This window comes from Variovorax sp. KBS0712, assembly GCF_006323185.2.
Classification (GTDB): Bacteria; Pseudomonadota; Gammaproteobacteria; order Burkholderiales; family Burkholderiaceae_C; genus Variovorax; species Variovorax boronicumulans.
The window spans coordinates 342,334-567,586 of record NZ_VCCD02000001.1 but is presented as its reverse complement, the minus strand read 5'-3'; the positions used below and the strand labels follow the sequence as shown (position 1 = coordinate 567,586).

General features: G+C 67.0%; 213 protein-coding genes, 2 tRNA genes, 1 pseudogene and 1 riboswitch (2 of these 217 running past the window's edge). Of the genes and pseudogenes, 131 read left to right on the top strand and 85 right to left on the bottom strand.

Going from position 1 to position 225,253, the window contains the following annotated elements:
* Positions 1-1,989: the 3' portion of a CusA/CzcA family heavy metal efflux RND transporter gene (locus tag FFI97_RS02495; protein ID WP_139702844.1), read on the top strand. The gene continues 1,221 nt to the left of window position 1, outside the view; the window shows 1,989 of its 3,210 coding nt (coding positions 1,222-3,210); its start codon lies beyond the left edge, outside the window; its stop codon occupies positions 1,987-1,989.
* Entirely contained in the window at positions 1,979-2,905 is a 927-nt protein-coding gene (locus tag FFI97_RS02490; RefSeq protein ID WP_139702843.1) for a cation diffusion facilitator family transporter, read from the top strand. Before FFI97_RS02495 ends, FFI97_RS02490 begins: the two co-directional genes overlap by 11 nt.
* Positions 2,906-3,004: 99 nt before the next feature.
* Here the strand turns inward: FFI97_RS02490 and FFI97_RS02485 are convergent, their stop codons facing one another.
* From FFI97_RS02485 to yjgA, 4 genes are all read right to left on the bottom strand, one after another.
* The gene (locus FFI97_RS02485) at positions 3,005-8,074 is read right to left on the bottom strand and encodes an Ig-like domain-containing protein (protein WP_139702842.1); all 5,070 of its coding nucleotides are present in this window, start codon (positions 8,072-8,074) and stop codon (positions 3,005-3,007) included.
* Positions 8,075-8,227: 153 nt separating this feature from the next.
* Positions 8,228-11,248 carry an Ig-like domain-containing protein gene (locus FFI97_RS02480; RefSeq protein WP_139702841.1) on the bottom strand — a complete coding sequence of 1,007 codons (3,021 nt, stop codon included), beginning with the start codon at positions 11,246-11,248 and terminating at the stop codon, positions 8,228-8,230.
* 227 nt (positions 11,249-11,475) lie between these two features.
* Positions 11,476-12,072, bottom strand: a complete 597-nt coding sequence (gene mog, locus FFI97_RS02475) for a molybdopterin adenylyltransferase (protein WP_139702840.1) — start codon at positions 12,070-12,072, stop codon at positions 11,476-11,478.
* Positions 12,069-12,728, bottom strand: coding sequence for a ribosome biogenesis factor YjgA (yjgA, locus tag FFI97_RS02470; RefSeq protein WP_062476481.1), 660 nt, complete (start codon positions 12,726-12,728; stop codon positions 12,069-12,071). The genes mog and yjgA overlap by 4 nt, the downstream gene beginning before the upstream one ends.
* Positions 12,729-12,826: 98 nt before the next feature.
* Between yjgA and pmbA the strand changes: the two genes are divergently transcribed.
* The 11 genes from pmbA to FFI97_RS02415 all read left to right on the top strand — a co-directional run bounded on the left by pmbA (position 12,827) and on the right by FFI97_RS02415 (position 24,843).
* Positions 12,827-14,197 carry a metalloprotease PmbA gene (pmbA, locus tag FFI97_RS02465; protein WP_062476484.1) on the top strand — a complete coding sequence of 457 codons (1,371 nt, stop codon included), beginning with the start codon at positions 12,827-12,829 and terminating at the stop codon, positions 14,195-14,197.
* Positions 14,198-14,263: 66 nt separating this feature from the next.
* Positions 14,264-15,208, top strand: coding sequence for a helix-turn-helix domain-containing protein (locus FFI97_RS02460; RefSeq protein ID WP_062476487.1), 945 nt, complete (start codon positions 14,264-14,266; stop codon positions 15,206-15,208).
* Positions 15,209-15,382: 174 nt separating this feature from the next.
* Positions 15,383-16,654 (top strand): ABC transporter substrate-binding protein, encoded by a 1,272-nt coding sequence (locus tag FFI97_RS02455; RefSeq protein WP_139702839.1) that lies wholly within the window; start codon positions 15,383-15,385, stop codon positions 16,652-16,654.
* A gap of 2 nt (positions 16,655-16,656) precedes the next feature.
* Entirely contained in the window at positions 16,657-17,526 is an 870-nt protein-coding gene (locus tag FFI97_RS02450) for a carbohydrate ABC transporter permease (protein ID WP_139702838.1), read from the top strand.
* Between the two features lie 11 nt (positions 17,527-17,537).
* Positions 17,538-18,350, top strand: a complete 813-nt coding sequence (locus FFI97_RS02445; RefSeq protein WP_221937682.1) for a carbohydrate ABC transporter permease — start codon at positions 17,538-17,540, stop codon at positions 18,348-18,350.
* Between the two features lie 32 nt (positions 18,351-18,382).
* Entirely contained in the window at positions 18,383-19,489 is a 1,107-nt protein-coding gene (locus FFI97_RS02440; protein WP_139702836.1) for an ABC transporter ATP-binding protein, read from the top strand.
* Between the two features lie 37 nt (positions 19,490-19,526).
* Positions 19,527-20,576: an NAD(P)-dependent alcohol dehydrogenase gene (locus FFI97_RS02435; RefSeq protein WP_139702835.1), complete on the top strand. Its 1,050-nt coding sequence runs from the start codon at positions 19,527-19,529 to the stop codon at positions 20,574-20,576.
* 108 nt (positions 20,577-20,684) lie between these two features.
* The gene (locus tag FFI97_RS02430) at positions 20,685-21,512 is read left to right on the top strand and encodes an SDR family oxidoreductase (RefSeq protein WP_139702834.1); all 828 of its coding nucleotides are present in this window, start codon (positions 20,685-20,687) and stop codon (positions 21,510-21,512) included.
* On the top strand, positions 21,509-22,846 hold the full coding sequence (locus tag FFI97_RS02425; protein WP_139702833.1) for a flavin-containing monooxygenase: 1,338 nt from the start codon (positions 21,509-21,511) through the stop codon (positions 22,844-22,846). The genes FFI97_RS02430 and FFI97_RS02425 overlap by 4 nt, the downstream gene beginning before the upstream one ends.
* A gap of 34 nt (positions 22,847-22,880) precedes the next feature.
* A complete protein-coding gene (locus tag FFI97_RS02420) occupies positions 22,881-23,783 on the top strand; it encodes a bile acid:sodium symporter family protein (protein ID WP_095949103.1) in 903 nt (300 codons plus the stop codon).
* A 61-nt stretch (positions 23,784-23,844) separates the two neighbouring features.
* Entirely contained in the window at positions 23,845-24,843 is a 999-nt protein-coding gene (locus tag FFI97_RS02415) for an SDR family oxidoreductase (RefSeq protein WP_139702832.1), read from the top strand.
* Here FFI97_RS02415 and FFI97_RS02410 read toward each other — a convergent pair.
* Positions 24,830-25,741 (bottom strand): LysR family transcriptional regulator, encoded by a 912-nt coding sequence (locus tag FFI97_RS02410; RefSeq protein WP_139702831.1) that lies wholly within the window; start codon positions 25,739-25,741, stop codon positions 24,830-24,832. The genes FFI97_RS02415 and FFI97_RS02410 overlap by 14 nt on opposite strands.
* 101 nt (positions 25,742-25,842) lie before the next feature.
* On the opposite strand from FFI97_RS02410, the gene FFI97_RS02405 reads away from it, so the two are divergent.
* Positions 25,843-26,604: a sulfite exporter TauE/SafE family protein gene (locus tag FFI97_RS02405; RefSeq protein ID WP_139702830.1), complete on the top strand. Its 762-nt coding sequence runs from the start codon at positions 25,843-25,845 to the stop codon at positions 26,602-26,604.
* 18 nt (positions 26,605-26,622) lie between these two features.
* Here FFI97_RS02405 and FFI97_RS02400 read toward each other — a convergent pair whose 3' ends face one another.
* The 12 genes from FFI97_RS02400 to nirB form a co-directional block, all read right to left on the bottom strand.
* On the bottom strand, positions 26,623-27,114 hold the full coding sequence (locus tag FFI97_RS02400; protein ID WP_095949101.1) for an NUDIX domain-containing protein: 492 nt from the start codon (positions 27,112-27,114) through the stop codon (positions 26,623-26,625).
* A gap of 13 nt (positions 27,115-27,127) precedes the next feature.
* On the bottom strand, positions 27,128-27,577 hold the full coding sequence (locus FFI97_RS02395) for a GatB/YqeY domain-containing protein (RefSeq protein WP_062476513.1): 450 nt from the start codon (positions 27,575-27,577) through the stop codon (positions 27,128-27,130).
* A 111-nt stretch (positions 27,578-27,688) separates the two neighbouring features.
* Positions 27,689-27,901 carry a 30S ribosomal protein S21 gene (gene rpsU / locus FFI97_RS02390; protein ID WP_007833691.1) on the bottom strand — a complete coding sequence of 71 codons (213 nt, stop codon included), beginning with the start codon at positions 27,899-27,901 and terminating at the stop codon, positions 27,689-27,691.
* Between the two features lie 110 nt (positions 27,902-28,011).
* On the bottom strand, positions 28,012-29,232 hold the full coding sequence (locus tag FFI97_RS02385) for an NAD(P)/FAD-dependent oxidoreductase (protein WP_139702829.1): 1,221 nt from the start codon (positions 29,230-29,232) through the stop codon (positions 28,012-28,014).
* A complete protein-coding gene (locus FFI97_RS02380) occupies positions 29,229-30,014 on the bottom strand; it encodes a YaeF family permuted papain-like enzyme (protein ID WP_139702828.1) in 786 nt (261 codons plus the stop codon). The genes FFI97_RS02385 and FFI97_RS02380 overlap by 4 nt, the downstream gene beginning before the upstream one ends.
* A 2-nt stretch (positions 30,015-30,016) precedes the next feature.
* A complete protein-coding gene (locus tag FFI97_RS02375; RefSeq protein ID WP_070063138.1) occupies positions 30,017-31,141 on the bottom strand; it encodes a sterol desaturase family protein in 1,125 nt (374 codons plus the stop codon).
* A 91-nt stretch (positions 31,142-31,232) separates the two neighbouring features.
* Positions 31,233-32,036, bottom strand: coding sequence for a uroporphyrinogen-III C-methyltransferase (gene cobA / locus FFI97_RS02370; RefSeq protein WP_139702827.1), 804 nt, complete (start codon positions 32,034-32,036; stop codon positions 31,233-31,235).
* The gene (gene ybiB, locus FFI97_RS02365; protein ID WP_139702826.1) at positions 32,033-32,938 is read right to left on the bottom strand and encodes a DNA-binding protein YbiB; all 906 of its coding nucleotides are present in this window, start codon (positions 32,936-32,938) and stop codon (positions 32,033-32,035) included. Before ybiB ends, cobA begins: the two co-directional genes overlap by 4 nt.
* 47 nt (positions 32,939-32,985) lie before the next feature.
* Entirely contained in the window at positions 32,986-35,787 is a 2,802-nt protein-coding gene (locus FFI97_RS02360; protein WP_139702825.1) for a nitrate reductase, read from the bottom strand.
* Between the two features lie 7 nt (positions 35,788-35,794).
* The gene (gene nirD, locus FFI97_RS02355) at positions 35,795-36,199 is read right to left on the bottom strand and encodes a nitrite reductase small subunit NirD (protein ID WP_062475470.1); all 405 of its coding nucleotides are present in this window, start codon (positions 36,197-36,199) and stop codon (positions 35,795-35,797) included.
* 139 nt (positions 36,200-36,338) lie between these two features.
* Positions 36,339-37,127, bottom strand: a complete 789-nt coding sequence (locus FFI97_RS02350; RefSeq protein WP_139702824.1) for a type IV pili methyl-accepting chemotaxis transducer N-terminal domain-containing protein — start codon at positions 37,125-37,127, stop codon at positions 36,339-36,341.
* 13 nt (positions 37,128-37,140) lie between these two features.
* Positions 37,141-39,573, bottom strand: a complete 2,433-nt coding sequence (gene nirB / locus FFI97_RS02345; RefSeq protein WP_139702823.1) for a nitrite reductase large subunit NirB — start codon at positions 39,571-39,573, stop codon at positions 37,141-37,143.
* 64 nt (positions 39,574-39,637) lie between these two features.
* Between nirB and FFI97_RS02340 the strand changes: the two genes are divergently transcribed.
* A complete protein-coding gene (locus tag FFI97_RS02340) occupies positions 39,638-41,356 on the top strand; it encodes a bifunctional protein-serine/threonine kinase/phosphatase (RefSeq protein ID WP_139702822.1) in 1,719 nt (572 codons plus the stop codon).
* Positions 41,357-41,376: 20 nt separating this feature from the next.
* Here FFI97_RS02340 and FFI97_RS02335 read toward each other — a convergent pair whose 3' ends face one another.
* Positions 41,377-42,642, bottom strand: a complete 1,266-nt coding sequence (locus FFI97_RS02335) for an MFS transporter (RefSeq protein WP_139702821.1) — start codon at positions 42,640-42,642, stop codon at positions 41,377-41,379.
* Between the two features lie 260 nt (positions 42,643-42,902).
* Here FFI97_RS02335 and FFI97_RS02330 point away from each other — a divergent pair, with 260 nt between their 5' ends.
* Entirely contained in the window at positions 42,903-44,186 is a 1,284-nt protein-coding gene (locus FFI97_RS02330) for a type IV pili methyl-accepting chemotaxis transducer N-terminal domain-containing protein (protein WP_139702820.1), read from the top strand.
* A gap of 25 nt (positions 44,187-44,211) precedes the next feature.
* Here the strand turns inward: FFI97_RS02330 and FFI97_RS02325 are convergent, their stop codons facing one another.
* The 4 genes from FFI97_RS02325 to FFI97_RS02310 all read right to left on the bottom strand — a co-directional run bounded on the left by FFI97_RS02325 (position 44,212) and on the right by FFI97_RS02310 (position 48,786).
* A complete protein-coding gene (locus tag FFI97_RS02325) occupies positions 44,212-45,021 on the bottom strand; it encodes an ABC transporter ATP-binding protein (protein ID WP_070063125.1) in 810 nt (269 codons plus the stop codon).
* Complete coding sequence (gene ntrB / locus FFI97_RS02320) at positions 45,018-45,941, bottom strand: nitrate ABC transporter permease (protein ID WP_139702819.1); 924 nt, start codon at positions 45,939-45,941, stop codon at positions 45,018-45,020. The genes FFI97_RS02325 and ntrB overlap by 4 nt, the downstream gene beginning before the upstream one ends.
* A gap of 13 nt (positions 45,942-45,954) precedes the next feature.
* Positions 45,955-47,202, bottom strand: coding sequence for a CmpA/NrtA family ABC transporter substrate-binding protein (locus FFI97_RS02315; RefSeq protein ID WP_062475451.1), 1,248 nt, complete (start codon positions 47,200-47,202; stop codon positions 45,955-45,957).
* A 318-nt stretch (positions 47,203-47,520) separates the two neighbouring features.
* Positions 47,521-48,786 (bottom strand): nitrate regulatory protein, encoded by a 1,266-nt coding sequence (locus FFI97_RS02310; protein ID WP_062475447.1) that lies wholly within the window; start codon positions 48,784-48,786, stop codon positions 47,521-47,523.
* Positions 48,787-48,886: 100 nt separating this feature from the next.
* Between FFI97_RS02310 and tsaD the strand changes: the two genes are divergently transcribed.
* Positions 48,887-49,948: a tRNA (adenosine(37)-N6)-threonylcarbamoyltransferase complex transferase subunit TsaD gene (tsaD, locus tag FFI97_RS02305; RefSeq protein ID WP_139702818.1), complete on the top strand. Its 1,062-nt coding sequence runs from the start codon at positions 48,887-48,889 to the stop codon at positions 49,946-49,948.
* Here the strand turns inward: tsaD and FFI97_RS02300 are convergent.
* Together FFI97_RS02300 and FFI97_RS02295 are read right to left on the bottom strand one after the other, a co-directional pair.
* A complete protein-coding gene (locus tag FFI97_RS02300) occupies positions 49,884-50,642 on the bottom strand; it encodes an alpha/beta hydrolase (RefSeq protein WP_062475441.1) in 759 nt (252 codons plus the stop codon). The two genes, tsaD and FFI97_RS02300, sit on opposite strands and share 65 nt — an antisense overlap.
* 190 nt (positions 50,643-50,832) lie before the next feature.
* A complete protein-coding gene (locus FFI97_RS02295) occupies positions 50,833-51,201 on the bottom strand; it encodes an Hsp20/alpha crystallin family protein (RefSeq protein WP_139702817.1) in 369 nt (122 codons plus the stop codon).
* Between the two features lie 127 nt (positions 51,202-51,328).
* On the opposite strand from FFI97_RS02295, the gene FFI97_RS02290 reads away from it, so the two are divergent.
* The 27 genes and pseudogenes from FFI97_RS02290 to FFI97_RS02160 all read left to right on the top strand — a co-directional run bounded on the left by FFI97_RS02290 (position 51,329) and on the right by FFI97_RS02160 (position 77,056).
* Positions 51,329-52,612, top strand: coding sequence for a branched-chain amino acid ABC transporter substrate-binding protein (locus FFI97_RS02290; RefSeq protein WP_139702816.1), 1,284 nt, complete (start codon positions 51,329-51,331; stop codon positions 52,610-52,612).
* 30 nt (positions 52,613-52,642) lie between these two features.
* Positions 52,643-53,812 (top strand): annotated as a pseudogene (locus tag FFI97_RS02285) (pyridoxal phosphate-dependent aminotransferase); the annotation flags it as partial.
* An 11-nt stretch (positions 53,813-53,823) separates the two neighbouring features.
* The gene (locus tag FFI97_RS02280) at positions 53,824-54,618 is read left to right on the top strand and encodes an AraC family transcriptional regulator (protein ID WP_139702814.1); all 795 of its coding nucleotides are present in this window, start codon (positions 53,824-53,826) and stop codon (positions 54,616-54,618) included.
* 83 nt (positions 54,619-54,701) lie between these two features.
* Complete coding sequence (locus FFI97_RS02275) at positions 54,702-55,712, top strand: DMT family transporter (protein ID WP_139702813.1); 1,011 nt, start codon at positions 54,702-54,704, stop codon at positions 55,710-55,712.
* A complete protein-coding gene (gene rpsO / locus FFI97_RS02270) occupies positions 55,709-55,975 on the top strand; it encodes a 30S ribosomal protein S15 (RefSeq protein WP_056579564.1) in 267 nt (88 codons plus the stop codon). Before FFI97_RS02275 ends, rpsO begins: the two co-directional genes overlap by 4 nt.
* Before the next feature lie 204 nt (positions 55,976-56,179).
* Complete coding sequence (gene pnp / locus FFI97_RS02265) at positions 56,180-58,516, top strand: polyribonucleotide nucleotidyltransferase (RefSeq protein WP_139702812.1); 2,337 nt, start codon at positions 56,180-56,182, stop codon at positions 58,514-58,516.
* Between the two features lie 90 nt (positions 58,517-58,606).
* Positions 58,607-59,605, top strand: coding sequence for an NAD(P)H-quinone oxidoreductase (locus FFI97_RS02260; protein ID WP_139702811.1), 999 nt, complete (start codon positions 58,607-58,609; stop codon positions 59,603-59,605).
* A 13-nt stretch (positions 59,606-59,618) separates the two neighbouring features.
* Positions 59,619-60,383, top strand: a complete 765-nt coding sequence (tpiA, locus tag FFI97_RS02255) for a triose-phosphate isomerase (protein ID WP_139702810.1) — start codon at positions 59,619-59,621, stop codon at positions 60,381-60,383.
* A 38-nt stretch (positions 60,384-60,421) separates the two neighbouring features.
* Complete coding sequence (gene secG, locus FFI97_RS02250) at positions 60,422-60,835, top strand: preprotein translocase subunit SecG (protein WP_139702809.1); 414 nt, start codon at positions 60,422-60,424, stop codon at positions 60,833-60,835.
* A gap of 119 nt (positions 60,836-60,954) precedes the next feature.
* Positions 60,955-61,039, top strand: a tRNA-Leu gene (locus FFI97_RS02245).
* A gap of 67 nt (positions 61,040-61,106) precedes the next feature.
* Positions 61,107-61,466: an NADH-quinone oxidoreductase subunit A gene (locus FFI97_RS02240; protein WP_055805154.1), complete on the top strand. Its 360-nt coding sequence runs from the start codon at positions 61,107-61,109 to the stop codon at positions 61,464-61,466.
* Positions 61,467-61,481: 15 nt separating this feature from the next.
* On the top strand, positions 61,482-61,961 hold the full coding sequence (locus tag FFI97_RS02235) for a NuoB/complex I 20 kDa subunit family protein (protein ID WP_007837763.1): 480 nt from the start codon (positions 61,482-61,484) through the stop codon (positions 61,959-61,961).
* A gap of 13 nt (positions 61,962-61,974) precedes the next feature.
* Entirely contained in the window at positions 61,975-62,586 is a 612-nt protein-coding gene (locus FFI97_RS02230) for an NADH-quinone oxidoreductase subunit C (protein ID WP_062475411.1), read from the top strand.
* Between the two features lie 5 nt (positions 62,587-62,591).
* On the top strand, positions 62,592-63,845 hold the full coding sequence (locus FFI97_RS02225; RefSeq protein WP_139702808.1) for an NADH-quinone oxidoreductase subunit D: 1,254 nt from the start codon (positions 62,592-62,594) through the stop codon (positions 63,843-63,845).
* Positions 63,846-63,855: 10 nt separating this feature from the next.
* Entirely contained in the window at positions 63,856-64,398 is a 543-nt protein-coding gene (nuoE, locus tag FFI97_RS02220; RefSeq protein ID WP_139702807.1) for an NADH-quinone oxidoreductase subunit NuoE, read from the top strand.
* Complete coding sequence (nuoF, locus tag FFI97_RS02215; protein ID WP_070063112.1) at positions 64,398-65,738, top strand: NADH-quinone oxidoreductase subunit NuoF; 1,341 nt, start codon at positions 64,398-64,400, stop codon at positions 65,736-65,738. Before nuoE ends, nuoF begins: the two co-directional genes overlap by 1 nt.
* 20 nt (positions 65,739-65,758) lie before the next feature.
* Positions 65,759-67,924: an NADH-quinone oxidoreductase subunit NuoG gene (nuoG, locus tag FFI97_RS02210; RefSeq protein WP_139702806.1), complete on the top strand. Its 2,166-nt coding sequence runs from the start codon at positions 65,759-65,761 to the stop codon at positions 67,922-67,924.
* Entirely contained in the window at positions 67,921-68,997 is a 1,077-nt protein-coding gene (nuoH, locus tag FFI97_RS02205; RefSeq protein ID WP_095949076.1) for an NADH-quinone oxidoreductase subunit NuoH, read from the top strand. Before nuoG ends, nuoH begins: the two co-directional genes overlap by 4 nt.
* 18 nt (positions 68,998-69,015) lie before the next feature.
* Complete coding sequence (nuoI, locus tag FFI97_RS02200) at positions 69,016-69,561, top strand: NADH-quinone oxidoreductase subunit NuoI (RefSeq protein WP_062475395.1); 546 nt, start codon at positions 69,016-69,018, stop codon at positions 69,559-69,561.
* Between the two features lie 37 nt (positions 69,562-69,598).
* A complete protein-coding gene (locus FFI97_RS02195) occupies positions 69,599-70,258 on the top strand; it encodes an NADH-quinone oxidoreductase subunit J (protein ID WP_062475392.1) in 660 nt (219 codons plus the stop codon).
* Positions 70,255-70,563: an NADH-quinone oxidoreductase subunit NuoK gene (gene nuoK / locus FFI97_RS02190; RefSeq protein WP_007837741.1), complete on the top strand. Its 309-nt coding sequence runs from the start codon at positions 70,255-70,257 to the stop codon at positions 70,561-70,563. The genes FFI97_RS02195 and nuoK overlap by 4 nt, the downstream gene beginning before the upstream one ends.
* Before the next feature lie 7 nt (positions 70,564-70,570).
* Positions 70,571-72,616 carry an NADH-quinone oxidoreductase subunit L gene (nuoL, locus tag FFI97_RS02185; protein ID WP_095746056.1) on the top strand — a complete coding sequence of 682 codons (2,046 nt, stop codon included), beginning with the start codon at positions 70,571-70,573 and terminating at the stop codon, positions 72,614-72,616.
* A 25-nt stretch (positions 72,617-72,641) separates the two neighbouring features.
* Entirely contained in the window at positions 72,642-74,120 is a 1,479-nt protein-coding gene (locus FFI97_RS02180; RefSeq protein ID WP_062475386.1) for an NADH-quinone oxidoreductase subunit M, read from the top strand.
* Between the two features lie 24 nt (positions 74,121-74,144).
* Positions 74,145-75,632 (top strand): NADH-quinone oxidoreductase subunit NuoN, encoded by a 1,488-nt coding sequence (nuoN, locus tag FFI97_RS02175; RefSeq protein ID WP_062475383.1) that lies wholly within the window; start codon positions 74,145-74,147, stop codon positions 75,630-75,632.
* Between the two features lie 14 nt (positions 75,633-75,646).
* Positions 75,647-75,952 (top strand): DUF2818 family protein, encoded by a 306-nt coding sequence (locus FFI97_RS02170; protein ID WP_139702805.1) that lies wholly within the window; start codon positions 75,647-75,649, stop codon positions 75,950-75,952.
* A 5-nt stretch (positions 75,953-75,957) separates the two neighbouring features.
* On the top strand, positions 75,958-76,563 hold the full coding sequence (locus FFI97_RS02165) for an NUDIX domain-containing protein (RefSeq protein ID WP_185993545.1): 606 nt from the start codon (positions 75,958-75,960) through the stop codon (positions 76,561-76,563).
* Positions 76,564-76,570: 7 nt separating this feature from the next.
* Positions 76,571-77,056, top strand: coding sequence for a DUF1178 family protein (locus FFI97_RS02160; RefSeq protein ID WP_139702803.1), 486 nt, complete (start codon positions 76,571-76,573; stop codon positions 77,054-77,056).
* Between the two features lie 36 nt (positions 77,057-77,092).
* Here the strand turns inward: FFI97_RS02160 and FFI97_RS02155 are convergent, their stop codons facing one another.
* On the bottom strand, positions 77,093-78,880 hold the full coding sequence (locus FFI97_RS02155) for an ABC transporter transmembrane domain-containing protein (RefSeq protein WP_095949072.1): 1,788 nt from the start codon (positions 78,878-78,880) through the stop codon (positions 77,093-77,095).
* A 78-nt stretch (positions 78,881-78,958) separates the two neighbouring features.
* Here FFI97_RS02155 and FFI97_RS02150 point away from each other — a divergent pair, with 78 nt between their 5' ends.
* From FFI97_RS02150 to FFI97_RS02130, 5 genes are all read left to right on the top strand, one after another.
* Positions 78,959-79,495 carry a MarR family winged helix-turn-helix transcriptional regulator gene (locus tag FFI97_RS02150; RefSeq protein ID WP_062475361.1) on the top strand — a complete coding sequence of 179 codons (537 nt, stop codon included), beginning with the start codon at positions 78,959-78,961 and terminating at the stop codon, positions 79,493-79,495.
* Positions 79,488-80,966, top strand: coding sequence for an efflux transporter outer membrane subunit (locus FFI97_RS02145; protein ID WP_139702802.1), 1,479 nt, complete (start codon positions 79,488-79,490; stop codon positions 80,964-80,966). Before FFI97_RS02150 ends, FFI97_RS02145 begins: the two co-directional genes overlap by 8 nt.
* A 70-nt stretch (positions 80,967-81,036) precedes the next feature.
* The gene (locus FFI97_RS02140) at positions 81,037-82,326 is read left to right on the top strand and encodes an efflux RND transporter periplasmic adaptor subunit (protein WP_144004350.1); all 1,290 of its coding nucleotides are present in this window, start codon (positions 81,037-81,039) and stop codon (positions 82,324-82,326) included.
* A gap of 38 nt (positions 82,327-82,364) precedes the next feature.
* A complete protein-coding gene (locus FFI97_RS02135) occupies positions 82,365-83,927 on the top strand; it encodes a DHA2 family efflux MFS transporter permease subunit (RefSeq protein WP_062474087.1) in 1,563 nt (520 codons plus the stop codon).
* A 19-nt stretch (positions 83,928-83,946) separates the two neighbouring features.
* Positions 83,947-84,855 (top strand): LysR family transcriptional regulator, encoded by a 909-nt coding sequence (locus FFI97_RS02130; RefSeq protein ID WP_139702801.1) that lies wholly within the window; start codon positions 83,947-83,949, stop codon positions 84,853-84,855.
* Positions 84,856-84,871: 16 nt separating this feature from the next.
* Here FFI97_RS02130 and FFI97_RS02125 read toward each other — a convergent pair whose 3' ends face one another.
* From FFI97_RS02125 to FFI97_RS02115, 3 genes are all read right to left on the bottom strand, one after another.
* Positions 84,872-85,324, bottom strand: a complete 453-nt coding sequence (locus tag FFI97_RS02125) for a cupin domain-containing protein (protein ID WP_139702800.1) — start codon at positions 85,322-85,324, stop codon at positions 84,872-84,874.
* A 51-nt stretch (positions 85,325-85,375) separates the two neighbouring features.
* Positions 85,376-85,993 carry a cysteine hydrolase family protein gene (locus tag FFI97_RS02120; RefSeq protein ID WP_139702799.1) on the bottom strand — a complete coding sequence of 206 codons (618 nt, stop codon included), beginning with the start codon at positions 85,991-85,993 and terminating at the stop codon, positions 85,376-85,378.
* A 107-nt stretch (positions 85,994-86,100) separates the two neighbouring features.
* Entirely contained in the window at positions 86,101-87,309 is a 1,209-nt protein-coding gene (locus tag FFI97_RS02115; protein WP_139702798.1) for an AGE family epimerase/isomerase, read from the bottom strand.
* A 340-nt stretch (positions 87,310-87,649) separates the two neighbouring features.
* Here FFI97_RS02115 and FFI97_RS02110 point away from each other — a divergent pair, with 340 nt between their 5' ends.
* From FFI97_RS02110 to FFI97_RS02075, 8 genes are all read left to right on the top strand, one after another.
* Positions 87,650-88,420 (top strand): ABC transporter ATP-binding protein, encoded by a 771-nt coding sequence (locus tag FFI97_RS02110; protein WP_062474077.1) that lies wholly within the window; start codon positions 87,650-87,652, stop codon positions 88,418-88,420.
* Entirely contained in the window at positions 88,420-89,127 is a 708-nt protein-coding gene (locus tag FFI97_RS02105; protein ID WP_062474075.1) for an ABC transporter ATP-binding protein, read from the top strand. The genes FFI97_RS02110 and FFI97_RS02105 overlap by 1 nt, the downstream gene beginning before the upstream one ends.
* Before the next feature lie 34 nt (positions 89,128-89,161).
* Positions 89,162-90,361: an ABC transporter substrate-binding protein gene (locus FFI97_RS02100; protein WP_095949065.1), complete on the top strand. Its 1,200-nt coding sequence runs from the start codon at positions 89,162-89,164 to the stop codon at positions 90,359-90,361.
* 31 nt (positions 90,362-90,392) lie between these two features.
* Positions 90,393-91,589, top strand: a complete 1,197-nt coding sequence (locus FFI97_RS02095) for an ABC transporter substrate-binding protein (RefSeq protein ID WP_062474071.1) — start codon at positions 90,393-90,395, stop codon at positions 91,587-91,589.
* A 45-nt stretch (positions 91,590-91,634) separates the two neighbouring features.
* On the top strand, positions 91,635-92,510 hold the full coding sequence (locus tag FFI97_RS02090; protein ID WP_062474069.1) for a branched-chain amino acid ABC transporter permease: 876 nt from the start codon (positions 91,635-91,637) through the stop codon (positions 92,508-92,510).
* 10 nt (positions 92,511-92,520) lie between these two features.
* Positions 92,521-93,507, top strand: a complete 987-nt coding sequence (locus FFI97_RS02085) for a branched-chain amino acid ABC transporter permease (RefSeq protein ID WP_174254353.1) — start codon at positions 92,521-92,523, stop codon at positions 93,505-93,507.
* Between the two features lie 107 nt (positions 93,508-93,614).
* Positions 93,615-94,064 carry a cupin domain-containing protein gene (locus tag FFI97_RS02080; RefSeq protein ID WP_062474067.1) on the top strand — a complete coding sequence of 150 codons (450 nt, stop codon included), beginning with the start codon at positions 93,615-93,617 and terminating at the stop codon, positions 94,062-94,064.
* Positions 94,065-94,205: 141 nt separating this feature from the next.
* Positions 94,206-94,964: a hypothetical protein gene (locus FFI97_RS02075; RefSeq protein ID WP_139702848.1), complete on the top strand. Its 759-nt coding sequence runs from the start codon at positions 94,206-94,208 to the stop codon at positions 94,962-94,964.
* A 21-nt stretch (positions 94,965-94,985) separates the two neighbouring features.
* Here the strand turns inward: FFI97_RS02075 and FFI97_RS02070 are convergent, their stop codons facing one another.
* Together FFI97_RS02070 and FFI97_RS02065 are read right to left on the bottom strand one after the other, a co-directional pair.
* The gene (locus tag FFI97_RS02070) at positions 94,986-96,077 is read right to left on the bottom strand and encodes a lipocalin-like domain-containing protein (protein ID WP_139702797.1); all 1,092 of its coding nucleotides are present in this window, start codon (positions 96,075-96,077) and stop codon (positions 94,986-94,988) included.
* A 5-nt stretch (positions 96,078-96,082) separates the two neighbouring features.
* Positions 96,083-97,162, bottom strand: coding sequence for a PLP-dependent cysteine synthase family protein (locus tag FFI97_RS02065; protein WP_070063094.1), 1,080 nt, complete (start codon positions 97,160-97,162; stop codon positions 96,083-96,085).
* Positions 97,163-97,260: 98 nt separating this feature from the next.
* On the opposite strand from FFI97_RS02065, the gene FFI97_RS02060 reads away from it, so the two are divergent.
* The 6 genes from FFI97_RS02060 to FFI97_RS02035 all read left to right on the top strand — a co-directional run bounded on the left by FFI97_RS02060 (position 97,261) and on the right by FFI97_RS02035 (position 115,054).
* On the top strand, positions 97,261-99,768 hold the full coding sequence (locus tag FFI97_RS02060; RefSeq protein ID WP_139702796.1) for a penicillin acylase family protein: 2,508 nt from the start codon (positions 97,261-97,263) through the stop codon (positions 99,766-99,768).
* A gap of 361 nt (positions 99,769-100,129) precedes the next feature.
* Complete coding sequence (locus FFI97_RS02055; RefSeq protein ID WP_185993544.1) at positions 100,130-100,699, top strand: STN domain-containing protein; 570 nt, start codon at positions 100,130-100,132, stop codon at positions 100,697-100,699.
* 3 nt (positions 100,700-100,702) lie between these two features.
* Positions 100,703-101,230: an RNA polymerase sigma factor gene (locus FFI97_RS02050; protein WP_139702794.1), complete on the top strand. Its 528-nt coding sequence runs from the start codon at positions 100,703-100,705 to the stop codon at positions 101,228-101,230.
* A 72-nt stretch (positions 101,231-101,302) separates the two neighbouring features.
* A complete protein-coding gene (locus FFI97_RS02045; protein WP_139702793.1) occupies positions 101,303-102,295 on the top strand; it encodes a FecR family protein in 993 nt (330 codons plus the stop codon).
* 404 nt (positions 102,296-102,699) lie between these two features.
* Positions 102,700-114,387 (top strand): filamentous hemagglutinin family protein, encoded by an 11,688-nt coding sequence (locus tag FFI97_RS02040; protein ID WP_185993543.1) that lies wholly within the window; start codon positions 102,700-102,702, stop codon positions 114,385-114,387.
* The gene (locus tag FFI97_RS02035) at positions 114,374-115,054 is read left to right on the top strand and encodes an RNA polymerase sigma factor (protein WP_139702791.1); all 681 of its coding nucleotides are present in this window, start codon (positions 114,374-114,376) and stop codon (positions 115,052-115,054) included. Before FFI97_RS02040 ends, FFI97_RS02035 begins: the two co-directional genes overlap by 14 nt.
* A 4-nt stretch (positions 115,055-115,058) precedes the next feature.
* Here FFI97_RS02035 and FFI97_RS02030 read toward each other — a convergent pair whose 3' ends face one another.
* Positions 115,059-117,644: an FtsX-like permease family protein gene (locus FFI97_RS02030; RefSeq protein WP_144004349.1), complete on the bottom strand. Its 2,586-nt coding sequence runs from the start codon at positions 117,642-117,644 to the stop codon at positions 115,059-115,061.
* Positions 117,645-117,718: 74 nt separating this feature from the next.
* On the opposite strand from FFI97_RS02030, the gene FFI97_RS02025 reads away from it, so the two are divergent.
* The gene (locus tag FFI97_RS02025) at positions 117,719-119,143 is read left to right on the top strand and encodes a serine hydrolase domain-containing protein (protein WP_139699919.1); all 1,425 of its coding nucleotides are present in this window, start codon (positions 117,719-117,721) and stop codon (positions 119,141-119,143) included.
* 5 nt (positions 119,144-119,148) lie between these two features.
* Here the strand turns inward: FFI97_RS02025 and FFI97_RS02020 are convergent, their stop codons facing one another.
* From FFI97_RS02020 to FFI97_RS02000, 5 genes are all read right to left on the bottom strand, one after another.
* Entirely contained in the window at positions 119,149-120,381 is a 1,233-nt protein-coding gene (locus FFI97_RS02020; protein ID WP_095949052.1) for an RNA polymerase sigma factor, read from the bottom strand.
* The gene (locus tag FFI97_RS02015; RefSeq protein ID WP_144004348.1) at positions 120,378-120,752 is read right to left on the bottom strand and encodes a YciI family protein; all 375 of its coding nucleotides are present in this window, start codon (positions 120,750-120,752) and stop codon (positions 120,378-120,380) included. The genes FFI97_RS02020 and FFI97_RS02015 overlap by 4 nt, the downstream gene beginning before the upstream one ends.
* A 149-nt stretch (positions 120,753-120,901) precedes the next feature.
* The gene (locus FFI97_RS02010) at positions 120,902-122,263 is read right to left on the bottom strand and encodes an NAD(P)H-dependent oxidoreductase (RefSeq protein WP_139699917.1); all 1,362 of its coding nucleotides are present in this window, start codon (positions 122,261-122,263) and stop codon (positions 120,902-120,904) included.
* 5 nt (positions 122,264-122,268) lie between these two features.
* Positions 122,269-123,144, bottom strand: a complete 876-nt coding sequence (locus FFI97_RS02005; protein WP_139699916.1) for a phytanoyl-CoA dioxygenase family protein — start codon at positions 123,142-123,144, stop codon at positions 122,269-122,271.
* Positions 123,141-123,851, bottom strand: a complete 711-nt coding sequence (locus tag FFI97_RS02000; RefSeq protein WP_139699915.1) for a GntR family transcriptional regulator — start codon at positions 123,849-123,851, stop codon at positions 123,141-123,143. Before FFI97_RS02000 ends, FFI97_RS02005 begins: the two co-directional genes overlap by 4 nt.
* Positions 123,852-123,966: 115 nt before the next feature.
* Between FFI97_RS02000 and FFI97_RS01995 the strand changes: the two genes are divergently transcribed.
* Positions 123,967-124,923, top strand: coding sequence for a threo-3-hydroxy-L-aspartate ammonia-lyase (locus FFI97_RS01995; RefSeq protein WP_139699914.1), 957 nt, complete (start codon positions 123,967-123,969; stop codon positions 124,921-124,923).
* A 6-nt stretch (positions 124,924-124,929) separates the two neighbouring features.
* On the opposite strand, the gene FFI97_RS01990 is transcribed toward FFI97_RS01995, so the two are convergent.
* The 3 genes from FFI97_RS01990 to FFI97_RS01980 form a co-directional block, all read right to left on the bottom strand.
* Positions 124,930-125,580, bottom strand: a complete 651-nt coding sequence (locus FFI97_RS01990; RefSeq protein ID WP_062478488.1) for an ABC transporter ATP-binding protein — start codon at positions 125,578-125,580, stop codon at positions 124,930-124,932.
* Complete coding sequence (gene miaA, locus FFI97_RS01985; protein WP_139699913.1) at positions 125,577-126,563, bottom strand: tRNA (adenosine(37)-N6)-dimethylallyltransferase MiaA; 987 nt, start codon at positions 126,561-126,563, stop codon at positions 125,577-125,579. The genes FFI97_RS01990 and miaA overlap by 4 nt, the downstream gene beginning before the upstream one ends.
* A 63-nt stretch (positions 126,564-126,626) precedes the next feature.
* On the bottom strand, positions 126,627-127,556 hold the full coding sequence (locus FFI97_RS01980; protein WP_139699912.1) for an AraC family transcriptional regulator: 930 nt from the start codon (positions 127,554-127,556) through the stop codon (positions 126,627-126,629).
* 204 nt (positions 127,557-127,760) lie between these two features.
* Between FFI97_RS01980 and FFI97_RS01975 the strand changes: the two genes are divergently transcribed.
* From FFI97_RS01975 to FFI97_RS01965, 3 genes are read left to right on the top strand one after another with little or no spacing between them, the layout of a single operon-like run.
* The gene (locus tag FFI97_RS01975) at positions 127,761-128,108 is read left to right on the top strand and encodes a c-type cytochrome (RefSeq protein WP_260684881.1); all 348 of its coding nucleotides are present in this window, start codon (positions 127,761-127,763) and stop codon (positions 128,106-128,108) included.
* A 37-nt stretch (positions 128,109-128,145) separates the two neighbouring features.
* The gene (locus tag FFI97_RS01970; RefSeq protein ID WP_062478499.1) at positions 128,146-128,619 is read left to right on the top strand and encodes a (2Fe-2S)-binding protein; all 474 of its coding nucleotides are present in this window, start codon (positions 128,146-128,148) and stop codon (positions 128,617-128,619) included.
* A gap of 13 nt (positions 128,620-128,632) precedes the next feature.
* A complete protein-coding gene (locus tag FFI97_RS01965) occupies positions 128,633-130,897 on the top strand; it encodes a xanthine dehydrogenase family protein molybdopterin-binding subunit (RefSeq protein ID WP_139699911.1) in 2,265 nt (754 codons plus the stop codon).
* A 30-nt stretch (positions 130,898-130,927) separates the two neighbouring features.
* Here the strand turns inward: FFI97_RS01965 and FFI97_RS01960 are convergent, their stop codons facing one another.
* Entirely contained in the window at positions 130,928-131,923 is a 996-nt protein-coding gene (locus tag FFI97_RS01960; protein WP_174254354.1) for an alpha/beta hydrolase, read from the bottom strand.
* Between the two features lie 215 nt (positions 131,924-132,138).
* Positions 132,139-132,942 (bottom strand): helix-turn-helix transcriptional regulator, encoded by an 804-nt coding sequence (locus FFI97_RS01955; RefSeq protein ID WP_139699910.1) that lies wholly within the window; start codon positions 132,940-132,942, stop codon positions 132,139-132,141.
* Between the two features lie 103 nt (positions 132,943-133,045).
* On the opposite strand from FFI97_RS01955, the gene FFI97_RS01950 reads away from it, so the two are divergent.
* Positions 133,046-134,620: an MFS transporter gene (locus FFI97_RS01950; protein ID WP_139699909.1), complete on the top strand. Its 1,575-nt coding sequence runs from the start codon at positions 133,046-133,048 to the stop codon at positions 134,618-134,620.
* Here FFI97_RS01950 and mutL read toward each other — a convergent pair.
* Positions 134,604-136,499: a DNA mismatch repair endonuclease MutL gene (gene mutL / locus FFI97_RS01945; RefSeq protein WP_139699908.1), complete on the bottom strand. Its 1,896-nt coding sequence runs from the start codon at positions 136,497-136,499 to the stop codon at positions 134,604-134,606. The genes FFI97_RS01950 and mutL overlap by 17 nt on opposite strands.
* Positions 136,500-136,759: 260 nt before the next feature.
* Here mutL and FFI97_RS01940 point away from each other — a divergent pair, with 260 nt between their 5' ends.
* The 3 genes from FFI97_RS01940 (at position 136,760) to FFI97_RS01930 (ending at position 141,086) form a co-directional block, all read left to right on the top strand.
* A complete protein-coding gene (locus tag FFI97_RS01940; RefSeq protein WP_144004347.1) occupies positions 136,760-138,550 on the top strand; it encodes an IlvD/Edd family dehydratase in 1,791 nt (596 codons plus the stop codon).
* 315 nt (positions 138,551-138,865) lie between these two features.
* A complete protein-coding gene (locus FFI97_RS01935; RefSeq protein ID WP_139699907.1) occupies positions 138,866-139,687 on the top strand; it encodes a fumarylacetoacetate hydrolase family protein in 822 nt (273 codons plus the stop codon).
* A 46-nt stretch (positions 139,688-139,733) separates the two neighbouring features.
* Positions 139,734-141,086 (top strand): MFS transporter, encoded by a 1,353-nt coding sequence (locus FFI97_RS01930; RefSeq protein ID WP_082818212.1) that lies wholly within the window; start codon positions 139,734-139,736, stop codon positions 141,084-141,086.
* Between the two features lie 4 nt (positions 141,087-141,090).
* Here the strand turns inward: FFI97_RS01930 and FFI97_RS01925 are convergent, their stop codons facing one another.
* Together FFI97_RS01925 and FFI97_RS01920 are read right to left on the bottom strand one after the other, a co-directional pair.
* Complete coding sequence (locus FFI97_RS01925) at positions 141,091-142,029, bottom strand: LysR family transcriptional regulator (protein ID WP_139699906.1); 939 nt, start codon at positions 142,027-142,029, stop codon at positions 141,091-141,093.
* Positions 142,026-142,535: a GNAT family N-acetyltransferase gene (locus tag FFI97_RS01920; RefSeq protein WP_139699905.1), complete on the bottom strand. Its 510-nt coding sequence runs from the start codon at positions 142,533-142,535 to the stop codon at positions 142,026-142,028. The genes FFI97_RS01925 and FFI97_RS01920 overlap by 4 nt, the downstream gene beginning before the upstream one ends.
* 49 nt (positions 142,536-142,584) lie before the next feature.
* Here FFI97_RS01920 and FFI97_RS01915 point away from each other — a divergent pair, with 49 nt between their 5' ends.
* Entirely contained in the window at positions 142,585-143,250 is a 666-nt protein-coding gene (locus FFI97_RS01915; protein ID WP_062478522.1) for a DedA family protein, read from the top strand.
* A gap of 72 nt (positions 143,251-143,322) precedes the next feature.
* On the opposite strand, the gene FFI97_RS01910 is transcribed toward FFI97_RS01915, so the two are convergent.
* Together FFI97_RS01910 and FFI97_RS01905 are read right to left on the bottom strand one after the other, a co-directional pair.
* Positions 143,323-143,613 carry a glycine zipper domain-containing protein gene (locus tag FFI97_RS01910; RefSeq protein WP_223301444.1) on the bottom strand — a complete coding sequence of 97 codons (291 nt, stop codon included), beginning with the start codon at positions 143,611-143,613 and terminating at the stop codon, positions 143,323-143,325.
* Between the two features lie 129 nt (positions 143,614-143,742).
* Positions 143,743-144,171 carry a helix-turn-helix domain-containing protein gene (locus tag FFI97_RS01905; protein ID WP_139699904.1) on the bottom strand — a complete coding sequence of 143 codons (429 nt, stop codon included), beginning with the start codon at positions 144,169-144,171 and terminating at the stop codon, positions 143,743-143,745.
* Between the two features lie 85 nt (positions 144,172-144,256).
* Between FFI97_RS01905 and FFI97_RS01900 the strand changes: the two genes are divergently transcribed.
* Both FFI97_RS01900 and FFI97_RS01895 read left to right on the top strand, forming a co-directional pair.
* Complete coding sequence (locus tag FFI97_RS01900; protein WP_139699903.1) at positions 144,257-145,126, top strand: class I SAM-dependent methyltransferase; 870 nt, start codon at positions 144,257-144,259, stop codon at positions 145,124-145,126.
* Positions 145,119-145,619 carry a DUF2938 domain-containing protein gene (locus FFI97_RS01895; RefSeq protein ID WP_139699902.1) on the top strand — a complete coding sequence of 167 codons (501 nt, stop codon included), beginning with the start codon at positions 145,119-145,121 and terminating at the stop codon, positions 145,617-145,619. The genes FFI97_RS01900 and FFI97_RS01895 overlap by 8 nt, the downstream gene beginning before the upstream one ends.
* Position 145,620: 1 nt before the next feature.
* Here the strand turns inward: FFI97_RS01895 and FFI97_RS01890 are convergent, their stop codons facing one another.
* Together FFI97_RS01890 and tsaE are read right to left on the bottom strand one after the other, a co-directional pair.
* Positions 145,621-147,114 carry an N-acetylmuramoyl-L-alanine amidase gene (locus tag FFI97_RS01890; protein WP_144004346.1) on the bottom strand — a complete coding sequence of 498 codons (1,494 nt, stop codon included), beginning with the start codon at positions 147,112-147,114 and terminating at the stop codon, positions 145,621-145,623.
* On the bottom strand, positions 147,111-147,605 hold the full coding sequence (gene tsaE / locus FFI97_RS01885; protein ID WP_056579690.1) for a tRNA (adenosine(37)-N6)-threonylcarbamoyltransferase complex ATPase subunit type 1 TsaE: 495 nt from the start codon (positions 147,603-147,605) through the stop codon (positions 147,111-147,113). The genes FFI97_RS01890 and tsaE overlap by 4 nt, the downstream gene beginning before the upstream one ends.
* Between tsaE and queG the strand changes: the two genes are divergently transcribed.
* Positions 147,591-148,673, top strand: a complete 1,083-nt coding sequence (queG, locus tag FFI97_RS01880) for a tRNA epoxyqueuosine(34) reductase QueG (RefSeq protein ID WP_185993542.1) — start codon at positions 147,591-147,593, stop codon at positions 148,671-148,673. The two genes, tsaE and queG, sit on opposite strands and share 15 nt — an antisense overlap.
* Here the strand turns inward: queG and arsC are convergent.
* The 10 genes from arsC to FFI97_RS01830 form a co-directional block, all read right to left on the bottom strand.
* The gene (arsC, locus tag FFI97_RS01875) at positions 148,670-149,050 is read right to left on the bottom strand and encodes an arsenate reductase (glutaredoxin) (RefSeq protein WP_062473487.1); all 381 of its coding nucleotides are present in this window, start codon (positions 149,048-149,050) and stop codon (positions 148,670-148,672) included. The two genes, queG and arsC, sit on opposite strands and share 4 nt — an antisense overlap.
* Positions 149,051-149,081: 31 nt before the next feature.
* Positions 149,082-149,783, bottom strand: coding sequence for a glutathione S-transferase family protein (locus tag FFI97_RS01870; protein WP_062473484.1), 702 nt, complete (start codon positions 149,781-149,783; stop codon positions 149,082-149,084).
* A 41-nt stretch (positions 149,784-149,824) separates the two neighbouring features.
* Positions 149,825-150,337, bottom strand: a complete 513-nt coding sequence (locus tag FFI97_RS01865; RefSeq protein ID WP_062473480.1) for a 6,7-dimethyl-8-ribityllumazine synthase — start codon at positions 150,335-150,337, stop codon at positions 149,825-149,827.
* Between the two features lie 113 nt (positions 150,338-150,450).
* Positions 150,451-150,609, bottom strand: a riboswitch (FMN riboswitch).
* A 97-nt stretch (positions 150,610-150,706) separates the two neighbouring features.
* A complete protein-coding gene (locus FFI97_RS01860; protein WP_139699900.1) occupies positions 150,707-152,887 on the bottom strand; it encodes a TonB-dependent siderophore receptor in 2,181 nt (726 codons plus the stop codon).
* Positions 152,888-153,201: 314 nt separating this feature from the next.
* The gene (locus FFI97_RS01855) at positions 153,202-154,296 is read right to left on the bottom strand and encodes a DNA glycosylase AlkZ-like family protein (RefSeq protein ID WP_139699899.1); all 1,095 of its coding nucleotides are present in this window, start codon (positions 154,294-154,296) and stop codon (positions 153,202-153,204) included.
* Between the two features lie 320 nt (positions 154,297-154,616).
* On the bottom strand, positions 154,617-155,495 hold the full coding sequence (locus FFI97_RS01850) for a sugar phosphate isomerase/epimerase family protein (protein WP_139706943.1): 879 nt from the start codon (positions 155,493-155,495) through the stop codon (positions 154,617-154,619).
* Between the two features lie 8 nt (positions 155,496-155,503).
* On the bottom strand, positions 155,504-156,691 hold the full coding sequence (locus FFI97_RS01845; protein ID WP_139706937.1) for a dihydrodipicolinate synthase family protein: 1,188 nt from the start codon (positions 156,689-156,691) through the stop codon (positions 155,504-155,506).
* Between the two features lie 12 nt (positions 156,692-156,703).
* Positions 156,704-157,879: a Gfo/Idh/MocA family protein gene (locus FFI97_RS01840; RefSeq protein ID WP_139706938.1), complete on the bottom strand. Its 1,176-nt coding sequence runs from the start codon at positions 157,877-157,879 to the stop codon at positions 156,704-156,706.
* Between the two features lie 129 nt (positions 157,880-158,008).
* Positions 158,009-158,992, bottom strand: coding sequence for a tripartite tricarboxylate transporter substrate binding protein (locus FFI97_RS01835; protein WP_139706941.1), 984 nt, complete (start codon positions 158,990-158,992; stop codon positions 158,009-158,011).
* 155 nt (positions 158,993-159,147) lie between these two features.
* Positions 159,148-159,804, bottom strand: coding sequence for a TetR/AcrR family transcriptional regulator (locus tag FFI97_RS01830; RefSeq protein WP_070061270.1), 657 nt, complete (start codon positions 159,802-159,804; stop codon positions 159,148-159,150).
* Between the two features lie 95 nt (positions 159,805-159,899).
* Between FFI97_RS01830 and FFI97_RS01825 the strand changes: the two genes are divergently transcribed.
* Positions 159,900-161,624 carry a thiamine pyrophosphate-binding protein gene (locus tag FFI97_RS01825; protein ID WP_144004345.1) on the top strand — a complete coding sequence of 575 codons (1,725 nt, stop codon included), beginning with the start codon at positions 159,900-159,902 and terminating at the stop codon, positions 161,622-161,624.
* On the opposite strand, the gene FFI97_RS01820 is transcribed toward FFI97_RS01825, so the two are convergent.
* Positions 161,590-161,883: a hypothetical protein gene (locus FFI97_RS01820; RefSeq protein ID WP_095746007.1), complete on the bottom strand. Its 294-nt coding sequence runs from the start codon at positions 161,881-161,883 to the stop codon at positions 161,590-161,592. The genes FFI97_RS01825 and FFI97_RS01820 overlap by 35 nt on opposite strands.
* Before the next feature lie 94 nt (positions 161,884-161,977).
* Between FFI97_RS01820 and FFI97_RS01815 the strand changes: the two genes are divergently transcribed.
* Positions 161,978-162,757 (top strand): AraC family transcriptional regulator, encoded by a 780-nt coding sequence (locus FFI97_RS01815; protein ID WP_139702238.1) that lies wholly within the window; start codon positions 161,978-161,980, stop codon positions 162,755-162,757.
* Positions 162,758-162,797: 40 nt separating this feature from the next.
* Here FFI97_RS01815 and FFI97_RS01810 read toward each other — a convergent pair whose 3' ends face one another.
* Together FFI97_RS01810 and FFI97_RS01805 are read right to left on the bottom strand one after the other, a co-directional pair.
* Positions 162,798-163,244, bottom strand: a complete 447-nt coding sequence (locus tag FFI97_RS01810) for an SWIB/MDM2 domain-containing protein (RefSeq protein ID WP_056579726.1) — start codon at positions 163,242-163,244, stop codon at positions 162,798-162,800.
* 155 nt (positions 163,245-163,399) lie between these two features.
* Positions 163,400-164,329: a DMT family transporter gene (locus tag FFI97_RS01805; RefSeq protein WP_095946950.1), complete on the bottom strand. Its 930-nt coding sequence runs from the start codon at positions 164,327-164,329 to the stop codon at positions 163,400-163,402.
* 35 nt (positions 164,330-164,364) lie between these two features.
* Here FFI97_RS01805 and FFI97_RS01800 point away from each other — a divergent pair, with 35 nt between their 5' ends.
* Positions 164,365-164,757 (top strand): gamma-glutamylcyclotransferase, encoded by a 393-nt coding sequence (locus tag FFI97_RS01800; protein ID WP_139702239.1) that lies wholly within the window; start codon positions 164,365-164,367, stop codon positions 164,755-164,757.
* Positions 164,758-164,989: 232 nt separating this feature from the next.
* Entirely contained in the window at positions 164,990-166,321 is a 1,332-nt protein-coding gene (aceA, locus tag FFI97_RS01795; protein WP_056579731.1) for an isocitrate lyase, read from the top strand.
* 97 nt (positions 166,322-166,418) lie between these two features.
* Here the strand turns inward: aceA and FFI97_RS01790 are convergent, their stop codons facing one another.
* Positions 166,419-167,387, bottom strand: a complete 969-nt coding sequence (locus tag FFI97_RS01790) for a GlxA family transcriptional regulator (RefSeq protein WP_139702240.1) — start codon at positions 167,385-167,387, stop codon at positions 166,419-166,421.
* A 120-nt stretch (positions 167,388-167,507) separates the two neighbouring features.
* Here FFI97_RS01790 and FFI97_RS01785 point away from each other — a divergent pair, with 120 nt between their 5' ends.
* From FFI97_RS01785 to FFI97_RS01735, 11 genes are all read left to right on the top strand, one after another.
* Positions 167,508-167,822, top strand: a complete 315-nt coding sequence (locus FFI97_RS01785; protein WP_139702241.1) for a putative quinol monooxygenase — start codon at positions 167,508-167,510, stop codon at positions 167,820-167,822.
* A 17-nt stretch (positions 167,823-167,839) separates the two neighbouring features.
* Positions 167,840-168,637, top strand: a complete 798-nt coding sequence (locus tag FFI97_RS01780; RefSeq protein ID WP_139702242.1) for a thioesterase family protein — start codon at positions 167,840-167,842, stop codon at positions 168,635-168,637.
* Positions 168,638-168,853: 216 nt separating this feature from the next.
* Positions 168,854-170,761 carry a threonine--tRNA ligase gene (gene thrS / locus FFI97_RS01775; RefSeq protein ID WP_139702243.1) on the top strand — a complete coding sequence of 636 codons (1,908 nt, stop codon included), beginning with the start codon at positions 168,854-168,856 and terminating at the stop codon, positions 170,759-170,761.
* 101 nt (positions 170,762-170,862) lie between these two features.
* Positions 170,863-171,486 (top strand): translation initiation factor IF-3, encoded by a 624-nt coding sequence (gene infC, locus FFI97_RS01770; protein WP_082818065.1) that lies wholly within the window; start codon positions 170,863-170,865, stop codon positions 171,484-171,486.
* Between the two features lie 153 nt (positions 171,487-171,639).
* Positions 171,640-171,843 (top strand): 50S ribosomal protein L35, encoded by a 204-nt coding sequence (rpmI, locus tag FFI97_RS01765; RefSeq protein ID WP_007832497.1) that lies wholly within the window; start codon positions 171,640-171,642, stop codon positions 171,841-171,843.
* A 24-nt stretch (positions 171,844-171,867) separates the two neighbouring features.
* On the top strand, positions 171,868-172,227 hold the full coding sequence (gene rplT, locus FFI97_RS01760; protein ID WP_007832499.1) for a 50S ribosomal protein L20: 360 nt from the start codon (positions 171,868-171,870) through the stop codon (positions 172,225-172,227).
* A 112-nt stretch (positions 172,228-172,339) separates the two neighbouring features.
* On the top strand, positions 172,340-173,416 hold the full coding sequence (gene pheS, locus FFI97_RS01755) for a phenylalanine--tRNA ligase subunit alpha (protein WP_056579739.1): 1,077 nt from the start codon (positions 172,340-172,342) through the stop codon (positions 173,414-173,416).
* Between the two features lie 45 nt (positions 173,417-173,461).
* Positions 173,462-175,903: a phenylalanine--tRNA ligase subunit beta gene (gene pheT, locus FFI97_RS01750; RefSeq protein ID WP_139702244.1), complete on the top strand. Its 2,442-nt coding sequence runs from the start codon at positions 173,462-173,464 to the stop codon at positions 175,901-175,903.
* Between the two features lie 2 nt (positions 175,904-175,905).
* On the top strand, positions 175,906-176,280 hold the full coding sequence (locus FFI97_RS01745; protein ID WP_095747662.1) for an integration host factor subunit alpha: 375 nt from the start codon (positions 175,906-175,908) through the stop codon (positions 176,278-176,280).
* Positions 176,281-176,344: 64 nt separating this feature from the next.
* Entirely contained in the window at positions 176,345-176,803 is a 459-nt protein-coding gene (locus FFI97_RS01740) for a MerR family transcriptional regulator (protein ID WP_139702245.1), read from the top strand.
* A 26-nt stretch (positions 176,804-176,829) separates the two neighbouring features.
* A tRNA-Pro gene (locus tag FFI97_RS01735) sits at positions 176,830-176,906 on the top strand.
* A 98-nt stretch (positions 176,907-177,004) separates the two neighbouring features.
* Here FFI97_RS01735 and xerC read toward each other — a convergent pair.
* The 6 genes from xerC to FFI97_RS33535 all read right to left on the bottom strand — a co-directional run bounded on the left by xerC (position 177,005) and on the right by FFI97_RS33535 (position 180,716).
* Positions 177,005-178,090 (bottom strand): tyrosine recombinase XerC, encoded by a 1,086-nt coding sequence (gene xerC, locus FFI97_RS01730; protein WP_185993541.1) that lies wholly within the window; start codon positions 178,088-178,090, stop codon positions 177,005-177,007.
* 249 nt (positions 178,091-178,339) lie between these two features.
* A complete protein-coding gene (locus tag FFI97_RS01725; RefSeq protein WP_139702247.1) occupies positions 178,340-178,546 on the bottom strand; it encodes a hypothetical protein in 207 nt (68 codons plus the stop codon).
* Entirely contained in the window at positions 178,543-179,400 is an 858-nt protein-coding gene (locus FFI97_RS01720; RefSeq protein ID WP_139702248.1) for a hypothetical protein, read from the bottom strand. The genes FFI97_RS01725 and FFI97_RS01720 overlap by 4 nt, the downstream gene beginning before the upstream one ends.
* The gene (locus FFI97_RS01715; RefSeq protein WP_139702249.1) at positions 179,397-179,750 is read right to left on the bottom strand and encodes a hypothetical protein; all 354 of its coding nucleotides are present in this window, start codon (positions 179,748-179,750) and stop codon (positions 179,397-179,399) included. Before FFI97_RS01715 ends, FFI97_RS01720 begins: the two co-directional genes overlap by 4 nt.
* Before the next feature lie 79 nt (positions 179,751-179,829).
* On the bottom strand, positions 179,830-180,522 hold the full coding sequence (locus tag FFI97_RS01710) for an antA/AntB antirepressor family protein (protein ID WP_185993540.1): 693 nt from the start codon (positions 180,520-180,522) through the stop codon (positions 179,830-179,832).
* Between the two features lie 17 nt (positions 180,523-180,539).
* On the bottom strand, positions 180,540-180,716 hold the full coding sequence (locus FFI97_RS33535) for a hypothetical protein (protein WP_185993539.1): 177 nt from the start codon (positions 180,714-180,716) through the stop codon (positions 180,540-180,542).
* Positions 180,717-180,802: 86 nt separating this feature from the next.
* Here FFI97_RS33535 and FFI97_RS01705 point away from each other — a divergent pair, with 86 nt between their 5' ends.
* The gene (locus tag FFI97_RS01705; protein WP_139702251.1) at positions 180,803-181,489 is read left to right on the top strand and encodes a helix-turn-helix domain-containing protein; all 687 of its coding nucleotides are present in this window, start codon (positions 180,803-180,805) and stop codon (positions 181,487-181,489) included.
* Positions 181,490-181,738: 249 nt separating this feature from the next.
* Here FFI97_RS01705 and FFI97_RS33835 read toward each other — a convergent pair whose 3' ends face one another.
* Together FFI97_RS33835 and FFI97_RS01695 are read right to left on the bottom strand one after the other, a co-directional pair.
* Complete coding sequence (locus tag FFI97_RS33835) at positions 181,739-182,122, bottom strand: helix-turn-helix transcriptional regulator (RefSeq protein WP_260684880.1); 384 nt, start codon at positions 182,120-182,122, stop codon at positions 181,739-181,741.
* A 381-nt stretch (positions 182,123-182,503) separates the two neighbouring features.
* Positions 182,504-183,172 carry a hypothetical protein gene (locus tag FFI97_RS01695; RefSeq protein ID WP_139702252.1) on the bottom strand — a complete coding sequence of 223 codons (669 nt, stop codon included), beginning with the start codon at positions 183,170-183,172 and terminating at the stop codon, positions 182,504-182,506.
* Positions 183,173-183,296: 124 nt separating this feature from the next.
* On the opposite strand from FFI97_RS01695, the gene FFI97_RS01690 reads away from it, so the two are divergent.
* Positions 183,297-183,731, top strand: a complete 435-nt coding sequence (locus FFI97_RS01690; protein WP_139702253.1) for a hypothetical protein — start codon at positions 183,297-183,299, stop codon at positions 183,729-183,731.
* Positions 183,732-183,753: 22 nt separating this feature from the next.
* Here FFI97_RS01690 and FFI97_RS01685 read toward each other — a convergent pair whose 3' ends face one another.
* Positions 183,754-184,326, bottom strand: a complete 573-nt coding sequence (locus FFI97_RS01685; protein ID WP_139702254.1) for a hypothetical protein — start codon at positions 184,324-184,326, stop codon at positions 183,754-183,756.
* 163 nt (positions 184,327-184,489) lie between these two features.
* Here FFI97_RS01685 and FFI97_RS01680 point away from each other — a divergent pair, with 163 nt between their 5' ends.
* Both FFI97_RS01680 and FFI97_RS01675 read left to right on the top strand, forming a co-directional pair.
* The gene (locus FFI97_RS01680; RefSeq protein WP_139702255.1) at positions 184,490-185,113 is read left to right on the top strand and encodes a hypothetical protein; all 624 of its coding nucleotides are present in this window, start codon (positions 184,490-184,492) and stop codon (positions 185,111-185,113) included.
* Positions 185,114-185,182: 69 nt separating this feature from the next.
* On the top strand, positions 185,183-185,467 hold the full coding sequence (locus tag FFI97_RS01675; protein ID WP_139702256.1) for a DUF2622 domain-containing protein: 285 nt from the start codon (positions 185,183-185,185) through the stop codon (positions 185,465-185,467).
* A 102-nt stretch (positions 185,468-185,569) separates the two neighbouring features.
* On the opposite strand, the gene FFI97_RS01670 is transcribed toward FFI97_RS01675, so the two are convergent.
* Complete coding sequence (locus tag FFI97_RS01670; RefSeq protein ID WP_139702257.1) at positions 185,570-185,950, bottom strand: hypothetical protein; 381 nt, start codon at positions 185,948-185,950, stop codon at positions 185,570-185,572.
* A 30-nt stretch (positions 185,951-185,980) separates the two neighbouring features.
* Here FFI97_RS01670 and FFI97_RS01665 point away from each other — a divergent pair, with 30 nt between their 5' ends.
* Positions 185,981-186,757, top strand: a complete 777-nt coding sequence (locus FFI97_RS01665; protein WP_139702258.1) for a hypothetical protein — start codon at positions 185,981-185,983, stop codon at positions 186,755-186,757.
* 25 nt (positions 186,758-186,782) lie between these two features.
* On the opposite strand, the gene FFI97_RS01660 is transcribed toward FFI97_RS01665, so the two are convergent.
* The 5 genes from FFI97_RS01660 to FFI97_RS01640 form a co-directional block, all read right to left on the bottom strand.
* Positions 186,783-187,328, bottom strand: a complete 546-nt coding sequence (locus FFI97_RS01660) for a hypothetical protein (RefSeq protein ID WP_139702259.1) — start codon at positions 187,326-187,328, stop codon at positions 186,783-186,785.
* Positions 187,325-187,663, bottom strand: a complete 339-nt coding sequence (locus FFI97_RS01655) for an STAS-like domain-containing protein (protein ID WP_139702260.1) — start codon at positions 187,661-187,663, stop codon at positions 187,325-187,327. The genes FFI97_RS01660 and FFI97_RS01655 overlap by 4 nt, the downstream gene beginning before the upstream one ends.
* Positions 187,656-188,714, bottom strand: a complete 1,059-nt coding sequence (locus FFI97_RS01650; protein WP_144004344.1) for a hypothetical protein — start codon at positions 188,712-188,714, stop codon at positions 187,656-187,658. Before FFI97_RS01650 ends, FFI97_RS01655 begins: the two co-directional genes overlap by 8 nt.
* A gap of 126 nt (positions 188,715-188,840) precedes the next feature.
* The gene (locus FFI97_RS01645) at positions 188,841-189,056 is read right to left on the bottom strand and encodes a hypothetical protein (protein WP_139702262.1); all 216 of its coding nucleotides are present in this window, start codon (positions 189,054-189,056) and stop codon (positions 188,841-188,843) included.
* A gap of 28 nt (positions 189,057-189,084) precedes the next feature.
* Positions 189,085-189,519, bottom strand: coding sequence for a helix-turn-helix domain-containing protein (locus tag FFI97_RS01640; protein WP_185993538.1), 435 nt, complete (start codon positions 189,517-189,519; stop codon positions 189,085-189,087).
* Between the two features lie 78 nt (positions 189,520-189,597).
* On the opposite strand from FFI97_RS01640, the gene FFI97_RS01635 reads away from it, so the two are divergent.
* The gene (locus tag FFI97_RS01635; protein WP_139702264.1) at positions 189,598-189,831 is read left to right on the top strand and encodes a YdaS family helix-turn-helix protein; all 234 of its coding nucleotides are present in this window, start codon (positions 189,598-189,600) and stop codon (positions 189,829-189,831) included.
* Positions 189,832-190,346: 515 nt separating this feature from the next.
* Here FFI97_RS01635 and FFI97_RS01630 read toward each other — a convergent pair.
* Both FFI97_RS01630 and FFI97_RS01625 read right to left on the bottom strand, forming a co-directional pair.
* Positions 190,347-190,958 carry a hypothetical protein gene (locus FFI97_RS01630; protein WP_144004343.1) on the bottom strand — a complete coding sequence of 204 codons (612 nt, stop codon included), beginning with the start codon at positions 190,956-190,958 and terminating at the stop codon, positions 190,347-190,349.
* Between the two features lie 149 nt (positions 190,959-191,107).
* Complete coding sequence (locus FFI97_RS01625) at positions 191,108-191,410, bottom strand: hypothetical protein (RefSeq protein WP_144004342.1); 303 nt, start codon at positions 191,408-191,410, stop codon at positions 191,108-191,110.
* Positions 191,411-193,557: 2,147 nt separating this feature from the next.
* On the opposite strand from FFI97_RS01625, the gene FFI97_RS01620 reads away from it, so the two are divergent.
* The 10 genes from FFI97_RS01620 to FFI97_RS01580 all read left to right on the top strand — a co-directional run bounded on the left by FFI97_RS01620 (position 193,558) and on the right by FFI97_RS01580 (position 201,946).
* Positions 193,558-194,505 (top strand): DNA-primase RepB domain-containing protein, encoded by a 948-nt coding sequence (locus tag FFI97_RS01620; protein WP_185993537.1) that lies wholly within the window; start codon positions 193,558-193,560, stop codon positions 194,503-194,505.
* Positions 194,506-194,818: 313 nt separating this feature from the next.
* Positions 194,819-195,208: a hypothetical protein gene (locus tag FFI97_RS33755; protein ID WP_221937657.1), complete on the top strand. Its 390-nt coding sequence runs from the start codon at positions 194,819-194,821 to the stop codon at positions 195,206-195,208.
* Positions 195,209-196,184: 976 nt separating this feature from the next.
* Complete coding sequence (locus FFI97_RS01615) at positions 196,185-196,589, top strand: hypothetical protein (RefSeq protein WP_139701670.1); 405 nt, start codon at positions 196,185-196,187, stop codon at positions 196,587-196,589.
* Positions 196,590-196,681: 92 nt separating this feature from the next.
* Complete coding sequence (locus tag FFI97_RS01610; RefSeq protein WP_144004340.1) at positions 196,682-197,917, top strand: hypothetical protein; 1,236 nt, start codon at positions 196,682-196,684, stop codon at positions 197,915-197,917.
* The gene (locus FFI97_RS01605; protein WP_139701672.1) at positions 197,914-198,714 is read left to right on the top strand and encodes a hypothetical protein; all 801 of its coding nucleotides are present in this window, start codon (positions 197,914-197,916) and stop codon (positions 198,712-198,714) included. Before FFI97_RS01610 ends, FFI97_RS01605 begins: the two co-directional genes overlap by 4 nt.
* Before the next feature lie 802 nt (positions 198,715-199,516).
* Positions 199,517-199,777: a hypothetical protein gene (locus FFI97_RS01600; RefSeq protein ID WP_139701673.1), complete on the top strand. Its 261-nt coding sequence runs from the start codon at positions 199,517-199,519 to the stop codon at positions 199,775-199,777.
* Between the two features lie 20 nt (positions 199,778-199,797).
* Positions 199,798-200,049: a hypothetical protein gene (locus FFI97_RS01595; RefSeq protein WP_139701674.1), complete on the top strand. Its 252-nt coding sequence runs from the start codon at positions 199,798-199,800 to the stop codon at positions 200,047-200,049.
* Positions 200,050-200,080: 31 nt separating this feature from the next.
* A complete protein-coding gene (locus FFI97_RS01590) occupies positions 200,081-200,326 on the top strand; it encodes a hypothetical protein (protein ID WP_139701675.1) in 246 nt (81 codons plus the stop codon).
* 17 nt (positions 200,327-200,343) lie between these two features.
* Entirely contained in the window at positions 200,344-200,667 is a 324-nt protein-coding gene (locus tag FFI97_RS01585) for a hypothetical protein (RefSeq protein WP_139701676.1), read from the top strand.
* 58 nt (positions 200,668-200,725) lie between these two features.
* On the top strand, positions 200,726-201,946 hold the full coding sequence (locus tag FFI97_RS01580) for a CAP domain-containing protein (RefSeq protein ID WP_139701677.1): 1,221 nt from the start codon (positions 200,726-200,728) through the stop codon (positions 201,944-201,946).
* A 50-nt stretch (positions 201,947-201,996) separates the two neighbouring features.
* Here FFI97_RS01580 and FFI97_RS01575 read toward each other — a convergent pair whose 3' ends face one another.
* Together FFI97_RS01575 and FFI97_RS01570 are read right to left on the bottom strand one after the other, a co-directional pair.
* Positions 201,997-202,617 carry a hypothetical protein gene (locus FFI97_RS01575; RefSeq protein WP_144004339.1) on the bottom strand — a complete coding sequence of 207 codons (621 nt, stop codon included), beginning with the start codon at positions 202,615-202,617 and terminating at the stop codon, positions 201,997-201,999.
* An 8-nt stretch (positions 202,618-202,625) separates the two neighbouring features.
* A complete protein-coding gene (locus tag FFI97_RS01570; protein ID WP_144004338.1) occupies positions 202,626-202,853 on the bottom strand; it encodes a hypothetical protein in 228 nt (75 codons plus the stop codon).
* A 126-nt stretch (positions 202,854-202,979) separates the two neighbouring features.
* On the opposite strand from FFI97_RS01570, the gene FFI97_RS01565 reads away from it, so the two are divergent.
* Both FFI97_RS01565 and FFI97_RS01560 read left to right on the top strand, forming a co-directional pair.
* The gene (locus FFI97_RS01565) at positions 202,980-203,831 is read left to right on the top strand and encodes a hypothetical protein (protein ID WP_139701679.1); all 852 of its coding nucleotides are present in this window, start codon (positions 202,980-202,982) and stop codon (positions 203,829-203,831) included.
* 41 nt (positions 203,832-203,872) lie between these two features.
* Positions 203,873-204,220, top strand: coding sequence for a DUF2958 domain-containing protein (locus FFI97_RS01560; protein ID WP_139701680.1), 348 nt, complete (start codon positions 203,873-203,875; stop codon positions 204,218-204,220).
* A 108-nt stretch (positions 204,221-204,328) separates the two neighbouring features.
* On the opposite strand, the gene FFI97_RS01555 is transcribed toward FFI97_RS01560, so the two are convergent.
* Both FFI97_RS01555 and FFI97_RS01550 read right to left on the bottom strand, forming a co-directional pair.
* On the bottom strand, positions 204,329-204,769 hold the full coding sequence (locus tag FFI97_RS01555; RefSeq protein WP_144004337.1) for a hypothetical protein: 441 nt from the start codon (positions 204,767-204,769) through the stop codon (positions 204,329-204,331).
* Positions 204,770-204,923: 154 nt separating this feature from the next.
* Complete coding sequence (locus FFI97_RS01550; protein WP_139701682.1) at positions 204,924-205,925, bottom strand: site-specific integrase; 1,002 nt, start codon at positions 205,923-205,925, stop codon at positions 204,924-204,926.
* Positions 205,926-206,342: 417 nt separating this feature from the next.
* Between FFI97_RS01550 and FFI97_RS01545 the strand changes: the two genes are divergently transcribed.
* From FFI97_RS01545 to FFI97_RS01520, 6 genes are all read left to right on the top strand, one after another.
* On the top strand, positions 206,343-206,708 hold the full coding sequence (locus FFI97_RS01545) for a helix-turn-helix domain-containing protein (protein WP_144004336.1): 366 nt from the start codon (positions 206,343-206,345) through the stop codon (positions 206,706-206,708).
* A 109-nt stretch (positions 206,709-206,817) separates the two neighbouring features.
* A complete protein-coding gene (locus FFI97_RS01540) occupies positions 206,818-207,801 on the top strand; it encodes a hypothetical protein (protein WP_139702266.1) in 984 nt (327 codons plus the stop codon).
* Positions 207,798-209,636: a toprim domain-containing protein gene (locus tag FFI97_RS01535; protein WP_139702267.1), complete on the top strand. Its 1,839-nt coding sequence runs from the start codon at positions 207,798-207,800 to the stop codon at positions 209,634-209,636. Before FFI97_RS01540 ends, FFI97_RS01535 begins: the two co-directional genes overlap by 4 nt.
* Positions 209,617-209,871 (top strand): hypothetical protein, encoded by a 255-nt coding sequence (locus FFI97_RS01530; protein ID WP_095745594.1) that lies wholly within the window; start codon positions 209,617-209,619, stop codon positions 209,869-209,871. Before FFI97_RS01535 ends, FFI97_RS01530 begins: the two co-directional genes overlap by 20 nt.
* Complete coding sequence (locus FFI97_RS01525; RefSeq protein WP_139702268.1) at positions 209,868-210,410, top strand: hypothetical protein; 543 nt, start codon at positions 209,868-209,870, stop codon at positions 210,408-210,410. Before FFI97_RS01530 ends, FFI97_RS01525 begins: the two co-directional genes overlap by 4 nt.
* Positions 210,411-210,712: 302 nt before the next feature.
* Entirely contained in the window at positions 210,713-211,474 is a 762-nt protein-coding gene (locus FFI97_RS01520; RefSeq protein ID WP_144004335.1) for a hypothetical protein, read from the top strand.
* A gap of 50 nt (positions 211,475-211,524) precedes the next feature.
* Here FFI97_RS01520 and FFI97_RS01515 read toward each other — a convergent pair whose 3' ends face one another.
* Together FFI97_RS01515 and FFI97_RS01510 are read right to left on the bottom strand one after the other, a co-directional pair.
* Complete coding sequence (locus tag FFI97_RS01515) at positions 211,525-211,992, bottom strand: hypothetical protein (RefSeq protein WP_139702270.1); 468 nt, start codon at positions 211,990-211,992, stop codon at positions 211,525-211,527.
* 476 nt (positions 211,993-212,468) lie between these two features.
* Positions 212,469-212,804 (bottom strand): hypothetical protein, encoded by a 336-nt coding sequence (locus tag FFI97_RS01510; RefSeq protein WP_139702271.1) that lies wholly within the window; start codon positions 212,802-212,804, stop codon positions 212,469-212,471.
* Positions 212,805-213,069: 265 nt separating this feature from the next.
* Here FFI97_RS01510 and FFI97_RS01505 point away from each other — a divergent pair, with 265 nt between their 5' ends.
* From FFI97_RS01505 to FFI97_RS01435, 16 genes are all read left to right on the top strand, one after another.
* Positions 213,070-213,276 (top strand): HNH endonuclease, encoded by a 207-nt coding sequence (locus tag FFI97_RS01505; protein ID WP_139702272.1) that lies wholly within the window; start codon positions 213,070-213,072, stop codon positions 213,274-213,276.
* A gap of 143 nt (positions 213,277-213,419) precedes the next feature.
* Positions 213,420-213,698 (top strand): hypothetical protein, encoded by a 279-nt coding sequence (locus FFI97_RS01500; protein WP_139702273.1) that lies wholly within the window; start codon positions 213,420-213,422, stop codon positions 213,696-213,698.
* A 3-nt stretch (positions 213,699-213,701) separates the two neighbouring features.
* A complete protein-coding gene (locus FFI97_RS01495; RefSeq protein WP_139702274.1) occupies positions 213,702-215,450 on the top strand; it encodes a terminase large subunit in 1,749 nt (582 codons plus the stop codon).
* Positions 215,451-215,461: 11 nt separating this feature from the next.
* Complete coding sequence (locus FFI97_RS01490) at positions 215,462-216,736, top strand: phage portal protein (protein ID WP_139702275.1); 1,275 nt, start codon at positions 215,462-215,464, stop codon at positions 216,734-216,736.
* Positions 216,714-217,550: a head maturation protease, ClpP-related gene (locus tag FFI97_RS01485; protein ID WP_139702276.1), complete on the top strand. Its 837-nt coding sequence runs from the start codon at positions 216,714-216,716 to the stop codon at positions 217,548-217,550. The genes FFI97_RS01490 and FFI97_RS01485 overlap by 23 nt, the downstream gene beginning before the upstream one ends.
* Before the next feature lie 90 nt (positions 217,551-217,640).
* Positions 217,641-218,885 carry a phage major capsid protein gene (locus FFI97_RS01480; protein WP_260685015.1) on the top strand — a complete coding sequence of 415 codons (1,245 nt, stop codon included), beginning with the start codon at positions 217,641-217,643 and terminating at the stop codon, positions 218,883-218,885.
* Between the two features lie 13 nt (positions 218,886-218,898).
* Positions 218,899-219,063, top strand: a complete 165-nt coding sequence (locus tag FFI97_RS33530; protein ID WP_167395034.1) for a hypothetical protein — start codon at positions 218,899-218,901, stop codon at positions 219,061-219,063.
* 2 nt (positions 219,064-219,065) lie between these two features.
* Positions 219,066-219,545, top strand: coding sequence for a head-tail connector protein (locus FFI97_RS01475; RefSeq protein WP_139702278.1), 480 nt, complete (start codon positions 219,066-219,068; stop codon positions 219,543-219,545).
* Positions 219,542-219,871 carry a phage head closure protein gene (locus tag FFI97_RS01470; protein ID WP_139702279.1) on the top strand — a complete coding sequence of 110 codons (330 nt, stop codon included), beginning with the start codon at positions 219,542-219,544 and terminating at the stop codon, positions 219,869-219,871. The genes FFI97_RS01475 and FFI97_RS01470 overlap by 4 nt, the downstream gene beginning before the upstream one ends.
* Positions 219,864-220,346, top strand: coding sequence for an HK97 gp10 family phage protein (locus FFI97_RS01465; RefSeq protein ID WP_139702280.1), 483 nt, complete (start codon positions 219,864-219,866; stop codon positions 220,344-220,346). Before FFI97_RS01470 ends, FFI97_RS01465 begins: the two co-directional genes overlap by 8 nt.
* On the top strand, positions 220,343-220,702 hold the full coding sequence (locus tag FFI97_RS01460) for a DUF3168 domain-containing protein (RefSeq protein WP_139702281.1): 360 nt from the start codon (positions 220,343-220,345) through the stop codon (positions 220,700-220,702). The genes FFI97_RS01465 and FFI97_RS01460 overlap by 4 nt, the downstream gene beginning before the upstream one ends.
* Positions 220,703-220,812: 110 nt before the next feature.
* The gene (locus FFI97_RS01455; RefSeq protein WP_139702282.1) at positions 220,813-221,460 is read left to right on the top strand and encodes a phage tail protein; all 648 of its coding nucleotides are present in this window, start codon (positions 220,813-220,815) and stop codon (positions 221,458-221,460) included.
* On the top strand, positions 221,460-221,771 hold the full coding sequence (locus FFI97_RS01450; protein WP_139702283.1) for a phage tail assembly chaperone: 312 nt from the start codon (positions 221,460-221,462) through the stop codon (positions 221,769-221,771). Before FFI97_RS01455 ends, FFI97_RS01450 begins: the two co-directional genes overlap by 1 nt.
* An 83-nt stretch (positions 221,772-221,854) precedes the next feature.
* Positions 221,855-222,076 (top strand): DUF1799 domain-containing protein, encoded by a 222-nt coding sequence (locus FFI97_RS01445; RefSeq protein WP_185993535.1) that lies wholly within the window; start codon positions 221,855-221,857, stop codon positions 222,074-222,076.
* Between the two features lie 46 nt (positions 222,077-222,122).
* Positions 222,123-225,122 (top strand): phage tail tape measure protein, encoded by a 3,000-nt coding sequence (locus FFI97_RS01440; RefSeq protein WP_139702285.1) that lies wholly within the window; start codon positions 222,123-222,125, stop codon positions 225,120-225,122.
* On the top strand, positions 225,119-225,253 hold the 5' end (the start) of the coding sequence (locus FFI97_RS01435; RefSeq protein ID WP_139702286.1) for a hypothetical protein. Its footprint extends 456 nt past the window's final position; only the first 135 of its 591 coding nucleotides appear in the window; it begins with the start codon at positions 225,119-225,121; the stop codon falls past the right edge of the window. The genes FFI97_RS01440 and FFI97_RS01435 overlap by 4 nt, the downstream gene beginning before the upstream one ends.

Genomic DNA, 225,253 nt, shown 5'->3' with positions numbered 1-225,253 from the left:
GACGGCGCGGTGGTGATCGTGGAGAACTGCGTGCGGCGCCTGGCGCATGCGCAGGAGAAACACGGCAGGGCGCTCACGCGCAGCGAGCGTTTCCATGAAGTGTTCGCGGCCTCGCAGGAGGCGCGCCGGCCGCTGCTGTTCGGCCAGCTGATCATCATGATCGTGTACCTGCCGATCTTTGCGCTCACCGGCGTCGAGGGCAAGCTGTTCCACCCGATGGCGTTCACCGTGGTGATCGCGCTGCTGGGCGCAATGATCTTGTCGATCACTTTCATCCCGGCCGCCGTGGCGCTGTTCATCGGCAACAAGGTCGCCGAGAAGGAAAACCGCCTCATGCTGTGGGCCAAGCGCGGCTACGCGCCGCTGCTGTCGCGCGCGATGAACGCCAAGCCGCTGGTCATCACCACGGCCGTGGTGGCGGTGGTGCTGTCGGGCCTGCTGGCCACGCGCCTGGGCACCGAGTTCGTGCCCAGCCTGAGCGAGGGCGACTTCGCCATCCAGGCGCTGCGCATTCCGGGCACCAGCCTCACGCAGTCGGTCGAGATGCAAAAGCAGCTCGAGCGCACGCTGAAAGACAAGTTCCCCGAGATCGAGCGCGTGTTCGCGCGCACCGGCACGGCCGAGATCGCGTCCGACCCGATGCCGCCGAACATCTCCGACGGCTACATCATGCTCAAGCCCGAGAGCGAATGGCCCAAGCCCAGGCGCACGCGGCCCGAGTTGCTGGCCGCCGTGCAGGAAGAGGTCGAGAAGCTGCCGGGCAACAACTACGAGTTCTCACAACCGATCCAGCTGCGCTTCAACGAGCTGATCTCGGGCGTGCGCAGCGACGTGGCCGTGAAGATCTTCGGCGACGACATGGACGTGCTCAACCAGACCGCCGCGCAGGTGTCGAACGCGCTGGGCAAGGTGCCCGGCGCCGCCGAGGTGAAGGTGGAGCAGACCACCGGCCTGCCCATGCTCACCGTGAACATCGACCGCCAGAAGACCGCGCGCTACGGCCTCAACGTGGGCGATGTGCAAGACGCCATCTCCACCGCCGTGGGCGGTCGCGAGGCCGGCACGCTGTTCGACGGCGACCGCCGCTTCGACATCCTCGTGCGCCTGCCCGAGACCCTGCGCACCGACCTGGACGCCATCCGCCGGCTGCCGATCGCGCTGCCCAAGGGTGCGGGCGGCGAAGGCCTGCGCACCAGCTTCATCCCGCTGGGCGAGGTGGCCACGCTCGACCTCGCGCCCGGCCCCAACCAGGTCAGCCGCGAAGACGGCAAGCGCCGCATCGTGGTGAGCGCCAACGTGCGCGGGCGCGACCTCGGCTCCTTCGTGGCCGAGGCCGAGGAGGCCATGCGCGCCGTGCGCATTCCGCCGGGCTATTGGACCGTGTGGGGCGGCCAGTACGAGAACCTGGCCTCGGCCACGCAGCGCCTGCAGGTGGTGGTGCCCGTGTCGCTGCTGCTGGTGTTCACGCTGCTGTTCGCGATGTTCGGCAACCTCAAGGACGGGCTGCTGGTGTTCACCGGCATTCCGTTCGCTCTCACGGGCGGCATCGTCGCGCTGTGGCTGCGCGGCATTCCGCTGTCGATCTCGGCGGCCGTGGGCTTCATTGCGCTGTCGGGCGTGGCCGTGCTCAACGGGCTGGTGATGATCTCGTTCATCCGCAACCTGCGCGAGGGCGGCCTGCCGCTGGACGCGGCCATCCGCGAAGGCGCGCTCACGCGGCTGCGCCCCGTGCTCATGACCGCGCTGGTCGCGTCGCTGGGCTTCGTGCCCATGGCCATCGCCACCGGCACCGGCGCCGAAGTGCAGCGCCCGCTGGCCACCGTGGTCATCGGCGGTATCCTGTCGTCGACCGCGCTGACGCTGCTGGTGTTGCCGCTGCTGTACCGCATCGCGCACCGGCGCGATGAAGACGAGGTGCAGGAAGCCAACGCAGAGAAGCAACACGGCGCACCCCTCGATCCCGCACTGCAAGGTTCCCATGGCCCATGAGCATTCACACGCCACAGCCGTTGCTGGTGGCAACGAGAAGGCGCTGCGCTGGGCGCTGGCGCTGACCTCGACCTACCTCGTCGCCGAGGTGATCGGCGGGCTGGTGTCGGGCAGCCTGGCGCTGCTGTCCGACGCGGCCCACATGGCCACCGACACCGTGGCGCTGGCCATCTCGCTGGCCGCCATCTGGCTGGGCAAGCGGCCGGCGGACAAGCGCCGCACCTTCGGCTACTACCGCTTCGAGATCCTGGCGGCCGTGGTCAATGCCGTGCTGCTGTTCTTCGTGGCGATCTACGTGCTCTACGAGGCGTACCGGCGCATCTCGCAGCCGGCCGAGATCCAGTCGACCATGATGCTGCTCGTGGCCATCGGCGGCCTGGTGGTCAACCTCATCGGCATGCGCCTGCTGGCCAGCGGCAAGGACGAGAGCCTCAACGTGAAGGGCGCCTACCTGGAAGTGTGGGCCGACATGCTGGGCTCCGTCGGCGTGATCGCGGGTGCGCTCGTCATCCGTTTCACCGGCTGGGCCTGGGTCGACTCGGTGATCGCCGTCGCCATCGGCCTGTGGGTGCTGCCGCGCACCTGGCGCCTCTTGCGCGAGAGCCTCAACGTGCTGCTCGAAGGCGTGCCCGACGAGATCGACCTGCCCGAGGTCGAGCGCGCGCTGCAGGCGCAGCCGGGCGTGGCCGGCCTGCACGACCTGCATGTGTGGGCACTGTCCAGCGGCAAGGTGAGCCTGAGCGTGCACGTGGTGTGCACGCCCGACGTGGTCGACCTGGCGCCGTTGATGCTGCAGTTGCGCGGCCTGCTGGCCGAGAAATTCGACATCCACCACTCGACCGTGCAGGTGGAGCGGGTGCCTTGCGAGCAGGCGGGGGAAAGCCATGGGTTCGGGCCTGCGGTGACGGCGGGCTGACGCGAGGCCAGGGCACGACAAAAAAACGCGACAGTCGCACGGGGCAACTGTCGCGTTGGGGGCGGCGCCGATGGGGCGCCGCGTGGCCTGTCTGCAGGCTTAGAGGATGGTCACGTGGACCTTGTCTTCGACCAGCAGCTCGGCGGTGCCGGCCAGGTTGGTGTAGACGCTGTAGGTCACGCCGCCGACGGTGGCTGCATTGCCGAGGGTCCAGCTGTCGTCGCCGCCGAGCAGGTTCACATCACCGTTGGCGCCGTTGACCAGCATCTGCACCTTGCCGTCGGCCGTCACCATGTCGCGCATGCCACCGGCGAGCACGTCGCTGGCGTGCAGGGCCAGCGTGTTGCCGCCAGCGCCCAGGTCGAACTTCTCGAAGCCCTGCACCTTGGCCCCGAGGGCCGAGAGGTCGATGTGCATGGCGGTGCCGTCCATGACCAGGGTGTCGATGCCCAGGCCACCGTCGAGGCGCGCGAAGTCGCCACTGTTGATGCGGATCGTGTCGTCGCCCGCGCCACCGTGCACCGTGTCGCCCGTGCCGACCTTCGTGAAGGTGTCGTTGCCCGCGCCGCCTTCGAGGCGGTCGGCGAAGCCGAGCCTGGCGATGAGCGTGTCGTCGCTGTCGGTCCAGGTCATCGTTGCGTGGTCGAGTACATAGGCCTCGAGTTCCGGTTCGATGTGGAACGTGCCGGCGCCTGCGTTCTGCAGCGTGACGGTCACGCCCTGCTGCACCAGCAGTTCCGCGTCGAAGCCGGAGTGCTGGTACACCTCGTAGACCACACCACCCACCGTGACATTGGCCTTCTTGACCCAGTCACCGGTGTCGGTGCCGTTGGGCAGCGCGTCGGACAGCATCACCTTGTCGCCGGCATTGCCCTTGACCATCATCTGCACGCGGCCGTCGGCCACGAACTGGTCCTTGGCGCCGTTGTTCATCACGTCGGCCAGCGACAGCTTGAGCGTGTTGTTGCCAGTGCCGGTGAGGTCGATGATTTCGACCGAGCTGACCTTGCCCGCGAGCGCGGTCAGGTCCAGCGTCTGGTTGGCGCCGGTCAGCTTCAGGGTGTCGAGCCCTTCGTTGCCTGACACCGTGGACTTGTCCAGGTCGCTTGCGTTTTGAATGTTGAAAGTGGTGTCGCCGCTTCCTCCAATCATGTGCTTTGCTTCCCCGTTGGCAAGGGTCTGGTTTTCCGACGGCGCAGCGTTGGGGGATTGATTCCAGCTCAATTTGTCAAGATAGAAGCCGCTGTCGCCGCCCCATCCGGTGTACAGCTCGATGTAGGCAATTTCTTCTCCACCGAAGGTGGAGAAGTCAAATGTCATCCATTCAGTCGTGTTTTTTGCCGGCAAAGGAAGTTTTCCAAGAACAGCGCCATTCGCAGAGTGCGCAGTGATGTACTGCCCCGTATACCACCCGCCATCGCTGTACTTAAGGGTGATGGAGAAATCACTCGTTCCAGAGGGCATTCCAAGTTTTATGACCCTCGAGCTGTACACGTAGAGAAAGTCCCGTCCTTCATAACTTGGGTACCAAGAGGAATAGCCTGGCATGTCGAAGAGAACAGAAATAGGGCCGATGTCTTTCCCGTCCCAAGAAGCATGCGAGCCTGTAGGGGACGAAAATTCAATCTTGTTTCCGCTGGTGTTTCTCAAAGAGAGGCTGGCATTGCCGGCAGCATCGATCAGCCCGATCGATGCGGAAGATCCAGCAGTGAAGCCCGGAGCAAAAGTGGCCTTGCCTGCCGCAACGTCAGCCGCTGTCAATGCATAGCTGAAGCTCTTGCCTGCCTGGCTCACAAGGATGCGGTCCCCGGCCACGACGTCGGACTTGTCGAAGGAAACCTCGACGTTCGTACCGACTGCCTTGAAGGAAAGCGGTGCCTTGGGAGCCACCGTATCCAGCACGACCGCCTGTGACTGCACCGTGCCGATGCTTCCGGCTTCATTCACCACACGCGTCTGCACGGTCCAGTCGCTCGAATGGCTGTTGTCGTCTTGCGCGCTCCACTTGTTGCCTTCCACGAAGGCCGCCTTCCAGGTCTTGCCGCCGTCGGTCGATACCTGCAGGGTCTCGCCACTGGCCAGCGCAGCCGACAAGGTGCCCTGCATCAGGCGCCCCGCGCTGCCGTCGTTGGTCAGGAAGTCGGTGGCGCTCAGGCCGCTGTCTTTGCCGATCTCGGTGACCGTTGCGGTCTGCGTCGGTGTGAAGGTGTCCACGGTCAGCTCGAAAACCGCTGTCTTGGCGCTTTCTGCATTGCCTGCAGTGGTCACGGTGGCGCTCAGGCTGTGTGGTCCTTCGCTCAGCGGCGTGTCCGGCGTGTAGCTCCAGTTGCCCTTGGCGTCGGCCACGGTCTGGCCCAGCAGGGTGCTGCCGTCGTAGATCTTCACGATGCCGTTGGCGGATGCCTTGCCGTACAAGGTTGGGGTCGCGTCATCAGTGAGGCCGCCCTTGTCGATTTCGCCGGTGGTCGGGCCCGCGTCATCCATCACACGGTCGATGGAAATCCGCAGCCCCACCGTCACGCCTTGCTGCACCAGCAGGTCGGCCTTGAAGCCCGAGTGCTGGTACACCTCGTAGACCACGCCATCGATCGTCACGTTGGCGCCCTGGGTCCAGTCACCCGGGTCGGTGCCGTTAGGCAGCAGGTCGCTCAGCCACACAGCATCGCCCGCGTTGCCCTTGACCATCATTTGCACACGGCCATTGGCCAGGAACAGATCCTTGGTGCCGTTTTCCATCACGTCGGCCAGCGACAGGCTGAGCTTGTTGTTGCCCGCACCGGTGATGTCGATGACCTCGACCGAGCTGACCTTGTGGCCGAGCGCGGTGAGGTCCAGCACCTGGTTGGCGCCGGTCAGCTTGAGCGTGTCGAGGCCACCGTTGCCGGAGATGGCCGAGTCGGCCAGGTGCCTGACGTCGGTCACGGTGAACACGTTGTTGTCCGAGCCACCGTGCAAAGTGCCCGCGGATGCATCGGTCAGGGTTTGGTGTTGAGCGGAGTTCGACGACTGCCCGCCTCCCGTCCACATCAAATCGCCGAGAAGGATGGCATCGTTCACACCGGGGGCGGTGCCGGCGTCCAGGCAGTACACCTTGATGTAGGCAATCGGGACTTCCGAAGAGAGTCCGACTTTCAGCATGGGGTTGGGCGAGCTCGGGCTGGAGAGCATGTTCCTTGTGCCGAGCAAGACGCCTGCTTCCGAGTAGAACTCGACCTTGCCGTAAGGGGCTGCGTGCGTATTGCCATATTCGATCTCGACGAACTTGGCTGGGTGCGGGACCTTGAGGCTGACGATGCCCTGGGCTGAGAGATACAGGTGGGTCGCATCAAAGGGCTCTACGTAGCCGGCGACCATTTCGATGCCGACTCCTGTGCTGGTCGTGTGCGACTCCCCCACACTGATCTTCGGGAGGTTGTCGAGCGTTTCCTTCCCCTGGAAAGGCGGCGAGATGTAGGGCGACACATTGCCCGCGGCGTCCGAGATCGCAACGGAAAGGCCGGCTGCATCCGAAGACTTGAATCCGGGAACCAGCACCTTGCCGGCAGCAATATCGGCGGCCGTCAGCGCGTAGTCGAAATGGTCTCCACGCAGGATCAGGCTGAGCTTGTGGCCCACCGCCACACCCGCCGGATTGAATTGGACTTCGATGCCACTGTCGGTCGCCACGACCTTGGTTGGCACGGCGGGCGCGGTGGTGTCCATCGCCATGGCCTGCGATTCCACCGGGCCCAGGTTGCCTGCAGCATCCACCACGCGCGTCTGCACGGTCCAGTCGCCCGTATGGCTGTTGCCGTCCTGTGCGCTCCATTGGTCGCCAGCCACGAAGGCGGTCGTCCAGGTGATGCCGCCATCGGTCGACACCTGCAGCGTCTCGCCCGCGCCCAGAGTGGCCGACAGCTTGCCCTGCAGCAGTCGCCCGGCGCTGCCGTCGTTGGTCAGGTAGTCGTCGGCGTCGAAGCCGCTGTCTTTGCCGATGTCGGTGACGGTGCCGATCTGCGTCGGGGGCGTGGTGTCGACCACGAAGTTCCAGGCGCTGCTGGCATCGCTGGTCTGGCCCAGCGCGCTGGTGGCGGTGGCCGTGATGTTGTATGCGCCATCGGGCAGATCGATCTGGGGCGTGAAGCGCCAATGACCGCTCTCGTCGGCCACGGCCTTGCCCAGGTAGGTCGAGCCGTCGTAGAACTTGACCGTGTGGTTGGCCGGTGCCGTGCCCGCCAGCGTCGGCCGCGCGTCGTTGGTGGCCTCACCTGGTCGCAGCATGTGCGGCTCGCCCACGTCATCGAACACGCTGTCGATCACGGGCGCGTTGGGCTTGTCGGTGCTGACGGTGACCTTGTAGCGCCCGGTCGGCATGGTCTCGTTGCCGGCGGCGTCGCGCTCCATGAGCATGAAGGTGTTCAGGCCTGCGTTCAACGGGGTGTCCACCTGGAAGGTCCACTGGCCGTTCTCGCCGATGATGGCCGGGCCCAGCTCATGGGTGCCGGCGGCGTCTTTCACCATCACGGTGACGGTGTGGCCGGGCACGCCGGTGCTGATGCCGCTGAGCAGCGGGCGCGTTTCATCGGTGATGCCGCCCGAGATCACGTTGCCGGTGACCCCGCCCACGTTGTCCGTGAAGCCGCTGACGTTCAGCCGGCTGGCATCGGGTGGGGTGACGTCGATCTCGAAGTTGAAGGCGGGCGAGGGCGCGCTCTCATTGCCGCTGCTGTCGCGGGCAACGACGGTGATGGCGTGCTGGCCTTCGAGCAGGTCGGTCGAGGGCGTGAAGGTCCAGGTGCCGTTCTCGTCCACTTCGGTGGTGCCGATCTCGTTGCCGTTGTCGCGGATGACGATGGTGTCGCCCGGTGTGCCCTGGCCTTGGAAGGTGGGTTGGCGGTCGTCGGTGACACCGCCGGGGGCGATGCTGCCCAGGATGTCGCCGGCGTCGTCGCCGGCGCTGCCCACGGAAGGCGGCGGGGACGCGAAGGTCGATGCGAGGTCGATGTTCTGGGAAAAGGCGACGCTGTTCGTCTGCTCGAGTGCCATGGAATTCCTGTGCTCTGACATGAAGAAACAAGACCGCATCGGCGCGCGAACGAACGCAGCGCGAGCTTCAGGTCTCGTGGGGTAGAGCACTCTAGAAAGAAGCCCCGTGCAAGGCCATCGGACGAATCTGAAAGCCGAGTGCAAAGGAATAAGCCGGTCCCGAAAGCGCGCACAAAGTCGTGCAGGACGGCACAAGACGATGTGTCGCCGGGCAGAAATAAAAAACGCGACAGTCGCACGGGGCGGCTGTCGCGTGGGGGTTCTCGCATCCGGCGCGGGTTGCGCCGGTGGCGTGGGCTACAGGATGGTCACGTGGACCTTGTCCTCGACCAGCAGCGCGGCGCCAGCGAGGTTGGAGTAGACGTGGTCGGCGGTGCCGCTCACCGCGGCGTCGCTGCCCTGGACCCCGCCGCCGTCGCCGGGCAGGTCGACCTCGCCGTGGGTACCGGTGGGCTGCATCTGCACCGTGCCGTCGGGGGACACCGGGTTCTGCGCGCCCTGCGCCGTCTTCAGGTCGAGGGCCGACAGGTCGATGAGCATGGCCTTGCCGTCCATCACGAGGGTGTCGACGCCCAGGCCGCCAGGGACGCGCTCGAAGTCGCCGTCGCCATGGAGGCGGGTGATGTCGTCACCCGCGCCGTCTTCCAACCGATCTGCATAACCGAACCGGGCGATGTGTGTTTCGTCGCTCTCGGTGAGCGTGGGTGTTGCCCCGGGTCCGGCATCGCTGAACATGCCGGAGGTGTTTTGCAGGTTGACCGTCACGCCCTGCTGCACCAGCAGTGCGGCGTCGAAGCCCGAGTGTGCGTACTCCTCGTAGACCACGCCGTCGATGGTCACGTGGGCGCCCTTCACCCAGTCGCCGGGGTCGGTGCCGTTGGGCAGCGCGTCCGACAGCGTCACCGCGTCGCCGGCGTCGCCCTTGACCAGCATCTGCACGCGGCCGTTGGCAACGAACTGATCGACCGCGCCGTTCTCCAACACGTCGGCCAGCGACAGCTTCAAGGTGTTGTCGCCCGTGCCGGTGAGGTCGACGACTTCGACGCCGCTGAGCTTGCCCGTGACCGTGGTCAGGTCGAGTGTCTGGTCGGCGCCGGTCAGGGTGAGGGTGTCCAGGCCCTCGTTGCCGATGACCTTCGCATGGCTGCCCTCGAAGTACGACACGTCGGGGACCAGGAACACGTCGTCTCCCGCTCCGCCGTAGTGGACGTCCGAGCCCGCCTGGATTTCCTGCAGGGTGGGGATGTCCACCAGTTCAGGGTGCGGGTACAGCACGGCGAGGGACAGGTTGTCGACCTCGATCCAGTCGGTTTCGATGCCATCGACGAGCCCGGTGCGGATGTCGAAGGAGGCAAAGGAAAGCCCGTCGGGCATGATGAATTTGGCGTGTCCATCGGCCGGAAGGCTGTGGTCTTGTCCGAAGGTGCCTTCGAAGATGACCTTGCCCGATGCGTCGTAGAAGGTGACCGACTGCGTGGTCTGGGAATGCCGCCAGTCGAACTCGATGGCGTTGTAGGTGTTGCCCTTCAGTGATGCGTTGGTCGTGCCGCTGATGTGCCATGCCTGCCCGTGGTCGGGAGAGGCGCTGTCGAAGATGCCGTTGTTCGACGAAGCGTCGGCCGCCGCGTCTTGTCTTGTCAGGAGCAGCATGCCGGCATCGGCTGTTTGCCCTGGCGCAAGTTCGACGGTTTCACCGGCATCGAAGTTTTCCCGGTCGGTGTTCGATCGGATCACCATGTAGGGTGAATGAACTCCCGTTGCGCTGACCACCGACGCGGCCAGGTTCAGCGAGACGTCGGTCACTGCAATGGTGGTCTGGCCTGCCGCAATGTCTGCCGCCGTCAACAGGTGGTCCACGTTCTGGTTGCCATTGAGCAGGTGGATCCGGTCACCCGGCGACACCGCGGCCTTGTCGAAGCTCACGGTGACTTGCGAATTGCCCAGCACGACCGCCGTCGGCGCGTGGGGCGTGGCGGTGTCCAGGGTCACCGTCTGCGAGTTCACCGGTCCCACGTTGCCGGCCAGGTCCACCACGCGCGTCTGCACCGTCCAATCGCCCGCATGGCTGTGGTCGTCCTGGGCGCTCCATTGCGTGCCATTCACGAAGGCGGTCTTCCAGGTCTGGCCGCCGTCGGTGGACACCTGCAGGGTCTCGCCGGCCGCGAGCGATGCGCTCAGGCGGCCCGTCATCAGGCGCCCCGCGCTGCCGTCGTTGGTGGCGTGGTCGTCGGCGTTCATGCCGCTGTCCTTGCCGATGCCCGAGACCGTGGGGGTCTGCGTGGGCGCCAGGGTGTCGACCTCGAAGTGCCAGGCGCTGCTCGCGTCGCCGGTCTGGCCCACCGGGCCGGTGGCCGTGGCGGTGATGTGGTGCGCACCCTCGCTCAGGTTGTCCTTGGGCGTGAACGCCCAGGTGCCGTCGGCGCCGGTCTGGGTGCTGCCCAGGAAGGTGGTGCCGTCGTGGAACGTCACGGTATGGCCGGGCTGGGCCGTGCCGTGCAGGGTCGGGCGGGCGTCGTTGGTGACCTCACCGGGGGCCAGCCTGTGGGGCACGCCCACGTCGTCGTAGACGTGCTCGATCACCGGGGGCGTCGGTTTGCTGGTGTCGATGGTCACCTGGTAGCGCCCCGTCGGCGCGGTCTCGTTGCCCGCTGCGTCTTTCTCCACGAGCGTGAAGGTGTTCAGGCCCGCGGCCAGTGGCGATATGACCTGCAGCGACCACTGGCCGTTGTCGCCGATGACGGCGTCGCCCAGCGCATGGGTGCCGGTGCTGTCCCTGACCATCACCGTGACGGTGTGGCCGGGCTGGCCGGTGCTCGTGCCGGTGAGCAGCGGGCGCGTGTCGTCGGTGGTCTTGCCGGCGGCCACGTTGCCGGTGATGCCGCCCACGGTATCGAGGACGCCGGTGATGGACAGCTTGCTCGCGTTGGGTGGCGTGACGTCGATCTCGAAATTGAACGGGCCCGAAGGTTCGCTCTCGTTGCCGGCGGGGTCGCGCGCCACGATGGTGATGACGTGGTGGCCTTCATTCATGTCGGTCGACGGCGTGAAGGCCCATTGGCCGTCTTCGTCCACGACGGTCTGGCCGATCTCGACGCCGTGGTTCCTGATGAGGATGGTGTCGCCCGGCGTGCCCTGGCCATGGAAGTCGGGTTGGCGATCATCCGTGACGCCGCCGGAGACGAGGGTGCCCATGATGTCGCCTGCGTCGTCGATGACGCTGTCCATGGTGGGCGGCTGTGGTGCGAAGACCTGTGCGCGTGCTGTCTGATCGATGCTCGGGCTGTTGTCGACGAAGACGTTTGCCTTTTTGGATGCCATGCAGTTCCTATGCTCTGAAAAGGGAAAGAAAGATCGGATCGGGCAGCGAATTCACGCTGTTCGATCCGGCGGCCCGGGCGTCAGGAACTCTAGGAAGAACAGGGGAGCGGAACCATCGGACGGGTCCGATAAAAGCCGGGGCGCGCGAGCGCGCCCCTCGCGCATTGGCGAAGCAGAAGGTCTTCGGTGGTGAATGCCGCCGCGCGAGAACCGGCGGCGGAAGGGGCTCAGCGCGCGGCGCGGATCGCCGACTTGGGCCGGAAGGCCTTGCAGACCGTGTCGTCGGTCTCGAGGTACGGCCCGCCGATCAGGTCGATGCAGTAGGGCACGGCGGCGAAGATGCCGGGCACGAGCTGCGTGCCGTCGGCGTCCTTCAGCCCTTCGAGCGTCTCGGCGATCGACTTGGGCTGGCCCGGCAGGTTGATGATGAGGCTCTGGTCGCGGATGACGGCCACCTGCCGCGAGAGGATGGCGGTCGGCACGAAGCGCAGGCTGATCTGGCGCATCTGTTCGCCGAAGCCGGGCATTTCCTTGTGGGCCACGGCCAGCGTGGCCTCGGGCGTCACGTCGCGCAGCGCGGGGCCGGTGCCGCCGGTGGTGAGCACGAGCGAGCAGCCGGCATCGACCAGCTCGACGAGCGTGGCGCTGATGCGCGCGGTCTCGTCGGGGATCAGGCGGGCTTCGAACGCGAGGGGGTTCTTCAGCGCGCGGCCCAGCCAGTCCTTGAGCGCGGGCAGGCCCTTGTCTTCGTAGGTGCCACTGGAGGCGCGGTCGCTGATGGAGACGATGCCGATGCGCACCGCGTCGAAGCCGCCGTCGCTCATGCGTCTTCTTCCCGGTCTTGCGCCGCAGCCGCTTCGGCGTGATCGTCGCCGCCATGCACCGCGAGTTGCGCGCGCACGAGCTGGAAGATCTCGCGGTAGGCCTTGCCCTGGCGCGGTGCTTCGCCGGCGGGGCCGGACTTCAGGTCCTTGCGGGCCTGGCGCACGAGGGCGCGCAGCTGCTGGGAGTCGGTGGCGGGGTGGGTTTCGATCCAGCCGCCGAGGGCGTCGTCGTCGGCAATCAGGCGTTCGCGCCAGCGTTCGGCCTCGTGCAGCGCGGCGGCTTCGGCGGCCGGCACGGTGTTCTGCTCGGTCAGCGCCTGCTTCACGGCCTCGAGCACCTCGGGGTCGAGGGCGCGCATGAGCTTGCCGATGAACTGCATCTGGCGGCGCTTGCCCTCGAAATTGGTGATGCGTTTCGCCTCGGCGATGGCGTCGACCAGTTTCTCGCTCAGCGGAAGGGCGTCGAACAGGCCGGCACGCAGGGTGAGCAATTCTTCGCCCAGTTTCTGCAGTTCGGCGCTCTCGCGCTTGAGTTCGGTGCGGCTGGCTTCGTCGGTGCCGCCCTTGAGCTCGCGCTTGAGCTCCAGGTCGAGTTCGCTGCCTTCGGCAACGAAGTGGCCACGGACGAAATAGCCTTTTTTGGGTTTGCGGGACATGGGGTGGATTCTGGGCCGCGCCGTGCGGCGCTGCAACGCGCACAGGGGGCGCGGAAGGGAAAACGTGAAACAGGGGGCGCAAGTATCATAGCCACCACATGACGACATCCTCCTCGCGCGCCGATTCCGGCTTCGCCTACAGCCGCTCCTTCTTCGAAAACCTGGTCGATTCGGCCCTGGCCCATGCCAAAAAGCTCGGAGCCACCGACGCCGGCGCCGAGGCCTCCGAGGGCTGCGGCCTGAGCGTCTCGGTGCGCAAGGGCGAGCTCGAGAACGTCGAGCGCAACCGCGACAAGTCGCTGGGCATCACGGTCTACGTGGGCCACCGCCGCGGCAACGCCAGCACCTCCGACTTTTCCGAGGCGGCCATCGCCCGCACGGTGCAGGCGGCCTACGACATCGCCCGCTTCACGGCCGAAGACCCGGTGAGCGGCCTGCCCGACGAGGAAGACATCGCCAAGGTGCAGCCCGAGCTCGACCTGTTCCACCCCTGGGACGTGACGAGCGAGCAGGCCGCCAAGCTGGCCCTCGAATGCGAGGCGGCGGCGCTGTCGACCGACAAGCGCATCACCAACAGCGAAGGCGCGGGCGTCTCGGCGCAGCAGAGCCACTTCTTCAGCGCCCACACGCACGGTTTTCGCGGCGGCTACGCCAGCTCGCGGCACTCGATTTCGGTGGCCCCCATCGCCGGCAAGGGCGACGACATGCAGCGCGACGCCTGGTACAGCTCGATGCGCTCGGCCGACGAACTGGCCAGCCCGCAGGCCGTGGGCCGCTACGCCGCCGAACGCGCGCTCAGCCGCCTGAAGTCGCGCAAGATCAAGACCACCGAATGCCCGGTGCTGTTCGAGTCGCCGCTGGCCGTGGGCCTGCTGGGCGGGCTGGTGCAGGCCGTGAGCGGCGGGGCGCTGTACCGCAAGAGCACCTTCCTGCTCGACTCGCTGGGCAAGCCGGTGCTGCCCAAGCACGTCGACGTGGCCGAAGACCCGCACGTGCTGCGCGGCAAGGGCAGCTCGCCCTTCGACGACGAAGGCGTGATCACCCGCGCCCGCAAGGTGGTCGATGCCGGCCGCCTCGAAGGCTACTTTCTGTCGACGTACTCGGCGCGCAAGCTGGGCATGAAGACCACCGGCAACGCCGGCGGCTCGCACAACCTGACGCTGAGCTCGCGCCTCACGAAGCACGGCGACGACCTCGACGCCATGCTCGCCAAGCTCGGCACCGGCCTGTTCGTGATCGAGCTGATGGGGCAGGGCGTCAACTACGTGACGGGCGACTATTCGCGCGGCGCCAGCGGTTTCTGGGTGGAAAACGGCCGCATCGCCTATCCAGTGCAGGAAATCACAATTGCCGGCAATTTGCGTCAGATGTTGATGGGAATTGAAGCGATTGGCGCAGATGCTTACACTTTCGGCGCAAAAACCACGGGGTCGATCCTGGTCAACCGCATGAAGGTGGCGGGCGCCTGACAGGCGCTGCCGCTCGCAACGGCGCTGGCTCGACGACCCCTCCATTCAAGGACAGGGGGACAGGACATGAGCAAACACAGCGCCGTACGCAAGCCGGCCCTCGAACACGAACTGCTGCGCGACCCGCGCCTGGGCTTCGAGCCGGCGGGCAGCAGCTCGGTGCGCTGCCTGCAGCACGGCGTGCCCTGGCCCTTCGACTGCTGGCACTACCACGACGAGTACGAGCTGCAGTGCATCAACCGCACCAGCGGTGACGCCTTCGTCGGCAACCACATCGGCCGCTTCGAGCCAGGCTATGTCGCCTTGGTGGGCGCGCGGCTGCCCCACACCTGGATCTCGCACGACGTGCCGCCCGAGGGCGTGGCCGACCGCAGCATGGTGATCCATTTCCGCGACGCGCCCCTGCGCCAGGGCGTCGACCTGTTCCCCGAGCTGGAAACCGTGCTGCCGATGCTCGACCGCGCCAAGCTGGGCATCGAGTTCTTCGGCATCGGCGACCTCGTGCGCGAGCGCTTCGTGCGGGTGCAGAAGCAAAAGGGCATGGCCCGGCTGTCGGAGTTCATCGGCCTGCTGCACGAACTCGCGAGCTGGAGCGACTGGCGCCAGATCTCGAGCAACGCCGACCCGAGCGACGAGGACCCCACGGCCAACACCCGCATGCGCCGCGTGCTCGACTACCTGCACGCCCATCTGGCCGAAGAGCTCTCGCTGCCCACCGTGTGCGGCGTCGCCAACATGGCCGAGAGCAGCTTCTCGCGCTACTTCCACAAGCACATGGGCAGCACCTTCACCGACTTCGTCACGCGGCTGCGCATCACCAAGGCCTGCGAGATGCTGCAGGTGTCCGACCGGCTGGTGAGCGACATCTGCTACGAAGTCGGTTTCTCGAACCTCGCGAACTTCAACCGCCGCTTCCTGCAGCTCAAGGGCATGACGCCCTCGGCCTACCGGCAGCAGGCGCAGGAGCGTTTCGGCCTGCGCAGCGCGCAGCACACGCCACTCGCTGCCTGATTGCCGACTGATACGCGCTTGCCTCTTGGGCTAAACCCCGAGATGGCTTGGCAGCAAAGTATCAGATGCCCGGTGGGCGTGTAGGAGGCCTTTCGGATCGGCCGCCTAACCTTTGTTTCGTTGCTTCTGCCGGCATTTCGCCGGCAACTTGCACGAACAACAAAGGAGACACAAATGCCGATTCCGCGTTCCCACCGTCTGGCCGGCCTCGCGCTCGCGCTGGCCACGCTGGCGCCCGCCGCGCTGGCGCAGGTCTGCAAGGAGGACGTGCGCGTCCTGTCGCAGCCCCGTGAAGGCCTGACGCTGCTCGAAAAATCCAAGGACGAGTTCAAGCGCCTGAGCGGCGCCTCGTTCAGCATCGACAACCTCAATGAGAACGACCGCCGCGCCAAGTCGCGCGCCGATGCGTCCACGGTCGGCAAGTACCACGTGTACTACGTCGACGAGGCCAACGTGGCGCAGTTCGTCCAGTCGAAGTGGATCGTGCCGCTCACGCCGTACTACCCGGCCAGCTACGACTACGCCGACTTCGACGCCGGCCGCCAGAAGGTCGCGACCTTCGCCGGCCAGGCCTGGTTCGCGCCCCTCACCGGCGGCGGCGACCTCATGGTCTACCGCAAGGACCTGCTCGAGAAGGCGGGCATCAAGCCGCCGGCCACGCTCGACGAGTTCGTGGCGGCCGTGAAGAAGCTCAACGACCCGGCCAACGGCGTCTACGGCGTGGCGTTGCGCGGCCAGCGCGGCTCGGGCGCCAACGTGTGGCGCTGGATGCCGTTCTTCCGCGGCTATGGCGGCCAGTGGTTCGACGGCGACAAGCCGGTCTTCAACTCGCCCGCCGCCGTGAAGGCGACCCAGACCTACCTCGATCTCTTCAAGTACTCCGCGCCCGGCACCAAGACGGGCGGATGGGACGAGTCCACCGGCGCCTTCCTGGCCGGCAAGGTCGCGATCCTGGTCGAGTCGACGCCGCTGGCGGGCAACGCGCTCGACCCGAAGATGTCGACCGTGGTCGGCAAGATCGCCTACGCCGTGCCGCCCGCGCCGCTCACCGGCGGCGGCTACGGCCATGGCCTGGCCATCGGCGCGCGCGCCAACAAGACCGAAGAGGCCAAGAAGTGCGCGGGCCTGTTCATCGCCTGGGCCACCTCCAAGGAGAACGAGCAGCGCCGCCTCGCGCAAGGCCAGTTCGGCGAACTCAACCGCACCAGCGTGCTCGGCAGCCCCGAGTTCGCCAAGCGCTACGGCGCCGACCTGGGCAAGGCGCTGGCCGACACCGGCAAGGTCACGGCCGTGAACTTCTGGCAAGACCCGGCCTGGCCCGACCTGGGCGACCGCTGGGGGATCATTCTGGAAGAGCTGATCACCGGCTCGCGCACCGACATCCAGGGCGGGCTCGACGAACTCGACGCCTACGCCAAGCAGCTGATCGCGCGTCGCAAGAAGTGAGCATGCGTTCCCACACCCCACGGCTGCCGGCCGTGTTCATCGGGCCGGGGCTGCTCGTGCTGGCGGTCCTGGCGCTGGTGCCGACGGTGTTCGCCATCGCCATCTCGCTGCAGGACCGCGAGCTGGGCCAGGCCGACACCGGCTGGGTCTGGTTCAGCAACTACGTGCAGCTCTTTTCCGATCGGCGCTTCCTGAACTCGGTGCGCGTGTCGCTGGTGTGGGAGGTGCTGACCGTCAGCGCCACCATGGCCCTGGCCGTGCTCATGGGCACGCTGATGCACCGCTGCGCCACGCCGCGCTGGCGCCAGGTGCTGTCGATGCTGTTCATCGTGCCGGTGCTGCTGCCGCGCGTGTCGGCCGCCTTCGTCTGGAAGTTCGCCTTCCATCCGCTGTTCGGCCTCATCACGTGGCCGTACAAGGCGATCACCGGCGAGCCGCTCGACCTGTTCGCCGACCCGGTGCTGGCGCTGCTCACGGTGGCCTTCGTCGACGTGTGGCAGTGGGGACTGTTCTTCGGGGTCATCGTGCTGAAGCTGCTCGAAACCCTGCCGCCGCAGCCCTTCGAGGCGGCACGGCTGGACCACGCGAAGACCTGGGAGGTGTATGCCTACGTGGCGCTGCCGATGCTGAAGGCGCCGCTCATCAGCCTGGCATTCGTGAAGATGGTGGAGTCGCTGCGCGCCTTCGACCTCATCTACGTGATGACGCGCGGCGGCCCCGGCATCTCGACCGAGACGCTCGACATGTACGCCTTCTCGCAGGGCTTCATCGAGTCGGGCCGCATCTCGTACGCGTCGAGCATGGCGGTGCTGATGATGGTCGCTTCCACGGTCGCGTTCACCTACATCTGGAAATGGACCAGGCCGTCATGAAGAAGCTTGCCATTGGAACGCTGCTGGCGCGGCTGGCGCTCATTGCGGCCGGGCTCTCGGCCCTCGTGCCCGTGCTGTGGACCTTTCTCAACTCGTTCAAGAACCGGGTCGACATCGTCTCGGCTGTGCCCAAGTTCTTCTTCACGCCCACGCTCGACAACTACCTGTACGTGCTGAACCGCGAGGCCGTGGCCGCGGGGCTGGTCAACTCGATCGTGGTGGCGGGCACGGCGGTGATCATCGGCGCGGTGCTGGGCCTGCCGGCCGCCTATGCGCTGGCGCGCTACCCGCTGCGTTGGGGCAACGACATCCAGTTCTTCGTGCTGTCGATGCGCTTCCTGCCGCCGGTAGCGGTGGCCATTCCGCTGATGGTGATCTGGCTGCAGCTGGAGCTGTACGACTCGCGCGTGGCGCTCATCGCCACCTACACGCTGCTCACGCTCTCGACGGTGATCTGGCTCGCCATCCCGGCCTTCAAGGCGGTGCCGAAGGAAGTGGAAGAGGCCGGCCGCGTCGACGGCTACGGGCCCTACGCGATCTTCTTTCGCATCGCGCTGCCGATTGCCGCGCGCTCGCTGGTGGGCGCCATCGCCTTCGGCTTCGTGCTGGTGTGGAACGAGTTCCTCATCGCGCTGATGCTCACCACCTCCGAGGCCAAGACGCTGCCCATCGTGGCGTCGGAACTCAGCCAGCTCGGGCGCGACGTGCCCTGGGGCATCTTGAATGCCTCGGTCATCCTGCTGTCGCTGCCGCCATTGCTCATGGTGGGCGTGCTCAGCGGTTTTCTCAATGCCGCGTTCAAGCGCAAGCGGGAGGCTGAATGAACCGCGCCGCTTCCCTTTCTCCAGAACAAACCATGTCTGCCATCCGCTGTCACCACCTCATCAAGCGCTACGGGGAAACGCAGGTCGTCCATGCCTTCGATCTCGACGTGGCCGACAACGAGTTCGTCGTGTTCCTCGGCCCCTCGGGCTGCGGCAAGTCGACCATCCTGCGCATGCTCGCGGGCCTGGAAGACATCAGCGGCGGCGACCTGCACATCGGCGGCCAGCGCGTGAACGACCTGCCGCCGCAGGAGCGCGGCATTGCGATGGTGTTCCAGAACTACGCGCTGTACCCGCACATGACGGTGCGCGACAACATCGCGTTCGGGCTCAAGCGGCTGAAGGTGCCCAAGGCCGAGATCGACAGCCGCATCAAGGAGGTGTCGGACACGCTGGGCCTGGAGCGCTACCTGCAGCGCAAGCCCACCGAGCTGTCGGGCGGCCAGCAGCAGCGCGTGGCGATTGCGCGCGCCATGATCAAGACGCCGAAGGTGTTCCTGTTCGACGAGCCGCTGTCGAACCTCGACGCCAAGCTGCGCAACCACATGCGCATCGAGATCGCGAAGCTGCACCAGACGCTGAAGACCACCACCGTGTACGTCACGCACGACCAGCACGAGGCCATGACGCTGGCCGACCGCATCGTGCTGCTGCGCGACGGGCGCATCGAGCAGGTCGGCACGCCGCAGGAAATCTTCGAACGCCCGCGCTCGGCCTTCGTGGCCGGCTTCATCGGCACGCCGCCGATGAACCTGATGGAGATGGCGGTGCACGGCCTGGACGGCGGGCAGTGCGAGCTGCGCGGCGGCGGCGGCTCGGTGCGCGTGGATGCGCGCCGCTTCGCGCTCGAAGGCCGCGAGCGCGTGACGCTGGGCGTGCGCCCCGCGCACCTGCACCTCGACACCGCCAGGGCGACCGGCGAAGGCTTTGCCGGCGAGGTCCAGCTCATCGAATACCTCGGCAACGAAGTGCTGGTGAGCGTCGGGCAGGGTGGCGAAGAGATCGCCGTGCTCCTGCCGTCCGCGGCGGGCCCCCGGCTTGGCGAGCCGCTGCGCTTCGTGGCCGATGCGCAGCAGGTGCACCTGTTCGATGTCGCGACGGGCGCTTCGCTGCTGCGTCCGGACGCCGTGCTGCACTGAGTGGCGGCCCCCGTTTCAACCCTCTGAGAAAGATGCAATGAAAGCACTGGTTCTGGAAAAGGCGCACGAGATCACGCTGCGCGATGTCGAGCTGCCGTTGCACGTCGGCCCGCGCGACGTGAAGATCCGCATGCACACCGTGGGCGTGTGCGGCAGCGATGTTCATTACTACCAGCACGGCGGCATCGGCCCCTATGTCGTCGACGCGCCCATGATCCTCGGCCACGAGGCCTCGGGCGTGGTGGCCGAGGTGGGCGCCGAAGTCACGCACCTGAAGCCCGGCGACCGCGTCTGCATGGAGCCCGGCATTCCCGACATGGACTCGCGCGCCGTGCGCGAAGGCTTCTACAACCTCGACCCTGCCGTGCGCTTCTGGGCCACGCCGCCGATCCACGGCTGCCTCACGCCGTTCGTGGTGCACCCGGCAGCCTTCACCTTCCGCCTGCCCGACAACGTGAGCTTCGGCGAAGGCGCCATCGTCGAGCCGCTGGCCATCGGCCTGCAGGCCGCGAAGAAGGCGGCGCTGAAGCCGGGCGACATGGCGGTGGTCATCGGTGCCGGCACCATCGGCGCGATGACGGCGCTGGCCGCGCTCGCGGGCGGCGCGGCGCGCGTGATCCTGGCCGACCTCGTGCCCGAGAAGCTGGCGCTGTTCGCCCACAACCCGGCGGTGACGACGGTCGACGTGCGCAGCGCGAGCCTCGCCGACACCGTGCAGGCCCTCACCGACGGCTGGGGCGCGAACGTGGTCTTCGAAGCCAGCGGCAGCACACGCGCCTTCGACAACGTGTTCGACCTGCTGTGCCCCGGTGGCTGCCTCGTGCTGGTGGGCATACCCGCAGCGAAGGTGGCTTTCGACATCGTCGCGATCCAGGCGAAGGAGGCGCGCATCGAATCGGTGTTCCGCTACGCCAACATCTTCCCGCGCGCGCTGGCGCTCATCGCGTCGGGGCAGGTCGACGTGAAGCCCTTCATCTCGCGCACCTTCGCGTTCGAGGACGGCATCGCCGCCTTCGAGGAGGCTGCGGCCGGGCGCGTCACGGATGTGAAGATCCAGATCGAATTTCCCGCCGCCGAAGCGGCCTGAACGCCCTGCAAGGGCGCGGGACAAGGGGAAACGCTGGGGAGTGCGCTGGCAGGGCGCGGCTACAGTGGCTGCGTTTTGCCACTCGCAGCCTTGCGCGCTTCCCTGCCCATGCTCTTGCCGTTTCGCAATGTCGTTCTCACCGGTGCCTGCGGCGGCCTCGGGCAGGCGCTGGCGCGCGAGCTGATCGGCCACGGCGCGCGCGTGGCGCTGGTGGGGCTCGACACCGCACGCCTCGCGGCGCTCGCTGCCCAAGGTGACGGGCGCTGCAAGGCCTACACGCCCGACGTGTCCGACAGCTCCGCTATGCAGGCGATGGCGGCCGACTGGATGCAGCGCTTCGGCCCGCCTGACCTCGTGATCGCCAACGCGGGCGTGGCCGGCGGCTTCGACACCGCCGAGGCCGACGACCTGGCCGTGTTCCGCCGCATGCTCGAGATCAACCTGCTCGGCGCGGCCACCACCTTCCAGCCCTTCGTGCAGCCGATGCGTGCGCAGGGCCGCGGCGCGCTCGTGGGCGTGGCCAGCATCGCGGGCTGGCACGGCATGCCGGGCAACGGCGCCTATTGCGCGAGCAAGGGCGGCCTGATCCGCTATCTCGAAAGCCTGCGTGCCGAGCTGCGCGGCACGGGGCTCACGGTGCACACGGTGAGCCCGGGCTACATCCGCACGGCGCTCACGGCCGGCAACCGCTTCGCGATGCCGGGGCTGCTCGAGGCCGACGCGGCGGCGCGCCAGCTGCTGGCGGGCCTGGCGGCACGGCGAGAAAAGATCGTGCTGCCGCGGCGCATCGGCTGGCTGTCGAAAGCACTCGGCCTGTTGCCCGCGCCGCTGCACGACCGCCTGCTGCGCGGCCAGCCGCGCAAGCCGCGCGTGGGCGAGGCGGGCGCCACCGCCATCCCCGGCCTGAATTCCCCGAAAGAACCTCCCCGCCGATGACGCCTTCCGCTGCCGCAGCCACCGTTCCCACGCACGAACAGATCGCCCTCATCGGCGCCGGGCCCTCGGGCCTCGCGGGCGCGCGCAATCTGCAGAAGCTCGGCGTTCCGTTCCAGGGCTTCGAGGCGCACAGCGACGTGGGCGGCCTCTGGGACATCGACAACCCGCGCTCCACGGTCTACCACTCGGCGCACCTGATCTCGAGCAAGCGCACCACCGAGTTCGCCGAGTTCCCGATGGCCGACACCGTGGCCGACTACCCGAGCCACCGCGAGCTGCGACGCTACTTCAGCGACTTTGCCGACCGCTTCGGCCTGCGCGCGCACTTCCGCTTCGGCACGCGCGTGCTGCGCGTGGAGCCGGTGAGCGACGCACCCGACACGTGTTGGCGCGTGAGCGTCGAGGCGCCCGATGGCACCGTGGAAACCGACGAGTACAAGGGCGTGGTGATCGCCAACGGCACGCTGTCCGAGCCCAAGCATCCGCAGTTCGAAGGCCACTTCGACGGCGAGCTGCTGCACACCAGCCGCTACAAGCACGCGGAACTGTTCAAGGACAAGCGCGTGCTGATCGTCGGCGCGGGCAACTCGGGCTGCGACATCGCGGTCGATGCGGTGCACTACGCGCACAGCGTCGACATCTCGGTGCGGCGCGGCTACTACTTCGTGCCCAAGTACGTGTTCGGCAAGCCGGCCGACACGCTGGGCGGCAAGCGCCCGCTGCCGCCGTGGCTCAAGCAGAAGGTCGACGCCACCGTGCTGCAGTGGTTCACCGGCGACCCGGTGCGCTTCGGTTTTCCCAAGCCCGACTACAAGATGTACGAGTCGCACCCGGTGGTGAACTCGCTGGTGCTGCACCACGTGGGCCATGGCGACATCGGCGTGCGCGCCGACATCGCGCGGCTCGCCGGACGCACCGTGCATTTCAAGGACGGCAGCGCGCGCGACTACGACCTGATCCTCACGGCCACGGGCTACGCGCTGCACTACCCGTTCATCGACCGCGAGCTGCTCAACTGGCAGGGCATGGCGCCGCGCCTGTACCTCAACATCTTCTCGCCGCGCTTCGAGACGCTGGGCGTGCTCGGCATGATCGAGGCCAGCGGCATCGGCTGGCAGGGGCGCTACGAGCAGGCCGAGCTGCTGGCGCGCTACTTCCGTGCGCAGGCGGCGGGCTCGCCCAAAGCTACGGCCCTGCGTACAGCAGTGCAGAGGCCGCCGCCCGACCTGTCGGGCGGCTTCAAGTACCTGCAGCTGGAGCGCATGGCGTACTACGTCCACAAGGACACCTACCGCGCGGCCGTGCGTCAGGCCGCTGCGGCACTGGCTGATTGACTGACCGATCGTCTTTCTTCACGAGGTTCCGCGCATGCTGCCTGTCGACGAGATCCGCCTGCACTTCAACCCGGCCTCGCTGGTGCTGCTCAACGTGGTGCTGGGCTTCCTGATGTTCGGCATTGCGCTGGACACGCGCATCGACGACTTCAGGCGCGTGGCGCGCATGCCCGGTGCGATGGCGGTGGGCATCGGCGCGCAGTTCGTGGTGCTGCCGGCCGTGACCTTCGTGCTCACGCTGATCCTGCAGCCGGGGCCGAGCATCGCGCTGGGCATGATCCTCGTGGCCTGCTGCCCGCCGGGCAACATCTCGCAGATCCTCACGCACCGTGCGGGTGGCAACGTGGCGCTGTCGGTGTCGATGACGGCGATCTCGAACGCGCTGTCGATCGTGGTGATGCCGCTGAACTTCGCGTTCTGGGGCGGCCTGCATCCCACGGCCTCGGTGCTGCTCAAGACCATCGCGCTCGACCCCTTCGACATGCTGGGCCACATCGTGATGATCATCGGCATTCCCTTCGTGCTGGGCGTGGCGTGCGCGCACAAGCTGCCGGGGCTCACGGCGCGCATCAAGAAGCCGGCGCGCATCCTGAGCTTCCTGGCGCTGATCGCCTTCATCGTCGGCGCCATCGCGGGCAACTGGCGCTACTTCCTCGACTACGTGGGGCTGGTGCTGATGGCCGTGGTGATCCACGACGCGCTGGCCTTCGGCACCGGCTACCTGTGCGCGCGGCTCTCGGGGCTGGGCGACTACGACCGGCGCGCGGTGGCCATCGAAGTGGGCATCCGCAACGCGGGGCTCGGGCTGGTGCTGATCTTCAGCTTCTTCGGCGGGCTCGGCGGCATGGCCGTGGTGGCCGGCGTGTGGGGCTTCTGGGACATCATCGCGGGCCTGGCGCTGGCGAGCTGGTGGGGGCGCAAGCCTGCGACGCCATGAGCGCCGCGCCGGGCCGCCCCAAGCAAGCTCGCACCGCAGTGCGAAGCACGAAGGTATACCAATGAGCGAAACCTGGAAGGCGTCCGCGCGGCGCGTGCTGGTGACGGGCGGCGACGGCTTTCTGGGGCGCAGCGTGCTCGCTGCATTGGCCGCGCAAGGCACCTTTGAAGCCCTGGTGGCACTCGACGTGCGTGAGGTGCCTCCCGCGCGGCGGCTGCCCGGCGTGGTCTACCTGCAGCAGGACGTGCGGGACGACGGCATCGCCGACGTGCTGGCCGAGCACGCGATCGACACGGTGGTGCACCTCGCGTCCATCGTCACGCCCGGCAAGGACTCGAACCGCGCTTTCGAGCATTCGGTCGACGTGGGCGGCACGCGCAACGTGCTCGACGCCTGCGTGGCGCGCGGCGTGGGGCACATCGTGGTGTCGTCCAGTGGTGCGGCCTACGGCTACCACGCGGACAACCCGGCCTGGATCACCGAGTCGCAGCCGCTGCGCGGCAACCCGGTGTTCGCCTATGCCAACCACAAGCGGCAGGTGGAAGAGATGCTGGCCGAGTGCCGCAGGCAGCACCCCGCGCTGGCGCAGACGGTGCTGCGCATCGGCACCATCCTCGGCGAGCGTGTCGACAACCAGATCACCGCGCTGTTCGAGAAGAAGCGGCTGATCGCCATCCGCGGCAGCGACAGCCCCTTCGTGTTCGTGTGGGACGAAGACGTGACCGGCGCCATCGCCCAGGCGCTCGGCGGCGCGCCGCCCGGCTGCTACAACCTCGCGGGCGACGGCGCGCTCACGATCCACGAGATCGCCGCGCGCCTGGGCAAGCGCGCCATCGCGTGGCCGGCCGGCGTGCTGCAGGCGGCGCTGGCCGCGGGCTCGGCATTGGGCGTGAGCCGCTATGGGCCCGAGCAGCTCGACTTTCTGCGCTACCGGCCGGTGCTGCTGAACACCGCGCTGAAGACCCAGTTCGGCTACGTGCCGCGCAAGACCAGCCGCGAAGCCTTCGAGGCTTTCGTTGCGGCGCGTGCGCAGCAGGGAAGGCCGGTCACTTCCGCGTAGCGTCCGCCGGCGGCGGTGGCGCGATCAGGTAGTCGAGCATGCGCCGCGCATTGAGCGGCAGGTCTTGCGACGAGCGCACGCAGGCCATCAGCGTGCGTTCGGCCCACGGATCGGCGAGCGAGGCGCGCGCGATCTTCATCGAGCGGGCGCAGCGCTCGGCCGCGGTCTGCGGCACGATGCCCACGCCGATGCCGTATTCGACCATGCGGCACACGGCCTCGAAGTTGCGCACGCGCACGCGGTAGGCCAGGTGCTTGGCGAGCGCGCGCACGTGCCCGGTGATCAGCTGCTGCAGCGCGCTGTCGGCGGGCAGGCCGACGAACTCGCTGTCGACCACCTCGGCCAGGTGCACGCGCCGCCGGCCGGCCAGCGCGTGGCCGCGCGGCATCACCAGCACGAGGTCATCGCGGCGGAAGGGGTGGCATTCGAGGCCGTCGCTGTCGATGGCGTCGGAGACGATGCCGATGTCGCACAGCCCGCTGCGCAGGGCCTCCACGGTGTCGGGGCTGGCGCGCTCCTCGAGGTCAACCGAGATGCGTGGATGCTCGGCCAGGAAGCGGCTCAGCACCTCGGGCAGGTGCTCGGTGAGTGCCGAGGTGCCGCACATGAAGCGCACGTGGCCCTTCAGGCCCTGGCCGTACTCGCCGAGCTCGCCGCGCAGCCGCTCCATCTGCTGCAGCACGACGCGCGCATGGTGCAGCAGCGTGCGACCGGCCTCGGTGGGGCGCACGCCCTGCGCGTGGCGGGTGAGCAGCGGCGTGCCGAGCGCGTCTTCCATGCCGCGCACGCGCTGGCTGGCCGAGGCCAGCGTCATGTGCGAGCGGCCAGCGCCGGCCGTGAGGCTGCCGGCTTCAACGACGTGGAGAAAGAGCCGCAGGTCGGTCAGGTCGAATCGCATGATGGGCCACAAGGTAGCACGCCAGCCTCAGCCTGTGCCTGAGGCTGGCTGCGCGAAAGCCGCATTTCCAGCCGCTGCGCCGGTCGGCAGACTCCGCGGCGATGACGATCTCCAATGAAGCGATGGGCCTGTGGGCGGCGGCTGGCGCGGTGTTCCTGCTGGCCGGCCTGATCAAGGGCGTGATCGGCCTCGGCCTGCCGACCGTGGCGATGGCGCTGCTCGCGCTGTGGATGTCGCCGGCGCAGGCGGCGGCGCTGCTGATCGTGCCCTCGCTGGTCACCAACCTCTGGCAGACCGGGCCGCGCGCCAGCTTCGGCGCGGTGTTCCGCCGCATCGGTCGCATGCAGGCCGGCGTCGTGGTGGGCACGCTCGCCGGGGCGTGGTGGCTGGGCGTGCCGGCCGGGGCCTGGGCCTCGCTGGCGCTCGGCGTGGCGCTGGTGATCTATGCGCTGTGGGGGCTGACGGGGCGGCAGCTGCACGTGAGCAACGCACAGGCGCGCTGGCTGGGACCCGTGGTGGGCGCCGCGACGGGGCTGGTGACGTCCGTGACCGGCGTGTTCGCGGTGCCCGCCGTGCCGTACCTGCAGGCGCTGGGTTTCCAGCGCGATGCGCTGATCCAGGCCATGGGCATCTCGTTCACCACCTCGACCGTGGTGCTGGCCCTGGGGCTGGCGGCCAACGGAAGCTACCCGGCGGCGGTGCTGGGCGGGTCGTTGGCGATGCTGGCGCCGGCGGTCGGCGGCATGGTGCTGGGCACCTGGCTGCGGCAGCGGCTGCCGGTGGCCGTGTTCCGGCGTTGCTTTCTGATCGGGCTGGCGCTGCTGGGGGCGTACATGGCGCTGCGCGCCGTCATGTCCGCCTGAGCGGACACGATCGATCGGTCAGCTGGCGGCCAGCAGGGCCGCGCGCACGCGCTCGATGGTCTGGCGGTAGGGCAGGGCGAAGTCCTCGATGGGGGCGTCGGCCTCAAGCCAGTAGAACGAGAACACCAGGCCTTCTTCTTCCGGGCTGCCCGTGGCCATGTGCTCGAAGGTCTCGGGCAGGGCGCGGTGGTCGCGCATCAGGAAGATGTGCCAGCGCTGCGGGTGGCGGTGCGTGTTGCCTTCGACGCCGGCTTCGCATTCGCGCTCCAGCGTGCCCAGCGATTCGAGCCGGCCGGCGAACACCAGGCCCGACTCTTCGAGCAGCTCGCGCCGCACGGCCGCCTCGGGCGACTCGCCGGGCTCGATGGTGCCCTTGGGCAGCTGCATGTTGCCGTCTTCGGGATGACGGAACACCAGCAGCCGGCCCTGCGCATCGACCAGGCAGGCGCAGGCCTTCGGGATCGTCGCGACGGGGGCGGCGCCGAGCGGGCTGCTGCTGCCGTTCTTCATGGCGGTGGCCGCCTCAGGCGCCCGTGAGGGCGGCCTTGACCGCGGCGCTGACCTGGCCCATGTCGGCCTTGCCGGCCAGGCGCGTCTTGACCACGCCCATCACCTTGCCCATGTCGCCGGGGCCCGAGGCGCCCAGTTCGGCCACGATGGCCTTCACCGCGGCGGCCGTTTCATCGGCGCTCATGCGCTGGGGCAGGTAGACCTCGAGCACCTTGATCTCGGCGGCTTCCTTGTCGGCCAGGTCGGCGCGGCCACCCGTGGTGAACGCGGCGATCGAGTCCTTGCGCTGCTTGACCATCTTGTCGACGATGGCCACGACCATGGCGTCGTCGAGCTCCACGCGCTCGTCGACTTCCTTTTGCTTCATGGCGGCGAGCAGCAGGCGGATGGTGGCCAGGCGCTCCGAGTCCTTGGCGCGCATCGCCGTCTTCATGTCTTCGGTGATTTGTTCTTTGAGAGTCATTCTTCGCAACCTTTCGGAAAAAACAAAAGCCGCGGCAGGTTTCCCTGGCGCGGCTGGTGCAACGGGGCGCTGGCGGGGACTTTCGTCGGGGCCAGCCACCCTGGGCGTTGCTTAGTACAGCTTCTTGGGGAGCTGCATGCTGCGCACGCGCTTGTAGTGGCGCTTGACCGCAGCTGCCTTCTTGCGCTTGCGCTCAGCCGTCGGCTTCTCGTAGAACTCGCGGGCGCGCAGGTCGGTCAGCAGGCCGAGCTTTTCGATGGTGCGCTTGAAGCGGCGCAGGGCGACGTCGAAGGGCTCGTTTTCTTTAACGCGGATGGTGGTCATTGATGAATCGTTGAAATGGATTTGGCCGGGGGAGATCGAGGCCCCAAGCCGGGGTTCCTCAACTGAAAACTTTTTGCGGCCGTTGAGGGAAGGCCAGAGTTAGCCCGCGATTATAGCGCGGTTGCGCACGCATGTGCGCTGGCCCACGCCCATTGGAAGTTGTATCCGCCCAACCAACCCGTCACATCGACCACTTCGCCGATGAAGTACAGGCCCGGCTGCTTGGATTCCATGGTCTGGGACGACAAGTCGCGCGTGTCGACGCCGCCCGCCGTCACCTCGGCCTTCTTGTAGCCTTCGGTGCCGCTGGGGGTGATCTGCCAGCGGGCGATGCGCTCGGACAGCGCCGCCAGCGCCTTGTCGGTGGCCTCGTTGACCGGGCGCTGCAGGGCCGGGTCTTCGCCGACCCAGGCGTCGGCCAGGCGCGAGGGCACCAGCGCGGCCAGTTCGTTGGCGATGCGTTTCTTGGAGCGCCGCTTGGCGTCGGACAGCGACTCGGCCACGTCCATGCCGGGCGCGAAGTCGAGCGTCAGCGGGGCGCCGGGCTTCCAGTAGCTCGAGATCTGCAGCACCGCCGGGCCCGACAGGCCGCGGTGGGTGAACAGCAGGTCTTCCAGGAAGGCCATCTTGTCCTTCTTGCCGCCGGTCTCGATGCGCACCGGCAGCGCCAGCCCGGCCAGGCCGGCGTAGGGCGCCCAGGCGTCGCCGCCGAAGGTCAGCGGCACCAGCGCCGGGCGGGGCGTGACCAGCCGCAGGCCGAACTGCTCGGCGAGCCGGTAGCCGAAGTCGCTTGCACCAATTTGGGGAATCGACAGGCCGCCGGTGGCCACCACGAGCTTGGGCGCGTCGATTGGGCCGCGCGTGCTACTGATTTGGTAGCGCCCGTCGGCAAAAGCGATGTCGCCGAGCTTGCACGGCTGCCAGCGTTCGACGTTGCCGGCGGCGCACTCGGCCAGCAGCATGTCGACGATCTGCTGCGAGGAGCCGTCGCAGAACAGCTGGCCCTTGTGCTTCTCGTGGTACGCGATGCCGTGGCGCTGCACCATGTCGATGAACTGCTGCGGCGCGTAGCGCGAGAGCGCCGAGCGGCAGAAATTCGGGTTGTCGCCGACGAAATGGCGCTGCGGCGCGCGCACGTCGAGGTCGCGGTTGGTGAAGTTGGCGCGGCCGCCGCCCGAGATGCGGATCTTTTCGCCGACCTTCTCGCTGTGGTCGACCAGCAGCACGCGCAGGCCGCGCTGGCCCGCCAGTGCGGCGCAAAAAAGACCGGCGGCGCCGGCACCGACGACAACGACGTCAAAGGAAGAAGAAGGAGGGGAAGAAGAGCTCAAGCGGGTCCGTCCGCCGCCAGCACCGGCGGCGGGTTGTATTTGAGGTGGCCCACGTAGCGCAGCGGCTGCGTGGCGGCGATCGAGGGCACGTCGCCCTCGCGCATGTGGAGCAGGTCGGCCGGGCTCACCCAGCGCGGGTCGGCGTCGGTGATCGGCACGCCGGCCTGGCGGTAGGCCTCCAGCACGAACTGGGAGCAGAAGAACTGGTCGTTGCGGCTGGCGCCCAGCTGCACCGTCGCCAGGCCGCTGATGCAGTACGCGCTCACGGCCGAGGGAATCAGCGGCAGCTCGCACAGCCGGCGGTTCAGCACGAAGGGTGCGTTCAGCAGCACGCCGGCGGTGTTGTAGCGCGTGCCGACCTGCGAATGCGCCCAGTCGCGCATCTTCTCGACGTCGGCCTCGACGAGGCCCGGCACGCGGAAGGCCACGACCATCTGCTCTTCGTCGACCACCTCGGCCAGCGGCCGCGCGCGCACGCCGGTGCCCACGGCCTCGGCGATCTGGCCGTCGCCCAGGTAGAGCACGGCATGGCTCACGGGCGAGAAAGTGCCCAGGCGGATGCCGAACGAATTCACCGTGGCGATCGAGGTCAGCAGGATGTCGCCGGGCGCCAGCACCTCGGCGCCGATCAGCTCGCCGCCGTTGCCAGGGGCGATCACCGAGCTCTGCACGCGCAGGCGCAGGCCCGAGGTTTCGGAGGGCATCTCGATGCGCGTGGCGCAGGCCGAGAGCAAGAGCGGCAGCGTGGCCGCGAGCGCAACCGCGCGAAGAAGGGAAGCCATGTTCACCCCTTCCAGACGAACGGGAACTTCAGCTGCTTGAAGAAGCCGTTGGGCACGTAGTCGCCCAGCACGCCGTACTTCTCGGGCCAGAGCTTGGTGCTCTTCACCGCGGTGCCGAAGAGGTAGTCGAGGAAGGCGTAGTGCGCCGCGTAGTTCTTGTCGAGCGCCTCGATGTCCTGGCTGTGGTGCCAGTGGTGGAAGTTGGGCGTCACGATCAGGTAGCGCAGCGGGCCCAGCCGCACGCTCACGTTGCAGTGGTTGAACACCGCCTGGAAGCCGACCACCACGATGTAGGCGTCGATCACGTCCTTGCTGAAGCCCAGCACGTAGATGGGCGCGAGCACCAGCGTGCGCGTGATCAGCAGCTCCAGGATGTGCTGGCGCGAGCCCGCCATCCAGTCCATGCTCTTCACGCTGTGGTGCACCGCGTGCAGGCGCCACAGCACCGGCACCTCGTGGTACGCGCGGTGCGTCCAGTACTGCACGAGGTCGGCCACCAGGATGATCAGCAGGATGCCGGCCCAGAACGGCAGGTTGCTCACCCAGCCGCGGATGCCGTCGTTGGCGGCCCAGCCGAAGAGCTTGTGCACCATGAGGTTGGTGGCCAGCAGCACGAAACCCACGATCATGTGGTTCACCACGAAGTGATGAAAGTCGGTCTGCCACTCTTCGCGGAACACCGGCTGGTCCTTGCGCAGCGCAAAGAGCTTCTCGATGAAGATGAAGATCAGCGACGAGCCCAGCAGGTCGAGGATGAACCAGTCCAGCCCGATGTACGGCGTGTGGTCCGCGAAGTCGTGCACCGGCACCTTGTGCCCGCCCAGCAGCGCCGACACCGCCACCAGCAGGAACGCGGCCGACGAGAGCCAGCGCGAGCGGTTGAAGATGATGTTGACCAGCGAGAGCCCGCCCGCGATGACCAGCGCCGTCAGCAGGATGACGCGCATCACGTCGACGTTGTAGCTCTTGCGCAGCTCGGGCGTCGTCAGGTACTGCGGGAAGTGAAAGGCCAGCACGCCCAGAAAGCACAGGGCGGCGAGGCTGAAGGCGATGGTGCCCGTGACCAGACCGCGCCCGCGGCGCAGCTCGCCGTGGCTTTCGGTGAATTCGTTGAGTTTGTCGAGCATCCCTGCCTCTTCCTTCTTGTTCGTTGGATCGGGCGGGATTTTAGGCGTCGCTCAGGCGGGCGCCATGGCCGTTTTCGGCCGGGACTGGTACCTATGTGCCGAAGCGGTCGGCGTCCGCCGGCAGCGCCGCAGCGGCCAGCCCCTGCAGCACATCCCCCACCACGATCACCGCCGGGCTGGCCAGCCCGGCCTCGGCGATGCGCGCCTGCAGGCCTTGCAGCGTGGTCACGAGGTGGCGCTGGTGCGGCAGGCTCGCGTGCTGCACCACGGCCACGGGCGTGTCGCCCGGCAGGCCGTGCAGCAGCTCCCGCTCGATGTGGCCGGCGCCCGAGACGCCCATGTAGATCACGAGCGTCAGGCGGGCGTTGTGCGCCGTGGCGGCCAGCGCGCGCCAGTCGGTCGGGTCTTCGGCCGCGCCGGCGCCGGTCTTGGCGTGGCCGGTGACGAAGACCACGCCCTGCGCGTGGTCGCGGTGGGTGAGCGGCACGCCCAGCGAGGTCACGGCGGCCAGGCCGGCGGTGATGCCGTTGACCACCGCGCATTCGATGCCGGCGTCGCGCAGGTGCTCCACCTCTTCGCCGCCGCGCCCGAAGATGAACGGGTCGCCGCCCTTGAGGCGCACCACGGTTTCGCCTTCGCGCACGGCCGTGATCATGAGCCGCTCGATGAAGGCCTGCGGCGTGCTCTTGCAGCCGCCGCGCTTGCCCACGTGCACGATGCGCGCGCCGGGCCGGGCGTAGGCCTGGAGCACGGCGTCGTTCACGAGGTCGTCGACCAGCAGCACCGTGGCGGCCTGGATCGCCTTGACGGCCTTGACGGTCAGCAGCTCGGGGTCGCCGGGGCCGGCGCCCACCAGCGTGCAGCGGCCGGTGATGAGGGTGGAGGGGGTGTTCATGCGTGGGAGGCCAGTTCGGTGATGTGCCTGACTTGCGTCGCGATGGCTTCGGGCACGGGAAGCTCGCCGGCCAGCACGCGCCGCGTGTAGTCGGCCGTGGTGGCGACGTCGATTTCTTTCGGCAGCCCGGGCACGTCGGCGGCGGTGCCGGCGGCCTGGGCCTGGAGTTCGCTGCGCACGCCGCGCACGAAGCCGTCGATCTGCGCGGTGCGGCGCGGGTCGGAGACCACCTCGCCTTCGAGGCCGCGCGAGAGCAGGGCGGTCATGCCCGTGAGCTCGAAGGTCTCGCCCATCGTGCGGGCGTATTCGGGGTGCGTGTAGCTGGCCACCACCACGCAGGGGCCGGTGGTCGGGCGCATCAGCTTGACCACGCTGTGGCCGGGGTTGCGCAGGCCGACCACGCGGCGCACGTCGAGCAGGCGCTTGAGCGCGGGGTTCAGCAGCTCGGTCGGGGCAAAGCCCACCTGGCCGGCGGCCAGGGGGGTGAGCGTGGTCATCGGGGGCATGTCCAGGGCCGAAAGCACGTTCGATGCCAGTACGCGCGAGGTTTCGCTTGCGCTGCCGTGCACCAGCACCGACAGGCCTTCGCGCGCCAGCAGCAGCGCCAGGAGCGGCGTGAGCACCGGCAGCTTGCGCGCGCCGTTGTAGCTGGGCAGCACGATCAGCGGGCCGCTACGGGTCGTCACGGGGTTCAGGCGCGCATGCGTGGCGTCGAGAAAGCCGGCCATCTCCTCGGGCGTCTCGCCCTTGATGCGCATGGCCAGGCAGAAGCCGCCGATCTCCAGGTCGGTGACCGTGCCGTCCAGCACCTGGCCGAACAGGTCGCAGGCCTGCTCGCGCGTGAGCGGACGGGCGCCCCGCGCGCCGCGGCCGATTTCCTTGATGTAGTGGCTGATTCCCATGGGTAGGCGGATTGTCCCGCAACGCTTATGCCGGAATGTGAGTCGGCTTATGCCCCCACGGCCAGTGCTTCGGCCGGGGTGGCCCGCACCATGCGCTTGAGCTCCGGCACGCACGACCCGCAGTTGGTGCCGCATTTCAGCGCCCCCTGCAGCGCCGCCAGCCGCTCGTCGGCGCTGCCGGTGCAGCGCACCAGCTCGGCCTCGATGGCGCGGTCGGTCACGTTGAAGCAGGCGCACACCGGCTTGCCGCGCGACTGCACAGCCACCGGCGCGCGGGCGCCCGGCGACAGCAGCAGGCGGCCGTAGCTCTGGGCCGGCAGCTCCTCGCGCAGCAGGGTGGCGATCCAGGCTTCGGCGCTGGTGTCGCCGCCCAGCAGGAAGGCTTCGAGCCCGGCGCTGCCGTCGGCGCGGCGCACCAGCCGCGCGGCGCGGCGCTGGCCACGGCGGTGGTCGGCGTAGCGCAGGGTGTCGGCGGTCTGCAGGCCCAGCAGGGCTTCGATTTTTTCGACCAGCGCGGCGTCGGGCGCGTCGTGCGCGGCGGCGCGAAAGAGCACGCCGCTGCGTTCTTCTTCGCCGGGCGCATTGCCCGCGAACGGCACGCAGGTGGCGAAGGGGAACAGCGCCATCAGCGGCTGCAGTGCGCGCTGCGCCGTGAGCGCGTCGCCGGCGGGCAGCCAGGCCATGGCCAGCAGCGACCACGGCAGCTCGGCCTTGAGGATCTTCACGGGCGTGTGCTTGAGCTCGGGCTGCTTCGAGGTCGGGCAGTAGGCCGGCGTGGTGAGCGCGTTGATGCCCGCCAGCCGCACGCCGGTCGACGAGCAGCCGCTCAGGTACTCCTCGCCCCAGTGCATGGCGACGAAGGCCTGGCTCAGGCCGATTTCGGCGCTGGCGCGCGCCGGCAGCAGGATCGAGCCGCGCTTCGATGTGAGGTGCACCAGGTCGCCCTCGGCGATCTGGCGGCGCGCCATGTCCTGCGCGTTCATCTGCACCACGGGCTCGGCCACGTGGCCGAACAGCTTGCCGACCGTGCCGGTGCGGCTCATGCCGTGCCACTGGTCGCGCAGCCGGCCGGTGTTCAGCGAGAAGGGAAAGCGCGCCTCGCGCGCCTCGGCCACGGGCTTGTAGGGCGTGTCGACGAAGCGGGCGCGGCCGTCGGGCGTGGGGAACACGCCGTCTTCGTACAGGCGCACGCGGCCGGTGCGCTCGCCTTCCTTCAGCGGCCATTGCTGCGGGCCGGCGTTCTCGAGCATCGCGTAGCTCAGTCCGGTGATGTCCAGGTCGCGCCCGCGCGTGGATTCGCGGTGCTCGTTCCAGACCGATTCGGGGCTCTCGTACGGGAACAGCGTGAAGCTGCGGCCCAGCTGCTGTTCGAGCCGGCGCGCGAAGGCCACACCGATCGACCAGTCGTTGCGCGCCTGCCCCGGTGCGGGCACGGCCGGGCGCACGCGCGAGATGCGGCGCTCGCTGTTGGTCACGGTGCCTTCCTTCTCACCCCAGGTGGTGGCGGGCAGCAGCAGGTCGGCGAAGGCGCAGGTGGCGGTGGTGGCGAAGGCTTCCTGCACCACGACGAACTCGGCGCGTTCGAGCGCGCGGCGCACCGTGGCCTGGTCGGGCATCGACTGGGCGGGGTTGGTGCAGGCGATCCACAGCGCGCGGATCTCGCCGTCGGCCGCGGCCTGGAACATCTCCACCGCCGTCTTGCCGGGCTTCTCGGGCACCGAGGGCACGCCCCACAGCGCGGCCACTTCGGCGCGGTGCTCGGGGTTGGCCAGGTCGCGGTGCGCGCTCAGCAGGTTGGCCAGGCCGCCCACCTCGCGCCCGCCCATCGCGTTGGGCTGGCCCGTGAGCGAGAACGGGCCCGCGCCGGGCTTGCCGATCTGGCCCGTGGCCAGGTGCAGGTTGATGAGCGCCGCGTTCTTCGCCGTGCCGCTGGACGACTGGTTCAGGCCCTGGCAGTACAGGCTCAGCGTGGCGGGCGAGGTGGCGAACATCCGCGCCGCCGCGAGCAGGTCGTCTTTCGGAATGCCGCACACCTGCGCCACGGTGTCGGGCGTGCAGTCGCGCACCGTGGCCTTCAGTGCGTCGAAACCGTTGGTGCGGGCCGCGATGTAGGCGGTGTCGGTCCAGCCTTCCCACAGCATCAGGTGCAGCATGCCGTGGAACAGCATGACGTCGGTGCCGGGCTGGATCGGCAGGAACAGGTCGGCGATCTCGACCGTGTCGGTGCGGCGCGGGTCGGCCACGACGATCTTCAGCGCCGGGTTCGCGGCCTTCGCGTCCTCGATGCGGCGAAAAAGAATGGGGTGCGCCCACGCCGTGTTGCTGCCCACGATGAACAGGCACTCGGCGTGCTTCAGGTCGTCGTAGCAGGCCGGCGGCGCGTCGGCGCCCAGCGTCTGCTTGTAGCCGGCCACCGCGCTGCTCATGCACAGGCGCGAGTTGGTGTCGATGTTGTTGGTGCCGACCAGGCCCTTGGCCAGCTTGTTGAAGACGTAGTAGTCCTCGGTGAGCAGCTGGCCCGACACGTAGAAGCCGACCGCGTCGGGGCCGTGGTCGCGCACCACCTGCGCGAACTTGCCGGCGGCGAGGTCGAGCGCGTGGTCCCACGTCACGGGCGCGGGCGCCTCCTTGCGCACGAGGCGCTGCAGGGGCTGCAGCAGCCGCGTCTGGCGCGTGACGGTCGCGCTGGCCGTGAGGTGCAAGGTCGAGCCCTTGGTGCACAGGCGCCCGAAGTTGGCCGGGTGGTCGGGGTCGCCGCGCACGCCGGTGATCTGGTCGCCCTGCGATTCGATGATGACGCCGCAGCCGACGCCGCAGTACGGGCAGGTGGAGCGCGTCTCCTGGGTCATGCGGGCCTCAACCTTCTTCCGGGGACAGGACCGTCACGGCGGCCAGGCGCTGCGGCCCGGCGACGGGGCGCTCGAGGTCGAGCGCGTGCGTGGCCAGCTCGCCGGCGTCCAGGTGCACCACGCCGTCTTCGAGCTTCACCGCGAACTTCGGCGTGCAGCCTTCGTCGGGCGAGCGGGCGCAGCCGTCGTCCAGGCCGATGGCCCAGTTGTGCAGCGGGCAGGCCACGCTGGTGCCGAACACGATGCCCTGGCTCAGCGGGCCGCCCTTGTGCGGGCAGCGGTCGAGCAGCGCGAAGACCTGGTCCTCGGCATTGCGGAACACGGCCACGTCCAGGCCGGCGGGCCGCATCACGCGGCGGGCGCCGAGCACGGGGATGTCGTCGAGGCGGCAGATGGCTTTCCAATCGCTCATGGTGGGGCTCTCTTGTCTTGTCTTGTCTTGTCTTGTCTTGTCTTGTGTTGTGTTGTCTTGTCTTGTGTTGTCTTGTCTTGTGTTGTCTTGTCTTGTCTTGTGTTGTCTTGTGTTGTGTTGTGTTGTGTTCGGGCGCGGATCAGGTCTTGATCTCGGCGTACAGGCCGGTCACGCGGTCCATGATCGCGAGCAGGTTCTCGCTGCTCACGAACACGTCGGACATCAGCGCGGGCGAGGCGCCCGCACCGTCCAGGCGCTGCAGGCCGCGGTTGAAGAACATCCATTGCGCGTCGGCCAGCACCAGCTCCTGGCGGATCTGCGCGGTGGCCTCGGGCGCGTTGCGCAGCAGGTCGAGCGCAGCCAGGAATTCGGTGCGTGCCTTGGCGATCTCGGCGGTGCTGCCGGCCGGGTCGATCTGCATCGCCGCGGCCAGGTAGCACTTGGCCATGCGCTGCGACAGCATGCGCTGGCGCCCCGCGATGTTGACCAGCCGCCCGACCGGCTTGCCCGAGGCCGCCTCGTACTGCGCCGTGCCCTGGTGGGCCAGCGCGAGCACGGCGGCGTCGAGCGCCACCACCCGCGCGGCGGCTTCCCGGCCGGGCGCCGCATCGGCCAGCTCGGTGCGGAAGGCGCGCCAGGCGCCGTCCAGGCCGTCGTAGGTGGCGCGCAGCGTTGGCGTCGGCGCAAAGGCCTTGAGCTCGCCGAGCTGGCGCTCGAACAGCGCCACCGAGCGGTCGAGCACCTGCTGCGCGCTGCGCGGTTCCACCTTCTGCACCAGCGCCAGGTAGGCCTTGCTCGCGCGCTGCGACAGCATGCGCTGGCGGCCGGCCTTGTTGATGGCGTCGTTGAGGTCGGCCACCTGCGCACGGGCGCCCACCGGGGCGAGCGCAGCGAGGGCGGAAGAAGCGATGAAAAGTCGTCGTTTCAAGCGGTCGCTCCGATCACACGCTCAGCGGCGCAAACTGCCGCACGTCCACCGAGGCCTGCGCCGATTCGAACCACGGGTCGGGCTCGCCGTCGAGCGCGAACTGCAGCCGTTCCCACAGCGCTTTGCGGCCCTCGGCGTCTTCGAGGACCTTCTTCTTCACGTAGTCCAGCCCGACGCGGCCGATGTAGTGCACGGTGCGCTCCAGGTACCAGCCTTCCTCGCGGTACAGCTGCAGGAAGGCGCCGGCGTGTTCCATCACTTCCTCGGCGGTCTTCACCTTCACGAGGAACTGCGCCACCTCGGTCTTGATGCCGCCGTTGCCGCCCACGTACAGCTCCCAGCCCGAGTCGACGCCGATCACGCCGACGTCCTTGATGCCGGCCTCCGCGCAGTTGCGCGGGCAGCCCGACACGGCCAGCTTGACCTTGTGCGGCGAGTACATGGCCCACAGCGCGCGCTCCAGGTCCTTGCCCATCTGCGTGGAGTCCTGCGTGCCGAAGCGGCACCACTCGCTGCCCACGCAGGTCTTCACCGTGCGCAGCGACTTCGCATAGGCAAAGCCCGAGGGCATGCCGATGTCCTTCCACACGCCTTCCAGGTCTTCCTTCTTCACGCCCAGCAGGTCGATGCGCTGGCCGCCCGTGACCTTGACGGTCGGGATCTTGTACTTGTCGGCCGCGTCGGCGATGCGGCGCAGTTCGTCGGGCGTGGTGTGGCCGCCCCACATGCGCGGAATGACGGAGTAGGTGCCGTCCTTCTGGATGTTGGCGTGGCTGCGCTCGTTGATGAAGCGGCTCTGCGGATCGTCCTTCGCTTCTTTCGGCCAGGTGCTGATGAGGTAGTAGTTGACGGCCGGGCGGCAGGTGGCGCAGCCGTTGGGTGTGCGCCAGCCCATGCCGCGGTAGACCGCGTCGTGCGTGAGCCAGTGCTCCTTGCGGATCGCGTCGCGCACGTCCTGGTGGCTCATGTCGGTGCAGCCGCAGATCGCCTTCTTCTTCGGCGTGGCCGAGTAGTCGCCGCCGGCCGTGAACATCAAAATCTGCTCGACCAGCCCGGTGCACGAGCCGCAGCTGGCGCTGGCCTTGGTGTGCTTCTTCACCTCGTCGAGCGTGAACAGGCCCTTCTCCTTGATGGCCTTGCAGATGGTGCCCTTGTTCACGCCGTTGCAGCCGCACACCTCGGCGTCGTCGGGCATGCTCGCGGCCTTGCTGTGGCCCTCGTGGCCGGTGTCGCCGATGTTCGACTCGCCGAACATCAGCTTGTCGCGGATGTCGTGCACGCTGCGCCCGTCGCGCAGCAGCTTGAAGTACCAGCTGCCGTCCACCGTGTCGCCGTACAGGCAGGCGCCGATGAGCTTGTCGTCCTTGAGCACCAGCTTCTTGTAGACGCCGCCGAAGGGGTCGCTCATGACGATCTCCTCGGTGCCTTCGCCGCCCATGAACTCGCCGGCGCTGAACAGGTCGATGCCCGTCACCTTGAGCTTGGTGGACGTGAGCGACCCCAGGTAGCGTCCGATGCCGAACAGCGCCAGGTGGTTGGCCGCCACCTTGGCCTGCTCGAACAGCGGCGCGACCAGGCCGTAGGCGATGCCGCGGTGCGCCGCGCATTCGCCCACCGAGTAGATGCGCGCATCGGTCACCGTCTGCATCGTGTCGGTCACCACGATGCCGCGGTTGCAGTGCAGGCGCATCTTCTCGGCCAGCTCGACGTTGGGGCGGATGCCCACGGCCATCACCACGAGGTCGGCCGCGACCTCGGTCCCGTCCTTGAAGCGGATCGCCTTCACGCGGCCATCGTCGCCACCGACCAGGTCCTGCGTCTGCGCGCCCATGAGGAATTTCAGGCCACGGTCTTCGAGCGACTTTTGCAGCAGCTTGCCCGCCACGTCGTCGAGCTGGCGTTCCATGAGCCAGGGCATCACATGCACCACCGTCACGGTCATGCCGCGCAGCATCAGGCCGTTGGCCGCTTCGAGGCCGAGCAGGCCGCCGCCGATGACCACGGCGTTCTTGTGCGTGCGCGCGGTCTCGATCATGTAGTCGGTGTCGGCGATGTCGCGGTAGGCGATCACGCCCTTCAGGTCCTTGCCGGGCACGGGCAGCATGAAGGGGTTGGAGCCGGTGCACATCAGCAGGCGGTCGTAGGGCGCCTCGGTGCCATCTTCCGCGCGCACGATGCGGTTCACGCGGTCGACCTCGACCACCTTCTTGCCGGCATGCAGCGTGATGTGGTTGTCCGAGTACCACTCCCAGCTGTTGAGCACGATCTCGTCCACCGTCTGCTCGCCCGCGAGCACGGGCGACAGCAGGATGCGGTTGTAGTTGGGGTGCGGCTCGGCGCCGAAGACGGTGATGTCGTACAGGTCGGGTGCGATCTTCAGCAGCTCTTCGAGCGTGCGCACGCCGGCCATGCCGTTGCCGACCATCACGAGTTTCATTTTCTTCATGGGGCGGGACCTTTCAGGGAAATCAACCGAACGACGGCCCGCGGCGCGCGGTCAGAATCGCGCCATGAGCTTTGAAGTGGACATCGGCTACAGCAGCCAGCGCGGGCCGCGCGACGCGAACGAAGACTTCGCCGGCACGGTGCATGCGCCGGCCGGCGACGAGGCACGCGGGCTCATCGCGGCGATTGCCGACGGGGTCTCGAGCGGCGGACGCGGCCGCGAAGCGGCGCAGACCACGGTGATGGGCCTGCTGGCCGACTACTTCGCCACGCCCGCGACCTGGGAGCCGACCGCCGCGCTCGACCGCCTGATCGGCGCGCAGAACGGCTGGCTCGCCGACCACAACCGCCGGCGCCAGGGCAAGCAGGAGGGCGCGGGCACGGCGCTCACCACGCTCACCGCGCTGGTGCTGCACGGCCAGAGCTACACGCTGGCCCACGTGGGCGACACCCGCGCCTGGCGCGTGCGCGCCGACGGCGAACCCGCGCAGCTGCTCACGCAGGACCACGCCTTCGACCACCCCGACATGCGCAGCCGGCTCACGCGCGCCATCGGCCTGGACGATCAGGTGCGGGTCGACTACCTGCAGGGCGACGTGCGCGTGGGCGACTGCTTCGTGCTCAGCACCGACGGCGTGCACGGCGTGCTCAAGCCGCAGCAGGTGGCCGCGCTCGCGCTGCAGGGCGACGCCGAGGCCGCGAGCGAGGCGCTGGTGCAGGCGGCGCTCGAAGCCGGCACGCGCGACAACGCGACCGCGCTGGTGATCCGCGTGGTGGGGCTGGACGCGCGCCAGCTCGACGACGAACTCGGCGACGGCCGCCGCCTGGCGCCGCCGCCGTGGCTCAAGGTGGGCGACGTGCTCGACGGCTATGTCGTCACCGGGCTGGTGGCCGACACCGGCGTGCACCTGCTGTACCAGGCGCGCCATCCGGTCACGCGCGAACTGGTTGCGCTCAAGACCCTGCACCCCTCGCGCGCCGGCGACCCGCAGGAGCGCGCGATGCTGGCGCACGAGGCCTGGCTGGGTCAGCGCGTGGGGCAGGGCGGCGGCTTCGTGCGCGTGCACGAGCGTGCGCCCGACGCCAGCGCGCTGTACATCGTGTTCGACTGGCACGGCGGGCGCACGCTCGAGCAGATGCGCAAGGACGGCACGCGCGGCACCGTGGCCGAGGTGGTCGCCGCGGCCATCGAGGTGAGCCGCGCGCTCGGGCGGCTGCACCGCCACGGCGTGGTCCACCGCGACATCAAGCCCGGCAACCTGCACCGGGGCGACGACGGGCGCTGGCGCATCCTCGACCTGGGCGTGGCGATCTCGGGCCGCGAAGGCGCGGCGCAGCGCGAGCTGCATGCGGGCACGCCGAGCTACATCAACCCCGAGCAGTGGGAAGAGGGCGGCGTGGCCGATGCGGGCAGCGACCTGTTCGCGCTCGGCGCCACGCTCTACCAGTGGCTGGGCGGGCACCTGCCCTACGGCGAGATCGAGCCCTACCAGGTGGCGCGCTACCGGCGCGATCCGGTCGCGCTCTCGCGCCTGCGACCCGACGTGCCCGTGTGGCTCGACCACCTCGTGCGCAAGGCCGTGGCCCGCGACCCGCGCGAACGCTTCGAGACCGCCGAGGAGATGCTGCTCGCGCTGGAGCGCGGCGCCTCGCGCCCCGTGAACGCGCCCGCCGCCACGCCGCTGATCCGCCGCGACCCGCTCGCGCTGTACCAGCTCGCGCTCGGCGTGTCCGTGCTGTTCAACGTGCTGCTCATCGTGTGGCTTCTCTTCCTGCCACGTTGAGCGGGGGCGGGCGAAGAGGCTCATGAACGGGCGGCCTTGCGAACAGGCGAGGGCTTGGCAACCGCAGGGGCCGGGGTGACGCGCGCGCGTCCGCCTTTTTCGGCCCAGGTGCGTGTCCAGCGGATCTGCATCACGCGCATCACGCCCAGCATCGCCAGCGAGAGCGCACCGAAGAACACGAAGCCCCAGGCATAGCTGCCCAGGTACTGCTTCGACAGGCCCATGGCGTTGGGCACCAGGCCGCCGCCGAGGGCGCCGATCTCGCCGATCATCGAGCCGGCCACCGCCGTGCTCGTGGGCCAGCGCAGCGGCACCAGCTGGAACAGCGCGCCGTTGCCCGCGCCCAGCGCGGCGAAGCAGACGATGAGCAGCAGCGTGGTGAGCGCCAACGAGCCCGACGAGAAGCCCACCAGCACGAGGCCCACGGCCACCACCAGCAGCACCACCGTGAGCGTGTTCACGCCGCCCCAGCGGTCGGACAGCCAGCCGCCCACGATGCGCACCGCCGCGCCCATGAAGGCCGCGAGCATCGTCAGCTGGCCGGCCTGCACCTTGCTCACGCCGAACTGGTCGTAGTAGTACGAGGGCAGGAAGGTCGTGAGGCCGATGAAGCCGCCGAAGGTCACGCCGTAGATCAGGCTGAAGACCCAGCCGTCTTTCTCGAACAGGCAGGCGATGTGGGCGCGGAAGCTGCCGTGCGGGTCCACGTCCGGCGGCTCCTTGGCGAAGACCACCATCACGACCATCGGGATGAGGATGGCGACGGCGGCCACGCCGTACACCGCCTGCCAGCCCAGCCAGTTGGCCAGCGGCGGCGCCACCAGCACCGACACGGCCGTGCCCACGTTGCCTGCGCCCACGAGGCCCATCGCCAGGCCCTTGTGCTGCGGCGGGAACCAGCCCGAGCCCAGCGACAGCGCCACGCCGAAGCTCGCACCCGCGATGCCCAGCAGCACGCCCATGGCGAGGAGGTCGTTGAAGCTCTTCACGAAGAAGAAGCCGAACAGCATCGCCACGGCGATGAGGCCCATCTCGACCAGCGTGGCCTTCTTGCGGCCGATGTACTGCGACAGCAGGCCCAGCGGAAAGCGCATGAGCGCGCCCGCGATGATCGGCACCGACAGCATCAGGCCCTTCTGCGCGGGCGAGAGGTTGAAGGTCTCGCCGATGAAGGGCGCCATGGCGCCGTTGAGCACCCAGATGCAGCAGGAGAACGAGAAGTACAGGAAGGCCGCGAACAGGGTCGGACTGTGGCCTGACTGCAAGAAATTCCTGAAACCGGACATGGCGTTCAAAGGTGCAAAAAGCCGCGGCGCGACCGGGCAGCGGTCGTGTCGACGGACAGGGGTGGAGTCGGGAGGCCGGCGGCGAATGCCGTCGACATGGGGGTGAGCCCGGCCTGAGGAGGGCCGGGTTGGATGCAGGAACCTGCAGCCTCACCAAAGCGGTGCTTCGTTACACCGTGCCCCCTTCGATGCAAGAGGCGTGCCTGCGGATGCAGGCTGGCGTGGCCTATGCTTCCCGGGCCTTGCCACACCTTGCCGCCATGTCCCTTCTCGTCGTCCTTTCCCCTGAACCCGCTGAAGGCGAGCCCTTGCCGGCGTCGCTGCAGCAGTCGATCGATGCCGCGGGCGTCGCGGTGCTCGGGCGCGCGGGCTGCCACACGCTGGTGCAGCGCACGCAGGCGCTCGCACCGTCGATGGTCCTGGTGCATCTGGATGCAACAGAGCCGCAACTCGACGCGCTGCTCGATGCGCTGGCCCCCTGGGGCGGCGCACCGCCGTGCGCCCTGGGCGTGATGAGCGCACCGCTGGATGGCGCGCAGCACGCAGCGCTCGTGGCCGCGGGCGTGCACGGGTGGGTACCCATCGATGGCGTCGATTCGCTCGCGGCACTGATCGCGCAGGCGCAGGCCCGCTGGACCCGCGAGGCCGCGCTGCGCACCGAGCTCGACGCCCTGCGCACGCGCATGGACGAGCGCAAGTGGGTCGACCGTGCCAAGGGCCTGCTGATGTCCGCGCGCGGCATCGGCGAGGACGAGGCCTTCGGCCTGCTGCGCGGCGCCGCGATGCACGCCAACCTGCGGCTGGGCGAGGTGTCGCGCTCGGTCATCGAGGCCGCGCAGTGGGCCGAGGCGATCAATCGCGCGGGGCAGCTGCGCATGCTCTCGCAGCGGCTGGTGCGCGTGGCGGCGCAGCTCGCGGCCGGCATCGATGCGCAGCGCGCGCGCGTGCTGCGCACGCAGTCGACCGAGCGCGTGCAACAGACGCTGGATCATCTGACGGCCCTCGAGCTGGGCCCGGCCGGCGTGCAGGCGCTCGGCGAGGTGCAGGCCGCGTGGCTCGCGCTGGCCGCGCTGCTGACCGCCAAGCCCGCGTCGACAGGGCTTGCTGCGATCGATGCGCGCGGCGAGGCCCTGCTGTCGGCGGCTGAGGCCCTGACGGACGCGCTGGAGGCCTCGGGTGCGCGGCGCGCGCTGCGCATCGTCAACATCTGCGGGCGGCAGCGCATGCGCGCACAGCGGCTGGCCAAGGACGCGCTGCTGGTCTCGACGCTCGCGGCCGGCACCTCGCGCGAGCGGCTGTTGCCGACCATGAACGAATTCGAAGCCGCGCTGCTGGAGCTGGAGCGCGCGCCGCTCAGCTCGCCCGAGATCCGCGCCGGGCTGGCGAGCGCGCGCGACGAATGGCTGCGCCTCGTCGGCGGCGTGCAGGCGCTCGACAGTGCCGAAGGGCGCGCCACGCTGGTGCGTTCCAGCGAGGCGCTCGTGGACACCTTCGAGCGCCTCACGGGGTGGTACGAGCACAGCCTGCAGGTCATCATGTCTTGATGCCCGTCGTGCTGCGCCTGCCGGGTCAGGCCGCGGCCTTCTCCACATGCGCCTGGCGCGTGTAGAGAAAATCGATCACCGCCTTGCGCGCATGCACATAGGCCGGGTCTTCGGCCAGCGCCACGCGGTTGCGCGGGCGCGCGATGTCCACCGCCAGCACGTCGCCGATGGTGGCGGCCGGGCCGTTGGTGAGCATCACGATGCGGTCGCTGAGCAGCACGGCCTCGTCGACGTCGTGCGTGACCATGACGACCGTGCTGCGCGTCTTCTGCACGATGGCGAGCAGCTCGTCCTGCAGCTTGGCGCGGGTGAGGGCGTCGAGCGCGCCGAAGGGCTCGTCCATCAGCAGCACCTTGGGCTCCATCGACAGCGCACGGGCGATGCCCACGCGCTGCTTCATGCCGCCCGAGATTTCACCGGGCCGCTTCTGCGCGGCGGGCGTGAGGCCCACCAGCGCGAGGGCCGCGTCGGTGCGTTCGCGCAGCTGCGCCTTGTTCTCGGTGGCCGCGAACACGCGCTCGACCGCGAGGTACACGTTCTCGAAGCAGGTGAGCCAGGGCAGCAGCGAGTGGTTCTGGAACACCACGGCGCGCTCGGGGCCCGGGCCCTTGATTTCCTTGTTGGCGCACAGCAGCACGCCCTGCGTGGGCGTGGTCAGCCCGGCGATGAGGTTCAGCAGCGTCGACTTGCCGCAGCCCGAGTGGCCGATGAGCGTGACGAACTCACCCTTGGCCACGTTCAGGTTCACGTCGCGCAGCGCGACGAAGCGGCCCTTGGGCGTCTTGAACGCCTGTTCGACGTTGTGGATCTCGATGTACTTGGAATCGTCGTTCATGACTTCACCTCTTCGAACGTGAATGCGGTGGCGAGCTTGATGAGCGCGAACTCCAGCACCAGGCCGACGATGCCGATCACGAAGATCGCGATGATGATGTTGGCGACGTTGAGGTTGTTCCACTCGTCCCACACCCAGAAGCCGATGCCGACGCCCCCCGTGAGCATCTCGGCCGCGACGATCACCAGCCACGCGGTGCCCACCGCCAGGCGCACGCCGGTGAGCATGTAGGGCAGCACGGCGGGAAAGAGGATCTTGGTGAGGATCTTCCATTCGCTGAGGTTGAGCACCTTGGCCACGTTCATGTAGTCGCTGGGCACGCGCTGCACGCCCACGGCGGTGTTGATGACCATCGGCCAGATCGAGCAGATGAAGATGGTCCAGATCGCGGCCGGGTTGGCGCCCTTGAACACCAGCAGGCCGATGGGCAGCCAGGCCAGCGGCGACACCGGGCGCAGCAGGCTGATCAGCGGGTTGAACATGCGCGAGAGGAACTCGAAGCGCCCGATGGCGAAGCCGGCCGGAATGCCGACCGCCGCCGCCAGGCCGAAGCCCAGCGCCACGCGCTGCAGCGACGACAGCACGTTCCAGCCCACGCCCTGGTCGTTCGGACCCTTGCTGTAGAACGGATCGCTGAACACCGTGAGCGCCTGCTGCCAGGTGGCCAGCGGCGAGGGAAAGCCGGTGGTGCTCTTCATGGCCACGATCTCCCACACCAGCACCAGCAGGCCGAAGCCCAGGAACGGCGGGAGCACGCGCATCCAGAAGGCGCGCAGGTCCAGGGGCGAGCGGGTGCGGGGCACGGGGGCCGTCGCCGCAACGGCCGCAGCAGGGGCGGGTGCCGGGGGCCTGGACACCACGGGCGCGGTGACCTGCGAGGCCACGGCGTCGAGCGGGGAATGGAAGACAGCGCTGACCATGGTGCGTTTCTCCTCAGACATGGAGCTTGAAAGACTCGGCGTACTTCTTCGGGTCCTTGCCGTCCCAGACCGTGCCGTCGAAGAGCTTGCTGGTGCGCAGCACGTCCTTGGGCACGGGCGTCTGCGTGGCGGCGGCGGCCTGCTTGTAGATGTCGATGCGGTTGATCTCGGTGGCCACCTTCAGGTAGTCGGGGTGCTCCTTCAGCAGGCCCCAGCGCTTGTGCTGCGTGAGGAACCACATGCCGTCCGACAGGTACGGGAAGTTCACGGCGCCGCCGTTGTAGAACTTCATGTGGTTGGGGTCGTCCCAGCTCTTGCCCAGGCCGTTGGTGTAGCGGCCCAGGATGCGCTGGTTGATGGCGTCCACGCTGGTGTTGACGTAGCTCTTGTCAGCAATGGTTTCGGCCATCTTGTTCTTGTTCTGCAGGCCGGTGTCGATCCACTTGCCGGCCTCGAGGATCGCGGCCGTGACGGCGCGCGCGGTGTTCGGGTACTTTTTCGTGAACTCCGCGGTGCAGCCCAGCACCTTCTCGGGGTGGTCCTTCCAGATGTCCTGCGTCGTGATGCCGGTGAAGCCGATGCCGTCCATGATCGCGCGCTGGCCCCAGGGCTCGCCCACGCAGTAGCCGTCCATGTTGCCCACGCGCATGTTGGCCACCATCTGCGGGGGCGGCACGGTGATGTTCTTCACGTCCTTGAACGGATCGATGCCGGCCGAGGCGAGCCAGTAGTAGAGCCACATGGCGTGCGTGCCGGTGGGGAAGGTGTGGGCGAAGGTGTACTCGCCCTTTTCCTTGGCGATGAGCTTGGCGAGCGAGGCGGCATCGACCGCGCCCTTGTCGGCCAGCTTCTTCGACAGCGTGATGGCCTGGCCGTTGTTGTTCAGGGTCATGAGCACGGCCATGTCCTTCTTCGGGCCGCTCACGCCCAGGTGCATGCCGTACACGAGGCCGTAGAGCACGTGCGCCATGTCGAGGTCGCCGTTCACGAGCTTGTCGCGCACGCCGGCCCAGCTGGCTTCCTTGCTCGGCACGATCTTCACGCCGTACTTCTTGTCGATGCCCAGCACCGAAGCCATCACCACGCTGGCGCAATCGGTCAGCGGGATGAAGCCGATCTTCACTTCTTCTTTTTCGGGCTTGTCCGAGCCCTGGGCCCAGACGGCGGCGCGCAGCGCGGGGTCGATGCCCACGGCGCCGAGGGCGGCGGCCTGCAGCACGCGGCGCCGGCTCAGTTTGGTTTTCAGCAGCAGATCGGACATGGGCGGGGCTCCAGAAGTGAAAGACAAAAACGAAAAGGCGTCCGCACCGCGCAGGGGCTGCTCGTGAACGAGCCCTTGCGGGATGGGGACGCCTTTGTCCGGTTCGGTGGGCCGCACCCGCCGTTGGGTGCAACCTGCCTGAAGACCTTGCGGTCTGTGACAAGCTCCATGCAAGCGGTGTGCCAGCCCGAAGCCGCTGGTGGGAACTATGGAAAAGATAGCTGGCAGGGCGCGCCGGCGCAGGGAAAAGTTCCTGCCAGCCGGCACAACGGGGCGACGCACAACTGTTGTGCGCTGCACCAATCCAAGCGGCCCGGGTCAGCGCCGCGGTGCAGGCTCGAGCGGCAGGTAGTCGGCCATGGCCAGCATCGACTCGGCCACGTCGACGAGGCGGCGCTTCTGGTTCATGGCGGTCTGGCGCAGCATCTTGTGCGCCTCGGCCTCGCTCAGGCGCCGGTGCGCCATCAGCAGGCCCTTGGCGCGCTCGACGATCTTGCGTTCGTTGAGCGAGGCGCGCACGGTGTCGAGCTCGTCGCTCATGGCCTGCAGGCGCTGCGACTGCTCCTGGACCATGTCGAGCACCGAGCGCTCGAGGTGGCGCCCGAGCTGCGCCGGCGTGGCGTCCTGCGCCTGCTGGGCATCGTCGAAGAAAAGGGCGCCGCCGGCCTGCGGGGCCAGCGTGCCGAGCAGCTGCCGGTAGGCCGCCAGCTCGCTGCGCGCCTGGGCGGTCTTGTGGTCGCACAGCGCGCGCAGGTCGGCCGAGAGGCGGTTCTCGACCGTCTGCATGGCGTCGATGCGCCGCGTGCAGCAGTCGAACCAGGCCTGGCTCAGCAGCGCGTCGGCCGGCACCGAGGTGGCGCCCTTGCGGCGCAGGCGCTCGAGTTCGGCGAGCACGGCGTCCGACTGGCTGTCGTGCCACAGCGTGCGCACCGCGTCGCCCGAGAAATCGATGAACACCTGGAAGCAGCGCTCCTGCGACTCGATGAGGTGGCGCCACTGCTGGCGCTGCGCATCGTCGCCCCGGCCCAGCGCGAGCGCGGCGGCGCCGAAGGCACGCTCCTGGCCGGCGAACTCCTTGCCCTGCATGAAGTTGAACATCGCCACCAGCAGGCGCGAGATCTCGGGGTCGGTGGCGCCGTCGGCCGCCTCGAACACCACCGCCAGCAGGCCGGCCACCAGCTTGGCGAAGGCGGCCACGGCCTGGGCCGGCTGGAGTTCGAGCGCGTCGATGCGCCGGCGCAGCGCGGGCAGGGCGTCCAGGCCGGGCAGCACCCAGGCGATGCGGCTGAACAGGCGCGCGCCGTGGCCGGCGCCCACCGCGCGGTGGTGCTCGGCCTCGAGCCGGTCGAAGCCGGCGCGCACCTGCTGCTCGAGCGCCAGGCATTCGGCGATCTGCGGACCACGCTGGTCGGCAAAGCGCCCGCCGTGCGAGGCCAGGAACACATTCGACATGCCGCGCTCGCGCTGCAGCGCATGCACGAGCCGGCCGATGGCGCCGACCAGCTCGCTGGTGCGCGCGAGCTGGTCCAGCGCGTCGATCTCGCATCGGCGCGCGGCGATCAGGAAGCTCAGGCCGGAAGTCATTCGTGGGGGCGCAGAAGGAGCGCCTTCCGCTCGTGCAACTTCCGTGCCTCGCTTGCCCCTTCGCGGGCGCCGCCGGCGGGCGGCCCCTACACTCGGCGCCATGCTCTTGTTGGGAATCGAATCATCCTGCGACGAGACCGGCGTGGCGCTGGTCGAGTCGCACGGCGACGCGCTGCCGCTGCTGCGTTCGCACGCGCTGCACAGCCAGATCGCCATGCACCAGGCCTACGGCGGCGTGGTGCCCGAGCTGGCCAGCCGCGACCACATCCGCCGCGTGCTGCCGCTCACCGAAGCCGTCATGGCCGAGGCCGGGCGCTCGCTGGCCGAGATCGACGTGGTGGCCTACACGCGCGGCCCGGGCCTGGCCGGCGCGCTGCTCGTGGGCGCGGGCGTGGCCTGCGCGCTTGGCGTGGCGCTGGGCAAGCCGGTGCTGGGGGTGCATCACCTCGAAGGGCATCTGCTGTCGCCGTTCCTGAGCGCCGACCCGCCCGAATTTCCGTTCGTGGCGCTGCTGGTGTCGGGCGGCCACACGCAGCTGATGCGGGTCGACGGCGTGGGCCGCTACGAACTGCTCGGCGAGACCATCGACGACGCGGCCGGCGAGGCCTTCGACAAGAGCGCCAAGCTCATGGGCCTGCCGTACCCCGGCGGCCCCTGGCTCGCGAAGCTGGCCGAAGGCGGCGACGCCGCGGCCTTCAAGCTGCCGCGCCCGCTGCTGCACAGCGGCGACCTCGACTTTTCGTTTGCCGGCCTCAAGACGGCCGTGCTCACGCAGGCCAAGAAGCTCGGCGACCAGCTCGAGGCGCGCAAGGCCGACCTGGCCGCCTCCACGCAGGCGGCGATCGTCGAAGTGCTGCTGAAGAAGTCGCTCGCGGCGCTGGACCAGACCGGCCTGAAGCGGCTGGTGGTGGCCGGCGGCGTGGGGGCCAACAAGAACCTGCGCGAGCAACTGAACGCGGCCTGCGCCAAGCGCAAGGTGCGCGTGCACTACCCCGAGCTGCACCTGTGCACCGACAACGGCGCCATGATCGCCATGGCGGCCGCGATGCGGCTGCAGTCGGGTCTGTCGCAGGCCTCGGAGCGCTACGCCTTCGACGTCAAGCCGCGATGGCCGATGGCATCGCTGATGACGCCCGAGACGCCGCTGCCGGAAACCGTGTAGCCGGCTGCTGCCGTGCACGCCCCAGCGAGGGCAGCGGCAGCACGTCGAGCACATTGCGCCAGAGCTGGCGCCACTCGGGCCAGTCGTGGCCGCCTTCGGTCGTGAACACGCGCCCCGGCGGCAGGGCGTCCGCCAGCAGCTTGTGGTTGCTGGCGAAGCGGTCGGCCAGGCCGAAACCCAGGTACAGCGGCGGCAGGTCCTGGGAGGGCTTCGGCGCCAGGTACTGCTGGAAGAAGGGCCAGAGCTTGCGGTCGGGTTCCTCGTCGGGCTGCGGCCCGGTGGGCGCCTGCCAGGCGCGCAGGCCGCCGGCCTTCTTGATTTCCGCACCGAGCACGCGGCGCCCCAGGTAGGGCGCCAGCGCCACGATGCCGTCCACCGAGCCCGGGCGTGCCAGTTCGTGGATCAGTGCGCCGAACCCGCCGATGGAAATGCCGACCAGCCAGATCGAGGTGTAGCCCTTGGCCCGCTGGGGCTCGATGACGTCGGCGTGCAGCCGCTCGCTGAGGGTCTGGTCGTAGTAGTAGGAGACGTCCGCATCGACCAGCAGTGCGTCGGCTGCGAGGTGCCGCTCGCGCACGGCGCTGATGAAACCCTCGCGCTCGAACTCTTCGGGTTTGAGGTAGGCCCCTGGCAGGAAGATCAGGAGCGTGTCGGACCGTTCGTTGTCATTGGCTGACTGCAGGTGCGTTTTCATGGTGCCTTGAGGCACACCCGCTGTCCGCACCGCCCGGGAACTCGATGCGTTTACGAGATGCCCACGAAGAAGAAAGTACTAATAAATCGTCACATCATGTGACGTTATCCGGCACTATTGTGAATACGGCGCTTGTTTAAAGTCAAAACAAGCTGTCACTAACATTTTCTTCGTGGGGGCATCGCCGGGACTAGTTGATCTGCAAGTGCGAAACCTGGCTTGCCGGCACCAGCTTGCCGAGCTTCAGGGTCAGCACGCCGTTCTCCAGCTTGGCTTCGCTGGTGGCCAGGTCGATGGCTTGCGGCAGTTCGTAGGCGAGCTTGATCTGGCGCTTGGCTTCGGCCTTGCTTTCGATGCGGACCACGGCGCCTTCGATGGCCACCGACAGGTCTTCACGCGACAGGCCGGGCACGTCCAGCGACAGGGTCCAGCTCTTGTCGTCCTGCTCGACCAGGGGCGAGCGGCGGGCGCCGGCGAAGGCCTCGTTCACGAAGCGCTCGAAAGCGCGGTCGTGGGCACGGGGAGCGAAATGCGCGCGGTGGGTGGGGGTGAAGAACATGGCGAAAACTCCTGGGTGAATGAACACAATGGGGACATGGAATGTGTGTCCCTTACACTGCGCGGCCTTTCCATCGTGAGTGCCGCTTGACACCTCATCTAGGCGCATCGGCACGCGTTTCAAGACAATGAAAACCCCCTTTATTTGGCGCCGCCAGGCCTTGAAATTCGCAGCGGCGGCGCTATGCGCGACCCCGTTCGCCGGCCTGGCCCAGGCCCCGCAACCCGCCCCCATCCGGCTGGCGCTCATCGAGAGCATGAGTGGCCCGTTTGCCAACACCGGCGAGGCCGTGTTCCGCAACCTGCAGTGGGCCGTGGAGCGCGTGAACGCGCGCGGCGGCGTGAAGCTGCCGGGCGGCGCGCGGCCGCTGCAACTGGACCGCTACGACAGCAAGGGCCAGAACGAAGAGGCGCTGTCGGCGCTGCGCGCGGCCATGGACGACGGCACCCGCATCGTGCTGCAGGGCAACTCGTCGGTGACGGCCGCGGCGCTGATCGATGCCATCGACAAGAACAACGAGCGCGACCCGTCGCGGCGCGCGATCTTCCTGAACTACTCGGCGGTCGATCCGGTGCTGACCAACGAGCGCTGCAGCTTCTGGCACTTCCGCTTCGACGCCCACGCCGACATGCGCGTGGCCGCGCTGATGGACGTGGTCAAGGACGACGCGGCGCTCAAGCGCGTCTACCTGATCGGCCAGGACTACAGCTTCGGCCAGGCCGTGCTGCGCGAGTCGCGCCGCCAGCTGGGCGTGCAGCGCCCCGACGTGGAGATCGTCGGCGACGAACTGCACCCGATGGGCAAGGTGAAGGACTTCGCGCCCTACGCCACCAAGATCCTCGCCAGCGGCGCGCAGGCGGTGGTCACCGGCAACTGGGGCAACGACCTCACGCTGCTCGTGAAGGCCGCGCGCGAAGCCGGCTTCAACGGCAGCTTCTACACCTTCTACGGCAATGCGCTGGGCGCGCCGGCCGCCATCGGCGACGCGGGCATCGGCCGCGTGGTCGCCGTGGCCGACTGGCTGCCGAACGTGCAGACGCCGCAGTCCGAAGCCTTCTACCGCGCCTTCCGCACGCGCTTTCCGCGCCCGGCCGACGACTACGTGCACATGCGCATGCAGCTGCTGGTCGAGTCGCTCGCGCAGGCGCTGGAACGCGCGGGCAGCACCGAGGCCGTGCCGCTGGCGCGCGCGCTGGAGCAGGCCGACGTGAGCCTGTACGGCCAGCGTGGCCGCATGCGCGCGGCCGACCACCAGTTCCAGCAGCAGCTCGTGGTGGGCGTGATGGACAAGCAGGGCAAGCCCGGCGTGCAGTTCGACGTCGAGGGCTCGGGCTACGGCTTCCGCGTGATCAAGACGATCGCGCCCGAACGCGCCGAGCAGCCCACGTCCTGCAAGATGAAGCGCCCTTGAGGCAGACGACACCCGACAGCACAGGAACCCCCAGACATGCGTGAAGCCATCCACCACCTCGAAGCCTCGAAGATCCGCGAAGTCGCCAATGCCGGCATGGGCCGCGACGACGTGCTTGCCTTCTGGTTTGGCGAGAGCGACGAGGTCACTCCCGAGGTGATCCGCCAGGCGGCCATCGAGTCGCTGCAGCGCGGCGAAACCTTCTATGCGCACAACCTCGGCCTGCCCGAACTGCGCGAAGCCATCGCGCGCCACACCAGCCGCCTGCACCCGACGGTCGATGCTTCGCGCATCGCCGTCACCTCGGGCGGCGTGAGCGCGCTGATGCTCGCGGTGCAGGCGCTGGTCGACGCGGGCGACGACGTGGTCGCCGTCACGCCCGTGTGGCCCAACCTCACGGCGCAGCCGGCGATCATGGGCGCGCAGGTGCGCACCGTGCCGCTGGTGCCGGTGAACGGCCAGTGGACGCTCGACCTGCCTGCTTTGCGCGCCGCGGTCACGCCGAAGACGAAGCTGCTGATCGTCAACGCGCCGAACAACCCCACGGGCTGGACGATGACGCGGGACGAGCAGCAGGCCGTGCTCGACCACTGCCGCCAGACCGGCACCTGGATCCTGGCCGACGAGGTGTACGAGCGCCTGTACTTCGAGCCCACGCCAAACGGCTGTGCGCCGAGCTTTCTCGACATCTCGACGCCGGACGACCGCCTCGTCGTCACGCACAGCTTCTCGAAGAGCTTCCTCATGACCGGCTGGCGCCTCGGCTGGCTGGTGCTGCCGCCGGCGATGGTCGACGGCATCGGCAAGCTGATCGAGTTCAACACCTCGTGCGCCAGCGTGTTCACGCAGCGTGCCGCCATCGCCGCGCTCGAGCACACGGCCGACATCACGCCGCGCGTGGTCGCGCACCTGAAGCAATGCCGCGACACGCTGGTGCCGCTGTTGGCAGCCGTGCCGGGCGTGCAGGTGGCGCCGGCCAAGGGCGGCATGTACGCCTTCTTCCGGCTCGAAGGTTTCGGCGATTCGCTCGAACTCGCCAAGCGCCTCGTCGCCGAAGCGGGCCTGGGGCTCGCGCCGGGCAACGCCTTCGCGCCCGAGGCGCAGGGCTGGCTGCGCTGGTGCTTCGCGTCGAAAGACCCGCAGCGGCTGGTGCAGGGCGTCGAGCGGCTGCGCGGCTGGCTGGCCAAGCAGCAGGGCTGAGGCTTTTCGGCATGGCATCGAGCTCCGCGCCCGTCGATGCCGTGCGCATCCGCGGCTCGGCGCTGCCGGGCCTGCAGGCGATCGCGGCCGAATCGAAGCGCAGCTTTCCGCGCCACATGCACGACGTGTTCGGCATCGGCGTGATGGACCGCGGCGGACAGCGCTCGGCCAGCGGGCGCGGCGCGGTCGAGGCGGTGCGCGGCGATGTCATCACAGTCAATCCGGGCGAGGTGCACGATGGTGTCGCGATGCGCGGTGAAGCGCGGGCCTGGCGCATGCTGCATCTGGCGCCTGCGCTGCTGTCGGAGGGCGTGTCGCCGGGGTTCGAGCTGACGCGGCCGGTGCTGAGCGATCCGGCGCTGCGGCGGGGCTTCGACCGGTTGTTCGCGGCCGTCGTCGAAGGCGACGACGCGCTGGCGCTGGAGCAGGGCGTGCTGCAGCTGCTGCGCGATGCGCCTGGCGCGCGGGCTCCTGAGTCGCCACGGCGTGTGGCGCCGGCAGCGATGGAACGTGCGCGCGCACGCATCGCCGACGACTGCATCCATGCGCCCACGCTCGCTGAGCTGGCGCGTGAGGCCGGCCTGAGCCGCTACCAACTGCTGCGCGGCTTTGCTGCCGCCTTCGGGCTGCCGCCGCATGCCTGGCTGCAGCAATGCCGGCTGTCGCGCGCCCGTCAGCTGATCGCGCAGGGCAGGGCGCTGGCCGATGCCGCAGCCGGTGCAGGCTTCTCTGACCAGAGCCACATGACGCGGGCCTTCGTGCGCTTCCTGGGCTTCACGCCCGGGGCGTACGCGGCGGCGGGCTAGCTCGATTCCTGCAATTTCGTTCAAGACCGCCGCGCCCCTGGCGGGAGACGCTCGCGCTTTCTGCAAAACGGAAGGCGATCAGGATGTCGGAACGAAGCAAGGGAATGTGGCTGTGCGCGCTCGCGATGGTCACGGTCGGAAGCACGGTGGTCGCGAGCAAGCTCATCGCCAGCGGCCTGCCGCCGTTCACGGCGACCGCGCTGCGCTTTGCGCTGGCGCTGCCGGTGTTCGTGGCGCTCATGGGGTTCATGCACGCCCGCTGGCCGCGCCCGGACCGCCACGACGCCGTGCTGCTGCTGTGCCAGGCGGCGGCGGGCAGCGTCGGCTACACGGTGCTGCTGATCCTGGGCGTGCGCTGGGCGCCGGCCGCCGATGCGGGCGTGGTGACCGGCACGCTGCCGGCCATGGCTGCGTTGGTCGCTGTGCTGGCGCTGCGCGAGCGGCCGGGGCGCTATCTGGTGGGCGGGATCGTGCTCGCGAGCCTGGGCGTGCTGGCGATCACGCTGCGTCCGGGCGATGAGGGCGGCGAGCGCACGTCGACCGCGCTGCTCGGCAACCTGCTGGTGCTGGGGGCGGTGGCGCTCGAGTCGCTGTTCATCCTGCTCAACAAGCGGCTGCGCGTGCCGCTGGCGCCGCTCGTGCAATCGACGGCGATGGTCGCGCTGGGGCTGCTGCTGTCCGTCGTTCCCGCGCTGCTGGAGCGCGCCTGGCTTCAGCCGGTGCCCGCCGAGGCGCTGGCCGGGGTGGCCTACTACGCGCTGGTGCCGACGGTGGCGGGTTTCCTGCTCTGGTACGCGGGCGCCGCCCGGCTGCGGGGCGCCGAGGCGGCGCTGTTCACGGCGCTGATGCCGGTGTCGGCGCTGGTTCTGGCCGCATGGTGGCTCGGGGAGGCCGTGGGGTGGGCCCAGGTCGCCGGAGCCGCCTGCGTGCTGGGGGCGGTGGGGCTGGTTTCGCTTGACGGAAGGCGGCGGGAGGGAGCGGTCAAGCCGGCCGATGTATACTCCCAAAGCTTTGCATGCCGCAAGGCGCACGGTGAGGGCAGTTCCAGTGCTCACCGCAAGTCAAACATCCCGGAACAAGGAAATTCAACATGATCGCAGCCTCCATCAAGGCCGAAGTTGTCAAGGACAACGCCCGTGCAGCCAACGACACCGGCAGCCCCGAAGTGCAAGTCGCACTGCTGACCGCCCGTATCAACGAGCTGACTCCCCACTTCAAGACGCACGCCAAGGACCACCACGGTCGTCGCGGCCTGCTGCGCATGGTCAGCCGCCGTCGCAAGCTGCTCGACTACCTCAAGTCCAAGGACGCCGAGCGTTACACCGCGCTGATCGCCAAGCTGGGTCTGCGCAAGTAATTCGAATCGCATGAAAAAACGCCTGGGTTAGTCCGCTAGCTCAGGCGTTTTTTACTTCGCGATCCACTTTCGGAGTGCCCAACAGAGCGAAGCTGTGTCATTCCAATGAAGTTCGTCCCGAGCTTCGCTGGAATGGCATCGTGTTCTGAGCAGCCTCCGCCCCTTGCGAATCCTGTGTGATTCGCTATCAAAATAGGAGCAACAATGAGCCTCTTCAACAAAATCACCAAGTCCTTCCAATGGGGCGACAAGACCGTCGTCATGGAAACGGGTGAAATCGCCCGCCAGGCGACCGGCGCCGTGCTGGTCGACATCGACGGCACCGTGATCCTGGCGACCGTGGTCGCCTCCAAGACCGCCAAGCCGGGTCAAGACTTCTTCCCGCTGACCGTCGACTACATCGAGAAGACCTACGCCGCGGGCAAGATCCCCGGCAGCTTCTTCAAGCGTGAAGCCAAGCCCAGCGAACACGAAACCCTGACCAGCCGCCTGATCGACCGTCCGATCCGCCCGCTGTTCCCCGAAGGTTTCCTGAACGAAGTGCACGTGGTGATCCACACCGTGTCGCTGAACCCTGAAGTCGACGCCGACATCGCCGCCATGATCGGCGTGAGCGCCGCGCTGTCGATCTCCGGCATCCCGTTCAGCGGCCCGATCGGTGCCGCCCGCGTGGGCTACATCAACGGCCAGTACGTGCTGAATCCGGGCCCCACCGCCCGCAAGGATTCGCAGATGGACCTCGTTGTCGCCGGCACGCAAGCCGCCGTGCTGATGGTCGAATCCGAAGCCCAGCAACTCAGCGAAGAAATCATGCTGGGTGGCGTGGTGTTCGGTCACGAGCAAGCCAACATCGCGATCAACGCGATCCACGACCTCGTGCGCGACGCCGGCAAGCCGGAATGGCTCAAGGAAGGCACCTGGGTGCCGGAAGCCAAGGACGAAGACTTCATCGCCAAGATCAACGGCCTGGCCGAAGAAAAGCTGCGCGCTGTCTATCAAATCCGCAGCAAGCAAGCCCGCACGCAAGCCCTGCGCGAAGCCAATGCCAGCGTCTTCACGGCCCTGAAGGCCGAAGGCGCCGAGTTCGACGCCGGCAAGGTCAGCGACCTGCTGTTCGCGATCGAGTCGCGCATCGTGCGCGGCCAGATCCTGCAAGGCGAGCCGCGCATCGACGGCCGCGACACGCGCACCGTGCGCCCCATCGAAATCCGCAACTCCGTGCTGCCCCGCACCCACGGCTCGGCGCTGTTCACGCGCGGCGAGACGCAGGGCCTGGTCGTCACCACGCTCGGCACCGAGCGCGACGCACAGCGCATCGATGCGCTGGCCGGCGAGTACGAAGACCGCTTCCTGTTCCACTACAACATGCCTCCCTTCGCCACCGGTGAAGTGGGCCGCATGGGTTCCACCAAGCGCCGCGAAGTGGGCCACGGCCGCCTGGCCAAGCGCGCGCTCGTCGCCGTGCTGCCGACCAAGGAAGAATTCCCGTACACCATCCGCGTGGTGTCGGAAATCACCGAGTCGAACGGCTCCTCGTCGATGGCTTCGGTCTGCGGCGGCTGCCTCTCGATGATGGACGCCGGCGTGCCCATGAAGGCACACGTGGCCGGCATCGCCATGGGCCTGATCAAGGAAGACAACCGCTTCGCAGTGCTGACCGACATCCTGGGCGACGAAGATCACCTGGGCGACATGGACTTCAAGGTGGCCGGTACGACCAACGGCATCACCGCGCTGCAGATGGACATCAAGATCCAGGGCATCACCAAGGAAATCATGCAGGTTGCATTGGCGCAGGCCAAGGAAGCGCGCATGCACATCCTGGGCAAGATGCAAGAAGCGATGGGCGAGGCCAAGGCCGACGTGTCGCAGTTCGCACCGCGCCTGACCACGCTGAAGATCAACCCCGAGAAGATCCGCGACGTGATCGGCAAGGGCGGCGCGGTCATCCGTGGCCTGCAGGAAGAAACCGGCACGACGATCAACATCGACGAAGACGGCACCATCACCATCGCCTCGACCGATCCGGAAAAGGCCGAATTCGCCAAGAAGCGCATCGAGCAGATCACCGCCGAAGTCGAAATCGGCAAGGTCTACGAAGGCCCGATCACCAAGATCCTGGACTTCGGTGCGCTGGTCAACCTGCTGCCCGGCAAGGACGGCCTGCTGCACATCAGCCAGATCGCGCACGAGCGCGTCGAGAAGGTGACCGACTACCTGAGCGAAGGCCAGATCGTGAAGGTCAAGGTTCTCGAGACCGACGAAAAGGGCCGCGTCAAGCTGTCCATGAAGGCCCTGACCGAGCGTCCGGCCGGCCTGGAATACAGCGAGCGCCCGCCGCGCGAAGACCGTGGTGATCGCGGCGACCGTGGCGGCGACCGCCGCGAGCGTTCGGACCGTGGCGACCGCGGTGACCGCGGCGGCGATCGTGGCGAGCGCGCACCGCGCTTCAACGACCAGCAGCAACAGCCCCGCGGTGAGCAGCAACAGCAGCCCGCCGGCGAGTCGCAGCAGCAAGCGCCGCGCGAACCGCAGGAGTAAGCAGTGAGGCGCGACGGCCCGTGCCGTCGCCTCTCGCGTGGACAGTGGTGATGCCCGCCCCGTGCGGGCATCCGAGCCTCGGAGACCCCCATGAAAGCCATTGAGATCACTTCGTACGGCGCCCCCGAGGTGCTGCGCGTCGCTGTGCGTCCCGACCCGGTGGCGGGCGAGGGTGAGCTGCTGATCCGCGTGGCGGCCAGCGGCGTGAATCGCCCGGACGTGCTGCAGCGGATGGGGCACTACCCCGTGCCGCCCGGCGCCTCCGACCTGCCGGGCCTCGAAGTGGCCGGCGAGATCGTCTCGGGCGACGCCAAGGCGCTGGCCGACGCGGGCTTCAAGGTCGGCGACCGCGTGTGTGCGCTGGTCGCCGGTGGCGGCTATGCCGAGCTGTGCGTGGCGCCCGTGGCGCAATGCCTGCCGGTGCCCAAGGGCTGGAGCGACATCGAGGCGGCCTCGCTGCCCGAGACCTTCTTCACCGTCTGGAGCAATGTGTTCGAGCGCGGCCGCCTGCAGAAGGGCGAGACCCTGCTGATCCAGGGCGGCTCCAGCGGCATTGGCGTCACGGCGATCCAGATCGCCAAGGCGCTCGGTGCGACCGTGATCGTCACGGCCGGCAGCGACGACAAGTGCGAAGCCTGCCTGAAACTCGGCGCCGACCACGCGATCAACTACCGCACGAGCGATTTCGTCGAAGTGGCGAAGCAGCTCACGGGCGGCAAGGGCGTGGACGTGGTGCTCGACATGGTGGCCGGCGACTACGTGGCGCGCGAGGTCGAGTGCCTGGCCGAAGACGGCCGGCTGGTGATCATTGCGGTGCAGGGCGGTGTGAAGAGCGAGATCAACGCGGGCCTCGTGCTGCGTCGTCGGCTCACGATCACTGGCTCGACGCTGCGTCCGCGGCCGGTGGCGTTCAAGGGTGCCATCGCCAAGGCGCTGCGCGAAAAGGTCTGGCCGCTGCTCGAAAGCGGCGCGGTCAGGCCCGTGATCCACAGCACCTATGCGGCAGCAGGTGAGCCCAGCGGCGCGGCCCAGGCTCACACCCTGATGGAATCGAACCAGCACATCGGCAAGATCGTGCTGACTTGGTGAGACGAACAACGCGATGACAACCTTCAAGAAACTGATTGCCGGCAACTGGAAGATGAATGGCGGCCTGGCCGCCAACGAGGCGCTGGTGAAGGCCCTGCAGCAAGGGCTGGCCGACAGCCCCGCGGCTTGCGGCGTTGCACTGTGCGCGCCTGCGCCGTACTTCGCCCAGCTGCAATCGCTGCTGGCGGGCACGCCGTCGCTGGCCCTCGGTGCGCAGGACATTTCGGCGCACCCGCAAGGTGCGTTCACCGGCGAGCAGTCGGCGGCCATGCTGAAGGACTTCGGCGTGCGCTATGCGATCGTGGGCCATTCGGAGCGTCGCCAGTACCACGGCGAAACCGACGATGCCGTGGCGGCCAAGACGGCGGCTGCGTTGGCGAACGGCATCACGCCGATCGTCTGTGTCGGCGAGACGCTGGCAGAGCGCGAAGCAGGGCAGACCGAAGAGATCGTCAAGCGCCAGCTGGCTGCGGTGATCCATGTGAACGGCCACTGCATCAGCGAGATCGTCGTGGCCTACGAGCCGGTCTGGGCCATCGGCACGGGCAAGACGGCTTCGCCGGAGCAGGCGCAGGCGGTGCATGCCGTGCTGCGTGCGCAACTGCACCATGCCGCGAGCGAACACGCCGCGGGCATCAAGATTCTGTACGGCGGCAGCATGAACGCGGCGAATGCCGCCGAACTGCTGGCGCAGGCCGACATCGACGGCGGCCTCATCGGCGGCGCCTCGCTCAAGGCGCCCGACTTTCTGCAGATCATTTCTGCCGCTGCACGCTGATCGCGGCAACGGCAGCCATCACTTAGGAGTAAGAACGAATGAACGTGGTCCTCAATCTTCTGGTCGGCGTGCAAATGCTGGCGGCGCTGGCAATGATCGGCCTGATCCTGATCCAGCACGGCAAGGGTGCCGACATGGGTGCGGCCTTCGGCAGCGGCAGTGCAGGCAGCCTGTTCGGCGCCAGCGGCAGTGCCAACTTCCTTTCGCGCACCACGGCCGTGCTGGCTGCGGTGTTCTTTGCCTGCACGCTGCTGCTGGCCTACTTCAGCCACGCACGTCCTGCGGGCGGTGGCAGCCTGCTCGAGCGCGCAGCCGTGGGTGCGCCTGCTGCACCGGCCGCGCCTGCGACTGGCGCTGCGGGCGAAATCCCCGCTGCAGCAGCAGCACCTGCCAAGGCCGCTTCGGCGCCTGCTGCACCCGTTTCGGGCTCCGGCCAGATTCCGACCAAGTAATCAGGTTGTTTTCATGCAGCCGTTCGTGAGAAACGGCTTCATTTCAGGGTAAACTCTAAATCTGTTCAGAAAGCCAAATGCCTCAACGGCACCTCATGCCATCTGGACAGTTAAAAACCGCGGTCGTGGTGAAATTGGTAGACACGCTATCTTGAGGGGGTAGTGGCGAAAGCTGTGCGAGTTCGAGTCTCGCCGACCGCACCAAATCTCACCGGCAGAAGAACTCTATCCAGAGGCTCTTCTGTCGGTGGCAAGCGGTGAAAATTTCTCGATGAACCTCGATTCCTACCTTCCCGTCCTTTTGTTCATTTTGGTCGGGGTCGGCGTAGGCGTCGCCCCGCAAGTCATCGGATACATCCTCGGGCCCAATCGGCCCGACGCTGCGAAGAATGCGCCCTACGAGTGCGGCTTCGAAGCCTTCGAGGATGCGCGCATGAAATTCGACGTGCGCTATTACCTCGTCGCGATTCTCTTCATCCTCTTCGATCTCGAGATTGCCTTTCTCTTTCCGTGGGCCATTGCGCTCAAGGAAATCGGCGCTGTTGGCTTCTGGGCCATGATGATCTTTCTCGCCATCCTCGTCGTGGGTTTCGTCTACGAGTGGAAAAAAGGCGCGCTCGACTGGGAATGACAAGGAAGCTACACGATGGCCATTGAAGGCGTTCTCAAAGAAGGCTTCGTCACCACGACCTACGACTCGGTTGTGAACTGGGCGAAGACCGGATCTCTCTGGCCGATGACGTTCGGCCTCGCATGCTGCGCGGTCGAAATGATGCACGCGGGCGCTGCCCGCTACGACATCGATCGTTTTGGCATGCTGTTCCGCCCCAGCCCGCGCCAGTCCGATCTGATGATCGTGGCCGGCACGCTGTGCAACAAGATGGCGCCGGCGCTGCGCAAGGTCTACGACCAGATGCCCGAGCCGCGCTGGGTGCTCTCGATGGGCTCCTGCGCGAACGGCGGCGGTTACTACCACTACAGCTATTCCGTGGTGCGTGGCTGCGACCGCATCGTGCCGGTCGATGTCTATGTGCCGGGTTGCCCGCCCACCGCTGAAGCATTGCTGTACGGCGTGATCCAGCTGCAGCAGAAGATTCGCCGCACCAACACCATTGCCCGCGCCTGAGAGATTGCCGACGATGACTGACTTTGCAATTTCGCCGGAGGTGCTGCGCGCCACCATCGCCGAGACGCTCGGCGCCAAGGCCAAGAGCGTGACGATCGCGCTCGAAGAAGTGACCGTCGTGGTCAGCGCTGCCGACTACATCGATGCGGCGCTGCTGCTGCGCGATGCGCCCGGTTGCCGTTTCGAACAGCTGATCGACCTGTGCGGCATGGACTATTCCGACTACCGCGAAGGCGAGTGGCAGGGCGAACGCTACGGCGTCGTCTCGCACCTGCTTTCTGTGAGTCTCAACCAGCGCGTGCGCCTGAAGGTGTTCGCGACCAGCGAAGACCTGCCCGTGATCGACTCGCTCCAGCCCGTCTGGAGCGCTGCCACGTGGTTCGAGCGCGAAGCCTTCGACCTGTACGGCATCGTGTTCGACGGCCACGACGACCTGCGTCGCATCCTGACCGACTACGGCTTCATCGGTCATCCGTTCCGCAAGGACTTCCCGGTGTCGGGTCACGTCGAAATGCGTTACGACGAAGAGCAGAAGCGTGTGGTCTACCAGCCGGTCTCGATCGAGCCGCGCGAAATCACGCCGCGCGTGATCCGCGAAGACAACTACGGCGGCGGTTTGCACTGACAGATATGGCCGAAATCAAGAACTACACACTCAACTTCGGTCCGCAGCACCCCGCAGCACACGGCGTGCTGCGCCTGGTGCTCGAGCTGGACGGCGAAGTGATCCAGCGTGCCGACCCCCACATCGGCCTGCTGCACCGTGCGACCGAGAAGCTCGCCGAATCGCGCACCTTCATCCAGTCGCTGCCCTACATGGACCGCCTCGACTACGTGTCGATGATGTCCAACGAACACGCCTACTGCCTCGCCATCGAGCGGATGATGGGTCTGGATGTGCCGATTCGCGCGCAGTACATCCGCGTGATGTTCGCCGAGATCACCCGCCTGCTGAACCACCTGCTGTGGCTCGGCGCGCACGGTCTCGATTGCGGTGCGATGAACATGCTCATCTACTGCTTCCGCGAGCGTGAAGACCTGTTCGACATGTACGAAGCCGTGTCCGGCGCGCGCATGCATGCAGCGTACTTCCGTCCGGGTGGCGTCTACCGCGACCTGCCAGATTCGATGCCGCAGTACAAGGTCAGCAAGATCAAGAATGCGAAGGCCATCGAGAAGCTCAACGAGAACCGCCAGGGCTCGCTGCTGGACTTCATCGACGACTTCTGCAAGCGCTTCCCGAAGATGGTCGACGAGTACGAGACGCTGCTCACCGACAACCGCATCTGGAAGCAGCGCACTGTGGGCATCGGCGTGGTCACGCCGGAGCGCGCGCTGAACCTGGGCTTCACCGGCCCGATGCTGCGCGGCTCGGGCGTCGAATGGGACCTGCGCAAGAAGCAGCCCTACGACGTCTACGACCAGATGCAGTTCGACGTGCCCGTGGGCAAGACCGGCGACTGCTACGACCGCTACCTGGTTCGCGTGGAAGAAATGCGCCAGGCCAACAAGATCATCCAGCAGTGCTCGGTTTGGCTGCGCGCCAACCCCGGCCCGGTGATCACCAGCAACCACAAGGTCGCCGCGCCCGCGCGCGAATCGATGAAGGCGAACATGGAGGAGCTGATCCACCATTTCAAGCTCTTCACCGAAGGCTTCCACGTGCCCGAAGGCGAAGCGTATGCCGCCGTCGAGCACCCCAAGGGCGAGTTCGGCATCTACCTCGTGAGCGACGGCGCCAACAAGCCGTACCGCCTGAAGATCCGCGCCCCGGGCTTCCCGCACCTCGCTGCCCTCGACGAAATGTCGCGCGGCCACATGATCGCCGACGCTGTCGCGGTGATCGGCACGATGGACATCGTGTTCGGCGAAATCGACAGGTGAGAAAGAGCGAATGACGACTTCCTCAACCCATCACCATGACGCGGCGCCCTCGGCGCCGCTGAAGGCCGCCATCCTCGAGCGCTTTGCGCGCGAGGTCGCGAAGTACCCCGAAGCCGGCAAGCAGTCGGCCGTGATGGCTTGCCTGGCCATCGTCCAGCAGGACGAAGGCTTCGTGAGCGTGCAGCGCGAGCGCGAGATCGCCGCCTACCTCGGCATGGCGCCCATCGCCGTGCACGAAGTGACGACCTTCTACAACATGTACAACCAGCATCCGGTGGGCAAGTTCAAGCTCAACGTATGCACCAACCTGCCGTGCCAGCTGCGCGACGGCGTCACCGCGCTCGAGCACCTCGAGAAGAAGCTCGGCATCAAGATGGGCGAGACCACGGCCGACGGCCTGTTCACGCTGCAGCAGAGCGAATGCCTGGGCGCCTGCGCCGATTCGCCCGTGATGCTGGTCAACGACCGCACCATGTGCAGCTTCATGAGCAACGACAAGCTCGACCAGCTCATCGACGGTTTGCGCAATGCCAAGCCAGGGGAGGCTTCGTGATGACGCCCGAACAGGTTCTCTCGCAATTCCAGGCCACCGGTGTCCAGACCTGCTTCCATGACCGCCACATCGGCGCTCAGATCTATGCAGGCCTGGACGGCACCAACTGGCACCTGGCCGACTACGAAGCGCGCGGCGGCTACCAGGCGCTGCGCAAGATCCTCACCGAGGGCCTCACGCCCGACCAGGTGATCGCCGAAGTGAAGGCCTCGGGCCTGCGCGGCCGTGGCGGTGCGGGTTTCCCGACCGGCCTGAAGTGGAGCTTCATGCCCCGCCAGTTCCCGGGCCAGAAGTACCTCGTCTGCAATTCGGACGAAGGCGAGCCCGGCACGTGCAAGGACCGCGACATCCTGCAGTTCAACCCGCACATCGTGATCGAAGGCATGGCCATCGCCGCGTATGCGATGGGCATCAGCGTGGGCTACAACTACATCCACGGCGAGATCTTCCAGAGCTACGACCGCTTCGAGGCCGCCCTCGAAGAGGCGCGCGCCGCCGGTTATCTCGGCGACAAGATCATGGGCAGCACGTACAACTTCCAGTTGCACGCCGCCCACGGCTTCGGTGCCTACATCTGCGGCGAAGAAACCGCGCTGCTCGAATCGCTCGAAGGCAAGAAGGGCCAGCCGCGCTTCAAGCCGCCGTTCCCGGCCAGCTTCGGCCTGTACGGCAAGCCGACCACCATCAACAACACCGAGACCTTCGCGGCGGTGCCCTGGATCATCCGCAACGGCGGCCAGGCCTACCTCGAGTGCGGCAAGCCGAACAACGGCGGCACCAAGATCTACTCGGTGAGCGGTGACGTCGAGCTGCCCGGCAACTACGAAGTGCCGATGGGCACGCCGTTCTCCAAGCTGCTCGAGCTGGCCGGCGGCGTGCGCAAGGGCCGCACGCTCAAGGCCGTGATCCCCGGCGGCTCATCGTCGCCGGTGCTGCCGGCCGACATCATGATGGCCTGCACCATGGACTACGACTCGATCGCCAAGGCCGGCTCCATGCTCGGTTCGGGCGCCGTGATCGTCATGGACGACACGCGGTCGATGGTCGAGTCGCTCAAGCGCCTCTCGTACTTCTACATGCACGAGTCCTGCGGCCAGTGCACCCCCTGCCGCGAAGGCACGGGTTGGCTCTACCGCGTGGTGGACCGCATCCACAACGGCCAGGGCAAGCCCAGCGACATGCAGCTGCTGGACTCCGTGGCCGGCGACATCATGGGCCGCACCATCTGTGCGCTCGGCGATGCGGCAGCCATGCCCGTGCGCGCCATGATCAAGCACTTCCGCCATGAGTTCGAGGCCCTGATCCCGGGTCACGTCCCGACGGCGCCCGTCAAGGCCTGAGTGCGAGAAGAAACACAGACATGATCGAAATCGAACTCGACGGCAAGAAGGTCGAAGTGACCGAAGGCAGCATGGTGATGCATGCTGCCGAAAAGGCGGGCACCTACATCCCGCACTTCTGCTATCACAAGAAACTCAGCATCGCGGCCAACTGCCGCATGTGCCTGGTCGACGTGGAAAAGGCGCCCAAGCCGATGCCGGCCTGCGCCACGCCCGTCACGCAGGGCATGATCGTTCGCACCAAGAGCGACAAGGCCATCAAGGCCCAGCAGTCCGTCATGGAGTTCCTGCTGATCAACCACCCGCTGGATTGCCCCATCTGCGACCAGGGCGGCGAGTGCCAGCTGCAGGACCTGGCCGTCGGCTACGGCGGTTCTTCTTCGCGCTACGAAGAAGAAAAACGCGTCGTGTTCCACAAGGACGTCGGCCCGCTGATCAGCATGGAAGAAATGAGCCGCTGCATCCATTGCACGCGCTGCGTCCGTTTCGGTCAGGAAGTGGCCGGCGTGATGGAGCTCGGCATGTCGCACCGCGGCGAGCACTCCGAAATCGAAACCTTCCTGGGCGACTCGGTCGACTCCGAGCTGTCGGGCAACATGATCGACATCTGCCCGGTCGGCGCGCTCACGAGCAAGCCGTTCCGCTACAGCGCCCGCACCTGGGAACTGTCGCGCCGCAAGTCGGTGAGCCCGCACGATTCCACCGGCGCCAACCTGATCGTCCAGGTCAAGAACAACCGCGTGATGCGCGTGGTGCCGCTGGAGAACGAAGACGTCAACGAATGCTGGATCGCCGACCGCGACCGCTTCTCGTACGAAGCGCTCAACGGCACCGAACGCCTGACGCAGCCCATGCTGAAGCAGGGCGGCCAATGGCAGCAGGTCGACTGGCAGACGGCGCTCGAGTACGTTGCCAACGGCCTCAAGCAGATCAAGACCGACCATGGTGCGCAAAGCATCGGCACGCTGGTCAGCCCGCACAGCACGCTCGAAGAGCTGCAGCTCGCCGCCATGCTCACGCGTGAACTCGGCAGCGACAACATCGACTACCGCCTGCGCAACGCCGAATTCACGGCCTTCGAAGGCGTGCGCTGGCTCGGCACGTCCATCGCCTCGCTCACGCAAGTGCAGCGCGCGCTGGTCGTCGGTTCGAACCTGCGCAAGGAACACCCGCTGTTCGCGCAGCGCATCCGCCAGGCCGTGCGCAAGGGCGCCGCGCTGTCGGTGATCACCTCGTCCAGCCTCATGGCCGACCGCGGTGCCTGGGCCATCGACGTGGCGCAAGCATCGATCGTCGAAGCCGACCAGTGGGTCGAGGCGCTGGCCGCCGTGGCTGCTGCCATCGGCCAGACCAACGGCGCTACCGCGCCGCTGGCACCGAAGAGCGCACCTGACGCTACCGCGCAAGCCATCGCAGCCTCGCTGCTGAGCGGCGAGCGCAAGGCGATCCTGCTCGGCAATGCCGCCGCGCACCACGCACAAGCCAGCAGCCTGCTGGCCCTCGCGAACTGGATCGGCGCACAGACCGGCGCCACCGTCGGCTACCTGACCGAAGCCGGCAACACCGTGGGCGCACAGCTCGTTGGTGCCTTCCCGCAGAACGGCGGCCTCGATGCCGGCCGCATGCTCGCCGCCGGCTCCGGCCTCAAGGCCGTGCTGCTGCTGAACACCGAACCGGTGTTCGACTCGGCCGCCGGTGCTGCCGCCGCCGATGTCATCGGCAATGCGCAGATGGTGGTCACGCTGAGCCCCTTCAAGGCCAACCTCGAATTCAGCGACGTGCTGCTGCCCATCGCCCCGTTCACCGAAACGCCGGGCACCTTCGTCAATGCCGAAGGCCGCGTGCAGGGTTTCCATGCCGTCGTGAAGCCGCAAGGCGAAACGCGTCCGGCGTGGAAGGTGCTGCGCGTGCTGGCGAATCTGCTCGGCCTGCCGGGCTTCGCCTTCGAATCGACCGCCGAGGTGCTGGCCACCGTCGGTGACAAGGGCACCGTGCCGGCGAACGCGCTGAGCAACGCCACCATCGCCAAGGCCGTCGCGGCCAGCGGCGCCGTGGCCGCGCCCGTGGTCGCGAGCATCTACCAGCTCGACTCGATCGTGCGCCGCGCACCGTCGCTGCAGCTGACCGCCGACGCGCGCAACAGCGCACAGGCCGTACCCGCTCGTGCCGAGGAGGCCCTGGCATGATCGACGCAATTCATGGCTTCGGCCAGGGGCTGGTCGCCGCAGGCTGGTGGACGTCCGTCGTCTGGCCCGTGGTCTGGACGCTGATCAAGATCATCGTCGTCGTGATCCCGCTGATGCTGGCCGTGGCGTACCTCACGCTGTGGGAACGCAAGGCCATCGGCTTCACGCAGATCCGCGTGGGCCCGAACCGCATCGGGCCGCTGGGCCTGCTGCAGCCGATCGCGGACGCGCTCAAGCTGATGACCAAGGAAATCATCCTTCCGACGGTCGCCAACAAGGGCCTGTTCCTGCTCGGTCCCATCATGACCATCATGCCGGCGCTGGCCGCATGGGCCGTGATTCCCTTCGGCCCCGACGTGGCGCTGGCCAACATCAATGCCGGCCTGCTGTTCGTGATGGCCATCACCTCGCTCGAGGTGTACGGCGTGATCATCGCCGGCTGGGCTTCGAACTCGAAGTACGCCTTCCTGGGCGCGCTGCGCGCCTCGGCACAGATGGTGAGCTACGAAATCGCGATGGGCTTCTGCTTCGTCGTGGTGCTGATGGTCACGGGCAGCCTGAACATGTCCGACATCGTGACGGTGCAGGGCAAGGGCATGTTCCAAGACATGGGCATTGGCTTCCTGTCGTGGAACTGGCTGCCGCTGCTGCCGATCTTTGTCGTGTACTTCATCTCGGGCCTGGCCGAAACCAACCGCCACCCGTTCGACGTGGTGGAAGGCGAATCCGAAATCGTGGCCGGTCACATGATCGAGTACTCGGGCATGAGCTTCGCGATGTTCTTCCTGGCCGAGTACGCCAACATGTGGCTCGTCTCGATCCTGACCGTGGTGCTGTTCCTCGGTGGATGGCTGCCGCCGTTCGAGTTCCTGAGCTTCATTCCGGGCTGGATCTGGCTGGGCCTGAAGACCTTCTGCGTGGTCACTATGTTCCTGTGGGTGCGCTCGACGTTCCCGCGCTTCCGCTACGACCAGATCATGCGTCTGGGCTGGAAGATCTTCATTCCCGTCACCCTGGTGTGGCTGGTCGTGGTCGGTGGCTGGATGCAGACGCCGTTCAACATCTGGAAATAAGCAGGAAGCGACGACATCATGACTGCTTCACACACCGCCGGAGGGCTCGGACGCACCTCCAAGCTGGCCTCCGCACCGTTCTCGCTCAAGGACTTCCTGGGCAGCTTCATGCTGTTCGAACTGTTCAAGGGCCTGGCCATCACGGGCAAGTACGCCTTCGCGCGCAAGATCACCGTCCAGTTCCCCGAAGAGAAGACGCCGCTGTCGCCGCGCTTCCGGGGCCTGCACGCGCTGCGCCGCTACGAGAACGGCGAAGAGCGCTGCATCGCCTGCAAGCTGTGCGAGGCCGTGTGCCCCGCGCTGGCGATCACCATCGAATCCGACGTGCGTGACGACGGCTCGCGCCGCACCACGCGCTACGACATCGACCTGACCAAGTGCATCTTCTGCGGCTTCTGCGAAGAGAGCTGCCCGGTCGACTCGATCGTCGAGACGCACATCTTCGAATACCACGGCGAAAAGCGCGGCGACCTGTACTTCACCAAGGACATGCTGCTGGCCGTGGGCGACCGCTACGAAAAAGAAATCGCGGCGAACAAGGCGGCCGACGCCAAGTACCGCTGAGCCGGCTCCGCTCGAAACCCGTACCAATCGAATTCCAATGGACGTCAAGACCGGTCTGTTCTATCTGTTTGCCGCGGTGCTGCTGTTTGCAGCCTTCCGCGTCATCACCTCCCGCAATCCCGTGTACGCCGCGCTGTACCTGGTGCTGGCCTTCTTCCAGGCCTCGGCCATCTGGCTGCTGCTGCGCGCCGAGTTCCTGGCGATCTCGCTCGTGCTGGTGTACGTCGGCGCCGTGATGGTGCTCTTCCTGTTCGTTGTGATGATGCTGGACATCGACGTCGACGGCCTGCGAGAGGGCTTCTGGAAGCACTTCCCGCTGGCGGCAGGCATCGGCGCGCTCATCGCGCTCGAAATGGCCGCCGTGCTCATGGGCGGCTTCCGCCTGGGCGAAGGCCCGCGCGCCATGGCGACGACCTCGCCCAACAGCTCGAACACGCTCGAGCTGGGCAAGCTGCTGTACTCCGAATACCTCTACCCGCTGGAAATCGCCGCGGTCATCCTGCTGGTGGCCATCATTGCCGCCATTGCACTGACGCTGCGCACCCGCAAGGACAGCAAGTACGTCAACCCGTCGGACCAGGTGCGCGTGAAGGCGCGCGACCGCGTGCGCATCGTGCAGATGCCCGTCACGCGTGCGGCCGAGCCGGTGGTTGAGGCCCCGGCAGCGGATGCCGCTGCAAAGGAAAACAAGGCATGACGCTCACGCTCGGACACTTTCTCTCGCTCGGCGCGATGCTCTTCGCGCTGTCGGTGATCGGCATCTTCCTGAACCGCAAGAACCTGATCGTGCTGCTGATGGCCATCGAGCTGATGCTGCTGGCGGTCAACATGAACTTCGTGGCCTTCTCGCACTACCTGGGCGACATGCACGGCCAGATCTTCGTGTTCTTCATCCTGACGGTGGCGGCGGCCGAATCGGCCATCGGCCTGGCGCTGCTGGTCCTGTTGTTCCGCAACAAGTCCAACATCAACGTCGACGAACTCAACTCGCTCAAGGGTTGACAGCAGTATGAGCGCAACCCTTTCCGCATCCACCTTGCTGGCCGTGCCGCTGGCACCCCTGGTCGGCGCCGCACTTGCCGGCCTGTTCGGCACGAAGTTCGGCGGCAACCACATCGGCCGCAAGGTCACGCATTCGCTGACCATCCTGGGCGTGTTCGTCGCCTTCGTGATCTCGGCGATGACGCTGAAGTCGGTCATCGTCGACGGTGCCCGCTTCAACCAGACCATCTACGAATGGATGATGGTCGGCGGCCTGAAGATGGAAGTCGGCTTCCTGGTCGACGGCCTCACGGCCATGATGATGTGCGTCGTGACCTTCGTGTCGCTGATGGTTCACATCTACACCATCGGCTACATGGAAGAAGACGACGGCTACAACCGTTTCTTCTCGTACATCTCGCTCTTCACCTTCTCGATGCTGATGCTCGTCATGAGCAACAACATGCTCCAGCTGTTCTTCGGCTGGGAGGCGGTGGGCCTGGTGTCGTACCTGCTGATCGGCTTCTGGTTCAACAAGCCCACGGCCATCTTCGCGAACATGAAGGCCTTCCTGGTCAACCGCGTGGGCGACTTCGGCTTCATCCTGGGCATCGGCCTGATCGCCGCCTACGCCGGCACGCTGAACTACGGCGAAGCCTTCGCCAAGGCCCACACGCTGGCCGGCATCACCTTCCCGGGCACCGAGTGGATGCTCATCACGGTGATCTGCATCTGCCTGTTCATCGGCGCGATGGGCAAGAGCGCCCAGTTCCCGCTGCACGTGTGGCTGCCCGACTCGATGGAAGGCCCGACCCCCATCTCGGCGCTGATCCACGCGGCGACCATGGTGACGGCCGGCATCTTCATGGTGGCGCGCATGTCGCCGCTGTTCGAGCTGAGCGACACGGCCCTGAGCTTCATCCTCGTGATCGGTGCCATCACCGCGCTGTTCATGGGCTTCCTGGGCATCATCCAGAACGACATCAAGCGCGTGGTCGCGTACTCGACGCTCTCGCAGCTGGGCTACATGACGGTGGCGCTCGGTGCCTCGGCCTACTCGGTCGCGGTGTTCCACCTGATGACGCACGCCTTCTTCAAGGCGCTGCTGTTCCTCGGCGCGGGCTCGGTGATCATCGGCATGCACCACAACCAGGACATCCGCTGGATGGGTGGCGTGCGCAAGTACATGCCCATCACCTGGATCACCTCGCTGCTGGGTTCGCTGGCGCTGATCGGCACGCCGTTCTTCTCGGGCTTCTACTCGAAGGACAGCATCATCGAGGCCGTGCACGAAAGCCACCTGTGGGGCGCGCAGTTCGCCTACTACGCGGTGCTGGCCGGCGTGTTCGTGACGGCGTTCTACTCGTTCCGCATGTACTTCCTGGTCTTCCACGGCAAGGAACGCTACGACCAGAACCCGGACGCACACCACGACGACCATGCGCACGACGCGCACGGCCACGACGACCATGGCCATGGCCACGACGCCCACAAGCCGCACGAATCGCCGATGGTGGTCTGGCTGCCGCTGGTGCTGCTGGCGATCCCCTCGGTGGTGATCGGCTTCATGACCATCGACCCGATGCTGTTCGGCAGCTTCTTCAAGGACGCGATCTTCGTCGACGGTGCCAAGCACCACGCGATGGGCGAGCTGAAGGAAGCCTTCCACGGCCCGGTCGCCATGGCGATCCACGGCCTGCAGACCGCACCGTTCTGGCTGGCACTGGCCGGCGTGGCGCTGTCGTACTACATGTACATGATGAACCCGGCACTGCCGGCCGCCATCAAGCGCGCCTTCAGCCCGATCTACAACCTGCTCGAGAACAAGTACTACCTCGACTGGATCAACGAGAACATCCTCGCCCGCGGTGCGCGCCTGCTCGGCACGGGCCTGTGGAAGGGCGGCGACCAGGCGCTGATCGACGGCGCGCTCGTCAACGGTTCCTGGAAGGTGGTGGGTCGCGTGGCCGGCGTCGTGCGCTGGCTGCAGTCGGGCTTCATCTACCACTACGCCTTCGCGATGCTGCTGGGCATCTTCATCCTGATGACGTACTTCGTCTGGTTCAAACGTTGAGCCCGAACGCTGGAGAAAAAGAAAAATGGGTTTGTTGAGCCTTGCCATCTGGGTGCCGATCGCATTCGGCGCCGTGCTGCTGGCGTTTGGCCGCGACGAGCACGCCAAGGGCGTGCGCTGGGTCGCGCTCGTCGGTGCCATCGTGAGCTTCCTGGTCACGGTGCCGCTGTTCACGCGCTTCCAGAACGGAACCGCCGCGATGCAGTTCGTCGAGAAGACGAGCTGGATCTCGCGCTTCAACGTCAACTACCACCTGGGCATCGACGGCATGTCGCTGTGGCTGGTGCTGCTGACCTCGTTCATCACGGTCGTGGTCGTGATCTCGGCCTGGGAAGTGATCACCGAGCGCGTGAACCAGTACATGGGCGCGTTCCTGATCCTGTCGGGCTTCATGATCGGCGTGTTCTCGGCGCTCGACGGCATCCTGTTCTACGTGTTCTTCGAAGCCACGCTGATCCCGATGTACCTGATCATCGGCATCTGGGGCGGCCCGAACAAGATCTACGCGGCGTTCAAGTTCTTCCTGTACACGCTGCTCGGCTCGCTGCTGATGCTGGTCGCACTGATCTTCCTGTACAACAAGTCGGGCGGCAGCTTCGACATCCTGAGCTGGCACAAGCTGCCGCTGGGCTCGACCGCGCAGACCTTCCTGTTCTTCGCCTTCTTCGCGGCCTTCGCCGTGAAGGTGCCGATGTGGCCGGTCCACACCTGGCTGCCCGACGTGCACGTCGAGGCCCCCACGGGCGGCTCGGCCGTGCTGGCCGCGATCATGCTGAAGCTGGGTGCCTATGGTTTCCTGCGCTTCTCGATGCCCATCGCGCCTGACGCTTCGCACGAGTGGGCCTGGCTCATGATCGCGCTGTCGCTCATCGCCGTGATCTACGTGGGCCTGGTTGCGCTGGTGCAGCAGGACATGAAGAAGCTGGTGGCGTACTCGTCGGTGGCTCACATGGGCTTCGTGACGCTGGGCTTCTTCATCTTCAACGAGCTCGGCGTGTCCGGCGGCATCGTGCAGATGATTGCCCACGGCTTCGTGTCGGGCGCCATGTTCCTGGGCATCGGCGTGTTGTACGACCGCGTGCACTCGCGCCAGATCGCCGACTACGGCGGCGTGGTCAACACCATGCCCAAGTTCGCCGCGTTCGCGCTGCTGTTCGCCATGGCCAATTGCGGCCTGCCGGGCACCGCCGGTTTCGTGGGCGAGTGGATGGTGATCCTGGGCGCCGTGAAGGCCAACTTCTGGGTCGGCCTGGGTGCCGCCACCGCACTGATCTTCGGTGCCGCCTACACCCTGTGGATGTACAAGCGCGTGTACCTGGGCCCGGTCGGCAACGACCACGTCAAGGAACTGAAGGACATCAACGCCCGCGAATTCCTGATGCTCTCGCTGCTGGCGATCGCCGTGCTGTGGATGGGCCTGTACCCGAAGCCTTTCACCGACGCGATGGATGCCTCCGTCGTCGAGCTTCTGCGCCATGTGGCGATTTCGAAGCTGCCCGTCTGATGCCACGCTGAAGAAGAGAACGAGATGATTGACAAACTCAGCTGGGTGACGATCTACCCCGAAATCGTGTTGCTGGTCATGGCCTGCATCATTGCGCTGGTCGACCTGTCGGACACGAGCCCGCGCCGCACCCGCACCTACATCCTGACGCTGCTCACGCTGGCGGCGGTGGCCGTGCTGACCGGCCTGGCCGCTGTCGGCGGCAAGACCTCCTACGGCTTCGGCGGCATGGTGGTGAGCGACACGATGGGCAACTGGCTCAAGTGCTTCGCCTCGCTGGCCCTGATGGTGACGCTGGTCTACGGCCGTCCCTACGCGGCCGACCGCGAGATGCTGCGCGGCGGCGAGATGTTCACGATCAGCATGCTGGCCCTGCTGGGCATGTTCGTGATGATCGGCGGCAGCAACTTCCTGCTGATCTACCTCGGCCTGGAACTGCTCACGCTGTCGAGCTACGCGCTCGTGGCGCTGCGCCGCGACAACGCGGTGGCCAGCGAAGCCGCCATGAAGTACTTCGTGCTCGGCGCCATGGCCAGCGGCTTCCTGCTGTACGGCCTCTCGATGATGTACGGCGCCACCGGCTCGCTCGACTTGAACGAAGTGTTCAAGGCGATCTCGACCGGCAAGGTGAACCACCAGGTGCTGGTGTTCGGCCTGGTCTTCATCGTGGCCGGCCTGGCGTTCAAGGTCGGTGCCGCACCGTTCCACATGTGGGTGCCCGACGTCTACCAGGGCGCGCCGACGGCGATCACGTTGCTGATCGGCGCCGCGCCCGAGCTGGCTGCCTTCGGCATCATCATCCGCCTCCTGGTCGACGGCCTGCAGCCGCTGGCCATCGACTGGCAGCAGATGCTCGCCGTGCTGGCGGTGGCGTCGCTGGTGATCGGCAACCTGGCCGCCATCGCGCAGAGCAACCTCAAGCGCATGCTGGCGTACTCGACCATCGCGCAGATGGGCTTCATGCTGCTGGGCCTGGTGGCGGGTTCCGACCTGCAGGGCACGCAGAACGCGCAGGCCGCCTACAGCGCCGCGATGTTCTACGTCGTGACCTACGTGCTGACCACGCTGGCGAGCTTCGGCATCATCCTGCTGCTGGCGCGCGAAGGCTTCGAAAGCGAAGAGATCACCGACCTGGCCGGCCTGAACCAGCGCAGCCCGCTGTACGCCGGCGTGATGGCCATCGCGATGTTCTCGCTGGCCGGCCTGCCGCCGCTGGTCGGCTTCTACGCCAAGCTGGCCGTGCTGCAGGCGCTGATCGCCTCGGGCGCAGCCATCTACATCGGCCTGGCGGTATTCGCCGTGATCACCTCGCTGATCGGCGCGTTCTACTACCTGCGCGTGGTCAAGGTCATGTACTTCGACGCGCCCGTCACGGCGACCACCGTGTCGGCCTCGTTCGACGTGCGCACCGTGCTCACGATCAACGGCGCGCTGATCCTGATTCTTGGCGTGCTGCCCGGTGGTCTGATGACGCTGTGCTACGACGCCATCGCGGCCACGTTGGCCCACTGACGCGGTCCGCACAGGTGTCGCAAACCGCGTCGGTCTGGGTCGTGCTGCTGGTGGCCCTGGTGGCAGCCAACCTGCCGTTCCTGAATGAGCGCCTGTTCGGGGCGGTGCCGCTGTCGACCGCGCACAAGTCGCTCGCCATCCGCTTCGGCGAACTGGTGGTGCTGTACTTCATTGCCGGCGGTGTCGGCCTGCTGTTCGAGCGCAGGGCAGGGCAGATCGCCGCCCAGGGCTGGGAGTTCTACGCGGTGACGGCCTCGCTGTTCGTCGTGCTGGCCTTCCCGGGGTTCACCTGGCGCTACCTGATGAAGCACAGGCACTGACCGACATGACTTCTCCCGCCACCGATCTGCACCTGAAGGAAGCGCTCGTCAGCAGCGAAGAGCTCTTCAAGGGCAAGTTCCTGCACGCCAAGCGCGACACCATCCGCCTGCCTGACGGCCATAGTGCCACGCGCGAGTACGTGGTGCACCCCGGTGCGGTGGTGGTGATTCCGCTGCTCGACGACGGCCGCGTGGTGCTGGAGCGCCAGTTTCGCTATCCGGTGGACCAGGTGATCGTCGAGTTTCCCGCGGGCAAGCTCGACGCCGGCGAAGATCCGCTGCTGTGCGGCCAGCGCGAACTGCTCGAGGAAACTGGCTACACCGCGCGCGAATGGGCGCATGCGGGCGCCACGCACCTGGCAGTGGCGTACTCGACCGAGATCATCCACATCTACTTCGCACGCGGCCTCTCGCTGGGCGAGCGCCAGCTCGATCACGGCGAGTTTCTCGACGTGTTCACCGCCACGCCGCAGGAGCTCATCGGCTGGTGCCGCGACGGCACCGTGACCGACGCGAAGACGCTCACCTGCGCCCTGTGGCTGCAGAACGTCCTGTCGGGCGCATGGGCACTGGATTGGCAGGCCGCAGCCTCGCAAGGCGGCGCGGGATAATCCGCGCATGAAGGTCCTCGATCTCCGCTGCACGCACGGCCACAGCTTCGAGGGCTGGTTTGCGTCCAATGAAGCGTTCGACAGCCAGCTCGCCAGCGGCCTCGTCGAGTGCCCGGTCTGTGGCGACACCGCCATCGTCAAGCTGCTGAGCGCGCCCCGCCTGAACCTGAGCAACGCCAAGGCGCCGAAGGAAGAAGGGCGCGGCGACGCGGCCCGCGCGCCGGCGGCACCCGCAACGCCTTCCACGCAAGTATCCGCAAGCGCGACTTCACCCGAAGCCCGTTGGATGCGCGCCGTGCGCGAAGTGCTGGCCAAGACCGAAGACGTCGGCGACCGCTTTGCCGACGAGGCGCGCAAGATGCACTACGGCGAAACCGCCGAGCGCGGCATCCGCGGCCAAGCCACGCCGGAGCAGACCGAGGCGCTGCTCGACGAAGGCATTCCGGTGATGGCGCTGCCGATTCCGGCGGCGCTGAAAGAAACCCTGCAGTAACCGGCCGGCTCGACGAGCCTGTCCGGCCCGGACCGCTCAGGCCGTGAACTGCAGCGCGGCCAGCCGCGCGTACACGCCGCCTTGCGCCACCAGCGCCGCGTGCGTTCCCTGTTCGACGATGCCGCCGTGGTCCAGCACGATGATGCGGTCGGCCTTCTGCACGGTCGCCAGGCGGTGGGCGATCACGAGCGTGGTGCGGTTTTCCATCGCCGACTCGAGCGCGGCCTGCACCATGCGCTCGCTCTCGGCGTCGAGCGCGCTGGTGGCTTCGTCCAGCAGCAGCAGCGGCGGGTTCTTCAGGATGGCCCGCGCGATCGCGATGCGCTGGCGCTGGCCGCCCGACAGCCGCACGCCGCGTTCGCCCAGGAAGGTGTCGTAGCCCTCGGGCAGGGCCTGCAGAAAGTCGTGCGCGAAGGCGGCGCGCGCGGCGGCGTGCACCTCGTCGGCGCTGGCGTCGGGCCGGCCGTAGCGGATGTTCTCGAAGGCGCTGGCCGAGAAGATCACCGCGTCCTGCGGCACGAGACCGATGCGGGTGCGCAGGTCGTGCAGCGCGAGCGCGTCCAGCGACGCACCGTCGAGCACGATGCGGCCCGACTGCGGGTCGTAGTAGCGCAGCAGCAGCTGGAATACCGTGCTCTTTCCCGCGCCGCTCGATCCCACCAGCGCCACGGTTTCGCCCGGTGCGATGTCCAGGCTGAAGTCGCGCAGCGCCGGCGTGCCCGGCCGCGAAGGGTAGTGGAAGGTGATCGCGTCGAAGCGGATCGCGCTGCCCGCGGCGGGAACGGGCGCGACTGCCGGCCGTGCGGGCGAGGCGATGGCCGTCGGTGCATGCAGCAGTTCCATCAGGCGCTCGGTGGCACCGGCGGCGCGCAGCAGGTCGCCGTACACCTCGCCGAGCACGGCCGTGGCACTCGCCAGGATCGCCACGTAGACCACGGTCTGGCCCAGGTGGCCGGCCGTGATGTCGCCGCGCAGCACGGCCTGCGTGCCTTCGTACAGGCCCCAGAGCAGGGCGGCCGAGGTGGCGATGATGATGAAGGCCACCAGCACCGAGCGCGCGCGCGTGCGGCGCACGGCGGTATGGAAGGCGTTTTCGGTCGAGCCCTTGAAGCGGTCGGCCTCGCGGCCTTCGGCCGTGTAGCTCTGCACCACGGGAATCGCGTTCAGCACCTCGGCCGCGATGGCGCTCGAGTCGGCCACGCGGTCCTGGCTGGCGCGCGACAGCTTGCGCACGCGGCGGCCGAACCACATGCTCGGCAGCACCACCAGCACGAGGATGCCCAGCACCTGCACCATCACATAAGGGTTGGTCCAGACCAGCACCGCCAGCGCGCCCACGCCCATGACGGCATTGCGCAGGCCCATGCTCAGCGACGAGCCGACGACCGTCTGCACCAGCGTGGTGTCGGCCGTGAGGCGCGACAGCACCTCGCCGGTCTGCGTGGTCTCGAAGAAAGCCGGGCTCTGCTGCAGCACATGGCCGTAGACCGCGTTGCGCAGGTCGGCCGTGACGCGCTCGCCGAGCCAGCTCACCGTATAGAAGCGCGCCGCCGAAAACAGGCCCAGCGCCACGGCCACGGCGAAGAGGGCACCGAAGTGCTCGCGCAGCGCCATGGTCTGGGCGCCCTTGTCGGCGCTGACCAGGCCGCCATCAATCAGGCTGCGCAGGGCGATAGGAAAAGCCAGCGTCGTGACCGCCGCCATCACCAGGAAGACCCCCGCCAGCACGATCTGCACGCGGTAGGGGCGAAGGAAGGGGCGCAACCCCGACAGCGAGCGGGGCGAGCCCTTGGCTGCGGAGGACGACGGAGGGGAAGAAGCCATGGGCGCGAATTCTACCGAGCCCTTGCCCTCACAAAGGTCGCCTTGACAGTAATTGCCATGACAACTAATATTTCGGCCATGAGCGATGCCCCCATTTCCCCGGTCCCTCCGACGCCCGACGAGGCCGTGCGCCCGCCGGTCGCCTTCTATCGCGCCGAGGACTACCGCGCCGAAGAGAGCATCGGCTACCTGATGCGCCGCATCGTCACGTCCGTCGGCCAGACCGTCGGCACGCGCATGTGCGAGCCCGGCAGCCCCACCTACCCGCAGTGGGTGCCGCTGTACAAGCTGCACGTCGGTGCCGCCACCACCGTGGCCGAACTGGCCCGCGCCTGCGAGCTCGACACCGGCGCCATGACGCGCCTGCTCGACCGCCTCGAGGCCAAGGGCCTGTGCCGGCGCGTGCGCTCGCTCGAAGACCGCCGCGTGGTCAACATCGAACTCACCGACGAAGGCCGTGCGGCCGCGAAGGAAGTGCCCTATGTGCTGAGCCGGGTTCAGAACGAGTACCTGGCCGGTTTCAGCCTCGAAGAATGGGAGCAGCTCAAGGATTACTTGCGCCGCATCCTCGACAACGCACAGGGCCTCGCGGCCCGTGGAGAGAAGAATGACTGAGTCTTTCGCCGTGCGCGCGCTGCGCCGCACGCCCGTCGTGGCCGCCGCGCTGGCGGTGGTCGCGCTCGCCGGTTGCGCCGACATGGCCGGCATCGGCTCGCACGCCAAGTTGCGCGATGCGACCACGCTCGGCATCGCGGCCGACCCCGCGCGCGCCAACGTGCCCAGCCTGGACAGCCAGTGGTGGCAGGCCTTCGGCGACAGCCAGCTCAACGCGCTGGTCGACCAGGCCGTGGCCGGCAACCCGAACCTGCAGGTCGCGCGTGCGCGCCTCGTGCGCGCCCAGGCCTCGGCGGACATCGCCGGCGCGGCGCTGCTGCCCAAGGTCGGCGCCGACCTGAACCTGAACCGCCAGAAGTTCAACAGCAACTACATCTACCCGGCGCCGCTGGGCGGCTCGACGCAGAACATCGGCCTGCTGCAGCTGGGCGCGAGCTGGGAGCTCGACTTCTTCGGCAAGAACCGCAGCGCGCTCGACACCGCCCTCGGCGCGGCCAACGCAGCAGCGGCCGACGCCGATGCCGCGCGCGTGCTGCTCGCGAGCAACGTGGCGCGCAGCTACTTCCAGTGGGCGCGCCTGAACGAACAGGTCGAAGTGGCCAAGCGCACGCTGGCCCAGCGCGACGAGACCTTCAAGCTGGTGCGCGACCGCGTCTCGGCCGGCCTCGACACCCGCCTTGAGCTGCGCCAGAGCGAAGGCGGCCTGCCCGAAGCCCGCCAGCAGATCGAAGCGCTCAACGAGCAGATCGCGCTGCAGCAGCATGCGCTCGATGCGCTCGTGGGCCAGCCCAACGTGTCGGCCTCGCTGAAGCCGCCGGTGCTCGCCGGCGTGAAGCCGATGGCGCTGCAGGCGAACATCCCGGCGGACCTGCTGGGCCGCCGCGCCGACATCGCCGCCGCGCGCTGGCGCGTCGAAGCGGCCACCAGCGACGTGGCCAATGCGAAGACCCAGTTCTATCCCAACGTGAACCTCACGGCCTTCGCCGGCTTCCAGAGCCTGGGCTTCGGCAAGCTGCTCAAGTCGGGCAGCGAGCAGTGGGGCGTGGGCCCGGCCATCCACCTGCCGATCTTCGAAGGCGGGCGCCTGCGCGCCAACCTGCGCGGCAAGTCGGCCGACCTCGACGTGGCCATCGAAAGCTACAACGCCACCGTGCTCGATGCCGTGCGCGATGCGGCCGATCAGGTGTCGAGCGCGCAGTCGATCGTGCGCCAGCAGACCGAGCAGCGCGCCGCGCAGACGGCCGCCGAAGGCGCCTACGACATTGCCGTGCAGCGCTACCGCGCCGGCCTGGGCAACTACCTCAATGTGCTGACCGCCGAAACCGCCGTGCTGGCCCAGCGCCGCCTCGCGGTCGACCTGGCGGCCCGCGCCCTCGACACGCAGGTGGGCCTGGCGCGCGCCCTGGGCGGCGGCTGGCAGCCGCCGGCCACCGCCACGGCCGCGGCGCTGACGGCCGCCACCCAGAACTGATTTGCTGATCCGCCTTCTTCGGAAAGAACTCCATCATGAGCGATAACAACACTCCGACATCCGCTTCCCCGTGCCCACCCCCGCAGCGCCCGAGGCGCCTGCGGGCAACGGCAAGCGCCGCCGCGCACTCACCGCGCTCACCGCCGTGGTGCTGGTCGTCGGCGGCGGCTGGGGCCTGTACGAATGGCTGGTCGCCAGCCATTACGAGAACACCGACAACGCCTACGTGCAGGGCAACGTCATCCAGATCACGCCGCAGATCGGCGGCACCGTCATGGCCATCGGCGCCGACGACACCGACTTCGTGAAAGCCGGCCAGCCGCTGGTGCAGCTCGACCCGGCCGACGCCAAGGTGGCGCTCGAGCAGGCCGAGGCCGCGCTCGCGCAGGCCGTGCGCCAGGTGCGCACGCTGTACGCCAACAACGGCTCGCTGGCCGCGCAGGTCACGCTGCGCCAGTCCGACATCGCCAAGGCCCAGAGCGACATCGCCAAGGCGCAGGACGACCTGCAGCGCCGCCGTGCGCTGTCGGGCAACGGCGCCGTGTCGAAGGAAGAACTCAACCACGCCGAGACGCAACTGGCCAACGCCAGGAGCGCACTGGCCGCCGCACAGGCCGGCGTGGTCGCCGCGCGCGAGGCGCTGGCCAGCAACCAGTCGCTGACCGAAGGCACCAGCGTGGCCCAGCACCCGAGCGTGCTGGCCGCCGCCGCCAAGGTGCGCGAGGCCTACCTCGCCACGCAGCGCGTGGCCATGCCCGCGCCGGTCGACGGCTACGTGGCCAAGCGCACCGTGCAGCTGGGCCAGCGCGTGGCCGCCGGCACGCCGATGATGTCCATCGTGCCGCTGCACCAGCTGTGGGTCGACGCCAACTTCAAGGAAGTGCAGCTGCGCAACATCCGCATCGACCAGCCCGTGAAGCTCACGGCCGACGTGTACGGCAAGAAGGTCGAGTACACCGGCAAGGTCGCCGGCCTGGGCGTGGGCACCGGCGCCGCGTTTGCGCTGCTGCCGGCGCAGAACGCCACCGGCAACTGGATCAAGGTGGTGCAGCGCGTGCCCGTGCGCATCGCGCTCGACCCTGAGCAGCTCAAGGCCAACCCGCTGCGCATCGGCCTGTCGATGGACGCCGAGATCGACATCACGCAGAAGACCGGCAAGATGCTGGCCGACGCGCCGCGCAGCACCGCCTTCGCGCAGACGCAGGTCTACAGCCAGCTCGACCGCGGCGCCGACGCCGAGGTGGACCGCATCGTCGCCGCCAACCTCGGCCGCGGTACGCCCACGGCGGCCGTGAGCCGCCCGGCCGCAGCCGCTGCGGCACCGGCCGTGCACGCCGCCACGCAGGGCCAGCCGGGCTGATCGCAGCGCTGATTCGCTGAACCCTCACAGCCCGCGCCATGGCCACTGCTGCTCCCGCTTACATCGCGCACCCCCCGCTCGAGGGCTCCGCCCGCGTCTGGGGCACGGTCGCGCTGTCCGCCGCCACCTTCATGAACGTGCTCGACTCGTCGATCGCCAACGTGTCGCTGCCGGCCATCTCGGGCGACCTTGGCGTGAGCACCACGCAAGGCACCTGGGTCATCACCAGCTTCGCGGTGGCCAACGCCATCGCGGTGCCGCTCACGGGTTTCATGACCCAGCGCTTCGGCCAGGTGCGCCTGTTCATGGCCAGCGTGATCCTGTTCATGGTCGCCTCGCTGCTGTGCGGCCTAGCGCCCAACATGACCACGCTCATCCTGTTTCGCGCGTTGCAGGGCTTCGTGGCGGGGCCGATGATCCCGCTGTCGCAGACGCTGCTGCTGTCGAGCTATCCGAAGGCCAAGGCCGGCCTGGCCATGGCCATGTGGTCGATGACCACGCTGGTCGCGCCGGTGATGGGGCCGCTGCTGGGCGGCTGGATCACCGACAACATCTCGTGGCCGTGGATCTTCTACATCAACATCCCGGTCGGCATCGTGGCCGCGGCCATCACCTGGACGCTGTACCACAAGCGCGAGAGCAAGACGCACAAGGTGCCGATCGACGCCATCGGCCTGGCGCTGCTGGTGCTGTGGGTCGGATCGCTGCAGCTCATGCTCGACAAGGGCAAGGAGCTCGACTGGTTCCACTCCGCCGAGATCGTCACGATGGCCGTGGTGGCCGTGGTCGGCTTCGCCTTCTTCCTGGTCTGGGAGCTGACCGACAAGCATCCGGTGGTCGACCTGTCGCTGTTCAAGCGGCGCAACTTCTGGTCGGGTGCGGTGGCCACGGCCATTGCCTACGGCCTGTTCTTCGGCAACGTGGTGCTGTTGCCGCTGTGGCTGCAGCAATGGATGGGCTACACCGCCACGCAGGCGGGGATGATCATGGCGCCCGTGGGGCTGCTGGCGATCTTCTTCTCGCCGGTGGTGGGCCTCACCGTGTCCAAGATCGACCCGCGCCGCTACGCGACCTTCTCGTTCCTCGTGTTCGCGCTGGTGCTGTGGATGCGCTCGAACTTCAACACGCAGGCCGACTTCGTGACGATCATCATCCCGACGATCATCCAGGGCATCGCGATGGCGTTCTTCTTCATTCCGCTCGTGACCATCACGCTGTCGGGCCTCACGCCCGACCGCATCCCGGCCGCGTCGGGGCTGTCGAACTTCCTGCGCATCACGGCGGGCGCCATGGGCACCTCGATCGCCACCACGCTGTGGGACAGCCGTGCAGCGCTGCACCACGCGCAGCTGGTGGAGTCGGTGAACCCGGGCAACAGCGCGGCCACCAGCGCCATCTCGGGGCTGACCGGCAGCGGCTTCAGTTCCGAGCAGGTGCTCGGGCAGATCAACCGCCTGGTCGACCAGCAGTCGTTCATGCTCGCGACGAACGACATCTTCTATGCCTCGGCGGTGCTGTTCCTGCTGCTGATCCCGCTGGTGTGGCTGGCGCGGCCGCAAAAGGGCGGCGCGGGCGGCGACGCGGCCGCCGGCGCGCACTGACAACCGGCAGCGCTCGCGCATGGACCAGTTCGCGGCCATGAAGGCGTTCCGCGCCGTCGTGGAGGCCGGCGGCTTCACCGCCGCGGCCGACGCGATGGACGTGTCGCACACGGTGGTCTCGCGCCACGTCAAGCAGTTGGAAACGGCGCTGGGCGTGCAGCTGCTGAACCGCACCACGCGCCGCTTCGCGCTCACGCAGGCGGGCCAGACCTACTACGAACACGCGCGGCAGATCCTCGACCAGGTCGAGACAGCGGCGCTGGTCGTGGCGCAGCACCAGGTCGAGCCCACGGGGCTGCTGCGCATCAACGCGCCGATGTCCTTCGGACTGGAGGAGCTGGCGCAGTGGCTGCCGGCTTTTCTCGACGCGCACCCGCAGGTCAAGGCCGACCTCGTGTGCAACGACCGCTTCGTCGACCTGATCGAAGAGGGCTTCGACGTGGGATTGCGACTGGCGTATGCACTCTCGGACTCGACGCTGATCGTCAAGCGCCTCGCGAGCTTCGAGGAATGGTGGGTGGCGTCGCCCGCCTACCTGCTGCGGCGCGGCACGCCGCGCACGCCCGCCGACCTGGCGGCGCACGACTGCCTCAACTATTCATTGGCCGCGAAGGCCGCACAGCCCAGCTTCACCGCGCCGGATGGCAGCGTCTGCACGGTCGACGTGGGTGGGCGGCTGCAGGCCAACAGCGGGCTCGTGCTGCGCAGCGCCGCGCTGGCAGGCACGGGGCTGGCGGCGTCGCCGGCGTTTCTCGTGCGCGACCCTGTGGCGCGCGGCGAGCTGGTGCGCGTGTTGCCCGAGTTCCGCCAGCAGCCGCTGAACCTGTACGCGCTGTATCCGCAGAACCGGCACCTGTCGCCGAAGGTGCGGGCGTTTGTCGACTTTGCTGCCGCGCGCTACCTGCCCGCGGACGGGCAGGGCGACTGAGCGCGGCAGCCGCGCCTTACTTCGCTGCGGTGGGCACCAGGTCGAAGCGATCGCCCTGGTACTGGAACAACAGGCAGTTCGCCCCCGGCTCGCAGCCGCTGCGGTGCGGCAGCCGCGCCGGCAGCAGGTAGTACGAGCCGGCCGGGTACAGCACCTTCTTGCCGTCATCGAAGATCGCGTAGAACACGCCGGAGAGCACGACGGACGGGAGCGCCTGCGTGTGGCGATGGTGCGGGTTGTCGAAGCCGGCCGGGAATTCGACGAAGGCTTCGTAGGGGCCGTTGCCCGTCAGGTTGCCGCGCACGTTGGCGTAGCGGATGCCGCCCGCAAGGGCTTGCCACTGCAGCGTGTCGGCGGGCGCGGAGATCGGCGTGCGGGGTGCCGGCGTGGCGGCGGTGGCGGCGGTGGCGAGGCCTGGCGCGCTCAGGGCGCATGACAGGGCGAGGAACAAGGCGGAAGAGAACTTCATGGTCATGGATCGAAGGGGGTGGATTCGTGGGTGCATGCGAAGGGCAGGGCGTCAGCGGCCCGCTTCCAGCAGTTGCAGCACCTCGTCGGTCGAGCGCACTTCAGCCACCACATCCGACACACCGCGCAGCGCCGCACGATGCAGCTCGCGGTGGCCCAGCACGCCGCCTTCCTCCAGGTCGAGGTCGCGCGTCGCGCAGGCGTCGCCCACGATGAGGCTCTGGTAGCCGCGCGGTGCGGCATCGAAGGCGGTGGCCGACACGCACATGTGCGTCATGAGGCCCGTGAGGATCAGCGTCGTGATGCCGCGCGCCTGCAGCTCGGCCTCGAGCGTGGTGCCCGCGAATGCGCTCGGCGTGGCCTTGCGCAGCACGGCGTGTTGCGGCGCCGGGCGCAGTGCGTCGTGGATGCCGAAGGCGTGGCTGCCGTCCGCGAAGATCGGACTGTCGGCGGGCGCCACGTGCTGCACATGGAACACCGGCACCGCATGCCGGTCGGCGGCATCGATCAGGCGCCGCGCCTGGCGCAGGGCGGCCAGTCCGTCGGGAATGGGCATGCGCCCGTCGAAGTACTCGTTCTGGAAATCGATCGCGATCAGCGCCGTGGCGGCGGGATCGAGGCGGCTCGTGGGCACGGCGCCGGTGAGGCTGCGGATGCTGGGGTGCTTCATGCGTTCTCTGCGTGAGTGAAAGAAGGCCTGAAGCGTAGGCAGCCCGCGCGCTGCGGGGTAGAGGCGTGGCCGCACAAGATTTGTGCGGATATTGAAGGGTGACGCGGCTATTTGACGCCGTGTCCCAGCGCCTTCAGCACATCATGGCACGCGCCCATCGTGTGGTAATCGGTCTTGCCCGCCGGGCTCTTCTCGTCGCTGATCTTCGCGTTCTGCGGCGTGAGGATGCGGTACCACGCGCCGTGCGCGTGGTCGACGAAGTGGTCCCAGCTGTAGGCCCAGATCCGGTCGTACCAGTCCCAGTAGCCGGCATCGCCCGTGCGCACCGCGAGCAGGGCGGCGGCGGCGAAGCTTTCGGCCTGCACCCAGAAGTACTTGTCGCCGTCGCACACCGCGCCATCGGGCCCGAAGCCGTAGACCAGCCCGCCGTGCGCGGCGTCCCAGCCGCGCTGCATCGCGGTGTCGAAGAAGTGGCGTGCGCGCGGCACGAGCCATTCGGTGCCGGGCGCACCAGGGCCCAGGTGGCCCTCGAGCTGCAGCAGCAGCTTGGCCCACTCGGTGAGGTGGCCGGTCTGGAAGCCCCAGGGCCGGAAGATGTTGGTCTTGTCGCCGCGGTTGTAGGCCCAGTCGACCGACCAGTCCTCGCGGTAGTGCTCCCACACCAGCCCGTCGGCGAGCGCAGCCTGCCGGCCCGTGATGCTTTCGGCCAGCGTGCGTGCGCGCTGAAGGTAGAAGGGCTCGCGCGTGGCGTCGTAGGCCGCGAGCATCGCCTCGCAGGCGTGCATGTTGGCGTTCTGGCCGCGGTAGGGGCCGACCTGCCAGCTTGGTGTCGCCTCGTCGGCGTACAGCTGGTGCTGCGGCTCCCAGAAATGCCGTTCCATCAGGTCGCGGGTGTGCGCGAGGCCGGTGCGTGCTTCCTCGACGCCGGCCATCAGCGCATGCGCGTGCGCCAGCAGCACGAAGGCCAGGCCGTAGCAGTGCTGCGTGCCGTCCTGCACGGTGGCCTGATGGCCATCCCAGTCGATCTGCCATGCATAGCCACCATCCGGCTGCGCATGCGCGGCCTGCAAGAACGCCAGGCCGTGGCGCACCGCCGCAAGGTCGTCGGGCCGCCCGAAGCGGCGCCACGCCATCGCGTGGTTGAACACGAAGCGCGTGCTGCTCACGAGGTGGCGCGTGCGGCGGTCGTACACGGTGCCGTCGTCCTTGAAGAAATGGAAGAAGCCGCCCGAGGCATCGCGGCTGCGCGGCGCGTAGAACGCCAGCGTGTGGGCGACGTGGTCGGCAAGGAATTCGGGTGAGCGGAAGTTCGGCATGGCGGTGATGGATTCAATCCGGGTGAAAGCGCATCGCGGCAGCGCAGCGGGCACGCCAGTTTTTCACGAAGCGTGCATGCGTGCTCGACATCCTCATGACCTTGCGCGTGCATGCATCGCGCGTTCGCACCTGTGCGTGCTGCGGTGCGCAATGTCGTCGGGACGACAGTCGCTCGCGCAGAGGGTGCGCACTCTGTGAATGGTTGCAGTGCAGCATAGGCATTTGCCCCAGTATGCAATTGCATAGCAGCCACCAACAATCGGTCCGCGCTCGATGGTGGCGCATTGAGATGGACCGCATGACCGATTTCTTTTTTCCGCACACGGACGACGCCGCGAGATGAGCGACGTCATTCTTGAAACACGCCAGCTCACCAAGGAATTCAAGGGATTCACCGCGGTCAGCAAGGTCGACCTCTCGGTGAAGCGCGGTTCGATCCACGCGCTCATCGGCCCCAACGGTGCCGGCAAGACGACCTGCTTCAACCTGCTCACCAAATTCCTCGAGCCCACGGCCGGCACGATCCTGTTCAACGGCCACGACATCACGGGCGAACGCCCGGCGCAGATCGCGCGGCGCGGCGTGATCCGCTCGTTCCAGATCTCCGCCGTGTTCCCGCACCTCACGCTGCTCGAGAACGTGCGCCTGGGCCTGCAGCGCAAGCTGGGCACCTCGTACCACTTCTGGAAGAGCGAGAAGTCGCTCAAGCCGCTCGATGCGCGCGCCCGCGAGCTGCTCGCCGAGGTCGGCCTCGAAGAACTGGCCGACGAACAGACCGTGAACCTGCCCTACGGCCGCAAGCGCGCGCTCGAGATCGCCACCACGCTGGCCATGGAGCCCGAACTGATGCTGCTGGACGAACCCACGCAGGGCATGGGCCACGAAGACGTGCACCGCGTGGCCGAGCTCATCAAGCGCGTGTCGGCCGGACGCACCATCCTGATGGTCGAACACAACATGAGCGTGGTCTCGACCATTGCCGACACCATCACGGTGCTGCAGCGCGGCGCCGTGCTGGCCGAAGGCCCGTACGCCGAAGTCTCGAAGAACCCGCAGGTGATGGAAGCCTACATGGGCACCACCGACGGCGAAATGCAGGGGGCGCACTGATGACCGCTGCATTGGAGATCAAGGGCCTGCAGGCCTGGTACGGCGAATCGCACGTGCTGCACGGCGTCGACATGGTCGTGCAGCCGGGCGAAGTCGTCACCTTGCTGGGCCGCAATGGTGCGGGCCGCACGACGACGATGCGCGCCGTGATGGGGCTCACCGGCGCCCGCAAGGGCAGCATCAAGGTCAACGGCGTCGAGACCGTCTCGATGGCGACGCACCGCATCGCCCACCTGGGCATCGGCTACTGCCCCGAAGAGCGCGGCATCTTCGCCAGCCTCTCGTGCGAAGAAAACCTGATGCTGCCGCCCGAACTCAAGGGCGCAGGGCAGGGCATGTCGGTCGACGAGATCTACGCCATGTTCCCCAACCTCGCCGAGCGTCGCCACAGCCAGGGCACGCGCCTGTCGGGTGGCGAGCAGCAGATGCTGGCCGTGGCGCGCATCCTGCGCACCGGCGCCAAGCTGCTGCTGCTCGACGAAATTTCCGAAGGCCTGGCGCCGGTCATCGTGCAGGCGCTGGCCCGCATGATCACCACGCTGCGCGCCAAGGGCTACACCATCGTCATGGTCGAGCAGAACTTCCGCTTCGCCGCGCCGCTGGCCGACCGTTTCTACGTGATGGAGCACGGCCGCATCGTCGAAAAGTTCGGCGCCGCCGAGCTCGAAGCCAAGATGCCCGTGCTGACCGAGTTGCTCGGCGTCTGAGTTCTTTCACCCCTTGCCACTGCTGGAGACATCCATGAAAAATCAGCTCACCGCTTTCGCCCTGGCTTTCAGCGCATTGGCGCTCGCAGCGTCCGCCCAGGCGCAAGGCCAGGACAAGGTCAAGATCGGCTTCATCACCGACATGTCCAGCCTGTACGCCGACCTCGAAGGCAAGAACGGCGCGCTGGCGATCCAGATGGCCATCGACGACTTCGGCGGCAAGGCGGCCGGCAAGCCGGTCGAGCTGCTCACGGTCGACCACCAGAACAAGCCCGACATCGCCGCCTCGAAGGCGCGCGAGTGGATCGACACCCAAGGCCTGAGCATGGTCTTCGGCGGCACCAACTCGGGCGTGGGCCTGGCGCTGGCCAAGGTCGCGGCCGAGAAGAAGCGCGTGTATTTCAACAACGGCGCGGCCTCCTCGGCGCTCACCAACGAACAGTGCTCGCCCTACACCGTGCACTACGCCTACGACACCGTCGCGCTCGCCAAGGGCACCGGCGCCGCGGTGGTCGACGGCGGCGGCAAGACCTGGTTCTTCCTGACGGCAGACTACGCCTTCGGCCACGCGCTCGAAGCCGACACCTCCACCGTCGTGAAGGCCAAGGGCGGCACGATCGTCGGCGCGGTGCGCCACCCGCTCAACGCGTCCGACTTCTCGTCGTTCCTGCTGCAGGCGCAGAACTCCAAGGCCCAGATCCTGGGCCTGGCCAATGCAGGCGGCGATACCGTCAACAGCATCAAGGCTGCCAAGGAGTTCGGCATCGGCAAGTCGATGAAGCTGGCCGGCCTGCTGATCTTTTTGAGCGACGTGCACAGCCTGGGCCTGAAGAACACCGAGGGCCTGCAGTTCACCACCAGCTGGTACTGGGACCTGAACGACGAGACCCGCAAGTTCGCCAAGCGCTTCTTCGACAAGACCAAGCGCATGCCCACCGAGATCCAGGCCGCCGACTACTCGGCCACCATGACCTACCTCAAGGCCGTGGACGCCGCCAAGACCGACGATGCCGACAAGGTCATGGCCGAGCTCAAGAAGATGAAGCTCAACGACTTCTTCGGCACCGGCCAGATCCGCCCCGACGGCCGCTACGTGCACGACATGTACCTGATGCAGGTCAAGTCGCCCGCCGAATCGAAGACGCCGTGGGACTACTACAAGCTCGTGAAGAAACTGCCCGGCGACACGGTGTTCACCACCAAGGCCGAGTCCAAGTGCACGCTCTGGAAGTGACACCACCGAACACCCCACAGGAACAACATCCATGAAGACCACCACATTCGCTCTCTCCGCCGTTTTCGCCGCCGCCGCGCTGGCCGCCGGTGCCGCCCAGGCACAGGACAAGGTCAAGATCGGCTTCGTCACCGACATGTCGAGCCTGTACGCCGACGTCGAAGGCAAGAACGGCGCGCTGGCGATCCAGATGGCCATCGACGACTTCGGCGGCAAGGTCAACGGCATGCCCATCGAGCTGCTCACGGCCGACCACCAGAACAAGGCCGACATCGCCGCCTCCAAGGCGCGCGAGTGGATCGACACGCAGGGCCTGACCATGCTGTTCGGCGGCACCAGCTCCGGCACGGCCCTGGCCATGGCCAAGGTGGCGCAGGAGAAGAAGCGCGTCTTCGTCGTGAACGGCGCGGGCAGCTCGGCGCTCACCAACGAGCAGTGCTCGCCCTACACCGTGCACTACGCCTACGACACCGTCGCGCTCGCCAAGGGCACCGGCGCGGCCGTGATCGGCCGTGGCGACAAGAGCTGGTACTTCCTGACCGCCGACTACGCCTTCGGCCAGGCCCTCGAAGCCGACGCGACCAAGGTCGTGAAGGAAAAGGGCGGCACCGTGCTGGGCTCGGTGAAGGCGCCGCTCAACACCTCCGACTTCTCGTCCTTCCTGCTGCAGGCGCAGAACTCCAAGGCGCAGGTGCTGGCGCTGGCCAATGCCGGCGGCGACACCATCAACAGCATCAAGGCCGCGAAAGAGTTCGGCATCACCAAGAGCATGAAGATGGTGGGCCTGCTGGTGTTCGTGACCGACGTGCACAGCCTGGGCCTGAAGAACACCGAAGGCCTGCTGCTCACCACCAGCTGGGACTGGAACCTGGACGACAAGACGCGCGCCTTCGGCAAGCGCTTCTTCGAGAAGACCAAGCGCATGCCCACCGACATCCAGGCCGCCGACTACTCGGCCACCATGACCTACCTGAAGGCCGTGCAGGCCGCCAAGACGGTCGATGCCGACAAGGTCATGGCCACGCTCAAGTCCACGCCCATCGACGACTTCTACGCCAAGGGCAGCATCCGCGCCGACGGCCGCTTCGTGCACGACATGTACCTGGTGCAGGTCAAGTCGCCGGCCGAATCCAAGCAGCCGTGGGACTACTACAAGGTGGTCCAGAAGTTGAAGGGCGAAGAAGTCTTCACGACCAAGGCCGAAAGCCGCTGCGCCCTCTGGAAGTGACCTCCCGCGGGCGCCCTTGCGGCGCCCGGGTTCGTTGAAACGCTTATGAACATTTCCCTTCCCGCCTTGTTGAGCCAGCTCCTTCTGGGGCTGGTCAACGGCTCGTTCTACGCCATCCTGAGCCTCGGGCTGGCGGTGATCTTCGGTTTGCTCAACGTCATCAACTTCGCGCACGGCGCGCTGTTCATGCTCGGGGCCGTCCTCACCTGGATGGCGATGGAGTACCTGGGCGTCAACTACTGGGTGATGCTGATCGCCGCGCCGGTCCTCATCGGCCTGTTCGGCGTGGTCATCGAACGATTGCTGCTGCGCTGGATCTACAAGCTCGACCACCTCTACGGCCTGCTGCTCACGCTGGGCCTCACGTTGCTGATCGAAGGCGTGTTCCGCTCGGTCTACGGCGTGTCGGGGCTGCCCTACGATGCGCCCGAGCTGCTGTCCAGTGCCACCGACCTGGGCTTCATGGTGCTGCCCAACTACCGCGCCTGGGTGGTCGTGGCGTCGCTCGTGATCTGCTTTGCGACCTGGTACGTGATCGAGAAGACGCGCCTGGGCGCCTACCTGCGCGCCGGCACCGAGAACCCGCGCCTGGTGGAAGCCTTCGGCGTCAACGTGCCGCTGATGATCACGCTGACCTACGCCTTCGGCTGTGCGCTCGCCGCCTTCGCCGGCGTGCTGGCCGCACCGGTGATGCAGGTGTCGCCGCTGATGGGGCAGAACCTCATCATCGTGGTGTTCGCGGTGGTCGTGATCGGCGGCATGGGCTCCATCATGGGCGCCATCCTCACGGGCCTGGGCCTGGGCGTGATCGAAGGGCTCACCAAGGTTTTCTATCCCGAGGCTTCTTCGACGGTTGTGTTCGTGATCATGGTCATCGTGCTGCTCATCCGCCCCGCCGGCCTGTTCGGCAAAGAGAAATAAGGCGAGCGGCATGAACATGAAAAAAATCTCCACCGTCGTCTACGCGCTGCTGCTGGTCGCCCTGGTGCTCGCGCCGTTCTTCGGCGCCTACCCGGTGTTCGTGATGAAGCTCATGTGCTTCGCGCTGTTCGCCGCGGCCTTCAACCTGCTGCTGGGCTACACCGGCCTGCTGTCCTTCGGCCACGCGGCCTTCCTGGGCGGCTCCGCGTACGTGGCGGGCCATGCGATCAAGGTCTGGGGCCTCACGCCCGAGCTGGGCCTCATTGCGGGCACGCTCACCGGCGCCTTGCTGGGCTGGCTGTTCGGCGTGCTGGCCATCCGCCGCCAGGGCATCTACTTCGCGATGATCACGCTGGCGCTCGCGCAGATGATGTTCTTCGTCGCGCTGCAGGCCAAGTTCACGGGTGGTGAAGACGGCCTGCAGGGCGTGCCGCGCGGCAAGCTCTTCGGCATCGTCGACCTGTCCAACGACCTCACCATGTACTACGTGGCGCTGGTGATCGTGGTCGCGGCCTTCCTGCTGATCGTGCGCACCATCCACTCGCCGTTCGGGCAGGTGCTCAAGGGCATCAAGGAAAACGAGCCGCGCGCGCTGTCGCTGGGCTACGACGTGAGCCGCTTCAAGCTGCTGGCCTTCGTGATCTCGGCCGCGCTGTCGGGCCTGGCCGGCTCGCTCAAGACGCTGGTGCTGGGCTTTGCCACGCTGTCCGACGTGCACTGGACCGCCTCGGGCCAGGTCATCCTGATGACGCTGGTGGGCGGCCTGGGCACGCTGTCGGGTCCCATCGTGGGCTCGGCGGTGGTCGTGCTGCTCGAGAACAAGATCGGCGAACTCGGCAACTTCCTGGCGCGCATCACGACCGTCGACTGGTTCAACACGCTGGGCGAGTCGGTCACCATGGTCACGGGCCTGATCTTCGTGATCTGCGTGCTGGCCTTCCGCAAGGGCATCATGGGCGAGATCATCGCCTTCATCGAGCGCCGCCGCGCGAAGTAGCGACGCCGGTGGCGTGACAGCGGGGGGGTTACCCTCCCTGCGGCGCCACCGCTTGTGCCCCCCGTGCACGGGGCGCAGAATCCGGCTCCCACTTCGAGGAGCCGGCCATGGCCCTTCTTCCGTACTTTGTCCTCACGCCCGAGCGGCGCGAAACGCCCTTGAACGTGCTCGGCACGCAGGTGACGGTGCTGGCGTCGAATGCCTCGACGCAAAGCTACGGCGTCACCTTCCAGCGCGGCGACGAAGGCACGGGCCCGCCACCGCACAGCCACGACTGGGACGAGTCGTTCTACGTGCTCGGCGGCGAGGTCGAGTTCCTCTGCGACGGCCAGGCGCATCGGTGCCAGCCCGGCACGCTGGTGCACGTGCCGCGCGGCACGGTGCACGGCTTTCACTACGGCAAGGGCGGCGGCCAGATGCTCGAGATCACGGGGCAGGACGCGATGGCCGCGCAGATGTTCACCGCCATCGACCGCGAGATTCCGGTCGGGCCGGCGCCCGACATTCCGAAGCTGCTGGCGGTGCTGGCGCGCAATGGGGTGACGGTCTCCGCGTGAGGTGCGGCCCTCATCGGCACTGACAAGCCGACGCTGTCCAAAACCACCGGTTCCCGTGGCGACGCCGCATGCAGCGCTCGGCACAATCATCCGCACCCGGCCGCACAGGCCCATACCGACAAGAAGATGGAGGAGACCCCCATGCGCAGACGGCTGCTCGCACTTTTCGTGGCGCTCGCGCTGACAGGGTGCATGACCCCGCCGCCGTTGCCGCCGAACGGCGGCCAGCTCGTGAAGGGCGCGAAAGTCGGCCTGCTGGTGCGCATCCCCACCGCATCCGCGGAACACATGCACGTGGGCACGACCGTCTTCAACAACTTCTCGACCACGTACCCGTTCCCCTGGAATCCCACGGCCAAGGTCTACGAGGCCTTCACGTCGGAGCTCGAAAAGGCCGGCTTCCAGGTGGTCCGCCTGACGAGCTTTGCCACGACCTCCGTCAACGCGCTGGCCGTCTTCAAGCACGATCGATGGATCGCGAATCCTGCGCAGGCGTGGGCGACCCGCAAGCTGAAGGACGACCAGATTGCCGCGGTGGTCCTCGTCGAGGCGACGCGAACGCAGGCGCGCATGGAGTGCACTGGTGGGCCCTGTGGCGAGAGCGTCATGCAGAACTCGGGCCTCTTCACGCGCAGCATGCTGGGGTCGACGCGGTACTACGCGGTGCCCGCGATCGAAGCCAAGGTCTTCGTCATGGACCCGCCGCTGAACCTCGCGGCCTACGAGCCGATGCTCGCCCAGCAGCGACAACGGGTGCGGCAGCTCAAGGATTTCCAGGAACCGCGCGACCTCAAGCGGTTGAGCAGCACCGAATTTGCGCCCGTCGCTTCGGCGATCGACGACCACGTCCGCGCGCTGTCGCGCAACACGGCGCAGGCGCTGAGCCAGGGCGTGAAGTAGCCCATCGCGCTGTGCGTCGGCTCACAGCCGCAGCGGCGCCGCGTAGCCCGTCATCTCGAGGTACCCGCGCCCCACGCGCCGGCCTTGCTGCACATCGCGCAGCTCGCTCAACCCTTCCCAGTACACGCCGCCCGTGGAGCCGCGGCTGTCCAGTTCCTGGTCGTCGAGCAGGGCCTGCACCTCGAAGCGGCCCGCGGGCGTGTCGATGCGCCAGTGCGTCGGGTAGCTCGCGCGCGTGCGCGGGCTGGTCCAGCTGCGCAGCGCCTCGAAGCTCACCTCGCCGGGTTGGAAGATGCGCGCCGCGCCACCGCGCGGGCGGAACGAGCCGCCCGACCACAGCGCGCTGCCGTCGCGGCGGCGCAGGTGGAAGGCGGTGAGCGCGCTGCCGTCGTCGAGGTTCATGCCGATCCAGTCCCAGCCCACGGCCTCGGGGTGCATCAGCGCCTCGCTCCATTCGTGGTCGAGCCAGGCGGTGCCGGCGATCTCGAACGGTGCCTGGCCCTGCAAAGTGAGGCGGCCCTGCGCCTGCAGCTGCGGCTCGCTGTAGTAATAGCTCGCCTGCTCGGGGTCGGGGCCCTTGCGCGACAGGCCTTCGCGGCCCTGCAGCAGCACCGGCTGCGACGGCGCGAAGCGCAGGTCGAGCGTGAATTCGCCGGCGGGGATGCGCGCGGTGTAGGCGCCGCTGCCGGCGTCGCGCACCAGCGACCAGTCGCGCAGCCGCACGTCGGTGTCGGTCTCGCTGGCCGAGGCCACGTCGAAGCCCGCGCGTGCGATGCGCTGGTCGTGCCGCAGCACGCGGCCTTCGAGGTCGGTGACGGCGGCGTGCGCGAACACCAGCTGCTTGGCGGCGAAGGCCGAGCGCATGGCCTGCGTGGCATCGACGCGCGAGCGGAAGAAGGTCACCTGGAAACCGAACGCGCGCCCCGTGGCGGTCTGGCCGTGGCCGGTGATGTACCACCACTCGGTGCGCAACTCGGGGTGGCTGCCGAAGTCGCGTGGAAACTGCAGCGCCTTCGCGGGCAGGGCCCAGGCGGCATGCGGCGCGCCCGAGGCGGCCAGCGCGGCCAGCAGCAACAGCTGCCGCCGCGCGATGAGGCCACGGGGCGGGCGCATGGCCATCAACCCGCCACCAGCGCGTCGATGCGTTGCTGCGCGGGCGCGATGTCGCCGAAGGCGTTGCGCACCCAGTCGGCGTCGTGGTAGCTCGGCAGGTAGCGTTCGCCCGCGTCGCACAGCAGCGAAAGGATCGAGCCCTGCTGGCCGGCCGCGCGCATCTCGTGCGCCACGGCCAGCATGCCGACGAAGTTGGTGCCGGTCGACGGGCCGACCTTGCGCCCCAGCAGCGCCGACAGCGCATGCATGGCCGCCACCGAGTCGAGGTTGGGCACCTCGAGCATGCGGTCGACCAGCGTGCGCACGAAGCTGGGCTCCACGCGCGGGCGGCCGATGCCTTCGATGCGCGAGCCGGGCGCCGTGAGCGTGGCGTCGCCGCTGCGGTGGTAGGCCGAGAACACCGAGCCCTCGGGGTCGGCCACGCACACCTGCGTGTCGTGGCAGCGAAAACGCAGGTAGCGCCCGATGGTGGCGCTGGTGCCGCCGGTGCCGGCGCCCACCACGATCCACGCGGGCACCGGATGCCGCTCGCGCGCCATCTGCTGGAACATGCTCTCGGCGATGTTGTTGTTGCCGCGCCAGTCGGTCGCGCGTTCGGCGTAGGTGAACTGGTCCATGTAGTGGCCGCCGGTGCGCTCGGCCAGTGCGCGGGCCTCGTCGTACACCTGCGCGGCGTGGTCGACGAAGTGGCAGCTCGCGCCGTAGAAGGCGATCTGCGCGACCTTCTCGGGCGAGGTGCTGCGCGGCATCACGGCGATGAAGGGCAGGCCCAGCAGCCGCGCGAAGTAGGCCTCGCTCACGGCGGTGGAGCCACTCGACGCTTCGACGATGGTCGTGCCTTCGCGCACCCAGCCGTTGCACAGCGCGTACAGGAACAGCGAGCGCGCGAGCCGGTGCTTGAGGCTGCCGGTGGGGTGCGTCGATTCGTCCTTCAGGTACAGGTCGATGCCGTGCGCGGCCAGCGCGGGCAGCGGCAGCGGAATGAGGTGCGTGTCGGCGCTGCGCTGGTAGTCGGCTTCGATGCGGCGGATCGCGCCGGCGAGCCAGCTGTCGCAGGAGGAGGTTGAAGGGGTGGTGGGCTGCATAGCGCGCCAGTCTACAAGTCATGCCTTGTAACCCGGCGGGTGACGGAAATCGGGATACTGCCCGCTGCCAATCCACAACAAGACCGGAGACGAACTGCATGAAGAGAATGAACCATCGGCTTTCCCTGGGCGCCGTGTCGCTGGCGGTCCTCGCCCTCGCAGGGTGTGCGTCCAATGCCCCGGGCGTGAACACGCCCACGCGTCCCTCCTCATCCTTCGCGGTGCCGGGCCTCGAGAAGCCCGCCGAAGTGCTGGTCGACCGCTGGGGCGTGCCGCACCTTTACGCGGGCACGCTCTACGACGCCTTCGTGGCGCAGGGCTTCATCGCCGCGCGCGACCGGCTCTGGCAGATGGACCTGTGGCGCAAGCGCGGCCTGGGCGAGATGGCGAAGGACTTCGGCCCCGCCTGGGTCGAGAGCGACCGCGCTGCGCGCGCCGTGCTCTACCGCGGCGACATGTACCGCGAGTGGCTGGCCTACGGCTCCGACGCCAAGCGCGTGGCCGAGGCCTTCACGGCCGGCGTCAATGCCTACGTGGCGCAGGTGCGCGCGCAGCCCGCGCTGCTGCCCACCGAGTTCGCGCTGCTGGGCTACCAGCCGGCCACGTGGTCGCCCGAGGACGTGGTGCGCATCCGGCACCACGGGCTCACGCTGAACTTCACGTCGGAGGTCGACCGCGCACGCGCGTTCTGCGCCGGCGCGCCGGGCGCCAAGGCCGACTGGCTGCGCCGCGAGCTCGATCCGCCGGTCACGCCGAAGGTGCCCGAGGGCTTCGATCCCTGCAGCCTTCCGGTGGCGGAGCTGCGCGCGGCCTACCTGCGGGCGACCGATGCGCCGCGCTTCACCAAGGAGAACACGCGCGTGGGCATGAACGCGGGCGCGTCTTCCGCGCCGGTCGCGCTGCTGCCGGGCAGTGCGGAGGCGATCGCCGCGAAGGCCGAGCAGGACGAGGCGGCGCAGGGTGATCCCACGGCCGCCTACGGCAGCAACAACTGGGTCATCGCGCCGAAGCTCACGTCCACGGGCCGACCCATCCTGGCCAACGACCCGCACCGCGCGCACGGCGCGCCGAGCCTGCGCTACATGACGCACCTGAGCGCGCCCGGCATGGACGCCATCGGCGCCGGCGAGCCCTTCCTGCCGGGCCTGTCGATCGGCCACAACGGCACCATCGCCTTCGGCCTCACGCGCTTCTACATGGACCAGGAAGACCTGTACGTGTACGAACTGAACCCGGCCAACCCCGAGGAGTACCGCTACCAGGGCCGCTGGGAGCCGATGACGCGCGTCACCGAACGCATCGCGGTCAAGGGCGAGGCCGCGCCGCGCGAGGTGGTCAACACCTTCACGCGCCACGGCCCGGTGCTGGTCGCGGAGCCCGGCAAGCGCCGCGCATTCGCCTTGCGCGCCGCCTGGCTGGAGCCCGGCATGGCACCGTACTTCGGTTCGATGGACTACATGCGCGCGCGCAACTGGGACCAGTTCCGCGCCGCCATGAACCGCTGGGGCGCGCCGGGCGAGAACCAGGTGTATGCCGACAGCAGCGGCAACGTCGGCTGGATTCCGGGCGGCCTCACGCCGATCCGTCCGAACTGGGACGGCCTCCTGCCCGTGCCGGGCGACGGCCGCTATGAGTGGTCGGGCTTTCGCAACGGCGACGAGCTGCCCTCGGAGTTCAACCCCGTGCGCGGCTACGTGGTCACGGCCAACGAGAACAACATCCCGCCCGACCATCCCGCCGCGAAGAAGGGCGTGGGCTACGAGTGGAGCGATGCGGCCCGCGCGCGTCGGCTCAAGGAACTGTTCGCGGCCAAGGTGGCGGCGGGTTCGCGCTTCACCATCGAAGATTCGGAGCGCATGCAGAACGACATCGTCGCGACGCCGGCGCAGCGCGTGCTGAAGCTCTTGGCCGGCCAGCGCAGCGACGACGCCCAGACCGCGGCGGCGCTGCGCTTGCTGCAAGGCTGGGACGGCGCCATGGACCGCGACAGCGCGGCCGCCGCGCTGTACGAGGTGTGGAGCAGCAAGTTCCTGCGCCAGGCCGTGCTCAAGGCGGGGGCGGGCGATGCCGCCGCCGCGCTGGCCGCGCCCGGCGACAACACGCGCATGGTGCTGCTGCTGGAGAACCCGTCCGGCTGGGTGAGCAACGCGCAGCGCGACGCCTTGCTGCTCACGACCTTGCCCGCCGCGATGCAGGAGCTGTCTGCCAAGCTCGGGCCCGACCCGGCGGCGTGGAAGTGGGGCGCCTTGCACCGCGCCGAGTTCCGGCATCCGCTGGGCGGCGTGGTCGATGCGGCCACGCGCAAGAAGCTCGAGGTGGGCGACTGGCCGATGTCCGGCTCGTCGTTCACGCCGATGGCGGCCACCTACCGCGCGAACGACTACAAGCTGACCTCGGGCGCGTCGTTCCGCATGGTGCTCGACGTGGGCAACTGGGACGCCTCGCGCGTCATCAACACGCCGGGCCAGTCGGGCAACCCCGACAGCCCGAACTACCGCGACCTGGCGCCGCTGTGGCTCGAAGGCAAGTACGTGCCGCTGGTCTACAGCCGTGGCGCGGTCGAGAAAGAAACGGTGGAACGAATCCAGCTGACGCCGGGGCGCTAGCAGGACCGGTCACGCAAGAGGGCGCTGCCCGCGCCCCGCCGCGGCGCGCCCGGCCATGCCGGTCGTCACGCGGTCGTCATTCGCCGATGTGATGCTTGCAGGAGTTGAAATACTGCCCACAAGCTTGCTGACACGATCCACTTCTTCCTTGTTGACTTCAGCGCATGGTGGTCGTGGGCGAGTGGTTGGACGGGGCTTGGGCCGGGGCAGGGACGACAGGCTCGTGCGAGCCTTTGTCTGTGGCCTCACGTGCACGGCAGTGTGCGTCTGCATCGCCTGGGGATCGACAGCGAAGGCCGCGGCCGCGGGCGCCGACGTGCAGTCGGCAGATGCCGCCACCCGCGCGTCGTCCGAAGCGCAGATGCTCGACTTCGACCTGCCGGCGCAGCCCTTGGCGGCTGCCCTGGCGCAGTACGCCGCGGTGTCGGGGCGATCGGTGATGTTCATCGACGAGTGGGTGGCGGGGCGAACGTCCGCCCCGGTGCGCGGGCGCCATACGCCGCATGCCGCCTTGCGGGCCTTGCTGGCCGGCACGGGTTTCTCCGCGGATGACGTGGACACGCAGCTTTCCGGTGCCTTCATCCTGAAGCGCGTCGCAGCGGTGCCCGGGGTGGCATCGACCGGCGGTTCGCCACGCGGGTACGACGCCCTGGTCCAGGCCCGTGTCTGGGACGCGCTGTGCGCCGATCTGCGTACGGCCCCCGGCCACTACCGCGCGATCCTGCAACTGCAGGTGACCGCGTCGGGCCGCATCAGCCAGGCCCGCCTGGTGTCGTCTTCGGGAGACCCTGCGCGGGACGCCGCCATGCTCGCGGCCTTGGCCCTTCTGAAGATGGACCATCCCCCGCCGGCGGACCTGGCGCTGCCGCTCACGCTGGCCATCCTCCCGCACGACGTGTTGCCCGGGCCCCGCTGTGCCACGGTGCACTGACGCATGACGGAGAACGTCATCCCGCTGCTGCGCAGCTTCCTGGTGCAACGCTACGAGCAGCTCAGGCAACGCCTGGCCGTGCGGCTGGGCAATCGCGAACTGGCGGAAGACGCCCTGCACGAAACCTGGCTGAAGCTGGAGCGCAGCCAGCCCATGGCCGGCCCCATTGCCACGCCCCAGGCGTACCTGCTGCGCATGGCGGTCAACCTGGCCATCGACGTCCGGCGCGCACAGAGCCAGGTCCTGCTGTCCGACGACATCGAGCTGCTGATGAACGAGCTGCCGGACCCGGCGCCCGGTCCCGCCGAGGTCGCCGAAGCCCGTTCGCAGCTGGAGGCGCTGGACGGCCTGCTGTCGCGCCTGCCGCCGCGCCGCCGCGAAATCCTGCTGCTGGTTCGACTGGAGGGCTGGTCCCAGCGGGACGTGGCCACGCGGCTTGGCATTCCTGTGCGGACCGTCGAGTACGAACTGAAGGCCGCACAGGATCTTCTGTTCTCGCGGCTGGAGCCGCGCCCTGGCAGGTCTTCATGACGGCACGAAGAAATAGTTTGCGGATTGCGGTGTCGGCAACCGTCTACCAAGTACGGGGCCCCTGAAACCGACATGACGACGCACCCTTCACCACCGACGCTTCCCGAGACGCTGCGCGAAGACGCGCGCGCGTGGGTGCGCAAGCTGCATTCGGGCGCCGCCACGCAGTGGGAGGCGCAGGCGTTCCGGCGCTGGCGCGACGCGAGTCCCTTGCATCAGGCGGCGTTCATCGAGGCCCGGCAGCAGTGGCGCGTGCTTCAACCCGCGCTGAACAGGCTGGTGCGCACCGACGCCGAAGCGGCGAGCCTTCACCGCGAGACCCTGTGCAAGCCCGCGGCGAGCCGCCGGGCCTTCCTGGGCGTGGCGGGCGCAGCCGCCGCGGCGGGTGTCGCAGGGGTGGCGGTCTATTCGCCCCTGGGGTTGTGGCCCGCGGCCAATGAATGGCGTGCGGACTGGCGCACGGCCGCCGGCGAGCAGCGTGCGATCGCGTGGTCCGATCAGATCGGCGTGACCTTGAACACCCGCACCAGCATCCGCCGGGTGGCCTCGGACGACCAGGCCGAGGGGCTGGAGTTGCTGAACGGCGAAGCGGCGATCGAGATGCTGCCCAGTGCACGCACCTTCAGCGTCGTGGCCGGCGCCGGACGCAGCATTGGCGAGTCGGCGCGCTTCGAGATCAGCCGCCTGGAAGGGCGTGTGTGCGTGACCTGTCTGGCGGGGCGCGTGCGCATCGAGCACCCGGCGGGCGACCGTGTGCTGCTGGCACGCCAGCAAGCGGTCTACCGCGATCACTCGATCAGCGGCATCGCCGCCGCAGACCCCGAGGTGGCTTCGGCCTGGCGGCGCGGTGAGCTCGTGTTCAAGCAGGCGCCCTTGTCGGTGGTGCTGGACGAGATCAATCGCTATCGCCCCGGGCGTGTGGTCCTGATGGTGGATTCGCTGCGGGGGAAAACGGTCACCGCGACCTTCAGGCTCGACCGTCTCGACCTGGCCTTGCTCCAGATGCAGCGTTCCTTCGGCTTGAACGCCCGGTCGCTCCCCGCCGGCGTGCTGGTCCTGAGCTAGAGGTGGACCTCGGGGTTGGGTGGTGACCCTGTCTCGATGTCACGGCTTCCCATGGTTGGCGTGCGCAGCCACTGTGAAGCTTTCGTGACTTTGCCGAGGTGCAGCGCGCCCTCGCCGTTGATCTGCAAGGACTTTCCGGACCAAGGCCGCAGCAGCACGCGCGCGCCCACAACGAACCCAAAAATATTCTTCTGGAATTCGACGTTTCCGTCCCGTCAAGAAACTGACGGCTCCTGTCGCGTTGGCTTTCGATCGCCATCGCAGGGGCTTCTTGAACGGGGCTGGCCTGCGCGACGCGCGCAGCCCCTTCGGCACAGGCTTTACTTCGGCGGGAACGAGAAATGACCATCAGTGGGTGCAACGAAAAGAATCGACCGGCGCGCGCGGCGCAGCAGGTTTTCAGGATGGCGCCCCTCGCGCGGGCCATCGCGGTGGCGCTGGCTGCCGGTGGGGTCCTCGGCAGCGCGCACGCCCAGCGGGCGTTCAGTCCGGCGTGGTTCGCCGACAAGGGCGCGGCGCAGGCGGGCGCGATCGCCACGGGCAAGCTGCCGAACGGCGCGCCGGCGTCCAGCCTGATCCACCCGACGCAGCCATCGTCCGCGGCGAGCCAGCAGCTGCAGACGTCCATCACCAACCTGAACCTGGCCGCGCGCGCAATCGCCGCGCAGCAGGCACAGCAGACACAGAAGCGGGCCGAGGCGCTGGCCAGCGGTGAATCCGCGCCGGACGGCCTGACCGAAGGCGGCCTGAAGGTCGACACGAACTCGCTGACCGCCGGCTGGCTCAACGCCAGGGACCCCGTGCAGTCCGCAGCCAACGGCAGGACCACGGTCACCATCGAGCAGACCGCCGACAAGGCCATCCTGAACTGGGAGACCTTCAACGTCGGCAAGAACACGACGGTGAAGTTCGACCAGCGTGCAGGCACCCACGCCAAGACCGGCGCCAACGAGTGGATCGCGCTCAACCGCATCAACGACCCCAGCGGCCGACCCAGCCAGATCGCCGGCCGCATCGAGGCCGAGGGCAGCGTCTACCTCATCAATCGCAACGGCATCCTGTTCACCGGCAGCAGCCAGGTCAACGTGCGCAACCTGGTCGCCTCCAGCCTGAAGCTCAGCGACGAACAGTTCAAGGCCGGTCTCAACACGCGCCTGGGCGCGAAAGCGGGCGACCCCGGTTACTGGAGCGGCCTCGAAGTGGGCGTCGGCATTCCCACCTTCGGCGAGAACTCCAAGCAGATGCCGGCCGATTCGAACGTGCAGTTCGCCGACATGGGCCCGGCCTTCGATCCGGGCAAGCCGCCGGGCGACGTCAAGGTGCTGGCCGGTGCGCAGATCACGGGCCAGGGGGGTCACGTGCTGATGTTCGCGCCCAAGGTCAGCAACGCGGGCAGCATCCGCACGCCGAGCGGCCAGACGCTGCTGGGCGCCGGCGAGAACGTGTGGCTGGAAGCCAAGGAGATCAGCCCCACCGTGCGCGGCTTCGATGCCGTCACCTCGTCGGTGCGGCCCTGGCTCTTTCCGGCCAAGTTCCTGATCAACCCGCAGACGGCGCCCGCCTTCCAGCCCTATCTCATCGGGCGCATCGTGTCCGACATCCTGCCGCTGATGGAGCAGCGCGCGGCCCAGGTCGGCTACAGCGTGCACAACACCGGCATCATCCAGGCCGATCACGGCGACATCACCATGGTGTCGCGCGAGATTAATCAAGGCGGCATCCTGCAAGCCAGCACCGCGCTGAACAACCGCACGGGCTCCATCCGCCTGCGCGCCTGGGGCCAGGGCGTGCACAACATCGACATCAACCTGGCGGCCGACGTCCCGCGCCTGACGGCCTGGTCGGGCGGCACGCTGACCCTGGGGCCGGACAGCATCACCCAGGTCGTCAACGACTGGCAGGACACCACGCGGATCGAAAGCGGATCGCTGGCCAACCGCTACCAGCCCGGGCGCATCGAGCTCTACGGCAAGACGATCGACGTGCAGACCCGTGCGCAGGTCACCGCCGCTGCAGGCCACATCGACATCCAGGCCCAGGCCAACCCGGCGGCCCTGCAGCGCAACACCCAGGTGGGCGACGGCAGCCGCATCCTCATCGGTGAGCACGCCACCGTCAGTACCGCGGGACTGATGCAGATGCCGGTGGACATGGCCAGCAACTTCGTCGAGGCCGAACTGCGCATCAACGAACTGCGCGACTCCCACCTGCAGGCGAACACCTGGCTGTACGGCCGGAAGGTCATCGTGGATCGACGCCGGTCGGGTGCCTTCAAGGGGCTGATGGCGGGCGTCGAATGGGTCACCGACGAGTCCGGCAAGGCGCTCAAGGGCGTCTGGGTCGGCACCCCGCTGGCGGACGTGACGGGCTGGGTGGGCAACGGCCTGGTCGGCCTGTCCGAGCTGGCGGCGCGAGGCGGCGACATCACCATCCAGTCCAATGGCTCGGTGATCACGCGGCCGGGCTCCATCCTGGATGTGTCCGGCGGCTCGGTGCGCTACAGCGACGGCTGGAACACGGAAACCCTGCTGCGCGGCGCGGACGGGCGCACCTACACCATGTCGTCCGCGCCGGCGGACATGACCTACACGGGGATCGCCGGCCAGTACCTGCACGCGCATGCGCGCTGGGGCGTCACGCAGACCTACGTCAATCCGATGCTGTCGGGGCGGCGCTGGGAGCCGGGCTACGAGGAAGGCCGCAATGCCGGTTCGATCGACATCCGTGCCGGCAGCGCCTTCATCCTGGAGGGCGAGTTCAGGGGCTCGGTGCAGCCCGGCGACCGGGTGCAGGAAGTGGCCGAGCTGCCTCGGGCCGGCCGCCTCACGGTGGGTTCCAACCGGGCGCAGGAGGGCATGTGGACCCTGGGCCAGGTCGTCATCAGCGACAAGCCCGCGTTGCTGCCGGCGGGTTTCAGCATCGACAGCCCGCTGGGCAAGGACGCCTTCCTGACCGAGCTGGAAGGGCAATCTCCCGGCGCTGGCGCGGGCGTGGGCCGCACCACCTGGCTGTCCGCCGCAGGGTTGAGCCATTCGGGCCTGGGCGCCATCGAGTTGAACCTCAACACCGGCTTCGTGCTGGAAGACAACGCGGTGGTGAATCTGCAGCCGGGGGCGCGCTTCACGGCCGCGGTCTACGACGGCCAGGGCATCCCCGGCAACTTCGACATCCAGGGCAAGCTCATCGCCCCGGGCGGCTCCATTGCGCTGAGCGCCGGCGGCAAGGCGGACAGCGTGCTGCGCCTGGGTGCGAACAGCCTGCTGAGCGTCGCGGGCCAGTGGGTCAACGACACCGGCCAAGGCGTCACGCTGGGCCGCGCCATCCACGGCGGCTCGATTGCACTGGGGACCCCGATGAAAGAGGGCCTGGGCACGGTGTACGGCAATGTGGAGGTGGCCGCCGGCGCGGCGCTGGACGTGTCCGGCGGCGGCTGGCTGTCCGGTGCCACGGCGGGCGGCAAGGCCGGCAAAGTGAAGGCGGGCAACGGCGGGGCCATCAGCCTGACGGCGTTCGACAACACGGCGCTCGAGACGCTGGACCTGCGCGGCTGGGCGGGGGGCGATGCGTCCCGGCTCACCCTCACGGCGATCGGCGACGTGCAGGTGGGCGGCGCCGCGTCTGCGGCCGACGCCACGGGCGGGAAGGCATCGGGCGCAGCAAAGCCGTTGCACCTGCCGCAGACCCTGTATGCCGAGCGCGGCTTCGGCACGATCGGCATCCGTTCGCTCGGCGGGGACGTCGTGGTCGCGGAAGGCGCACAGGTGCACATCCAGCCCACGAGTTGGGACATGCCCGCCGCGGTATCGACGCTGCGCACGCTGCCCAGCGGCAGCGCATTGGGCGATGTGCTGGCCCCCAAGGCACTGGACGAACTGAGCGAACAGCACCGCGCCGCGCGCGCGCCCGGCGGCCTGTCGCTGGCGACCGGCGCGACCGGTGGCGGCATCCGCATCGACGCGAACGCCAGCATCCAGACAGAAACCGGCGGCACGATCTCGCTGGACGCGGACGGGTCTGGACAGGCCTCCGTGCGGGTGGCGGGCCGCCTGCAGGCGCCGGCCGGGACGCTGAACATCCGCGCCAAGAACACCCTGACGCTGGCCGACGGGGCCGAGTTGCTGCTGCCCGGCGTGGCGCAAATCTTCCACGACCCGGCCATGCGCCTGCCCCAGGGCAAGGTGCTGCCGGGCGGCACGGTCACGCTGAGCGCCGGCACGCTGGACGCGCAGGCCGGTGCGCTGATCGACGTGTCGGGCGCGCGGGGCACGGTGGCGTATTGGGACCGCGGCACGGGCGCGCTCGGCGCCCTGCGGCGCGTGGAACAGGAACTGGGCAGCGACGGCGGCACGGTCGTGATGGAGGCCGCGGCCGGCGGCGCGATGAATGCCAGGCTGCGCGCCCACGGCGGCAATGCCCAGGCGGCGGGCGGCTCGTTGTCCATCACGGACACCAGCGCGGCCGGGCGTGCGTCCGGGGACCTGGTGGCGCCGGACATCGGCTCCTTCCTCTACTACAAGAGCCCCACCGGCACGTACACCTTCAACGGCGAAAAGTACGCGCGGATCATCGGCACCAGCGGCAACCTCGACGTGCGCGACGAGTACGCCGGCGACGTCAAGATGAGCAGCGCCATGCGCACCGCGATCAACACCACGCTGCCGACGTCGGTGTCCAGCAGCAAGGGGCTCGTCCTCGACGCGGGCGCGGCGCTTGCCGCGGGGCCGGGTGCCGACAGGGCGCCGTGGGAGCACGACGCGAGCATCGACAAGCGGGTGGTCGAACTGCTCAACAAGTATTTCTGGAGCGGCACCGGAACGGCGCTGAGCCACAAGATCAATATCGGCAACATCGCCACCTCGGACGGCACCCTGCACGTGTCGGCGAAGGCGCTGCAGGACACGGGCTTGTCGGCGGTCGACCTGCGTTCCACGCAGGTGGGCGTGCAGCTGGCCGGTGGCGTCGACCTGAGCGTCGCCGGTCGCCTGGGCATCACCGCCCCGGTCATCCAGAGCGACGGGCTGGGCGGCGTGGTGCGCTTGCATGCCCACCATCTGCAACTGAATCCACTGACAGGTGCGGTGGGCGCGGTCGGTGCGGTCGGCGCCACGGCCCGCAATGCGGGCGAACTGATCCTGTCGGCCAGCCAGGCCATCGACATCGCAGGCAGGGGTGCGAAGGGCGAGTCCGCGTCGCCCGTCGACGTCAAGCTGCGCGGCTTCGAACGCACGGTGCTGGACACCGGCGACCTGCGCTTCGTGGCGGGGGCCTACAGCGAAGGCGGCACCGACTACGACGACCCGCAGCTGCGGGCCACGCTCGACGTGGGTGGCGCGCTGGAGATCAAGGCCGCGCAGGTCTATCCGGCCACCGCCGTCACGGCGCGAATCAACTCGGACCGGTCCATCACCGTGCGCGGCAACGGGAGCGCCGCGGCGCCTCTGTCGGCCGGCGGCAGCCTGACGCTGAACGCGCCCGTCATCGAGCAGGACGGCGTGCTGCGCGCGCCCTTCGGGCAGATCGCGCTGAATGCGAGCGAGCGCCTGACGCTGGGCACGAACAGCCTGACCTCGGTGTCCGGTGCGGGCCTGGACGTGCTCTACGGCAGCTTGCGCAACGCCGAATACTGGCTGGACCCGGCCAACCCGCAGGGCCGCAATCGTGCCAATGCCGGCGATGCCAATTCCCTCGACGAAAACCGCTATCTGTCGTCCCTGCCGGAAAAGCGCGTGCTCCTGCAAGCGCCCGATGTGGCCATGGCCGCGGGCGCGGTGGTGGACATCGCGGGCGGCGGCGATCTGCATGCGTGGGAGCACGTGCCCGGCTCGGGCGGCTCGCACGACGTGCTGACGCTGCCCGGCATGTACGCCGTGCTGCCGGGTTACCAGGGACTGTCGCCCGTGGCGGGCGGTGCGGCGGGCCAGAAGGTCTGGCTGGCGGGCGGCGGCCTGGGCGCCGGCTGGTACACGCTGCTGCCGGCACGCTATGCGCTGCTGCCCGGCGCCTTTGCGGTGCAGAGCACGGGCCAGGCCTTGCCGGCATGGGCCGCGTCCCGTGGCGAGGTGGTGAGCCTGCGCGACGGCTCGACGATCGTGGCCGGGCGGGAACAGAACACGGTCAGCGGCGCGCGCGATGCCACGGCCTCGGGCTGGCGCGTGCTGCCCGCCAGCCTGGTGCGCAAGGTCAGTGAATACAACGAAGCGCGGGGCAACGCCTTCTTCTCGTCGGATGCGTTCAAGCTGACGCAATACCGCCTGACAGGGCAGGACGTCGTGACCCCGCGCCTGGCCCGCGATGGCGGCGCCGTGGTGTTCAAGGCCGACCGCGCCCTGACGCTGGACGGCGAGCTGCGCGCGCAACCCGATGCGGGCGGTCGCGGCAGCCTGGTGGACATTGCCGCCGCCAAGATCGCCATCGTCGGCGCGGGACAGGACAGCAGCGACCTGCGCGCCGACGGCTACCTGGTCGTGGACGCCGGCAGCCTGACGCGCTTCGGCGCGGGCAGCCTGCTGGTGGGCGGCACGCGCACGGGCAATGTGCGCGGCCTGCAGGTGGACGTGGCCGCCAGCGACGTGGTGCTGCGCAACACGGCAGGCACCGCGTTGAGCGGCCCGGAGGTGATCCTGGCCGCGGCGAATGCGGTGTCGATCGAGTCGGGCAGCGTGCTGCGCGCGCACGGCGCCGCGTCGGGCGACGAGGCGAACCTGGTGCTCAAGCCGCAGGTGGCGGCCGTGTGGAGCGACAACAACACGCCCAACGACACCAGCGACGACCACATCGTCACACCCTCCAAAGACTGGGGTGCGCTGGTGCGCGTGAGCAGCGGCCAGGCCGTGCGGGCGCTGCGCGAGAACGTGGACACCACCGTCGGCGGCCAGGTGCGCATCGGCGCCGGCGCGCTGCTGCAGGGCGGCGAGGCGCTGCTGCTCGACGCCACCAACAACACCGAGATGGCCGCCGGCGCGCAGCTGTCGGGCAAGGCCTTGTCGGTGGCCGCGAGCCGCATCGGCATCGGCGGCGGCAGCGGCGGCCTGGTGCTGGACACCGACGCTCTGGCGCAGTTGTCGCGCGCGCAGTCATTGACGCTGCACAGCTACGGCAGCCTGGACTTCTATCGCTCGCTGGACATGCGCGGCCTGGCGCAGGTGGTGTTTGACGCCGCAGCCTTGCGGGGCCATGGCGCCGATGCCGTGCAGGTGCAGGCCTCCCACCTGACGCTGCAGAACACGGGCGCGTCGCTCGGCAGCGCGGGCACAGGCAGTGGTCGCCTGGAACTGTCGGCCGGCGAGCTGGTGCTGGGCGCGGGCGACAAGACGATGTCCGGCTTCGACCAGGTGCTGCTGTCGGCCAGCCGGCGCATCGCCGGCGAAGGCACCGGGAGCCTGGACGCCGGTGCGGCGGCGCTGACGCTGCGCACGCCGGTGCTGCAAGGGGTGTCCGGCGCCGACCAGGCCCTGCGAGCGCAGGGCCAACTGGTGTTGCAGCAGGACGCGCAGCTGGATGCGCAAGAGATGGCGTCACTGGGCCGCGCCAGCCTGGGCGCGCGCCTGAGCCTGTCGGGCCAGGGCGTGACCGTGGCGCTGCCGGTGCTCGCGCTGGGCGGCAGCATTGCGGTCGATGCCGGCACGGGCAACCTCACGGTTGCAGAGTCGGGCCGCCTGCACGCGGGGGGCCTGGAAAAAGTCTTCTTCGACGCGGCCCAGTACGTGGACGCGGGCCAGATCAGCCTGGCGACGCGGGGCGGCCTGATCGACCTGGCCCCGGGCAGCCTGCTGGACCTGTCCGCCCATCCGCGCGGTGGCGACGCCGGCCGCCTGACGGTGGATGCATCGGCCGGCGGACGGGTCCACTTCGGTGGCACTGTGCAAGCGCAGGCCGGTGCCGGCGGCAACGGTGGCAACTTTGCGCTGGCCATCGATCGGCTGGACGATTTCGGCGCGCTGGCGCGAACGCTCAACGATGCGGGCTTCAGCCGCTCGCGGCAGTTCCGCGTCCGCCAGGGCGACCTCACGATCGCGGGCACCACGCGCGTGGCCGACTTCGAAGTCATCACCGACCGCGGCGTGATCTCTGTCGACGGCACGGCGCGCGTCGAGGCCAACGCGGCCTACGGCGGCAGCATCCGCCTGGTCGGTGGGGCAGGGCTGACGATGCAGCCTGGCGCGGTGCTGGCGGCCCATGCCACCGACGCCATCGATGGCCTGGGCAGCAGCCGCATCGACCTGGAAGCGGTCGACGGCCAACTGCACCTGGCCGGCGGCACGCTGGACCTGAGCGGCGGCGAAGGCGGCAAGCTGCGATTGCGGGCGCAGCGCACCGCAGGCAACGACGGCCTGAACGTCACGGCGCTGAACGCCGCCGTGCAGGGCGCGCGCTCCGCGGTGCTCGAAGGCGTGCGCCGCCATGCGAGCACGGATGGCACAGTGGAATCCGTGGCCCCGCAGGCGATCGCCGAGGCCAATGCCTTTGCAGGCCACACCGGCATCCTGGCGAGGCTGGGTGGCAACGCCGCCGCCTACACCTTGGCGGCGGGCATCGAGATCACCAGCCCGGGCGACCTGACGCTGGGCCGCGACTGGAACCTGTTCGACAGCTTCGGTGCGGCGCACCGCGAAGGCACGCTCACGCTGCGCGCCGGCGGCAACCTGAACATCGACGGCCATCTGAGCGACGGCTTCGACGTGGCGGGCCGCGACAACGGCGCGGGCCGGGCGGCGCGGCTGCAGCAGGCCGCGTCGTGGAACCTGCGCCTGGTGGCGGGCGCGGACCTGGGGTCGGTCGATGCACTGGCCACGCGGCCATCGGGCGCGCTTGCAGCCGACACCGGCACGATCCGCGTGGGCACGGCCGGCACCGAGTCGGGCGCCGGCAAGCTGGTGCGCACCGGCAGCGGCGACCTGACGGTACGCGCCGGGCGCGACCTCGTGCTGGCGCACAAGGAGTCCGCGCTGTACACCGCAGGCCGGGCCGAGGCCGATCCCACCTTGGGCGGCGGCTTCGACACCGCCAGCGTCGATGCCCAGTACGGCACCGCAGGTGGCCACGTGGATGTCGCGGTCCAGGGCAGCGTGCGTGCGCCCACCGCGCAGGGCGCGCGTTCGGACCAGATCCTGACCGAATGGCTGTTCCGCCAGGGCCGCTATGGCGGAGATCTCAGCAGTCCCACCGGCTACTACGACGCGTACAACATGGGCGAGAGCTGGGCGCCGGTCATGTCCGCCCGGGGCCAGCAACCGAGCTGGTGGGTGAACCACGCCAGCTTCCAGCAGGGCCTGGGCGCGCTGGGCGGCGGCAACGTGAAGCTGTCGGCGGGCGGCGACCTGGTGAACCTGGTGGTGGCCTTGCCCAGCACCATGCGCGTGACGGGCGGGCGTTCCGCTGGCGATGCCGCGGCCTCCACGGTGACCCGCAACGGCGGGCAGCTGCAGGTGGCGGCGGGCGGCACCCTGAAGGCCGGCCAGTACTACGTGGGCCGCGGCGCCGGCGAGATCGAAGCCGGCGCAAGCGCCTCCGGCTATGCCCTGACCGGCATCTCGAGCAGCTGGCCCAACACCGCCTATTCCTACGACATCGCGCCCGTGCTGGCGCTGTCGGACGCCACGCTCAAGCTGCAGACGCTGGGCGACCTGGTCCTGCAGACCGTGATCGACCCGATGCAGATACGCCGTGCCTACGTCGACCAGGCCGACCGGGACACCAGCGGCGCGTCCAGCCATGCGATGTTCATGAGCAGTCAGACAGAGCGCAGCGCCGTCAGCCTGGTGTCCACCGGCGGCAACGTGCGCCTGGTCAACCAGTCGGAATTCGTGGCAGGAAATGACACGGAGAACACCACCAGGCTGGTGAGCGGCATGACGGACACCAAGCTCCAGACGGACATGGTGGGCCTGTACCCGGCCAAGGTCAGCGTGTCGGCCCTGGGCGGCAACATCGACGTCGCGGGCCTGCTGGCGATGGCGCCGGCGAACAGCAGCGACCTGTCTTTGCTGGCCGCGAAAGACCTGCGCTTCCTGCGCGGCAGCAGCCTGCAGAACACGGGTGCCATCGTCATGACCCAGACCACGCTGGACAAGTGGCCGTCGATATTCCGGCCGTGGATGGGTTTCACGATCACGCTGGGCGGGGCATCGGCGTTCGGCGCGCCGCTGAAGTCGGTCTATGGCGGCTTCTCGGTGACGAACACGTTCCTGACCAACAGCCTCAATGGCATGGAGCTGTTCGACAACCCCGATGTGCTGCCGATGCAGGTGCATGACTTCACGCCCAGCCGCTTGTACGCGGCGACCGGTTCCATCAGCGACCTGAATCTGATCGCGTCGGAATCGGTGCACGTGCAGGCCGGCACCGACATCCGCAACTTCGAGCTCAGCGCGCGCAACCTGCGCCCCACCGACACCACCATGCTGGCGGCGGGCAACGACATCCTGGCTGTCGCCAACAGGCTCCTGTCGCACCGCTATGCGCGATACAGCGGCGACGCGGCGGCCTACTACTACGACAGGGGCAGCCGCACCGCGCTGCAAGGGCCGGGATCCCTGCTGCTGCTGGCCGGGCGCGACATCCAGGGCAACAACCTGTCGCTGTACACCAATGCCAATCGCTATTGGGACTACGTGTCGGCAACGCCGCTCGGCGAAGAATCGAACGTCATCAAGGCCCTGCCCGCCGAGGGCGCCGGCATCACCCTGATGGCCGGCATGAACAAGGCCGCCCGCTACGACGCCTTCGAGTCGGCCTACCTGAACCCGGCCAACGTGGCCGCCATGCCGCAGTACCTGAAGACCACCCTGGCGGACGGGACGGTGGCGCCGCTGTACCTGAGCGACGGGGTGGAAAACCGCGGCGACCTGGCCAAGTTGGCGCGCCGGGGCCTGGTGTCCTTCGTGGAAGGCATGCTCGGTGCCGACAAGGTCGCCAGCCTCACCGGCACTGCGGACGGCAAGCTGAGCCCGCAGCAGGCGTGGGAGCAATACCGGCAACTGCCGCCCCTGGTGCGCGAGCAGTTCCTGCGCCAGGTCTTTGTCTACGAACTGCGCGAAGGAGGGCGCGACCAGAACGGGGGCGACGGGCAGAACGGCCCGATCAACGGCGGCTACCGCCGCGGCTCCGCGGCCATCGACACGCTGTTCCGCGGTGCGACGGCCGAAGGCCAGCCCGTGCGCTACGCCGCGGACCTGCCGGACAACTGGCGCAGCAGCTGGTCCGGCGTGGGCAGCATCGCCGCGACCCGGATGGCGGCGCGCACCCACCAGGGCGGCGACATCAACGTCTTCACCCCCGGCGGCGGCCTGCAGGTGGCGGGGCTGGGCGCGGTGGTGCCGGACGGATACGGCCTGGTGACGCTGGCCTCGCCCGGGCAGGTCAATGTGTTCACCGACCGGGACATCATCGTGAACCGTTCGCGCATCCTGTCCTTCGTCTCGCAGGCCGAGCCGCTGGGCAGCGACCAGGTGTTGTGGTCCAGCCAGGGCGACATCGACGCCGGCCGCGGCGCCAAGACCGTGCGCATCCCGCAGGCGCCAGAAGTCACGTCGGACGTGGACGGCAACATCACCGTGGAGGAAAAGCGCGACATGAGCGGCGCCGGCATCGGCACCGTGGGCGAAGGCGACGTGGACCTGGTCGCGCCCCGGGGCACCATCGATGCGGGCGATGCCGGCATCCGGGTCGCCAGCAACCTCAACATTGCCGCGCTGCAGGTGCGCAACGCCGACAACATCCAGGTCAAGGGCGAAACGACCGGGCTGCCCGTGGTGGCCGCGGTGAACATCGGGGCACTGACCACCGCCAGCGCGGCGGCGTCAGCGGCGGCCATGGCGGCGCAGGAGTCCATGCGCCAGGAGCGGGCCGCGGCACGGCAGAACCTGCCCTCGGTCTTCACGGTGCGGGTGCTGGGCTTCGGCAACGACAGCCTGCCGTCGGGCGGTGCGGGCGCATCGTCGCCGCCACGCCCCGGCGCGCAAGCGGGCGCTGCGCCTCGGTACGACCCTGCCAACCCCGTGCAGGTCTTTGGGCACGGCAATCAGTTCGACGCATCGGTGATGTCGCTGCTGACCGACGCCGAGAAGAGCAGGTTGCGCCATGCCGGCAAGTAAGACGATGTCCGCGGCTGAGTTCGATCCCGGTCCTTGTTTTCAAGGGCCATTCGCGGGTCACGGCGAGCCGACCGGCGTCGTGCTGCGGGCGTTCCTGACGGCGAACTACACGTACCTGCATCGCCGCTTGGCCCGCGATCTCGGCTGTTCCGACCAGGCCAGCGAGTGCTTGCACGACGCCTGGCTGCGCCTGGGCGAGATGACGGCATCGGAGCCCGTGCGCAGTCCCGGGGCCTATGTCTATCGAACGGCGCGCAACCTGGCCATGGACCGCCTGCGCAGCGACCGGTCCTGGCAGTACGTGGGCGAATGGGATACGGCCCTCGATCTCCTGGCCGATCACGCGCCCGGCCCCGATGCCATCGCCGAGGCGCGTTCGGCCGTGGAGGCCGTCGAGCAGGCGATGCAGCGGCTTTCGCACCGGCATCGTTCGGTGCTCGTGGCACTGCAGATCGAGGAGATGACCCGCCAGGACGTGGCGGACCGGCATTGCATCTCTTTGCGCCGGGTGGACACGGCACTTCGCCAGGCCCTGGACTACTGCGCGCATGCGTCCGGTCACACCGTGCGGGCGGAAGGCGCTTCGCCCCGGCGTGGTCTTTCGCGGCGATGGCAGGAGAAAGTCGTCGCCCCGCTGCGCGTCGGCGCGCCGCGCGCGCAGAAGTGAGGCGCTACCAGTCCTCTTTCACCGCCAGCACCACATCGCGCCCCGCGGCGGCGCGCCCCGCCATCCACGCCGTGAACGTGCCGGCCGCCACCACGGCCGCGCACAGCGCCAGCAGCCGCACCCAGGGCACCAGCAGGTCCATGCTCCAGTGGAAGCTCTGCGGGTTCACCACCTTCACCAGCACCACCGACACGGCCAGCCCGAGCAGCAGCCCGGCCACCGCACCGATGGCCGTCCAGGCCGCGCCTTCGCCGGCCACCACGGCCAGCACCTGCCGCCGCGTGAAGCCCAGGTGCGCGAGCAGGCCGAACTCCTTGCGCCGCGCCAGCACCTGCGCGCTGAAGCTGGCCGCGATGCCGAACAGGCCGATGGCGATGGCCACGGCCTGCAGCCAGTAGGTGACGGCGAAGCTGCGGTCGAAGATGCGCAGCGAGGTGGCGCGGATCTGGCCGACCGAAGCCAGCTCGACCGCGCCGTCGCGTGAGGTGCGCGATGCGAGTGCGCGCACAGCCGCCTGCACCTCGGCCTCGGACGCACCGGGCGCGAGCCACAGTGCGACGTCGCTCACGTCGTGCTCGCCGGTGATGCGCTCGAAGTCGCGCGCGTCCATCGCGATGGCGCCGAACTGCCGCGCGTAGTCGCGCCACACGCCGGCCACGAAGAACACCTGCGGCTTCGCCGTGCGCATCGCATCGGACAGCGGCGCGAACGCGCTGCCCGGCTTCGCGCCGTACAGCTCGACCATCGGCTCGCTCACGTAGATGCCGGTCTGCCCGGGCGGCACCGGCAGCGCCTCGCCCACCAGCGGCAGGCCGCGCACCACGCCGCCTTCGAGGCTGCGCGCGATCAGCGTCACGGCGGGCTGCGCGGGGTCGAGTTGCAGCGACTGCGTGCGCAGCGTGCCGGTGCGCGCCACGCCGGGCAGTTGCGCCAGCGCCTGCACGAAGGCCGGCGCGAAGGTCGCGGTGTCGGTGCTGCTGGTGCCGCCGCTGTTGCCGCTGCCGCGCCCGCCCGAGGTGGCGCGCACGTACAGGTCGGCCGGCAGCACGACGTCGAGCCAGTGCGTGACCGACTCGCGAAAGCTCGCGACCATCACCGTGAGCGCCACCGCCAGGCTCAGGCTCGCGACCACGCCGCTCACCGCCACGGCCGCCGTGCCGCGCATGCGCCGCGCGCGCTCGACGGCGAGCATCGGCAGCACGCGCCGCGCAAACGCCGGCGCCACGCGGTCGTACAGCAGCGCGATCAGCCAGGGCAGGGCGGTGATGCCGCCCACCAGCAGGCAGGCCACCGACAGGTACGCCGCCACCGGAATGCCGCCGATGGCCGGCAGATTGGCCAGCGCCGCGCCCGCGCCGATGAGGCCGAGCGCGAGCCAGTGGTGGCGGCCCTGCGCGGGCGCCGCTCCCAGGCCCTTGAGCGTCTGCGCCTCGGGCAGCGCCTGCGCGGCGCGCGCGGGCCACCAGCCGCCCACCAGCGCGGCCACCACGCCGAGCCCGCCGTACAGCAGCGCGGCGCCACTGCTCCAGTGCAGCCGGGGCGCCACGCCTTCGAAGTAGCCGCCGCCGAGGTCACCGCCCAGCACGCGCAGCGCGAAGGCCGCGAGCGCGGTGCCCAGCGCCAGGCCGGCCGCGCTGCCGATGATCCCGAGCACCAGCGATTCGGCCAGCACCAGCCGCAGCCGTCCGCGCGGCGTGAGGCCCAGCACGCCGAGCAGCGCGAACTGCTGCGCGCGCTTGGCCACGCTGAGCGCGAGCACCGAGAACACCAGGAACGCGCCCGTGAACAGCGCCACCAGCGCCAGCACCGTGAGGTTGACGCGGTAGGCGCGCGACAGGTTGCTCACGCGCTCGGCCGCATCGCCCGGCTCGGCGAACTTCAGGCCTGCGGGCCAGTCGGGCGACTTCTCGAGCGTGGCCACAAAGGCCGCGCGGTCGGTGCCTGGCGCCAGCCGCAGGTCGATGCGGCTCAACTGGCCGAGCGGGCCGAACAGCTCCTGCGCGACCGCGATGTCCATCACCGCCAGCGCCGCGCCGCCGGCCGTCACATGGCCCGACACCGAAAGGCGCTGCCACGCGGCGCCGCTGCGCAGCTGCAGGCTTTCGCCGGTCGCGGGCTGCAGTGGCAGCTGCAATGCCTGGCGCGCCGCCGCGTTGAGGAACACGTGGCCGGGCGCGAACAGCGCGAAGCGGTCGGCCCCGGCGGCCGACTGCGGCATCAGCGCGGGCGCGATGGTGGGCAGCGCGAGCGCATCGACGCCGATCACGCGCAGCGGCACCTGGCGTCCGTCGCCGCTCAGCGCAAGGCCCTGGAACTCGAGCACCGGGCTCGCCAGCGTCACCTCGGGCCGGCGCGCGAGCCGGCCGAACACGGCCTCGTCGAAGCTGCCTTGTGCGGCGCGCACTTCGAGGTCTGGCTGGCCGTTCACCGAGCGCACCGCGCTGGAGAACTCGTCGAGCGCCGAGGCGTTGATGAGCTGCACCGAAAACGCCAGCGCCACGCCCAGCATCACGGCCAGCACGGCCGCCGCGTTGCGCCAGGGGTGGTGGCGCAGTTCCTGCCAGGAGAAAGTCGAAAGCAATGCACGCATGGGGTCATTGTGGCCGCCGTGGCAGGATGGCGGCTCTTTCGACGATGACGACTTCACGCCCGAGGATTCCGACGATGCGGCTTCTGCCCTCCGCCTGGTGCCGCCGCTGGCTGGCGCCCTGGCTTCTCGTGCCCTGGCTGGCGGGCGCGGCGAGTGCGCAACTCGCACCACCGTCCGCACCGCTCTCGCTCGCCAGCGACCCCGCCGTGCTGGCCCGCACCGCGCTCGGCGCCGAGCGCGGCACGCTGGTGGTCGGCGTGCTGCGCGGCGACAAGGCCGCCTACGGCATCGCCCACAACCCCGAGCCGCTGGTGGCGCGTGCCATTGCGCCCGCCAGCGCGGAGCAGCCGATGTTCGAGATCGGCTCCGTCACCAAGGTCTTCACCGGCCTGTTGCTGGCGCAGGCCGTGGAGCGCGGCGACGTGGCGCTCGAAGACAGCGTGGGCAAGCTGCTCGCCGGCCATGCCGAGGGCGTGCCGCCCGCCGTGGCGTCGATCACGCTGCGGCAGCTCGTCACCCACACCGGTTGCCTGCCCGTGATGGCCGACGGCGTGACCGGCGGGGCCGCGCTGGCCGAGCAGTTCCGCAGCTTCGACCTGCCGATGTTCTGGGCCGCGCTCGCGCGCATCCACCTCACGGCCGCCGCGCCGCCGTGCGAGGCGCGCTACAGCAACTTCGGCATGGCGCTGCTCGGGCAGCTGCTGGCGCTGCGCTACGGCACCTCGTGGGGCGAGCTGGTGCGTGCGCGCATCACCGAACCGCTGGGCATGAACGATACCGTGATCCCGCTCGGCGACAAGGCCTCGCGCATGGCGCCGCCGTTCGCGGGCGACCAGCGCCAGCGCCGCTTCGACATGCATGCCTACGCGCCCGCCAGCGCGCTGCGCTCGACCGCCGCCGACATGCTGGCCTTCAGCCGCGCCATCCTCGCGGGCGCGCACGGCCCGCTGGGCCCGGCCGCCGCGCGGCTGCTCACGCCGCTCGCGCGCTACGAGGGCGCCGAGATCGGTTATGCCGTGATGGTGCGCGGCCCCGAGACCGGCCGGCGCACCTACTACCACGCGGGCGTCACCGAGGGCTACCGCACGCTCTGGCTGCTGGCGCCCGACACCGGCGAGGCGCTCATCGTGCTCGCCAGCAACCAGCGCGCGCCGCTGCAGCCCGTGATGCTCGCCATCGGCAAGAGCCGCTACCCGGTGCCGACGACCGAAGTGCCGATCGATCCGAAGCGCCTGGCCGACTACGCGGGCGAGTTCCGCGTCGGCAAGGCGCAGGTGCTGGGCTTCACCGTGCGCGATGGGCGTTTGCTGGCGCGTGAGTCGGGCAAGGGCTACAACCTTCTCACGCCCACCGGGCCGGATCGTTTTGCGGTGACGGCCATCGGTGCGCAGTTCGTGTTCCGGCGTGGGGATGGCGGCGAGGTGATCGGCGTCACGCTGACGCAGGGTGGCAGCCGGCTTGAAGGGCGGCGGGTCGGGGTTGCTGTGCCGCAGGACTGAGCGCCTCAGGCCCGTTCCGACATCGCGTGCAGGTACGCCCGCACCGCCCCATTGCTGCTCAACCCGATCGCCCGGTCATACGCCTGCCGCGCCGCAACCCGCGCGCCACCGGCCGCGAGCAGGTGCGCACGCGCCGCCCAGAACGGCTGGTAGCTCGCCACCTCGTCCGACGGAATGGCATCGAGCGCGCGCAGCCCGGTTTCGGGCCCGCGCGCATTCGCCAGCGCACACGCCAGGCTGACCTGCGCGCCGATGCTGGGCCGCAGCGCGAGCAGGCCTTCGTACAGCGACACCAGCACCTCGGGCGGCACGGGTGCGCCGGCGCGGCGCTCGCAGTGGGCCGACTGGATCGCGGCCTCGAGCTGGTAGGGCCCGAGCGACTGCATGGCCGACGCGATGCGCAGATGGTGCTCGGCCTCGGCCAGCAGCGCGTGGTCCCAGCGCGTGATGTCCTGCTGGTCGAGCGGCACGTAGGCGCCGGCCTCGGTGCGGCGCGCCGCGGTGCGCGCCTCGCAGAACAGCATCAGCGCCAGCAGGCCCAGCGGCTCGGGCTCGGCAGGCAGCAGGCGGCACAGGATGCGGCCCAGGTCGATGGCCTCGGTCGTCAGGCCGCGCGGCAGGGCGTCGGCGCCGTCGACGTCGTCCCAGCCGGTGCCGTAGGCGGCGTAGATGCCGTCGAGCACGTCGCGCAGCCGGTGCGGCAGGTCGCGCGCCTGCGGGTATTCGAAGGGGATGCCGGCCGCGCGGATGCGGGCCTTGGCGCGCACCAGCCGCTGGCCCAGCGCGGACGGCGAGGTGAGGAAGGCGCCGGCCATGCGCGCGGCATCGAGCCCGAGCACGGTCTGCAGCATGAGCGGCGCGCGCGCGGCGGCGTCGATGGCCGGGTGCGCGCAGACGAACAGCAGGCGCAGGCGCTCGTCGGGCACGGTGGCGGCATCGGGGTCGGCCTCGTCCATCTCGCCGGCGAGCAGCAGCAGGGTCTGCGTGGCGTCGTCCTGCACGCGGCTGTGGCGCCAGGCGTCGAGCTTGCGGTGCCGCGCGACGCTCAGCAGCCAGGCGTCGGGCTGCACCGGCACGCCGTCGGCGGGCCAGCGCTCGAGCGCGCGGGCGAAGGCGTCGGCCAGGGCGTCTTCGGAGGCCGCGATGTCGTGCGTGCGGGCGGACAGGATGGCCAGCAGCCGCCCGTACGACTCGCGTGCCGCGCGTTCGGCGGCGTGATGTGCCGCCGGAGTGGTCACGTCTGGCTCGTGCCCGCCGCTGCGGTGGCGGTGAAGACCGGCCACACTTCGACGCCGCCGCTGGCGGCGCAGGGCGCACGCGCGGCCCATTCGAGCGCGGCGTCGAGGTCGGGCACGTCGACCACGAAGTAGCCGCCGAGCTGCTCCTTGGTGTCGGCGAAGGGGCCGTCCTGCACCTGGCGCTTGTCGCCGCGCACGCGCAGCGTGGTGCCGGTCATGGGCGGCAGCAGGCCGTGGCCGCCGAGCGAAATGCCCGACTGGCGCACCGCGTCGGCGTACGCGACCCAGCTGGCGCGGTAGGCCTGCGACGAGGCGTCGTTGCGTTGTTCGAATTCGGCTGCGGGTTGGTAGAACATCAACATGTACTGCATGGTGTTTCTCCGTGAGGAAAAGCTTGACGAGCAAGAGCGCTCACCACAATGACGGCCCGCAGCCGGTCATTTCGACACCGGACCGGTGCCGAGCAGAAGATTCTTGTCCTGTTCGCTCTTTGGCGCAACGTGGGCGCCAGGCCCCGCGCTCAGGCCGCGTGGGCGCGCACCGCGGGCGTGAACAGCGTTTCCATTTCCTGGCGCAGCCGGTAGGCGGCGGTGCTGGTGTCCATCGCCACGTCGGCCCAGCTCAGGCTCTGGCCCTTCTTGACGGGGCGCACGAGCTTGACGTTGTGCGCCAGCCCGAGCGGCAGGCCGCCCAGGCGCAGCGAGCGCTCGGCCGGCAGCAGCTTGCCCCAGACGGTGTAGCCGCCTTCGCCGTCGAGCATCTCGCCCGCCGCGAGGTCGCGCTTGGCGGTGGCGACCACGTCGGCGTTCCAGCCGGTGGCCACGCCGGTGGGCTCGCCGCGCAGCGCCACGCTGGCGACCGACATGCCCACCTCGAGCCCGATCAGGTGCCAGCGCTTGTACAGCGTGAAGTAGCGCCCGCTCGGGTCGGTGTGGGCGTTGTATTCCTCGAAGCAGTTCTTGATGTAGTCGGTCTCGGCCTCGACCGTGACCCACACGCCCATGCGGATGTCGTACGGGATCTTGCGGCCGTCGGCCTCGAGCGACGAGATCACCTCGACCATGCCCTTGCGCTCCAGCACGCCGCCTTCGCTCTTCGGACGCGTGACGAAGGGAATGTCTTCCACGCTCGCGGGCGGATAGAGCAGGCCGTCGGAGGGCACGCCCAGGCCGGTGGCGTTGGCCACGGCCGAGCTTTCGATCGACGGCTTGGAGCCGTCGAGAAAACTGTTGAACATCTTCGGGTTGAGCCCGCCGCGTTTCGCCTGCTCGGGCGTGAGGCCGTAGTTGCCCCACACGGTCTCGGGCGTCGATTCGGTGAAGTGCGGCAGCCACTTGTGGCCGCGCCCGGCCGCCACCACCGGAAAGCCGCAGGTGCGGGCCCAGTCGACCAGATCGCAGATCAGCGCGGGCTGGTCGCCGAAGGCCAGCGAATACACCACGCCGGCCTGCTGCGCCTTGTGCGCGAGCAGCGGGCCGCAGAAGGCGTCGGCCTCGACCGTCACGTTGACCACGTGCTTGCCGTGGGCAAAGGCGTCCAGGCAGTGGTCGACCGCGGCAATCGGGTTGCCGGTGCACTCCACCACGATGTCGATGCTCGGCTCGCGCGTCACGGCCTGCCAGTCGTCGGTGATCCAGGTGGCGCCGGTCTTCAGCGCCTCCTGCACCGAGCCGGCGTTGCTGCGCTCGGCCTGCCAGCCCACGCGCTCCAGGTTGACGCGCGCGGCGGCGGGCGTGAGGTCGGCAATGGCGACCAGCTGCACGCCGGGCGTGCGCGGAATCTGCGCCAGGTACATGGCGCCGAACTTGCCGGCGCCGATCAGGCCGATGCGGATGGGGCGGCCTTCGGCGGCGCGTTGTTGCAGGCGGGTGTGCAGGCTCATGGCGGTCAGGCTTCCACGGTTTCGATGACGTCGGGCGAGGTGCGCAGCGCGCTTTCGGGCAGGCCGTCTTTCCACGGCACCTCGACGGGGTAGGGCGTCAGCAGGCAGTCGTCGGGCAGCACCTCGATGGGCGTGAAGTCGCGGTGCGCGATGTACTCGGGCCGCTGGTGGCGGCGGATGTGGTTGCTGACCGCGCACAGGCTCAGGTACACCGCCACGCGGTTGAAGGGCGAGAGGTTGCTGCCCGAGGCATGCACGAGGCAGCTGTGGAACAGGATCATCGAACCGGCCGGCCCCTTGGGCGAGACGATGCCGCCCTGCTTGCCGCCCGCGCGGTCGACCAGCTGGCGGATCAGGTCGTTGTCGACCGTCCACAGCGGGTAGCTGGTGGTCGTGAGGTCATGCTTCGCATCGACCACGCCCTTGCGGTGGCTGCCCGGAATGAACATCAGCGGGCCGTTGTGCTCGGTCACTTCATCGAGAAAGATGGCCACGTTCATCGCGCGCTCGGTGGGCATCAGGTCGTCGTTGAGCCAGGTGCCGTAGTCCTGGTGCCACTGCCACACGTCGCCCTCGAAGGCCATCTTGCCGTTGATCTTGAACTGGTGCATGTAGACCGCTTCGTCGAACAGGTCCATCACCGGCTCGACCATGCGCGGGTGGCGCGCCAGTCGCGCGAAGGGCTCGCTGATGAGGTGCGCCGCGAAGTTCGTGCGCACGGCGTCGGAGCCCTTCTCGCGCACGTTGAAGGCCGCGCGCTTGCTGTACAGGTCGGGCACCGCCTCGGTCAGCACCTTCGTCTCTTCGGGCGAGAAGTGGCCGGGGAAGAACAGGTAGCCCTCGCGCTCGAACTGCGCGCGTTGCTCGGGGGTCAGCTTCATGCCTTGTCTCCTTTTTTGGTGGGGATTCCAGATGAGGATGCCGTGCGTGCCAGCTGCTGCGCGAGCCGCTCGGCCAGCGCGTCGCTGGCGCGCGAGACGTGCTCGTCGCTCAGGCGCGCGGCGCGTTCGACGTCGCCGGCGGCAATGGCGTCGGCAATGGCTTCGTGTTCGTCCCACAGCGACTCGCGCTGCGGCTCGGCCTGCAGCACCGCGCCCATCGCGCGGCGCAGGTGGCGCCAGTGCGGGTCGGCGCTCTGGCCGATCAGCGGGTTGCCCGAGGCGGCGTAGATGGCCTGGTGAAAGGCCACGTCGGCATCGATCATGGCTTCGACATTGCGCCCGCGCGCCGCGCGCCGGCCGCGCTCGATGAGCTTGGGGTCGATGCGAAAGCGCTGCTGCGCCGCCAGCCGCGCGGCCAGCACGTCGAGCGCGCCGCGCACCTGGTAGACCTTGCGCATCGCCTCGGCCTCCAGCGGCGCCACCAGCACGCCGCGCCCGGGCGCGTCCTGCACGAAGCCGTCCTTCTTGAGCAGCCGCAGCGCCTGCAGCACCGGCTGGCGCGACACCGCGAGCCGCGCCGCGATGTCCTCCTGCGTGAGCCGCTCGCCCGGCGCGAGCGCGCCGCTGCTGATGGCGCCGAGCAGGGCGCGGTAGACCTGGTCGACGAGGTCGGGAGCGACTTCGATGCTGAGCAACTGGGCGGGCATGGTGGGCCTTTTCTGAACTCTGTATACAGAGTACGGACTTCGGCGCCGGGGCGCATCCCCGGGTTTTTACCCATCGGGGCTGCAAAAAACGGCACGCCGCCGCTAAGCTCGACCCATGCAACTCCCTACCTACGACGACGTCATCGCCGCGGCCGCGCGGCTCGAAGGCCATGCCCACCGCACGCCGGTGCTGCAATCGACCACCGCCAACGCGCGTTGGGGCGCGCAGTTCTTCTTCAAGTGCGAGAACTTCCAGCGCATGGGCGCGTTCAAGTTCCGCGGTGCGTTCAATGCGCTGTCGAAGTTCGACGCCGCGCAGCGCACGGGCGGCGTCATCGCCTTCTCGTCGGGCAACCATGCGCAGGCCATCGCGCTGTCGGCGCGGCTGCTGTCGATGCCGGCCGTGATCGTCATGCCCAAGGACGCGCCCGCCGCCAAGGTCGCGGCCACCAAGGGCTATGGCGCCGAAGTGGTGATGTACGACCGCTTCACCGAAGACCGCGAGGCGCTGACGAAGAGGCTCGCGCAGGAGCGCGGCATGACGATGATTCCGCCCTACGACCACCCCGATGTGCTGACGGGGCAGGGCACGGCGGTGAAGGAACTCATCGAAGAGACCGGCCCGCTCGATCACCTCTTCGTGTGCCTCGGCGGCGGCGGGTTGCTGTCGGGCTCGGCGCTGTCGGCGCGTGCGCTGTCGCCCGCCTGCAAGGTCTACGGCGTGGAGCCCGAGGCCGGCAACGACGGCCAGCAGTCGCTGCGCGCCGGGAAGATCGTGCACATCGACACGCCCAAGACCATCGCCGACGGTGCGCAGACGCAGCACCTGGGCGAGTACACCTTCGGGATCATCCAACGCGATGTCGATGACATCTTCACGGTGACCGATGAGCAGCTCGTCGAGGCAATGCGCTTCTTCGCCGAGCGCATGAAGATGGTGGTGGAGCCGACGGGATGCCTCGCGTTCGCGGGCGCCATCGCCGCTGCGAAGGCGATCGAAGGCCAGCGCGTGGGCATCGTGATCAGCGGCGGGAACGTCGACCTGTCGCGCTACGCGTCGCTGATCGGCTGATTCTCTTCAGGCCCGGATACCGCTCGCCGTCAGGTGCAGCAACCGGTCCGCGCGCGCCGCCGCGCTCTCCGAGTGCGTGACCAGCACCAGCGAGGCGCCGTGCTCGCGCGTCTGGCCGATCAGCAGGTCCATCACCTTCGCGGCGGTGGACGGGTCGAGGTTGCCGGTGGGTTCGTCGGCCAGCAGCAGCGCGGGCCGGTGCACCAGCGCGCGGGCGATGGCCACGCGCTGCAGCTGGCCGCCTGAGAGCGTCTGCGGCAGCCGCGCGCCCATGCCGGGCAGGCCGACGGCTTCGAGCATGTGGGCCACGCGCGCGTCTTCGCGCGGGCGGCCCAGCAGCATCAGCGGCAGCGACACGTTCTGCGCCACGTCGAGGTGCGGCAGCACGTGGAAGGCCTGGAACACGAAGCCCACGTGCTGGCGCCGCCACAGCGCGCGGGCCTCGCCGTCGAGCGCGCCGATGTCGGTGCCGTCGTGCGACACGCTGCCTTCGTCCCAGCTGTCGAGGCCGGCCATGCAGTTGAGCAAGGTCGACTTGCCCACGCCCGATTCGCCGACGATGGCGACGAACTCGCCGGGCGCGACCTGCAGGCTCACGTGTTCGAAGACGGGCGCGTCGCCGTAGTGCTTGCCGAGGTTGGAGAGGTGCAGCGTCATGCGGGCGTCACTGAACCAGCGATCTGCGCGATGTGCCGCACGGCGGCCTGCACCGCGTCGGGCGCATCGCAGGCGATCACGGTGCGCTGCGGCATGCTGCGCAGCCAGGTGATCTGCCGCTTGGCGAGCTGGCGCGTGGCGGCGATGCCGCGCTCGCGCAGTTCGCCCATCGCCTTGGCATCGGGCTGTGCGTCGCCGCAGGCGTCGAACATCTCCCAGGCCTGGCGGTAGCCGACGCAGCGCATCGAGGGCAGGTCGGGCGACAGGTCGCCGCGCGCGCGCAGCGCCTTCACCTCGTCGAGAAAACCGGCCGCGAGCATGGCGTCGAAGCGTTCGGCGATGCGCCCGTGCAGCCAGGCGCGGTCTTCGGGTTCGAGCGACACGAGCACGCCGCCGTCGACGGCCTTGGCGGCCTTGGTGTCGCTCGCATGAAAGCTCGACAGCGGCTGGCCGCTGCTTTCCCACACCTCGAGCGCGCGCTGGATGCGCTGGCTGTCCTGCGGTGCGAGCCGCGCGGCGGTGACGGGGTCGACCTGCGCCAGCCGCGCATGCATGGCGGGCCAGCCGAGCGCGGCGGCTTCGGCGTCTAGGCGCGCGCGCACGGCGGGGTCGGCGGCGGGCATGGCGTCGATGCCGTCGAACAGCGCCTTGAAGTACAGCATGGTGCCGCCCACGAGCAGCGGCAGCGCGCCGCGCGCGCGGATGGCGTCGATGAGCCGCGTGGCGTCGGCCACGAAGGCGGCGGCGCTGTAGCTGTCGCGCGCATCGAGGATGTCGATCAGGTGGTGCGGCACGGCGGCCTGCTCGGCGGCGGTGGGCTTGGCGGTGCCGATGTCCATGCCGCGGTAGACCAGCGCCGAGTCGACGCTGACGATCTCGACCGGCTGCAGCCGGGCCACGGCCAGGGCGACGGCGGTCTTGCCGGACGCGGTGGGGCCGGCGAGCGCGATGTAGCGCGGGGGAACAGGGGAAGCGGGGGGCATGCGTCGAGGGTAGCAAATGACGCGCGCCGGACGGCTGCGCGGGGCTTGCCTGCGACGCAGTGCTCAGGCGACGACGGTCGCGTCGCGCATCCGGCGGATGTCGCGCAGCGGCGGCGCACCGAACAGGCGCGCGTACTCGCGGCTGAACTGCGAGGCGCTTTCGTAGCCCACGCGCACGCCGGCGGTGCCGGCATCGATGTTCTGGTTCAGCATCAGCTGCCGCGCTTCCTGCAGGCGCAGCTGCTTCAGGTACTGCATCGGGCTCATGCCGGTCACGGCGCGGAAGTGCTGGCGGTAGGTCGACGGGCTCATGTGCGCGGACGCGGCCAGTTCGTCCGCCTGCACGGGCTTCCTGAAATTCATCTTGAGCCACGCCAGGCTCTGCGCCACCTGCTGGCTGGGCGAGCCGACGGTCATGAGGCGCTGCAGCTGCGGGCCGTGGCGTCCGGCGAGCAGGCGCACGACGATTTCCTTTTGCAGCAGCGGCGCGAGCTGGGGCACGAGCCGGGGCTCGGCCAGCAGCTCGACGAGCCGCGTGACGGTGCCCAGCAGCGTCGGGTCGAGTGCGCCCAGCGACAGGGCGCGCTGGTTGTGGGGCTCCCTGGACGGCGGCGGCAGCGCCATCTCGGTCGCGACCTGCACGATGGCGCGCGGATCGAGCCGGATCATGAGGCCCAGGAAGGGCTGCGCCGCGCTGGCGCGGGTGACGTGCGCCACCACGGGCAGATCGGCCGTGATCAGCAGCGACTGGCCGGCGCCGTATTCATAGATCTCGTCGCCGAGCGCCGCCCGCTTCTGTCCGCCGACGGTGATGCCCAGGCCGAAGCCGTAGATGCAATGCACGGGCTCGGTCGCGGCGCTGCGGCGGTGCAGCGAGAGCTCGGGAATGGCGGTGGCGTGGTCGCCGTCGTTTCGGGCAATGCGCCCGACGGCCGTGGCCAGGGCACCGAGGACGGCCGAATCGTCTGGCTGCGTCGGCTGTAGCACTTCCATCTGAATCCTTTCGGGTGCTTGCGCAAAGTCTAGCGGGCGCTTCTCATGCGCTTGGCGTTTTTGGCGCAGTCTCGTTGTTTCAGGCAAGAACGCGCGCGGATTGGGCAAGTGGCCGTGGGCGCTTCGTCGGACACTGGCCGCCGTGAAGTCCTGCCGCGCGCGGCGCGAGGACCGTGCTTCCCCTCCACGATGATGAAAAAAGAAATGACCCACGACGAACGACATCCGCATCGCATCACCGCCTCGCTCGTGGCCGCACTGGCCATCGGCGTGAGCGCCGTCGGGTCCGCGCCCGCCTTTGCCAGCACCGCGCTGGCGCAGAAGTACGCGTGCGTGGCCTGCCACCAAGCCGCCGTGAAGGTGGTGGGCCCTTCCTGGAAAGAGATCGGCGCGCGCTACGGCGACGGCAAGGGCACGGCCGCGCAACTGGCCGCCAGCATGAAGGCTGGCAGCTCGGGCAAGTGGGGCGCGATGCCCATGCCCGCGCAAGCCCAGGTGCCCGACGCGGACCTGCAGGCGCTCGCGCAATGGGTGCTCGACGGCGCCAAGTGAATCCGATCCATCCCACCTACCCACGGAGAAAACCAACATGAGCGCGCTCCACGTCAACGGCCGTGACCACACGGTCGACGCCGACCCCGGCACCCCCATCCTCTGGGCCCTGCGCGACACGCTGGGCATGACCGGCACCAAGTTCGGTTGCGGCGCGGCGCTGTGCGGCGCCTGCACCGTGCACATGGACGGCCAGGCCATCCGCTCGTGCATCACGCCCATCGCCGCGGCCGAGGGCAAGAAGATCACCACCATCGAAGCCGTGACCGGCGGCAGCGACCGCGTCGGCGCGGCCGTGCATGCCGCGTGGGTCAAGCACGACGTCGCGCAGTGCGGCTACTGCCAGAGCGGCCAGATCATGAGCGCGACCGCCTTCCTGCAGTCGCTGCCCAAGGGCAAGCAGCCCAGCACCGACGAGATCGACTCGGCCATGGCCGGCAACATCTGCCGCTGCGGCACCTACGCCCGCATCCGCGCCGCCGTGGCCGATGCGGCCAAGACCCTCGCCTGAAGGAGCCGACGACATGCTGCCAAACATCGACTACAACGACCTGCCGCGCGCGCTGCAGCGCCTGATGGCCCAGCCTGCGACCGATGACGCCGACGCGGCCGCCACGCTGCCGCGCCGCAGCTTCCTGAAGATGGCCGGCGCCGGCGGCCTCGTGCTCGGCGCTTTCCCTCACATGGCCATGGCGCAGGCCAACGGTCCGGCCAAGGCCAGCGGCGCACTCAAGCCGACGCAACAGCCTTCGGCCTTCGTGCAGATCGCGCCCAACGGCGAGGTCACGGTCACCATCAACCGCCTCGAGTTCGGCCAGGGCGTGCAGACCGGCCTGCCGATGATCCTGGCCGAAGAGCTCGATGCCGACTGGGCCCTGGTGCGCAGCCGCAATGGCACCAACGATGCCGCCTACGCCGACCCGCTGTTCGGCATGCACCTGACCGGCGGTTCCAACTCGATCAAGAACAGCTACACGCAGTACCGCGAACTGGGCGCGCGTGCGCGGGCCATGCTGCTGTCGGCGGCGGCGCAGCGCTGGAAGGTCGACGTGGCCACGCTGCGCACGCAGGCCGGCACGGTCATCGGCCCGGGCGGGCGCAAGGCGGGCTACGGCGAGCTGGCCGAAGCGGCCATGGCGCTGCCGGTGCCCGAGACTGTGACGCTGAAGAGCCCGAAAGACTTCCGGATCATCGGCCGCCCGACCACGCGCCTGGACGCGCGCGCCAAGAGCAGCGGGCGACAGGACTTCGGCATCGACGTGAAGCAGCCCGGCCAGCTCACGGCCGTGGTGGCGCATCCGCCCGTGTTCGGCGCCCGCCTGGCCTCGGTGGACGACAGCGCGGCGCGCGCCGTCAAGGGCGTGAAGGCCGTGCTGCGCATTCCGCTGGACCGTGGCGCCGAGGGCGTGGCCGTGGTGGCCGACGGCTACTGGCCCGCCAAGCTGGGCCGCGACGCGCTCAAGCTGCAGTGGAACACCGATGCGGTGGAGAAGGTCGACAGCGACAAGCAGCTGGCCCAGTACCGCGAACTCGCCGGGCGCCCCGGCAACCGCAAGTTCGACGCCGACATGGCGCCGCTGGCCGGCGCGCCGCACAAGCTCGAAGCCGAGTTCGTGTTTCCCTACCTGGCCCACGCGCCCATGGAGCCGGAGAACTGCACCGTGAAGCTGTCGGACGGTCGCGCCGAGCTGTGGGTCGGCACGCAGTCCGCCGACCTCGACGGCCAGGCCGCGGCACGCACGCTGAAGCTCGACCCCGCGCAGGTGAAGGTGAACGTGCAGATGGCGGGCGGCGGTTTCGGCCGGCGCTTCGTGGGCTCGAGCGACTTCGTGGTCGAGGCCTGCGAGATCGCCAAGGCCGCGCGCACCGCCGGCCTGAAGGACGCCCCCGTGCGCCTGCTGTGGAGCCGCGAGGACGACATCAAGGGCGGCTACTACCGCCCCATGCACCTGCACCGCGCACGCATCGGCTTCGACGCGCGCGGCAAGATCCTGGCGTGGGACCACGTGATCGTCGGCCAGTCGATCACGGCGGGCACGGTGTTCGCCGGCTCCATGGTCAAGGACGGCATCGACGCCACCGCCGTCGAGGGCATGCGCGATCCGTACCCCGTGCCGATGCGCCTCACGGTGCATCACCCGCAGGTCAACGTGCCGGTGCTGTGGTGGCGCAGCGTGGGCTCCACGCACACCGCCTTCGTGATGGAGACGCTCATCGACGAGATCGCCCGCACGACCAAGCAGGACCCGGTGGCCTACCGCATGAGCCTCTTCGGCGACAAGCATCCGCGCCACCGCGCCGCACTGCAACTGGCCGTGGACAAGAGCGGCTACGGCAAGAAGAGGCTGGCCGAAGGCCGCGCCTGGGGCGTGGCCGTGCACGAGTCCTTCGAGTCGGTGGTGGCCTATGTGGTCGAAGCGTCGGTGAAGGACGGCCAGCCCGTGCTGCATCGCGTGACCTCGGGCGTGCACTGCAACCTGGCGGTGAACCCGCGCAGCGTGGAAGCGCAGGTGCAGGGCGCGGCGGTGATGGGGCTGTCGACCTGCCTGCAGGGCAGCGCCATCACGCTGAAGGACGGCGTCGTGCAGCAGGGCAACTACGGCGACTTCACCGTGGCGCGCATCACGCAGGTGCCCGAGTTCGACGTGCACATCGTGCCGAGTGCCGATGCGCCCAAGGGGATGGGGGAGCCCGGCCTGCCGCCGCTGGCGCCCGCCTTCGCCAACGCCGTGGCGCGGCTGACGGGCAAGCCCTTGCGCCGCCTGCCGTTCGATCTGGCCTCGGCCTGACGCGGGAACGGAACCGCCTGAAAAGGCGGGCTAGATGGCGGCGGGGGCGGGCGGCGTGTGCGCTTCGCCCCGCACCTCTTGCGGCGACAGCGCCGCGGAAGGCAATGAAGGCGGTGCAGGCCGCGGCGACACCAGCCGCGGCTGCGGCCGGCTGTCCGCCACGGTGCTGCTGTCCTCGGGCTTCATGCGAAACAGCTGCGACAGCGCGGCGCGGTACTGCGTCGCGCCCACCGAGTTGGTGTTGTGGTGCGAGCCACCCTCGACCAGCACGAACATCTTGGGCACCGTGGCCGCGTCGTACAGCTTGCGCCCGAGCGTCGGGTTGATCAGGCTGTCGGCGGTGCCGTGCACCACGAGCAGCGGCGCGCCGATGTCCTTGACGGTGCGAATCGCCTCGAAGCGCTGCGTGATGAACGGGCCGAAGGGCAGCCAGCCCCACTTGAAGCTGCTGGCCACGTCGGCGATGGAGGTGAAGGTGCTTTCGACGATGGTGCCGCTTTCGTCGTTCACCGTGGCCGCCAGGTCGATGCCGATGGCGCCGCCCAACGAGTGGCCGAAGATGTAACGGTGCTGGCGCGGATGGCGCGCGGCCAGCCAGGTCCAGGCGGCGCGGGCGTCTTCGCGGGCCGAGGCTTCCGAGGGCAGGCCCTTGGAGCTCTTGCCGAAGCCGCGGTAGTCGATGGCCAGCACCGAGAAGCCCAGCTCGTGCATGCGCTGGATGCGCGGTGCCGAGCCGGCCACGTTGTAGCGCGCACCATGCAGGTACAGCAGCACGGGGGTCTCGGTGGTTTCGGGGGCGCCGCCGAGCCACAGGCCGTGCAGGCGCGCCGGTTCACCGGTGATGGACGACTGGAAGTCGATCCAGACATCCTGCATGCCTTCGGTCATCTGGGCCGAATTGCCCCAGCTGCGGTCGCTGGGCTGGAAGATCCATTCGCGCTGGCGTTCGTCGAGGGTCGAACAGCCGGCTGCCAGCAGGGCACAGAGCGAAAAGATGGACGCGAGGAGGGGCCAGCGTTTGATCATGGGGTGGAGGGACAGCGAAAGTCGGCCGAAAGTTCATCTGCTTGCTTTCTGAAACGCGTCGGCATCGCGTGTCAGCTCCCCCTGTGCAGCGCTCGCCGGCGCCTGGCACGAGACCATGCAACGTGCGTGCCCGCACCGTGGATGACGCCACAAAACCCTCGAAAACCCTCGAAATGGGCGCTGACGGCGCTTATCTGCCGCACAGGCCCCGGTGTTCAGCCCGGCGCCGGCTGCACGAAATACACCACCATCCGCAGGTGCCGGTGCGTGTCGACCACGAGTGTTTCGTGGTGAAACTCCAACGGTCCGCTGTCGGCCATCTGTACGCATCCGAGCCCGCGCCGGGCAGGCGCGCTGTCGGGGGTGTCCCACCAGCGGCGGAAGTCGGGCGAGAGCGCTTTCAGGTCCGCGACCAGGCCCCGCATGGCCGGATCGTCGGGCGCAATGGCGAAGTCGTATCGGAATTGCGCCAGCAGCCCGGGCGCATCGTCGCGCCAGGCGGGCAGGCGCGGGCGCAGTTCGGGGTCGGCGAACACCATGCGAAGGAGGTTGCGCGCCTCGCGCTCCCGCGTGCTGAAGCCGAAGAGCGCGTCGGCCGCGGCGTTCCAGGCCACGACGTCCCAGCGCAGGTTGAACACATAGGCAGGGCGGGTGGGCAGCTCGTCCATGAGCTGCTGAATGCGAGGCGTGACCGACGCCTGCTGATGGGCCTCGGGCGGCGGCGGGCGCTTGTGGGCCAGCAGGAACAGGTGGCTGCACTCGGCGTCGTCCAGCTTCAGGGCATGCGCCACGCCGAGCAGGAATTTCTGCGACACCTGGATCTCGCGCCCCTGCTCGAACCAGGTGTACCAGGTGAGCCCCACGCCGGCCATCACCGCGACCTCTTCGCGCCGCAGGCCGGGTGTGCGGCGCCGGCCCTGCGAGGGCAGGCCGACATCGGCGGGCGTGAGCTTGCGGCGGTGCCGGGTCAGGAACTCCGACAGCTCGTTCTTGGTGCGGCTGAGGCTGCGTTCGATCAAGCCTGTTGTCTCCAGTAATAGGATAAACGCTTAAATTGTAATGTGATGATCTTGTCCTGAAGATGGGGCTTCCGCAACCCGAACGCGCTCCCGGAGGCCCCTTTTGACCGCACCTTGCGATTCACTTTCCCTTTCCGACCACCTTCCGGCTGCGCGGCGCGAAGGCCGCGCCGGCGCCCGCGAATGGACCGGGCTCGCGCTGCTGGCGCTGCCGACCCTCCTGCTCGGGCTCGACCTCACGCTGCTGCACCTCGCATTGCCCGCGCTGGCCCTGGACCTGCGCCCCACGAGCGCGCAGGCGCTGTGGATCGTCGATGCCTACGGTTTCATGATTGCCGGCTTTCTTGTCACGATGGGCACGCTGGGCGACCGCATCGGGCGGCGCAAGCTGCTCATGGTGGGCGCGGCGGCGTTCGGCGTGGCGTCAGTGATCGCGGCCTCTTCGACCAGCGCCAACCAGTTGATCGCCGCGCGCGCCGTGCTCGGCGTGGCGGGCGCGACGCTGATGCCGTCGACGCTGGCGCTGATCAGCAACATGTTCCTGCACCCGCACCAGCGCGCGCTGGCCATCGGGCTGTGGGCGACCATGTTCGCGCTCGGCATGGCGGCCGGGCCCGTGGTGGGCGGCCTGCTGCTCGCGCACCACGGCTGGGGCGCGGCCTTTCTCGTCGCGCTGCCGGTGGTCGGGCTGCTGCTGGTGGCGGCGCCGTTCCTGCTGCCGGAGTACCGCGCGCCGCAGCAGGGGCGGCTCGATCTGCCCAGCGTCGCGCTGTCGCTGCTCGCGTTGCTGCCGGTGGTCTACGGCATCAAGCAGGTCGCGAAGGACGGGATCGGCGTCGGTGCAGTGCTGGCGCTCTTCGGTGGGCTGGCCTTCGCGCTGGGGTTCATCCGGCGGCAACGGCGGTTGCGCCATCCGCTGATCGACCTCGGCCTGTTCGCCAGCCGGGCCTTCAGCGTCGCGCTCGTGGTGTTGCTGGTGGGGCTGGTCGGTGTCGGCGGCACGATGCTGCTGGTGACCCAGTACCTGCAGCTGGTGGCGGGGCTGTCACCCCTGGAGGCCGGGCTGTGGATGGGCCCGCCGGCGCTCGCGATGCTGGTGGCCGGCATCACCGCGCCGCTGCTCACGCGGCGCATCCGGCCGGGTCATGTGATGGCGGGCGCGCTGGGGTTGTCTGTCGTGGGCTACCTGATGCTGAGCCAGCTCGATCGCACGCCGCATGGCATCGCGTGGGTGACGGCCGCGTTCTCGCTCGTGTACCTCGGCCTGGGCACCATCGCCGCGCTGGGCACCGACCTGGTCGTGGGCGCCGCGCCGCCCGAGAAGGCGGGCTCGGCCTCGGCTTTGTCCGAAACGGTGCAGGAGCTGGGTCTGGCCGTGGGCATCGCCACGCTGGGCAGCCTGACGACGGCGGTGTATCGCACGCGAATGGGCGAGCCGATCGATGGCATGGCCGTGAACCTTCAACGCGCGGTATCGGACAGCTTGGCCGGCGCGACATCGGTGGCGCACGAACTGCCTGCCGGCGTGCTGGAGCAAGCGCAAGCCGCCTTCCTCGCAGGACTGAATGCCGCCGCAGCCACCAGCGCCGTCAGCATCGCGGTCCTGGCGGTGCTGGCCGCCGTCACGCTGCGGCATGTCGGCGCGGCCGCCGATGACGGGCTCAGCGCCCGCGCATGAACAGCGAATCGAGCTCGCGGATCGACAGCTGGCGCCAGGTCGGCCGGCCGTGGTTGCACTGGTCGGAGCGCTCGGTGGCTTCCATCTGGCGCAGCAGGGCGTTCATCTCGTCGATGGTGAGCTTGCGGTTGGCGCGCACCGCGCCGTGGCAGGCCATGGTCGACAGCAGCTCGTTCTGCGCGCGCTGCACCACGGTGCTCGCGTCGTGCTGGCCCAGCTCGGCGAGCACGCTGCGCGCCAGCTCCACAGGGTCGCCGTCGGCCAGCGTGCCGGGCACGGCGCGCACCGCCAGCGTGCGGGCCGAGAAGGGCGTGATCTCCAGCCCCAGCGTGGGCAGCACCTCGGCGCAGGCCTCGGCCGTGGCCACTTCCTGCGGCGTGGCGGCGAAGGTGGCCGGGATCAGGAGCGGCTGGCTCGTGATGGCCGCGCCGTCGAGCTGGGTCTTGAGTCGCTCGTAGACGATGCGCTCGTGCGCCGCGTGCATGTCGACGATCACCAGGCCCTGGCTGTTCTCGGCCAGGATGTAGATGCCCTGCAACTGGGCCAGCGCGCGGCCCAGCGGCCAGGCGTCCTGGTTCATGACAGGCGCTGGCATGGGGGCCAGGGCCTCGCTGTCGGGCAATCCGACCGGCGCACGGAACGACATCGCCGGCGCTTCGGTCTGCCACTGCGACGGGGCCGTGACGGGCGCATGGCCCTGTTCCTCGGTGCGCCGCGGCCACATGGCCTCGAAGTCGCCGGCACCGCGCTCGCGCGCCTGGAACGGGATCGCGGGCTGCGACCAGCTGGCGCTCGGCGGCAGCGGGGTCTGCTTGAAGAAGGGCTGCGGCGGCGCGTCGGCCGGTGCCAGCGCATCGCCGGCGCGCGGTGCGGCCAGGGCGTCCTCGATGGCATGGCGCACCGCCTGGTGCACCTCGCGCCCGTCGCGGAAGCGCACCTCGATCTTGGTCGGGTGCACGTTGACGTCGACGCGCGCGGGGTCGATCTCCAGGTACAGCACGTACACCGGCTGGCGCTGGCCGTGCAGCACGTCTTCGTAGGCGCTGCGCACCGCGTGCGACAGCACCTTGTCGCGCACGAAGCGGCCGTTGACGTAGAAGAACTGCTGGTCGTTGCGCGAGCGCGCCGCGTCGGGAATGCCGGCGCGGCCGACCACGCGCACCGGGCCGCCTTCGCGCAGCACGGAGACGCTCTGCGACACGAAGTCGTCGCTCAGCGCATCGGCCAGCCGCTGCTCGGGCGTGGCGGCGGCGCGCCATTGTTCGATCAGCTTGCCGTCGTGCCAGACCGAGAAGCCCACCTCGGGCCGCGCCAGCGCATGGCGGCGCACGGCCTCGATGCAGTGGGCCAGCTCGGTGGCGTCGGTCTTCAAGAACTTGCGCCGCGCGGGCGTGGCGAAGAACAGCTCGCGCACCTCGACCGTGGTGCCCACCGAGCGCGCCACCGGCCGCAGCTCGCCGGTGCCGCCGTCGAGCACGTAGGCGCTGTCGGCGCCGGTGAAGCGCGAGAGGATGCTGAGCTCGGCGATCGCGTTGATGGCCGCCAGCGCCTCGCCGCGAAAGCCCATGGTGCCGACCGTTTCGAGGTCGCTCAGGCTCGCGATCTTGCTGGTGGCGTGGCGACGCAGCGCCACCGTGAGTTCCTCGCGCGGAATGCCCAGGCCGTCGTCTTCGACCGAGATCAGCCGCACCCCGCCCGAGGCCAGCCGCACGGTGATCTGGCGCGCGCCGGCGTCCAGCGCGTTGTCGAGCAGTTCGCGCACCACCGAGGCGGGGCGCTCGACCATTTCACCGGCGGCGATCTGGCTGATCAGCTCGTCGGGGAGTTCACGGATCGGGCGGCGTTCGGCGGGGGGGAGGGAGGAGGGTAGGGCACTCACCGGAAACATTCTAAAAGCGGGGCGCAGACCGGGCGGTTGGCGGGGTATCGGGGTGTCCGGGGCGGTGTATTTGGCGCGCTTATACCGATCCTCAACCGATCTCATTGGCTTTGGCGAAGGCGAAAACCTAAGCTCCCTCTCGCCAACGTATTCGCACAACAAGAACGCACCGGAGACACCCAATACACCGCCATGGCCCACCGCCATGCCGCGCAGGGGGCCGCCGCGCGCGTTCGCCGACCACCCTGAAAGCCGACGCCATGACGACACCCCGCCCCCTGCGCTCCGCCGCCTGGTTCAACAACCCCGAACACAGCGAACTCTCGGTCCTGCACCTGGCCTGGTTCCTGAACTACGGCCTCACCCGCGAAGAGCTGCAATCGGGCAAGCCGATCATCGGCATCGCGCAAAGCGGCTCCGACCTCACGCCCTGCAACCGCCACCACCGCGAGCTGTCGCTGCGGGTGCGCGAAGGCATCCGCGAGATGGGCGGCATCGCGATGGAATTCCCGATGCACCCGATCCAGGAAAACGGCCGCCGCCCCACGGCCGCGCTCGACCGCAACCTGGCCTACCTGGGGCTCGTCGAGATCCTCACCGGCTATCCCATCGACGGCGTGGTGCTGACCACCGGCTGCGACAAGACCACGCCCGCCGCGCTGATGGCCGCGGCCACCGCCAACATCCCCGCCATCGTGTTGTCGGGCGGCCCCATGCTCAACGGCTGGCACGAAGGCCAGCGCACCGGCACCGGCACCACGCTGTTCAAGGCGCGCGAGCTGTTCGCCAAGGGCAGCATCGACTTCCCCGGCTACATCGACCTCGTGGGCTCCACCGTGCCCTCGGCCGGCCACTGCAACGTGATGGGCACGGCCTCGACCATGAACGCGCTGGCCGAAGCGCTGGGCATGAGCCTGCCCGGCTGCGCGGCCATTCCCGCGCCGTACCGCGAGCGCGGCCAGATGGCCTACGAAACGGGCCGGCGCATCGTCGACATGGTGCGCGAAGACCTGAAACCCTCGGACATCCTCACGCGCTCGGCCTTCGAGAACGCGATCGTCGTCAACTCGGCCATCGGCGGCTCGACCAACGCGCCCATCCACCTCATCGCCATCGCCAAGCACGCGGGCGTCGAACTCAACATCCAGGACTGGGAAACGGTCGGCCTCGACGTGCCGCTGCTGCTCGACATGCAGCCCGCCGGCAAGTACCTCGGCGAAGAGTTCTACCGCGCGGGCGGCGTGCCCGCGGTGGTGGCCGAGCTGCACCGCCACGGCCTGATCCGCACCGACGCGCGCACCGTCAACGGCCACACCCTGGCCGTCAACTGCGCCGACGCGCCGGTGAAAGACGCCGACGTGATCCGCCCCTTCGACCAGCCGCTGCGCGAGAACGCCGGCTTCCTCGTGATGTCGGGCAACCTCTTCGACAGCGCGATCATGAAGACCAGCGTGATCTCCGACGAGTTCCGCGCGCGCTACCTGAGCCAGGCCGGCGACCTCGACGCCTTCGTGGGCCGCGCCATCGTGTTCGACGGCCCGGAAGATTTCGAAGCCCGCATCGAAGACCCGTCGCTGGACATCGATGCGAGCTGCATCTTGTTCATGCGCGGCGTCGGCCCCATCGGGCACCCGGGCTCGTCGGAAGTGGTCAACATGCGCGCGCCCTCGCACCTGCTCAAGAGAGGCGTGTCGGCCTTGCCCTGCATCGGCGACGGCCGGCAGTCCGGCACCTCGGGCTCGCCGTCGATCCTCAACGCCTCGCCCGAAGCCGCCGCGGGCGCCGGCCTGGCACTGCTGCAGACCGGAGACAAGGTGCGCGTGGATTTGAAGGAACGCACCGTCAACATGCTCGTCGACGACGCCGTGTTGCAAGCGCGCGCCCGCGAGCTCGAGGCAAAGGGTGGCTACCCGATTCCCGCCAGCCAGACGCCATGGCAGGAGATTCAGCGCGCGATGGTGGACACGCTCTCTGAAGGCATGGTGCTGAAGCCGGCGACGAAGTACCAGCGCGTGGCACAGACGGCGGGGATTCCGCGTCGGAATCACTGAGGACGGTTGCTGTTCAGGGCGCGATCCCGCCGACGGGTGCCTTGCTCCGCGAATGTCCTCCGGCCTGCGGCCTCCCCCTTGATTTCGCTGCGCAAGGCACCCATCGACGTGATCGTCGAGCCGAGCGGTCGTTGATCGGCGCGCACCAGCGATGTGTCCCGTGCTCAGGACACTGGGTGCTTCCCGCAGCGAAATCAAGGAGGAGGGGCGAAGCCCCGGGGGACATTCGCGGAGGGAAGTACCCGGTGGCCTGAGCACACGCCCTGAATGAACCCGCACCCAGAATTTTTTAAATCAGAAGAGAAGGAGTCAGACATGAAGTGGATGAGCGTTCAAACGCCGCAGGGCCCCCGCGTGGGCTACATCAAGGACGGCGCACTGCAGCCCGTCGATGCGGCCCGCATGCAGGACATCGTCGAAGGCCAGCCCTGGCGCGACGCAGGCCAGCCGATCCCGCTCGCCGACGTCAAGCCCACGCTGCCGTTCGCACCGAGAAACATCATCTGCATCGGCGCCAACTACCGCGACCACTGCATCGAGACCGGCCTGGCCATCCCCGAGAAGCCCGTCGTGTTCGCGAAGTTCAGCAACACGCTGGCCGCTGATGGCGATGCGATCACCTGGCCCGAAGGCTTCACCGAGAAGGTCGACTGGGAAGCCGAACTCGGCGTCGTCATCGGCCAGCGCGCACAGGGCGTGAGCGAGGCTGATGCGCTCTCGCATGTGTTCGGCTACGTTGCAGCCAACGACGTGAGCGCGCGCGACGTGCAGCTGGGCGAGGCGCAGTGGGTGCGCGGCAAGTCGCTCGACGGCTTCTGCCCGCTAGCGCCCACCGTCGTCACGCGCGACGAAGTGGCCGACGTGCAATCGCTGGGCATCCGCTGCCTCGTCAACGGCGAGGCCGTGCAGTCGTCCAACACCAGCGAAATGATCTTCTCGGTCGCGTTCCTCATTGCGTACCTCTCGCGCGCCATCACGCTGGAACCCGGCGACCTGATCCTCACCGGCACGCCCGCCGGCGTCGGCCTGGGCCTGAAGCCGCCACGCTTCCTGAAGCGCGGCGACGTGGTCTCGGTCGAGATCGATGGACTGGGTTCGGTGACGAACCCCGTCCACGGCGCGGTCGCAAGGGGCTAGCCTCGGCGCCTTTCAGACAGAAATACCTATTCAGGAGACAACAACAATGACAACCACGAGTCCCTACGGCGAACTGGTCACAGGCGCCATCCACAAGGCGCGCTGGCGCCTGCTGCCCATGCTGATCGTCATGTACATCATGTCGATTCTTGATCGCGTGAACGTCGGCTTCGCCAAGCAGGCGCTGCAGATCGACACCGGCCTGAGCAACAGCGCTTTCGCGCTCGGCGCCGGCATCTTCTTCGTGAGCTACGCGATCTTCGAAGTGCCGAGCAACGTGATCCTGTCGCGCGTCGGCCCGCGCATCTGGCTGTGCCGGATCATGGTCACCTGGGGGCTCGTGGCCTCGGCCATGATGTTCGCGACCACCGAGACCTCCTTCTACGTGCTGCGCTTCCTGCTCGGCATCGCGGAGGCGGGCTTCTACCCTGGCGTGCTGCTCACGCTGACCTACTGGTTCCCCGCCAAGGTGCGTGCGCAGGCCAACGGCATTTTGCTGTTCGGCTTTGCGGGCGCGCTCGTCATCGGTGGGCCGATCTCCGGTGCGCTGCTCGACATGAACGGCATCGGCGGCCTCAAGGGCTGGGAGTGGATGTTCCTCATCGAGGGCCTGATGGCCGTGGTGGTGGGCATCGTGGCCTTCTTCGTCATCGTCGACCGGCCGCACAACGCGCCCTGGCTCACGAGCGCGCAGCAGAACGCGCTGCAGGCCGTGCTCGACCAGGAAGCGGCGGAGAAGTCGGCCGACAGCCCGCAGACCGTGTGGCAGACGCTGTGCAATCCGCGGGTCATGTTCTTCGCGCTGAACTTCTTCATCGTGCAGATCGCGGCCTACGGCCTCATCTTCTATCTCCCGACCCAGGTGGGGCAGATCCTGGGCCAGAAGATCGGCCTCTTGGTCGGCTTCGTCACCAGCATCCCGTGGCTGCTGGCACTGTTCGTCGTGTACTTCGTCACGCGCTGGTCCGACCGTCACCACGACCGCCGCCGCGTCACCGTGGCCACGCTCTACACGATCTTCGGCGTGTGCGTGTGCCTGTCGGCGCACGGCTCACCGATCTTCGCGATCGCGGCGCTGTCCATCGGTGCGTCGACCTACCTGTCGGGCACGCCGATCTTCTATGCCTTCCTGTCGGAGCGGCTGTCGGGCCTGGGCATTGCCACGGGCATCGCGCTGGTCAACTCCATCGGCAACCTGGGCGGCTTCGTGGCGCCCAACCTGCGGACCTACGTGGAGCAGAACCACGGCGGCTCGGCCGCGGGGCTGTACACGCTGGGCAGCGCGGCGCTGCTGGCCGCGCTGATGCTGGCGCTCATGCCCAAGGGCTGGCGCGTGGCAAAGAAGAGTGGGGCTGCGGCGGCGCCGGCGGCCGTGCTCGACGGCCGGGCGCGCGCCTGATCGTTCAGAAGGCCTGTCGCCAGACGCGCGACAGCGCCTGCCACGCGCAGTCCACCTCCGGCCGCTTGAGCGCGCCGGCCAGGCAGACAAAGCGCAGGTCGCACGCGATGCTCACGCGGTCGGCGATGACCAGGCCATCGCGCTGGCTGGCCTGCAGCGCCAGCGCGTCGCGCGCCAGCGAAATGCCCACGCCGGCGCGCACCAGCGCCAGCATCGACATCTCCTGGTCGGCCTGCGCGGCTTTCTTCAGCACCAGCTTGTGGGCCTGCAGCACCGGCGCCAGCAGCCGCGAATGCGAGGAGGTCGCCGGTGCCAGCACCCACGGCAGGTAGGCCAGCTCGGGCCAGTCGCGGCCCAGCACCTGCGGCGCCCAGCCGCTCGGGCCGATCACCTGGTAGTTGAAGCGCGCCAGCACCTGCGAATGGAACAGTTCGCCGTCGTGGCGCCGTGAGGCGGCGCTGGCCTGCGGCAGGTCGGTGGCCTCGGGGTCTCCGAGGTAGAAGCCGATGTCCAGTTCCTTGTTCAGCAGTTGGGCCAGCACGTCGCCGCTCGTGCCCTGGTGCAGCTCGGTCTCCAGCTCGGGCGCCAGCGCGACCAGTTCGGTGAGGAAGGGGCTGAGCCGCGTGAAGTCGGGGTCGAGGATGGTGCCGATGCGCAGCGAGCCGCGCACGCCGCCCTTGAGCCGCTCGGCGGCCACCGCGAAATCGTTCAGGCTCTCGAGCGCATGCTCCGCGTGGTTGAGCAGCGCCGCGCCGTCGCGCGTGAGCAGCAGGCCGGTGGGCGTGCGCTGGAACAGCTCCAGCTCGACCAGCGCGCCCAGTTCCTTGAGCTGCAGGCTCACGGCCGGCTGCGTGAGGAACAGGCGCTGCGCGCCGCGCGACACCGAGCCCTCGCGGGCCACGGCCACGAAGGCCTGCAGGAGCCGGGGCTCGATCTTCTTCATGCCGCGCCGGGGAAAGGCTGCAGCTGCTTGTACATGACGAAGGCGTCCACGAAGCCCAGCTGCGGATGCCTGAATGCGCCCGGCAAGGTGCCGACGATGGCGAAGCCCATGTGCTGCCACAGCCGCACCGCGCGCTCGTTGGTGGAGACGACGAAGTTGAACTGCATCGCCAGGAAGCCCATGCGCAGGGCCTGCTGCTGCGAGTGTTCGCACAGCGCCGAGGCCACGCCCAGGCCGCGCGCCGCCTCGGACACCACATACCCGCAGTTGCTCACGTGCGCGCCCTGGCCGGGCTGGTTGGGGCGGATCACATAGGTGCCGAGCACGGCGCCTTCGTCGTTGCAGGCCACGAAGGTCAGGGTGGGCACCTTCATCCACGAGTGGCGGGCCTGTTCCTCCGCGACATCGGGCGGGTAGGTGTAGGTGTCGCCGCGGCGGAACGTCGGTTCGAGGACGGCCCAGATGGCGGGCCAGTCGGCATCGAGGGCTTCGCGGATCTGGATCATGGGGTGATTCGGAAAAGGTGCGGCATGCCAACAAGGATAATCCGCGCCCATGGAAATCATCAGCTTTCTCGTCGACTTCATCCTTCACGTCGACAAACACCTCGAGGCCTTCGTGGTCGCCTACGGCCCCTGGGTCTATGCGCTGCTGTTCCTGATCGTGTTCGTCGAGACCGGCGCGGTGGTCATGCCGTTCCTGCCGGGCGACTCGCTGCTCTTCATCGTCGGCGCGTTGTGCGGCGTGGGGCTCATGAGTTTTCCGCTGGCCTGCGGCATCCTGATCGCGGCGGCCATCCTGGGCGACCAGTGCAACTACTCGATCGGGCGCTACTTCGGGCCCAAGGTCTTCCAGTGGGAGAACTCGCGCTTCTTCAACCGCAAGGCCTTCGACCAGGCCCACAGCTTCTACGAACGCTACGGCGGCATCACCATCGTGCTCGCGCGCTTCATGCCGTTCATTCGCACCTTCGCGCCGTTCGTGGCCGGCGTGGCCGAGATGAACCGCGCGAAGTTCACGGCCTACAACGTGGGCGGCGCGCTCATCTGGGTGCTGGGCATCGCCACCGCGGGCTACTTCTTCGGCAACCTGCCGTTCGTGCGCCAGCACCTGGACAAGATCATCTGGGCGCTGATCTTCGTGCCCGGCCTGCTGGCGATCTTCGGCGCGTGGCGCGCCTCGAAGGCCGAGAAGGCGCGGGCGGCGGCATCGCAGGCCTGAGCGGCCCTCGGCCCGCCCCAGAAAAAAACGCGCCGGAGGGCGCGTTTTTTCGTTGAGGGTTGGAAGGATCAATCAGTAGCGCGGCCCGTTGTCCGGGTAGTAGCCACTGCCGCGCGGGTAGCGTTGCTGGTTGTAGTAGTTGCGCTCGTCGACGTTGCGGCCCACCTGGTTGCCGATGATGCCGCCGATGGCCGCGCCGCCGAGCGTGCTGCCCGTGTTGCCGCCGATCGCATGGCCCACCGCCGCGCCGCCGAGTGCGCCAATGCCGGTGCCGAGGTTCTGGTTCGGACCGCTCGCACAACCTGCCAGCGTCATGACCGAAGTGGCAGCTGCAGCGGCGATCCAGAGACGTGTCTTCAACATGAGGTCCACCTTTCGAGAGTGATGGCTCATCATGGTCAAAAGTATGCATTTCGCGGTGTAGGAGCCTGCCGCGCTTGCCTGTGCGCAGGGGCGCGTGTTGCGGAACGCAACGCCTGAAAGCGGGTGTGGCTAGGGGGTTCGCGGCTTCGGCGCCTTCTTCTTCGGGGCTTCCAGCGCGCCCGACGACGCGGCCCGCAGGATGCGGCGGAAGGTAGGGCATTCCATGTGGCTGGGCGCGGGGCAGACCGCCGCATGCCGCAGGCCGTCGCGCATCGCCGTGAGCTGGCGGATCGTGCGGTCGAGGTCCTGCGCCTTGTCCGCGAGCAGTTGCCGGTCGATGCGCGGCTTGCCTTCGGGCGAGAACATGTGGCCGATTTCCTCCAGCGAGAAACCGGCGGCGCGCCCCAGCGCGATGAGCGCCAGCCGCTCCAGCACCTCGGGCGCGAACACGCGGCGCAGGCCGTGCCGGCCGGTCGAGGCGATCAGCCCTTTTTCTTCATAGAAGCGCAGCGTCGAGGCGGGAACGCCGGCGCGTTGCGCGACTTCCGAAATGTCCATGTGCCGGCCCCCTCTTGACTTCAAGTCGACTTGAATTGGCACAGTCTAGCTCTCGCCGCTTGAAGGCACCTGAAGGAAAACGATCATGGACGACACATCTCCCGCCAATGCCGAACAGGCCGCCTTGTGGAACGGCCACGCCGGCAGCGCCTGGGTCCGGACGCAGGCCGTGCTCGACGCGATGTTCCAGCCGCTCGAAGCGCGGCTGAGCGACGCGGTGCGCACCGTGGGCGCCAACCGCGTGCTCGACGTCGGCTGCGGTACCGGCCGCACGACGCTCGCCGTGGCGCGGCAACTCGGCCCGACCGGCCAGTGCCTCGGCGTCGACATCTCGGCGCCGATGATCGAGGCGGCGAAGGCCCGCGCCGCGCGCGAGGTGCTCCCGTCGGCCCGCTTCGTCTGCGCCGACGTGCAGGGCCACGCCTTCGAGCCGGCCGCGTTCGACACGGTCATCTCGCGCCTGGGCGTGATGTTCTTCGACGACCCGGTGCGGGCCTTCACGAACCTGCGGCATGCCGCGACGGAGGGCGCGGCCCTGCGCTGCATCGCCTGGCGCGGCGGGGCCGACAACCCGTTCATGACGACTGCCGAGCGCGCCGCCGCGCCGCTGCTGCCCGGCCTGCCGCCGCGCCAGCCGAACGCACCGGGCCAGTTCGCGTTCGCCGACCGCGCGCGGGTGGCGGGCATCCTCGCGGCGAGCGGATGGGGCGAGGTCGACATCCAGCCCTTCGAGGTCGAATGCGCGTTCCCCGCGACGGCGCTGGCCGACTACTTCACGCGGCTCGGGCCGGTCGGCCTGGTCCTGCAGGAGGTGGATGCCGCGACGCGCGCGCAGGTCGTCGAGACGCTGCATGCCGCCTTCGCGCCCTATGTGCAGGGCGACGACGTGCGCTTTGTCGCGGCCTGCTGGATGATCGCGGCGCGCGCGCCGGGGCAGGAGCGTGGCCATGTCTGAAGCGGCTGAATGCGCGCTGCGCACGCTGTGGATCGGCGTCGGCGCGACCGTGGTGATGGACCTGTGGGCCGTGCTGCGCCAGCGCCTGTTCGGCATTCCCTCGCTGGACTACGCGCTCGTGGGCCGCTGGCTCGTGCACCTGACGCGCGGGCGCTTCTTTCACGACCCCATCGGCAAGTCGCCGCGCGTGGCGGGCGAGGGCGTCATCGGCTGGACTGCGCACTACCTGCTCGGCATCGCGTTCGCGGCCGTGCTGCTCGCAGGCTGGGGATTGGAATGGGCGCGCCAGCCGACGCTGGTGCCTGCGTTGATCGTCGGCATCGGCACTGTGCTCGTGCCGTTCTGCGTGATGCAGCCCGCGATGGGCGCGGGCTTTGCGGCGCGCCGCACGCCGCGCCCTGCGATGGCGCGGTTCCAGAGCCTGATCACGCACAGCGTCTTCGGCGTCGGTCTTTACCTGGCCGCGTGGGTCGCCCGCGTGGCGGGCTTCTAGCCTAGAGCTGCCGGCTGCGCGCGAGCGGCGGGTTCTGCGCGAAGTAGCGCTGGATGCCGCGCATCAGCGCGTCGGCCAGGTTCTCCTGGTAGTCGGCGCGGCGCAGGTTGGCTTCTTCCTCGGGGTTGCTGATGAAGGCCGTTTCGACCAGCACGCTCGGGATGTCGGGCGCCTTCAGCACCGCGAAGCCGGCCTGCTCGACCTGCGCCTTGTGCAGCCGCGCGCCGATGCCCTTGATCTCGCCGAGCATCGCGCCGCCGAGCTTCAGGCTGTCGTTGATCTGCGCGGTGGTGCTCATGTCGAGCAGCGCTCGCTGCACCTGCGCCTCGTGGTTGCCCACGTTCACGCCGCCGACCTTGTCGGCGTCGTTCTCCTTGTTGGCCAGCCAGCGCGCGGCGCTGCTGGAGGCGCCGCTCTGGCTCAGCGCGAACACGCTGGCGCCGCGCGCGGCGGGCGTGGTGAAGGCGTCGGCGTGGATGCTCACGAACAGGTCGGCCTGCACGCGCCGCGCCTTCTGCACGCGCACGCCCAGCGGCACGAAGAAGTCGGCGTCGCGCGTGAGAAAGGCGCGCATCGGGCTGCCGTTGACGCTGGCCGCGTTGATGCGCTCGCGCAGGCGGTGCGCCACCTGCAGCACGATGTCTTTCTCGCGCGTGCCGTTCGGGCCGATGGCGCCGGGGTCTTCACCGCCGTGGCCGGGGTCGAGCGCCACGATGATGATGCGGTCGGTGCGGCTGGCCGTGGCGCGCGGCGGCGGGCCGGGCGGCGTCACGGGCCGGGCCGGGGGCGCCGCGGCCACGACGGGCGGCGGTGCCGGCGGCAGCGGCATGCCGCCAGGCGGCAGGGCCGGTGCGGGGCCGGAGGGCGCGGGGCGCGCGGCCTGCTGCGCCATCAGGTCGCCCAGCGGGTCGCCGGGTGGCATGGCGGGGCGCACGGGCGCGGGGGCCGGCGACGGTGCGGCGGGGGCGGTGGCGACGACCGGGCCGTTGCTGGGGGCGGTGGTGCTGCTGCCGTTCTTGGGCGCATCGCGCAGCCGCTCGGCGATCAGCGCTTCCATCGGGTCGATGGCCTGCTCGGGGTACAGGTCGAGCACCAGCCGGTGCTTGTAAGCGGCCACGGGCGCCAGCGAGAACACCTGCGGGCGCACGGTCTGCTTCAGGTCGAACACGATGCGCACCACCTTCGGTGCGTTCTGCCCGATGCGCAGGCCGTTGATGTACGGGTCGCCGGGCTTGATCTTGCCGACCAGGTCGCGCAGCTCGGTGTTGAGGTCGATGCCCTCGATGTCCACGGCCAGCCGGGGCGGGCTGCCGACCACGAGCTGCTGCGAGTTGAGGCGGGCGTCGGACTCGATGGTCACGCGGGTGTAGTCGGCGGCGGGCCACACGCGCACGGCGAGGATGCTGGCGCCGCGCGCGATCTGGTGCACGCCCAGCATCAGCGCGATGCTGCCGCCTTGCAGCAGCACGCGCCGTTTCAGGCCGGTCGCCTTCATGCGGCCAGGCACGCCAGCAGATCGCTGCCGCGAGGGGTGTTCGCCAGGAGGGTCACGCTGCGGGTGTCGTCGGTCATTGCTTCTATTTTAATAGCTAGGTCGGCAGGTGGGGTGCGCCCCGCGGCGTTTTCCGGCCACTCGGCCAGCTTGAGGCCGGGGCCCGCGAAGATGTCGCGGAAGCCCGCGTCGTCCCATTCGCGCGGGTCGGCGAAACGGTAGAAGTCGAAGTGGTAGATGGCCAGCCCGTCGGGCGCCTCGTGCGGTTCGACCACCGCGTAGGTGGGGCTCTTGATGCGCCCGGTGATGCCCAGCGCGCGCAGCAGGTGGCGCACGAAGGTGGTCTTGCCGGCGCCCAGGTCGCCCTGCAGCGCGATGAATGCGTCGCGCAACGCGGGCGATGCGGCGAGCGCGCGCGCCAGCGCGTCGGTGTCGTCTTCGCCCTGCCAGCGCAGGGTGCGCGTTTCTACAATCGGCAAGTGATCGTCAGCCATCCACTCGTTGCTCGTATTCAGGCCTTGGCCCGGGAACTCGGATTCTCCCAAATCGGAATCGCGGGCGTCGATCTGTCGAGCGCCGAAGACGGTCTGATGCAATGGCTGGCCCATGGGTTCCATGGAGAAATGCAATACATGGCAACGCACGGCACGCGCCGCGCGCGGCCGGCGGAGCTGGTGCCGGGCACGGTGAGCGTGATCACCGCGCGCATGGACTACCTGCCGCGCGACACCGACGCCGAGTGGCAGGCCATCGAGTTCGACCGGCTGCGCCGGCCCGGCGAGGCCATCGTGTCGCTGTACGCGCGGGGCCGCGACTATCACAAGGTGCTGCGCAACCGCCTGGCCAAACTGGCCGAGAAGATCGCCGAAGAGGTCGGCCCCTTCGGCCACCGCGCCTTCACCGATTCGGCGCCGGTGCTCGAGGCCGAGCTGGCCTCGCGCAGCGGCCAGGGCTGGCGCGGCAAGCACACGCTGGTGCTCGACCGCGACGCGGGCTCGATGTTCTTCCTGGGCGAAATCTACGTCGACATGGCGCTGCCGCCGAGCGAGCCCGTCAGCGCGCACTGCGGCAGCTGCAGCGCCTGCATCGACGTGTGCCCGACGCGCGCCATCGTCGCGCCGCAGCGGCTCGATGCGCGCCGCTGCATCTCGTACTTGACGATCGAGCACGCCGGCGCCATTCCGGTGGAACTGCGCCCGCTCATGGCCAACCGCATCTACGGCTGCGACGATTGCCAGCTGATCTGCCCCTGGAACAAGTTCGCGAAGAAGAGCACGCTGCCCGACTTCGACGCGCGCGAGGGGCTCACGGGCCGCACGCTGGCCGAGCTGTTCGCGTGGAGCGAGGAAGACTTCCTGCGCCGCACCGAAGGCAGCCCGATCCGCCGCATCGGCCACGAGCGCTGGCTGCGCAACATCGCGGTGGCGCTGGGCAATGCGGTGCGCTCAGGCGAGGGCGGCGCGAAGGAAGCGCTGGCCACGCGCGCCGAACATCCGAGCGAACTGGTGCGCGAGCATGTCGCGTGGGGGCTGGCGCAGCAGCCCGAAGATCAACCGATTTAAGCGGGAAGAATCTCGCGCACGCGTTCCCACGGCCGGCACATGAGCGTGCCGCGCGGCGACACCACGATCGGGCGCTGCAGCAGGATCGGGTGTTCCACGATCGCGTCGAACAGCTGGTCGTCCGTCAGTTTCTCGTCCGCCAGCTTCAGTTCTTCGTAAGGCGCCTCCTTCGTGCGCAGCAGGTCGCGCGCCGTCAGGCCCATGGCCTTCGCCAGCTCGCGCAGCTTCTTCTTCGAGGGCGGCGTTTCCAGGTACAGGACGATCTCGGGCTCCACGCCGCTTTCGCGGATCAAGCCCAGCACGTTGCGCGACGTGCTGCAGTTGGGCTTGTGGTAGATCGTCATCGGGTAGGCGGTGGTCGGTGTGCGTGCGGTCATGGCGTCGATTATGAGAAGAGACGAACGGGCCTCAGCTTGTCTCTTCGTCCGCATCCATCGAGAACGGAAAGCGCGCCGCCCAGAACGCCGCCAGCCGCGGGTCGGCGTCCACGCGCCGCACCACGCGCGCCATGCGCGGCGCCACGCGGTAGAAGCGCCGGCGGGTCGGCGTCCAGCGCGACACCACGGTCACGTACAGGTCGAGCATGCTGAGCTTGTCGCCGAGCAGGTAGGGCGAAGGTTCGTCGATCTGCGTGTCCATGAGGTGCCAGCAGTGCGCGATGCGCGCGGCCGTGCGCTCGAGCACCACGGCCTGCGCGGCGGCATCGGCCGCGAGGCGCGACGGCTCGTCGCGCACCCAGAACATCGAATAGATCGAGGCCGGCAGGTAGACCATCCAGCGCAGGTACTGCGCGCGGCGCGGGTCGCCGGGCGCGGGGCAGAGCCCGGCCTCGGGATAGCGGTCGCCCAGCCAGATGAGGATGGCCGCGCTCTCGGTCATGACTTCGCCCGAAGGCAGCACGAGCGCGGGCACCTGCTGCATCGGGTTGACGCCGGTCAGTCGCTCGCGCTCGGATTCGCCCTCCCAGGGGGCGATGTCGACCGTGTCGACCTGCGCGCCGATCAGCGTCAGCGCGGCGTGGATGGGCGTGGCGCCCGAGCCGGGCGCCCCATAGAGGGTGTAGCGGTCGGCGGCTGCTGCTGCGACCGCCGGGGCGGATGGAGAGGCCATCCGCGCAGGTTACTGCAGGCGTGCGCCTCTTGCCAACCCGCTCAGGCGGCCAGCAGCGCGTCGACCTTGTCCAGCGCCTCGAGCGTCTTGAAGCAGGCCTCGGCCACTTCCGTGCCCTTGACCGCGAAGTGGCGATGGAAGTACTTGCGGTGCTCCACGTGCTCGTGGAAGTGGTGCGGCGTGAGCACGGCCGAGAAGATCGGCACGTCGGTCTCCAGCTGCAGCGACATCAGCGTGCTGACGACGGTGTTGGCGACGAACTCGTGGCGGTAGATGCCGCCGTCCACCACCAGCGCGCAGCCGATGATGGCCGCGTACTTGCCCGAGTTGGCCAGGCGCTTGGCGTGCAGCGGAATCTCGAAGGCGCCGGGCACATCGAAGATGTCGATGAGCTCGCGTGCCACGCCGAGCCGCGCCATCTCTTCGAGAAAGGCGTCGCGTGCCTGGTGGACGATGTCGGAATGCCATTGCGCCTCGACGAATGCGATGCGCTGGCCGCGCGGCGAACCCGATGCGGTGACGGCAGAAAGGGGAAGGTCGTTGATCTGACTCATGGTGTGCCTCTTGAAAGCAGGTTTCCTGAATCAGGGCGCACGAAACCACAGGCCCGCTCGCGCGCCGGTTTGCCCAAAAAGAGCAAAGCAAGGCGCGCGGGCATGCCCGCATTTCGCGCTCTCTTTCATCCGGACTGTGACCGTCGGCTTCGGAATCGCACCGAAATCTGCTGACCCTCGGACCTGTGGCAGGCCTAAGGCGCTCGCGGGCTTGTGCAACTTTCGTTGCCATCACCGCCGGTGGGGAATTGCACCCCGCCCTGAGAACGCTTGCCGTCCGGCAAACCGGACGACGGCGCGATTCTAGAAGCACGCCGCCGGGCCGGTTGTCGCCCGCGCGCCAGACCTTCGAGCGCGCGGGGATTTGCTTCAGAAGCGGTACGTCGCGCTCGCGGTCAGGGTACGGCGCTGGCCGTAGAAGCAGTCGCCGCGCGCCAAGCAGGTGGTGATCTGCACCTTGTCGGTCAGGTTGGCTACGTTGAGCGCCAGGCGCAGCGGGCCGTTGTCCCATGCGAACATCGCGTCGAACAGCGTGACCGCGGGCGCGGGGTTGCTGTCCATGCCGTCGTACGACTTGCCCAGGTAGCGCACGCCGCCGCCGGCCGAGAAGCCGTGCAGGCCGCCGATCGAGAAGCGCTTCGTCACCCAGGCCGAGGCCGTGTGCTTGGGCACGCCCGAGATGCGCTTGCCCAGGTCGGAGCCGTTGCTCTTTGACACGCGTGCGTCGGTGTAGGCGTACGAGGCGATCCAGTCCCAGTCGCGCGCGATGCTGCCCTTGTACTCGAGCTCCAGGCCCTTCACGTGCACTTCGCCGAGCTGCACGCTGTTGAGCGGGTTGGTCGGGTCGGTGGTCTTGCGGTTGGTGTCGCGCAGGTCGTACACGGCCGCCATGAACGAGGTGCGTTGGCCCGCGGGTTCCCACTTCACGCCGGCTTCCCACTGCTTGCCGCGCTGCGGCTTGAAGGGGTTGTTCGACGTGTCGACGCCGCCCAGCGGCAGGAACGATTCGGCATAGCTCAGGTACGGTGCCCAGCCGCCGTCGGCCAGGTAGACCAGGCCGGCGCGCTTGGTGGTGGCCTTGTCGTCGGCCGCCGCGGCGGGGCGGCCTTCGGTGTCGGTGGTGGCCTTGTCGTGGCGCAGGCCCAGCAGGCCGATCCAGCGGCCGTACTTGACCTGGTCCTGCACGTACAGGCCCGCCTGCTTCTGCACCACCTCGGGTGCGCGCGTGTAGCTGGTGGGGGCCGTGTAGTTGCCGTACACCGGCGCGTACACGTCGAGCGCGCCCGCACGGCCGCGGCCCGAGAGCTTGGAGGTGGTGTTGCGCTGGAAGTCGGCGCCCAGCAGCAGCGTGTGCTCGACCTCGCCGGTCCTGAAGTGCGCCTCGGCCTGGTTGTCGAGCAGCAGCATCTTGCCGCCGTTGATGTCGCTGCTCAGGTCGCGCTCGATGGTGCGCTGGTCGGCGTTGAACACCGGGCGCGCCGGACGGCCCGTGAGGCGGTTGGCCGTGAAGCTGGTGTACGAGGTGTTGTACCAGACCTTGCTCTCGGTCGAGCGCAGGTTCTGGCGCACCGTCCAGGTGTCGTTGATGCGGTGGCTGAACAGGTAGCCCAGCGAGGTGCTGCGCGTGTCGAAGCGGTCGAAGCCCGGCTCGCCGGTGAAGGTCGAGGTCGGGATGCGGCCGTACAGCGAAGGCAGCAGCGTGCCCTGCCACGGGAAGAAGCCGATCAGCGAGCCGCTCTTGTCCTTCTGGTAGGACGCCTGCAGCGTGAGCGAGGTGTCGGCGTTCGGGCGCCAGGTGAGCGAGGGGGCGATCGCGATGCGGTCGTCCGACACATGGTCGACCTGCGTGCCGCTGTCGCGGTTTACGGCCACGAGGCGGTACATCCACTTGCTCTCGGGATCGAGCGAGCCGGTGAAATCGGCGGCGATCTGCTTGCGCGCGTTGTTGCCCAGCTGCAGCTGCACCTCTCGCTGGGTCTCGGCCTGCGGGCGCTTCGACACGAGGTTGAGCACGCCACCGATGCCGCCCTGGCCGTAGAGCACCGACGACGGGCCGCGCAGCAGCTCCACGCGCTCCAGCATGTACGGGTCGGGCCTGCTGGCGTTGTAGGTGCCGTAGGTGCGTTGCAGGCCGTCGAGGTACTGCACGGCGTCGCCGCCGCGGGCCTTGAACGAATCCACGCGGCTGTCGAAGTAGCTCGACACCACGCCGGCCGTGTAGTTGGTGGTCTCGCGCAGGGTGAGTGCGCCCTGGGCTTCGATCTGGTCGCGCGTGACGACCGAGATGGCCTGCGGCGTCTCGATCAGCGGCGTGTCGGTCTTGGTGGCCGTGCTGCCGCGCCTGGCGACGAAGCCCGTCACGGGGCCGGTGGCGGTCTCGCCGGCATCGCCCGAGACGGTGACGGTGGGCAGCGCCTGCCGCGTTTCGGCAGCAGCGGCTTCTTGCGCGTGGGCATGTGCGCTGGCGGCAAGCGCCACGGCGGTGACCGCGAGCGAGGCATAGCCCCGCCGCGTGCGCGGCGTTCCGGGGCGGCGATTCTTGAGTGTCATGTGCAGCTTCTCCTGTGTCCTGCTTCGGACGTGTCTAGGGCGGGGGAGTGGCTGCGGCGCGGTCAGGCGCGCCATGGCTTCTCGGGTGCGATCGAAAAAAACGGAAACGAACGAGCGCGTGCCGTGGCGCATTCCGAAAGGAAAGCGCATCCGGCTTGTGTTGTGTGTCTACGGCGTCGTGGGGGCAGTGGCCGGGGGCGACGACGGGATGTGTCGTCGCTCGGGCTGCTGCGTCTTCGTTCCTTCGAAGACGGCTGGCGGGCTCGCGGCGGGCGCGGGCGGCTGGCTGAGGCGGGCGATTATAAAAGGCCGCGTCAGCGGCCTGCGAGGAACTGCGTCATGCGGTGCAGTTCCTCGTCGAGGCCCGTGCGGAAGGCCGCGCCGTGCGGCTTCTTCGCATTGGCATAACCGAAGGCGGGCTGCAACCGACCTTCAGGCGCACTCACATTGGCCCACCCGATCACGCGGTCGTGCCACAGCATCGGCAGCGCGTAGTAGCCGAACTGCCGTTTCGGCGCGGGCGTGTAGGCCTCGAACTTGTACGTCCAGCCCCACAGCAGCTCGAAGCGGCGGCGGTCCCACACCACCGGGTCGAAGGGCGCGAGCAGCCGCACCGCGTCGTCGGGCGCATGGCGGCGCGAGACGGGGTTCTCGTCGGCGGGCCAGTACCACGTCGTGCCGTCGATGCGGCAACTGGCCAGTTCCTCGCGCGCCAGCCGCAGCGCCGCCTGCGTCTGCGCGGCCAGGTGCGGCGCGCCGTAGCCGAGCAGACGCACGAGGTAGGTCAGGCTCGTGGCCGGCAGCGGCGCGTACTTGCGCACCACCAGTTCGATGAGCGCCGCCGCACGCTGCGCGCGCCCGGCGGGGCTGTCGTCGGCGGGCGGATGGCTCACCGCTTCATAGACCCGCGTGCCGCTGTCGCGCCGCACCACGCGCAGCAGGCCCCGGTAGTGCATGCCGTCGAGCAGGTGCGTGGTGGCGTTGCTGGAGCCGCCCCAGTAGTTCTGGATGCGGCCGTGCGCGAAGTGCTGCTCGACCTGGCGCGGATGCACCGGGCCGTGCTCGCGCACATAGGCCAACACGTCGGCGGCCTTGCGGCGCGTGTCGGCGTCCCAGGTTTTCTTGGCCTCGCGCGGATGCATCAGTGCCAGGTGCTCGCGCGGCAGGAAGCCGTAGTTGACGAGGCAGTCTTCCTCGATCGCGAGCCGCGCGTAGCGGCTTTCGAGATCGCCCGCGCGGTAGTCCTTCACGCGGTGGCGCAGCGTGAGGTCTTGCGCACGCGCCGGCGCACGGATCGGGTCGGCCTGCACGAAGCCGAGCTTGCGGATGGCGGCGGGCAGCGTCGTCGGCGTGAAGAGGGTGCGCGCGACGGCGTAGCGGCGCAGGTCGTCGAGGGTCGGGTCAGCCATGCTGCGGATTGCAGCACAGGTCGCCGCTTTTCGCTTCGTGGCGAGTTGCTGTTCAGGGCGTCGCTCCCGCCGACGAGGCACCTTGCTCCGCGAATGTCCCCCGGCCTGCGGCCTCCTCCTTGATTTCGCTGCGCAAGGCACCTCATCGACGTGAGCGGGTTCAGCGTGCGTGTTGATCGGGCCGCACAACGACCGCGCCCACCGTGCTCAGGACACTGGGTGCTTCCCGCAGCGAAATCAAGGAGGAGGGGCGAAGCCCCGGGGGACATTCGCGGAGGGAAGTACCCGGTGGCCTGGGCGCGCGCCCTGAACAGCAGCGCTCAGACGGCAGTCTTGTGCCGCTCGATGCAAACGTCGAGCGTCTCCGCCCCAGTCCGTTGCCACCAGTCCAGATTCGAAAAAATCTCGACCTCGCTGAACCCCGCAAACCCCGCGTCCTCGACCCAGCCGCGGATCTTCTTCAGCTCGACCACGCCATCACCCATCATCCCGCGATCGGAGAGCAGGTCGCGCGTCGGCGTGAGCCAGTCGCAGACGTGGTACGCCAGCAGCCGCTCACGGCCGGCGCGGGCGATCTGCTGCTGCAGCTTCGGGTCCCACCACACGTGGTAGATGTCGAGCGCCACGCCGAGCATGCCGGTCTTGCCCGCATCGAGTTCGTCGCACAGGTCGAGCGCGTGTTCGAGCGTGTTGATGCACGCGCGGTCGGCCGCTTGCATCGGATGCAGGGGCTCGATGGCCAGCGGCATGCCGATCTCGCGCGCGTATTCGAGTGAGGCGGCAATGCCGTCGCGCACCTCGTTGCGCGCGCGGGCGATGTCCTTGTACGCCGCCTTGCCGTCGAGCGCGCCGGGCAGGGCGCCGACGACCAGCACGAGGCAGGGCGCGTCGAGCGTCTTCGCCTCATCGATGGCGCGGCGGTTGTCGTCGAGCGCGGCCTTCAGGCCGGCCGCATCGGGCGCCGGAAAGAAGCCGCCGCGGCAGTAGCCCGAGAGGCCGATGCCGTGCGCCTTCAATTGCTTCGCCACCTTGTCGAGCCCGACGGCCGCGACCTGGTCGCGCCACGGGCTGATGGCGCGGATGCCGCGTTCGGCGCACTGGTCGATGAGGCGGTCCAGCGGCACCTCGGCGCCCGACTGCTTGCGGATGGTCGCCGTGTTGATCGACAGCCAGTCGTGGTTCTGCGAAAAGTCGCGCATGGTCGCCATCAGCCTTCCACGCCGTGCAGCGCCAGCAGCGTCTTCATGCGCCGCACCGCGAGTTCCGGCTGCTCCAGCAGGTTGGCTGCATCCGCGAGACGGAAGAGTTCAGCGAAGTGCTGCAGCGAGCGCGTGCTCTGCTGCCCGCCCACCATCGTGAAGTGCTTCTGGTGGCCGTTGAGCCAGGCCATGAACACCACGCCCGTCTTGTAGAAGCGCGTGGGCGCCGCAAAGATGTGGCGCGACAGCGGCACCGTCGGGCCGAGGATCGCGTGGAACTTCTCGCTGTTGCCTTGTGCCAGTGCACCGAGCGCAGCACTCGCGGCGGGCGCGATGGCGTCGAAGATGCCCAGCAGCGCATCGCTCTTGCCGTGCGTCGGCTCGCTGCCGAAGCCGTCGCCGGCGATCAGCTCGGCGTAGTTGAAGTCGTCGCCCGTGTACATGCGCACGCCCTTCGGCAGGCGGCGGCGCATGGCGATCTCCTTGTCCTTGTCGAGCAGCGAGATCTTGATGCCGTCGACCTTGTCCGGGTGCGCCGCGATGATGCTCAGCGCCGTGTCCATGGCCGCATCGACATTCTTCGTGCCCCAGTAGCCCGCGAGCGCCGGGTCGAACATGTCGCCCAGCCAATGCAGCACCACGGGTTGCTTCGCCTGGCGCAGGATGCGGTCGTACACGCGCTCGTAGTCTGCGGGGCTTTTTGCCACGCGGGCCAACGCACGGCTCGCCATCACGATCAGCTTGCCGCCGAGCGCTTCGATGGCGGCCATCTGTTCTTCGTAGCCGCGGATCACGTCGTCGACGCTCTTCACGTCGTCGATGTTCAGGTGGTCGGTGCCACAGCCCGAGGCGACGAGCGCGCCGGGCACGTCCTTCGCTGCATCGAGCGAGCGGCGGATCAGTTCGAGCGACGTGGGCCAGTCGAGGCCCATGCCGCGCTGCGCGGTGTCCATCGCCTCGGCCACGCCCAGGCCCAGCGAGAACAGGTGGCGGCGGTAGGCGATGGTGGTGTCCCAGTCGACCGCGCATTGCAGCCACGGGTCGACGGCGGCGAGCGGGTCGGCCACGACGTGCGCGGCCGAGTAGGCGATGCGGTTGAACTTGACGCCCGCTTCGGGCTTCACCGGCGCGGTGCCGCGCAGGGCGTAGGGCGCGAGTGCGCCGCTCGCGGTGGGGAGGGTCAGCGACAGTGCCATGGCTTTTTTTCTTCAGACCTTCAGCGTGGGCACGTCGATCCAGCGGCGCTCCTGCCACGAGGCGAGCGCGGCCTCGACCAGCTGCACGCCCTTGGCGCCTTCGGGCAGCGTCCACTTGTAGGGCGCGCCTTCCACCACGTGGCGGATGAAGTGTTCCCACTGGATCTTGAAGCCGTTGTCGTAGACCTGCGAGTCCGGAATCTCCTGCCACTGGTCGAAAAAGTTCATCGTCTGCTTCTCGTCGGGGTTCCACACCGGGCGCGGCGTGGCCACGCGCGACTGGGCGCGGCAGCTCGACAGGCCCGCCACGGCCGAGCCATCGGTGCCGTCGACGTGGAAGGTCACGAGGTCGTCGCGGCGCACGCGCGTGGCCCAGCTCATGTTGAGCTGCGCGATCACCGGCTCGCCGTTGTGGCCCGTGAGTTCGCAGGTGGCGTAGGCCGCGTCGTCGGCGGTGGCCTCGTAGGGCTTGCCGGCTTCGTCCCAGCGCGTGGGGATGTGCGTGGCGCCGATGCACGACACCGACTTCACCTCGCCGAACAGGTTGTCCAGCACGTAGCGCCAGTGGCACATCATGTCCAGGATCATGCCGCCGCCGTCTTCCTTGCGGTAGTTCCAGCTCGGGCGCTGGATGGGCTGCAGGTCGCCCTCGAACACCCAGTAGCCGAACTCCAGGCGCACGCTGAGCATGCGCCCGAAGAAGCCCGCGCGGCGCAGCATGTCGAGCTTGCGCAGGCCGGGCAGGAAGAGCTTGTCCTGCACCGCGCCGTGCTTCAGGCCCGTGGCCTTGCCGGCTTCGTCGGCCAGACGGGCGATCTCGACGGCTTCATTGAGGTTGGTGGCGATCGGCTTCTCGCAGTACACGTGCTTGCCGGCGCGGATGGCCTTGGCCAGCAGCGTGGGGCGCATCTGCGTGGTGCCGGCGTCGAAGAAGACGGTGTCGTCCTTGTTCGCCAGCGCTTGGTCGAGGTCGGTGCCCCAGCGCGGGATGTTGTGGGCCTTGGCGAGTGCTTCCATCTTCTCGGCGTTGCGGCCGATGAGGATCGGGTCGGGCATGACCTTGTCGCCGTTCGACAGCGTCACGCCGCCCTGGGCGCGGATGGCGCAGATGGAGCGGATCAGGTGCTGGTTCATGCCCATGCGTCCGGTGACGCCGTGCATGATGATTCCGAGACGTTGGATGGCCATCGTGGGTTCCTTGGGGAGATGCAGGGGAAAAGAGAAAGGGGCTTCGATCGGCGTGGCGCGTGGCAACGCCGGGGCAGGCCGGGCTGCCCCGCGTGCACGACGCGGCGCGAAACCTCGGCGTGTCTGCTGTTACTGCTGGACCGCGAGGCCCGCGGCCTTCACGAGCTGCGCGTTGCTGGTGATCTCGTCCTTGATGTAGGCGTCGAACTGCTCGGGCTTGAGCGTCCAGGCATCGGCGCCCAGCTTGAGGAAACGCTCCTTCACCTCGGGCGTGGCCAGGGCCTTGACCACTTCGTCGTGCAGGCGGTTGACGACGTCGCGCGGCGTCTTGGCGGGCGCCATCATCCCGATCCAGAAGTTGAACTCGGAGCCGGGCACACCGGCCTCGGTGGTGGTGGGCACGTCGGGCAGGGCGGCGGCGCGCTTGGGCGAGCCCACGGCCAGTGCGAGCAGCTGGCCTTCCTTGATCTGGCCGATGACGGGCGCGATGGGCGAGAAGTAGTAGTCGACACGACCCGACAGCACTTCGGTGACGGCCTCGCCCGATCCCTTGAAGGGAATGTTGGTGGCGTCGATCTTCGCGGCCATCTTGAACTTCTCGGCGTTCAGGTGCGTGGCGCTGCCCTGGCCGGCCGAGGCGAAGTTCATGCTGCCGGGCTTCGCGCGCGCGGCGGCCAGCAGCTGCGGCAGGGTCTTGATGTTCTTGCTGGGCGAGATGACCAGCGCGTTGGGCAGCGACGAGATCGGCGTGACGCCTGCGAAGTCGTGCACCGTGTCGAAGGGCAGCTTGGCGAAGGTCGACGGGCTGACCGTGTGCGACGACGAATGGATCATCACCGTGTAGCCGTCGGGCGCGGCCGTGGCCACGGCCTGCTGGCCGATGGTGCCGCTGGCGCCGCCGCGGTTCTCGATGATCAGCGCTTGGCCCATGCTGGTGCCCATCTTGTCGGCGATGGCGCGGGCAATGATGTCCGTCGTGCTGCCGGCGGCGAAGGGAACGATCACGCGGATCGGCTTGGTGGGGTAGCCGTTCTGCGCGGCCGCCAGGCCCGGCAGCAGGGCGGCCAGGCAGGTCAGCGAGGCCAGGAGGGTGGTGCGTGCAAGTTGCTTCAAGGTTGTCTCCGCGCGGTCGGGCCGCAGTTCTTGAGTCATTAATTCACCATTGAGTGAATTAGTGAATTGTAGGAACGGCTGCGCCGCAGCGTCAACCGACGCTGCTTGGTGAAAACCCGGAGGCGTGGAAAAGGGCGCCTGCAGCGCCCGAAGGCTCAGTGCAGGACGTAGCCCAGCACGAGGTCGGTCATGTGCGAGAGGCGTTGCGCCATCGCCTTGGGCGCACGCAGGTCACGCCCGAAGATGGCCGACAGCGTGTGGTTGTTCGAGAGGTAGAAATAGCACAGCGAGGCGATCGAGATGTACAGCTGCACCGGGTCGACGCCGGCGCGAAAGAGGTTGTCCTTCTTGCCACGCTCCAGCACGGTGTCGAGCAGCTGCACCAGCGGCGAGTTCATCTCCTGGATGCGCTCGGAGCGCTTCAGGTGCGCCGCGCCGTGCAGGTTCTCGCTGTTGAGCAGCGTGATGAACTCGGGATGCTCCAGGTAGTAGTGCCAGGTGAACGACACCAGCTGGCGGATCGCCTCGACGGGCTCGATCTCGTCCAGGTGCAGGCGCTGCTCGGCGGCGCGGATGTCGGCGTACACGCGCTCCAGCACGGCCAGGAACAGGTCGTCCTTGCTGCCGAAGTAGTAGTAGATGAGGCGCTTGTTCAGGCCCGCGCGCTCGGCAATGCTGTCCATGCGCGCACCGGCCAGGCCGCGTGCGGCGAACTCGTCGCGCGCCGACGCGAGGATGGCCAGCTGCGAGCGGTCGGCGTCGCGCGAGCGCGGCTCGAGCGTTTCGGGCAAAGAGTCCTTGGGGGCCTTCATGACGCGAATTTAACCAATTGGGGAATTAAGACAAGGCGTGGAAGGCAGGCACACATAATCGCCGGAGACATTTGCAACTGAGGTTCGAACTTTCCATGAGTACATCACAACCCGCGGGCCACCTGATCGTCGAGTGCCTGGTCGAACAAGGCATGCAACTCGCCTTCGGCGTGCCGGGCGAGAGCTTCCTGGCGGTGCTCGACGGCTTCCATGCGTACCGCGACCGCGCACGCTTCGTGGTGAACCGGCAGGAGGGCGGCGCGGCCTTCATGGCCGAGGCCCACGGCAAGCTCACGGGGCGCCCGGGCGTGTGCTTCGTGACGCGCGGGCCGGGCGCGACCAATGCCTCGATCGGCGTGCACAACGCCTTCCAGGATTCGACGCCGATGGTGCTGTTCGTGGGCGACGTCGGCAGCGACTTCCGCGACCGCGAGGCCTTCCAGGAGGTGGACTACGCCAGTTTCTTCGGGCCGAGCACCAAGGGTTTCGCCAAGCGCGTGGAGCGCATCGATGACGCCGACCGCATTCCCGAGTACATCGCGCGCGCCTTCGCCACCGCGATGAACGGCCGGCAGGGCCCGGTCGTGCTGGTGCTGCCCGAGGACATGCTGCGCACCGAGACGGCGGCACGGCCGCTGGCGCGCGTGGAGGCGGTCCAGCCGTGGAGCGACCCGGGCGCGCTGCGCACGCTGCGCGAGCTGCTGCTGAAGTCGCAACGCCCGCTGCTGATCGCCGGCGGCGGCGGCTGGACGCCGCAGGCCGCGCAGGCGCTGCAGCGCTTCGCCGAGAACTGGCGTCTGCCGGTGACGAACGCCTTCCGCTTCCAGGACACCTTCGACAACCACCACCCGCAGTACGCGGGCGACGTGGGCATCGCCATCAACCCGAAGCTCGCGCAGCACGTGAAGGACGCCGACCTGGTCCTGGCCATCGGTCCGCGCCTGGGCGAGATGACGACCGGTGGCTACACGCTGCTCGAGGCGCCGAAGGCGAAGCAGACGCTGGTGCACATCCATGCGAGCGCCGAGGAGTTGAACCGCGTCTACCAGGCCGACCTGGCGATCAACGCCGGCATGAGCGCCGCGGCGCGCAGCCTCGAGGTGCTGAGCGCGCCGCCCTCGCTGCCATGGGAAGCCTGGACGCAGCAGCTGCACGCCGACTACGAAGCCTGGCTGCAGCCGCAGGCGCTCGCCGGCATGCCGGCAGAGACGCCGCGCGGGGCGGTCGACATGGCCGCCGTGGTGGCGCTGCTGCAGAAGCACCTGCCGGCGGATGCGGCCATCACCAACGGCGCCGGCAACTTCGCGAGCTGGGTGCACCGCTACTTCCGCTACCACGGGCTCGCCAAGGGCGCCAAGACGCAGCTGGCACCCACCAGCGGCGCGATGGGCTATGGCGTGCCGGCGGGCATTGCCGCGAGCATCGCCACCGGGCGCGTGGCCTTCACCATCGCGGGCGACGGCGACTTCCTGATGAACGGGCAGGAGCTGGCAACGGCCTCGCAGCACGGCGGCAAGAGCATCGTCGTGCTGCTCAACAACGGCATGTTCGGCACGATCCGCATGCACCAGGAGCGCGAGTACCCCGAGCGCACCAGCGGCACCGCGCTGCGCAACCCCGACTTCTGCGGGCTGGCGCGCGCCTATGGCTACGCGGCCGAGCGCGTCACCGAGACGGCGCAGTTCGAGGCGGCGCTGCTGCGCGCGCTGGCGGCCGACACGGGCACGCTGATCGAGATCCCGCTCGACCCCGAAGTGATCACCACGCGCGGCACGCTGGCGTCGATCACGCGCGCGGCGAAGCAGCAGGCGCAGGGCTGAGCGTCACGCGATGGCGGGCCACCTCGTCGCGCAGCGCGGGCGAGCGCAGTTCGAAGACGTCGAACAGGCCGAGCGCGTCGAGCGTGGGAATCAGCGCCGCGAGGTCGTCGCGGGCGACGCGGCGCTCGTCGGCCGTGGCGTTGGCGTCTTCGAGCACGCGCGCATTCGCGAGGAAGGCGCCGACCGAGCCCTTGCGCACGGTGTGGCCGTCGATGACGGTGAAGTCTTGGCCGTCGGGAATGATGTCTTGCGCTTTCATGGGGATTCCTTGGTGGAGATGCCTTCGATGCTAGGCAGCGGGGCCGTCCCCGGCTTGCGGCGCGGGGCCAATCGATACCGCCCGCGGGCCAGCCATGGCGGTTGAGTCGCCCGCGACGCTCTGGCGCTACGCGCACGAAGCACCGCGCGTCACGGGCTATCACGCGCACGAGACCGGCCAGCTGTTCGCGCTGCGCGAAGGCCTGCAGGTCATCGAGACGCCTGCGGGGCGCTGGGTGCAGCCGCCAGGATGGATCGGCTGGATCGCGCCGCGCTGCGCGCATGCCGCGCAGAGCTTCGGTGCCACGTCGGGGTGGCACCTGCACATCGATGCGTCGGCTGCGGCGGTGCTGCCGGACGGGCCGCATGTCTTTGCCGCCACGCCGTTGGTGCGGGAGCTGGTGGCGCGGCTGATGTCGATGGCGCCATCCGACGCACTGCTGGAGCCCCGCCGCGCGCGACTGGTGGGTGTGCTGGTCGACGAACTGGCGGCCAGTGGGCGCGAGTCGCTGCACCTGCCCATGCCGCAGGACCCGCGGCTGGTGGCGATGGCGCGTGCGCTGGCAGACGATCCGGCACTGGCCGACGGCATCGACGACTGGGCCGATCGCATCGGCATGGCCCGTCGCACGCTCACGCGCCGCTTCGCCGCGGAGACCGGGCTGAGCTTCACGCAATGGCGCCAGCAGGCGCGTTTGCTGAAGGCCGTGGAGTTGCTGAGCCTGCGCGAGCCGGTGACGGCGGTGGCGCTGACGGTGGGCTACAGCTCGGTGAGCGCCTTCATCGAGGCCTTCCGCAAGCACTTCGGCTGCACGCCCGCGCGCTTCTTCGAGGCGGGCGAGGGCTTGCTGCAGGCGAAAAAAAAGCCCGCATGACGCGGGCTTTTTGACTCAGGAGCACGAGGCCCCCGAACGCTTACTTGACGTGCTTGCCAATCAGCGCAGCCAGTTCGAACATCGAAACCTGGGCCTTGCCGAAGATTTCCTTCAGCTTGGCGTCGGCGTTGATGTTGCGCTTGTTGGCCTTGTCTTGCAGGTTGTTCTTCTTGATGTAGTCCCACAGCTTGCTCACCACAGCGGTGCGCGGCAGAGGCGTCGAACCGACCACAGCGGCCAGAGCCGGGCTGGGGGTCAGGGCCTTCATGAACGCAGCGTTGGGAGTGCGCTTCTTGGCGGGAGCAGCCTTCTTTGCAGGAGCAGCCTTCTTCGCCGGTGCAGCCTTCTTTGCAGGAGCAGCCTTCTTGGCGGGCGCCGCTGCCTTCTTGGCCGGTGCGGCCTTCTTTGCAGGAGCCGCAGCCTTCTTTGCGGGAGCGGCCTTCTTTGCCGGAGCTTTCTTGGCCGGAGCCTTCTTTGCAGTTGCCATGGTTGATTTCCTTTTTTGGTTGAACGTTCACCAATGAAAAACTTGCGTCTCCAGTGGCAATGCGGATGCTAAATGAGAAAAAACGCGTTTCCAAGGGAAAAAGCGCTTTTTTCATTGGGAGCTGTTGTTTTTTCAGAGGGGAGAAGGGACGTTGTTCACGTTCGTCGCCCCGGCCACGTCGCCAGCACCACGCCCACGAGGGCGATCGCGAACGCAAGCAGCTGCGGCGAAGTGAGGTTTTCCCCGAGCACGAGCACGCCCACGAGCGCCGCGCTGACGGGCAGCAAGACAGTGAAGACACCCGCTTGTGCCGCTGGTACGTGGCGAAGTCCGGTCATCCACAGCCACACGGTCCAGATGCTGGCGGCCAGCGCGTAGGCCACGAGCAGCGCCCAGGTGCCGAAGCGCACGGCGGTGAAGTCGAACTGCAGCGCGAACCAGATGCCGAAGGGCATCGACAGCACGAAGCCCCACAGGTTGATGAGCGAGGCGATGCGCTTGGGCCCCAGCTTGCCGGTGAGCGACTTGCCGATCACCGCATAGGCGGCCTCGCAGAGCACCGCGCAGAACACGAGCAGGTTGCCCAGCCAGGGCATCGACGGTGCGCCGACCGTACTGCCGGTGGCGGCCGGTGCATGCGTCGGCGTGAATGCGAGCAGGCCGATGCCGAGCGCGGCGCAGGCAATGGCCAGGCCGATGCGCACCGTGATGCGCTCGCGCAGGAAGAGCCAGCTCGCCACCGCGACCACGGCGGGGATCGACGCCATGATCACGCCCGCCGACACCGCGCTCGTGAGGCTCACGCCGAACAGCATGCAGATCGAGAACAGGAAGTTGCCGAGGAAGGACTCGAGGAACACGAGCCCGCGCGTGCGTGCGCTCATGGGCGGCTCGTCGGGCGTGGGTTGGAGCCAATGCGGCATGGCGAGCGCCGCGATGCCGAAACGCAGCCAAGCCAGCAGCAGCACCGGGAAGGCTGCCACCAGCGGCTTGGAGAGGGCGACGTAGATGCCGACGAGCGACATGCTCAAGGCCAGGCAGCCGTAGGCCACGAGGCGGCCGGAAGTGGAAGCGGCGGGGTTCAATAGACTGGGCGCTGGTTGTTGATCGGATGGATTCGATGATGCCCCACGTTCTTGTCTACGGCACGCTGCGGCGCGGCGGGCGCAACGACATCGCGCGCTACCGGCCGGCGCCGGTGTTCGTCGGCGAGGCCGTCATCGCGGGCACGCTGTACGACCTGGGCGCGTACCCGGGTGTGGTGCTCGGCGGAGAAGGGCGAGTGAAGGGCGAGGTCTATCGCGTCGCACCGAAGGTCGAGCGCGAACTCGACCGGCTCGAGGAAGTGGCCGACGACGATTCGGGCGAGTACATCCGGCGCCGCGTGCGCGTGGTGGTGGGCGCGCAATCGATCGACTGCCTGGTCTATGAGATCCATCCGACGCGCATCGCGGGCCGCCATGTGATCGACAGCGGCGACTGGATCGCGCATGCGGCGGGCGCTGCGGGATAGGCGTGGTTTTCACAACCGAAAGAGTGATTCCGCATCGCGAAAATCCGAACTGCTGCGCCGCAATATTTTTTCTCGATATGAGAAAAATAATTTCTCATTGAGAAATATATCCGTAAGTTGTTGATTTTGTTGGTTCAAAAATATGTCTTCTATAAGACATAAGAGTCCTCAATCGGATTACAGTAACCCCACGGCCGCAACGCCAACCTTCAATCAACCTCACGGAGTGACCATGCCCCAGACCCTGAACGAACAACTGAGCCGCGAACAGCAAATTGCCGCCCTCGAAAAGGACTGGGCCACCAACCCGCGCTGGAAGGGCGTGAAGCGCGGCTACAGCGCGGCCGACGTGGTTCGCCTGCGCGGTTCGCTCCCCATCGAGCACACGCTGGCCAAGCGCGGCGCTGAAAAGCTCTGGGCCAAGATCAACGGCGGTGCCAAGAAGGGCTACGTGAACGCCTTCGGCGCGATCTCTGCTGGCCAGGCCATGCAGCAAGCCAAGGCCGGCCTCGAAGCCGTGTACCTGTCGGGCTGGCAAGTCGCCGCCGACGGCAACACGTCCGAAACGATGTACCCCGACCAGTCGCTGTACGCCTACGACTCGGTGCCGACGATGGTCCGTCGCATCAACAACACCTTCAAGCGCGCCGACGAAATCCAGTGGGGCCGTGGCATCAACCCGGGCGACAAGGAATTCATCGACTACTTCCTGCCGATCGTCGCGGACGCGGAAGCCGGCTTCGGCGGCGTGCTGAACGCCTTCGAACTGATGAAGAACATGATCGCGTCGGGCGCTGCCGGTGTGCACTTCGAAGACCAGTTGGCCGCCGTCAAGAAGTGCGGCCACATGGGTGGCAAGGTGCTCGTGCCGACGCAGGAAGCCTGCGAGAAGCTGATCTCGGCGCGTTTCGCCGCCGACGTCATGGGCGTGTCGACCATCGTCCTGGCCCGCACCGATGCAGAAGCCGCGAACCTGATCACGTCGGACCACGACGCCAACGACAAGCCTTTCCTGACCGGCGAGCGCACGCAAGAAGGCTTCTACCGCGTCAAGAACGGCCTGGAGCAAGCCATCAGCCGCGGCGTCGCCTACGCACCGTATGCCGACCTGGTGTGGTGCGAAACCGGCGTGCCGGACATCGGCTTTGCCCGTGAGTTCGCGCAAGCCGTGCACGCCGCCTGCCCCGGCAAGCTGCTGTCGTACAACTGCTCGCCGTCGTTCAACTGGAAGAAGAACCTGGACGACAAGCAGATCGCCTCGTTCCAGGAAGACCTGTCGGCGCTGGGCTACAAGTACCAGTTCATCACGCTGGCCGGCATCCACATCAACTGGTTCAACACCTTCCAGTTCGCCCACGCGTATGCCAACGGCGAAGGCATGAAGCACTACGTGAACATGGTGCAGGAACCCGAGTTCGCCGCACGCGATAAGGGCTACACCTTCGTGTCGCACCAGCAGGAAGTCGGCGCCGGCTACTTCGACGACGTGACCACCGTGATCCAGGGCGGCTCGTCCAGCGTGAAGGCGCTGACCGGTTCGACCGAAGAAGAACAGTTCCACTGAGCTGCCTTCGTTGATCGTTGAGTGACGGCGCGTTGCGCTGTCGCCCCCAAAGCCCGGCCCATGCCGGGCTTTTTCGTGGGCGCCCGATGGGCGAGGCTCAGGCTTCGAGCCGCACCTGGCGCACGCCGCGCCCCAGCCGCTGGCGCAGCAGCGTGCGCAAGGTGACGCCGTCTGCGTAGCCGACCATGCCCGCGATCTGCTCGAGGCTCTTGTTGCTGGTCTTGAGCAGGTGCACGGCGCGTTCGACGCGCAGGTCCTGCACGTACGACAGCGGGCTCTTGCCCAGCACCTGCTGCATGCGCCGCGCCAGCGTGCGCTTGCTGGTGCCCGCGGCCTGCGCCGCTTCGTCGAGCGAGAAACCCTCGGCCAGCCGCCCGCGCGCCCAGCGCTCGAAGCGCTCCACCAGCGGGTCGGCGTGCGAGAGGTGGTCGGAGATCACGTAGGCCGACTGCGAGGGGCGCGAGTCCACGATGAGATAGCGCGCGACCAGCGCCGCGAGTTCGGGGCTGGCCTGGCGCACCAGCCACAGCGCCATGTCGACGTGGCTCAGCGCCGCGCCCGCCGTGACGAGCGCCCCCGAGCTGACCAGCATGCGCGAATCGTCGAGCAGCACCGCCGGGTAGCGCTGCCGGAAGAGGGTGGCCAGCCACCAGGTGGTGGTCGCCTTGTGGCCCGCGAGCACGCCGGCTTCCGCCAGCACGAAGGTGCCGATGCACGCCGCGGCGATGCAGCCGCCGCCTTCGGCGCGCGCGCACAGTGCCGCGCAGGCATCGCGGACGTCGGCGCGTTGCAGGGCGGGCTCCAGCGTCTCGGGCATCTTGCAGCCGAGCGCTGGGACGACGAGCCAGTCGGTGGCGGCGCCGGTGTCGGCCAGCGTGTGCGTCACCGGCACGGTGAAACCCTGGGCGGTGCGCACGCGCTTGCGGGTGCCCACGATGGTGACGTCGAAAGGCGCCACGTCGAGCTGCAGCATGGCGGCGAGTTCGTTCGCGGTGGTGAAGACGTCGAGCACCGTGGCCAGGCCGGAGTCGAACACGCCGTCGAGGGCGAGGACATCGAGTTTCATGGCAATAACGATACCAAAGATGTCAAAAAAGCCAATGGTCCAGAGGGCGGGGCTTGCCTAGAGTCCATGCCAGCGCCGCGCAATCCCGTGCGCCGTTGTTGTCCACCCAGGAGATGTCCCATGATCAAGTTCGCACTGTTTGCCCGCCTTGAAGCCAAGCCCGGCAAGGAAGCCGCCGTCCAGCAATTCCTCGAGGCCGGCCTGGCCATGGCGCGCGAGGAAAAGACCACGCCGATCTGGTTTGCGCTGCGGCTGTCGCCCAGCACCTTCGGCGTGTTCGATGCGTTCGAGGACGAGGCCGGTCGCCAGGCGCACCTGAGCGGCCCGATCGCCCAGGCCCTGATGGCGCAGGCGCCCGAGCTGTTCGCCGGGCCGCCCTCGATCGAGCCGATCGAAGTGCTGGGCCTCAAGAACGTGGCGGTCGCGGCGTCGTGAGCGTGCAGGCGCAGCCCATGACGACGCCCGTCGGCGACCCGGTGTTCGTCAGCGACGGTGAACGCTTCGGGCCCACCGAGGCGGCCATCGGCCCGTGGTCCGCCGATGCGCTGCAGGGCAGCGCGACCGCCGCCTTGCTCGTGCGCGCGCTCCAGGCGCATGAGGCGAGCTGCGGTCGCGAGGTGGCGCGGTTGAGCTTCGATTTCTGGCGCCCTGCGAGCCGGGCGCCAATCACGCTCGAGTTCACCCTGCTGCGCGACGGCACCAAGGCGCGCACGGTGACGTTCGACATGGTCCAGGACGGCAAGTCCGTGCTGCGTTGCACCGCCTTGCTGTTGCGCAGCGGGCAGACGCCCGCGCTGCCGGCCGCCGACGCCTTCGCCGCCGCGACATTCGCACCGCCGGAAGAGGGCGCGCCCATTCCCGCGGCAGCGTCCCGCATGAGCCCATTCTTTGCCGGCGTGGACGTGCGCATGGCGCGCGGACAGATCCTCGAGCCCGGTCCGGCCGCCGCATGGCTGCGCCTGGGCCGGCCGCTGGTCGACGCCGAGGCCGCATCGCCGCTGGCCCAGGTGGCCTCGGCGGCCGATCTCGTGGCGGGCATCTCGCAGTGGGCGCATCCGGCGCGGCTGGGCTTCGTCAATGCCGACCTGACGATCAACCTGCGGCGGGCGCCGCGCGGCGACTGGGTGCTGGTGGACGCCCTCACGCTTGCGGGGCCGATGGGCACGGGCTATGCCGTCGGGCAGCTGCACGACCGCGACGGGCCGGTCGGGCAGTGCGTTTCCAGCCTCCTGTTCGAGGCGCGCGGCTGAAACGGGCAGCGGCTAGAATCGCCCACTCTGCACTCAACAAGAGCGAGAAAGGCACCTTGGTTATGACACCGCGAACTACCCCGCAAGGATTCAGCGGCTTTTTCTTCTTCGAAGGAAAGGGCCGGTAGCCCCGCGCTCGCTGGTTTTTCCAGCGCACCAACCAAGCAAAGCGCGGCATCCACCGCGCTTTTTTGTTTTTCTCCCCGAGGTTTTCACATGATCCAGATCACGCTCCCCGACAACTCGCGCCGCGAGTTCCCCGGCCCGGTTTCGGTGGCCGAAGTGGCCCAGTCCATCGGCCCTGGCCTCGCCAAGATGACGGTGGCCGGCAAGATCGACGGCAAGCTCGTCGATGCCAGCGACATCATCGACCGCGATGCCAGGCTGCAGATCATCACGCCCAAGGACGACGAGGGCCTGGAGATCATCCGCCACTCGACGGCCCACCTGGTCGGCCACGCGGTGAAGCAGCTGTACCCGACGGCCAAGATGGTGATCGGGCCCGTGATCGACGAAGGCTTCTACTACGACATCTCGTTCGAGCGCCCGTTCACGCCCGAAGACATGGCCGCCATCGAGGCGCGCATGCGCGAGCTGATCGCGCAGGACTACGATGTGATCAAGAAGATGACGCCGCGTGCGGAAGTCATCGAGGTCTTCAAGTCGCGTGGCGAGGACTACAAGCTGCGCCTCGTCGAAGACATGCCCGACGAGCAGGCCATGGGCCTGTACTACCACCAGGAATACGTCGACATGTGCCGCGGCCCGCACGTGCCGAACACGCGCTTCCTGAAGGTGTTCAAGCTCACGAAGCTGGCCGGCGCCTACTGGCGCGGCGACGCCAAGAACGAGCAGCTGCAGCGCATCTACGGTACGGCCTGGGCTGACAAGAAGCAGCTCGACCAGTACATCCAGCGCATCGAGGAAGCCGAGAAGCGCGACCACCGCAAGCTGGGCAAGGAACTCGACCTGTTCCACATCGACGAAGTGGCGCCGGGCGTGGTGTTCTGGCACCCCAAGGGTTGGGCGGTCTGGCAGCAGGTCGAGCAGTACATGCGCGGCATCTACCGCGACACGGGCTACTGGGAAGTGAAGGGTCCGCAGATCCTGGATAAGAGCCTGTGGGAGAAGACGGGTCACTGGCAGAACTACCGCGACAACATGTTCACGACGGAGTCGGAGAAGCGCGAGTACGCGCTCAAGCCGATGAACTGCCCGGGCCACGTGCTGATCTTCAAGAGCGACCTGCGCAGCTACCGCGACCTGCCGCTGCGCTACGGCGAGTTCGGCCAGTGCCACCGCAACGAACCCAGCGGCGCGCTGCATGGGATCATGCGCGTGCGCGGCTTCACGCAGGACGACGGCCACATCTTCTGCACGGAAGACCAGATCCTCGACGAATGCATCGCCTACACGGCGCAGCTGCAGAAGGTCTATGCCGATTTCGGCTTCACGGACATCCTCTACAAGGTCGCGACGCGGCCCGAGAACCGCGTCGGCTCCGACGAACTGTGGGACAAGGCCGAGCACGCGGTGATGGAATCGCTGCGCCGTTCGGGCGTGGACTTCGTCATCTCGCCCGGCGACGGCGCCTTCTACGGCCCGAAGATCGAGTACACGCTGCGCGACGCCATCGGCCGTCACTGGCAGTGCGGCACGATGCAGGTCGACTTCAACACGGCCGAGCGCCTGGGCGGCGAGTACGTCACGGAATCGAGCGGTCGCGCCCATCCGGTGATGCTGCACCGCGCCATCGTCGGCAGCCTCGAGCGCTTCATCGGCATGCTCATCGAACACCACTCCGGCGCCATGCCCGCGTGGCTCGCTCCGGTGCAGGTGGCGGTGCTCAATATCAGCGAAGGACAGGCCGACTACGCTGCGCAAGTTGCGAAAACGCTGCAAAATCAAGGGCTTAGAGTTCAGCTGGATCTGCACAACGAAAAGATTACGTATAAAATACGGAAGCATTCGTTGCAAAAGCTCCCTTACATCCTCGTCGTGGGTGACAAGGAAAAGGAAGCAGGTGCCGTCGCAGTGCGCGCCCGGGGCAATCAAGACCTCGGTGCAATGTCCCTCGAATCGTTCACGCAACGGCTCGTCCAGGACGTTGCTGACAAGCGTTGATTTGTCTCTGAAACACCCCATATGTTTCTCTGCCATCTCGTGCCGCCTGTCCGCGAAGACTGAGCGGCGATCGCTACAGATTTTGTAGCAAACTTTGAAGGATTCTGACCATCGCTACTGCATTTCGCGACCGCCGCCACCGCGAGGAACGCCAACACCGCCTGAACCGGGAAATCATGGCCCCGGAAGTCCGCCTGGTCGGCCCGGAAAACGAGCCATTGGGTGTCATGAGCCTTTCCGAAGCCTTGCGCCTTGCGGGTGAGGCTGACGTGGATCTGGTGGAGGTCGTTGCTGCGGCCAATCCGCCCGTGTGCCGCCTGATCGAGTACGGAAAGTTCAAGTACCACGAGCAGAAAAAGGCAGCCGAGGCGAAGTCGAAGCAGAAGGTCATCGAGGTCAAGGAAATCAAGTTCCGGCCCGGTACCGACGATGGCGACTACAACATCAAGATGCGCAACATCAGGCGCTTTCTTGAAGAGGGCGACAAATGCAAGATCACGCTGCGCTTTCGCGGCCGCGAGATCACGCACCAGGAGCTCGGTCTGGCGCTCTTGCAGCGCATTCGCGACGAGTTGGGCGACACGATCATGGTCGAGCAGTTCCCGAAGCTGGAAGGCCGTCAGATGATCATGATGATCGCTCCGGGCCGCAAGAAGGTTGGTGGCGCGGCGCCGAAGCCGGCAGCAGATGCTGCGCCGGCAGCAGCGCCCACGGCAACCGCCTGAGGCATTTGCAGTAGACGGGTTTTGAAGGGATTTCGCCCTGGCCCGCATTTCGAAAGAAGTGCAGGCGGGGGCGAGATAAAGAAGTGTCTCGGGGCCAACAAGTCCGTGGAGTATCCGCGGCGCCTCACGAGCACAAACTAAAGGAGCATTCACATGCCCAAAATGAAGACCAAGAGCAGCGCGAAAAAACGTTTCCGCGTTCGTCCCGGTGGCACCGTCAAGCGCGGTCAAGCCTTCAAGCGTCACATCTTGACGAAGAAGACCACCAAGAACAAGCGTCACCTGCGTGGTGCAGTCGCAGTGCATGAGACCAACATGGTTTCTGTCGCCGCCATGCTGCCCGGTCGTGGCATTTAACTCAGACGAACAAGGAGTACACACATGCCTCGCGTCAAACGTGGTGTAACGGCTCGCGCCCGCCACAAAAAAGTTCTCGCACTCGCCAAGGGTTTTCGCGGTCGCCGCGGTAATGTCTTCCGCGTCGCCAAACAAGCGGTGATGAAGGCTGGGCAATATGCCTACCGTGACCGCCGTACCAAGAAGCGCGTGTTCCGTCAGCTGTGGATCGCGCGTATCAACGCCGCCTCGCGTGAACTGGGCCTGACCTACAGCCAGTTCGCCAACGGCATCCGCAAGGCCGGTATCGAGATCGACCGCAAGATGCTTGCGGACATCGCCGTGCACGACAAGGCCGCTTTTGCCGGCATCGTGGAGCAGGTCAAGGCCAAGCTGGCTGCTTGATTTTGCACAGCAGGTTGCCGTCTCCGGACGGCTTCTTGCGCCCACGGCTCAAGGGCTGGCGCTTGAAAAGGCTCCAGCTCTTTTTTATTTCCCCTCGAAGATTTTTGTTGCTATGAACGAGTTGGACTCCCTGGTCGACACCGCACGCGCCGCCTTCGCCGAAGCGAAAACGCCCGCAGAGCTCGAAAACGCCAAGGCCCAGTTCCTTGGCAAGTCGGGCCGCATCACCGAGCTGATGAAGGGCATGGCTGCGCTGAGTGTCGAAGAGAAGAAGTCCCGCGGCGCCGCGATCAACGTCGGCAAGCAGGCCATCGAGGCCGCGCTGACCGACCGCCGCCAGCAACTCGCCGACGAAGAACTCTCGCTGCAGCTGCGCGCCGAAGCGCTCGACGTGAGCCTGCCCGGCCGCCACCGCGCCGGCGGCGGACTGCACCCCGTGAGCCGCACCCTGGAGCGCATCGAGGAAATCTTCTCGAGCATGGGCTTCGACGTGGCCGACGGCCCCGAGATCGAGAGCGACTGGCACAGCTTCACCTCGCTCAACAACCCGCCGAACCACCCGGCGCGTTCGATGCAGGACACCTTCTACGTCGACCTCAAGGGCGACGACGGCATTCCCTACAACCTGCGTCCGCACACCAGCCCGATGCAGGTGCGCTACGCCCACCAGCACACCAAGAAGTACGCGGCCGAGTTCGCCGCTGCTGCCGCCGACACCACCGGCACCGTGAAGGCGCCCGAGATCCGCGTGATCGCGCCCGGCCGCACCTACCGCGTCGACAGCGACGCCACGCACTCGCCCATGTTCCACCAGTGCGAAGGCCTGTGGCTCGGCGAGAACGTCAGCTTCAAGGACCTGAAGGTCGTCTTCACCGACTTCTGCCGCACCTTCTTCGAGCGCGACGACCTCGTGCTGCGCTTCCGTCCGAGCTTCTTCCCGTTCACCGAGCCGAGCGCCGAGATCGACATCCAGTTCGCGAGCGGCCCGCTGGCCGGCCGCTGGCTCGAAGTCGCCGGCTCGGGCCAGGTGCACCCGAACGTCGTGCGCAACATGGGTCTGGACCCCGAGCGCTACATCGGCTTTGCCTTCGGCATGGGCCCCGACCGGCTCACCATGCTGCGCTATGGCGTGAACGACCTGCGCCTGTTCTTCGACGGCGACCTGCGTTTTCTCTCGCAGTTCCAGTAAGCACGCCCCCTCCACAGATAGAAAAACCAGATCGAGATCGAAGAGATGCAATTCCCGGAATCCTGGCTGCGCGAGTTCTGCAACCCGCCCCTCGACAGCGCCGCACTGGCCGAAACGCTCACCATGGGTGGCTTCGAGGTCGAAGAGCGCCGTCCGGTCGCCCCGCCTTTCACGCGCATCGTGGTCGGCGAAATCAAGGAAGCCGAGCAGCACCCGAATGCCGATCGCCTGCGCGTGTGCCAGGTCGACGTGGGGCAGGGCGCTTTGCTGAACATCGTGTGCGGCGCGCCCAATGCGCGCGTCGGCATCAAGGTGCCGTGCGCCCTCGTCGGCGCCGAACTGCCGCCGGGTGAAGACGGCAAGCCCTTCCTCATCAAGCTGGGCAAGCTGCGCGGCGTCGAGAGCCAGGGCATGCTGTGCTCGGCGCGCGAGCTGAAGCTGAGCGAAGACCACGGCGGCCTGCTCGAACTCGATGCCGACGCCCCCGTCGGCGCCGACGTGCGCGACGTGCTCAAGCTCGACGACGCGCTGCTCACGCTCAAGCTCACGCCGAACCTGGCGCACGGCCTCAGCGTGTACGGCGTGGCGCGCGAACTCGCCGCACTCACCGGCGCACCGCTGAAGACGCCGGCCATCGCGGCCGTGGCCACGTCGTTCTCCGATGTGCTGCCCGTCAAGGTCGAGGCACCCGACTTGTGCGGCCGCTTCTCGGGCCGCATCGTGCGCGGCGTGAACACCAAGGTCGCGACGCCCGCGTGGATGGTCGAGCGCCTCGCGCGCTGCGGCCAGCGCAGCGTGACGCCGCTGGTCGACATCTCGAACTACGTGATGTTCGAGTACGGCCAGCCCAGCCACATCTTCGACCTCGACAAGATCCACGGCGGCCTCACGGTGCGCTGGGGCAAGGCAGGCGAACAGCTCAAGCTGCTCAACGGCACGACGATCACCGTCGATGAAAAGGTCGGCGTGATCGCCGACGACCGCGAAGTCGAATCGCTCGCCGGCATCATGGGCGGCGACGCCACCTCGGTGACCGACGACACGCGCAACATCTACGTCGAGGCCGCGTTCTGGTGGCCCGAGGCCGTGCAGGGCCGCTCGCGTCGCTTCAACTTCTCGACCGACGCCGGCCACCGCTACGAGCGCGGCGTCGACCCGAGCCGCACCGTGCAGATCATCGAGCGCATCACGCAACTGGTCGTCGAGATCTGCGGCGGCGAAGCCGGCAAGATGGACGACCAGACGCTGCGCCTGCCCGAGGCCGCGCCTGTCACGCTGCGCGTGGCCCGCGCCGCGCGCGTCATCGGCATGCCGCTGACGCAGGCGCAATGCGCCGACGCGCTCCACCGCCTCGGTTTCGAAATCACCGAAGGCGAAGGCACGCTGACCGTCACGCCGCCGCCGCACCGCTTCGACCTGCTGATCGAGGAAGACCTCATCGAAGAAGTGGCACGCCTGATCGGCTTCAACAACTTGCCGACCACCGCGCCGCTCGCGCCCATCACCGCCCGCGTGCGGCCCGAGGCGCAGCGCAGCCGCTTCGCGGTGCGCCGCAGCGTTGCAGCGCTGGGTTACCAGGAAACCATCAACTTCAGCTTTGTCGAAGCGCACTGGGAGCAGGATCTGGCGGGCAACGCCAACCCGGTCAAGCTGCTGAACCCCATCGCCAGCCAGATGAGCGTGATGCGCTCGTCGCTGCTTGGCTCGCTGCTGCAGGTGCTCAAGTTCAACCTCGACCGCAAGGCACCGCGCGTGCGCGTGTTCGAGCTGGGCCGCGTGTTCCTGCGCGACGACAGCGTCGTCACCACCGACAGCACAGTGCGCGGCGTGAACCAGCCCATGCGCGTGGCCGGCCTGGCTTGGGGCGATGCCGAGGCGTCGCGCTGGGACGGCAAGCCGCAGCGCGTCGACTTCTACGACGTCAAGGGTGATGTCGAAGCGCTGCTCGCGCCGCGTGTGCCAACCTTCGAAGCGGCCGAGCACCCCGCGCTGCACCCCGGCCGTTCGGCCCGTGTGCTGCTCGACGGCCAGGCCGTCGGCTTCATCGGCGAACTGCATCCGCGCTGGCGCCAGAAGTGGGACTTCACCCAGGCGCCCGTGCTGTTCGAACTCGACCTCGACGCCGTCACGGCGCGGCCCGTGCCCGTGGCGCAGCCGGTGCCCAAGCACCAGGCCGTCGAACGTGACATCGCGGTGGTCGTGGCCGAAGCGGTGTCGCATGACGCGCTGATGCAGGCCATCCGCGCGGGCGCGTCCGCCTCGGGCCTGCTGCGCGATGCGACGCTGTTCGACATCTACCGTCCGCAGCCGTTGCGCGAAGGCGCCGTGGCGGCGCCGGGTGCGCTGGCACCGGGCGAGAAGAGCATGGCCGTGCGCCTGACCTTCCAGAGCGATGCCGCCACGCTGACGGACGAGCAGGTCGAACCCGCTGTCCGTGCAATCGTCGAACAACTGGGCGCCACCCTGGGCGGCCGCTTGAGAGGATGAAGATGAACGCCGCCGAATTCACGCTCGAAGCCCTCGAAACGCCGGCGCTCACCAAGGCGCACCTGGCCGACCTGCTGTTCGAGCAGATCGGCCTGAACAAGCGTGAGTCGAAGGACATGGTGGAGGCGTTCTTCGAGCTCGTGGCCAGCAGCCTGATTGAAGGCACGGACGTGAAGATCTCGGGCTTCGGCAACTTCCAGATCCGTGTGAAGGCGCCGCGTCCCGGACGCAACCCGCGCACCGGCGAAGCCATTCCGATCGGCGAGCGCCGCGTGGCCACCTTCCATGCGAGCGCCAAGCTCAAGGAGCAGATCCAGGGCAGCGTCGAGCCGCAGGGCGGCACTTCCGAAGTCGAGTGGAGCCTGGGCGCGGAATAGTGCTTGGTGCTGTGTGGCCGCGTAGAGTAATCTATGAGGTTTCCCGCGCACAGTCTTGATTTCAATGGAGAAAACGCTCCCGCCGATTCCCGTCAAACGCTACTTCACCATCGGTGAGGTCGGCGAGCTCTGCGGTGTGAAGCCGCACGTGCTGCGCTATTGGGAGCAGGAGTTCACCCAGCTGCGCCCGATGAAGCGGCGCGGTAACCGCCGCTACTACCAGCACCACGAAGTGCTGATGATCCGCCGCATCCGCGACCTGCTCTACGACCAGGGTTTCACCATCAGCGGTGCGCGCAACAAGCTGCAGGAACTCACACAAGGCGAGCGCGACCGCCGCAAGGCGGGCGAAGTGCCGCTCGAAGGCCTGGAGGCCATCGAGATCGGCCAGGAGGAATTCGACGCCGCCGTGCACGAGGAACCGGGGTCCGCGGCGGCCGCGCAGAGCGTCGATCTGTCGCAGTTGTTGCACCTTCGCCGCGAACTCTTTGAAATTCGTGAGCTCCTGACTGTCGGACACTGAATTTAGCCCGCTATAATCGAGAGCTTCGGTGTGTGGCGCAGCCTGGTAGCGCACTTGCATGGGGTGCAAGGGGTCGAAGGTTCGAATCCTTTCACACCGACCAAAAACAGTAGTTAGATCAACGGGTTAGAGCCAAAAAGCTCTGACCCGTTTTTCTTTGGTTTTGACAAATGGGCTGGTTTTTGACAAACCCGAGCCTTTTCAGTCCCCGCCACGCCCCCCAATAGCGGACGGCAAGGGTGTTCCAGTGGGCACCTTGCGGCGGTAGACGCGCTTCGTGACCTTCACGTCTTCGTGGTGCAGCAGCTCTTGGGCAGACGCGTCGGAATCGGAGTCCGAAGCTGCCTTCGCGCGCATGTCGTGGAAGGTGATCTCCCGCGGCGCGAGGCCCAGCTTTTTCCGCACTGCGCCCCATAGCGTCTTGAATGCTTCTTTGCCGTACGGGTTGCCCTGCTTGGTGATGAACAGGTAGTCGCTGGGAAGGCTGGCTGCACCACCACGGTTCTTCTTGCGCAGTTCAAGCGCGCGCGTTAGCGCCCGCCAGAGGTCCGGCGTCATCTCGTAGGCCTTGGTGATGTAGCCCTTGTCGTTGCGCTTCTTCGTGACCCGCAACTCGATGCGCTTGTCATTGAAGTCGCCGATTCGGATGTCGAAGATCATTCCCTCGCGCGCGCCGGTCTGTGTGCTGATCTCCAGCATGCATTGCAGCACTGGGCCAGCGGCGTCGTAGATCTCGGCGTAGCGCTCGTCGCTCACGTACTGGTCGCGTGGTGTTTCAGACAAGTACTCGACGCCCTCGCAGGGGTTGAACGTCGTGAGGCCCCACCGCACCCGCGCCAGTCGGAACATGCGGGACAGCAGTTGGATGTCCTTGTTTGCGGACGAGCCGCGCGCACGGTTGGCATGCAGGTGCTGGGTGATGGTCACTGCGCTGAGGTGGCCCGGCAACAAGGCTTGCACCTCTGTCTTGGCGTAGCGCATCTTGCTGAAAGCCGCCCTCAATCGGCGGATTCGGCCTTCGTACTCGGTCCTGGTACGCGCACGCTTGATCGTGCAGAGTTCGTCGGCTTCGTACTTGCGGATCACTTCTTCAACAGTCCCCACCACGTCGTCATCGGGCACGGCCGCGACGAGAGCGGGGGAGATGTGCTTTTCCCACCAGAGCCGGGCTTGGACGGGTGTTGAGCCGGCGCGCATAGACACCTTGGCCTCACGCAGCCGAGCTTCGATCTCCTTGGTCAATCCGTCAGTGCCGCGCCAGTACCACGCGGTGCTGACCTTGCGCATTCCCCGTGGGAGGTCTGGAATCTTCCGGTTAACTGTGCGAGGGCGCGGCATCGTCCATTTCCCGAGAGAGCGTTGCGAACGCTCGGAACGCCTTGACGGTCGATTCCATGCGGGACAGATTCTGCGCGTCGACCTCGACAGTCGTCCAACGGTGGCCGCAAGCGCTGCAGCAGCGCAACCGCATCACCTTTGCGTCCGTGTGCCGGGTCGTCATGACCCGCATATCTTCGCTCGTGCAGGCGGCGCACCTCATCGCTTCGCGTCCTCCGCCATGACAGCGCGCACGATTGCATTGCGCAGTCCCACCCGCGCGGTCTTGGGCAGCGTCTCCCAGAAGGTAGGGTGCTGTGCGTCGATGTGTTCCATCACCCTGAACGCCACCAGGTCGGCGTCGATGGAGCCCGGGGGCTTGGGCACCAAGCGCAGCGACGGCTTGTTGGGAGCGGCGGTGGTCATGCTGCACCTCGTTCCAGGCGTGCGCGAGCCAGGCGATCGATCTCGGTGTCGATCTGCCACTTTGCCATGCGGATAAGCGATGCGACGCCGTACAGCAGTGGGTTGTCGACCGTGTCGTTGTTCACCGCGTGGACGACAGCCAAAGTACCCGCAAGGTCGGCGCTTGCATCGTTGCGAACATCCTCATCCGTTGCGTTTTCGGCTTCGACGACTGCGGACACCTTGCTGACGGTCTGCTCGATCAAGCTGTGCAGCCCCCAGATGGCGTCCGAGCCGCCTTCATGGAACGCGGCTTCGGCGACGTCACGAGCCTGCAGCATGAGGCAGTAGGGGTCGAAGTCCTCGTCATCACGTTCGCTCTCGACGGGCGCGGCGATAGGTGCCGCGTGGGGGTGATCCGGCGAATGCTCGTCGCGTTCGGTGTCGCCTTCAGCGAGGGAGCGAACGGCCTCGTTCACCGGATCGAGAGCCGTCTGCGCGGTATCCAGCAACTCGAAGGCTTCTTCCAGCGCGTGCTGCAGGACCGTACCGTCAGCCAGCTTGATGGCGCCTTGGATGCAAGCCAGCGCAGGGAACAGGCTGTCGTAGACGCGCTGGGCGTCAGCCTGCGTCAGATCCTCACAGTGGATGATGCGGACCGGCTCCAGCATGACCGAGTGGCAGATGTGATCCAGAAGCACATCGACCGACTCGCCCTTTTCGGCGGCGTCGTACGCCATCTCAAGCTTCTCGTCTGCCGACACGATCCAGGCGCGGATGTCTGCGATCGAGGTCTCGGGTTTGCGGACGGCGACAGCGGTCTTTGCTGGGGCCGACGCAACCTTTGCGCGGGGCTTGTCGAGGACGGCGCTCATTGCTGCACCTCACGACCGTTGGCGGCTGCGCGGGCCTCCTTGTACTGCGACCAGAGCTGGTGGCTTGCTTGGTCAGCCTCACGCGCAAGCCGCATGATCACTGCGCCGAGCAGCGGCAGTGCGTCTTCGGTCAATTCGTAGCCGTTGAAACTGGCGTCTGAGGATCCGACGGCCGTGAGGCACATCATGCAGGACGCCAGCCCGCCGATCTCGGTCGTGCGCATGGTGGCGACGTCGAAGGCCGACGAGTCGAACTCGATGGTTTCCGGGCTGTGCGCAGCCGGGCGGATCGGGGAGGGCGAGAGATCGCCGGTTGCGCCAACTTGTGGGCGCGTGCTAACCTCGGACATGATTTGGGTTCCTTGCTAGGGTTCTTGGGTCACAGAAAGCCCGACGGTTGCCGCCGTTGGGCTTTCGCCTTTTTTGGGATCAATTGGTGGTCGCGGGTGCCAGCACCTCCTGCAGGATGGACTCGTGGTAGCTGTGCACGGTGCCGAAGCGCGGGTCTCGCACATCGCCGATGAGCAGACCCTTCTCGCGCGAGAGGGCGGCGCACTTCCGGCCAAGATTCGCAGCGGTGCGCGCATCCACGGGACGTCCAATCAGGTTCGAATAGCCCAGCACCGTGAAGTGCTTGTTCTCGGGTTGGGTGCGGGCCTCGATCACGGCGACGTTCTCCTGCAGGCGCGCGAGCTCGGTGGCTTGTCGGGCCTGCTCCTGCTCGAGCGAATCCTGACGGACCAAAGCATCGATCAGCGCGGCGGTGCGCGCGTCGCGAACCGCCGGGACTGCCGCAGACTTCACGCGGCGCTCGCACTCCAGGAAGTACTCCCGCACCTCGCGGCCCTTGGTCGTACCCGAGAGCATGCCGATGTGCTTGCCGGCCTCGACGGTGAAGTGGTACTCGGTGCTCCACTTCGCGCCGCTGGCGAGCTGCTCCCCCTTCTGGGTGAGCAGCACGAAATCGCGGTTCTCTTCGAAGTGAGCGCGCTTGATCTGCGCCTTTGCCCAAGACGTGTAGTCCTTGCCCACGCCGAGTTCGCGATGCAACTCGCGGCCGTTGATGGTGGGAGTGAGCTCGTCGCCGACCTGGCGCGAGTTGATGGCGATGTTGATAGTCACGGCTAGGGTTCCTTGGGTTACTTGCAGGGTTGCTGGGCCGCAAGTTGCCGCTCGCGGGATTCGTTGAGGCGCATTACGATTTCACGGCTCAGACTGCGCCAGCCCTTCGCCGCTTCTTGCGTCAAGAAGTCCTGCAACTCGTCGGGGAGTCGCAGAGCGACAGGGGGTTTCTGCTTTTTGGTGGTGTTGCTCATAGTACAGATGGAAAAGTACTTTAGTACATGATTCGAATCGTACCCGAAAATAGACTTTGTGCAACTTTTTTTTGGGCTTTAGTACATTGAAGATTCACACCACTATCGCTGAGCGCATTGCCTTTGCTCGTGCGGCGCGGGGCATGCCTCAAGGCGGCTTGGCGGCGTCGAGCGGTATCGCTGCAACGCAAGTGAGCCGCTACGAAACTGGTCGAGCAGTGCCTCGAAAGCTGGCTTTGGCGCGACTTGCCCAGGCGCTGGCAGTCAGTCTTGAGTGGCTTGCGACTGGCGAAGGTGAGATGGATGAGTACCCTGAGACAGAAGGCGAAGGGCTGATCTTTCGAGTTGACGAAGAACTGGCAGACCGACTTCGTGCCTACGCCTATTTCAATGGGCTCACACTCGTGGAGTCCGTTGCGGACATTTTTGACGCACCACTCTCCGCATATTCCGACCGGGAACTGCCCAGCAGTCCTACCGAGAAAAAGCAACTGCAAAAGTTGCTGCGTCCGTACAAGCAAGGGCAGTTCTCGCGCATCAGAGCACTCGCCGACAAGGTGCAACTGATTGGGCAAGAGCGCACTCGCAAGCCCGAGCAAACCGAAGTGAAAGTAGGCGCAATCAGTGAGCAGCAAAACGCGGTGCAAGACGCTCTTGAGGCCGTCCGCAAAATCGTGAAACGCGATGGCGAGCCGCTGGTGCCCGATAAGCGCCGCTACCCGCAGAGCAAAGGGCCGTCGCCCAACCCGAACGCTCGCAAGCCCAAGCCCTGACCACATCACAATCACCTCTTGGCTGGCGATGTTGTGCCTGATGGGCCGGGCGTATTCCATGCTCGAAATGTTCGTCGTGTCGCAGAGGGATAGGAAGCCCGCAATTGGCAGCTTTTCGGCAGACGCTTTTCGCGCCGCCATCACGCCCGAGCCAGCAGCAGGCCGAAGCGAGACACGTCGATCAGCGCATGTCCGCCCAGCGCTCCGCCGACGGGGTTCCGTCATGATCGTGTTCATGGTTGACCTCGCCTAGAGGGAAGCGATCAGCTTGTCGATGTCGGAGGCTCGCCAGGCGCTCGTACGTTGGCCGAGTTTGATGGCGGCGGGGTAGCGGCCATCCTTGACACCCTTCCACCAGGAAGCCCGTCCGATGGGCACCTTGGTGAGAACTTCAGGGAGGCGCAGCAGCCTATCGACTGGCGGGGCAGGGTCACTGTCATGGGTCATGGTTGCTTTCAAGTAAGCGGCCAACATTCCCCGGACCCGGTTAAACTTTTCCTCGTCTCCGCAGACGGGTGCCAGTTCTTTCGGGTTCGGGTGCTCAAGAGGGCCGCTTGTGTTCCACCACTCGCGGCCCTTGCCTTTTTGGTAACCGGCATAGGTAGATACGGCTCGGTTTGTCCAAATAGACATTGCAAATGCTACTCGCACACTGAAGATGTGTATGTGGACAAGCCTGTTGATAAACCGCCAACTTCCGCTCCCGCGAGCAGTGCCGCCGAGTTTTTCTGGGGTAACGCCACATGTGAACGCCCTTGACCTCACGGGTATCGGGCTTGGATCGCCGGCCTTTGTGGAAGATCTTGAGGGTCGTCTTCCTTGTAGTCGAACCCTTCGTCGATCCAGCGTTGCTGCCGTGCTGCTCGGTTCGAACGCGGTAGTTCGTCAAGGTGATCGCCCCTCAGTGGTTGCCCGCGGTGCATCCGATGTGCTGCGGCATGAATGGACTATCGCGGCTTGCCGTGGCGAACAGAAGCCGGCGCGCCGGTACGCCTTACACCGTGCAGGCAGAACCTACGGTTTGCCGGCAGACCGTAGTTTTCTCCAGTCGCCGATCCACTGACGCGCGGTGCGAAATTTCACCGGAACTAGCTTTCCCGCAATGGCTTCTGCTGCGGCATCCATGCTCTTGAATTGCCCCATATTGCTGTCGCACCAAGTCATTACTAGTGCTTTCATCGCGCGATTTTCAGCATGAGCAGCTGCCGCTCCAAGCCTCGCGAGCTGTGAGGCGGAGTTTGCGTTCTCCAAGCCGGTTCTGGAGTGAAAGCCTTGGAGAATGCCGACCCAACGGGCTGCCTCTATCGCGTAAGACCAAGCGTCAGAGCTTCCCTTTGAGGCTTTCATGGCCTGGACGCAGTAAGCGCATGCGGCGTGAGCGGTTGCGATCTTTATGGCCGCGCTTCGCCCTTCGGGCGTGATCGGTTCTTGCCCGAACCAATCTGGCATGTCTTCAATCTTCCTGATCTCATCGATTTGCTGTGCACCGCTAGTCTCCGGATCGTCCCAAAGGGGCTTAAAGACGTTCTCAAGAAAGTCGTAGTTCGGGAACCATCCATTCCACATCTCTATGAGCCAAGTCAACGACCCATATGCTTCTGAGATTGGGGTGCTATGGCTTCGAATTCTGTCCTTGTCTGCAGATGCCGCCTCGTCAGTCTGGTTGGGGGTGTTTTTAGTCACGCTCGTGATATTGCCATCAACACGACCGAGGGGCGACTATGGTTGATGCGGGGCCGGTTCGCTGTGCCGATTTGGCTCGAAATGGGCGTGTATGCTGCCCGGGCTTCCCCAACACCGAGCCTTGATGATGCGTTCTGCTTTTGCTCTGCTGCCGCTGCTTGCCTACCTCAGTGGCTGTGCTCCTTCCCAACCGCTAAAGCCGTTCGTATTTCCGCCGACCGAATCGAAGGCACGAATCAAGTTCTACGACGATGCCAACCGAATCTCGGCAACGCTGTCGATCTCTGACAAATGCGGGGAGAAGGGCGAGGCGAAGACTTGGCGGTGGGTAGAGATTCCGGCTGGGGTCAGAGTCTTCGTCGGTCACCGGAACGACACGGGCTATACCGGAAGCAGCTGCGGCTACTCCCACTCCTTCATCCCGAAGGAGGGGGCCTCGTACATCTCAGACCTCAAGGAGAAAGTCTTCTACTGCACGTACGAGCTTTACGAGCAGCCGGTCGAGAACGGAGAGAAGTTGCCGATCCCGACCAAGCAGGTCGAGGGCTGTCGACAGTGATCGAGTTCTGGGCGCAGGGGACTCAAAATCCCCCACCGAAAGGTGTGCCTGCAGAGCGGAGTTTTTTCCATTCCCCGATCCAATCCCTGGCGGTGCGAAACTTGATGGGGGCGACCTTGTTGGCAATCGCTTCTGCAGCTGAATCGAGGCTGCGGTACTTGGCGTTGTGCTCGTCCATCCAAGCAAAAACCTCTGCTTTCATTGCTCTATTTTCTGCGTGTCGCGACGCGGCGCCGCGAACTGCAAGTTCTTGCACAGTCAGAGGCCGGTCCTTGCGGAGTGACCAGGCCCCCACCGTTGCTCCAAGCCAATAGTTGGCGGAGGCCAAAAACTTCCACGCTTCAAGGGTATGACCAGCCTTTTCTGCCTTCATGGCATCGATCGCATAGCCGCATGCCGTAAAAGCGGTTTGGAGGAGGCCGAACTCTTTTAATTCGTCCTCTTGAGACTCCCAGTTCTCGATCTCTTTCTCTTGAAGGGCGCCTGTTGGGCCTTCTCGCCACATGGGGCCAAACACGCCTTCGACAAATTTTCCCGAACCCTCAGAACCATCTCCGAGCACCTCATCCCAGAAATCGGCAAGGGTTGAGATCACCGAACCCGCCTCCTGAATTGCAGTGCGTAGTCGTCGAAGTTCTCCGCTGAGAGGGGGATTTGAATCAGTCACATCCGTGATGTTGCCATCAACACGACAGAAGTACGACTATGGTTGATGCGGGGGCGGTAGCATCACGGTCAAATTCGAGGAGAGGGATCGGATGTCTCCACTTCAGGTCTTGGCGCTTTGGTCTGGCGTAGCGTTCGCGATCGTGACTGCCAATAGCTGGGTGAGCCTGGTTGGTTGGGCGGACAAGAATCCCAACATGGCCTCTTGGGTTCAGGCCGTTGGCGCAATAGTGGCCATCGCTGGCGCGTTCTTGATCTCAGATCGCCAGCACCGAGCTGCGGTTCGAGCACAGCGAGAAAACACGGCGCATAACGCGATCGAGCGGCTCTCGATCGTGAAGACTCTCCTTGCCCGCGCGATCGCGATGGTCAACTTGCTTCAGCGGGAATACGAGGACGGGCGTTTGCACGAAGTGACTGCTGCTGAGCTCGAGAATCTGGCCGATTGCAAGGAGGCGCTCGACAAGTTGCCGGTGCTTGAAATTCCATCGGCGAGAGTTGTGCTCTACCTGTCATCGGTGCCCCGCGGCCTTAGTGAATTGCATCTCGCGTGGACTGCTGCTTCGGCATTCACGCGGCTTCATGCTCCTGAACTGAAGGTGCGGGCGTATGAAAAGCTCACGGCGAAGCTCCCGGAGGTTCTGGAACTGATTCGGCTGGCCGGCACGGCGTGCGAAGAGGAAATGGGCCGACTGCGTCGTGAGGCTGGCTTGTGAGAGGGTTTGTCCTCGGCCTAACCTGTGGTCATACCAGTTGCAATGTCCGCCCAACTTTGAGGAGGAGCGATGGCCAGGTTTACCGTCAGGATGGTCTTGCATGACAACGCGACCTGGGAGGATTACGCCGCGTTGCATGCTGCGATGGCACAACGCAACCTTGTCGATGTGATAACTGCGGACAACGGCGTTGTGTACAGGCTACCGCCTGCGGAGTACTACGGCCAGGGAGAGGTGACTATCGAGCGGGCCCGAGAGATCGCCAGCGAGGCCGCCGATACGGTCGGAAGGCGCTACTCTGTCTTTGTCACCGAGGGCGGCAATCGCGCTTGGCGAGGCCTAGATCCTGTGTAATTTCTCAGGATGAGCCGAAGGCCACAAGGCATGCCGGTTCGATGCCGGCCCCGGGAATGAAAAAGCCCGCGCAAGGCGGGCTTCGGTGTTGATTTGCGGGGGCTACCAGCCGTGGGTCTTGTAGTGCTGCGCAACTTCGATGTATTTCCCATGCACTTCGTCGATGTAGCAGAGCCAGACGCTGTAGATGATCAGGAGCAGCGATGCCAGCGAGAAGGCGGCCAACGTCCAAAATGCTGGAGATGAGTCGGCAGCGACCGGGCTCATGCGGCTGGGAATCATCAATAGTTCAGCGATTGCCCATCCAATGAGGAACACGCACACCCCAGTAGCGAAGTAAGCGGTCCAGCGCCACTTGCCAAGCTTGTGCGCAATTCGACCCGTATCGAGCAGTTCCAGCATTTCCACCTCCAGTGACATGTAGCGTATCTGGATTTCGAGTTCGCGGCGATAGGGCATCACGACCGAAAAGCCCGTGTTCAAGCTTTCTGAGGATCAGCGCTAGAAAGGCGCATGCCTGAACCTCGCGGCCGACGCCACCCCCTGTTTCTCCGGCTGACCAAGCCGATCGATCCGATCTATCCCGACGCGGTGACACCTGTTGCTTGGGACGATGACGAGGCGCTGGAAGAGGTGGAGGGCGTGGTCTACATCGTCACGCGGCAGTGCGACCGGATGCGAGCCTGGGCGCGGCAGCTACGTGCGCTGCACCAAGCCGACGAGACCTACAAGACGGAGGAGGGCATCAGTCCACTCAGCGCGGTGCCGTTGAGGGAGGCGAATCTGCGTGGGCTCGGGACCAGCCTCGACCTCTATTCGGAACACGGCAGCGAACTGCTCTCAGCGAGGTCCGCAGTGCGCGCGTACGTGACCACGGATCTGCTGGCTGTCGTGACGGAGCGAGCCGACGGCGATGCTGTGGGCTTCATCTCGTTCAGGCTGAAATGGATCGTCGACGCCTTCGCTGGACGGCGAAACGCTATCGAGCTCGAAGTCGAGTTGGATCAGGCCTGGATGGCGCCGGCCTTCCGCAGGCGGCGTTGGGGCGAGACGGCAGCGATCGCGATTGCCTTCGCTACCAGACGGCACGTCGACCAGATCCAGGCAACGACGCGGTGGCCACGGGAGCACAGCTCCAAGCTGCAGGTTATTGTTTGCGCTGACCTCTACAGCACCAGCGGGGAGGCCTTGCTCGCCAAGTGTGCCGACTACGTGTCGTTCCAGTTCGAATGGGAGCTTGAAAAGCCGCGGCTGCAGGTGTCTCAGATCATTGTGGATGGGCGTTGGTAGATCAGCGGACTTGCAGATTGCGGATTTACTCTGGAATTTTCTTCGGGAAGCGCCAATTATTGAGTTCGTTTTTTACAGCGCGCCGGAAACGAAGCCATGGCTTCGTAAATGCTAGCGTAAAGCCTTCCTCCAACTGGTCGATGAGGCTATGCACCGATTCCTCGATTCCCAATAGAACTGGAGAGCCAGGTCCGTGAGTCTCTCTGCTTTTTGATTGAAACGGTTCGGCCGTGACGGCTTCGTAGAAGGAGCCAACTGCAACGACGGCCTCTTCAAATGACGACACCCGCCCTCTGAGACGTTCGGTCCGTTTAACAATGCGGTGGACTTCAAAAGCTATTTCTGCAGCTCTGGTGTCATCCTCATCATTTGACGGCAATGCCGAATAGTAAACTCGGCAGTTTGCAACAACTTCAGCCGCAGCCTTGCAAATTGCGTCAACTTCGGATCGAGTCTCTTTTCTTTTTTCGCGTTTGTTTGCCTGAAAATTAGAAATCACCCAACCTGCGGCAGCAAGAAGCCACCCGACAGTTATCAGGGCATCTTTGTATTCGGAAAAAAACTCTTTCAACCAAAAACTCGTCTAATGCGAGTAAGGTTTTTTGGGTCATCAATATATGACCAGACCTTATTTACGTAGGTCTGTAGCCTAGATTTGACAACTAATTTTTTTCGCAATTCCACTGGCGTGCATTTTTTTTCTCTAACAAGGCCGCCGAAGGCCTCGTCAAGAAAAGATGATCCCATCGTCAACACACCATCCAGCACCACTTCAACGTCGCCTTCTTGCAAGGCTGGATATAAAAGCTCTTCGCGAAAGCGTTCGCCTGAGTTCGGGCCGTCGGAGAAATACCGCCCTGCAGGGCTTTTGGCGAAGTCTGTCGCCACAGTCAAAACTTTAGTCATTTTTCACCTCAGAAATATCGATCATCCAGATGACCAGAGTCCCTTTAATTGGGGCTCCAAGTCGGCCAGAACGCTCCAGTTTCTGATCGTCATAAACAAAATAACCATGTCTGCTGAAGATGCCCAACTCACTATGGGGGGAGCTTCGAGTAAATTCAAGCATTTCAGGCAATCCTTTGCCTCGATATGGGAGGCTCGTTCGTGTCCGCCCCCCCAAAGCAGCGGTGATTAGTTGATCATCGCCACGCCCTTCGAACCACATTCGGGCCTTCAAAATGTCCATGACCGAGGGCTTTGACAGAAGCGTCGCGGGAATGGACTCCCCTCTATCGTATAGAGCAACGAAAACCTTCTTGTCAGAAACGGTAGCAAAGCTCCACCAGGGGCCACTGTTTTCGTACGCGTGATGCCTGACGTTGATCATGGCTTCCGTGATGCAGTTTCCCAGTCCAACTTGCTGCTCCTCGCCGAGCAACTTTTGCACCTCAATCATGAAGGGCTCAAGCGGAGTCGCATCCGCATCTCGCCCATGAAAGTAGTGCCATCTCAAGACATCACTGTGATCTACCACGTCCTTGCGAGGTAGCAACCCTAGCCGCTGAAGCACACCCACATGCTGCAGCATCTGTTCGACCAGATCATCTGTCGGATAGTTCGCCGTTATCTGCGGACCGTAAGAGTCGACCCACTCGTCAACCCATCCCATAAGTAACAACAGGCCGCATGGGTACAGCCTCTGCACTTTGCCGAAGTCTAGCTTGACTCTGGTGCCACGCTGCAAGCGCTCATCTATACGTGCTAAAAATGCTTCGACCACTTGCCGGGCCTTGCTTGGGCCGTAGTAGCGAAGGTGACTTGGCACGGTCACGACCATAGCTGCGAGACGGCCTGCGACCAGTCGAATCCCGCGAATGCGCAGAGCTCTTCGATGCCCGGTCCGCAGGCGGTCAACGCGAGCGACGGCCGCTTGCCGGCGAACAGCCAACTGCAGATGTTTGAAGTTTGGTCGTTTCACAGCTGTTTTTATTGATTTTCCGAGCGATCTGAGCACTCATCGCGGTTCAATAGGTCCCGCGGACTTCAGCCCTCGCATGGGGCCCATGGTGAGACGACGTGGTAGCGCTCAATTCGCAGAGCGCAGAGCTCTCTTAATCCTAACCTTTGGTTACCGGATATTTCATCGGCGAGAACCCTGCGATCCGAGGGCCTCGGGCGGGAAGCTCCGTTCCTCGATCCAGTGAGTCCCATCGCCGAAGACCTCGTTGCCCACCTCGGCCATGATTTCCAGATCTCGGCGCAGCACTGGGGTCTCAGGCTTCCAGCTCGCAGCAGCCTGGATCTGATGCTTGAGGTGGCTGACCTCTCTTGCCCAACCCAGCCGGATTTCCTTCATCGTCGGTTCCGTCGGTCAGGCGTGCCTTCTACCGAGCGAGCGGAGGCGCGGGCGGTACGAAGAACCGTTCGATGTCGGCAATGGTCTGCTCGATGAGCGCGGTGTCTTCCGGATGCTCGACTAGATCGACCAGCAGATTGGCCAAATTCTTTCGAAGAGTCGGCCGCTGCTGAGTGGCGATCTCGGCCAAGTATTCCACCAGCGCTCTCACTGACGGCTTGGCGTCGGCTCCCACGAGCTTGAGCGAGGCGCGCTCGGTCCTGGGCCCCTTGCCTGTCTCCAGCCATTCCGGCGAGACCCGAAGCGCCTTTGCGATGGACACAAGCTCCCGCGGGCGCTGTCTGAAGCCCGACTCGATGTTCCCGATCGAGCTTTGAGACACGCCCACTTCTTCCGCCAGCTGTACCTGGCTCCAGCCCAGCTCCTGCCGGACGGCTTTGACTCGTTCTGCGATGGTCTTCACGAACGAAATTCTCCCACACCTTTTAAATTCGTTAGTGTTAGGATTGTGGCTTCTATCGTGTTTGAACAAGGAGTTGTCATGGAAGCGTTCCTGAGGGCTGTTGAGGTTGCGGGGAGTCGACTGAGGCTGGCGGAGCTGATCGGCGTTGCTGGATCTACTCCCGGGATGTGGGCGTTTCGCAAGAAGGTGCCGGCCGAGCACTGCCCCGCCATCGAGCGGGAGACGGGGGTGCTCTGCGAAGACCTCCGTCCGGACGTGCCATGGGAAGTGCTGCGAAATTCGAAGCGCCGCCCGCGCAAGGCGACTGCCTGATGTTCACCGTTCATCGGTTGTCCGTGCGCAGCACCGCGCGGCCTCTCGGTGTGACGTCGACCTCTTGTGCGGCGAATCGCACATCCACGTCGCCATCGAGCCACCGGATTAAAAGGCGTTGGCAAGCAAAATCAGCGCTCGAATGAGCAACCTTCATCGATCGCTGTTGATTATGTAAGGCCTTGATCTAAAAGGCAAATCTCCGTTGATTGCTGTTGACCGCTGCGCACGGCAGTTGAACCGACTTCACTTTTGAGTGCACTGAAATTGCACTGGAGATCTGCACCCCGCCCCTCAACGCCATGCCCGCGCGAATTCAGCACGGCCCACCTCGGTCTCGCTTCGCTCCCGCGCTCGGACGCTCCTACTGCTTGGACGGCGCCGGTCGACAGCAGTCACACTCTCCGCCAAAACAGTGCCTATCTGGTTCATTTTTTTAGGCGCCGGGAGTTTCCCCAGCAAATTCCCCCTGCAACGGACGGTAACTGGCCCGGCCGCGAAGTCGCCGGCCGCGCTCACCGCAAGTTGGAGTCAAACGGCTGCTGGCCTTTGCCGAATATGCGAATCCCACGCGTAGTCGGCTCGTAGCAGCTCTGCGAAGTCGAGCCGTCAACGCGCAAGACGGTGAGCAGATTCCCCGGCGCCGTAGCTTGCCAAGCGACGAACGCGCGGTCCTTGTCGGTGTTCGCCATGCCTGATTGAAACTGCGCAATCTGCTTGCACGTGAGACGCCACATCGTCGCGGGGCGGTTCTCGAATAGGAAGTCCTCACGCATGCCCGGCGGGGCGGATTCGAGGTGCACCAGCAACCGCTCACTCAAGGCCGACGTGTGCGGGTGCTCGGGCATCGGCGCGGGTTTGATCGGCGGCGGGACCAGCTGCGTCGGTCGGGCCTGCACGCGGTTCGAGCGCACGATGCGCTCGAACTCATCGATGCGCTCGGGCGACATGTACCCGTCGTAGCCGTTTTGATAATAGCCCTGGGTGCGTAGTTTGAGCTCAAGTTTATCCCGCTGCGTGCATGTCGCGTCCGATGTCGAGCCGCTGCGCCGGCACATCTCGCTGAGCGATTTATAGTCGTCGAGCGCGTCGGCTCGGGCCTGCGTAGGGGCTGTCGCTGCCGCCAAGACGAGGACGAGGGCTAGCCACAGCTCAGGCGATTTGCCCGACGCCAGGGCTCGCCGCCCGGCTTCCTGTCGGCAACAGGTGCGGGGGTAATCGCGCGGGTTATGGAGTCGATGCGCTGGGTGATCACGGTCATGTGGAGAGCCTTTCGTCAGCGCCAGCGAGCGAGCCCCTGGGCGAGATCGACGCTGGCGCCGGCGTCATTGCCCTGCGCCTGGCCGCGGCGGCCAGCGCGTGGCCGGTGGGCCGCGACCGCGTACTCGGCCAGATCGAACGCGGCGGACATGCTGTCTGCGGCGGGCTGAATCGCCCAGGCATGGCCTTCCTCACCTTCGCGCATCGTGTAGACCACCACCAATGGGGACGCCTCGATCACGTCTCCGACCTTGCGGTCGCTGAGCGCGACCTCCACCGCTGCCGGCACCGGCGGCTCATTCAATGCATCGAGACTCACTGGGCCTTGCAGCGCATCACCTGCGCGGCGTGCGCCGCTGCGGATTTGCGAAATTCAGAACCTCCCTTGACCATTGCTCGCCAAGCGCGCGCCAGCTCGGAAGATGTCAGCGCTGGCGGCGGGGGTGCCAGCAGCGCGGCCTCTAGCTCTCGCAGTTCGTGGGACCACACCCGATCTTCTTCGGGCTCTGGGGAGGCGAGGGTCAGCAGCAGGCGAAGTAGGTACGGCGCGCGCCAATGCCCCTCGGGGGAGCCAGCCGATGCTCTCTGCTGCCTGAGCCAGCCACCCGGCGCGCTCTCGACTCAGACCACTGAGGTGCTTGCGCTTGCGCTTGGGACCTGGATCTGTGCAATGCGCCTGAAGGACGGCCCCGAGTTGCGCGGCATCGTCGATCCCATCGGGTAGCCCGCCGGCTGCTTTCTCAAGCTCTTGCGCGATCTGCAAAGGGCTCAAAGTGGGCTCGTCCACGCGGGCAGCCATGACGATCATCCTCACCAGCATCCGATTCGCATCGTGTGGGACCGTCGGCGGCTTGCCACGGCCTCGGCGCCCCTGCCCTTGGTCCGACGCGGCGGCGTCGGCATCAAGCGCACCGAGCATGACCAGCTCGAGGACCCTCCGACATGCTTTCTTTTGGGCGTCGCTCAGATCGATTGCGTAACTCGTGCCGAGCGGGAGATCTGGAGCCAACCGAGCGCGCAACGACTCCATGGCCTCGATCGTGTCCGAGGCCAGTCGTTCGTTTCGGTGACGGGCTGAATTTGTCATTTTGGTGCACCCGCGTTGATGGCGGGTAATTCGCTCATCACAGATTACCAGCCATCGAACGACATATGCCAAATTCTTACGCGACGGACCACAACGAGCGCGCACAGCATGCGGCCATGCCAGACGACACGTTCCTGACCGCTGAGGCTGTCGGCGCGCTGCTGCCTTGGCTCCGCGGCCGCACCCCGGCTCAAGTAAGAGGCGGGGTGCGCTATGCCGCGAGGCAAGGACTGATTCCCGCGGCGGCGGTTGCAGGTGTCGGCGGTCGACCGTCTGTGTGGCTTGCCAAGGACATCAAAGCGTGGATAACCGGGTTGTCCACCACAGCGGCCCCTGCATCGCCAGCCTCAGTTGCCCCTGCCGCCACCACCGCACGCGCGCAGCCGCAGCAGGCGGCGCGGCGCGGGAGAAAGCGCCGCCCTCTGCCTGAACGCGCGCTCGCACTGTTGCAGGGTTCCGAGGCCTGAAAAGGGAAAAGCCCGGCCGCCTTGGGGAAGGCAACCGGGCTCGGAGGGGTAGCTTGGACGCTGCCTAAATTATCTTCGGGCCTCGTAAATGGGGCAAGCATCTCGCGCTTGCTCGCCTCCCTTCGAGCGTCTGGTCATTCGACCTGTGGACGCGCTCGTTCAATTCCTCACTGGTGAGATCCGCTGGGTTGGCCAGCGGCTGACGCCTACAGCCGGGCAAGTACTTGCTGAGCTGTGCCGCAAGGCCAAGGCCAGCGACCCAACTGCAGGGATCAAGGTGAAGCTTGAGTTTCTGGGCAGCCATGGGCCGAGGCAAGCCTCGCCCCGCGCCGTGGACGATGCGGTGGCTCTCTTGCTGCAAGTTGGCCTGATCGTGCGCGAGCGGCGCCGGCCACGCGGCGCCAGGCTCAAGGAGGAAGTCGCATTGACTCACCTGAACCCGGCATTCATCGAAATCGCGCTGGCTTGGCACCGGCAGCGCGCAGCGCTGCGCGCTGCGGGCAAGCGGGGGCACTTGGCCTACCCGTCACCGGCAGAAATCGAGCTCCCAATGACATTCGCACTAGGCCTTTCGGGGCCCAGAGACTTGCACATGGCAATCACGCCCAAAAAGATGCCCCCTCTGAAACCCAATGCCCATGCGGGTTGCCAGCGCCCCAGCACGCAAATACTGCGCTCTCCAGCACGCAAATTTTGCGGAGACCGGTATTCACACCCCCCTGGCCGTAAGACTCGACATGGGGGCTTGGGCGACCAAGGGGCGCATTCCTCCGCGGTTTCCGCGGCGCGCGAGCGCCGCTCCCCCTCTCCCGCCCGCGACAGCGGGCTGGGGGTGGTGCCCAGTTCATCGAGGAACCAGTTCCCGAGGTCCTGAGTGCCCCTCCGATCGACTCTTCTATGGCCGGCCGCCCGTTGAACGAGTCCGAGGGAATGAGTCGATCAGAGACGGCGATGCGCGAACGGTGCGCCAATTCGACCCGCCTGGCCATTTGGATCATGAAACAGAACGGCGGCAACCGAGACCACCTCACCCGATTGGTGACGATTCGGTGTTCGAACGACGGTCGCTATTCCGGCGGCGAATTACCTATTGGAAAGTATTCCAAGAATGCCGAGTCGATCGGTCAATACCGCGGGCTCTCACTTACGAGCTGGGAAGATTTTTTCAAAATGGTGCATGCCCGCGAAAAGAAAATATCCAAGAGCGTTGGCGAATTTATTGGCGAATCACTCTTTGCAGGGCCACGCGAAGGCTCACGCATTCTTCTACTTGACGACGTCAAATCAGCGACACCACTGTTCGACGGATTTGCTTGTGCTGTTCTCGAAACTTCATATGGAAATTTTCAGCACCTTTATGCCGGCGATCAAGATATGACGAACGAAGATCGTCATCACGCTCACCGCGTCCTGTACGAAAGCACCGGATACAAGTCAGATCCTGGCGCGCTTTCGGGGCATCAGGCTCATCGATGGCCTGGTTCTGTAAATCTCAAACCTGGCCGAGGAAGATTTTGGACTCGGCTTGTCTATTTGGCTGATGGAAAGAAGCACGAAATCGGAAATTTACTTGCCAAATCCCAACTCAACCGTCCGTCCGCATTGGAGAAGAAAGTGCCGGGGGCGCAACAGCCGCGAACGCGTCCCCTTAGCTCCGGCACCGACAGCACAGCCTCAGGGCGCGACTGGGGCCGCGCGATCGGCATGCTGAAGTCCGGGCGCAGTGCTGCTGAGGTCGAAGCCTTCCTCCAGCATTCGGTGCGCCAGCCAGGTCGGCAACCGCGCGACGAGACGCGCTGTGCTCACTATGTGAGCACGACCCTGGACAAGCTCCGTCAGCAGGGTTTCTTGTCGGGCTGAGATCAGGAGTGCACCCAAGCTGCGGGACGCTCCGATGCAGCGGCACGCTGCGACGGTGTGCCTCAAGGGCAGTCGCCAGGGCCGCCTCAACTGCCCAGCCCGAATTTGTCATTTCGGTGCACCTCGGGCTTGGGAAGACCATCGGGGCATGAGTTCCCTTGCACAGCCAGAACACACAAGTGACACCAAACGACCCGCTGCGCGGTTCGTTTGGTGCCCCTTTGTTCTGGCAAGGCTCTGCCCTTGAACCCGTTATGCAGCCCGCTCCGCGGTCTGCCGTCGGCTACGCCAACGCCTCTGGAAGCCACCACTCGTGAGCCGTCCACCCAAGCCTGGCGGCCCGTTCGACGCTCACCTCACCCTCCGCCTGCCCACTGAAGATCGAGCCGCCTGGCGAGCAGCTGCGGCCACCGCGAACCTTGGCGTCTCGGACTGGCTTCGCAGTCAGGTGGCCGCAGCCGCATCCGTGCCCGGCGCTTTCACGGGCCGGGGCGCACCGCGCCGACCGGCTGCGGTTTCCGACCCCAAATTGACCTGGCTCGCATCAAACATCAGCTCGTCTTGCAACCAGTTGGCCAAGCATGTCAACACTGCTGCGGTAATTGCAAGCCCAATCCAGGCCGTCCAGATCCTGGAATCCCTCAAAGCCATTGAAGAAACCGCCCGAGAGCTCTTCAATTCAAGCGAGCGCCGAAATGGATGATGGGAAAATTTATCAAAGCCGGGGCCAAGCATCGCTCGCCCGAGGGAGCTGTCAAATACGTATTAGCTCTGCACGAGGCCAACGGTCAGCTGCGCCACGCCCAACCGGAAATTCTCGCCGGCTCACCGGAGGAATTTCTAGCTTGGTGCGCACAGATTGGACATCTGAAACACAAGTACAAATCCTTTGTCCTGAGTTGGGCGGACGAGGACGCACCGACGCACGAAGAAATTATCGAGGAATGCCACCGCTGGGAGAGCGTGGCCTTCAGCGGCTTGGAAAAAGGAACGTACTCTTATTTGGTCGTGCTCCATACATCGCCAACGGGTGGACACGACGTCCATATATTAAGTCCCTCTTGCGTGGCTTCCTCGGATATAGATGGTCGAATTCGTTTTCGAAGTCTAAATATCTGCCCGCCGTCCAAATCAGCTCTACGGGCATTTGTTCTCTCCCAGGAGGTTGCCAATGCCACTCGGGGCTGGTCGTCAATCCTCGACCCGAGCCGTACCCGGCTCGTCAGGCCCAGCACGCCAGCGGCCGCCTTTACGGACGCCGCACTCCTCCGCGCTGGCCTTCAGCCCGGGCGGCGAGCCGAGCACCAGATTACGGAATGGTTGGCCCGCGGTGTTCAGGCCGGTCAGGTCGAGACACGCGAGCACGTGGTGGCCGCCCTGGAGAAGCTGGGGCGGGTGACCCGCCAGGGCGAGGACTATGTTTCTGTCCTGCTGCCTGGGCGCGAGCGGGCCATGCGATTGCGGGGTCTTCTGTATGACAAAAGCTCAATCCCGCCCGCATTGTCGAGCGACTTCAGTTACCTGGACACGCTGGAGTGGCCGAGCACAACCCCTCTGGCGCGGCTCAGAGCCGGACGCAGCCAGAGCAGCCAGAGCAGCAGCCGAGCTCGCTCCTCTTATCTCCGCGAAAGCCCGCTACCACCGGGCCAGATACGGCCAGCCCGTCGTCGACCAGCTCGATGGAAACGCAGATCGCGCGCCAGGCAACGGCGCTGGTCGAGCTCAATCAACAGGTCGGCCAGGTCATGGGCAAGACCAGGACGCTCGGCACCCTTCTCGATCAGACGACGGAACGGATGGCGACGGCTCTTCAAACGCATGGGCAAGCTCTTCGCGCGTCCATCGAGCTGACCGAGGGGCAAGCCAGGGACGACTTGCGGCAAGCCCGTCTGCGCTTGCGCAAGGCCCTGCTCTTGGTCGTGGTCACGCCGATCGCGGTGACGGTGACGACGTGCGCCCTGATCGCCGTGGCCGCCTGGAGTTGGGCCCAGATGCAGATCTCAGCCGTTCGCGCCGCACACGCACAGGAGCAGATCCGACCAAGCCCTCCAAGCCCACCTCCAAGCGTAAGGCGCAGCAGATGACAGCACCCAGTGTCATCGACCACCTGTTGGAGCGGGCTCAGGCCCACGCCGCCAATGAGTTTCACCACCAGCATCAACCAAAGGAGCTCCCGATGCCCACCACGCCCCCAGTCCCGCCCGTTTCGCCTCAATCCAACCCGACCCCGGCACCCGCACCGACTGCAGCAGAGGCGCCGCGCCCCAGCCTGCGCGACTCGTTGCGGTTCGATGGGGTCCCGATGAAGAAGAGCGCCACCGCTGCGGCCGCAGCCGGCACCAGCGGCAGCGGTATCGACGCCGACCGTCCGCGGCCTCCGCTCAAGACCGAGCGTAGCGAACTCGCCGCGCCTGAAGCTTGGCCAAGCGGGTTGCTCGAAAAGCTCATCGAAGGTTTCCGCCGGGTCCTCGCTGCGATCGCGTCATTCTTTGTTGCTCGACCGACCCCGGCCGGCGCCGTGCAGACCCTCGAGCCCGATACCGATTCCGACCCGCGCGAAACAGAGCTTCGCGCCCTGCGCAGTGAGGTGCAAGAGCTCAAAAATACGCTGAGTCGTTACCGAAAAGCCGCAGAGGCAGCCGGCGTCAGCCTGGACAACGCGGGCGCAGTGCAAGACGTGACAGAGAGCGCTTTGGATCGTGCTGCGAGGGCGCTTGAGCTAGACCGTCAACGTGACTTGCTTCGCAATGCGAGAGAGGGCAAGACGTTGCCTGGAGACGCTCAGCTGGCCGAGCTGGCCGCCGCGAACCTCAAGTTGGCGCAGGCGGAGCACGGGCGCGATGACGTGATGGCTCTGGGCCAGGAGGCAGTGGCAGCAGCCAACAAGGCCGAGGCGTGGGCGACGGTGAAATCCGTGGGCGCAGCGGGATCAATCGCGCACGCTCTCGTGGGAGAGCAACTGTTCCTCCAGAAGGCCATTGGCGAGGTCCTGGATGAGCAGGAGCAGCAGACCATCTCCGATCGCGAACATGCCGCTCAGGAGCAGGACATCGGTCCTAACCAAGCGCCGTCGGTGCTCGATATCACCGACGCTAAGCGCGCTGCCGAGCTGAGGGCGACTTTTCTCGCGGCCTCACGTCGCCTGAGGCTCCTCCATGCGCACCAGGTGCACCACGTGCCGCCGTACGAACAAGAGGCCTTCCACGCTCTGCCCCTCGGCGAGGCACGCCTGCAATTCATCAAGGCCCATGAAGACCGAATCAAGGGGGAGAAGGCTGCGCTCGAGGAGGCGATTCAGGATGCGGCGCTCGCCCGAAACCAGGCTGCCGCCGAGCTCTGGCCCGACGGCCTGGACGATACCGACGCGGACGATGACACAGCCCATGAGCGTGAGCGTCCTGGTCGCGCATGAACGGTCTCGTGGTCGCCGACGACGAAGATGGGGCCTTATCCTTACCGGTGTACCAGGTGGCGCCGGCAAGGCCTGCGCTGGCAGGCTGGTTATGCAGGATCTTGACTCCGGTGATAACTGCTTGCCGCCTTCAAAGGCCGTATCCCATCGAACTGCGCCCCACGGGGCAATGGGGCGGCTTTGCCTTGGACTCGACGTTGGTCCCTGACGGGCGCATTGCCGTGAGCAGTCGACTCGTCTTGTGGTCGCACCGCTCGATCGTCGCCACGATCATTCACGAGTGGACTCATCGTCTGCTGCCCCATCACGTTCACGATGGAGCATTCGCAGCCCTGCAGCAGGCCTTATTCCTGCGCATCGACGCAGCCGCGGCGTGCCCGCCGCTCGCCGGCGAAGAGGGTCTGCAGTTGCAGTACTCGGCGTCGCTATACGACCTCCAGGACTTGCCCGATCCGTTGGTGGCGCACGCGGACGGCGGGCTTGGCGAGGCTTGGTGCTGGGCCATGACTACCGCCCGGGAGCTGGCCCCGTCGCAGCTCACCGCCGAGGCCCTCGCTGCGGAGATCTCGGGGCGCTACAAGAACTGGATCCTCCAGCTTGAAGCAGCCCCCGCCGCGGCTGCTGCTCGCGCTCAGACTGTCGCTGATGCCGCCGCTGCTGCCAAGGCCAACCGCGATGAACTGCGGCGAGCAAATGACTTGCTTCGCACCGTTTCGATCTTGCTGGGTGTCGCGGGTGTGGCCGTCCTGCTCGAGGCGTTCATGTTGCTGAAACTCTTCTCGTTCGGCGGCGCTTGATCGTGACGCGAGCCGTCAAGTTCGCCCAGCATTCGGACAGACTTGGATGAACCTTCGGCCAAGCTTCGTGCAAGTTCGCATTTGGCCGAACCTTGTACGAAGGTTCGGCCATCTTTTTCTCTGCATTGTTGCCGCGCGCTCGGCGCGCGGCTCTAGAGGCAGTGTTGTACGAAGGTTGGCCGAAGGTTCGTACAAGTCGCGACTTGGCCGAAGGTTCGACGAAGTTTCGGCCAACGATGGACGAAGGTTGGGGCAAGAGTCGGTCGTTGTCGTTGGGCGTCTCGGCTTCGCCGACCGCGCTCTCAGGGCTGCGCCCCCGAGCCCTTCGGTCTCGGCCTCCGGTTCCGATCGCATGACGCACGCTGCCTGCGGCAGCAGCTCGCTGCGCTCAACGGCCTTCGGCCGACCAGTGCCGCTGCGCGGCATGAGGCGCTCGCCGCGCGGCGTCCCGTCTGGGAATTGTTCTCCGCGGCCTTCACCGTCTACCTCGCGCCTTCGCTATTCCTTCGTCAGTGTGACCGGCGCCGCGCGCGCGCGCTCGATTGCTACCCGCAAGGGTTCGCTTCGCTCCCGTCCTCTCCCGTTCGCACTCGCTGCGCTCGCTTGCGCATGCGGCATCCGGGCGGGCCCTTGCGAGCATCAATCGCGCCGGCCCCACGGACTACGGGCGAAGGCGAGAGGTAGACGGTGATTGAGACCGCCTGGATCGTTTTCCCAGCCGGGACCGGATTCCCAAGGGCTCAGCTCAAGGTTCCGGTGTTTTTGAAGACCAACGCCGCGTTGCGGCACGAAGGAAATGACGATGGCAAAAGCAAAACAACTCGATGCGCTCGCCGAGCGCGCGCTTGACGCAGTGGTGGCAAGTCGACCGGATCTGCGCACCTGGGCAGAGGATAAGCGCCGTGAGCTGGCTGGAGAGCCGCGTAGTGAGCTGCTCCGGTTTCTTGTGTTCTCCCTCGATCAGGGCAACCAGCAAGCCGTCGAGGCGGCCTTCGGCCTTGCCCCCGGCGACCTGGCGGTCGCTGGCCCGGCTGGCCGGATCGCTAGGCTGCTGCGCGCCTGAACACCGCCGAGGAAAACGACATGAACGACGTTGAATTTCGCCATTTTTTCGGCAAAGCGCGGGATGCGGTTCGTGGCGGCCGCGACGCCTGGTCATCCATGAGCACGGGCGAGAAAGTGGCGGTCGCACTGGTCTTGAACAAGGCCGATTGGCTTGCAGCCGTGGGTTACACGATGGCCGAAGCAATCGAGCGTGCGGGCTCCTGGGTCGCACTCATGCCGTGGGTCGTTCGCGAGCTCGAGCGCGAGCAGCAGGACGCGGGCGAGATCTAGATCCAACAACTACGAACGAGGAGTGAACGACATGGACAACGGCAACGGAAGCTTCAGCCTGGACACGACCTGCGGGACGGGGGCTGACTGGGCGGAGCTCGAGGCTCGTCATACCCAGTGGTACGACACGTTCGAGGCCGGACCCTGGCAGATGTCCCGAGCCGAGCTCGAGGAGCTTGCGAAGACCGCTCCGAACGGCTTCAGCCGAGGCCTGGCGTACGCCTGGCTGGCGGCCCGACAGGACGTGGCCAACCAGACCCAAGTCCCCTTCCTTTGATTTTTGAGGACACCATCATGAACCCCCTGCCCCAAAACGAACGGGCTGCCCGCCGGCAGGCCTGGCTCGTGTTTCAGGCGCAGCTCGATCAGCTAGACGCCCGCCTGGCTCAGATCGACTGCGCCGTGGGTGCGTTGGAAGCCGAACAGCGGCAGCGTCGGCGCGCACAGGCTCAAGCCGCACGAGCAGCCGCGGCAGCTCGCCAGCGTGAATACGAGTCTGCCCAGGCGGTGCGCCGGCAGCGGATGGCACAAGGCCTGGCCACGGCCGCGGCGCTGGGCCTGGGAGCGGTCGCATCTGCGGCCTCGATTCGGCATCCCATGGGTCTTCGCCTCGGCTGAACTCGCACCCCAAGACCTTTCAACAACAGCTTTTCAGTTCCCGATTTTTCAACTCATCATGAAAACCAAAAACAAGCTCCCCAAATTCCCCAGCGCGATCGCGCTTTCTGCTGCAGCCCTCGTTCTCTTATCGGCCTGCGGTGGTGGTGGAGGTGGCAGCGGTGGTGGCATCCCGCTGATCGCCATTGCACCGCCACCGGACACTGGGACCCCGGCTACGCCGCCCGCGCAGCCGCCCGTTGCGCCGCCGCCGTCGCAGCCTGGGACGAACGATCCTTCCGCAGGCGATACCGCGTCGACCATCGTCACCTCGGTGCCTGGCTCGACCTACGGCGCTGGCAGTGAAGAACTCGCCGCCTACTCGGCACTCAACGCCGAGCGCAGCCGCTGCGGTTTCGGCCTGCTGGCTCAAAACGCACACCTGGATATCGCCGCAGCGGGCCACTCCAACTACCTGCTGGTGAATAACATCGCTGGCCATTTCCAGGACGCTTCGAAGGCTGCCTTCACCGGGGTGACGCCTACCGACCGCGCCAATGCCGCAGGTTACGGACAAGGGCTGATCCTGGATGCCTTCGCCGACACCACAGGCGCGAACGGCAACGTGTTGGGCCCCACGGAGTTTGCCCCTCAGGGGCGCGGCATCGCAGCAGTGCGCAGCCTGCTCAGTGCCCCGTATCACGCACTCGACTTGCTGTCGCCGCAGATCGACGTGGGCATCTCGATCATGAGCTCCGACCAGGTCGGAGCCGCCACCGCAAACTTTGGCCCTCGCGCGATCTCCCAGTTCAATCTGGCTATCGCACAGGGGCAGTTTTCTCAGAAGCCTGATGGTGCCGCGGTGCAGACCTATCCGTGCGATGGCACCACCGGTACGGCCTACCAGCTCAAGAACGAGCAGCCGAACCCAGTTCCGGGCCGCGATCTGTCGACCAACCCCGTTGGCCAACCCATCATCGTGGCAGTACGCGTCGGCCAGCTGATCACCATCCAGTCCGCCACGATGCTGAAGAAGTCGGACGGCGCCTCAGTGACGCTGCGCGCGCCGATGCTCAAGGCGAACGACCCCAACTTCTTGGTCGACCCGAGCCGCGCGATCATCCTGCCGGATCAGCCGCTCGAGCCGAATACGGAGTACCTAGTCAGCGTCACGGGGACGAACACCACCATGGCCGACTACAACAACGGCCAGCCGATCAGCACCGGCAAGAACCCTGCGATCACGACGAACGCGACAGGCAGCTTCACGAAGACGTTCACGTTCAAGACGGGCGGCTAACTAGCCGCAGGGCGCATGCCAACGGGGCGGGCTTTTCGCAGTCCGCCTTCTTAGCTGGTGCGTTCCAACTGCAGCGTGTATCCGCTGGCGCCGTCGACGAGGTTGTAGCCGTCCTTCTCGACACCGACAAGCCGCACGTTGGTGATCCAAGCGGATGACCTTGGAAACCATCGCTCATAGTTCTCGGCGACCAGTCCTTCAAGACGTCGAAGGTCCGCGAAGATGCGATCGGCCTCAAGCACGCCCGCAAGCGAACGGCCAGCGCTCGTGGCTCCAAATGCCGGCATCACGACGCGCGTGTCGGTTTGAACCGCAGTGTTCAAGTTCCCTTTTCGCAGTTTCTTGATCTGCGCAGGCGATAGCACCCGGGTCGTGAATCCACGCATCTGCTGATGCAGTTGGGGCCAGTTGCGATCAACAATCTTCACCAGTTCATCCTGCGCAAAGGGCGATGGATTGTGGGGAAGGATGTCGATCAGATGGATGTCGGCGCCATTCACCCGAAAGAACAGCAGGTTGTCCGCCCTGGCAACATAGCCCCTCTCGTCCAATGTGCAGAGCGGCTCCAGATGCAAGTGATGGACGCCCCAGTGCACGAGCAAATGATCATGGGTGACCAGCTTGTTGGCGAGCGTCGATAGGTAGGGCGCCAGGGGCTGGCCGGCTGTCATGCGCGCGATCACCTCATCGATCGTTGGCCGTAGCAAGGGGAATTGAGGTTTCGGAGAATCTCGCGCGATAGGTGAACGCGATACGGGCGCGCCGGCACGAGTCGCTCGCGGATTTCGAACAGGTAGAGGTACCGGCCAAGGTCATCATCGGACTGGGACTCGACGTAGCCGTGTTCGGAAAGCTCTTCTTTGACCAGCAAGCCGTGGTCGTAGGGGAAATTCACATAGCCGTACACGCAGTCTCTCCTGGATCGTTGGCCTCAAGATCGCCCCGTGGACTTGGCCTCGCGGCCAACTGTAGATGATCACGTGGGCGGGTTCGGGTACGCTGTGGTGATGGAAATCCAGCATCGGAGCGAAAGATGAGCCTTAGTCTGCTTGAGCCGGGGTGCCATGCCGATGGCACCCGTTCGAAACCGCGCCTGCAGGTGCTTGAAATCTATGATCGCGAAAGCGGAAAGGACGTAGGCGATCCAATCGCTCACCTGCTGCTGCAGCGCGAGGAAACGAGTCGGCTGGATGAGGACGACGGCTCGATTTTCGAGGCGACGATCAGTCTGCGGTACCAACGAATCCTCGGCAAATCCGACCATCGTCGGCGTTCGCATGCTCAGGCCGGCAGCTTCGTGGGGGTTTACAAGAAGCTCCACGGGCGGGTGTCGCTGACTTCTGGTGAGGTCTACGGTCGCGGTGGAGTCTTCTTGAACCTGGATGAGCTCGACGGCCACCGCATCGCGACTTACATGATGAACGAGATCGTAACTTGGGCGAAGCAGTGGCCTGAGGCAGAGGTCAAGACCGTCACGCTGAATGCCAGTGACGCATGGTCAGGCAACAAGCAACGCAGGAACCGTCTATACGAGCAGTTCAATATCGTCTTTGACTACGACCCGCATTCCGATCATGGAGCGGGCCAGTCGCGCTCGATGCACGCCGGCGCACTGACCCCGGTGGACACCTGGAAACGCAATATCGTCGAGCTTCCCGTCTTTGACTATTTTGCCGGGCTTGTCCAACGACATGCCGACACGGCTTCAGATCTGGAGGCCCGTAACAAGGCTGTTCAAGATGCCTGGTCGCTGTACGACGAGGCCAGGGAGCGCCCAATTCGCTGGGCTGTCACCACCTTGGTGTCCAGGTACTGGCAGCGACTGACCGCTTTCACCTTTGCTGGACTCCTGTTCTTCGGCCTGTGGGAAAAGCTCAGGTTCTGACCGATCAAGCACGATGCATGCATTCGATCCCCGGAGGTTCTATGCCGTCCCCGTTCATGACCGAGGATCAGCGCAAGGAGATGCTTGCGAACGGCGTGGCGCGCGTTCGCGGTGAAGCCGTCGACCCCTATCCGGTGGTCAAGCTCTACACGCCGGACGCCGGCGCATGCTGGGTGCTGACTGCGCTCGATGCAGACGGCGATGTGGCCTATGGGCTCATCGACATCGGGACCGGGTTCCCGGAACTGGGCCTGGTCAGCTTGAGGATGCTGGCCAGTATCAAGGGGCCAAGGGGAATGTCGGTGGCGGTCGAACCTCACTACAAGGCACGCAAGACGTTGTCGGCCTATGTGGCTGACGCGCTGCGCGATGGCATGGTTACCGACTGATCCTGATTGCGCAGAAAGACAGGTTCCAAGATTTGCGGTCGTTGGATTTCGACTGGCACTCAGATGCACGTGAGGAGGCAAAAAAAGCGCCCTTGAGGGCGCTTTCTGTCATAGAGGGAACTGGCTCCTGAGGTTAAGGGGCTGGATACTGGGCATCCGCCATGATCGTGCAGTAAACCGGATTACCCCCGTGGCCATGCAGTTGCTGATGGCAGTCGACCGCGTGTAATTCCAGTTGTACCAGGCCGTGTAGTCGGCGCGGGCCCGGGCATCGGCTGCACGACCTACGGCATAGCTCGCCGTGCCCTGTGCGGCCGAAGCAACTTGGCTAGCGCTCTGGGCTGTTTGGCCTGCCCACTCGGCCATACCTTGGGCGTTCTGCGCTCGTCCACGGGCATCGCTGATGCCGTTGTAGATCGCCGCCTGGTCAATGCCTACGCCGGCGATCTGGTGACCGCCAGTGCTGTCAGCGATCTGGAGTTGCTGAGCCTGTGCGCTGAGGCTGAGTGCGAGGGCCAGCGCAGCGCCGGCCAGTGGTTTCATCTTCATTTGGAAGTTCCTTTCGAGGAGATGACCGCCTCGCAGGCCTCGAAAGGAGGGGCACCGGGGAGATGAACCGGCTAGACCTGCGGGCAGTCGAGGTCAGTGTGCGGATGACACATCAGTGCACCGAAATGACAAATTCACGGGCACTATTGGCTCGCTAACCAATTTTCGCGAGCAAGTCAGTCGCCCGAAGGTGCGTATACCGCTTGAGCATGACGAAGCTCTTATGGCCGCTGATACTCGATGCCTCGATGGCACTCAAGCCCTTCTCGAACAATCTAGACACCCCTTCGTGGCGTAGATCGTGCCAACGCAAGTCACTGATCTTGAGACGTTTCAGCGTCCGTTTCCAGAGCATCAAGACCGCGTTGGCCGTGCACCCAAACACCCTGCCATCGATGCTGCGCGGCATGGCTTGCAGGACTGCCATCGCCTTCGACGACAGCGGGATCTCGTGCGGAACCCCTTTGTTCACACGCTGATGGTAGGCGCGCGGGATCGTGAGCACACGGTCGGCCAAGCTGATCCACTCCCACCGCAACTCGAAAAGCATGGTTTTCCGCAGCGTGGTTTCGACAGCCAATTCGAAGGCGGGAGTGGCCCATGGGTTGCCTGTCGCGGCGAGCGCCACCGCTAGGCGTTCCCGCTCGCCAGGGTGCAGGCGTCGATCACGCGCCTTTGTGCCACTGGGCTTGCGGATGTTCTTCAGCGGGTTCGGTTGCCCCTCCCACCCCCATTCTTTTCGCGCCATTTCAAAGAGGTGACTCACCAGTTGGAGTTCGAGTCTGATCGTGTTCTCGGCACGGCCAGCTCGGCGCCTTTCGTCCCTATATGCTGCGAAGTCGGCCCCACGCAGCGTTGCCATGAAGCGCTGTGCAAGCGGATGCTGCTTCCAGCGTTCAATGCGCTGTAGGTCCCGTTCAGGATGCGCTTTGCGGCTGCTGAAGTCGCTCCCATAGCGATCGAATGCCTCGGCCAGCGTGGTGCTCTCAGCCTCCCGGTTGTCGCGGTAGGTGCCACGGTCCATGTCCGACTCGATCGCCCGTGCGATGCGATGCGCCTCCACTGATGTGTCGGCCGTGCCGAACCAGGCTGGCCAGCCTTTGCGCCGGATCTGGATCTTGTAGTTGCCCTCGCGGGTCTTTTGGATGCTTGCCAAGTGGTGGGTCCTCTGGTCGATCGATGAAGTGATCGATGAAGCCCACAATGTCCAGTGCACTGAAATTGCACTGAAATGACAAATTCGGCGCCGATGCCTGCGATGCCTACGCCATTCGAAAGGACAAAAAAAACGGCCGGAACCCGCATAGATGCTGGGTTTCGACCGATTCAGTGTTGGTGGTAGGACGTACTGGATTCGAACCAGTGACCAACGGATTAAAAGTCTGCTGGTGCGCAGCGTCACCCGTGCCGGTGTTCGGCCTGTGGGGTCCGCATTGGTGCTCAGCGTTGTCCGTGTGCTGTTGTGGACGAGATCCGGGTCATTGGCTGCTGTTGGCATGGTGTGGCGTGTGTTCATGGGCATGCAGTCTCTGGATGCAGGCCCGGAAGCACCAGCAAGACGGGCCGCAGGTTCTTGCACCCGCCGCAACTGGTTGCATCGCGGCGCAACCCGCTGCACGTCATTGCAGGGGGCTGCAAGGTGACGGTCGAACCTCCGGAAGATCGCGCTCGCAAGATCGTCTCGAGCGTCCTCAAGGCGACCCAGCGCGATGCCTCGCAGACGGCCATTGCTGCGGCCATGGGTGTGAGCGAGTCGACCGTCTCTCGGCTGCTCAGCGATCACCTGGACAAGTTGGCGCTGGTGATGGCCCATGCCGGTCTGCGCGTGGTCGGCCAGGACATGCGCTGCTTCCCGCCTGACTACGTCGATGCGCTGCTGCTGATGGCGAAGCAGCACCTGAGCGCCGTTCAGTCAGTTCGGACGCTGGAGTGGGACTGATGCGTCGCGCGATCTTGTGGGTTGCCCACTTCCTCTATTGGTTGCGCGTGCACCGCGGCAACTTCAGCCACGCCCGCTGGGCGACCGATCACGAAATGGGAGCTTGGCGATGACCAGCGATGCACGAATCTCCGTTGGCTTGCCTGGCCACCCGAAAACCAAGAAGCTCGTTCGCCGTCTTGGCCAGGCTGCGGGTTGGAACTTTGTCTGCTTGATTCTGTGGACCGTGGCCAACCGCAGTGACGGCGATCTCTCGGGCATGACGGACGAGGACATCGAACTCGCTGCCGAGTGGGACGGAGAGGCAGGGCGCTTTGTCTCCGAGCTGGCGTCTGTGCGTTTCCTTGACGGGCAGCCTGGCGAGTACAGCTTGCACGACTGGAACGAGCACAACCCGTGGGCTGCTGGCGCTGAGATGCGGTCTGCAAAGGCGAAATGGAACGCTGCTAAGCGCCACCATGGAGAAGCTGCGGCTGACCGCCTAGTACCCGAGTACGCTGCTACTAGGACTGCTAGTAGCAAAGCTGACAGCAATACAGATAGCAGTGCGGGCAGCAAGCCCTCAGCATTGCTGCAAGGCGAGAGTAGCAATGCTCCGTCTCCGTCTCCGTCTCCGTCTCCGTCTCCGTCTCCGTCTCCGTCTCCAAAGAAAGAACCTAACGGTTCTTTTTGCGCCGAGCCGGAAGCCGGCTCTGACGCAGCAGCGCCGCCGACCGTGGTCTTGATCCCGTTGGTCGATGGCAGCGACTTCGCCGTGAAGGCTCCGGACGTGCAGGAGTGGCAGCAGGCGTACCCGAGCGTCGATGTTGTCGGCGAGTTGCTCCGGGCCCGCATCTGGTGCAAGGACAACCCTGCGAAGCGCAAGACCGCGAAAGGGGTCCGGCGCTTCCTGTCGGGTTGGCTCGGCAAGGAGCAGGAGCGAGGCGGTCCGAAGGCCTCGACGACAACGGTCGTGCCGCTCGTCGATGGGGTGGCGTGGTGGAAGGTGGCGGGCTTCACGCACATCGCGGAGGCGCAGAACGAGCGCTGCCACCTCGGCAACTACCGCGAGTTTCGGGACGGCAAGCGCGTCACGCAGGCGGTGGCCGCATGAACGCTGGCGAGATCAAGCGACTGCTCGCCAGCCAGGCAGCTGAGATCGCGCGCCTGCTGCTGCCGAACGGAAAACAGAAGGGCAGCGAGTGGAAGGCCGGCAACACCAGCGGCGAGCCTGGCGACAGCCTCTCGGTCTGCATCCGTGGCCACAAGGCGGGCGTGTGGTCCGACTTCGCGGCGGGGCAGGGCGGCGACCTCATCGACCTTTGGATGGCCTGTCGAGCGCAGTCCATGGCCGAGGCGATGAAGGACATCAAGCGCCACCTCGGCATCCGTGACGACTTTCTGCGTCCGCCCGAGAAGGCGTATCGGCGACCAGAGAGCCCACGAGCACCGGCCGCGAAAGCCCGCGCCGCGGAGTGGCTAATCGGCCGCGGGCTGACCGAGGAAACGATCAAGGCGTTCCGCATCGCCGAGCAGGTGCAGCACGGCAAGACCTACGCCGTGTTCCCGTTCCTCGATGAGCGCGGCGAGCTCGTCAACATCAAGTACCGCAACGTTGACGAGAAGAAGGACATGCGTCAGGAGCCAGGCGCTGCGCCGTGCCTGTTCGGCTGGCATTTGATCGACCCGAAGGCGCGCACCGTCGCCATCACCGAAGGCGAGATCGATGCAATGACGCTGCATCAGATGCGCGTGCCGGCGATGTCAGTAAACCAGGGCGCGGGCAACCATCAGTGGATCGAAAACGACTGGGAAAAGCTCGAACGCTTCGACGACATCCTGATCTGCTTCGACAACGACGAGGCTGGCGATAAGGGCGCGGCAGAGGTCATCAACCGCCTGGGCGTGGAGCGCTGCCGCCGCGTGCGTCTCAATGCGAAGGACGCGAATCAGTGGCTGCAGGATGGCGCAGAGGCTGTCGACTTTCAGCACGCGATGGAAGAGGCCCGGCCGCTGGACCCGGATGAGCTGCGCAATGCCAACGACTACACCGCGGCTGTCGAGGATCTGTTCTACCCACCGCCCGGTGCTCCGATCGACCCTGCGCTCTACATCGACAAGGAACTGGACTGGTTCCGCTTCCGGCGGGCGGAGTACACCTGCTGGACCGGCATCAACGGCCACGGCAAGAGCTTGATGCTCGACCAGATCCTGCTCGGGCTGATGGTGCAGGGTGAGCGCGTCGTGGTCTTCTCCGGCGAAATGGGGGCATCGCGGCACCTGAAGCGACTGCACAAGCAGGCCAGCGGCCTGGATCGCCCAAGCCGCGAATACATCCGCGCAATCGGTGCATGGTTCCGTGAGCGCCTGTGGCTCTTCGACCTGGTTGGCGTGGCGAAGCTGGACCGGCTGCTTGAGGTGTTCGCCTATGCCGCTCGCCGGTACGGCGTGCGCCACTTCGTCATCGACAGCTTGATGATGATCGATGTCCCTCAGGACGGACCAGGCGCTATCACCAAGCAGAACGAGGCGGTGCAGAAGCTCGTGTCGTTTAAGAAGACGCACAACGTGCACGTCCACCTGGTGGCGCACCCGCGCAAGCTGCGCGATGAAACCGAGGCCCCCGGAAAGATGGAGGTCGCCGGAGCGGGCGGCATCGTCAACGGCGCCGACAACGTGTTCTCCATCTGGCGCGCCCAGAAGGACGAGGCGCCAGCCAATCCGAACGACGCGGAGGCGCTCGCCAAGTGGCAAGACGAGCAGGACGGCATCGACGCCAAGCTGATCCTGAAGAAGCAGCGCGAAGACGGTGTGCAGGACTACACGCTGCGCCTGTGGTTCGACAAGCCCTCAATGCAGTACCGCACCAGCCCGAGGCGCTACCCGCTGCGCTTTGTCGAGTTTTCGATCCAAGACCAGGAGACGCCCTATGAGCATGCGAGAGTTTGAACAGTACCTGAAGGCGTCGGACTTTTTCTCCGACACGATGAACGCGCATCGGGCGGCGACGGCCGAGGTCATCGCGGGCTTTGCCCAGATGCTCAAGCGGCGCGGCCAAGTCACGGACGCAGAACTGAAGGACTTGCTGCGTCGCTTGGAGGATGCAACAGGCAGGCCCTCGGTCGACAGCAGCAGGCGAAACCTGGCAGCACGGATCGGTGACAGCTTGAAGGGCCGAGCATGAACGTGATCGAGCGCTACGCCAGCGCGGTTCGTTCATCGAACCTCGAGATCAACGAGCGCACGACCCGCTCGGATTCCGACGTCCTGGGAGCGATGGGTCTTGCTGCCCGTGACTTCCCGCTGGCCGTGGCGTTGCAACGCCTGTTCCTGGGCGACGGCACTGCGGCCCGCGAACTGGTGGAGATTCTGGCCGACGATGCTTGGCGGCAGGCGAGGGCGTTGAAGATCAAGCTCAACCGGGTGCAGGCCTACGACTTGGCTCAGGGCTGTGTAGCCTGGCACCGCAATCCGACTTGCGATGCGTGTGGTGGGCACGGCGCCACGGTGATCCCGGGTAGCACGACGTTGGGCGTGAAGTGCAGGCCATGCAAGGGCACGGGGCGCACCTCGCTGAGCAAGCTGTTCAAGGAGCATGCTGAGATCGCCGACTGGCTCGTCGCTCACATGGAAAGGCATCAGGCGATGGCTGGACCGGAAGCGATGAAGCAGATTGCGGGGTATCTGGACTTGAAGATTGCTGCTGCCGAAGCGGCGAAGTAAAAAGTCTTTACGAATTCGATATTCTTGGCCTAGAATCATCTGGCCTGTACAAATCCCGGGTGAGCCGGGAAAAATAAGAGCAGCTCAACCCTTGATGGCGGAGCTGTCTCTGCTACCTCAAACCGCCCTACGCAAGTACGGCGGTTTTTGTATTTCTGGCCCACCTTCCGGTACGAAGTCACATTCAGGAAGGGGTGGATGGTCTTGCCGACCGCTAAGATACTTCTCCTAACATTTAAGGATGGAGGCATATCTTGGGATCTTTGGCCGCTAGAAGGATGGACAAGTCGAGCAGTAGCTTGATGAAGTGGTTGGGCGCAGCAGCACTCTTGGCACTGACCGGGTGCGGGACGATGCCAACTGAAGTCAAAGAGGCCAACGCGAATCCCGATGCGTTCCTTGCCAAGAACTACACGCTACAGGCGCTGCGGCCAGGATATGTCGATACGCTGAAGTCGGTGGGCGCGCCTGGGCCGACGAATTTCAAAGAGATCACGTTCAAGCTGGAGTATCGGCATCGAGCACTGGGTGCTGCAACTGATGCAGTCACCACGCCTCAACTGAGCTACCGCCCACTCGGGAACGGCTTCTTTCAACAGATCCGCACCCTTGAGAACAACGGCTTTCTGGTCAATCGCAGTTTCATTCTTAGCTTTCTCGGCGTCTTGACTCTCAAAAAGGAGAATGCGTCGCCGCAGTCAAAAATGACGGTCCTTGATGGAGCGGTCAAGGACATCAAGCCGTTCAAGTTCGAACCGGCGAAGCTGACGGAACCGGGGAGCAAGTTGGTCGTCGATTTCGCCACCGGGTTTCCGATGCAGGAGTTCAACTTCCGTTGGAACAAGATGGTGTGCACAACCGTAAAGGCTGGAAGCGCGGCTGAACTCCACCCGAAGATCAAGGGCCAAGCGATCTGGTTTGATTGCGAGGGCACGAGCGAGGTTGGTGCGCCATCAAAAGGATCGAGCGTCTACCTGAGCCAGTACGGGGTCATGATGCAGACCAAGTTCGCCGACTCCCGGTACTCAGGGACTGAGGTGATCACCGATTTCACTGAGCAGTAGCGCCACTCGTACCGACTCCAAACCCGCCCCGCGCAAGCCCGGCGGGTTTGCTATTTCAGCGCTTTAGGATCGCCATTTGGCAAGACATCTGGCTTGCTGGCAGGTGTCAGAGGCACGCCCATTCGACACTGAAATCGAAGGCGAAGGAGGAAGGATGCTGAGTCTGGACCGTATTTCAGACTGCTGATCTCCGCGAAAATCTTGGAGATGTCGGCCAAATAGGCCTTTTGAGCAGCAACAGTCTGTTCTGGCGAAAGTCCGGATGATGCGAGTGCTGCCTGAGCAGCATTGGCCGCTCCTGCGATTCCGCCCCAAGCCGCCACGGTAGATCGAGCGATGGTCGCTTTTGCCGCTAACGCCGGGACAACAATTGACCCTGCGACGATTCCGATACCCGCAATGCTTAGTTGCGTACCGCGGGAGGCGGCTGTCACGAAGCCCATTTTCTCTGCGTTCTTCTCACATGCAGCCATCTCGGCCGTGACGAGTTCTACGAACTCCTTGTTCCCAATTGCCATGGGTGATTCGCTTGAGGTAGGCGAGGTGCCCGTAGCGCCCGTCGCAGTCGCTGGAGCGTTCTGGCCCGGCTGATCTGTTGCGCTCGACGTACCGGACGTAGCAGCGACTGCGTTGGCTGCCGGCTCGAGGGCCGCGACATTGCGTCTCGGGGCTTGTGCACCCATTGAGGCAATCTGCGCATTCGTAGCTAGAGTTTCACATCCTGTCATCAACAGGCAGGCAGACACAACCGCGCAGCACCAAATAGGTTCTGAGTTCATTTACCCCTCCATCCTTATTTCGGCACGATGAGGGCATGGCGTCCAAGAATCAATCCCATATTTTGGTAGTTGACCGAAAGCCCCGATTTGCCCCTGCGAGGCCTTTTATCTGCGGGTCACGTGCGTTGGGCACTCGAGTGGACGGTGGGCAGCCCCCCAACCTGAACGCCCGCCGCATCAACATTTACTCTGCCGCTGGTGGGCGCGATGGACCTTCAGTAGAAGTCGTACCCGTCGAGAAATCCGGCCGTGCAGGTGGCCGTGCTGAAAAGCGCCGTGTGGTGCGCGAGCAGCATCTCAGTGAACCGCCCGTGATACACGCCGTAGATCGTGTCGGTGAGATTGATCTTCGTGTTCTTGATGATGCCAAGGACAAGACGGTTCATCTCCGCCGTTGGCCGCAGCCAGGCGTGATAACGCCATTGGTCCACGTCGTGCGTGAAGTCGCCAGATTGGTCATAGCTCCATGTCGCGACGTGCTTTTCGTCAATGGACTTGCGGATCGCAGCCAGAAGGGCGCGACTATTACGCGTGGCCACAAGAATTGCCATGCTGTCTCCGTTTGTAATTTTGGCTCAGCATACAGCGAGTGCTGGCGCTCGGCCATTAGGCTATCTCTCGACGCAAATCGCAGTTGCCGCCATTGCCCGATGCCGGAATCCCGACATCGCGCTTTCTTATTTGTGGGGCGCGTTTCGCGTGGAACACATGAGTCTTGCAACCCTGAAGCCCAGGCTCGCAGCAGCCCGCCTCACCCGCACCCCAGTGCTGCAGACTAAGGCGGGCACCACGGAACGCCAACGCGGCCGCGCATGGATGGCAGTCCGAGAACGCGTGGCCAAGCGCCACGACTACCGCTGCGCCCGGTGCGGTGCGGTCTGGGTGTCCAGCCGTGACCACATCGACCACATCGTCGAGCTGGCCGACGGTGGCACCAACGACGAGAGCAACCTACAACCCCTGTGCAATGAGCCCTGCCACCGCGAGAAGACCGAGCGTGAGGCCAAGGCGCGCACGGGCTGAGATCGTGGCTCCACGGGCCGCCTGTCGTGCTGCACAGAGGTATCACGAAGGGAGAGGGGGCTCGAAAGTCTGTCGGCCCAGTCGCCGGGAAACCGACTGGTTCCTCACGCGCAAAACTCGCCCCGGAATCAAAAGGAAATCAAATGACAGGTGTCAAAGGACGCAGCGGTGGTGCCCGTCCGGGCGCCGGTCGCAAGCCGAAAACCGCAGATCCAGCGACCACCGAAGACTCGAAAGAGTTCTTGACGATGGCCATGCAGGGACTTGTCGACCCGAGCCCGGCTCAGTTGAAGGCGGCAATCGCCTTGCTGGGCGTCCAGCACGCCAAGAAGTCGGAGGCAGCGAAGCCCGTAACGCCTGAGCGCCCCGCTGGTGGCAAGTACGCAATGCGGCAAGGACCGCGCCTGGTCGCGAGCAAGTAATCGATGGAGTGGTCTACCGCCTGCGTCGATTGGGAGCGCAGGATCGTGGCGCGCGAGAGCCTGATCGTTGCACCGCCGCTATTCGCAGTGCAAGCAGACGAGGCGTGGGAGGTCTTCGGGGGGCTGGTCCTGGTCGATGTCGCTGGACAGCCAACCATGCGGGAAGCCTGCCTGCCGTGGGTCAAGGACTGGGTCCGTGCGATCTTCGGCGCCTACGACGCTGAAGCGGGCCGTCGGTTGATCAATGAGTTCTTCTTCATGGTCAGCAAGAAGAACATGAAGTCGACGGCCGCGGCCGGAATCATGCTTACCGCCCTGGTGCTGAACTGGCGCCCGTCGGCTGAGTTGCTGATTCTGTCGCCGACGAAGGAAATCGCGGACAACAGCTACAAGCCGATCCGCGACATGATCAAGGCGGACGACGAACTGTCGGCGATGTTGAAGGTGCAGGACTATTTCCGCACCATCACACATCGGGACAACGCGGCGACGTTGAAGGTGGTGGCCGCGGATAGTGACACGGTGTCAGGCAAGAAGGCATCTTTTGTCTTTGTCGATGAGCTCCACGAGTTCGGCAAACAGGCCAAGGCTTCGAACATGCTGCTGGAAGCGACTGGCGGCCTGACATCTCGGCCCGATGGCTTCGTGATCTATGCGACCACGCAATCGGCCGAGCCGCCGGCGGGGGTGTTCAAGGAAAAACTGAGCTACGCGCGAAAGGTGCGCGATGGGTTCATCAAGGACCCGCGGTTCCTGCCCGTGATCTACGAGTTCCCGCAGTCCATGCTGGATGCGGGAGCGCACAAGGATCTGGCGAATGCCTACGTGACGAACCCGAACTGGGGCGCGTCGGTAGATATTGCGCGCATCACGCAGCTGCACAGTCAGGCGCTGGAGGGCGGCGAGAAGGACTTCAAGGAGTTCCTGGCCAAGCACCTGAATGTCGAGATCGGCATGAACCTGCGCTCAGACCGGTGGGCAGGTGCCGACTTCTGGGTGCCGCGTGCCGAGGTGCCCGGGCTGACGCTCGAGCAACTGCTCGAAGAATGCGAAGTGGTGGACATGGGAATCGACGGCGGCGGCCTGGACGACTTGCTGGGCGCTGCGGTCGCTGGACGGCGCAGGAAGGCTGAAGAGTTCCTCATCCCGGAACACTTCGACGAGGACACGAAAGCCGTTGTTCCGGCGAAGACCGTTCTGCGCAAGCGCTGGCTCTTGTGGACTCGTGCGTGGGCACATCCCTCGGTTCTCGAGCGGCGAAAGGAGATTGCTCCACGCTTGCAGGACTTCGCGAAGGATGGCGACCTCATCCTGGTGAGCACGATCGGCGAAGACGTGGCGGGCGTGGCTGATGTCGCGGCCCAGTGCGAGGCATCGGGTCTGCTGGACAAGATCGGCTGCGACCCAGCAGGGCTGGGCGGCATTCTGGATGCTCTTGTCGAGGCCGAGGTGCCTGAAGAGAAGGTGATCGGCATCAGCCAAGGCTGGAAGATGACCGGTGCGATCAAGACGACCGAACGAAAACTCGCCGAGGGAGCGCTGATCCATGGCGGTCAGCCCCTGATGGCCTGGTCGGTCGGCAACGCGAAGGTCGAGCCGAGGGGCAACGCCATCGTGATCACGAAGCAGGCCTCCGGCACTGCAAAGATCGACCCGTTGATGGCTACGTTCAACGCAGTGACGCTTCTGTCGCTCAACCCCGAGGCGCGAGGCAACTCCGTCTACGAAACCCGGGGCATCCGCTTCCTGTAAGGACCGACTGAATGAAGATTCTCGACTTCTTCCGGCGCTCGAATGCGCCGGAGGTGCAGTCGCGTCCGCGCGCGGAGGCCTCGCAGGGGCATCAGTTCAGCGGCCTCGACGACCCGGCGCTGTTGGAGTACATCCGCGGCGGAACCACGGCCGGCGTGGATACGGCCCGTGACCGCAGCCTTCGGAACATGGCAGTGCTGCGCTGCGTGACGCTGATCTCCGAGGCAGTTGGCATGCTGCCGCTGAACCTGCAGAGCAGCGACGACAAGAAGAAGGTGCAGACCGACAACCCGGCGCATCGGCTGCTGAAGTACAAGCCCAATGATTGGCAGACGCCAATTGAGTTCAAGAGCCTGATGCAGCTTCGGGCCCTGCTCGATGGACAGTCCTTTGCGCGTGTGATCTGGTCGGGAAGTCGGCCAATTCGCCTGATCCCGATGGATCGAGGCTCGACCAAGCCGCGGCTGAACAGCGCGTGGCAGATGGAATACGACTACACAACGCCGGACGGCAAAGAGATCACGCTGCCGGCGAGGGATGTATTCCATCTGCGCGATCTCTCGCTGGATGGCATCAACGGAATTTCGCGCGTCAAGCTGGGCCGTGACGCCCTGGAGCTGGCCGAGCAGGCGGAACGTGCGGCGTCTCGCACCTTCCGCACAGGCGTGATGGCTGGGGGCGCCATCGAGGTGCCGAAGGAGCTTTCCGAGACCGCCTACACGCGCATGAAGGAATCGCTGAACAGCGACTACGCGGGTGCGGAAAACGCCGGCAAGTGGATGCTGCTGGAAGAGAACGCCAAGGCCAGCAAGTGGGCCAGTACCGGGCGGGAATCGCAGCAGATCGAGAACCGGAACCACCAAATCGAGGAAGCGGCGCGCATGTATGGCGTGCCCCGACCGCTTCTGATGATGGACGACACGAGTTGGGGCAGCGGCATTCAGCAACTCGCGATCTTCTTCATTCAGTACGGGCTGTCGCATTGGTTCGTGTCCTGGGAACAGGCTGCGGCGCGCTGCCTTCTTCCCGAAGATCAACTCGGCCGCCTGCAATACAAGTTCAACGAGGGCGCACTGCTGCGCGGCACGCTCGCCGACCAGGCAGCCTTCTTCTCCACGGCGCTTGGCGCTGGCGGTCAGGCGCCCTGGATGTCTCAGAACGAAGTGCGCGAACTGTCCGACCTCCCGAAATCCGCCGACCCGCAAACAGACGCACTGCGCAACCCGATGACCCAGCCGGGCAAGCCGGCATCAAGGAACAACGATGAGCCTCCTGAACCTGCCTGAGATCCGGGCCGACCACCGCCTGGGCGCCGCACAGTTCGACGTTCGCCCCGACGCGCTCGAACGCTGGCAGCCGGAGGTGCGTGCCGCAACGGAAGGGGATGCCTCGATCTCGATCTACGATGCCATTGGCGAATCTTGGGACGGCCAGGGCTTCACGGCCAAGCGCATGAGCGCGGCACTGCGCAGCATCGGCGCCCGTGACGTGACGGTCAATGTCAATTCGCCTGGCGGCGACTTCTTCGAGGGAGTCGCGATCTACAACATGTTGCGCGAGCACAAGGCCAAGGTCACTGTTCGCGTGATGGGCCTGGCGGCCTCAGCAGCATCCGTGATCGCGATGGCCGGCGACGAGATCCTGATGGGCGATGGCGCGTTCCTGATGGTTCACAACGCATGGGCTGTCGCCATCGGCAACCGCCACGACATGGCGGACGCCGCGGCGCGGCTCGCACCGTTCGACGATGCGATGGCGCAGGTCTATGCCTCGCGCACCGGGCTTTCGAAAGCCGAGACGGCCGTGCTGATGGACAAGGAAACATGGATCGGCGCCGCACAGGCGGTCGAGGATGGCTTTGCCACCGGACTGATTGAGCGCTCCGACATAACCCAAGACACCAGGGCGCAGGGCGGTAAGAAGGCCCTGGCATTGATCGAAGCGTCGATGGCGCGTGCGGGGCACTCCCGCTCTGCTCGCCGCGATGCCTTCAAGTCCCTTTTCACTGGCACGCCGGGCGCTGCCGTTGAAACCGCCATGCCGGGCGCTGGCGAAACCGCAGCACTGCTGCTTTCTCTCACCAACTCCCTAAAGGTCTAAACCATGAAACGCACTCTCATCTCCCTCGCGGCTGTCGCCGCTCTGTCCGTTCTGTCTGCAGGCGCCGCATCGGCTTCTGCCGTCAACTCGATGGCCGAGAAGGCCGCGTCCATGCCCGTTCCGCGCGGCCTGATCGCCGTCCGCGCGGATGCCGGTCCCGGCGAAGTCAAGGCGCTGGTGGAATCCCTGAACAAGGCTTTCGCCGACTTCAAGGCCGAGCACACCAAGCAACTCGAAGAAATCAAGAAGGGCAACGCCGACGCGCTGCAGGCTCTCAAGGTCGACGCGATCAACGCCGACATCTCGCGACTGCAGAAGGAAGTCGACGACACCAACTTGAAGCTTGCCGCGGCGCAGATGGGCGCGGGCACTGGCGGAAAGAAGGTGGAGGATGCCGAATACACGGGGGCCTTCCGCTCGCATTTCAAGAAGGGCGAAGTGCAGGCAGCGCTCAACAAGGGCGCTGACGGCGAGGGTGGCTATCTGGCTCCCGTCGAGTGGGATCGCACCATCACCGACAAGCTCGTGCTTGTTTCGCAGATGCGCCAACTCGCGACGGTGCAGCCGGTGTCCGGCGCCGGCCTGACCAAGCTGTTCAACCTGGGCGGCACTGCATCGGGCTGGGTCGGAGAGACGGCGGCGCGTCCTCAGACCAGCACCGGCACGTTCGCTTCCCTCGGCTTTGGCTGGGGCGAGATCTATGCGAACCCCGCCGCCACCCAGCAGATCCTCGACGACTCGGCGATCAATCTCGAAGCGTGGCTCGCGGGCGAAGTGGAGACCGAGTTTTCCAAGCAGGAGGGCGCGGCGTTCTTCTCCGGCGACGGTGCGAACAAGCCGTTCGGCATCCTGACCTATGTCACCGGCGGGGCCAATGCGGCGAAGCACCCGTTCGGCGCGATCAAGGCCGTAAACAGCGGCGCCGCGGCGGCGATCACCTCGGATGGCATCGTCGATCTGATCTATGACCTGCCTTCCGCGTTCACCGCAAATGCCGGGTTTGTGATGAACCGCAAGTCGCAGGGCACGATCCGTAAGCTCAAAGACGGCCAGGGCAACTATCTCTGGCAGCCGTCCTACGTGGCCGGCCAGCCTGCGACCCTGGCCGGCTTCGGGATCACCGAGGTGCCGGATATGCCTGACGTGGCCGCCAACTCGGTGCCGCTGCTGTTCGGCGACTTCAAGCGCACCTATACGGTGTATGACCGTGTCGGCGTGCGTGTGCTGCGTGATCCATTCACCGCCAAGCCTTACGTCCTGTTCTACACGACGAAGCGTGTCGGCGGTGGCGTCCATAACCCCGAGCCGATGCGCGCGCTGAAGGTCGCGGCGTAAGCAGGGGGACACCATGAAGCTCAACAAGCCATTCAAGGGTGTCCCCAATGGGGACATCTACCCGGTCGAGTACCAGGCAGGTGACGAATGCCCGCCGGAACTCGAAGCCGGGGCGCGTGAACTTGGTGCCCTGGAAGAAGCCGACGACAAGCAACCCAGGGCGAAGGCCAAGGGCTGATCATGCCTGTCATCACGCTCGATCTGGCTCGTGCGCACTTGCGCGTCGGCCCAACGTATCCGCAGGAGCAGATCGAGCCGTACATGGCGGGTGCGGAAGACCACGCCGCGCGGTATCTGAATCGAGCCATCTATCCGGACGACGCAGCCATGGGCGCAGCGGTTGCCGCGCTACCCGGTGCGTTGACGGCCGCGCGCGTGGCCTACGAAGCGGCGGTAGCCGCGGCAGCCTTGATCGAGAACGCTAGCGACCGTGGGGATGCGCTCAACATCGCGGAGACGCAATACCGTGCAGCGCGCGAGCGGGCAACACGAGTCTTGAACGGCATCGTGGTGAATCCCTGCATCGTGTCGGCTGTGCTGCTAATCCTGGGGCATCTGTTCGAAAACCGCGAGGATGCCGTGGTGGGCGCAACGGCCGTCGAGTTGCCGCACGGCGCAAAGGCGCTACTTCGCCACGACCGTCGGGTGATGATGCCGTGAGAGCAGGAAAGCTTCGGCACCTCATCGAGATCCAGAGCCCGATCCCCACTAGGGACGCCGCTGGTGGCGTCGTCAAGGCCTGGGCGCCATTCGCAACGAACGTTTGGGCTGATGTGTCGTACCTCAACGGGCTCGAAGTGGTGCGCGCCGATGCGCCGGCTGCGCTGGTTCGCGCCTCGATCCTGATTCGCGCTCTGCCTGGAGTTGTTGCCAGCATGCGCGTGCTGCACGATGGCAAGCTTTTCGACATCAAGGCGGTGCTTCCCGATCGGACCAGTCGCCAGTTTGTGTATCTCGCCTGCGAACAAGGGCTGAACAATGGCTGACGGCTTCACTATGTCGTTCGACGCCAGCGGACTGATGGCCGAGTTCGACCAGCTGGACCTCGATGCTCGCGAACTCGTCCGCCCGGCCGCGCAAGCCGGCGCACAGGTGTTCTACGACGAGGTGCTCCGCCGTGTTCCGGTCGCAGCGACAGGGCACAAGCGCAAGGGCGGTCGAGTCATCCCGCCCGGTACGCTGAAGGGGTCTATCTATCAGGCCTACAGCGCCGACCACAGCACGCCGCAAGCGGCGACCTATCACGTCAGTTGGAACGCGCGGAAGGCGCCGCACGGCCATCTGATCGAGAACGGCCACTGGACCAAGGTCGTGGGCAAGAACGGCCCGCTGAAACCGCACTGGGTGCCGGCGCAGCCGTTCATCCGTTCGAGCTACGACGCGCGCGTGGCGGCTGCCGAGAAGGCGGCCAGCGATGTCCTCGACAAGGGGCTCGCAGACGCCCTGGAGAAGCTGAGATGACCGTAGAAGCCGACCTCATCGCCCGACTTGCCCCGATCTTCGGCGAGCGCGTCTATGCGACCAATGCGCCGGAGGGCGTTCAGGCGCCCTATGCCACCTACCAGCAGGCCGGGGGCGTGCCCGTCGCGTTCCTGGAACGCCAGTCGATGCCCTCGAAGAAGAACGGGCGCTTCCAGATCAACACCTGGGCCGCGACGAAAGCAGAGGTCGCGGCGCTCGCCCTACAGGTCGAGGCCGTCGTCGTCCTTGCCACCGCCTTCCAGGCCGAAGCCCTGGGCGGGCCCATCGATGTCGATGGCTCCTTGGTCGATCTCTTCGGCCAGCAGCAGGACTTTTCCATCTGGTCGGCCCGATAGGCCCACACCCACCCAGTTCAACCCGGCCCGCCTCGCGCGGGCTTTTTTTCGCCCGCTCCGGGCCTGGCCACTCGCTTCGGCGGGCTTCTCTTCCTTGAAAGGAAAAAAAAATGTCTGCATTCCTTCCGAATGGCACTGTCTATTCGATTGCCGCGACCTACGGGCCGGCGATCCCCGTCACCGCGCTGACCAACGCCGCGCCGCCGGTCGCCACCGCCGCGGCGCACGGCCTCGTGAACGGTGAAATCCTCGAACTGACGTCGGGCTGGGTGGGGCTCGACGGTCGTCCCTCGCGTGTCTCGCTGTCGACCGCTGGCACGTTCGGCCTGGAGGGCTACAACACGACCAACGTGCAGGCCTACCCCGCACTTGGTGGTGTCGGCTCGGTGCGCAAAGTGCTGACGTGGACCCAGATCTCCCAGGTGCTCGGCAACGACAGCTCGGGCGGCGAACAGCAGTTTGTCGACTGGGTCTATCTGGAAGACGGCACGCAGCGCCGCAAACCGACCTACAAGAACGCGAAGACGCTGACGCTGACGCTCGCGGACGATCCGAGCCTGGCCTGGAACGCGATCCTGTCCGCGGCGGACTTCGACGGCCTGCCGCGCATCCTGCGTGCCGCGCTGCCGCAGGGTGGCGCCATCTACTACAACGTCTATGTCGGCTTCGACAGCGAGCCGAAGCTGACGGCCAACCAGATCAACGCGGTGATCGCAACGTTCACCAGCGTGGGCAAGCTCATCCGGTACGCAACGTAATGGCACGCCTCACCCTCAAGCCGAACCCGACCTTCAAGGCGAAGGTCGAGATCATGCAGCCCGGCTCCGACGCAGTCGAAGTCGAGTTCGTTTTCAAGCACCGCACCCGTGACGAGATGGATGAGTTCATCAAGGCGCTGGCCGACATGTCGCTTGAAGACCAGGTGCTGGCCGTCGCCTCCGGCTGGGAGCTTGTCGATCCCTTCAACGAAGAGAACGTCAAGCTGATGGCGCAGAGCTACATCACCGCGCCTGCGGCGATCCGCGACACCTACATCCGCGAACTGATCAAGGCCCGGGCAAAAAACTGATCGAGCTGGCGCGGGCCATCTACACACCCGACCCAACGCCGCAGGAGGCGGCGGACATCGGGCTGACCGTAGAGGAAGCCAGCTTGGAGGTCGATTGCTGGCCTGAACACGAGGTGGTCGCCGGGGTCTTCGGGCGCATGGGCACGCAGTGGAACACCAGCTTTTCAGGCGCCACCGGCCTGAACTACTGCGCGCTGCCCGTTGTATTGCGCCTGGCAGGCGTGCCTCGGGCTGACTGGCCCCGGCTTTTCGAGGACATCCGCACGATGGAGCGGGCGGCCCTCGACTTCATGCGCGCCAAGTAGCGCACACACAGACCGCCTCCGGGCGGTTTCTTCTTTTGGGGCTCGGATGACTGATCTCAAGAAACAGATCGTGATGGGCGTCGATGCCTCAGGCGTCGAGGCCGGCGGCGTCCGAGTCAAGCGAACGCTGTCGGACATTGGCGTCCACGCGCAAGCAGAGGGCAAGAAGGCGGCCGAGGGCATCGCCGCAATCGGCAAGGGCAGCGATGAAGCCGCCTCGAAGGTCGACACGAACACGAAGAGCCTGATCAACTCGATCCAGCGTGCGACCGCCGCGGCCGAGGCCGGCAAGAAATCGGGCTCGGAATACTTCGCTTCGCTGGCCAGCCAGCGCGGCGTGAACACCGACGCGCTGAAGCCGTACCTCGCCCAGCTCGATCTCGCGCTGTCCAAGCAGAAGGCGCTTCAGGATGACCAGCGCCGGATCGGCGACGGCTTTGGGGCCCTCGGCATCCGGCCGAACAGCGCCATCGTGGACGAGGCGAAGAAGATCCGCGAGGCGTTCAACCAGATCCGGGCGACCGGGGTTGCTGACGAGGTCGAGCGTGCGCGTTCGGTGGTCGCCAGCAAGATGGCCGCATTGCGCGCCGAGTTCGACAGCGCCGGGAAGTCCGGCGCCGCTGCCTTCAGCAGGATGGGCATATCGGCCGCGCAGACGTCTGCAGCCCTGCGTGGTGTGCCGGCGCAGGTCACGGACATCGTCACCAGCCTGCAGGGTGGCCAGGCGCCGCTCACCGTGTTCCTGCAGCAGGGCGGGCAGCTCAAGGACATGTTCGGCGGCATCGGCCCGGCGGCCAGTGCCCTGGGCTCGTACATTGGCGGGATGATCACGCCGGTGAGCCTGGCGGCGGCCGGGGTGGCCGCGCTTGCGTTTGCCTACTACCAGGCCACCGAGCGCAATCAAGAGTTCAACAAGGCGCTGATCGCCTCGGGCAACTATGCGGGGCAGAGTGCGTCGCAGCTTGATTCGATGTCGCAGCGCATCGCCGGCATCATCGGAACGCAAGGGCAGGCGACCGACGCGCTGCTCGCGCTCGCCTCGAGCGGGCGCATCGCCGGCAGTGTCATGGAGTCGGTGGGAACTGCTGTCGTGGCCCAGACCAAGGTCATGGGCACGTCGGTGAAGGACGCCGTCGAGGAATACGTCCGCCTGGGAGAAGAGCCGACCAAGGCATCGGCCAAGCTGAACGAGTCGCTGCACTACCTCACGCTGTCCACGTTCGATCAGATCCGGGCCCTGGAAGAAGAAGGGCGCAAGGAGGAGGCTGCAGCGCTGGCACAGGCCACCCGCGCGGAAGCCTCGGTGGCGGCTATGCAGAAGGTGCAGGCGCAGGCTGGCCTCCTGTCGAAGGCTCTGAGCCTCACGCGCGACGTTGCCGCGGGCATGTGGAGTGCCATTGCCAACGGTGTCGCCAGCATCGGCGCCCAGCAGTCGGCAGCCGACCGGCTGATGGATGCGCAGAAGCGCGTCGCCTTCCTGAACCAGAACGGCAGCACGCCCGAGGCGCTTCGCAAGGCGAAAGACGATGTCGTTTCGGCGTCACGCGAGCTGCTGCGCGAGCAGGAGACGACGGCCGCCGAGGGGGAGCGCAAGCGCACCGAGCAGGCCCAGATCGCCGCCTCGCAGCGCCTGGCCGACCAGAAGAAGGAAACCCGCACCCGCGCCGAGCAGCGCAAGGAAGAGATCGAACAGCTGGACCGCGACGCCAAGCTGGTGAACCTGAAGGCCGAGGACTACGCGCGCCTGCGCGCCAACATCGAAGAGAAATACAAGGACAAGAAACAGCCCAAGGGGTCGGCGCCCAAGGCGTACCAGGACGACGCAGCGACCAAGATGCTGGAGAACCTGCGCCAGACCGAGGCCTCCCTGCAAAGCCAGCTCGATGGCGAGCTCAAGATCACCGACGCCCAGAAGAAGCAGGTCGAGTTCACGAAGCTCGTGGCCGACCTGAAAGAGAAGTCCATCCTGACGGCCGAGCAGCGCAGCCTCTTGGCAAACAAGGACGCCATCGGCGCGCAGCTCGAAAAGAACGCGGCCCTGTCGGGTCAACTCGAGTTCGAGAAGAAGATCGCCGACATCGTCAAGAAATCGGCCGATGACGCGAAGCAGTACCGCCAGCAAATGGACGGGATCTATGCCTCCATCGCCTCCGGCCAGGAATCCCGTGACGAGCAATCAACGCGCGAGCTTGGGGCCTTCGGTCTTGGCCGTCGCGCACGCGAAGAGGTCGAGGCACAGCGCGCGATCCGCGCCGAGTTTCAGCGGTACGAAAGAGGCGCGACGAAGAGTGCGAGCGAGAACGGCACGCTGTTCTCGCAGAAGTACCGAGACGATGTCGAGCGCATCAAGAAGGCGCTCGAAGAGGCGCTGGATGCCCAGGGTCGCTACTTCGACGCCCTGAAGGTCAAGCAGGCCGATTGGAAGACCGGGGCGACCGCCGCTCTGTCTGACTATGCCGATGCCGTGGCGAACGTCTCGGCCACGGCCGAGAAGGCCTTCGCCGACGGATTCAAGAGCGCCGAGGATTCGCTGGTGCAGTTCGTGACGAAGGGGAAGGTCGACGTGAAGAGCCTCGCGGATTCGATCATCGCGGATTTCGCTCGGGTCGGCATTCAACAGACCATCACCGGGCCGATGGCCAAGGGGCTTGCTGGACTCTTCCAGGGTGACGAACTCGGCGACCTCCTGAAGTCGAGGGGGCTTGCGGGCGGTGGTGGTGGTGAAGGCGGCCTCGACTGGTCGAAGCTGTTTTCAACCGTGGGCGGCTGGTTCAGCGGCAAGGGCTTTGCGGATGGCGGTAGCCCGCCGGTCGGCAAGGCGTCCATCGTCGGCGAGCGCGGCCCAGAACTGTTCGTTCCGAGCGTGCCCGGCACCATCGTGCCGAATCACGCACTGGCCGGCGGCGGGGGACCGCTCAGCATCACCATCAACAACACGGTCGGCGATGTGGCGACCCTGTCGATGTTGAAACAGGCGCAGCAGGGAACGGAGCGCCGCATCGCTGCAGCCTTTGGGCGTAGCCGGGCATATGGAGGGGCGGCATGACCCTGATTGCCCTTCCTCCCGCGTTCCGACCGGAATCGTTTTCGATGACCCTGGCCGTGAATCAGCGTGCGTTCAGCTCCCCATTCGGGGGTAGCGAGCAGGTGGTCGACCTGCTGAACGACCGCTGGACC

Coding starts and splice junctions, on each gene's coding strand:
- FFI97_RS02490 (WP_139702843.1), top strand. CDS start 1,979: ATGGCCCATGAGCATTCACACGCCACAGCCGTTGCTGGTGGCAACGAG.
- FFI97_RS02480 (WP_139702841.1), bottom strand. CDS start 11,248: ATGGCATCCAAAAAGGCAAACGTCTTCGTCGACAACAGCCCGAGCATC.
- mog (WP_139702840.1), bottom strand. CDS start 12,072: ATGAGCGACGGCGGCTTCGACGCGGTGCGCATCGGCATCGTCTCCATC.
- yjgA (WP_062476481.1), bottom strand. CDS start 12,728: ATGTCCCGCAAACCCAAAAAAGGCTATTTCGTCCGTGGCCACTTCGTT.
- pmbA (WP_062476484.1), top strand. CDS start 12,827: ATGACGACATCCTCCTCGCGCGCCGATTCCGGCTTCGCCTACAGCCGC.
- FFI97_RS02460 (WP_062476487.1), top strand. CDS start 14,264: ATGAGCAAACACAGCGCCGTACGCAAGCCGGCCCTCGAACACGAACTG.
- FFI97_RS02455 (WP_139702839.1), top strand. CDS start 15,383: ATGCCGATTCCGCGTTCCCACCGTCTGGCCGGCCTCGCGCTCGCGCTG.
- FFI97_RS02450 (WP_139702838.1), top strand. CDS start 16,657: ATGCGTTCCCACACCCCACGGCTGCCGGCCGTGTTCATCGGGCCGGGG.
- FFI97_RS02440 (WP_139702836.1), top strand. CDS start 18,383: ATGTCTGCCATCCGCTGTCACCACCTCATCAAGCGCTACGGGGAAACG.
- FFI97_RS02435 (WP_139702835.1), top strand. CDS start 19,527: ATGAAAGCACTGGTTCTGGAAAAGGCGCACGAGATCACGCTGCGCGAT.
- FFI97_RS02430 (WP_139702834.1), top strand. CDS start 20,685: ATGCTCTTGCCGTTTCGCAATGTCGTTCTCACCGGTGCCTGCGGCGGC.
- FFI97_RS02425 (WP_139702833.1), top strand. CDS start 21,509: ATGACGCCTTCCGCTGCCGCAGCCACCGTTCCCACGCACGAACAGATC.
- FFI97_RS02420 (WP_095949103.1), top strand. CDS start 22,881: ATGCTGCCTGTCGACGAGATCCGCCTGCACTTCAACCCGGCCTCGCTG.
- FFI97_RS02415 (WP_139702832.1), top strand. CDS start 23,845: ATGAGCGAAACCTGGAAGGCGTCCGCGCGGCGCGTGCTGGTGACGGGC.
- FFI97_RS02410 (WP_139702831.1), bottom strand. CDS start 25,741: ATGCGATTCGACCTGACCGACCTGCGGCTCTTTCTCCACGTCGTTGAA.
- FFI97_RS02405 (WP_139702830.1), top strand. CDS start 25,843: ATGACGATCTCCAATGAAGCGATGGGCCTGTGGGCGGCGGCTGGCGCG.
- FFI97_RS02400 (WP_095949101.1), bottom strand. CDS start 27,114: ATGAAGAACGGCAGCAGCAGCCCGCTCGGCGCCGCCCCCGTCGCGACG.
- FFI97_RS02395 (WP_062476513.1), bottom strand. CDS start 27,577: ATGACTCTCAAAGAACAAATCACCGAAGACATGAAGACGGCGATGCGC.
- rpsU (WP_007833691.1), bottom strand. CDS start 27,901: ATGACCACCATCCGCGTTAAAGAAAACGAGCCCTTCGACGTCGCCCTG.
- FFI97_RS02380 (WP_139702828.1), bottom strand. CDS start 30,014: ATGGCTTCCCTTCTTCGCGCGGTTGCGCTCGCGGCCACGCTGCCGCTC.
- FFI97_RS02375 (WP_070063138.1), bottom strand. CDS start 31,141: ATGCTCGACAAACTCAACGAATTCACCGAAAGCCACGGCGAGCTGCGC.
- cobA (WP_139702827.1), bottom strand. CDS start 32,036: ATGAACACCCCCTCCACCCTCATCACCGGCCGCTGCACGCTGGTGGGC.
- ybiB (WP_139702826.1), bottom strand. CDS start 32,938: ATGGGAATCAGCCACTACATCAAGGAAATCGGCCGCGGCGCGCGGGGC.
- FFI97_RS02360 (WP_139702825.1), bottom strand. CDS start 35,787: ATGACCCAGGAGACGCGCTCCACCTGCCCGTACTGCGGCGTCGGCTGC.
- nirD (WP_062475470.1), bottom strand. CDS start 36,199: ATGAGCGATTGGAAAGCCATCTGCCGCCTCGACGACATCCCCGTGCTC.
- nirB (WP_139702823.1), bottom strand. CDS start 39,573: ATGAAGAAAATGAAACTCGTGATGGTCGGCAACGGCATGGCCGGCGTG.
- FFI97_RS02340 (WP_139702822.1), top strand. CDS start 39,638: ATGAGCTTTGAAGTGGACATCGGCTACAGCAGCCAGCGCGGGCCGCGC.
- FFI97_RS02335 (WP_139702821.1), bottom strand. CDS start 42,642: ATGTCCGGTTTCAGGAATTTCTTGCAGTCAGGCCACAGTCCGACCCTG.
- FFI97_RS02330 (WP_139702820.1), top strand. CDS start 42,903: ATGTCCCTTCTCGTCGTCCTTTCCCCTGAACCCGCTGAAGGCGAGCCC.
- FFI97_RS02325 (WP_070063125.1), bottom strand. CDS start 45,021: ATGAACGACGATTCCAAGTACATCGAGATCCACAACGTCGAACAGGCG.
- ntrB (WP_139702819.1), bottom strand. CDS start 45,941: ATGGTCAGCGCTGTCTTCCATTCCCCGCTCGACGCCGTGGCCTCGCAG.
- FFI97_RS02315 (WP_062475451.1), bottom strand. CDS start 47,202: ATGTCCGATCTGCTGCTGAAAACCAAACTGAGCCGGCGCCGCGTGCTG.
- FFI97_RS02310 (WP_062475447.1), bottom strand. CDS start 48,786: ATGACTTCCGGCCTGAGCTTCCTGATCGCCGCGCGCCGATGCGAGATC.
- tsaD (WP_139702818.1), top strand. CDS start 48,887: ATGCTCTTGTTGGGAATCGAATCATCCTGCGACGAGACCGGCGTGGCG.
- FFI97_RS02300 (WP_062475441.1), bottom strand. CDS start 50,642: ATGAAAACGCACCTGCAGTCAGCCAATGACAACGAACGGTCCGACACG.
- FFI97_RS02295 (WP_139702817.1), bottom strand. CDS start 51,201: ATGTTCTTCACCCCCACCCACCGCGCGCATTTCGCTCCCCGTGCCCAC.
- FFI97_RS02290 (WP_139702816.1), top strand. CDS start 51,329: ATGAAAACCCCCTTTATTTGGCGCCGCCAGGCCTTGAAATTCGCAGCG.
- FFI97_RS02280 (WP_139702814.1), top strand. CDS start 53,824: ATGGCATCGAGCTCCGCGCCCGTCGATGCCGTGCGCATCCGCGGCTCG.
- FFI97_RS02275 (WP_139702813.1), top strand. CDS start 54,702: ATGTCGGAACGAAGCAAGGGAATGTGGCTGTGCGCGCTCGCGATGGTC.
- rpsO (WP_056579564.1), top strand. CDS start 55,709: ATGATCGCAGCCTCCATCAAGGCCGAAGTTGTCAAGGACAACGCCCGT.
- pnp (WP_139702812.1), top strand. CDS start 56,180: ATGAGCCTCTTCAACAAAATCACCAAGTCCTTCCAATGGGGCGACAAG.
- FFI97_RS02260 (WP_139702811.1), top strand. CDS start 58,607: ATGAAAGCCATTGAGATCACTTCGTACGGCGCCCCCGAGGTGCTGCGC.
- tpiA (WP_139702810.1), top strand. CDS start 59,619: ATGACAACCTTCAAGAAACTGATTGCCGGCAACTGGAAGATGAATGGC.
- secG (WP_139702809.1), top strand. CDS start 60,422: ATGAACGTGGTCCTCAATCTTCTGGTCGGCGTGCAAATGCTGGCGGCG.
- FFI97_RS02240 (WP_055805154.1), top strand. CDS start 61,107: ATGAACCTCGATTCCTACCTTCCCGTCCTTTTGTTCATTTTGGTCGGG.
- FFI97_RS02235 (WP_007837763.1), top strand. CDS start 61,482: ATGGCCATTGAAGGCGTTCTCAAAGAAGGCTTCGTCACCACGACCTAC.
- FFI97_RS02230 (WP_062475411.1), top strand. CDS start 61,975: ATGACTGACTTTGCAATTTCGCCGGAGGTGCTGCGCGCCACCATCGCC.
- FFI97_RS02225 (WP_139702808.1), top strand. CDS start 62,592: ATGGCCGAAATCAAGAACTACACACTCAACTTCGGTCCGCAGCACCCC.
- nuoE (WP_139702807.1), top strand. CDS start 63,856: ATGACGACTTCCTCAACCCATCACCATGACGCGGCGCCCTCGGCGCCG.
- nuoF (WP_070063112.1), top strand. CDS start 64,398: ATGACGCCCGAACAGGTTCTCTCGCAATTCCAGGCCACCGGTGTCCAG.
- nuoG (WP_139702806.1), top strand. CDS start 65,759: ATGATCGAAATCGAACTCGACGGCAAGAAGGTCGAAGTGACCGAAGGC.
- nuoH (WP_095949076.1), top strand. CDS start 67,921: ATGATCGACGCAATTCATGGCTTCGGCCAGGGGCTGGTCGCCGCAGGC.
- nuoI (WP_062475395.1), top strand. CDS start 69,016: ATGACTGCTTCACACACCGCCGGAGGGCTCGGACGCACCTCCAAGCTG.
- FFI97_RS02195 (WP_062475392.1), top strand. CDS start 69,599: ATGGACGTCAAGACCGGTCTGTTCTATCTGTTTGCCGCGGTGCTGCTG.
- nuoK (WP_007837741.1), top strand. CDS start 70,255: ATGACGCTCACGCTCGGACACTTTCTCTCGCTCGGCGCGATGCTCTTC.
- nuoL (WP_095746056.1), top strand. CDS start 70,571: ATGAGCGCAACCCTTTCCGCATCCACCTTGCTGGCCGTGCCGCTGGCA.
- FFI97_RS02180 (WP_062475386.1), top strand. CDS start 72,642: ATGGGTTTGTTGAGCCTTGCCATCTGGGTGCCGATCGCATTCGGCGCC.
- nuoN (WP_062475383.1), top strand. CDS start 74,145: ATGATTGACAAACTCAGCTGGGTGACGATCTACCCCGAAATCGTGTTG.
- FFI97_RS02165 (WP_185993545.1), top strand. CDS start 75,958: ATGACTTCTCCCGCCACCGATCTGCACCTGAAGGAAGCGCTCGTCAGC.
- FFI97_RS02160 (WP_139702803.1), top strand. CDS start 76,571: ATGAAGGTCCTCGATCTCCGCTGCACGCACGGCCACAGCTTCGAGGGC.
- FFI97_RS02155 (WP_095949072.1), bottom strand. CDS start 78,880: ATGGCTTCTTCCCCTCCGTCGTCCTCCGCAGCCAAGGGCTCGCCCCGC.
- FFI97_RS02150 (WP_062475361.1), top strand. CDS start 78,959: ATGAGCGATGCCCCCATTTCCCCGGTCCCTCCGACGCCCGACGAGGCC.
- FFI97_RS02145 (WP_139702802.1), top strand. CDS start 79,488: ATGACTGAGTCTTTCGCCGTGCGCGCGCTGCGCCGCACGCCCGTCGTG.
- FFI97_RS02135 (WP_062474087.1), top strand. CDS start 82,365: ATGGCCACTGCTGCTCCCGCTTACATCGCGCACCCCCCGCTCGAGGGC.
- FFI97_RS02130 (WP_139702801.1), top strand. CDS start 83,947: ATGGACCAGTTCGCGGCCATGAAGGCGTTCCGCGCCGTCGTGGAGGCC.
- FFI97_RS02125 (WP_139702800.1), bottom strand. CDS start 85,324: ATGAAGTTCTCTTCCGCCTTGTTCCTCGCCCTGTCATGCGCCCTGAGC.
- FFI97_RS02120 (WP_139702799.1), bottom strand. CDS start 85,993: ATGAAGCACCCCAGCATCCGCAGCCTCACCGGCGCCGTGCCCACGAGC.
- FFI97_RS02115 (WP_139702798.1), bottom strand. CDS start 87,309: ATGCCGAACTTCCGCTCACCCGAATTCCTTGCCGACCACGTCGCCCAC.
- FFI97_RS02110 (WP_062474077.1), top strand. CDS start 87,650: ATGAGCGACGTCATTCTTGAAACACGCCAGCTCACCAAGGAATTCAAG.
- FFI97_RS02105 (WP_062474075.1), top strand. CDS start 88,420: ATGACCGCTGCATTGGAGATCAAGGGCCTGCAGGCCTGGTACGGCGAA.
- FFI97_RS02100 (WP_095949065.1), top strand. CDS start 89,162: ATGAAAAATCAGCTCACCGCTTTCGCCCTGGCTTTCAGCGCATTGGCG.
- FFI97_RS02095 (WP_062474071.1), top strand. CDS start 90,393: ATGAAGACCACCACATTCGCTCTCTCCGCCGTTTTCGCCGCCGCCGCG.
- FFI97_RS02090 (WP_062474069.1), top strand. CDS start 91,635: ATGAACATTTCCCTTCCCGCCTTGTTGAGCCAGCTCCTTCTGGGGCTG.
- FFI97_RS02085 (WP_174254353.1), top strand. CDS start 92,521: ATGAACATGAAAAAAATCTCCACCGTCGTCTACGCGCTGCTGCTGGTC.
- FFI97_RS02080 (WP_062474067.1), top strand. CDS start 93,615: ATGGCCCTTCTTCCGTACTTTGTCCTCACGCCCGAGCGGCGCGAAACG.
- FFI97_RS02075 (WP_139702848.1), top strand. CDS start 94,206: ATGCGCAGACGGCTGCTCGCACTTTTCGTGGCGCTCGCGCTGACAGGG.
- FFI97_RS02070 (WP_139702797.1), bottom strand. CDS start 96,077: ATGCGCCCGCCCCGTGGCCTCATCGCGCGGCGGCAGCTGTTGCTGCTG.
- FFI97_RS02065 (WP_070063094.1), bottom strand. CDS start 97,162: ATGCAGCCCACCACCCCTTCAACCTCCTCCTGCGACAGCTGGCTCGCC.
- FFI97_RS02060 (WP_139702796.1), top strand. CDS start 97,261: ATGAAGAGAATGAACCATCGGCTTTCCCTGGGCGCCGTGTCGCTGGCG.
- FFI97_RS02055 (WP_185993544.1), top strand. CDS start 100,130: ATGCTCGACTTCGACCTGCCGGCGCAGCCCTTGGCGGCTGCCCTGGCG.
- FFI97_RS02050 (WP_139702794.1), top strand. CDS start 100,703: ATGACGGAGAACGTCATCCCGCTGCTGCGCAGCTTCCTGGTGCAACGC.
- FFI97_RS02045 (WP_139702793.1), top strand. CDS start 101,303: ATGACGACGCACCCTTCACCACCGACGCTTCCCGAGACGCTGCGCGAA.
- FFI97_RS02040 (WP_185993543.1), top strand. CDS start 102,700: ATGGCGCCCCTCGCGCGGGCCATCGCGGTGGCGCTGGCTGCCGGTGGG.
- FFI97_RS02035 (WP_139702791.1), top strand. CDS start 114,374: ATGCCGGCAAGTAAGACGATGTCCGCGGCTGAGTTCGATCCCGGTCCT.
- FFI97_RS02030 (WP_144004349.1), bottom strand. CDS start 117,644: ATGCGTGCATTGCTTTCGACTTTCTCCTGGCAGGAACTGCGCCACCAC.
- FFI97_RS02025 (WP_139699919.1), top strand. CDS start 117,719: ATGCGGCTTCTGCCCTCCGCCTGGTGCCGCCGCTGGCTGGCGCCCTGG.
- FFI97_RS02015 (WP_144004348.1), bottom strand. CDS start 120,752: ATGCAGTACATGTTGATGTTCTACCAACCCGCAGCCGAATTCGAACAA.
- FFI97_RS02010 (WP_139699917.1), bottom strand. CDS start 122,263: ATGAGCCTGCACACCCGCCTGCAACAACGCGCCGCCGAAGGCCGCCCC.
- FFI97_RS02005 (WP_139699916.1), bottom strand. CDS start 123,144: ATGAAGCTGACCCCCGAGCAACGCGCGCAGTTCGAGCGCGAGGGCTAC.
- FFI97_RS02000 (WP_139699915.1), bottom strand. CDS start 123,851: ATGCCCGCCCAGTTGCTCAGCATCGAAGTCGCTCCCGACCTCGTCGAC.
- FFI97_RS01995 (WP_139699914.1), top strand. CDS start 123,967: ATGCAACTCCCTACCTACGACGACGTCATCGCCGCGGCCGCGCGGCTC.
- FFI97_RS01990 (WP_062478488.1), bottom strand. CDS start 125,580: ATGACGCTGCACCTCTCCAACCTCGGCAAGCACTACGGCGACGCGCCC.
- miaA (WP_139699913.1), bottom strand. CDS start 126,563: ATGCCCCCCGCTTCCCCTGTTCCCCCGCGCTACATCGCGCTCGCCGGC.
- FFI97_RS01980 (WP_139699912.1), bottom strand. CDS start 127,556: ATGGAAGTGCTACAGCCGACGCAGCCAGACGATTCGGCCGTCCTCGGT.
- FFI97_RS01975 (WP_260684881.1), top strand. CDS start 127,761: ATGACCCACGACGAACGACATCCGCATCGCATCACCGCCTCGCTCGTG.
- FFI97_RS01970 (WP_062478499.1), top strand. CDS start 128,146: ATGAGCGCGCTCCACGTCAACGGCCGTGACCACACGGTCGACGCCGAC.
- FFI97_RS01965 (WP_139699911.1), top strand. CDS start 128,633: ATGCTGCCAAACATCGACTACAACGACCTGCCGCGCGCGCTGCAGCGC.
- FFI97_RS01960 (WP_174254354.1), bottom strand. CDS start 131,923: ATGATCAAACGCTGGCCCCTCCTCGCGTCCATCTTTTCGCTCTGTGCC.
- FFI97_RS01940 (WP_144004347.1), top strand. CDS start 136,760: ATGACGACACCCCGCCCCCTGCGCTCCGCCGCCTGGTTCAACAACCCC.
- FFI97_RS01935 (WP_139699907.1), top strand. CDS start 138,866: ATGAAGTGGATGAGCGTTCAAACGCCGCAGGGCCCCCGCGTGGGCTAC.
- FFI97_RS01930 (WP_082818212.1), top strand. CDS start 139,734: ATGACAACCACGAGTCCCTACGGCGAACTGGTCACAGGCGCCATCCAC.
- FFI97_RS01925 (WP_139699906.1), bottom strand. CDS start 142,029: ATGAAGAAGATCGAGCCCCGGCTCCTGCAGGCCTTCGTGGCCGTGGCC.
- FFI97_RS01920 (WP_139699905.1), bottom strand. CDS start 142,535: ATGATCCAGATCCGCGAAGCCCTCGATGCCGACTGGCCCGCCATCTGG.
- FFI97_RS01915 (WP_062478522.1), top strand. CDS start 142,585: ATGGAAATCATCAGCTTTCTCGTCGACTTCATCCTTCACGTCGACAAA.
- FFI97_RS01910 (WP_223301444.1), bottom strand. CDS start 143,613: ATGTTGAAGACACGTCTCTGGATCGCCGCTGCAGCTGCCACTTCGGTC.
- FFI97_RS01905 (WP_139699904.1), bottom strand. CDS start 144,171: ATGGACATTTCGGAAGTCGCGCAACGCGCCGGCGTTCCCGCCTCGACG.
- FFI97_RS01900 (WP_139699903.1), top strand. CDS start 144,257: ATGGACGACACATCTCCCGCCAATGCCGAACAGGCCGCCTTGTGGAAC.
- FFI97_RS01895 (WP_139699902.1), top strand. CDS start 145,119: ATGTCTGAAGCGGCTGAATGCGCGCTGCGCACGCTGTGGATCGGCGTC.
- FFI97_RS01890 (WP_144004346.1), bottom strand. CDS start 147,114: ATGAAGGCGACCGGCCTGAAACGGCGCGTGCTGCTGCAAGGCGGCAGC.
- tsaE (WP_056579690.1), bottom strand. CDS start 147,605: ATGGCTGACGATCACTTGCCGATTGTAGAAACGCGCACCCTGCGCTGG.
- arsC (WP_062473487.1), bottom strand. CDS start 149,050: ATGACCGCACGCACACCGACCACCGCCTACCCGATGACGATCTACCAC.
- FFI97_RS01870 (WP_062473484.1), bottom strand. CDS start 149,783: ATGGCCTCTCCATCCGCCCCGGCGGTCGCAGCAGCAGCCGCCGACCGC.
- FFI97_RS01865 (WP_062473480.1), bottom strand. CDS start 150,337: ATGAGTCAGATCAACGACCTTCCCCTTTCTGCCGTCACCGCATCGGGT.
- FFI97_RS01860 (WP_139699900.1), bottom strand. CDS start 152,887: ATGACACTCAAGAATCGCCGCCCCGGAACGCCGCGCACGCGGCGGGGC.
- FFI97_RS01855 (WP_139699899.1), bottom strand. CDS start 154,296: ATGGCTGACCCGACCCTCGACGACCTGCGCCGCTACGCCGTCGCGCGC.
- FFI97_RS01850 (WP_139706943.1), bottom strand. CDS start 155,495: ATGCGCGACTTTTCGCAGAACCACGACTGGCTGTCGATCAACACGGCG.
- FFI97_RS01845 (WP_139706937.1), bottom strand. CDS start 156,691: ATGGCACTGTCGCTGACCCTCCCCACCGCGAGCGGCGCACTCGCGCCC.
- FFI97_RS01840 (WP_139706938.1), bottom strand. CDS start 157,879: ATGGCCATCCAACGTCTCGGAATCATCATGCACGGCGTCACCGGACGC.
- FFI97_RS01830 (WP_070061270.1), bottom strand. CDS start 159,804: ATGAAGGCCCCCAAGGACTCTTTGCCCGAAACGCTCGAGCCGCGCTCG.
- FFI97_RS01825 (WP_144004345.1), top strand. CDS start 159,900: ATGAGTACATCACAACCCGCGGGCCACCTGATCGTCGAGTGCCTGGTC.
- FFI97_RS01820 (WP_095746007.1), bottom strand. CDS start 161,883: ATGAAAGCGCAAGACATCATTCCCGACGGCCAAGACTTCACCGTCATC.
- FFI97_RS01815 (WP_139702238.1), top strand. CDS start 161,978: ATGGCGGTTGAGTCGCCCGCGACGCTCTGGCGCTACGCGCACGAAGCA.
- FFI97_RS01810 (WP_056579726.1), bottom strand. CDS start 163,244: ATGGCAACTGCAAAGAAGGCTCCGGCCAAGAAAGCTCCGGCAAAGAAG.
- FFI97_RS01800 (WP_139702239.1), top strand. CDS start 164,365: ATGATGCCCCACGTTCTTGTCTACGGCACGCTGCGGCGCGGCGGGCGC.
- aceA (WP_056579731.1), top strand. CDS start 164,990: ATGCCCCAGACCCTGAACGAACAACTGAGCCGCGAACAGCAAATTGCC.
- FFI97_RS01790 (WP_139702240.1), bottom strand. CDS start 167,387: ATGAAACTCGATGTCCTCGCCCTCGACGGCGTGTTCGACTCCGGCCTG.
- FFI97_RS01785 (WP_139702241.1), top strand. CDS start 167,508: ATGATCAAGTTCGCACTGTTTGCCCGCCTTGAAGCCAAGCCCGGCAAG.
- FFI97_RS01780 (WP_139702242.1), top strand. CDS start 167,840: ATGACGACGCCCGTCGGCGACCCGGTGTTCGTCAGCGACGGTGAACGC.
- thrS (WP_139702243.1), top strand. CDS start 168,854: ATGATCCAGATCACGCTCCCCGACAACTCGCGCCGCGAGTTCCCCGGC.
- rpmI (WP_007832497.1), top strand. CDS start 171,640: ATGCCCAAAATGAAGACCAAGAGCAGCGCGAAAAAACGTTTCCGCGTT.
- rplT (WP_007832499.1), top strand. CDS start 171,868: ATGCCTCGCGTCAAACGTGGTGTAACGGCTCGCGCCCGCCACAAAAAA.
- pheS (WP_056579739.1), top strand. CDS start 172,340: ATGAACGAGTTGGACTCCCTGGTCGACACCGCACGCGCCGCCTTCGCC.
- pheT (WP_139702244.1), top strand. CDS start 173,462: ATGCAATTCCCGGAATCCTGGCTGCGCGAGTTCTGCAACCCGCCCCTC.
- FFI97_RS01745 (WP_095747662.1), top strand. CDS start 175,906: ATGAACGCCGCCGAATTCACGCTCGAAGCCCTCGAAACGCCGGCGCTC.
- FFI97_RS01740 (WP_139702245.1), top strand. CDS start 176,345: ATGGAGAAAACGCTCCCGCCGATTCCCGTCAAACGCTACTTCACCATC.
- xerC (WP_185993541.1), bottom strand. CDS start 178,090: ATGCGCAAGGTCAGCACCGCGTGGTACTGGCGCGGCACTGACGGATTG.
- FFI97_RS01725 (WP_139702247.1), bottom strand. CDS start 178,546: ATGACCACCGCCGCTCCCAACAAGCCGTCGCTGCGCTTGGTGCCCAAG.
- FFI97_RS01720 (WP_139702248.1), bottom strand. CDS start 179,400: ATGAGCGCCGTCCTCGACAAGCCCCGCGCAAAGGTTGCGTCGGCCCCA.
- FFI97_RS01715 (WP_139702249.1), bottom strand. CDS start 179,750: ATGTCCGAGGTTAGCACGCGCCCACAAGTTGGCGCAACCGGCGATCTC.
- FFI97_RS33535 (WP_185993539.1), bottom strand. CDS start 180,716: ATGAGCAACACCACCAAAAAGCAGAAACCCCCTGTCGCTCTGCGACTC.
- FFI97_RS33835 (WP_260684880.1), bottom strand. CDS start 182,122: ATGTCTATTTGGACAAACCGAGCCGTATCTACCTATGCCGGTTACCAA.
- FFI97_RS01690 (WP_139702253.1), top strand. CDS start 183,297: ATGATGCGTTCTGCTTTTGCTCTGCTGCCGCTGCTTGCCTACCTCAGT.
- FFI97_RS01680 (WP_139702255.1), top strand. CDS start 184,490: ATGTCTCCACTTCAGGTCTTGGCGCTTTGGTCTGGCGTAGCGTTCGCG.
- FFI97_RS01675 (WP_139702256.1), top strand. CDS start 185,183: ATGGCCAGGTTTACCGTCAGGATGGTCTTGCATGACAACGCGACCTGG.
- FFI97_RS01665 (WP_139702258.1), top strand. CDS start 185,981: ATGCCTGAACCTCGCGGCCGACGCCACCCCCTGTTTCTCCGGCTGACC.
- FFI97_RS01655 (WP_139702260.1), bottom strand. CDS start 187,663: ATGACTAAAGTTTTGACTGTGGCGACAGACTTCGCCAAAAGCCCTGCA.
- FFI97_RS01645 (WP_139702262.1), bottom strand. CDS start 189,056: ATGAAGGAAATCCGGCTGGGTTGGGCAAGAGAGGTCAGCCACCTCAAG.
- FFI97_RS01635 (WP_139702264.1), top strand. CDS start 189,598: ATGGAAGCGTTCCTGAGGGCTGTTGAGGTTGCGGGGAGTCGACTGAGG.
- FFI97_RS01615 (WP_139701670.1), top strand. CDS start 196,185: ATGGAAACGCAGATCGCGCGCCAGGCAACGGCGCTGGTCGAGCTCAAT.
- FFI97_RS01610 (WP_144004340.1), top strand. CDS start 196,682: ATGCCCACCACGCCCCCAGTCCCGCCCGTTTCGCCTCAATCCAACCCG.
- FFI97_RS01605 (WP_139701672.1), top strand. CDS start 197,914: ATGAACGGTCTCGTGGTCGCCGACGACGAAGATGGGGCCTTATCCTTA.
- FFI97_RS01600 (WP_139701673.1), top strand. CDS start 199,517: ATGGCAAAAGCAAAACAACTCGATGCGCTCGCCGAGCGCGCGCTTGAC.
- FFI97_RS01595 (WP_139701674.1), top strand. CDS start 199,798: ATGAACGACGTTGAATTTCGCCATTTTTTCGGCAAAGCGCGGGATGCG.
- FFI97_RS01590 (WP_139701675.1), top strand. CDS start 200,081: ATGGACAACGGCAACGGAAGCTTCAGCCTGGACACGACCTGCGGGACG.
- FFI97_RS01585 (WP_139701676.1), top strand. CDS start 200,344: ATGAACCCCCTGCCCCAAAACGAACGGGCTGCCCGCCGGCAGGCCTGG.
- FFI97_RS01580 (WP_139701677.1), top strand. CDS start 200,726: ATGAAAACCAAAAACAAGCTCCCCAAATTCCCCAGCGCGATCGCGCTT.
- FFI97_RS01575 (WP_144004339.1), bottom strand. CDS start 202,617: ATGACAGCCGGCCAGCCCCTGGCGCCCTACCTATCGACGCTCGCCAAC.
- FFI97_RS01565 (WP_139701679.1), top strand. CDS start 202,980: ATGAGCCTTAGTCTGCTTGAGCCGGGGTGCCATGCCGATGGCACCCGT.
- FFI97_RS01560 (WP_139701680.1), top strand. CDS start 203,873: ATGCCGTCCCCGTTCATGACCGAGGATCAGCGCAAGGAGATGCTTGCG.
- FFI97_RS01555 (WP_144004337.1), bottom strand. CDS start 204,769: ATGAAGATGAAACCACTGGCCGGCGCTGCGCTGGCCCTCGCACTCAGC.
- FFI97_RS01540 (WP_139702266.1), top strand. CDS start 206,818: ATGACCAGCGATGCACGAATCTCCGTTGGCTTGCCTGGCCACCCGAAA.
- FFI97_RS01535 (WP_139702267.1), top strand. CDS start 207,798: ATGAACGCTGGCGAGATCAAGCGACTGCTCGCCAGCCAGGCAGCTGAG.
- FFI97_RS01530 (WP_095745594.1), top strand. CDS start 209,617: ATGAGCATGCGAGAGTTTGAACAGTACCTGAAGGCGTCGGACTTTTTC.
- FFI97_RS01525 (WP_139702268.1), top strand. CDS start 209,868: ATGAACGTGATCGAGCGCTACGCCAGCGCGGTTCGTTCATCGAACCTC.
- FFI97_RS01520 (WP_144004335.1), top strand. CDS start 210,713: ATGAAGTGGTTGGGCGCAGCAGCACTCTTGGCACTGACCGGGTGCGGG.
- FFI97_RS01515 (WP_139702270.1), bottom strand. CDS start 211,992: ATGGCAATTGGGAACAAGGAGTTCGTAGAACTCGTCACGGCCGAGATG.
- FFI97_RS01510 (WP_139702271.1), bottom strand. CDS start 212,804: ATGGCAATTCTTGTGGCCACGCGTAATAGTCGCGCCCTTCTGGCTGCG.
- FFI97_RS01505 (WP_139702272.1), top strand. CDS start 213,070: ATGGCAGTCCGAGAACGCGTGGCCAAGCGCCACGACTACCGCTGCGCC.
- FFI97_RS01500 (WP_139702273.1), top strand. CDS start 213,420: ATGACAGGTGTCAAAGGACGCAGCGGTGGTGCCCGTCCGGGCGCCGGT.
- FFI97_RS01495 (WP_139702274.1), top strand. CDS start 213,702: ATGGAGTGGTCTACCGCCTGCGTCGATTGGGAGCGCAGGATCGTGGCG.
- FFI97_RS01490 (WP_139702275.1), top strand. CDS start 215,462: ATGAAGATTCTCGACTTCTTCCGGCGCTCGAATGCGCCGGAGGTGCAG.
- FFI97_RS01485 (WP_139702276.1), top strand. CDS start 216,714: ATGAGCCTCCTGAACCTGCCTGAGATCCGGGCCGACCACCGCCTGGGC.
- FFI97_RS01480 (WP_260685015.1), top strand. CDS start 217,641: ATGGCCGAGAAGGCCGCGTCCATGCCCGTTCCGCGCGGCCTGATCGCC.
- FFI97_RS33530 (WP_167395034.1), top strand. CDS start 218,899: ATGAAGCTCAACAAGCCATTCAAGGGTGTCCCCAATGGGGACATCTAC.
- FFI97_RS01475 (WP_139702278.1), top strand. CDS start 219,066: ATGCCTGTCATCACGCTCGATCTGGCTCGTGCGCACTTGCGCGTCGGC.
- FFI97_RS01465 (WP_139702280.1), top strand. CDS start 219,864: ATGGCTGACGGCTTCACTATGTCGTTCGACGCCAGCGGACTGATGGCC.
- FFI97_RS01460 (WP_139702281.1), top strand. CDS start 220,343: ATGACCGTAGAAGCCGACCTCATCGCCCGACTTGCCCCGATCTTCGGC.
- FFI97_RS01455 (WP_139702282.1), top strand. CDS start 220,813: ATGTCTGCATTCCTTCCGAATGGCACTGTCTATTCGATTGCCGCGACC.
- FFI97_RS01450 (WP_139702283.1), top strand. CDS start 221,460: ATGGCACGCCTCACCCTCAAGCCGAACCCGACCTTCAAGGCGAAGGTC.
- FFI97_RS01440 (WP_139702285.1), top strand. CDS start 222,123: ATGACTGATCTCAAGAAACAGATCGTGATGGGCGTCGATGCCTCAGGC.